The sequence below is a fragment of the Pseudomonas sp. PA-7-1E genome (assembly GCF_021605325.1).
Lineage (GTDB): Bacteria > Pseudomonadota > Gammaproteobacteria > Pseudomonadales > Pseudomonadaceae > Aquipseudomonas > Aquipseudomonas fluorescens_BV.
This window is the reverse complement of the sequence record NZ_WKFA01000005.1, coordinates 1-212,656: the sequence shown is the minus strand read 5'-3', so window position 1 is coordinate 212,656 and position 212,656 is coordinate 1. Positions and strand designations below refer to the sequence as shown.

General features: G+C 60.3%; 199 protein-coding genes, 1 other RNA gene, 2 pseudogenes and 1 riboswitch. Of the genes and pseudogenes, 116 read left to right on the top strand and 86 right to left on the bottom strand.

Annotated features, from left to right (window positions below; genetic code table 11):
- A partial coding sequence (locus tag GIW79_RS05610; protein WP_236477359.1) for a hypothetical protein occupies nt 1–530 on the top strand: 530 nt, incomplete at its 5' end.
- On the opposite strand, the gene GIW79_RS05605 is transcribed toward GIW79_RS05610, so the two are convergent.
- Nucleotides 527–991: a TIGR02444 family protein gene (locus tag GIW79_RS05605; RefSeq protein WP_054917104.1), complete on the bottom strand. Its 465-nt coding sequence runs from the start codon at nt 989–991 to the stop codon at nt 527–529. The two genes, GIW79_RS05610 and GIW79_RS05605, sit on opposite strands and share 4 nt — an antisense overlap.
- A 50-nt stretch (nt 992–1,041) precedes the next feature.
- Between GIW79_RS05605 and abc-f the strand changes: the two genes are divergently transcribed.
- From abc-f to GIW79_RS05580, 5 genes are all read left to right on the top strand, one after another.
- Nucleotides 1,042–2,952: a ribosomal protection-like ABC-F family protein gene (gene abc-f / locus GIW79_RS05600; RefSeq protein WP_014720438.1), complete on the top strand. Its 1,911-nt coding sequence runs from the start codon at nt 1,042–1,044 to the stop codon at nt 2,950–2,952.
- Entirely contained in the window at nt 2,952–3,518 is a 567-nt protein-coding gene (locus GIW79_RS05595; protein ID WP_034129034.1) for a mechanosensitive ion channel family protein, read from the top strand. The genes abc-f and GIW79_RS05595 overlap by 1 nt, the downstream gene beginning before the upstream one ends.
- A 169-nt stretch (nt 3,519–3,687) precedes the next feature.
- Nucleotides 3,688–4,320 (top strand): LysE family transporter, encoded by a 633-nt coding sequence (locus tag GIW79_RS05590; protein WP_005792425.1) that lies wholly within the window; start codon nt 3,688–3,690, stop codon nt 4,318–4,320.
- Between the two features lie 202 nt (nt 4,321–4,522).
- Complete coding sequence (locus tag GIW79_RS05585; protein WP_054896007.1) at nt 4,523–6,418, top strand: FTR1 family protein; 1,896 nt, start codon at nt 4,523–4,525, stop codon at nt 6,416–6,418.
- Nucleotide 6,419: 1 nt separating this feature from the next.
- Entirely contained in the window at nt 6,420–6,875 is a 456-nt protein-coding gene (locus GIW79_RS05580; RefSeq protein ID WP_034129032.1) for a YaiI/YqxD family protein, read from the top strand.
- A gap of 146 nt (nt 6,876–7,021) precedes the next feature.
- Here GIW79_RS05580 and elbB read toward each other — a convergent pair whose 3' ends face one another.
- Nucleotides 7,022–7,687: an isoprenoid biosynthesis glyoxalase ElbB gene (gene elbB / locus GIW79_RS05575; protein WP_089041512.1), complete on the bottom strand. Its 666-nt coding sequence runs from the start codon at nt 7,685–7,687 to the stop codon at nt 7,022–7,024.
- 115 nt (nt 7,688–7,802) lie between these two features.
- Here elbB and GIW79_RS05570 point away from each other — a divergent pair, with 115 nt between their 5' ends.
- Nucleotides 7,803–9,038 (top strand): sterol desaturase family protein, encoded by a 1,236-nt coding sequence (locus GIW79_RS05570; protein ID WP_127880366.1) that lies wholly within the window; start codon nt 7,803–7,805, stop codon nt 9,036–9,038.
- Here GIW79_RS05570 and GIW79_RS05565 read toward each other — a convergent pair.
- Nucleotides 9,019–9,654 carry a DedA family protein gene (locus GIW79_RS05565; RefSeq protein ID WP_034129029.1) on the bottom strand — a complete coding sequence of 212 codons (636 nt, stop codon included), beginning with the start codon at nt 9,652–9,654 and terminating at the stop codon, nt 9,019–9,021. The genes GIW79_RS05570 and GIW79_RS05565 overlap by 20 nt on opposite strands.
- Nucleotides 9,655–9,862: 208 nt before the next feature.
- Here GIW79_RS05565 and hemB point away from each other — a divergent pair, with 208 nt between their 5' ends.
- The gene (hemB, locus tag GIW79_RS05560; RefSeq protein WP_034129028.1) at nt 9,863–10,876 is read left to right on the top strand and encodes a porphobilinogen synthase; all 1,014 of its coding nucleotides are present in this window, start codon (nt 9,863–9,865) and stop codon (nt 10,874–10,876) included.
- A gap of 18 nt (nt 10,877–10,894) precedes the next feature.
- Nucleotides 10,895–13,123, top strand: coding sequence for a polyphosphate kinase 1 (gene ppk1 / locus GIW79_RS05555; protein WP_236452502.1), 2,229 nt, complete (start codon nt 10,895–10,897; stop codon nt 13,121–13,123).
- A 139-nt stretch (nt 13,124–13,262) separates the two neighbouring features.
- Here ppk1 and ppx read toward each other — a convergent pair whose 3' ends face one another.
- Entirely contained in the window at nt 13,263–14,765 is a 1,503-nt protein-coding gene (ppx, locus tag GIW79_RS05550) for an exopolyphosphatase (RefSeq protein ID WP_236452500.1), read from the bottom strand.
- Between the two features lie 755 nt (nt 14,766–15,520).
- On the opposite strand from ppx, the gene GIW79_RS05545 reads away from it, so the two are divergent.
- The 5 genes from GIW79_RS05545 to GIW79_RS05525 all read left to right on the top strand — a co-directional run bounded on the left by GIW79_RS05545 (nt 15,521) and on the right by GIW79_RS05525 (nt 20,826).
- Nucleotides 15,521–16,180, top strand: a complete 660-nt coding sequence (locus GIW79_RS05545; protein WP_054896005.1) for a DUF1120 domain-containing protein — start codon at nt 15,521–15,523, stop codon at nt 16,178–16,180.
- A 115-nt stretch (nt 16,181–16,295) separates the two neighbouring features.
- Entirely contained in the window at nt 16,296–16,955 is a 660-nt protein-coding gene (locus GIW79_RS05540; RefSeq protein ID WP_157717968.1) for a DUF1120 domain-containing protein, read from the top strand.
- 105 nt (nt 16,956–17,060) lie between these two features.
- Entirely contained in the window at nt 17,061–17,762 is a 702-nt protein-coding gene (locus tag GIW79_RS05535; protein WP_268934241.1) for a fimbria/pilus chaperone family protein, read from the top strand.
- A 6-nt stretch (nt 17,763–17,768) separates the two neighbouring features.
- The gene (locus GIW79_RS05530; RefSeq protein WP_268934239.1) at nt 17,769–20,273 is read left to right on the top strand and encodes a fimbria/pilus outer membrane usher protein; all 2,505 of its coding nucleotides are present in this window, start codon (nt 17,769–17,771) and stop codon (nt 20,271–20,273) included.
- Between the two features lie 10 nt (nt 20,274–20,283).
- Nucleotides 20,284–20,826: a hypothetical protein gene (locus GIW79_RS05525; RefSeq protein ID WP_236452498.1), complete on the top strand. Its 543-nt coding sequence runs from the start codon at nt 20,284–20,286 to the stop codon at nt 20,824–20,826.
- 4 nt (nt 20,827–20,830) lie between these two features.
- Here GIW79_RS05525 and GIW79_RS05520 read toward each other — a convergent pair whose 3' ends face one another.
- The 4 genes from GIW79_RS05520 to GIW79_RS05505 are packed head-to-tail and all read right to left on the bottom strand — an operon-like array spanning nt 20,831 to nt 23,670.
- Nucleotides 20,831–21,568 (bottom strand): amino acid ABC transporter ATP-binding protein, encoded by a 738-nt coding sequence (locus GIW79_RS05520; protein ID WP_054917093.1) that lies wholly within the window; start codon nt 21,566–21,568, stop codon nt 20,831–20,833.
- Entirely contained in the window at nt 21,555–22,205 is a 651-nt protein-coding gene (locus GIW79_RS05515) for an amino acid ABC transporter permease (protein WP_034129023.1), read from the bottom strand. Before GIW79_RS05515 ends, GIW79_RS05520 begins: the two co-directional genes overlap by 14 nt.
- Nucleotides 22,202–22,870, bottom strand: coding sequence for an amino acid ABC transporter permease (locus GIW79_RS05510; RefSeq protein WP_054896001.1), 669 nt, complete (start codon nt 22,868–22,870; stop codon nt 22,202–22,204). The genes GIW79_RS05515 and GIW79_RS05510 overlap by 4 nt, the downstream gene beginning before the upstream one ends.
- A gap of 14 nt (nt 22,871–22,884) precedes the next feature.
- Nucleotides 22,885–23,670: a transporter substrate-binding domain-containing protein gene (locus GIW79_RS05505; RefSeq protein WP_034129021.1), complete on the bottom strand. Its 786-nt coding sequence runs from the start codon at nt 23,668–23,670 to the stop codon at nt 22,885–22,887.
- Between the two features lie 254 nt (nt 23,671–23,924).
- On the opposite strand from GIW79_RS05505, the gene GIW79_RS05500 reads away from it, so the two are divergent.
- The 6 genes from GIW79_RS05500 (at nt 23,925) to GIW79_RS05475 (ending at nt 31,198) form a co-directional block, all read left to right on the top strand.
- Nucleotides 23,925–24,620, top strand: a complete 696-nt coding sequence (locus GIW79_RS05500; protein WP_236452496.1) for a FadR/GntR family transcriptional regulator — start codon at nt 23,925–23,927, stop codon at nt 24,618–24,620.
- 121 nt (nt 24,621–24,741) lie between these two features.
- A complete protein-coding gene (gene trxA, locus GIW79_RS05495; protein WP_034129019.1) occupies nt 24,742–25,071 on the top strand; it encodes a thioredoxin TrxA in 330 nt (109 codons plus the stop codon).
- 234 nt (nt 25,072–25,305) lie between these two features.
- Nucleotides 25,306–26,565, top strand: coding sequence for a transcription termination factor Rho (rho, locus tag GIW79_RS05490; RefSeq protein WP_003176825.1), 1,260 nt, complete (start codon nt 25,306–25,308; stop codon nt 26,563–26,565).
- A 156-nt stretch (nt 26,566–26,721) separates the two neighbouring features.
- A complete protein-coding gene (locus GIW79_RS05485) occupies nt 26,722–28,704 on the top strand; it encodes an acyltransferase family protein (protein ID WP_054895998.1) in 1,983 nt (660 codons plus the stop codon).
- Between the two features lie 59 nt (nt 28,705–28,763).
- Complete coding sequence (gene ubiD / locus GIW79_RS05480; protein WP_003195329.1) at nt 28,764–30,230, top strand: 4-hydroxy-3-polyprenylbenzoate decarboxylase; 1,467 nt, start codon at nt 28,764–28,766, stop codon at nt 30,228–30,230.
- Complete coding sequence (locus GIW79_RS05475; RefSeq protein ID WP_034129017.1) at nt 30,230–31,198, top strand: CDP-6-deoxy-delta-3,4-glucoseen reductase; 969 nt, start codon at nt 30,230–30,232, stop codon at nt 31,196–31,198. Before ubiD ends, GIW79_RS05475 begins: the two co-directional genes overlap by 1 nt.
- A gap of 60 nt (nt 31,199–31,258) precedes the next feature.
- Here the strand turns inward: GIW79_RS05475 and GIW79_RS05470 are convergent, their stop codons facing one another.
- Nucleotides 31,259–31,741 (bottom strand): hypothetical protein, encoded by a 483-nt coding sequence (locus GIW79_RS05470; protein ID WP_034129016.1) that lies wholly within the window; start codon nt 31,739–31,741, stop codon nt 31,259–31,261.
- A gap of 250 nt (nt 31,742–31,991) precedes the next feature.
- On the opposite strand from GIW79_RS05470, the gene GIW79_RS05465 reads away from it, so the two are divergent.
- Nucleotides 31,992–32,645, top strand: coding sequence for a gamma-glutamylcyclotransferase (locus GIW79_RS05465; protein ID WP_034129015.1), 654 nt, complete (start codon nt 31,992–31,994; stop codon nt 32,643–32,645).
- On the opposite strand, the gene glpT is transcribed toward GIW79_RS05465, so the two are convergent.
- Nucleotides 32,642–33,979 carry a glycerol-3-phosphate transporter gene (gene glpT / locus GIW79_RS05460; protein WP_032878817.1) on the bottom strand — a complete coding sequence of 446 codons (1,338 nt, stop codon included), beginning with the start codon at nt 33,977–33,979 and terminating at the stop codon, nt 32,642–32,644. The genes GIW79_RS05465 and glpT overlap by 4 nt on opposite strands.
- Nucleotides 33,980–34,270: 291 nt before the next feature.
- Nucleotides 34,271–35,248 (bottom strand): NADPH:quinone oxidoreductase family protein, encoded by a 978-nt coding sequence (locus GIW79_RS05455; protein WP_198790959.1) that lies wholly within the window; start codon nt 35,246–35,248, stop codon nt 34,271–34,273.
- 150 nt (nt 35,249–35,398) lie between these two features.
- Between GIW79_RS05455 and GIW79_RS05450 the strand changes: the two genes are divergently transcribed.
- The gene (locus GIW79_RS05450; protein ID WP_198790960.1) at nt 35,399–35,806 is read left to right on the top strand and encodes a flagellar basal body-associated protein FliL; all 408 of its coding nucleotides are present in this window, start codon (nt 35,399–35,401) and stop codon (nt 35,804–35,806) included.
- Nucleotides 35,807–35,920: 114 nt separating this feature from the next.
- Here GIW79_RS05450 and GIW79_RS05445 read toward each other — a convergent pair whose 3' ends face one another.
- Nucleotides 35,921–36,370: an EVE domain-containing protein gene (locus tag GIW79_RS05445; RefSeq protein WP_236452493.1), complete on the bottom strand. Its 450-nt coding sequence runs from the start codon at nt 36,368–36,370 to the stop codon at nt 35,921–35,923.
- Between the two features lie 195 nt (nt 36,371–36,565).
- Here GIW79_RS05445 and GIW79_RS05440 point away from each other — a divergent pair, with 195 nt between their 5' ends.
- Nucleotides 36,566–36,715 (top strand): hypothetical protein, encoded by a 150-nt coding sequence (locus tag GIW79_RS05440; protein ID WP_010207387.1) that lies wholly within the window; start codon nt 36,566–36,568, stop codon nt 36,713–36,715.
- Between the two features lie 9 nt (nt 36,716–36,724).
- On the opposite strand, the gene GIW79_RS05435 is transcribed toward GIW79_RS05440, so the two are convergent.
- The 4 genes from GIW79_RS05435 to GIW79_RS05420 form a co-directional block, all read right to left on the bottom strand.
- The gene (locus GIW79_RS05435) at nt 36,725–37,357 is read right to left on the bottom strand and encodes a 5-formyltetrahydrofolate cyclo-ligase (protein WP_054917082.1); all 633 of its coding nucleotides are present in this window, start codon (nt 37,355–37,357) and stop codon (nt 36,725–36,727) included.
- 57 nt (nt 37,358–37,414) lie between these two features.
- A non-coding RNA gene (ssrS, locus tag GIW79_RS05430) (6S RNA) lies at nt 37,415–37,593 on the bottom strand.
- A 30-nt stretch (nt 37,594–37,623) separates the two neighbouring features.
- Nucleotides 37,624–37,941, bottom strand: coding sequence for a cell division protein ZapA (locus tag GIW79_RS05425; RefSeq protein WP_054895993.1), 318 nt, complete (start codon nt 37,939–37,941; stop codon nt 37,624–37,626).
- A complete protein-coding gene (locus tag GIW79_RS05420; RefSeq protein WP_003177365.1) occupies nt 37,938–38,147 on the bottom strand; it encodes a TIGR02449 family protein in 210 nt (69 codons plus the stop codon). Before GIW79_RS05420 ends, GIW79_RS05425 begins: the two co-directional genes overlap by 4 nt.
- 138 nt (nt 38,148–38,285) lie before the next feature.
- Here GIW79_RS05420 and GIW79_RS05415 point away from each other — a divergent pair, with 138 nt between their 5' ends.
- From GIW79_RS05415 to gcvH, 9 genes are all read left to right on the top strand, one after another.
- On the top strand, nt 38,286–38,843 hold the full coding sequence (locus GIW79_RS05415; RefSeq protein ID WP_054917081.1) for a YecA/YgfB family protein: 558 nt from the start codon (nt 38,286–38,288) through the stop codon (nt 38,841–38,843).
- Nucleotides 38,844–38,864: 21 nt separating this feature from the next.
- A complete protein-coding gene (pepP, locus tag GIW79_RS05410) occupies nt 38,865–40,187 on the top strand; it encodes a Xaa-Pro aminopeptidase (protein ID WP_034129009.1) in 1,323 nt (440 codons plus the stop codon).
- Entirely contained in the window at nt 40,184–41,371 is a 1,188-nt protein-coding gene (gene ubiH / locus GIW79_RS05405) for a 2-octaprenyl-6-methoxyphenyl hydroxylase (RefSeq protein WP_054895992.1), read from the top strand. The genes pepP and ubiH overlap by 4 nt, the downstream gene beginning before the upstream one ends.
- Entirely contained in the window at nt 41,364–41,849 is a 486-nt protein-coding gene (locus GIW79_RS05400) for a DUF4442 domain-containing protein (protein WP_198790962.1), read from the top strand. Before ubiH ends, GIW79_RS05400 begins: the two co-directional genes overlap by 8 nt.
- A gap of 8 nt (nt 41,850–41,857) precedes the next feature.
- The gene (locus GIW79_RS05395; protein ID WP_236452503.1) at nt 41,858–43,075 is read left to right on the top strand and encodes a 2-octaprenyl-3-methyl-6-methoxy-1,4-benzoquinol hydroxylase; all 1,218 of its coding nucleotides are present in this window, start codon (nt 41,858–41,860) and stop codon (nt 43,073–43,075) included.
- 162 nt (nt 43,076–43,237) lie between these two features.
- Nucleotides 43,238–44,242, top strand: a complete 1,005-nt coding sequence (locus GIW79_RS05390) for an extracellular solute-binding protein (protein WP_236452492.1) — start codon at nt 43,238–43,240, stop codon at nt 44,240–44,242.
- Nucleotides 44,243–44,392: 150 nt separating this feature from the next.
- Nucleotides 44,393–46,009, top strand: a complete 1,617-nt coding sequence (locus GIW79_RS05385) for an ABC transporter permease (protein WP_020301817.1) — start codon at nt 44,393–44,395, stop codon at nt 46,007–46,009.
- A gap of 156 nt (nt 46,010–46,165) precedes the next feature.
- Nucleotides 46,166–47,248 carry a glycine cleavage system aminomethyltransferase GcvT gene (gcvT, locus tag GIW79_RS05380; RefSeq protein ID WP_034129004.1) on the top strand — a complete coding sequence of 361 codons (1,083 nt, stop codon included), beginning with the start codon at nt 46,166–46,168 and terminating at the stop codon, nt 47,246–47,248.
- A gap of 52 nt (nt 47,249–47,300) precedes the next feature.
- Nucleotides 47,301–47,684, top strand: coding sequence for a glycine cleavage system protein GcvH (gene gcvH / locus GIW79_RS05375; RefSeq protein WP_003195293.1), 384 nt, complete (start codon nt 47,301–47,303; stop codon nt 47,682–47,684).
- 144 nt (nt 47,685–47,828) lie between these two features.
- Here gcvH and GIW79_RS05370 read toward each other — a convergent pair whose 3' ends face one another.
- The 4 genes from GIW79_RS05370 to GIW79_RS05355 all read right to left on the bottom strand — a co-directional run bounded on the left by GIW79_RS05370 (nt 47,829) and on the right by GIW79_RS05355 (nt 51,644).
- On the bottom strand, nt 47,829–48,971 hold the full coding sequence (locus tag GIW79_RS05370; RefSeq protein ID WP_236452490.1) for a DegT/DnrJ/EryC1/StrS family aminotransferase: 1,143 nt from the start codon (nt 48,969–48,971) through the stop codon (nt 47,829–47,831).
- 164 nt (nt 48,972–49,135) lie between these two features.
- Nucleotides 49,136–49,450 carry a DUF2388 domain-containing protein gene (locus GIW79_RS05365; RefSeq protein ID WP_003176799.1) on the bottom strand — a complete coding sequence of 105 codons (315 nt, stop codon included), beginning with the start codon at nt 49,448–49,450 and terminating at the stop codon, nt 49,136–49,138.
- A 78-nt stretch (nt 49,451–49,528) separates the two neighbouring features.
- The gene (locus tag GIW79_RS05360) at nt 49,529–51,226 is read right to left on the bottom strand and encodes a GspE/PulE family protein (protein ID WP_057975327.1); all 1,698 of its coding nucleotides are present in this window, start codon (nt 51,224–51,226) and stop codon (nt 49,529–49,531) included.
- A gap of 79 nt (nt 51,227–51,305) precedes the next feature.
- Nucleotides 51,306–51,644 carry a hypothetical protein gene (locus GIW79_RS05355; RefSeq protein ID WP_236452488.1) on the bottom strand — a complete coding sequence of 113 codons (339 nt, stop codon included), beginning with the start codon at nt 51,642–51,644 and terminating at the stop codon, nt 51,306–51,308.
- Nucleotides 51,645–51,771: 127 nt separating this feature from the next.
- Here GIW79_RS05355 and GIW79_RS05350 point away from each other — a divergent pair, with 127 nt between their 5' ends.
- Nucleotides 51,772–52,242, top strand: coding sequence for an Lrp/AsnC family transcriptional regulator (locus GIW79_RS05350; RefSeq protein ID WP_003195279.1), 471 nt, complete (start codon nt 51,772–51,774; stop codon nt 52,240–52,242).
- Nucleotides 52,243–52,369: 127 nt separating this feature from the next.
- On the opposite strand, the gene GIW79_RS05340 is transcribed toward GIW79_RS05350, so the two are convergent.
- Nucleotides 52,370–53,737, bottom strand: coding sequence for a CYTH domain-containing protein (locus GIW79_RS05340; protein ID WP_020301821.1), 1,368 nt, complete (start codon nt 53,735–53,737; stop codon nt 52,370–52,372).
- A 158-nt stretch (nt 53,738–53,895) separates the two neighbouring features.
- On the opposite strand from GIW79_RS05340, the gene argE reads away from it, so the two are divergent.
- Nucleotides 53,896–55,044 carry an acetylornithine deacetylase gene (gene argE, locus GIW79_RS05335; RefSeq protein ID WP_096144046.1) on the top strand — a complete coding sequence of 383 codons (1,149 nt, stop codon included), beginning with the start codon at nt 53,896–53,898 and terminating at the stop codon, nt 55,042–55,044.
- A 133-nt stretch (nt 55,045–55,177) separates the two neighbouring features.
- Nucleotides 55,178–56,476 (top strand): amino-acid N-acetyltransferase, encoded by a 1,299-nt coding sequence (gene argA / locus GIW79_RS05330; RefSeq protein ID WP_003195273.1) that lies wholly within the window; start codon nt 55,178–55,180, stop codon nt 56,474–56,476.
- A 113-nt stretch (nt 56,477–56,589) separates the two neighbouring features.
- On the opposite strand, the gene tauA is transcribed toward argA, so the two are convergent.
- A complete protein-coding gene (tauA, locus tag GIW79_RS05325; RefSeq protein ID WP_236452487.1) occupies nt 56,590–57,576 on the bottom strand; it encodes a taurine ABC transporter substrate-binding protein in 987 nt (328 codons plus the stop codon).
- Between the two features lie 370 nt (nt 57,577–57,946).
- On the opposite strand from tauA, the gene GIW79_RS05320 reads away from it, so the two are divergent.
- The 8 genes from GIW79_RS05320 to GIW79_RS05285 all read left to right on the top strand — a co-directional run bounded on the left by GIW79_RS05320 (nt 57,947) and on the right by GIW79_RS05285 (nt 65,198).
- A complete protein-coding gene (locus GIW79_RS05320; RefSeq protein WP_034128998.1) occupies nt 57,947–59,290 on the top strand; it encodes an OprD family porin in 1,344 nt (447 codons plus the stop codon).
- 274 nt (nt 59,291–59,564) lie between these two features.
- A complete protein-coding gene (locus tag GIW79_RS05315) occupies nt 59,565–60,203 on the top strand; it encodes a peroxiredoxin (RefSeq protein ID WP_003195267.1) in 639 nt (212 codons plus the stop codon).
- Between the two features lie 327 nt (nt 60,204–60,530).
- Nucleotides 60,531–61,124 (top strand): NADPH-dependent FMN reductase, encoded by a 594-nt coding sequence (ssuE, locus tag GIW79_RS05310; RefSeq protein ID WP_014720392.1) that lies wholly within the window; start codon nt 60,531–60,533, stop codon nt 61,122–61,124.
- A 97-nt stretch (nt 61,125–61,221) separates the two neighbouring features.
- Nucleotides 61,222–62,190, top strand: a complete 969-nt coding sequence (locus GIW79_RS05305; protein ID WP_181124109.1) for a sulfonate ABC transporter substrate-binding protein — start codon at nt 61,222–61,224, stop codon at nt 62,188–62,190.
- Nucleotides 62,191–62,216: 26 nt separating this feature from the next.
- The gene (gene ssuD, locus GIW79_RS05300; protein ID WP_003195260.1) at nt 62,217–63,365 is read left to right on the top strand and encodes an FMNH2-dependent alkanesulfonate monooxygenase; all 1,149 of its coding nucleotides are present in this window, start codon (nt 62,217–62,219) and stop codon (nt 63,363–63,365) included.
- 9 nt (nt 63,366–63,374) lie between these two features.
- A complete protein-coding gene (gene ssuC, locus GIW79_RS05295; RefSeq protein WP_072445609.1) occupies nt 63,375–64,160 on the top strand; it encodes an aliphatic sulfonate ABC transporter permease SsuC in 786 nt (261 codons plus the stop codon).
- Nucleotides 64,157–64,963: an aliphatic sulfonates ABC transporter ATP-binding protein gene (gene ssuB / locus GIW79_RS05290; protein ID WP_032902254.1), complete on the top strand. Its 807-nt coding sequence runs from the start codon at nt 64,157–64,159 to the stop codon at nt 64,961–64,963. The genes ssuC and ssuB overlap by 4 nt, the downstream gene beginning before the upstream one ends.
- 19 nt (nt 64,964–64,982) lie before the next feature.
- On the top strand, nt 64,983–65,198 hold the full coding sequence (locus GIW79_RS05285; protein WP_003176783.1) for a TOBE domain-containing protein: 216 nt from the start codon (nt 64,983–64,985) through the stop codon (nt 65,196–65,198).
- A 122-nt stretch (nt 65,199–65,320) separates the two neighbouring features.
- On the opposite strand, the gene GIW79_RS05280 is transcribed toward GIW79_RS05285, so the two are convergent.
- Both GIW79_RS05280 and GIW79_RS05275 read right to left on the bottom strand, forming a co-directional pair.
- On the bottom strand, nt 65,321–65,950 hold the full coding sequence (locus GIW79_RS05280; RefSeq protein ID WP_054917063.1) for a TetR/AcrR family transcriptional regulator: 630 nt from the start codon (nt 65,948–65,950) through the stop codon (nt 65,321–65,323).
- A 229-nt stretch (nt 65,951–66,179) separates the two neighbouring features.
- A complete protein-coding gene (locus GIW79_RS05275) occupies nt 66,180–67,556 on the bottom strand; it encodes a glutamine synthetase family protein (RefSeq protein ID WP_003195252.1) in 1,377 nt (458 codons plus the stop codon).
- A gap of 597 nt (nt 67,557–68,153) precedes the next feature.
- Here GIW79_RS05275 and GIW79_RS05270 point away from each other — a divergent pair.
- The 7 genes from GIW79_RS05270 (at nt 68,154) to GIW79_RS05240 (ending at nt 76,525) form a co-directional block, all read left to right on the top strand.
- On the top strand, nt 68,154–69,512 hold the full coding sequence (locus GIW79_RS05270; protein ID WP_003195249.1) for a glutamine synthetase family protein: 1,359 nt from the start codon (nt 68,154–68,156) through the stop codon (nt 69,510–69,512).
- A gap of 57 nt (nt 69,513–69,569) precedes the next feature.
- On the top strand, nt 69,570–70,934 hold the full coding sequence (locus tag GIW79_RS05265; protein WP_054917061.1) for an aspartate aminotransferase family protein: 1,365 nt from the start codon (nt 69,570–69,572) through the stop codon (nt 70,932–70,934).
- Nucleotides 70,935–71,117: 183 nt separating this feature from the next.
- Nucleotides 71,118–72,212: a polyamine ABC transporter substrate-binding protein gene (locus GIW79_RS05260; RefSeq protein WP_034129075.1), complete on the top strand. Its 1,095-nt coding sequence runs from the start codon at nt 71,118–71,120 to the stop codon at nt 72,210–72,212.
- A 211-nt stretch (nt 72,213–72,423) separates the two neighbouring features.
- Nucleotides 72,424–73,518: a polyamine ABC transporter substrate-binding protein gene (locus GIW79_RS05255; protein WP_034128995.1), complete on the top strand. Its 1,095-nt coding sequence runs from the start codon at nt 72,424–72,426 to the stop codon at nt 73,516–73,518.
- 66 nt (nt 73,519–73,584) lie between these two features.
- On the top strand, nt 73,585–74,727 hold the full coding sequence (locus GIW79_RS05250; RefSeq protein ID WP_003195240.1) for an ABC transporter ATP-binding protein: 1,143 nt from the start codon (nt 73,585–73,587) through the stop codon (nt 74,725–74,727).
- Nucleotides 74,724–75,644 carry an ABC transporter permease subunit gene (locus tag GIW79_RS05245; RefSeq protein WP_003195238.1) on the top strand — a complete coding sequence of 307 codons (921 nt, stop codon included), beginning with the start codon at nt 74,724–74,726 and terminating at the stop codon, nt 75,642–75,644. Before GIW79_RS05250 ends, GIW79_RS05245 begins: the two co-directional genes overlap by 4 nt.
- Entirely contained in the window at nt 75,641–76,525 is an 885-nt protein-coding gene (locus GIW79_RS05240; RefSeq protein ID WP_003195236.1) for an ABC transporter permease subunit, read from the top strand. Before GIW79_RS05245 ends, GIW79_RS05240 begins: the two co-directional genes overlap by 4 nt.
- A gap of 129 nt (nt 76,526–76,654) precedes the next feature.
- Here GIW79_RS05240 and GIW79_RS05235 read toward each other — a convergent pair whose 3' ends face one another.
- Nucleotides 76,655–77,296: an HD domain-containing protein gene (locus GIW79_RS05235; RefSeq protein ID WP_236452484.1), complete on the bottom strand. Its 642-nt coding sequence runs from the start codon at nt 77,294–77,296 to the stop codon at nt 76,655–76,657.
- 248 nt (nt 77,297–77,544) lie between these two features.
- Between GIW79_RS05235 and GIW79_RS05230 the strand changes: the two genes are divergently transcribed.
- Nucleotides 77,545–78,510 carry a GlxA family transcriptional regulator gene (locus GIW79_RS05230; protein WP_073451841.1) on the top strand — a complete coding sequence of 322 codons (966 nt, stop codon included), beginning with the start codon at nt 77,545–77,547 and terminating at the stop codon, nt 78,508–78,510.
- Nucleotides 78,511–78,638: 128 nt separating this feature from the next.
- Here the strand turns inward: GIW79_RS05230 and GIW79_RS05225 are convergent, their stop codons facing one another.
- Nucleotides 78,639–80,993, bottom strand: coding sequence for a penicillin acylase family protein (locus GIW79_RS05225; protein WP_236452480.1), 2,355 nt, complete (start codon nt 80,991–80,993; stop codon nt 78,639–78,641).
- Between the two features lie 26 nt (nt 80,994–81,019).
- Nucleotides 81,020–81,595, bottom strand: a complete 576-nt coding sequence (locus GIW79_RS05220; protein ID WP_032894642.1) for a DUF6436 domain-containing protein — start codon at nt 81,593–81,595, stop codon at nt 81,020–81,022.
- A gap of 98 nt (nt 81,596–81,693) precedes the next feature.
- On the opposite strand from GIW79_RS05220, the gene GIW79_RS05215 reads away from it, so the two are divergent.
- Nucleotides 81,694–82,635: an alpha/beta hydrolase gene (locus tag GIW79_RS05215; RefSeq protein ID WP_054896031.1), complete on the top strand. Its 942-nt coding sequence runs from the start codon at nt 81,694–81,696 to the stop codon at nt 82,633–82,635.
- A 73-nt stretch (nt 82,636–82,708) separates the two neighbouring features.
- Here the strand turns inward: GIW79_RS05215 and GIW79_RS05210 are convergent, their stop codons facing one another.
- A complete protein-coding gene (locus GIW79_RS05210) occupies nt 82,709–83,461 on the bottom strand; it encodes a DUF2059 domain-containing protein (protein WP_003195224.1) in 753 nt (250 codons plus the stop codon).
- 131 nt (nt 83,462–83,592) lie between these two features.
- Here GIW79_RS05210 and GIW79_RS05205 point away from each other — a divergent pair, with 131 nt between their 5' ends.
- The gene (locus GIW79_RS05205) at nt 83,593–84,225 is read left to right on the top strand and encodes a 2OG-Fe(II) oxygenase (RefSeq protein ID WP_054895976.1); all 633 of its coding nucleotides are present in this window, start codon (nt 83,593–83,595) and stop codon (nt 84,223–84,225) included.
- Between the two features lie 2 nt (nt 84,226–84,227).
- Nucleotides 84,228–84,710 (top strand): DUF523 domain-containing protein, encoded by a 483-nt coding sequence (locus tag GIW79_RS05200; protein WP_057976424.1) that lies wholly within the window; start codon nt 84,228–84,230, stop codon nt 84,708–84,710.
- Between the two features lie 48 nt (nt 84,711–84,758).
- Here the strand turns inward: GIW79_RS05200 and GIW79_RS05195 are convergent, their stop codons facing one another.
- Nucleotides 84,759–85,232 carry a transporter substrate-binding domain-containing protein gene (locus tag GIW79_RS05195; protein WP_057976426.1) on the bottom strand — a complete coding sequence of 158 codons (474 nt, stop codon included), beginning with the start codon at nt 85,230–85,232 and terminating at the stop codon, nt 84,759–84,761.
- A 134-nt stretch (nt 85,233–85,366) separates the two neighbouring features.
- On the opposite strand from GIW79_RS05195, the gene GIW79_RS05190 reads away from it, so the two are divergent.
- Nucleotides 85,367–85,807: a DUF4399 domain-containing protein gene (locus GIW79_RS05190; RefSeq protein ID WP_034128985.1), complete on the top strand. Its 441-nt coding sequence runs from the start codon at nt 85,367–85,369 to the stop codon at nt 85,805–85,807.
- A 67-nt stretch (nt 85,808–85,874) separates the two neighbouring features.
- Here the strand turns inward: GIW79_RS05190 and serA are convergent, their stop codons facing one another.
- The gene (gene serA / locus GIW79_RS05185) at nt 85,875–87,104 is read right to left on the bottom strand and encodes a phosphoglycerate dehydrogenase (protein ID WP_003195214.1); all 1,230 of its coding nucleotides are present in this window, start codon (nt 87,102–87,104) and stop codon (nt 85,875–85,877) included.
- Nucleotides 87,105–87,309: 205 nt separating this feature from the next.
- On the opposite strand from serA, the gene GIW79_RS05180 reads away from it, so the two are divergent.
- The 4 genes from GIW79_RS05180 to GIW79_RS05165 all read left to right on the top strand — a co-directional run bounded on the left by GIW79_RS05180 (nt 87,310) and on the right by GIW79_RS05165 (nt 91,593).
- Nucleotides 87,310–88,704: an FAD-binding oxidoreductase gene (locus GIW79_RS05180; protein ID WP_005792341.1), complete on the top strand. Its 1,395-nt coding sequence runs from the start codon at nt 87,310–87,312 to the stop codon at nt 88,702–88,704.
- 22 nt (nt 88,705–88,726) lie between these two features.
- Nucleotides 88,727–89,392 carry a fumarylacetoacetate hydrolase family protein gene (locus tag GIW79_RS05175; protein WP_236452478.1) on the top strand — a complete coding sequence of 222 codons (666 nt, stop codon included), beginning with the start codon at nt 88,727–88,729 and terminating at the stop codon, nt 89,390–89,392.
- 247 nt (nt 89,393–89,639) lie between these two features.
- Nucleotides 89,640–90,563 (top strand): SdiA-regulated domain-containing protein, encoded by a 924-nt coding sequence (locus tag GIW79_RS05170; RefSeq protein ID WP_034128982.1) that lies wholly within the window; start codon nt 89,640–89,642, stop codon nt 90,561–90,563.
- A gap of 121 nt (nt 90,564–90,684) precedes the next feature.
- Complete coding sequence (locus GIW79_RS05165) at nt 90,685–91,593, top strand: SdiA-regulated domain-containing protein (protein WP_236452477.1); 909 nt, start codon at nt 90,685–90,687, stop codon at nt 91,591–91,593.
- Here GIW79_RS05165 and GIW79_RS05160 read toward each other — a convergent pair whose 3' ends face one another.
- Complete coding sequence (locus GIW79_RS05160; RefSeq protein ID WP_236452474.1) at nt 91,594–93,540, bottom strand: autotransporter domain-containing protein; 1,947 nt, start codon at nt 93,538–93,540, stop codon at nt 91,594–91,596.
- A 333-nt stretch (nt 93,541–93,873) separates the two neighbouring features.
- Nucleotides 93,874–94,545 (bottom strand): ribose-5-phosphate isomerase RpiA, encoded by a 672-nt coding sequence (gene rpiA / locus GIW79_RS05155; protein ID WP_034128979.1) that lies wholly within the window; start codon nt 94,543–94,545, stop codon nt 93,874–93,876.
- Between the two features lie 138 nt (nt 94,546–94,683).
- On the opposite strand from rpiA, the gene ilvA reads away from it, so the two are divergent.
- Complete coding sequence (ilvA, locus tag GIW79_RS05150; RefSeq protein ID WP_089041493.1) at nt 94,684–96,198, top strand: threonine ammonia-lyase, biosynthetic; 1,515 nt, start codon at nt 94,684–94,686, stop codon at nt 96,196–96,198.
- A gap of 40 nt (nt 96,199–96,238) precedes the next feature.
- Nucleotides 96,239–96,652 carry a DUF2269 family protein gene (locus GIW79_RS05145; RefSeq protein WP_236452456.1) on the top strand — a complete coding sequence of 138 codons (414 nt, stop codon included), beginning with the start codon at nt 96,239–96,241 and terminating at the stop codon, nt 96,650–96,652.
- Nucleotides 96,653–96,757: 105 nt separating this feature from the next.
- Here GIW79_RS05145 and GIW79_RS05140 read toward each other — a convergent pair whose 3' ends face one another.
- A complete protein-coding gene (locus tag GIW79_RS05140; protein ID WP_054895972.1) occupies nt 96,758–97,414 on the bottom strand; it encodes an HAD family hydrolase in 657 nt (218 codons plus the stop codon).
- 143 nt (nt 97,415–97,557) lie between these two features.
- Between GIW79_RS05140 and GIW79_RS05135 the strand changes: the two genes are divergently transcribed.
- Both GIW79_RS05135 and ptsP read left to right on the top strand, forming a co-directional pair.
- Nucleotides 97,558–98,037 carry an RNA pyrophosphohydrolase gene (locus GIW79_RS05135; RefSeq protein ID WP_003176750.1) on the top strand — a complete coding sequence of 160 codons (480 nt, stop codon included), beginning with the start codon at nt 97,558–97,560 and terminating at the stop codon, nt 98,035–98,037.
- Nucleotides 98,038–98,059: 22 nt separating this feature from the next.
- Nucleotides 98,060–100,339 (top strand): phosphoenolpyruvate--protein phosphotransferase, encoded by a 2,280-nt coding sequence (gene ptsP / locus GIW79_RS05130; protein ID WP_003195193.1) that lies wholly within the window; start codon nt 98,060–98,062, stop codon nt 100,337–100,339.
- A gap of 225 nt (nt 100,340–100,564) precedes the next feature.
- On the opposite strand, the gene GIW79_RS05125 is transcribed toward ptsP, so the two are convergent.
- Entirely contained in the window at nt 100,565–101,311 is a 747-nt protein-coding gene (locus GIW79_RS05125; RefSeq protein WP_197900325.1) for an NRDE family protein, read from the bottom strand.
- Nucleotides 101,312–101,527: 216 nt separating this feature from the next.
- Between GIW79_RS05125 and lgt the strand changes: the two genes are divergently transcribed.
- Together lgt and GIW79_RS05115 are read left to right on the top strand one after the other, a co-directional pair.
- Nucleotides 101,528–102,340 (top strand): prolipoprotein diacylglyceryl transferase, encoded by an 813-nt coding sequence (gene lgt / locus GIW79_RS05120; protein WP_003195189.1) that lies wholly within the window; start codon nt 101,528–101,530, stop codon nt 102,338–102,340.
- Between the two features lie 51 nt (nt 102,341–102,391).
- Nucleotides 102,392–103,225, top strand: coding sequence for a thymidylate synthase (locus GIW79_RS05115; protein WP_005792328.1), 834 nt, complete (start codon nt 102,392–102,394; stop codon nt 103,223–103,225).
- 132 nt (nt 103,226–103,357) lie between these two features.
- Here GIW79_RS05115 and cadR read toward each other — a convergent pair whose 3' ends face one another.
- On the bottom strand, nt 103,358–103,798 hold the full coding sequence (gene cadR / locus GIW79_RS05110; protein WP_020301838.1) for a Cd(II)/Pb(II)-responsive transcriptional regulator: 441 nt from the start codon (nt 103,796–103,798) through the stop codon (nt 103,358–103,360).
- A gap of 85 nt (nt 103,799–103,883) precedes the next feature.
- Here cadR and GIW79_RS05105 point away from each other — a divergent pair, with 85 nt between their 5' ends.
- The 6 genes from GIW79_RS05105 to GIW79_RS05080 all read left to right on the top strand — a co-directional run bounded on the left by GIW79_RS05105 (nt 103,884) and on the right by GIW79_RS05080 (nt 112,372).
- Nucleotides 103,884–106,202 (top strand): heavy metal translocating P-type ATPase, encoded by a 2,319-nt coding sequence (locus GIW79_RS05105; RefSeq protein ID WP_236452453.1) that lies wholly within the window; start codon nt 103,884–103,886, stop codon nt 106,200–106,202.
- Nucleotides 106,203–106,218: 16 nt separating this feature from the next.
- Nucleotides 106,219–107,082, top strand: a complete 864-nt coding sequence (locus GIW79_RS05100) for a LysR family transcriptional regulator (protein ID WP_054917036.1) — start codon at nt 106,219–106,221, stop codon at nt 107,080–107,082.
- A gap of 224 nt (nt 107,083–107,306) precedes the next feature.
- Nucleotides 107,307–108,371 carry a putative 2-aminoethylphosphonate ABC transporter ATP-binding protein gene (locus tag GIW79_RS05095; RefSeq protein ID WP_236452451.1) on the top strand — a complete coding sequence of 355 codons (1,065 nt, stop codon included), beginning with the start codon at nt 107,307–107,309 and terminating at the stop codon, nt 108,369–108,371.
- A 1-nt stretch (nt 108,372) separates the two neighbouring features.
- Entirely contained in the window at nt 108,373–110,085 is a 1,713-nt protein-coding gene (locus GIW79_RS05090) for a putative 2-aminoethylphosphonate ABC transporter permease subunit (RefSeq protein WP_236452450.1), read from the top strand.
- A 22-nt stretch (nt 110,086–110,107) separates the two neighbouring features.
- A complete protein-coding gene (locus tag GIW79_RS05085) occupies nt 110,108–111,121 on the top strand; it encodes a putative 2-aminoethylphosphonate ABC transporter substrate-binding protein (RefSeq protein WP_236452449.1) in 1,014 nt (337 codons plus the stop codon).
- A gap of 123 nt (nt 111,122–111,244) precedes the next feature.
- Nucleotides 111,245–112,372 carry a TIGR03364 family FAD-dependent oxidoreductase gene (locus GIW79_RS05080; protein WP_054917032.1) on the top strand — a complete coding sequence of 376 codons (1,128 nt, stop codon included), beginning with the start codon at nt 111,245–111,247 and terminating at the stop codon, nt 112,370–112,372.
- A gap of 29 nt (nt 112,373–112,401) precedes the next feature.
- Here GIW79_RS05080 and GIW79_RS05075 read toward each other — a convergent pair whose 3' ends face one another.
- The gene (locus GIW79_RS05075) at nt 112,402–113,769 is read right to left on the bottom strand and encodes a DUF3482 domain-containing protein (RefSeq protein ID WP_034128968.1); all 1,368 of its coding nucleotides are present in this window, start codon (nt 113,767–113,769) and stop codon (nt 112,402–112,404) included.
- The gene (locus GIW79_RS05070; protein WP_200649212.1) at nt 113,762–115,141 is read right to left on the bottom strand and encodes a DUF2868 domain-containing protein; all 1,380 of its coding nucleotides are present in this window, start codon (nt 115,139–115,141) and stop codon (nt 113,762–113,764) included. The genes GIW79_RS05075 and GIW79_RS05070 overlap by 8 nt, the downstream gene beginning before the upstream one ends.
- Before the next feature lie 69 nt (nt 115,142–115,210).
- Between GIW79_RS05070 and GIW79_RS05065 the strand changes: the two genes are divergently transcribed.
- Nucleotides 115,211–115,723 (top strand): dihydrofolate reductase, encoded by a 513-nt coding sequence (locus tag GIW79_RS05065; protein WP_054898689.1) that lies wholly within the window; start codon nt 115,211–115,213, stop codon nt 115,721–115,723.
- A 112-nt stretch (nt 115,724–115,835) separates the two neighbouring features.
- Here the strand turns inward: GIW79_RS05065 and GIW79_RS05060 are convergent, their stop codons facing one another.
- Nucleotides 115,836–117,227 (bottom strand): L-cystine transporter, encoded by a 1,392-nt coding sequence (locus GIW79_RS05060; protein ID WP_054917031.1) that lies wholly within the window; start codon nt 117,225–117,227, stop codon nt 115,836–115,838.
- A gap of 242 nt (nt 117,228–117,469) precedes the next feature.
- Here GIW79_RS05060 and GIW79_RS05055 point away from each other — a divergent pair, with 242 nt between their 5' ends.
- The 4 genes from GIW79_RS05055 (at nt 117,470) to GIW79_RS05040 (ending at nt 122,775) form a co-directional block, all read left to right on the top strand.
- A complete protein-coding gene (locus GIW79_RS05055; protein ID WP_089041486.1) occupies nt 117,470–118,531 on the top strand; it encodes a phosphorylcholine phosphatase in 1,062 nt (353 codons plus the stop codon).
- A gap of 195 nt (nt 118,532–118,726) precedes the next feature.
- On the top strand, nt 118,727–119,260 hold the full coding sequence (locus tag GIW79_RS05050; RefSeq protein WP_034128963.1) for an RNA polymerase sigma factor: 534 nt from the start codon (nt 118,727–118,729) through the stop codon (nt 119,258–119,260).
- Complete coding sequence (locus tag GIW79_RS05045) at nt 119,257–120,204, top strand: FecR family protein (protein WP_089041485.1); 948 nt, start codon at nt 119,257–119,259, stop codon at nt 120,202–120,204. The genes GIW79_RS05050 and GIW79_RS05045 overlap by 4 nt, the downstream gene beginning before the upstream one ends.
- A gap of 129 nt (nt 120,205–120,333) precedes the next feature.
- A complete protein-coding gene (locus tag GIW79_RS05040) occupies nt 120,334–122,775 on the top strand; it encodes a TonB-dependent siderophore receptor (protein WP_200583591.1) in 2,442 nt (813 codons plus the stop codon).
- Nucleotides 122,776–122,961: 186 nt separating this feature from the next.
- On the opposite strand, the gene ilvD is transcribed toward GIW79_RS05040, so the two are convergent.
- The 3 genes from ilvD to GIW79_RS05025 all read right to left on the bottom strand — a co-directional run bounded on the left by ilvD (nt 122,962) and on the right by GIW79_RS05025 (nt 127,545).
- Nucleotides 122,962–124,803 (bottom strand): dihydroxy-acid dehydratase, encoded by a 1,842-nt coding sequence (gene ilvD / locus GIW79_RS05035; protein ID WP_003195159.1) that lies wholly within the window; start codon nt 124,801–124,803, stop codon nt 122,962–122,964.
- Between the two features lie 229 nt (nt 124,804–125,032).
- Nucleotides 125,033–126,223, bottom strand: coding sequence for an MFS transporter (locus GIW79_RS05030; RefSeq protein WP_054917024.1), 1,191 nt, complete (start codon nt 126,221–126,223; stop codon nt 125,033–125,035).
- 125 nt (nt 126,224–126,348) lie between these two features.
- Nucleotides 126,349–127,545: a class I SAM-dependent rRNA methyltransferase gene (locus tag GIW79_RS05025; protein ID WP_005792302.1), complete on the bottom strand. Its 1,197-nt coding sequence runs from the start codon at nt 127,543–127,545 to the stop codon at nt 126,349–126,351.
- A gap of 277 nt (nt 127,546–127,822) precedes the next feature.
- Between GIW79_RS05025 and GIW79_RS05020 the strand changes: the two genes are divergently transcribed.
- Together GIW79_RS05020 and mutM are read left to right on the top strand one after the other, a co-directional pair.
- The gene (locus tag GIW79_RS05020) at nt 127,823–128,635 is read left to right on the top strand and encodes an HDOD domain-containing protein (protein WP_169918786.1); all 813 of its coding nucleotides are present in this window, start codon (nt 127,823–127,825) and stop codon (nt 128,633–128,635) included.
- Between the two features lie 21 nt (nt 128,636–128,656).
- Nucleotides 128,657–129,469: a bifunctional DNA-formamidopyrimidine glycosylase/DNA-(apurinic or apyrimidinic site) lyase gene (mutM, locus tag GIW79_RS05015; protein ID WP_003195148.1), complete on the top strand. Its 813-nt coding sequence runs from the start codon at nt 128,657–128,659 to the stop codon at nt 129,467–129,469.
- Between the two features lie 123 nt (nt 129,470–129,592).
- Here the strand turns inward: mutM and GIW79_RS05010 are convergent, their stop codons facing one another.
- The 5 genes from GIW79_RS05010 to GIW79_RS04990 form a co-directional block, all read right to left on the bottom strand.
- Nucleotides 129,593–129,844 (bottom strand): YfhL family 4Fe-4S dicluster ferredoxin, encoded by a 252-nt coding sequence (locus GIW79_RS05010; RefSeq protein WP_003195146.1) that lies wholly within the window; start codon nt 129,842–129,844, stop codon nt 129,593–129,595.
- 162 nt (nt 129,845–130,006) lie between these two features.
- Complete coding sequence (gene coaD / locus GIW79_RS05005) at nt 130,007–130,486, bottom strand: pantetheine-phosphate adenylyltransferase (RefSeq protein WP_003195136.1); 480 nt, start codon at nt 130,484–130,486, stop codon at nt 130,007–130,009.
- Nucleotides 130,487–130,589: 103 nt separating this feature from the next.
- Nucleotides 130,590–132,185, bottom strand: a complete 1,596-nt coding sequence (locus GIW79_RS05000; protein WP_054897591.1) for a GMC family oxidoreductase — start codon at nt 132,183–132,185, stop codon at nt 130,590–130,592.
- 53 nt (nt 132,186–132,238) lie between these two features.
- Nucleotides 132,239–132,784, bottom strand: a complete 546-nt coding sequence (locus GIW79_RS04995) for a hypothetical protein (RefSeq protein WP_020301931.1) — start codon at nt 132,782–132,784, stop codon at nt 132,239–132,241.
- Nucleotides 132,785–132,813: 29 nt separating this feature from the next.
- A complete protein-coding gene (locus GIW79_RS04990) occupies nt 132,814–134,241 on the bottom strand; it encodes a coniferyl aldehyde dehydrogenase (RefSeq protein ID WP_057976456.1) in 1,428 nt (475 codons plus the stop codon).
- A gap of 145 nt (nt 134,242–134,386) precedes the next feature.
- Between GIW79_RS04990 and GIW79_RS04985 the strand changes: the two genes are divergently transcribed.
- The gene (locus GIW79_RS04985; RefSeq protein WP_005792294.1) at nt 134,387–135,058 is read left to right on the top strand and encodes a TetR/AcrR family transcriptional regulator; all 672 of its coding nucleotides are present in this window, start codon (nt 134,387–134,389) and stop codon (nt 135,056–135,058) included.
- Between the two features lie 33 nt (nt 135,059–135,091).
- Nucleotides 135,092–135,946 (top strand): sulfurtransferase, encoded by an 855-nt coding sequence (locus GIW79_RS04980; RefSeq protein ID WP_054897588.1) that lies wholly within the window; start codon nt 135,092–135,094, stop codon nt 135,944–135,946.
- A gap of 116 nt (nt 135,947–136,062) precedes the next feature.
- Here the strand turns inward: GIW79_RS04980 and GIW79_RS04975 are convergent, their stop codons facing one another.
- The 4 genes from GIW79_RS04975 to GIW79_RS04960 all read right to left on the bottom strand — a co-directional run bounded on the left by GIW79_RS04975 (nt 136,063) and on the right by GIW79_RS04960 (nt 140,677).
- On the bottom strand, nt 136,063–137,061 hold the full coding sequence (locus GIW79_RS04975) for a hydrolase (protein ID WP_054897587.1): 999 nt from the start codon (nt 137,059–137,061) through the stop codon (nt 136,063–136,065).
- 160 nt (nt 137,062–137,221) lie between these two features.
- Nucleotides 137,222–137,839: a 16S rRNA (guanine(966)-N(2))-methyltransferase RsmD gene (gene rsmD, locus GIW79_RS04970; protein ID WP_034128953.1), complete on the bottom strand. Its 618-nt coding sequence runs from the start codon at nt 137,837–137,839 to the stop codon at nt 137,222–137,224.
- Nucleotides 137,839–139,329, bottom strand: a complete 1,491-nt coding sequence (locus GIW79_RS04965) for a M16 family metallopeptidase (protein ID WP_236452446.1) — start codon at nt 139,327–139,329, stop codon at nt 137,839–137,841. The genes rsmD and GIW79_RS04965 overlap by 1 nt, the downstream gene beginning before the upstream one ends.
- The gene (locus GIW79_RS04960) at nt 139,322–140,677 is read right to left on the bottom strand and encodes a M16 family metallopeptidase (RefSeq protein ID WP_003195117.1); all 1,356 of its coding nucleotides are present in this window, start codon (nt 140,675–140,677) and stop codon (nt 139,322–139,324) included. Before GIW79_RS04960 ends, GIW79_RS04965 begins: the two co-directional genes overlap by 8 nt.
- A gap of 232 nt (nt 140,678–140,909) precedes the next feature.
- Between GIW79_RS04960 and ftsY the strand changes: the two genes are divergently transcribed.
- From ftsY to rpoH, 4 genes are all read left to right on the top strand, one after another.
- Nucleotides 140,910–142,310, top strand: coding sequence for a signal recognition particle-docking protein FtsY (ftsY, locus tag GIW79_RS04955; RefSeq protein ID WP_054897585.1), 1,401 nt, complete (start codon nt 140,910–140,912; stop codon nt 142,308–142,310).
- Nucleotides 142,307–142,978, top strand: a complete 672-nt coding sequence (gene ftsE / locus GIW79_RS04950) for a cell division ATP-binding protein FtsE (RefSeq protein WP_003195112.1) — start codon at nt 142,307–142,309, stop codon at nt 142,976–142,978. Before ftsY ends, ftsE begins: the two co-directional genes overlap by 4 nt.
- Entirely contained in the window at nt 142,975–143,997 is a 1,023-nt protein-coding gene (gene ftsX, locus GIW79_RS04945; protein ID WP_054897584.1) for a permease-like cell division protein FtsX, read from the top strand. The genes ftsE and ftsX overlap by 4 nt, the downstream gene beginning before the upstream one ends.
- Before the next feature lie 130 nt (nt 143,998–144,127).
- Entirely contained in the window at nt 144,128–144,982 is an 855-nt protein-coding gene (gene rpoH / locus GIW79_RS04940) for an RNA polymerase sigma factor RpoH (RefSeq protein ID WP_003176698.1), read from the top strand.
- 188 nt (nt 144,983–145,170) lie between these two features.
- On the opposite strand, the gene mtgA is transcribed toward rpoH, so the two are convergent.
- Nucleotides 145,171–145,893, bottom strand: coding sequence for a monofunctional biosynthetic peptidoglycan transglycosylase (gene mtgA / locus GIW79_RS04935; RefSeq protein ID WP_236452445.1), 723 nt, complete (start codon nt 145,891–145,893; stop codon nt 145,171–145,173).
- Nucleotides 145,894–145,967: 74 nt separating this feature from the next.
- Between mtgA and GIW79_RS04930 the strand changes: the two genes are divergently transcribed.
- The 4 genes from GIW79_RS04930 (at nt 145,968) to trmB (ending at nt 148,206) form a co-directional block, all read left to right on the top strand.
- Nucleotides 145,968–146,342, top strand: coding sequence for a DUF423 domain-containing protein (locus tag GIW79_RS04930; RefSeq protein ID WP_054897582.1), 375 nt, complete (start codon nt 145,968–145,970; stop codon nt 146,340–146,342).
- A 79-nt stretch (nt 146,343–146,421) separates the two neighbouring features.
- On the top strand, nt 146,422–146,622 hold the full coding sequence (gene thiS / locus GIW79_RS04925) for a sulfur carrier protein ThiS (protein WP_020301926.1): 201 nt from the start codon (nt 146,422–146,424) through the stop codon (nt 146,620–146,622).
- A gap of 54 nt (nt 146,623–146,676) precedes the next feature.
- On the top strand, nt 146,677–147,471 hold the full coding sequence (locus tag GIW79_RS04920; RefSeq protein WP_054897581.1) for a thiazole synthase: 795 nt from the start codon (nt 146,677–146,679) through the stop codon (nt 147,469–147,471).
- A gap of 9 nt (nt 147,472–147,480) precedes the next feature.
- On the top strand, nt 147,481–148,206 hold the full coding sequence (trmB, locus tag GIW79_RS04915; RefSeq protein ID WP_003195101.1) for a tRNA (guanosine(46)-N7)-methyltransferase TrmB: 726 nt from the start codon (nt 147,481–147,483) through the stop codon (nt 148,204–148,206).
- Nucleotides 148,207–148,344: 138 nt separating this feature from the next.
- Here trmB and GIW79_RS04910 read toward each other — a convergent pair whose 3' ends face one another.
- The 9 genes from GIW79_RS04910 to GIW79_RS04870 all read right to left on the bottom strand — a co-directional run bounded on the left by GIW79_RS04910 (nt 148,345) and on the right by GIW79_RS04870 (nt 155,073).
- A complete protein-coding gene (locus tag GIW79_RS04910) occupies nt 148,345–148,668 on the bottom strand; it encodes a DUF3392 domain-containing protein (protein ID WP_003195099.1) in 324 nt (107 codons plus the stop codon).
- Between the two features lie 19 nt (nt 148,669–148,687).
- The gene (gene hemW / locus GIW79_RS04905) at nt 148,688–149,890 is read right to left on the bottom strand and encodes a radical SAM family heme chaperone HemW (RefSeq protein ID WP_054897580.1); all 1,203 of its coding nucleotides are present in this window, start codon (nt 149,888–149,890) and stop codon (nt 148,688–148,690) included.
- On the bottom strand, nt 149,887–150,483 hold the full coding sequence (gene rdgB, locus GIW79_RS04900; RefSeq protein WP_034128946.1) for an RdgB/HAM1 family non-canonical purine NTP pyrophosphatase: 597 nt from the start codon (nt 150,481–150,483) through the stop codon (nt 149,887–149,889). The genes hemW and rdgB overlap by 4 nt, the downstream gene beginning before the upstream one ends.
- A complete protein-coding gene (locus tag GIW79_RS04895; RefSeq protein ID WP_005792275.1) occupies nt 150,480–150,914 on the bottom strand; it encodes a DUF4426 domain-containing protein in 435 nt (144 codons plus the stop codon). Before GIW79_RS04895 ends, rdgB begins: the two co-directional genes overlap by 4 nt.
- 21 nt (nt 150,915–150,935) lie before the next feature.
- Nucleotides 150,936–151,556 (bottom strand): methionine biosynthesis protein MetW, encoded by a 621-nt coding sequence (gene metW / locus GIW79_RS04890; protein WP_003195091.1) that lies wholly within the window; start codon nt 151,554–151,556, stop codon nt 150,936–150,938.
- Entirely contained in the window at nt 151,553–152,704 is a 1,152-nt protein-coding gene (metX, locus tag GIW79_RS04885; RefSeq protein WP_034128945.1) for a homoserine O-succinyltransferase MetX, read from the bottom strand. Before metX ends, metW begins: the two co-directional genes overlap by 4 nt.
- 216 nt (nt 152,705–152,920) lie before the next feature.
- Nucleotides 152,921–153,508 (bottom strand): YggT family protein, encoded by a 588-nt coding sequence (locus tag GIW79_RS04880; RefSeq protein ID WP_003195087.1) that lies wholly within the window; start codon nt 153,506–153,508, stop codon nt 152,921–152,923.
- Nucleotides 153,509–153,533: 25 nt separating this feature from the next.
- Nucleotides 153,534–154,352, bottom strand: a complete 819-nt coding sequence (gene proC, locus GIW79_RS04875) for a pyrroline-5-carboxylate reductase (protein WP_072445590.1) — start codon at nt 154,350–154,352, stop codon at nt 153,534–153,536.
- Nucleotides 154,353–154,386: 34 nt separating this feature from the next.
- Entirely contained in the window at nt 154,387–155,073 is a 687-nt protein-coding gene (locus GIW79_RS04870; RefSeq protein ID WP_054916915.1) for a YggS family pyridoxal phosphate-dependent enzyme, read from the bottom strand.
- A 57-nt stretch (nt 155,074–155,130) separates the two neighbouring features.
- On the opposite strand from GIW79_RS04870, the gene GIW79_RS04865 reads away from it, so the two are divergent.
- Nucleotides 155,131–156,165, top strand: coding sequence for a type IV pilus twitching motility protein PilT (locus tag GIW79_RS04865; protein ID WP_060763953.1), 1,035 nt, complete (start codon nt 155,131–155,133; stop codon nt 156,163–156,165).
- A 148-nt stretch (nt 156,166–156,313) separates the two neighbouring features.
- Here the strand turns inward: GIW79_RS04865 and GIW79_RS04860 are convergent, their stop codons facing one another.
- Nucleotides 156,314–156,952, bottom strand: coding sequence for a C40 family peptidase (locus GIW79_RS04860; protein ID WP_060763954.1), 639 nt, complete (start codon nt 156,950–156,952; stop codon nt 156,314–156,316).
- A gap of 249 nt (nt 156,953–157,201) precedes the next feature.
- Here GIW79_RS04860 and GIW79_RS04855 point away from each other — a divergent pair, with 249 nt between their 5' ends.
- The gene (locus GIW79_RS04855) at nt 157,202–157,630 is read left to right on the top strand and encodes an NINE protein (RefSeq protein WP_236452444.1); all 429 of its coding nucleotides are present in this window, start codon (nt 157,202–157,204) and stop codon (nt 157,628–157,630) included.
- A gap of 43 nt (nt 157,631–157,673) precedes the next feature.
- On the opposite strand, the gene GIW79_RS04850 is transcribed toward GIW79_RS04855, so the two are convergent.
- The 7 genes from GIW79_RS04850 to gshB form a co-directional block, all read right to left on the bottom strand.
- Nucleotides 157,674–158,945, bottom strand: a complete 1,272-nt coding sequence (locus GIW79_RS04850) for a dihydroorotase (protein ID WP_072445589.1) — start codon at nt 158,943–158,945, stop codon at nt 157,674–157,676.
- On the bottom strand, nt 158,942–159,946 hold the full coding sequence (locus GIW79_RS04845; protein ID WP_034128938.1) for an aspartate carbamoyltransferase catalytic subunit: 1,005 nt from the start codon (nt 159,944–159,946) through the stop codon (nt 158,942–158,944). The genes GIW79_RS04850 and GIW79_RS04845 overlap by 4 nt, the downstream gene beginning before the upstream one ends.
- A 24-nt stretch (nt 159,947–159,970) precedes the next feature.
- Nucleotides 159,971–160,477, bottom strand: a complete 507-nt coding sequence (gene pyrR / locus GIW79_RS04840; protein WP_019817751.1) for a bifunctional pyr operon transcriptional regulator/uracil phosphoribosyltransferase PyrR — start codon at nt 160,475–160,477, stop codon at nt 159,971–159,973.
- Between the two features lie 132 nt (nt 160,478–160,609).
- Nucleotides 160,610–161,047, bottom strand: coding sequence for a Holliday junction resolvase RuvX (ruvX, locus tag GIW79_RS04835; RefSeq protein WP_003195067.1), 438 nt, complete (start codon nt 161,045–161,047; stop codon nt 160,610–160,612).
- A complete protein-coding gene (locus GIW79_RS04830; RefSeq protein ID WP_017139445.1) occupies nt 161,047–161,616 on the bottom strand; it encodes a YqgE/AlgH family protein in 570 nt (189 codons plus the stop codon). The genes ruvX and GIW79_RS04830 overlap by 1 nt, the downstream gene beginning before the upstream one ends.
- A 173-nt stretch (nt 161,617–161,789) precedes the next feature.
- Nucleotides 161,790–162,695 (bottom strand): energy transducer TonB, encoded by a 906-nt coding sequence (locus GIW79_RS04825; protein ID WP_034128937.1) that lies wholly within the window; start codon nt 162,693–162,695, stop codon nt 161,790–161,792.
- A 77-nt stretch (nt 162,696–162,772) separates the two neighbouring features.
- Complete coding sequence (gshB, locus tag GIW79_RS04820; protein WP_054897572.1) at nt 162,773–163,726, bottom strand: glutathione synthase; 954 nt, start codon at nt 163,724–163,726, stop codon at nt 162,773–162,775.
- A gap of 238 nt (nt 163,727–163,964) precedes the next feature.
- Here gshB and pilG point away from each other — a divergent pair, with 238 nt between their 5' ends.
- The 16 genes and pseudogenes from pilG (at nt 163,965) to madM (ending at nt 181,518) form a co-directional block, all read left to right on the top strand.
- Nucleotides 163,965–164,372, top strand: a complete 408-nt coding sequence (gene pilG / locus GIW79_RS04815) for a twitching motility response regulator PilG (RefSeq protein ID WP_236452443.1) — start codon at nt 163,965–163,967, stop codon at nt 164,370–164,372.
- Nucleotides 164,373–164,418: 46 nt separating this feature from the next.
- Entirely contained in the window at nt 164,419–164,784 is a 366-nt protein-coding gene (gene pilH, locus GIW79_RS04810; protein WP_014720320.1) for a twitching motility response regulator PilH, read from the top strand.
- Between the two features lie 11 nt (nt 164,785–164,795).
- Nucleotides 164,796–165,320, top strand: a complete 525-nt coding sequence (locus GIW79_RS04805; protein WP_034128935.1) for a chemotaxis protein CheW — start codon at nt 164,796–164,798, stop codon at nt 165,318–165,320.
- A complete protein-coding gene (locus GIW79_RS04800; protein WP_034128934.1) occupies nt 165,317–167,368 on the top strand; it encodes a methyl-accepting chemotaxis protein in 2,052 nt (683 codons plus the stop codon). The genes GIW79_RS04805 and GIW79_RS04800 overlap by 4 nt, the downstream gene beginning before the upstream one ends.
- A gap of 175 nt (nt 167,369–167,543) precedes the next feature.
- Nucleotides 167,544–173,363, top strand: coding sequence for an Hpt domain-containing protein (locus tag GIW79_RS04795; protein ID WP_236452437.1), 5,820 nt, complete (start codon nt 167,544–167,546; stop codon nt 173,361–173,363).
- Nucleotides 173,356–173,811 (top strand): chemotaxis protein CheW, encoded by a 456-nt coding sequence (locus tag GIW79_RS04790; protein ID WP_034128932.1) that lies wholly within the window; start codon nt 173,356–173,358, stop codon nt 173,809–173,811. Before GIW79_RS04795 ends, GIW79_RS04790 begins: the two co-directional genes overlap by 8 nt.
- Nucleotides 173,812–173,941: 130 nt before the next feature.
- A pseudogene (locus tag GIW79_RS04785) lies at nt 173,942–174,120 on the top strand (chemotaxis protein CheW); the annotation flags it as partial.
- Nucleotides 174,121–174,396: 276 nt separating this feature from the next.
- The gene (gene mdcA / locus GIW79_RS04780; RefSeq protein WP_034128931.1) at nt 174,397–176,067 is read left to right on the top strand and encodes a malonate decarboxylase subunit alpha; all 1,671 of its coding nucleotides are present in this window, start codon (nt 174,397–174,399) and stop codon (nt 176,065–176,067) included.
- Nucleotides 176,068–176,901: a triphosphoribosyl-dephospho-CoA synthase gene (locus tag GIW79_RS04775; RefSeq protein ID WP_060763959.1), complete on the top strand. Its 834-nt coding sequence runs from the start codon at nt 176,068–176,070 to the stop codon at nt 176,899–176,901.
- Nucleotides 176,901–177,200: a malonate decarboxylase subunit delta gene (locus GIW79_RS04770; protein WP_014720312.1), complete on the top strand. Its 300-nt coding sequence runs from the start codon at nt 176,901–176,903 to the stop codon at nt 177,198–177,200. Before GIW79_RS04775 ends, GIW79_RS04770 begins: the two co-directional genes overlap by 1 nt.
- Nucleotides 177,193–178,035 carry a biotin-independent malonate decarboxylase subunit beta gene (locus tag GIW79_RS04765; RefSeq protein WP_106117728.1) on the top strand — a complete coding sequence of 281 codons (843 nt, stop codon included), beginning with the start codon at nt 177,193–177,195 and terminating at the stop codon, nt 178,033–178,035. The genes GIW79_RS04770 and GIW79_RS04765 overlap by 8 nt, the downstream gene beginning before the upstream one ends.
- A complete protein-coding gene (gene mdcE / locus GIW79_RS04760; protein WP_054916897.1) occupies nt 178,032–178,802 on the top strand; it encodes a biotin-independent malonate decarboxylase subunit gamma in 771 nt (256 codons plus the stop codon). The genes GIW79_RS04765 and mdcE overlap by 4 nt, the downstream gene beginning before the upstream one ends.
- A complete protein-coding gene (locus tag GIW79_RS04755; protein ID WP_089041469.1) occupies nt 178,796–179,392 on the top strand; it encodes a malonate decarboxylase holo-ACP synthase in 597 nt (198 codons plus the stop codon). The genes mdcE and GIW79_RS04755 overlap by 7 nt, the downstream gene beginning before the upstream one ends.
- Nucleotides 179,389–180,288 carry a malonate decarboxylase subunit epsilon gene (mdcH, locus tag GIW79_RS04750; RefSeq protein ID WP_060763960.1) on the top strand — a complete coding sequence of 300 codons (900 nt, stop codon included), beginning with the start codon at nt 179,389–179,391 and terminating at the stop codon, nt 180,286–180,288. Before GIW79_RS04755 ends, mdcH begins: the two co-directional genes overlap by 4 nt.
- Before the next feature lie 67 nt (nt 180,289–180,355).
- The gene (gene madL / locus GIW79_RS04745) at nt 180,356–180,748 is read left to right on the top strand and encodes a malonate transporter subunit MadL (RefSeq protein WP_032894763.1); all 393 of its coding nucleotides are present in this window, start codon (nt 180,356–180,358) and stop codon (nt 180,746–180,748) included.
- Between the two features lie 5 nt (nt 180,749–180,753).
- Nucleotides 180,754–181,518, top strand: coding sequence for a malonate transporter subunit MadM (gene madM / locus GIW79_RS04740; protein ID WP_003195023.1), 765 nt, complete (start codon nt 180,754–180,756; stop codon nt 181,516–181,518).
- A gap of 124 nt (nt 181,519–181,642) precedes the next feature.
- On the opposite strand, the gene GIW79_RS04735 is transcribed toward madM, so the two are convergent.
- Nucleotides 181,643–182,557: a LysR family transcriptional regulator gene (locus tag GIW79_RS04735; protein ID WP_014720307.1), complete on the bottom strand. Its 915-nt coding sequence runs from the start codon at nt 182,555–182,557 to the stop codon at nt 181,643–181,645.
- A gap of 144 nt (nt 182,558–182,701) precedes the next feature.
- Here GIW79_RS04735 and trhA point away from each other — a divergent pair, with 144 nt between their 5' ends.
- Nucleotides 182,702–183,319 carry a PAQR family membrane homeostasis protein TrhA gene (gene trhA, locus GIW79_RS04730; protein ID WP_003195019.1) on the top strand — a complete coding sequence of 206 codons (618 nt, stop codon included), beginning with the start codon at nt 182,702–182,704 and terminating at the stop codon, nt 183,317–183,319.
- Nucleotides 183,320–183,350: 31 nt separating this feature from the next.
- Here trhA and GIW79_RS04725 read toward each other — a convergent pair whose 3' ends face one another.
- On the bottom strand, nt 183,351–184,253 hold the full coding sequence (locus GIW79_RS04725) for a LysR family transcriptional regulator (RefSeq protein ID WP_236452435.1): 903 nt from the start codon (nt 184,251–184,253) through the stop codon (nt 183,351–183,353).
- A 107-nt stretch (nt 184,254–184,360) separates the two neighbouring features.
- Between GIW79_RS04725 and GIW79_RS04720 the strand changes: the two genes are divergently transcribed.
- The 3 genes from GIW79_RS04720 to GIW79_RS04710 are packed head-to-tail and all read left to right on the top strand — an operon-like array spanning nt 184,361 to nt 186,891.
- A complete protein-coding gene (locus tag GIW79_RS04720) occupies nt 184,361–185,602 on the top strand; it encodes a D-amino acid dehydrogenase (protein ID WP_096142979.1) in 1,242 nt (413 codons plus the stop codon).
- Nucleotides 185,603–185,612: 10 nt separating this feature from the next.
- Nucleotides 185,613–185,963 carry a RidA family protein gene (locus tag GIW79_RS04715; protein ID WP_034128923.1) on the top strand — a complete coding sequence of 117 codons (351 nt, stop codon included), beginning with the start codon at nt 185,613–185,615 and terminating at the stop codon, nt 185,961–185,963.
- A gap of 25 nt (nt 185,964–185,988) precedes the next feature.
- Nucleotides 185,989–186,891 carry a transporter substrate-binding domain-containing protein gene (locus tag GIW79_RS04710; protein ID WP_054897561.1) on the top strand — a complete coding sequence of 301 codons (903 nt, stop codon included), beginning with the start codon at nt 185,989–185,991 and terminating at the stop codon, nt 186,889–186,891.
- A gap of 74 nt (nt 186,892–186,965) precedes the next feature.
- Here the strand turns inward: GIW79_RS04710 and GIW79_RS04705 are convergent, their stop codons facing one another.
- Complete coding sequence (locus GIW79_RS04705) at nt 186,966–187,685, bottom strand: 16S rRNA (uracil(1498)-N(3))-methyltransferase (RefSeq protein ID WP_054897560.1); 720 nt, start codon at nt 187,683–187,685, stop codon at nt 186,966–186,968.
- A gap of 137 nt (nt 187,686–187,822) precedes the next feature.
- A complete protein-coding gene (locus tag GIW79_RS04700; protein WP_034128920.1) occupies nt 187,823–189,229 on the bottom strand; it encodes an adenosylmethionine--8-amino-7-oxononanoate transaminase in 1,407 nt (468 codons plus the stop codon).
- Nucleotides 189,230–189,501: 272 nt separating this feature from the next.
- On the opposite strand from GIW79_RS04700, the gene GIW79_RS04695 reads away from it, so the two are divergent.
- Together GIW79_RS04695 and GIW79_RS04690 are read left to right on the top strand one after the other, a co-directional pair.
- Nucleotides 189,502–190,053 carry a cytochrome b gene (locus GIW79_RS04695; RefSeq protein WP_014720299.1) on the top strand — a complete coding sequence of 184 codons (552 nt, stop codon included), beginning with the start codon at nt 189,502–189,504 and terminating at the stop codon, nt 190,051–190,053.
- A 32-nt stretch (nt 190,054–190,085) separates the two neighbouring features.
- Nucleotides 190,086–190,685, top strand: a complete 600-nt coding sequence (locus GIW79_RS04690; protein WP_014720298.1) for a YceI family protein — start codon at nt 190,086–190,088, stop codon at nt 190,683–190,685.
- 142 nt (nt 190,686–190,827) lie between these two features.
- Here the strand turns inward: GIW79_RS04690 and GIW79_RS04685 are convergent, their stop codons facing one another.
- The 5 genes from GIW79_RS04685 to ahcY form a co-directional block, all read right to left on the bottom strand.
- Nucleotides 190,828–192,711 (bottom strand): DEAD/DEAH box helicase, encoded by a 1,884-nt coding sequence (locus tag GIW79_RS04685; protein WP_236452432.1) that lies wholly within the window; start codon nt 192,709–192,711, stop codon nt 190,828–190,830.
- 222 nt (nt 192,712–192,933) lie between these two features.
- Nucleotides 192,934–193,737, bottom strand: coding sequence for a substrate-binding periplasmic protein (locus GIW79_RS04680; RefSeq protein ID WP_236452425.1), 804 nt, complete (start codon nt 193,735–193,737; stop codon nt 192,934–192,936).
- Between the two features lie 63 nt (nt 193,738–193,800).
- On the bottom strand, nt 193,801–194,883 hold the full coding sequence (locus GIW79_RS04675) for a hypothetical protein (protein ID WP_034128917.1): 1,083 nt from the start codon (nt 194,881–194,883) through the stop codon (nt 193,801–193,803).
- A gap of 79 nt (nt 194,884–194,962) precedes the next feature.
- Nucleotides 194,963–195,808, bottom strand: coding sequence for a methylenetetrahydrofolate reductase [NAD(P)H] (metF, locus tag GIW79_RS04670; RefSeq protein ID WP_034129073.1), 846 nt, complete (start codon nt 195,806–195,808; stop codon nt 194,963–194,965).
- Nucleotides 195,809–195,986: 178 nt separating this feature from the next.
- The gene (ahcY, locus tag GIW79_RS04665; protein WP_034128916.1) at nt 195,987–197,396 is read right to left on the bottom strand and encodes an adenosylhomocysteinase; all 1,410 of its coding nucleotides are present in this window, start codon (nt 197,394–197,396) and stop codon (nt 195,987–195,989) included.
- A 21-nt stretch (nt 197,397–197,417) separates the two neighbouring features.
- Nucleotides 197,418–197,524: riboswitch (S-adenosyl-L-homocysteine riboswitch) on the bottom strand.
- 198 nt (nt 197,525–197,722) lie between these two features.
- On the opposite strand from ahcY, the gene GIW79_RS04660 reads away from it, so the two are divergent.
- Nucleotides 197,723–198,127, top strand: coding sequence for an acyl-CoA thioesterase (locus tag GIW79_RS04660; RefSeq protein ID WP_034128915.1), 405 nt, complete (start codon nt 197,723–197,725; stop codon nt 198,125–198,127).
- Nucleotides 198,128–198,203: 76 nt separating this feature from the next.
- Nucleotides 198,204–199,091 carry a formate/nitrite transporter family protein gene (locus GIW79_RS04655; protein WP_034128914.1) on the top strand — a complete coding sequence of 296 codons (888 nt, stop codon included), beginning with the start codon at nt 198,204–198,206 and terminating at the stop codon, nt 199,089–199,091.
- On the opposite strand, the pseudogene GIW79_RS04650 reads toward GIW79_RS04655, so the two are convergent.
- The 5 genes and pseudogenes from GIW79_RS04650 to GIW79_RS04630 form a co-directional block, all read right to left on the bottom strand.
- Nucleotides 199,085–199,840 (bottom strand): annotated as a pseudogene (locus GIW79_RS04650) (cation:proton antiporter); the annotation flags it as partial. The gene GIW79_RS04655 and the pseudogene GIW79_RS04650 overlap by 7 nt on opposite strands.
- A 444-nt stretch (nt 199,841–200,284) precedes the next feature.
- Nucleotides 200,285–200,683 (bottom strand): hypothetical protein, encoded by a 399-nt coding sequence (locus tag GIW79_RS04645; protein ID WP_095023237.1) that lies wholly within the window; start codon nt 200,681–200,683, stop codon nt 200,285–200,287.
- The gene (locus GIW79_RS04640) at nt 200,680–202,638 is read right to left on the bottom strand and encodes a tyrosine-type recombinase/integrase (protein ID WP_131670606.1); all 1,959 of its coding nucleotides are present in this window, start codon (nt 202,636–202,638) and stop codon (nt 200,680–200,682) included. Before GIW79_RS04640 ends, GIW79_RS04645 begins: the two co-directional genes overlap by 4 nt.
- The gene (locus GIW79_RS04635) at nt 202,638–204,230 is read right to left on the bottom strand and encodes a hypothetical protein (protein ID WP_227496829.1); all 1,593 of its coding nucleotides are present in this window, start codon (nt 204,228–204,230) and stop codon (nt 202,638–202,640) included. Before GIW79_RS04635 ends, GIW79_RS04640 begins: the two co-directional genes overlap by 1 nt.
- 326 nt (nt 204,231–204,556) lie before the next feature.
- Nucleotides 204,557–205,969 (bottom strand): site-specific integrase, encoded by a 1,413-nt coding sequence (locus GIW79_RS04630; RefSeq protein WP_103452362.1) that lies wholly within the window; start codon nt 205,967–205,969, stop codon nt 204,557–204,559.
- Nucleotides 205,970–206,641: 672 nt separating this feature from the next.
- On the opposite strand from GIW79_RS04630, the gene GIW79_RS04625 reads away from it, so the two are divergent.
- Nucleotides 206,642–207,193 carry a hypothetical protein gene (locus GIW79_RS04625; protein ID WP_007246725.1) on the top strand — a complete coding sequence of 184 codons (552 nt, stop codon included), beginning with the start codon at nt 206,642–206,644 and terminating at the stop codon, nt 207,191–207,193.
- A gap of 336 nt (nt 207,194–207,529) precedes the next feature.
- Here GIW79_RS04625 and GIW79_RS04620 read toward each other — a convergent pair whose 3' ends face one another.
- From GIW79_RS04620 to GIW79_RS04605, 4 genes are all read right to left on the bottom strand, one after another.
- Entirely contained in the window at nt 207,530–209,743 is a 2,214-nt protein-coding gene (locus GIW79_RS04620; RefSeq protein WP_010203400.1) for a hypothetical protein, read from the bottom strand.
- A gap of 94 nt (nt 209,744–209,837) precedes the next feature.
- Nucleotides 209,838–210,005 carry a hypothetical protein gene (locus tag GIW79_RS04615; RefSeq protein WP_010203399.1) on the bottom strand — a complete coding sequence of 56 codons (168 nt, stop codon included), beginning with the start codon at nt 210,003–210,005 and terminating at the stop codon, nt 209,838–209,840.
- Nucleotides 210,006–210,523: 518 nt separating this feature from the next.
- Nucleotides 210,524–210,739 (bottom strand): hypothetical protein, encoded by a 216-nt coding sequence (locus GIW79_RS29660; protein ID WP_007246723.1) that lies wholly within the window; start codon nt 210,737–210,739, stop codon nt 210,524–210,526.
- Between the two features lie 18 nt (nt 210,740–210,757).
- Entirely contained in the window at nt 210,758–211,165 is a 408-nt protein-coding gene (locus tag GIW79_RS04605; RefSeq protein WP_038448081.1) for a hypothetical protein, read from the bottom strand.
- 547 nt (nt 211,166–211,712) lie between these two features.
- Between GIW79_RS04605 and GIW79_RS04600 the strand changes: the two genes are divergently transcribed.
- The gene (locus GIW79_RS04600; protein WP_033898335.1) at nt 211,713–212,393 is read left to right on the top strand and encodes a competence protein CoiA; all 681 of its coding nucleotides are present in this window, start codon (nt 211,713–211,715) and stop codon (nt 212,391–212,393) included.
- Nucleotides 212,394–212,656 lie beyond the last annotated feature (263 nt).

Genomic DNA, 212,656 nt, shown 5'->3' with positions numbered 1-212,656 from the left:
CCGCGAAGCCAGCTGCTAAAACTGCTGCTGCCAAACCAGCCGCGAAGCCAGCCGCTAAAACTGCTGCTGCCAAACCAGCCGCTAAGCCAGCTGCTAAAACTGCTGCTGCCAAACCAGCCGCTAAGCCAGCTGCTAAAACTGCTGCTGCCAAACCAGCCGCTAAGCCAGCTGCTAAAACTACTGCTGCCAAACCAGCCGCTAAGCCAGCCGCTAAAACTGCTGCTGCCAAGCCAGCCGCGAAGCCAGCTGCTAAACCTGCTGCTGCCAAACCAGCTGCCAAGCCAGTCGCTAAAACGGCAGTTGCCAAACCGGCCGCTAAACCCGCTGCTGCCAAACCAGCCGCTAAGCCAACTGCTAAACCTGCTGCCGCCAAACCGGCCGCGAAGCCCGCTGCCAAGCCAGCGCCCGCAAAGCCAGCTACTCCAGCAGCACCCACTGCTACTCCGGCAGCAGCCACCGCTCCAACTGCATCGGCCAGCAGCACCCCTGCACCGGTAGCGCCAAGCACCACCCCAACCAGCGCTTCCTAAGCGTTGGTGGCCATGGCGCGCAATTGCAGCAGCGCGTCGTGGTCAAGGTTGGCGGCTTCGGTCGCCAGGCCTTCAAGCCATTCTTGCTGACCCGGCACCTCATTGATCGGCCACGCCTGCGCCAGCGCTTCCAAGCGCGCCAGCAGCGTTCTTTCGGCCTCCAGTTCCAGTGTCTTGACTTGCTCTCGTAGCAATGCCAATTGCGCATCCTGCTGGGCCAAGGCTCGCCATTGCCCGCGCATTTGTCGCAAGGGTTCGACAACCTGCACCCGCCACGGCTGGGCAATCTGCTGCAGTGCCTGAACCCGTTCGGGCTTATATGCCACACCTCGCCATTCCAGCCACGCACCACACAACAACAGGCACACGTCTGCCCCTTGCTCCTGCAAGCGCAGGCAAGCGGCCTCCACGCCCGGGCGGGCGTAGGTCGAAAGGGCAAAGCTCCACAGGTCAGCGCACATATTCACACCCAAGCCAGCGGCCAACGAAGCTGGTAGACTCCGCCGCCATTATGATCCGACTTCAAAGCCTAACATTACAGCGTGGCCCGCAACGTCTTCTCGAAGACGCCGAGCTGACCCTGCACGCCGGTCACAAAGCCGGCCTGATCGGAGCCAATGGCGCCGGCAAATCCACGTTGTTCGCCTTGTTGCTGGGTGAGCTGACCCCGGATTCGGGGGACTGCCTGCTGCCGGCCGACTGGCGCATTGCCCATATGCGCCAGGAGATCGACACCCTGGACCGTATCGCCATCGACTACGTGCTCGATGGCGACCTGCGCCTGCGCCAGGTGCAGCACGACCTGGCTGAGGCCGAAAAAGCCCAGGACGGTGCCGCACAGGCGCGCCTGCACTCGGAGCTGGACAGCGCCGACGGCTATACCGCCGACGCCCGTGCTCGCAAGATGCTCGCCGGCCTTGGGTTTACCAACGAACAGATGGACCGTCCGGTCGCCGACTTCTCCGGCGGCTGGCGCATGCGCCTGAACCTGGCCCAAGCGCTGATGTGCCCCTCGGACCTGCTACTGCTCGACGAACCGACCAACCACTTGGATCTCGATGCGATCCTGTGGCTGGAAGACTTCCTCAAGAGTTACCAGGGCACCTTGCTGCTGATTTCCCACGACCGGGATTTCCTCGACGCCGTGGTCGATAACATCGCCCATGTCGAACAGAAGAAAATCACCCTTTACCGTGGCGGCTATACCGCGTTCGAACGCGCGCGTGCCGAACGCCTGGCCCAGCAGCAACAGGCCTTTGAAAAGCAACAGGCGCAACGTGCGCACATGGAAAGCTACATCGCAAGGTTCAAGGCCCAGGCTACCAAGGCCCGCCAGGCCCAGAGCCGGATCAAGGCCCTGGAACGCATGGAAGAGCTGTCGGCGGCCCACGTCGATTCGCCGTTCGACTTTGTCTTCCGTGAGTCGGTGAAGATCTCCAGCCCGCTGTTGGACCTCTCGGACGCTCGCCTTGGCTATGGCGACAAAACCATCCTTGAGAAGGTCAAGCTGCAGCTCACGCCGGGCGCACGCATCGGTTTGCTCGGCCCGAACGGTGCAGGCAAGTCGACACTGATCAAGAACCTCTCGGGTGAGCTTGAGCCGCTGGCCGGCCGCCTGACCCGTGGCGAGAACACGGTGGTGGGTTACTTCGCCCAGCACCAACTGGACTCCCTGGATGCCAAGGCCAGCCCGCTGTTGCACCTGCAACGCCTGGCGCCGACCGAGCGCGAGCAGACCCTGCGCGACTTCCTTGGCGGTTTCGACTTCCGTGGCGCGCGCATTGACGAACCTGTGCTGAATTTCTCCGGTGGCGAAAAAGCCCGACTGGCCCTGGCCCTGATCGCGTGGGATCGCCCGAACCTGTTGCTGCTCGACGAACCGACCAACCACCTGGACCTGGAAATGCGCCTGGCGCTGACCATGGCCCTGCAGGAGTTCAGCGGTGCGGTATTGGTGGTGTCTCACGACCGTCACCTGCTCAAGAGCACTACCGACAATTTCCTGCTGGTCGCCGACGGCAAGGTCGAAGAGTTCGACGGCGACCTGGACGACTACGCGCGCTGGCTGACGGAATACCGCCTGCGCAATGCGCCGGCCAGCAACACGCCGGTCAACCCGGACAAGACTGACAAGAAAGCCCAGCGCCAGGCCGCCGCCGCGCTGCGCCAGCAGTTGGCGCCGCACAAGCGTGAGGCCGACAAGCTGGAAGCCGAACTGGGCAAGGTGCATGAGCGCCTGGCCAAGATCGAAGCCAGCCTGGGCGACAGCGCCGTGTATGAGGCGGCGCGCAAGGACGAGCTGCGTGACCTGCTGGCCGAACAGGCCAAGCTCAAGGTGCGCGAGGGGCAACTGGAGGAAACCTGGATGGAGGCCCTCGAATTGCTCGAAACCCTGCAAGCGGAGCTGGAGGCGCTGTCCTGATGGAAGCGTTGCAATTGCCAGTCCCGGTGCAATGGATCGAGCCCATCTGGATTGGCGTGCAAATCCTGCTGATCCTGCTGGCCGGCTACCTGGCCCAGCGCTTTGTCGCCAAAGGCCTGACACGCCTGGGTGAGCGCTACCCGCTTCCGCCGCAATTGCTGATGCCCCTGCGCGGCGGCTTGCGCTGGCTGATCATGGGCAGTGCACTGATCTTTGTATTGGGCCGCCTGGGTGTGTCGGCCACGGTGTTGTGGACGGCCCTGTCCGGCTTTGTCGCGGTGGCGGCCGTGGCGTTCTTCGCCATGTGGTCGGTGCTGTCCAACTTGCTGTGCGCGATCCTGATCTTTACCGTCGGGCCGTTTCGCCTGGGTGATATCGTCGAGCTGGTGGACACCGTCGACAAGCCGGGCGTGAAGGGCCGGGTCGTGGCGATCAACTTGCTCTACACCACGCTGATCGAAGTCGAGGAAGCCGGGACCAACAGCGCGATGGTGCAGGTGCCCAATAGTCTGTTCTTCCAGCGCTCGGTACGCCGTTGGCCCGGCTCTGGCACCAACATCCTGTAGGAGCAAGCTTGCTCGCGAAGACCGTCAACGATAACGCAGCGCTTGCAGTCAGCCCGCATCGCCTGTGCATTTTTCGCGAGCAAGCTCTCTCCTGCAGAAATCTGTAGCCAGCCTTTGGTCGCTGGAGTTAGCTTAAGGCACAACCGCTAACTCCCTTGCGAGGTGTGCAATGGCTCTCGATACATGGCTGGCCTTTTTCCTGGCCAGTTGGATCATCTCCCTTTCTCCTGGCGCCGGTGCCATCGCCTCGATGTCCAGCGGCCTACAGTACGGTTTTGTGCGTGGCTACTGGAACGCCATCGGCCTGCAACTTGGCCTGGCGATGCAGATTGCTGTGGTCGCCGGTGGTTTGGGGGCCATTCTGGCGGCCTCGTCTACTGCGTTCTATGCGATCAAATGGTTCGGCGTGGCCTACCTCGTGTACCTTGCCATCAAGCAATGGCGCGCTTTGCCCATGGACATGACCGATGACGCCGCCGTACGCCCGATCGGCAAACCGATGGCGATGATGTTCCGCGGCTTTCTGGTCAACGCCAGCAACCCCAAGGCGTTGGTGTTCATGCTGGCGGTGCTGCCGCAGTTCGTGAACCCGCAGGCGCCGTTGTTGATCCAGTACCTGATCCTTGGTGCGACCATGATCAGCGTCGATATGATCGTGATGGCGGGCTACACAGGGTTGGCCTCGAAAGTCTTGCGCCTGTTGCGTACGCCTAAACAACAGAAACGTGTGAACCGCACCTTTGCTGGCTTGTTTGTCGGCGCTGCCGGTTTCCTTGCCAGCCTGCATCGCGCCACGGCCTGACCAAGCGACTGGCTCAAAAATGTGGGAGCGGGCTTGCTCGCGAATACGGTATATCAGTCAAAGAAAATAGTGACTGAAGCACCGCATTCGCGAGCAAGCCCGCTCCCACATTGGTTTTAGGGTGATAAGAAATAACACCTTGAGTCGAATCCATTAAAGCTCAACAATAGTGTTACTTCGTATTTCCACTTGAGATTCATTCATGACCGCCCCTTTCCGCTTTCTCGCCTGGCTGCTGTTGCCGGCATTGCTGTCGTGCAGCCTCAATCTGTCGGCCGCGACCGCCGAGGGCGCGCCGCAAGCCCTGCATTTGCTTGACTACATTGGCGCCGACTACCCACCGACGGTAGAGGCGGGCAAGGTGGTGGATGACTCTGAATACCGCGAACAAGTCGAGTTTCTCGGGGTATTGCAGGGGCTGGTGGCGGAGTTGCCAGACAAGCCTGAGCGCGCCGAGCTGGTAAAGGGCGTTGATGAGCTGCTGGCCGCGGTCACTGCCCACCAGGACGGCGCGAGCGTTGCCCGCCAGGCTCGTCAATTGGGCGCCAAGCTGGCCGTGGCGTATGAAGTCAGCCAGGCCCCGGCCATCACGCCGGACCCGACGCGCGGCGCGCCGCTCTACGCCCAGCATTGTTCGGTGTGCCACGGCACAACGGGCGCCGGCGATGGCCCGGCAGGCGTGGGCATGACCCCACCGCCGGCTAACCTGCGCGATGCAACGCGCCTGGACCGCCTGAGCCTCTACGCGATCTATAACACCCTCGGCCTGGGCGTCGAAGGCACCGACATGCCGTCGTTCGCTGACCAATTGGACGACCGCCAGCGCTGGGACCTGGCAACCTATATCGCCGGCTTCACGGCCGACCCGGCCGCTGCCAAAGGCGAGCAGACATTCAACCTCGCCGACCTGGCCCGCCAGACCCCCACTGAAGTACTCGCCGCTGACGGCCCTGACGCTGCCACGACATTCCGCGCCCAGCGTGCGCAGCCGCCGCAGGTTCAGCGTGGCCCCGCGCAGTTGCTCGACTACACTGCCGCCACCCTGGACAAGAGCCTCGCGGCTTTCCGCAACGGCGACCATGAGCAGGCTTACGATCTATCCGTCGCAGCCTACCTGGAAGGCTTCGAGCTGGTGGAAAGCTCCCTGGATAACGTCGATGCCAATGTGCGCAAAGACACCGAGAAGGCCCTGATGGCCTATCGGCAATCGTTGCAGGACGGCTTGCCTATCGAGCAGGTGCAGCAGCGCTTGGATGCAGCCAAAGGCAAACTCACTGAATCGGCTGGTTTGCTGGGCGGCGATGGCCTGAGCTGGTCGTTGAGCTATATCTCCGGCTTGCTGATCCTGCTGCGTGAAGGCCTGGAAGCGATTCTGGTGCTGGCCGCGATCCTCGCCTTCCTGCGTAACACCGGCCAGCAATCGGCGGTGCGCAGCGTCAACGTCGGCTGGGGCCTGGCGCTGTTGGCGGGTTTGGGTACCTGGGCCTTGGCGGCCTATGTCATTGACGTCAGCGGCGCCCAGCGTGAGTTGCTTGAGGGCTGCACGGCGTTGTTTGCCAGTGTGATGGTGCTATGGCTCGGCGTGTGGATGCACGACCGGCGTCACGCGGCGGCCTGGCAGGACTACATCAAGAGCAGCCTGGTGGGCGGCGGTGGGCGTTTCGGGTTTGCCGTGCTGGCGTTCTTCTCGGTATATCGCGAACTGTTCGAAGTGATCCTGTTCTACGAAACCCTGTGGCTGCAGGCCGGCCCTGCCGGGCACAACGCGGTGCTGGCCGGTGGTGCCACGGCGCTGGTGCTGCTGGTGGGCCTGGCCTGGGTGATCCTGCGCGGTTCGGCGAAGTTGCCCCTGGCGCTGTTCTTTGGCATCAACGCCGCATTGCTGTGTGCGCTGTCGGTGGTGTTCGCCGGGCACGGTGTGAAAGCCTTGCAGGAAGCCGGCATTTTCGGCACGCGGCCAGTGGCGTTCTTTGACTTCGACTGGCTGGGCATCCACGCCGATGCGTACTCGTTGGGGGCACAGGCCGTGGCGATCCTGGCGATTGTGGTGTTGTATGGCCGTAGCCGCCTGACCGAAAAGCACCGGGCGGCGGCGTAGCATGCGCGTGTGGATCGACGCCGACGCCTGCCCTCGGGCGGCCAAGGACCAAGTGGTGAAGTTTGCCCTCAAGCGCCAGTTTGAGGTGGTGCTGGTCGCAGGGCAAAGCCAGATCAAGCCTAGCTTTGCCTGTGTGAAGCTGATCGTGGTGCCCAGCGGGCCGGATGCCGCCGATGATTACCTGGTGGAGCACGCCGTGCCCGGCGAACTGGTGATTTGCAGCGACGTGCCCTTGGCCGATCGACTGGTGAAGAAGGGCATCACGGCCCTCGACCCGCGTGGCAAGGAGTTCAGCCCTGCGAACATGAGCGAGCGGTTGGCGGTGCGCAACCTGTTCACCGACCTGCGCGAGCAAGGCCAGATGGGCGGCGGCCCGCCGCCCCACAGCGAAAAGGACAAGCAGGCGTTTGCCAATGCGCTGGACCGAATTCTTACCCGCTTGATGAAACCAGCCTGATCTGTGGCGAGGGAGCTTGCTCCCGCTGGGCTGTGCAGCAGCCCCAAAGCCGTCGTCAGTGTTTTATCTGAATCACCGCGTCAGCTTAGATGGGGCGGCTTCGCCACCCAGCGGGAGCAAGCTCCCTCGCCACAGGTGCATCCCCATCAGTCGTTTTCGTGGGTTAATTCCAATACCCGATCCACCAGCTTGTTGATGCCGGACGCCACCTCGCTGATGTTCTTGCCCAGCATATAGGCCGGTGTACTCACCAGCTTGCGCGCCTGGTCCTCGACGATATCCTCCACAGTGCATTCGACGTGGGTGGCGCCCATCTTGTCCAGGGCTGCGGCGGTGCTGGCATCGTTGCCGATGGTGCAGGTCACGCCAGGGCCGTAGATCTTGGCGGCCAGGGCCGGCGAAATGCAGATCAAACCCACCGGCTTGCCCGCTTCGGCAAAGGCTTCAGCCAGTGCCAGCACCTGGGGGTTGATGCTGCAGCCGGCGCCTTCCACGGCAAAGTTCGACAGGTTCTTGGCCGCGCCAAAACCGCCCGGCACGATCAGCGCGTCAAAGTCTGCGGCGTTGGCTTGGCCAATATCCTTCACGGTGCCTCGAGCGATGCGCGCGGATTCCACCAGCACATTGCGAGACTCGGGCATTTCTTCGCCCGTGAGGTGGTTGATCACGTGCAACTGCGCAACGTCGGGTGCAAAGCATTCCACTTGAGCGCCGCGCTGGTCCAGGCGCAGCAGGGTGATCACGCTTTCATGGATCTCTGCGCCGTCGTACACGCCACAGCCGGAAAGGATCACTGCAATCTTTTTGCTCATGGGCATTTCTCCTGATTCATGGCGTTAAATGTCTACTAATTTGTAACCTCTTGCCAATGGGAACTCACGTCGCTGCACCTAATCTTGATGTAACAAAAATAGACCGGACTAGCCCATGGACTTTGTGCCTTACGCAGTACCGTTTTTTATTGCCCTGATCGTGGTCGAGTTGCTGGCCGACCGTTGGCGTGGCGTGCGCAACTACCGAGTGGCGGATGCCATCAACAGCCTCAGCACCGGAGTGCTGTCCACCACCACAGGCTTGCTCACCAAGGGCGTGGGCCTGCTGACCTACGCGTTCGCCATCGAGCACCTGGCGCTGTTCGAATTGCCTGGCCAGAGTGCCTGGACCTGGGTGTTTGCCTTTGTGTTCTATGACTTCTGCTACTACTGGCTGCACCGCATGGGTCATGAGCGCAACATACTGTGGGCCGCGCATTCGGTGCATCACCAGAGCGAGGACTACAACCTCAGCACCGCTTTGCGCCAGACCAGCACCGGTTTCCTGCTGAGCTGGATCTTCTACTTGCCCCTGGCGGTGGTTGGTGTGCCACTGGTGGTGTTTATCAGCGTGGCGTCGCTCAACCTGCTGTATCAATTCTGGGTCCATACACGCCATGTTCCCAAGCTTGGCTGGTTCGAATGGTTTTTCGTCACACCGTCCAATCATCGGGCCCACCATGCGCAGAACGCTCTCTACATGGATCGCAACTACGGCGGGGTGTTCATTATTTGGGACCGACTGTTCGGTACCTTCCAGGAGGAAGACGATAACGAACCGGTGATTTTCGGTGTGACCACACCCTTGGCCAGCTGGAACCCGCTGTGGGCCAACCTGCAGTTTTATGCGCAACTCTGGAGTGACGCCCGGCGTACTGAGCGTTGGTGGGACAAGCTGCGTATCTGGTTCATGCGCACCGGCTGGCGCCCGGCGGACGTCAAGGCCAAGTACCCGATGGCCAAGCCGGACCTGAGTCAGTTCCGCAAATTCGAGGTGCCGCTGGATGTGCGCCAACAGGTCTACATCGCCTTGCAGTTTGCGGCCTATGTAGGGTTTGGCAGTTATCTGATGAATTTCGGTGAGGGCTTGCCCTCCACGGCGCTGGTCCTTGGCTGGGGCACGATGGCGCTGGGGTTGTTTACCCTGGGCGTGGCGCTGGAGAATCGCCCATGGGCGCTGAAGGCCGAGCTGGCGCGCCTGGCGCTGAATGTTCCCTTGGTATGGCTGGCGCCGCTGGTGGGGTTGTGGCCCGCCAGCAACCTGGGCTGGCTGGGCCTGGCGAGCTACAGCCTGCTCAGCATCATCGGCCTCTACTGTTGCAGAAGCCGGCTTACTCGGTTGGTGTCTTAGGCGTTTCGACCGAGGCTGGCTCGTTAGCCAGCCGAGCCTTGGCCTCGGCACAGGCTTGGCGGGCGATGCGGGCATTCTTGAAGCGACGGCGCAGCCACAGGCCAAAGCCCAGCACCAGCAAGGCGGCCAATACCCACAACTCGTATTTCTTGACGCTGCCGAGCATTCCTTCCAGCACTGCGCCGAAGTGATAGGCTGCCGCCCCCAGTGCCGCGGCCCAGATCGCCGCGCCAATACCGTTCAGAACCAGGTAGCGCAACGGTGGGTAGCCGGACAGGCCAATCGCCACGGGCATCACCGTGCGCAACCCGTATACGAAGCGGAAACTCAATACCCAGATATCCGGATGCTTGCGGATATGTTCCAGTGCCTTGTCGCCCATCAGTTGCCAGCGCGGCTTGCGCGCCAGCAACTTGCGGCCGTGCTTGCGCCCCATGTAGTACCAGAGCTGGTCGCCGGCGTAGCTGCCAAAAAAGGCAACGACCACCACCAGGTTGATATCCATGTAGCCACGGAACGCCAGGAAGCCTGCGAGTACAAGGATGGTCTCGCCTTCGAAGAACGTGCCGAGAAAGAGGGCAAAGTAGCCGAAGTCATGCAGAAATTGTTGAAGCATGGTCTAGGGTGCTGGCGAAATGAACGCGCAGCCTACGCCTTCACGAAGATTCATGAAAGTATCGAGATGTGTCACGAAGTGAACAATTCCTACGCAAATGACGAATGGGACTACAGGTCGTGTCGATAAGCACAACTGTCATTCATTCGTCATAATGGCCGCTTATAACTGCAACGCTCGCCCGTAAACACGGGCTCAGGAGTCTGTCGTGAGCTTTACCCCTGCCAATCGCCTGTTCCCCGCCACCCGTCTGCGTCGCAATCGTCGTGATGATTTTTCTCGTCGCCTGGTACGTGAAAATGTACTGACCACGAATGATCTGATCCTGCCGGTTTTCGTGCTCGACGGTGAAAATCGCCGGGAAGCGGTGGCGTCGATGCCGGGTGTGGAGCGTCTGACCATTGACCTGTTGCTTGAAGAGGCGGCGAAGTGGGTCGAATTGGGCATCCCGGCGCTGGCGCTGTTCCCGGTGACCCCGGCCGAACTCAAGACCCTGGACGCCGCCGAAGCCTGGAACCCCCAGGGGATTGCCCAGCGTGCCACCCGTGCCCTGCGCGAGCGTTTCCCGGAGCTGGGCGTGATCACCGACGTGGCCCTGGACCCTTTCACCACCCACGGCCAGGATGGCATTCTTGACGAAGACGGTTATGTTCAGAACGACATCACCGTCGATGCACTGGTCAAGCAGGCGTTGTCCCACGCGGCTGCGGGCGCCCAGGTGGTTGCACCGTCGGACATGATGGACGGACGCATCCAGGCGATTCGCGAAGCCCTTGAGCTGGCCGGTCACGTCAATGTGCGGATCATGGCCTACTCGGCCAAATACGCCAGCGCCTACTACGGCCCATTCCGCGATGCGGTAGGCTCGGCGCTGAACCTGGGCAAGGCCAACAAGGCCTCGTACCAGATGGACCCGGCCAATAGCCAGGAAGCCCTGCACGAAGTGGCCACCGACCTGGCCGAAGGCGCCGATATGGTGATGGTCAAGCCGGGGATGCCTTACCTGGACATTCTTTACCGGGTCAAAGAGGAATTCAAGGTGCCGACCTTTGTCTATCAGGTCAGCGGTGAATACGCCATGCACATGGCGGCGATCCAGAATGGTTGGTTGAGTGAAGGGGTGATCCTCGAATCCCTGACTGCCTTTAAACGTGCCGGCGCTGATGGCATTCTGACCTACTTCGCCGCCCGCGCCGCCCAATTGCTTAGAGAGCAACAATAGCCCTCACAGGAACACTCGATGAATACCGAAGGACTCTCAGAAGTTGCCGTAAAAGACGCTCACCCGGTGGTTGAACAAGTCGCCCAGACCCCGCCGGAGCTGGAGCCTGCACCGCCTGCGGTGGTGGCCGAAGCGCCTGCGCCGGCGCCAGTGCCAGTGCCAGTGGTCACCAACCTGGATGACAGCAGCCTGTACATCCACCGCGAGTTGTCACAACTGCAATTCAACATCCGCGTGCTCGAGCAGGCGCTGGATGAGTCCTACCCCTTGCTGGAACGGCTGAAATTCCTGCTGATTTTCTCCAGCAACCTGGACGAGTTCTTCGAGATCCGTGTTGCCGGCCTCAAGAAGCAGATCACCTTCGCCCGTGAGCAAGCCGGTGCCGACGGCCTGCAACCGCACCAGGCCCTGGCGCGTATCAGTGAGCTGGTGCACGGCCATGTGGACCGCCAGTACGCGATCCTCAACGACATCCTGCTGCCGGAGCTGGAAAAGCATCAGGTCCGCTTCATTCGTCGTCGTCACTGGACCGCCAAGATCAAGACCTGGGTGCGCCGTTACTTCCGGGACGAAATTTCGCCGATCATCACGCCTATCGGCCTCGACCCGACGCACCCGTTCCCCTTGCTGGTGAACAAGAGCCTCAACTTCATCGTCGAACTCGAAGGTATCGACGCTTTCGGCCGCGATTCGGGCCTGGCGATCATTCCAGCGCCGCGTCTGTTGCCTCGGATCATCAAGGTACCGGAAGAGGTAGGGGGCGCTGGCGACAACTATGTATTCCTGTCGTCGATGATCCACGCGCACGCCGATGACCTGTTCCAGGGCATGAAGGTCAAGGGCTGCTACCAGTTCCGCCTGACTCGTAACGCCGACCTGGCGTTGGACTCCGAAGACGTTGAAGACTTGGCCCGTGCCCTGCGCGGCGAACTGTTCTCGCGGCGCTATGGCGATGCGGTGCGCCTGGAAGTGGCGGACACCTGCCCGAAACATTTGTCGGACTACCTGCTCAAGCAGTTCAACCTGGCCGAGTCGGAGCTGTACCAGGTCAACGGCCCTGTAAACCTGACGCGCCTGTTCAGCATCACCGGCTTGGACAGTCACCCGGAGCTGCAATACAAGCCGTTCACTCCGCAGATCCCGAAACTTTTGCAAAACAGCGAGAACATCTTCAGCGTGGTGAGCAAGCAGGACATCCTGCTGCTGCACCCCTTCGAGTCGTTCACCCCGGTGGTCGACCTGCTGCGCCAGGCTGCCAAGGACCCGCACGTCCTGGCCGTGCGCCAGACCCTGTACCGCAGCGGTGCCAACTCGGAAATCGTCGATGCGTTGGTGGATGCTGCGCGTAACGGCAAGGAAGTCACCGCGGTGATCGAGTTGCGGGCGCGCTTTGACGAGGAGTCCAACCTGCAACTGGCCAGCCGCCTGCAAGCGGCCGGTGCGGTGGTGATCTACGGCGTGGTCGGCTTCAAGACCCACGCCAAGATGATGTTGATTCTGCGCCGTGAGGCCGGTGAAATTGTGCGTTACGCCCACTTGGGTACCGGCAACTACCACGCCGGCAACGCGAAGCTCTACACCGACTACAGCCTGCTGACATCCGATGACGCGCTGTGTGAAGACGTCGGCAAGTTGTTCAGCCAGTTGATCGGCATGGGCAAGACCTTGCGCATGAAGAAGCTGCTGCACGCGCCGTTCACCCTCAAGAAGGGCATGCTCGACATGATTGCCCGCGAGACCCAGTTCGCTCTCGACGGTAAACCGGCGCACATCATCGCCAAGTTCAACTCGCTGACCGATCCTAAGATCATCCGCGCGCTGTACAAGGCCAGCCAGTCCGGTGTGCGCATCGACCTGGTGGTGCGTGGCATGTGCTGCCTGCGCCCCGGCATTGTGGGCGTGTCGCATAACATCCACGTGCGCTCGATCATCGGCCGCTTCCTGGAGCACACACGCGTGTTCTACTTCCTCAACGGCGGCGAAGAGCAGATGTTCCTCTCCAGCGCCGACTGGATGGAACGCAACCTCGACAAGCGTGTGGAGACCTGCTTCCCGGTAGAAGGCAAGAAGCTGATCATGCGGGTCAAGAAGGAGCTGGAAAGCTACCTGACCGACAACACCCATAGCTGGAGCCTGCAGTCGGATGGGCGCTACGTGCGTAACACGCCGACCGGCAACCAGAACCCGCGCAGCGCGCAGGCGACGTTGCTGGAGAAGTTGGGTAGCCCGATTCTGACGGTGAACTAGCCCAGGCATACGCAATTCCATGTGGGAGCGGGCTTGCTCGCGAATGCGGTGTGTCAGTCAATGCATCTGGTGACTGATCCACTGCATCCGCGAGCAAGCCCGCTCCCACATTTGTTCTGCAGAATGCTTTTAGATTTGCTTAGCGCAGGTTCAGGCTGAACCCTACCCGCGTCAGCCATTCCGCTTCCTGGGCGAAGTCCGCCTGGGTCAGCTGGTTTTCATCCAGCCAGCCTTTGGGGAACATCACTTCCAGGCTATCGCCATCGGCGTGCAGTTTGACCTGGGGCATTTCCTGGGTGCCGCGGATGTGGTGGAACAGGATTGCAAAGCGCAGCAGCGCACACAGGCGGATCAGCTTGATGCCGTCTTTACCGAACTCGGCAAACTTGTCCTTGGGAATATTGCGACGATGGCCGCGTACCAGCAGCGCGAGCATCTGTTGGTCTTCCCGCGAGAAACCGGCCAGGTCCGAGTGTTCGATCAGGTACGCGCCGTGCTTGTGATAATGGTAGTGGGCGATGTCCAGGCCGACCTCATGCACCTTGGCTGCCCAGCCGAGTAACTCGCGCCAGACGCCGTCTTCCAGGTCCCAGTCCTCGGCCACCTGGTCGAAGGCGTGCAAGGCTTTGCGCTCGACGCGGGCGGCTTGCTCCAGGTCGACGTGGTAACGCTCCATCAGCGAGCTGAGGGTGCGCTCTCGCACGTCTTCATGATGGTGCCGGCCCAGCAGGTCGTAGAGCACACCTTCGCGCAGGGCGCCGTCACAGTGGTCCATGCGTTGCAGTTCGAGGGCGTCAAAGATGGCTTCGAGAATCGCCAGGCCCGCAGGGAAAATGGCGCGACGGTCGGGCTTGATGCCGTCGAAGTCGATTTTCTCTGCATCCCCCAGCTTGAACAGCTTGCGCTTGAGCCACGCCAGGCCTTCGGCGTTCACCTCACCGGTGCCATGGCCACCGGCCTTCAAGGCCAGGCCAATGGCACGGATGGTGCCGGACGAGCCGATGGCTTCATCCCAGGTCAGGCGGTGCAAGGCATGTTCGATGCTCATGATTTCCAGACGCGCTGCGGTGTAGGCCTGGGCATAACGCGCCGGGGTGATCTTGCCATCCTTGAAATAACGCTGGGTGAAACTCACACACCCCATCTGCAGGCTTTCACGCAGTAGGGGTTCGAAACGCTGGCCGATAATGAACTCGGTGCTGCCACCGCCAATGTCTGCCACCAGGCGTTTGCCGGGCGTGTCGGCCAGGGTGTGGGACACGCCGAGGTAGATCAGGCGTGCCTCTTCACGGCCCGAGATGACTTCCACCGGATGCCCGAGGATTTCCTCGGCGCGATGGATGAATTCGTTGCGGTTGCGCGCTTCGCGCAAGGCGTTGGTGCCAACGATACGCACCGCGCCAGGGGGCATGCCGTTGATCAGTTGCGCGAAACGCTTGAGGCAATCGAGTCCGCGCTGCATGGATTCTTCATTGAGCTTGCGCTCGTCGTCGATCCCGGCGGCCAGTTGCGCCTTCTCGCCGAGCCGCTCAAGGATGCGGATCTCGCCGTTCTGAGCCTTGGCCACGACCATATGAAAGCTGTTGGAGCCCAGGTCGATGGCGGCGATCAAGGACAGATTCTTGGCTTGGGATTGCGGCATGGTTTGGGGGTCTCGGTCGATAACCTTGCCATCGTGCCACGATCGACGGCTGGCGCCAACGCGTAGTGCCAGAGGAATTTTCCCCAATCACTCATCAGAAATTGTGAATGCCGCTTGTAGGAGGTGGTTGCGATAGCTGTGTTATTGGGTCAGGAGTCGCTGTAGTTCATAACTTGCAGTGTGCGTAATTTCTGGATGGTCAACTTAGTCCTACATGTGTATGCATATTTGTCTTGGTTTTTTGTGTTTGCTCCTACAGTAAACAATCTAAATGTGAGCCGTTTTCGCAGAGCTGTCTTACGTTGATTGAGGTATTTTTCCGGCTTAATTATTTATGTGTGGCGCCGATACTGCCGGTCGGCAATTAAGCCGTGGCGGTAATTATTTGTCGCTCAGGGCTTGTGCAAGGGGGTAGTTATGCGTGTGGGGTTCAACAAGTGAACACCTCACATCGCTGACTATAGGTGCTGTTTTTACATGTTCAGGAAATTAAGGTGCTCAGATGAAGAGCAAAGGGTCAGTGCCGGCGGGACTGCTTCTGGCTGCTGTAGATTTAAGCGTCGAAGCAGCCAATCTATGAGTGAAGGGTATTAATGGCCCCGCCCGTTGCAGTTTAACACTATGAGTTCGATGGCAAGCAGCCTGCGCTAGAGCTGTGTTATTTCCGATAGTTGTTGTGTCGGCAGTTTTAGTGATGAGCGATATCGGTTTTTTGCTAGCGAATCCATTTCTATGTCTATGCAGGATGTAAGATCATGAAAGTAAAGTTTGTTTTGGTGGCAGGTATGGTGCTTTCGGTGGCTAGTCTGAGTGCTCAGGCCTCAGAGTTGCGCGTAAAGGGGGCCATTGTTCCTGCCAGTTGCAGTTTTACAATGACTAATGCCGTTTTCGATTATGGTGATATCCGGCCGTCGAGCCTAAGCGAAACTCAGTATACGCGTTTGACGGCGAAGTCTACGCCGTTCGCTGTTAAATGCGAGGGAAGTGCACTTACTGCGGTTGGGCTCAAGGCAGTGGATAATCGTTCATCCAGCAAAGTGCCAGGTATCGTTAGCTCAATAGACCAGGGCTACACTGATAACTACAACTATGGATTGGGTTTGTCGTCCAAAGGACAAAAAATAGGGGGTTATGCCGTACATGTTCAAAACTCTATTGCTGATGGGCGAACCGTCCGTACAGTGACTTCCGCAGACAATGGCAATACATGGACGAACTATCGAAGTAACGCGTTGGGTCAAGGCGGCGATGTCATTGCCTGGTGGGGTGGTTCAGGAGCGCAAACACCACTTAAGGTTAATTCGGTATCGGGGAATATTCAGATTATCACCTTTATTAATAAAAAGTCCGCGCTCGATGTGGGCAGTAAAATTGAGTTGGACGGTCACGCAACCTTGGAGCTTCGTTACCTCTAGGCTCCTATTCGTACTTCCTTGATCAGATAATTCGCATCGGTGTGTGGGTGATAGCGCAGGCCTAATTGTCATCGGGTTTGATCTGATATTTATCGTTATGTTGAGAGTGCTAAAAATGAATAAGACGATGTTTGTAATGAGTGTCGCGTGCTTGGCGTCCCTTGGTTTTCATGCTCAAGCTGCTGACCTGAGTGTGAAAGGAACGATTGCCCCCGTCAGCTGCAGTTTCACGATAACCAATTCGGTTTTTGACTACGGAAGGATTGACCCGAATTCCCTGAGCCCGACGCGTTATACACAGTTGGCTAAAAAGACAACGCCTTATTCGATCAAGTGTGCCAGCAATGTCAAGACAACGGTGGCGATCAGGGCGTCGGACAATCGTGCAAGCTCTCGAATTCCCGGCATGATGCTCAGTCTTTTTGGCAGTAATTATAAAGATATTTATAACTTCGGATTGGGTGCTACGTCCCAAGGGCAAAAGATTGGTGGGTATCTGATCCACTTACGTAATTCTGTGGCGGACGGTGTAGCGGTGGGGATTGTTGGTTCCGAGAATAATGGCGGATATTGGCATACGAATAGCACCCAAGCCGTCGGCCATACCTCCAACCTTACGGCTTGGCGGGCAGGAAATGTCTACGCACCTATCAAGCTTAATACGGTGGCAGGCCAAATTGAAGTGTTGCCTGTTATCAATAAAACATCAGAGTTAAATATGAGTAATCAGATTAATCTGGACGGTCAGGCTACTTTAGAGCTGCGCTATCTATAACTAGGTTCGGAAAGGGGCCGAGCAGAGCCACGCTTTATTAAGCGGGCTTTGTGTCGGCCAATATTTCTTTCGCAAAGCCTGTGCGCACAAGTGGGTAGTGAAGTGATGGTTAAAAGATTTCTTAAATCATGCTTGTTAATAGGTTTTTTCTTGCCGGCGGTGCTGTTCGCCGACGGTATGCGTCCTGATACCACCGTCATTGTGCTACATGAGGCAGAAGGTGAAGTCAGCATTAACGTCACCAATACGGATAGCAGTCCGGCACTGCTGCACTCGGTTATCGAGGATGTCCCGGAAGATACCGAGCAACTGATTGTTGTCACCCCACCGGTCACACGTGTGGATGCAGGAGAGCGTCAGATGGTGCGGTTTCTTTCAATAGGCACCGAACCACTCAAGACCCAGCGCCTGAAGCGTGTGTCCTTCGAAGGAATTCCTCAGGCACAACCTGGTTCCGGTGCGACCATTGGTATCAGCCTTCGGCAGAACCTTCCGCTGATCCTGCATCCCAAAGGCTTGCCAAAGAACGATGCGCCTTGGGAGTTACTGACCTGGCATCTTCAGGCCAACGTCTTGAATGTGCGCAACGACAGCCCCTACGTAGTTCGCTTGGCGGCAGACGTCCGTCTTAATCCGCAACGAGTGACGGCCAGCCTTGCTCGTACCTACGTGCTGCCTGGCGAAGTGTTGCAGGTGGCCTTGGACAAGCCTGTACCCGGTGCGACCTCGGTCACCCTTGAACCCGCGACCGTCTACGGCTTCGCTGTCGATAGCTACGATGCGCTGCTCATCACGAATGCGCCGTGACCGTTCATGAACACAACCAATGGCAATTTCGGTGCAGCTCCCGACGACTTGAATCATGTACAAAAGCGTGAGGCGCTTTTCAGGCGAAGCGGGCTGAGCCTGTCGGTGTGCATGGCAATGATGGCGGTGGTGGTCACGGATGCTTCTGCCGCCCGTGTATCGAGCATTTCCGGGTTCGACTTGGAAACGCTGCAGGCGCGGGGTATCAGCCCTTCGGTTGCCCACTATTTTCGTCATGCGCCACGTTTCAGTGAGGGTGTGAGGGTCGTGGACCTGCACGTCAACGGTGAGCGGATAGGCTTGACGGATGCTCGGTTCGATAAAGAAGGCGAGCTATGTTTTACCCGTAGTTTGCTTGATCGTGGCAGCTTGCGGGTACCTTCCTCGGTGATCGACAAAAGTGTCCCCCCCGAGCAAGCCTGTCATGACTTCAAAGCCGAATACCCTGAGACAGTAACGACATTGCGTCCTGGCAACGAAGAGGTGTCGTTGGTGGTGCCTACGCAAGCGCTGCGAGACGTTCAGCGAGACTCCGGCAGCTATGCGCGCGGAGGCACGGCAGCGCTACTCAATTACGACGTCCAGGCAATCAACAGTCATTCCAGGGCGGATACATATCGGTATCTTTCAGCCTCCACAGAGGTGGGCTTCAATTTTGGCGATTGGATTGCCCGTAGCCGCCAGCTTTATATTTCCAACGATCGCCGCACAACGGCCGAACACCTTTTCGCCTATGCACAACGGGATTTCTTGCCTTTGGCTTCGACCTTCCAGGTCGGTCAGATATCGAGCAATAACCCGGTGTTTGGGGGAGTACAACTGACGGGCGCGCAGATTTTCCCCGATGGTATTGAAAGTGGTGGCAGTCACAATGGCGTGGTAGTCGAGGGGCGAGCCCTGAGCCAATCACGGGTGGAAGTACGGCAATCCGGCGCGTTGATCTATACCACGGTCGTTCCTGAGGGGCCTTTTACGCTGACCAATCTGCCCTTGCTCAACGGCACCAGCGACCTTCAGGTCACGGTGATAGAGACCCAGGGCGGGCAGCGCAGTTTTATCGTGCCGGCTGCTACGTTCCGCGCAGTGGTCCCCGTGAAGTCTGGATATACAGCTTCTTTGGGCAAGATCCGCGAGGTGGAGGGGAGAGGGGCCAAAGAGCCCCTGCTGGCCATGGCCAGTGGTACGTGGGCTGTGGGCAAGGACAGCGCGGTCAGCGCAGGGGTACAAGGTACCGATAGCTACAATGCGGTGGGGCTTGCCCTGGACAGCAGCTTTTCCCAGCGCTTTTCCCTGGGGGTGCGTAACAACTTGTCCCGGGATCATTCAACAAACGTACAAGGCGCGCGCAACAGTGTGTCTGTGAGCGTCGGCCTGCCTGCGAATGTACAGATGTCCTTGAGTGCCACTGCGCAGACACCGGGCTATCGTGACGTCATCGATACAGTGACGCCTCATGTAAACGATGTGGATGGTTCGCGATTCAAGAACCAGTACACCGTAGGATTCAGTTGGGCGGACCCTCAGTTGGGTGGCTTCTCAATCGGTTATAACCGGGGGGCCGATTTCAAGAGCCGGATTACCCAGAATATCTACGGCACGTGGAACAAGAGCTTCAGATATGCCAGCGTCGGTGTGACCGTGGACTCTCAGATTGGCCAGTCCAACAGTGCCGATGACCGGAACGATGACGGATTGGGTATTCGACTGCAGGTCAGTGTTCCCTTGGGCCGTGATCGGAGCCTCAGCGCATTCGCTCGACGTCAGGGAGAGCGCTCCAGTATCGGCACTGCCTATGATGAGCGTGTCGACGAGACGCTGAACTACCAGATACGCAGCGACAGAGACTTCGCAGGGCATCGTGAGCACACCCTGGGCGGCACGCTCAACGCGTCTTCTCGTTACGCGCAAGTGGGGCTGGGGCTGAATCGTGACTCGTCCAGCACCAGTTACTCCGGGCAATTGCAAGGGGCGGTGGTCGCCCATTCTGAAGGTTTCACATTGTCGCCGTATCGGGTTGAGGACACGTTTGGCGTGGTCTCGGTGGGCGAGGTTGCCGGTGCTCGTCTTACCACACCTCAAGGGCCGGTTTGGACCGACCCGTGGGGCAAGGCTGTGATCGCCAGTTTGCCGGCTTATCAATCGAGCGTGTTGGAACTGGAAGGCAAAAGCCTACCTCGCCAGATGGATATCAAGAACGGTACCAAGGTCCTGGAAGCGGGCCGTGGATCCTTCAACAGGGTCGATTTCGAAGTAATCAACGTACGCCGGGTACTGCTGCGCGCTACGGATATACACGGCAAACCATTGCCTCAGGGCGCTGCCGTGCTGGGGCCAGAAAATGCATTGCTGACCACGGTGGTTGGGGATGGGATGATTTTTCTCAGCAACGTCGACGCCCCCCAGTCCCTTAAAGTCTCTTCCAGCACAGTGTCCTGCGCGCTGCAACTCGACCTTCCGGAGCAAACCTATAATGGCAAATTCTACGAAACCGCTTCGGCGGTCTGTCGGTGAGATGGCCCGCATGAACGAGTGGCGTATCGGGTGCCTCAAAGGCTTGGGGCTGTTGTTGAGCTGCCTTTTACTGGCAGCGCCGGCAAGTGCTGCGAACTGCCGCCTGTCCCTGAGCCAGCCCATCATCGATTACGGCCTGCTTCGCCCAGGCGAACAGCTCGAAAATCGGGGTGCTTCGCTGGGAAAGCGTATGGTACGTCTGAACGTGATCTGCGTGGAGGCTGCGGTGATTGCGCTACGTTTTCAAGGCGTGCCGGCCAATGAGACTGGCTACAGGTTCGGCCGCCAGGGCTTTTTCAACCTGACGCTTCAGCATCCTCAACTCGACGGTAAACCCATCGAGTTAGCGCAATGGCACAACCCTACCGAACGGGACGCCCAGCTACGCCCAGGCCAATCTCTGGTAGTGCTGGTCGGCGGAGTCCCTGCCAGAGGCCACGCTTTTTCGGCGCAGGTGCAAGTAGACACCTGGCTATCGAGCACAGCCACTGCTGTTGGCAATAAAACCACATACGAGGGCAATGGGCGTTTCGAGCTGGTGTCCGGTGGCTGAGTCCTCAGGCAGGTGATCCATGGCTGCCGATGAAGTTTGCCAGCTCGGCAGATTGCGGATGTGCAAACAGCACTTTCGGATCGCCCACTTCATGCACCTTTCCCTGGTGCATGAACACCAACTTATCCCCAACCTCCCGGGCAAAACGCATTTCGTGGGTCACCATGATCAGGGTCATGCCGTCTTTAGCCAACTGGCGCACCACGCTGAGTACTTCATTGACCAGCTCCGGGTCCAGGGCCGATGTGATTTCATCGCACAGCAGCACTTTGGGTGACATGGCCAGTGCGCGGGCAATGGCGACTCGCTGTTGCTGGCCACCGGACAGTCGATCAGGGAAAGCGTCGAACTTCTCGCCCAGGCCTACCCGATCCAGCATCTGCTTTGCCAACTGCACCGCTTTGGCCTTTGGCACTTTCTGCACCACTTGCGGCGCCAGCATCACGTTCTCGCCCACGGTCAGGTGCGGGAACAGATTGAATTGCTGGAACACCATGCCGACCTTCTGCCGCAGGCTGCGCAGGTCGGCGCGGGCCGCGTCGAGGTACTCACCATCGACTTCGATAACGCCGTCGTTGATCGACTCCAGACCATTGAGGGTGCGCAGCAAGGTGGACTTGCCCGAGCCGCTGCGGCCGATGATTGCCACCACCTGGCCTTCGTCCACCGTCAGGTCGATGCCCTTGAGCACGTGGTGATCGCCGTAATACTTATGCAGGGCAGAAATTCTAAGCAGAGGCATGCAGTCTCCTTTCCAGGTAGCGCGCACTGAGGGACAAGGGGTAGCAAAGCAGGAAGTAACCGAGGGCCACCAGGCCATAGACCATGAAGGGTTCGAAGGTGGCGTTGGCGAGCATGCCGCCCGTCTTGGTCAGTTCGGTGAAGCCGATGATCGAGGTCACGGCGGTGCCTTTGACCACCTGCACCGAGAAGCCCACTGTCGGCGCGACAGCAATACGTAGCGCCTGGGGCAAGATCACGTAGCGCAGTTGTTCAAGCGGGTTGAGGGCCAGGCTGGCCGAGGCTTCCCATTGGCCGTGGGCAATGGAGTCGACGCAGCCGCGCCATATTTCAGCCAGGTAAGCGCTGGTAAACAGGGTCAACGCAATCGCCGCTGCCAGCCAGGGCGATATGTCCACGCCGAGCAGGGCAACGCCGAAAAACACCAGGAACAGCTGCATCAGCAGTGGCGTGCCCTGGAACAGTTCGATATAGGCGCGGGCAATGTTGCGTGGGAACGCTTTGCGGCTGATGCGCAGGGTCATCACCAGTAAGCCGATCAGGCCGCCGCCCACAAACGCCACTAGTGATAGCAGCAGCGTCCATTGCAGGCCGGTAAGCAGGTTGCGCACGATGTCCCAGAACGAAAAATCACTCATCGGCTGTTCCTCATGACAAACCGTCGGCCGATCCAGTTGAGCAACTGGCGAATCATCAGCGCCATGCACAGGTACACCAGGGTGGTCAGGGCATAGGTTTCAAAGGCCCGGAAATTACGCGACTGGATAAAGTTGGCGGCAAAGCTCAGCTCTTCAGTCGCGATCTGCGAACACACCGCCGAGCCGAGCATCACGATGATGATCTGGCTGCTCAGGGCTGGCCACACCTTGCCCAGGGCTGGTAGCAACACCACATGGCGGAACGCCTCGAAGCGCGTCATTGCCAGCGCCGCGGCCGCTTCCAGTTGCCCCCGTGGGATGGCCTGGATACCCGCACGTATGATCTCGGTGGAGTACGCCCCCAGGTTGATTACCATCGCCAGCACGGCGGCTTGCCATTCGGTGATTTTCAACCCCAGGGACGGCAGTCCGAAGAAGATGAAGAACAGTTGCACCAGGAACGGCGTGTTGCGGATCAACTCGACATACACACCAAAGAGCCATGCAAACGGCTGGATCTTCCACGCCCGTACCACGGCGCCGACAGTGCCCAGTGCCACGCCGAGGAGGGCGCCAATGGCCGTCAGCTCAAGGGTGAACAGCGCGCCACGCAGGAGCAGGTCGGTATTGGCCAGCACCGGCACAAAGTCGAATTGATAGGCCATCGTTGAGCTCCGCGTCAGAGGTCGGCAGGCAGCGGTTCTTTGAGCCACTGCATGGCGTTTTTCTCCAGGCTACCGTCAGCCTTGGCCGCGACCAGGATCTGGTTGACCTTTTCCAACAGCGCCGGCTCGTTCTTGTTCACGCCTACGTACACCGGCGAATCCTTGAGTTTCACCTTCAGTGCCGGTACGCGCTTGGGGTTGCGTTCGCTGATGGCCACCATGACCACGTTGCCACTGGCGATCAGGTCGACCTGGCCGGCCAGGTAGGCGGCGATGGTGGAGTTGTTGTCTTCAAAACGCTTGATCGTGGCTTCCTTGGGCGCTACCGCGGTCAGCTCGATGTCTTCGATGGCGCCACGGGTCACGCTGATGGTCTTGCCCTTGAGGTCGTCGAGGCTGGCGATGGCGGCATCAGGCGGCCCAAACACGGCAAGGTAGAACGGCGCGTAGGCGTTGGAGAAGTCGATGACTTTTGCGCGCTCGGGGTTCTTGCCCAGGCTGGAAATCACCAGGTCGACCTTGCCGGTGGTGAGGAACGGGATGCGGTTGGTGCTGTTCACCGGGGTCAGTTCCAGCTTGACCTTGAGTTGGTCGGCCAGCAGCTTGGCGGTGTCGATGTCCAGGCCACGGGGTTGCATGTCAGGGCCCACCGAGCCAAACGGCGGAAAGTCCTGGGGGACGGCAACCTTCAGCGTGCCACGAGCGACGATGTCATCCAGACCATTCGCCTGGGCGGGTGCCTGGCTCAGCATAAGGCTGGCAAACAGGGCAGTGAGCAGGGCGCTGTAGCGCTTGGTCATGGCAACTCTCCGAAAAAGGCGAAGGAATTTTCTGAGTTTGCCCAGTGCACAGCCCATGCCAGCACCGTTCGGATCGTCTGCAAGGCTGATGTTTATTGAGGTGCACAGGTCTTACTGGTCTGAACAGTTGCCAGGGTTTTCGCACCCTTTTCGAGCGCTGACAAAAAGCTGCGAGCCCCTTTGGGGCGTGGCTTGCAGCCGGCCATAAATAGTTTTACAACGGGTCACGCAGCTATCGGGAACCTGTGCTTTTTATGAATTCCATTGCCCAAGCCGTACCGGAGGCGGCCTTGCAGGCCATCCGCAAACTCATCAAGGAGCAAGGCTTCGGGCCGGGCGATGCGTTACCGTCCCAGCGCGACCTGGCCCTGCAATTGGGGGTGAGTCGGGCTTCGTTGCGTGAGGCGCTGTCATCGCTTAGCGCCTTGGGCGTGGTCAGTGTGCAGGCGGGCAAGGGCGTGTTCGTGCAGGACGTGCAAGAAGCGCCAGGCTTTGCCTGGCCCTTCGCGGCGCAGGCTACGCCGCCGGATATCTTCCAGCTGCGCTACGCATTGGAGGGGTTTGCGGCGGGGTTGGCAGCAATGACACTGACCATCGAGGCGCTGGACAGCCTGGAGGATAATGTCGAAGCCATGCACAGAGTGCTCAAGGCGGGTGACTTCGAAGCGGCCGCTCGCCTGGACTTCGAATTTCACCAGTGCATTCTGCTGGCCAGCGGTAACCAGGCAATGGTGAGTATCCTCAGTGCCAGTGCCGAGGTGTTTTTGGAGAGTCAGAAACTACCGTTCATCCGGCCGGAGCGGGCCATGGAAACCTGGCAGGAACATCGCAGGATCCTGCGCGCCCTGGCCCGCCGCAACAGTACGACGGCGCAGAAAACCATGCAGGAACATATACGTAATGCTGCGTTGCGCACGGGCATTGCGTTCGTGACGCCCGTTACGTCGTGAGTGGGGTCATACCCACACTCATTCAACTTCATAGCAAGACTCAATCAGACGCGGCTTCCTGAACAGGGGAAGGGCGGCTATGATGGGCAACGTTTTTTTTGCTTACAATCCGGAGACATCCATGAGCAACGATCTTATCAAGCACGTCACCGACGCGACCTTTGAGGCCGAAGTACTCAAGGCTGCCGGCCCGGTGCTGGTTGACTACTGGGCTGAATGGTGCGGCCCTTGCAAAATGATCGCTCCGGTCCTGGACGACATTGCAACCACCTACGAAGGCAAGCTGACCGTTGCCAAGCTGAACATCGACGACAACCAGGAAACTCCGGCCAAGCATGGCGTACGTGGTATTCCTACGCTGATGCTGTTCAAGAACGGCAATGTTGAAGCGACTAAAGTGGGCGCGCTGTCGAAGTCCCAGTTGCAAGCTTTCCTCGACGCGAACATCTAAGCGTCGTCAAAAAAGCCCCGCAAATAGCGGGGCTTTTTCGTAAAGCAGGGCTAGACGCTCCGAAATCCAGGTGGTACATTCGGCCCCGCAGTGGTTTCTCCACTGCCCCCTGCAAGCCGTCGCCGACGCATTCCTTTTCGATTAGTACGCGATCCTGTCGCCTTCTCTGCGGCGCGGCCTCATTAAGCCAAAAGCTTAATTTCCCCCCTCCATAAATGATTACGTCATTCCTATATGAATCTGACTGAACTCAAGCAAAAGCCGATTACCGACCTGCTCCAATTGGCCGAAGAAATGGGCATAGAAAATATGGCCCGTTCGCGCAAGCAGGACGTGATTTTCTCCCTGCTCAAGAAGCACGCGAAAAGCGGCGAGGAAATCTCCGGTGATGGCGTGCTGGAGATCCTCCAGGACGGCTTCGGCTTCCTCCGCTCTGCAGACGCGTCCTATCTCGCCGGCCCAGACGATATCTACGTCTCGCCGAGCCAGATCCGTCGCTTCAACTTGCGCACTGGTGACACCATCGTTGGCAAGATCCGTCCTCCGAAGGAAGGCGAGCGTTACTTCGCCCTGCTCAAGGTCGACACGATCAACTTCGACCGCCCAGAGAACGCGAAAAACAAGATTCTCTTCGAGAACCTGACCCCGCTGTTCCCGACCGTGCGCATGAAGATGGAAGCCGGTAACGGCTCCACCGAAGACTTGACCGGTCGTGTGATCGATCTCTGCGCTCCGATCGGCAAAGGCCAGCGTGGCCTGATCGTCGCACCGCCGAAAGCCGGCAAGACCATCATGCTGCAGAACATCGCCGCGAACATTGCACGTAACAACCCTGAAGTTCATCTGATCGTGTTGTTGATCGATGAGCGTCCGGAAGAAGTGACCGAAATGCAGCGCACCGTGCGCGGCGAAGTGGTTGCCTCGACGTTCGATGAGCCGCCAACCCGCCACGTGCAGGTTGCCGAAATGGTGATCGAAAAGGCCAAGCGCCTGGTCGAGCACAAGAAAGACGTGGTGATCCTGCTCGATTCCATCACGCGTCTGGCCCGTGCCTACAACACCGTGATCCCGAGCTCCGGCAAGGTGCTGACCGGTGGTGTCGATGCCCACGCCCTGGAGAAACCAAAGCGTTTCTTCGGCGCTGCGCGGAACATCGAAGAAGGCGGCTCGCTGACCATAATCGCCACCGCGCTGGTTGAAACCGGCTCGAAGATGGACGAAGTGATCTACGAAGAGTTCAAGGGTACCGGCAACATGGAACTGCCTTTGGACCGCCGCATCGCTGAAAAGCGTGTGTTCCCGGCGATCAACATCAACCGCTCCGGCACCCGCCGCGAAGAGTTGCTGACCGCAGACGACGAACTGCAGCGTATGTGGATCCTGCGCAAGCTGCTGCACCCGATGGACGAAGTTGCGGCCATCGAGTTTCTGATCGACAAGCTGAAAACCACCAAGACCAACGACGAGTTCTTCCTGTCGATGAAACGCAAGTAATACAGCGTTTCAGGTCCAAAAAAATGGCGTCCTTAATGGGACGCCATTTTTTTTGCGTCGAGATTCTGCGATTTTTGTGGCATAAGTATCCGTTAAGTAACAAAAATTGACGCGTGACTTCGCTCATCCCTTTCGTCGCAGACTGACCACATTCTTATGACCACCCTTGCTTACCGCAGAGACATCGATGGCCTGCGTGCCATTGCTGTCCTTGCAGTCGTGTTGTTCCACTTTGGTGTCCCTGGCATTACTGGCGGTTTTGTTGGCGTTGACGTCTTCTTCGTCATCTCAGGTTTCCTGATCACGTCAATTATCTGGCGTGAGCGTCAAGCTGGACGCTTCAGCTTCATCGACTTCTGGGCTCGTCGAGCCCGGCGTATCTTGCCGGCCCTGTTTGTGATGATCGCCGCGACACTGGCAGTGGGTTGGTTTCTGTTGGCGCCCAAGGACTATGAGGAGTTAGGGCGGTCTGCGCACTATCAGGTGACCTTTACGTCGAACCTGTTGTTCTCGCGTCAGCATGGCTACTTTGATGCCTCATCCGACATCAAGCCCTTGCTGCATACCTGGTCGCTTGCAGTAGAAGAGCAGTTCTATATTTTCTTCCCATTGCTGCTGACGTTGCTTTCCAGTCGGTTGAAGCACTGGCGCCTGGCATTGTTCGCGGTACTGTTGGTGTCGTTTGGCATGAGCGTCTGGGCGGTTCAGCATGAGCCGCAGAAAGCCTTCTTCCTGTTGCATCTGCGGGCCTGGGAACTACTGGCCGGTGCAATGCTGGCGGTGCAGCCCAAGCGTGAATGGCGCGCCTCGCCGGCCTTGGCTCAAGGGGTCAGCCTGGCTTCCCTGGCATTGATCCTCATCGCTGTGCTGGGCTACGACGCGAAAACGCCGTTCCCAGGTGCGACCGCGTTGTTGCCCGTGCTGGGGGTGGTCGGGTTGATCTGGGCCAACGGTCAGCAACAGACCTGGGTCGCTCGCCTGTTGGGCACACGGATCATGGTGGGTATCGGGCTGATCTCTTATTCCTGGTACCTCTGGCACTGGCCGGTGTTCGTGTACGCCAACTATGCCGCGGTGGATGGCTTGAGCGCGCTGGAGCTGGCGGGGCTGATGCTGCTTTCGCTGGTGCTGGGCTATCTGTCCTGGCGCTTCGTGGAAACGCCGTTCCGGGAAAAACGTTTGCTGGCTTCGCGTAAGGCGATTCTGGCGTCAGCCATGGTCGGCATTCTGGGGCTGGGCTTCACTGGCCTTGCGATACGCGAAGCTGACGGCGTGCCTTCGCGCTTGTCCGAACAGGCGTTGCGTTTTGCCCAGGCCAAGAAGTGGAGCCCTGACCTGCTGGCGTGCATGGCCGACAAAGATACGCCCGATGAACGCTTGTTCTGCCATTTCGGCCCGAAAGGCCAATCTGTTTCAGCGCTGGTATGGGGCGACAGTCACGCCACCGCGCTGATACCCGCACTCAAAGAGGGCGCTGATCGCCACGATATCAGCCTGGTCGAAGCCAGTTTTGCCGGCTGTATTCCCCTCGATGGCCTGGAGAATATTGCCCGCTGCGCGCATTTCAATCGTCGCGTCGAGAAGGCCATGTCCGAGCAGGCTTTCAGCGATGTGGTGTTGGCCGCCCGCTGGAGCCTGTATGTGTACGGGCAAATGTCCGGTGACAAGGAGCATGCGCTCAAAGACCCCGGCACCGGCCAGTATGTGCGTGCCGTCGCCGAACAACGCTTTGCCCAGGGCTTGCGCGAGCGCATCCAGGGCTTGCGCGCTGCCGGGCACAAGGTCTGGCTGGTCAAGGAAGTGCCGCTGCAGGAAATCATCGTACCTTACCGTCTCAGCCGCCTGGCCATGATGAACCGCCCCGTGGACGGTGAAGGGCTCGCCGTGGCCGAGCATGTAAAGCGCCAGGCCTTTATCACGCACTTGTTTGATGAGTTGGCGGCGGCCGACAGCGGTGTCGCGGTGCTGGACCCTGCACCTTTGCTGTGTGGCACCGACGGTGTATGCCGGGTCGAACTCAATGGCCGAGCGCTGTATACCGACGATAACCACCTTTCAGACGTCGGCGCGCGACACATCGAAGCCTTCCTGGAGCCGTTGTTCAGTTCGTTGCAATCACGCGGATTGACGGCCAATTAAGCTGCCAGCCGCCCTCAGAGCAGGTAGGATGTACGCCTATTTTACGGGTGGCATGGTTAATGAAATTCAAGGATCTTCGGGATTTCGTGCAGCAACTTGAGCAGCGCGGAGAGTTGAAACGTATCCAGATGCCGATTTCTCCGGTGCTGGAAATGACTGAGATTTGCGACCGCACCTTGCGCAACAAGGGCCCGGCGCTGTTGTTCGAAAACCCGACCGGCTTCGATATTCCGGTGCTGGGCAACCTGTTCGGCACTCCCGAGCGCGTGGCCTTTGGCATGGGCGCCGAGTCCGTCAGCGAACTGCGCGAGATCGGCAAGCTGCTGGCTTTTCTCAAGGAGCCCGAGCCGCCCAAGGGCTTGAAGGACGCCTGGTCCAAGCTGCCGATCTTCCGCAAGATCATTGCCATGGCCCCCAAGGTGGTCAAGGACGCGGTGTGCCAGGAAGTGGTCATTGAGGGCGATGATGTCGACCTGGCCATGCTCCCGGTGCAAACCTGCTGGCCCGGCGACGTCGGCCCGTTGATCACCTGGGGCCTGACCGTCACCAAAGGCCCGAACAAGGACCGCCAGAACCTCGGTATCTACCGTCAGCAAGTCATTGGCCGTAACAAAGTGATCATGCGCTGGCTGAGCCACCGTGGCGGCGCCCTCGACTTCCGTGAGTGGTGCGAAAAGCATCCCGGCAAGCCGTTCCCGGTATCCGTGGCCCTGGGTGCCGACCCGGCGACCATCCTCGGCGCGGTCACGCCCGTACCTGACAGCCTCTCCGAATACGCTTTCGCCGGTTTGTTGCGCGGTAATCGCACGGAGCTGGTGAAGTGCCGCGGTAATGACCTGCAAGTGCCGGCCACCGCCGAAATCATCCTTGAAGGCGTGATTCACCCAGGTGAAATGGCCGATGAAGGCCCCTACGGCGACCACACCGGTTACTACAACGAAGTCGACAGCTTCCCGGTGTTCACCGTCGAGCGCATCACCCATCGGGTCAAGCCGATCTACCACAGCACCTACACGGGTCGTCCGCCCGATGAGCCCGCCATCCTCGGCGTGGCGCTCAACGAAGTGTTCGTGCCGATCCTGCAAAAGCAATTCCCGGAAATCACCGACTTCTACCTGCCGCCCGAGGGCTGTTCGTATCGCATGGCCATCGTGACCATGAAGAAGTCGTATCCGGGGCATGCCAAGCGGGTAATGCTCGGCGTATGGTCGTTTTTGCGACAGTTCATGTACACCAAGTTCGTTATTGTCACCGACGACGACATCAATGCCCGGGACTGGAACGACGTGATCTGGGCCATCACCACGCGCATGGACCCCAAGCGCGATACGGTGATGATCGACAACACGCCTATCGACTACCTCGACTTCGCGTCGCCGGTATCGGGCCTTGGCTCAAAGATGGGCCTGGATGCCACGCACAAATGGCCGGGCGAAACCACGCGTGAGTGGGGCCGGGTGATCGTCAAGGATGAAGCCGTCACGGCGCGGGTCGATGCGATCTGGAAAGAATTGGGAATAGATTGATGCGTGTAACCCTGCAACCTTCCGGTGCTGTGCTGGAGCTGGCTCCTGGCGAGCGAATCCTCGAAGGCGCCCGTCGCCTGGGCTATGAGTGCCCTCAAGCCTGTCGCAATGGCGTGTGCCATGTCTGCGCGGCGTTGCTGGTGGAGGGCCGGGTACGCCAAGCCGGGGAAGTGCGCGATCATGGGGAGTTCTACACCTGTATCGCCGAGCCCCTGGAGGATTGTGTGGTGCTGTGGGATGGCGTTCTGGCGCCGGGAGAGTTGCCGTTGCGCAAATTGTCGTGCCAATTGATCGAGTGTGCGCAAGTGGGTGGCGATGTGTGGCGCGTGCGCCTGCGCGCCCCGGCTGGCAAGGCGGTGCGTTATCACGCCGGGCAATACCTGATGATCGAGCGGGACAACGGCGAGAAGTCAGCGTTTTCCCTGGCCTCGGCGCCCCATGCCGGGCGTGAGTTGGAGTTGCATGTACTGGCACGGGAAGCCAGCGCGCGCAGCCTCATCGAACAGTTGCAGCGTAACCAGATGGCGCGCGTCGAGCTGCCGTTTGGCGACACTCACCTGGCTGAACTGCCAGACGGGCCACTGGTACTGATGGCCGCCGGCACCGGCATGGCGCAGATGAACAGTCTGATCGAGCATTGCCGCGCTTCAGGTTTCAAGCACCCGGTGCATCTGTATTGGGGCGTGCGTCTGCCGGAAGATTTCTACGAAATCGAGCATTGGGATCAATGGCTGCAATTACCCAACCTGTTCCTGCACAAAGTCGTCAGCGACCTGTGTGGTTGGGAAGGGCGCTGTGGTTTGCTGCATGAGGCAGTGTGCGAAGACATTGCCGACCTCAATAGCGTGCACGTCTACGCCAGCGGTTCGCCGGCGATGATCTACGGCACGCTGGACGCACTGGTCAGCGCCGGCATGGATGCGCACCGGATGCGCGCCGACGTCTTCGCCTACGCCCCAAGGCCCTGAAGCCTTGCGCTGAATAATGTAGGAGCAGGCAAGTCAGCTCCCACAGGGGACAGTGTCGTGTCAGAAGCGCACGCCAGTTGTCACCATTGCCGCGTTGAACCCGAGCAACACCAACTCCGCCGCCACCGGCCCGTAATGCGCGCCCACCGACGGAATGATCACCGGCGCCACACCGAATCGGTTCAACGGGATCTTGTCGCGGTAGTCGCCGCGATAGCCCTGAAGCAGCCCGCCGGTCAATTTTGCATACACCGGATAGTCGGCCAGGTCATAGCGCTTGCCCGCATAGGCGTAGTACGAGCGCTGGCGGAACGAGTTGCGAAAAGTCACCCCACCATACAACAGCCCCGATGCCTCGTTGCGTTCCAGGCCGATCAAGTCCTGCTTGTTGTTGTGCTCGGGGTCGGGTGCGAAGTGCCGGGTGTAGACACTGGTCTGGGCGTACCAGAAGCCTTTGTCGTCGTTGGCGAGTGGGGTTTCGCTCGCCAGCGCGGTGGTGGCTTGGGCCAGGAACAACAGCCCAGGCAATCGAAATTTTTTCATGGGGCGACCTCGATAGTCGATGTAATGAACGGCTAAGTGGGTCGTTATGTGCGCGCTAGTTTGACGGCATGGCGCCCGCCCAGGCTGAACCGGGGCTGACAGTAGCGGGATTAACCGTCCAGATCCTGACGAGTGGCGGCGTTGATTAATGCCCAGTGGTACTTTTTCGCCGTACGGTTACAGCGCTGCGTTTTATTACGGTAAAGTCGCTCACAACTGGTAACACTCAGGAGGCGCACCGCATTTCGCCATGACCGCCATTGAAACCGATCTTCTGCAATTGGCTTACCCTCCGCGCCTCGATCTTGGGCCGCAACTCACACACGAACAGTTGATGAGCTCGATGCAAGCCACCATGGCACGGCATAAGGGTGGGCCGGTGTGGCTATTTGCTTATGGTTCGCTGATCTGGCGCCCTGAATGTTCATCCACCGAGCGCGTACGGGCACGGGTCCACGGTTATCACCGGGGCTTGTACCTGTGGTCCCATGAGCATCGGGGTACGCCGGAATTGCCGGGGTTGGTGTTCGGGCTGGACCGCGGTGGTTCCTGCAGCGGGTTCGCCTACCGTTTGCCGGACGATCAGTTGGAGGCCTCGCTGTATGCCCTGTGGCAACGTGAGATGCCTTACCCCTCTTACCGGCCGCACTGGCTCAGCTGTCGGTTACAGGATGGCAGTACCGTGCAGGCGTTGGGATTTGTGTTGGAGCGGCATTTGCCCAGCTATGCCGGCAACTTGCCCGATATCGTGCTTAATCATGTACTGCAAAGCGCTTGCGGGCGTTACGGCACGACTCGCGATTATGTCGAGCAGACCGTGAACGCCCTGCGTAGCCACGCCATGCCAGATAAAAACCTGGAGGCGCGGCTCAAGCGTTGTGCCAAGGGTTGCCCGGGCGATTAACGCGCCGAGCTGACACTGTTGGTGTGCCACAGCGTGGGGATCAGGAACGCGATCGCCAGTACGCACGCACCAATCAGCAGCACGAAACCACCGTCCCAGCCGAAATGGTCGACCGTGTAGCCCATGGCCGCACTTGCCGCTACCGAACCGCCCAGATAACCGAACAGACCGGTGAAGCCCGCTGCGGTGCCGGCGGCCTTCTTCGGAGCCAGTTCCAATGCCTGCAGGCCGATCAGCATCACCGGGCCGTAGATCAGGAAGCCGATGGAGAACAGCGCAATCATGTCGATCATCGGGTTGCCCGGCGGGTTGAGCCAGTAAACCAGGGTGGCCACTGTCACCAGGGCCATGAACACGATACCGGTCAGGCCGCGGTTGCCACGGAAGATCTTGTCCGACATCCAGCCGCACAGCAGCGTGCCCGGGATACCTGCCCACTCGTAGAAGAAGTACGCCCAGGACGACTTATCGACCGTGAAGTGCTTGGCTTCTTTCAAGTAGGTCGGCGCCCAGTCCAGTACGCCGTAGCGCAGCAGATAGACAAACACGTTGGCGAAGGCGATGTACCAGAGCATTTTGTTGCGCAGCACGTACTTGACGAAGATTTCCTTGGCGCTGAATTCGTCTTCGTGGCTGGCATCGTAGCCTTCCGGGTAATCGTTCTTGTACTTCTCGATAGGCGGCAGGCCCACCGATTGCGGTGTGTCGCGCATGGTGATGAAGGCAAACGCTGCCACCGCCAAGGCCACGGTGGCCGGTACATAGAACGCCGCATGCCAGTCGTTGAACCACGCCATGCCCAGCAGGAACAGCGGGCCGATCAAGCCACCGCCGACGTTATGCGCCACGTTCCAAACCGACACCACGCCGCCGCGTTCTTTCTGCGACCACCAGTGCACCATGGTCCGCCCACTTGGCGGCCAGCCCATGCCCTGGGCCCAGCCGTTGATGAACAGCAAAATGAACATCATGGTCACGCTGGACGTTGCCCAAGGTGCGAAACCGAAAATGAACATCACCCCCGCCGAAACCAGCAGGCCAAAGGGCAGGAAATAGCGTGGGTTGGAGCGGTCGGACACCAGGCCCATGAGGAACTTGGACAAGCCGTAGGCAATCGCAATCGCCGACATTGCCAGGCCCAGTTCACCGCGGGTGTAACCCTCGTCGATCAGGTAGGGCATGGCCAGGGAGAAGTTTTTACGCAGCAGGTAGTAACCGGCGTAACCAAAGAAAATACCCGCGAAGATCTGCCAGCGCAGCCGTCGGTAGGTACTGTCTATTTTTTCTTCAGGCAAGGGCGCCTGGTGTGCGGCAGGACGAAAGAAAGCAAACATTCAAGAGCTCCAAATTTCTTGTTTTGACTGCGGACGCGAATGTTACAGTTTCGTTACCGAAAATAGCATCGCCTCTTATCTGCAAACACAGGAAACGAGAGCAATTGCATGTTCTTTTACGAACATGTCGCCTATAGATAAGTGATGGTCGTGGTTAGGTCCTAAGACCGCGAAGTAACTACTGTGGGAGCTGGCTGGCCTGCGATGACGGTCTTTCAGCTTCATCTGTAGCAGCTGACTCACCGCTGTCGCAGGCAAGCCAGCTCCCACATGGATTGCATTTCAGGTGTGTTATCGGGTTTGGACAACTATTTTACCCACTGCCTTGCGCTGCCCCAGATCATTGATCGCCTTTGCGGCCTGTTCCAGCGGATACACCTGTGACACCAACGGCTTCAACTTGCCCTCGCCATACCACGTGAACAACTGCTGAAAATTCGCCGCGTTATCCTGCGGCTGGCGCTGGGCAAACGAGCCCCAGAACACCCCGACCACCGCTGCGCCCTTGAGCAGCGCCAGGTTCACCGGCAGTTCAGGAATACGCCCACTGGCGAACCCCACCACCAGCAGCCGCCCATTCCAGGCGATCGAACGAATGGCCTGGTCAAACAGGTCGCCACCCACCGGGTCGTAGATAACATCGGCGCCATTGCCATCGGTCAGGCGCTTGACCTCATCCTTGAGGCTGGCTTCGCTGTAGTTAATCAGCTCATCGGCGCCAGCGGCCTTGGCCACTGCGAGCTTGTCGGCGCTGCTGGCGGCGGCAACCACCCGGGCGCCCATGGCCTTACCAATCTCCACGGCGGCCAGGCCCACGCCGCCGGACGCACCAAGCACCAGCAAGGTCTCGCCGGGTTGCAGGTTGGCGCGTTGTTTCAGCGCATGCATGGAGGTGCCGTAGGTCATGCTGAAGGCGGCGGCGGTGTTGAAATCCATGCTCGGCGGGATCGGCAGCACGTTATAGCCGGGCACCGCGACCTGCTCGGCAAAGCTGCCCCAGCCGGTCAGCGCCATCACACGGTCACCGACTTTCAGATGGCTGACTTTCTCACCCACTTCACTGACCACGCCTGCCGCTTCGCCACCGGGTGAGAACGGAAAGGGCGGCTTGAACTGGTATTTGCCTTCGATGATCAGGGTGTCCGGGAAATTCACCCCGGCCGCGTGCACGTCCAACAGGATTTCGTTCTTCTTGATCGCCGGGCTGGCGATCTCTTCCAGCACCAGGGTTTCGGCGGGGCCGAAGGCTTTGCACAGCACAGCTTTCATCGGACTATTCCTTTTGGCGTCGTGGCCGATAAGTGTAGGAGGGAACGCCCGTGGGTCAACGAGCATGCCCGCGCCTGATAAGCCCCCATAAGCTTGTGCTCAGCCTTGCTAGCGTTATGCTACCCGGCAACCGAATTCGAGGAATGAACTGTGAAAGCGTGGATCCTGTTGATGCTTGCCCTGACGTTGCCGATGGCAGCCCAGGCCGAAGAAGCCAAGGAAGGCGAGGCGCCGAAAGTCAGCTACATCAGCCTGACGCCGCCGTTCGTGGGCAATTACGGCCTGGATGGCACGGCCAAGCTCAAGGTCTACAAGGCCGACATTGCTCTGCGCGTGACCGGTGATGAGGCGGCGAAGTTGGTCAAGGCCAACGACCCGTTGATTCGCAACCAACTGGTCGCGCTGTTTACCCAGCAGACCAACGAGACCATGAGCAGTGTGGAAGGGAAGGAAAAGCTGCGTCAGGAAGCGTTGAAGCAAACGCAGCAGGTGATGAACGATGAAACCGGCAAGCCAGTGGTAGAAGACCTGCTGTTCAACAACCTGATCATCCAGTAAGTCGCTGCGCGACTATCGCGGGCAAGCCCGCTTTCACAGGGGCTCGCATTCCAGTGTGGGAGCGGGCTTGCCCGCGAAGAGGCCCTGACAGGCACCGCAAGAAGCCAGTATCCATTAAAGCAACTGCAGGACCGCTGCCCACTGCTCCGGTGTGACTGCCATGACCGAAAGCCGGCTGCCGTTTTGCACCAGCGGCATTTCAGCCAGGGCAGTTTGCTGCTTTAGATAGCCAAGGCCCAGCACCTTGGGAAAGGTCTGCACGTGGGCAACATCGATCGCGCTCCACGGGTTTTTCTCCGGGGTGGCCTTGGCGTCGAAATAGTGGCTTTCTGGTTCCAGCGCAGTGGGGTCCGGATAGGCGGCCCGAGTGATTTTGCCGATGCCGGCAATCCCTGGCTCCGGGCAACTGGAGTGGTAGAAGAAAAACTCGTCGCCCACGGCCATGGCGCGCAAAAAGTTGCGGGCCTGATAGTTGCGTACCCCGTCCCAGCGCGCTTCGCCGAGCTTTTCCAGGCCGTTGATAGAGAGTTCGTCGGGCTCGGATTTCATCAGCCAGTAGGCCATTGTTGGGCTCCTGAAAAAGGCATTGGGCAAGTTGTCGGGCAATTGCGTGACAAACCGACAGTCGGTTGGCGTCAAGGTTTGCGTGTTGGTTCACGTTACCGCAGAATGCGCGCTTTTAAGCTTGACGCAGCTGCAACGGACTACTTTGGAACGTTGTTGTCATCGTGTACGAGGTGCCTGAAAGGGGGGCAATCGATGCAACGTAAGCCGGATTTACTATGGATTTTGGTTATTTTGTTTGGTCTGGGCGTCGTGACCACCGGTTATGCCCAGAGCCTGTGGTCGAACAAGACCGATGCACCGGTTGAACTGGCTCAGCAGCAGCCACAACCGTTCAAGCGTTAACTCAAGCATTCACCAAGGCGCCGCTGTTTCCAGCGGCGTTTGTGCGTCATACCACTGCGTATCAGTCACCGTCCCCGCCAACGGCACATCCCAACTCGCCTGCGCCAGGCGTTCGACTTTCTGGCATTCATGGGCCAGCCCCAGCAGCGTTGGCTTGCGCCAGCTCTGGCGGCGGGCAAGATAGGCCAGGCTGCGATCGTAGAACCCGCCGCCCATGCCCAGGCGCCCACCCACATCGTCGAACCCCACCAGCGGCAATAACACCAGGTCCAGCGCCCAGACCTGGCGCTGACGATGGGCATTGACCCGTGGTTCAAGGATGCGAAAGCGGTTTGGCAGCAACTTATCCCCAGGTCGTACACGCTGGAACACCATCTTGGTGCGCGGCCAGGCGCTGAGCACCGGCAGGTAAGTGGCTTTGCCGCGGCGCTGGGCCGCACGCAGCAGCAGGCGCGGATCGATTTCACCGTCCGTGGGCAGATATAAAGAGATATGTTTGGCCCGGCGAAACAGCGGGTGCTGTGCCAGTTGCCGGTACACACCCTGAGCGGCCTGGCGCTGCTCGCTTGGCGTGAGGGCGCGGCGGGCCTTGCGCAACATGCGTCGAAGTTGCGGACGAGATAGCGGCGCAGGTTCGGTCATGATTTTCGGCTCATAAAACAATGCCAGTCCGGGGACTGGCATTGAGTTTGGGAATTCAGGCTCCCCGACAGAGCCGCTGTCGACTTAGCCCTTGAACCCGAAAGTTCAAGGTGGAAGAAGCAGTAGGCTTTAAGGCTTTCCGTCTAGCGGACATGCACACCAGCCCAACGTGCAACTTCCAGGGTAGTGCGAATCGGCTCAGGGACATCGCCGACTGGCAAACACGCCAGGGAGTGGGGCGAGTATACCTTAAACCCGCTCGGCAATCAGCCCTTGGGTGTGTCTGAATCGGTGGAAAGCGCCAGATCCACGCGATCGAGCAGGTCACGCACCTGCTCGCGCGTCGAACCACTGGCCTGTACGTCAGGGCGCTCCTGCTTATGCAGCAGGTCGTGGGTGATATTCAGCGCGGCCATCACAGCGATGCGGTCGGCGCCGATCACTTTGCCGCTGCTGCGGATTTCGCGCATCTTGCCGTCCAGGTAGCGGGCAGCGCTCACCAGGTTGCTGCGTTCTTCCTGGGGGCAGATGATCGAATATTCTTTGTCGAGGATCTGCACGGTAACGCTATTGCTTGAACTCATGAGTCTTGCTCCAGGGCCTTCAGGCGCGAAATCATCGATTCGACCTTACGCCGGGCGATTTCGTTTTTTTCAATGAGGTGAGCGCGTTCCTCGCGCCAGGTCTTTTCCTGAGCTAATAGGAGTCCGTTTTGACTCTTAAGTTGCTCGACCCGATCAATTAGCAGTTCGAGTCTGGCCATCAGCGCTTGCAGGTCGGTGTCTTCCATTGGGTTCCACTGGATTTGTCTGATGAATGGCAACTGCAGGATAAACGATCTGACGCCCTCGATAGTCTTGGTACGTCTGCCGGTGCTAGGATACAGCGCTCCATTCTAGACATTGCGCCGTCTGGCGCCTAGCTCACCATGCCCATTCAGAATTCCCCGTACGATGCTTTTTCCAAACTGCTGAGCACCAGCGGCCACCCTTGCTCGCCTGCCGAACTGCACGGCGTGCTGTTGGGCCGCAGTTGCACCGGTGTGGGCTTTGATGCCGACAACTGGCTGGCCGATGTGGCCGAGTTGCTGGAAACCGAACCCACCGAGAACGTGCGCAATGCGTTGATCGGCCTGCAAGAGATGGTCAAGGGCGAGTTGACCGGTGACGACGTCACCGTGGTCCTGCTGCTGCCGACCGATGACGCGCCGCTTACCGAGCGCGCTGCTGCCCTGGGCCAATGGTGCCAGGGTTTCCTCCACGGTTTCGGCGTGAATGCCGGCGGCCTGGAGCTGAGCACCGACGCCAAGGAAGTGCTGCAGGACCTGGCGGCGATCTCACAGGTGCAAGATGCCCTGGAAGAGTCCGAAGATGGCGAAGGCGACTACATGGAAGTCATGGAATACCTGCGCGTCGCGCCGTTGCTGCTGTTCACCGAGACCAAGAAGTCCGCTGAGCCGGTCGCTGCCAAGCCGTCGTTGCACTAAAGAAAGGAAGCCCATCTGCCCATGATTCATATCCCCAAAGCGGAATACACCCGTCGCCGCAAGGCGCTCATGGCGCAGATGGAACCCAACAGCATCGCGATCCTGCCGGCCGCCGCCGTGGCCATCCGCAACCGCGATGTCGAGCATGTTTACCGCCAGGACAGCGATTTCCAGTATCTGAGCGGTTTCCCCGAGCCCGAAGCGGTGATCGTGCTGATGCCCGGTCGCCAACACGGCGAGTACGTGCTGTTCTGCCGCGAGCGCAATGCCGAGCGCGAATTGTGGGACGGCCTGCGTGCGGGCACCGAGGGCGCGATTCGCGACTTTGGCGCGGATGACGCCTTCCCCATTACCGATATCGACGACATCCTGCCCGGCCTGATCGAAGGTCGCGACCGTGTGTACTCGGCCATGGGCAGCAATGCCGAGTTCGACCGGCACGTGATGGAGTGGATCAACGTGATCCGTTCAAAAGCACACCTGGGCGCCCAGCCGCCGAACGAATTCGTTGCCCTGGATCATTTGCTCCACGATATGCGCCTGTATAAATCGGCGGCAGAAGTGAAGGTGATGCGCGAGGCAGCGCGAATTTCCTGTGCGGCCCATGTGCGGGCGATGCAGGCCAGCCGTGCCGGCCTGCATGAGTTCAGCCTGGAAGCCGAGCTGGATTACGAGTTTCGCAAAGGCGGCGCGAAGATGCCGGCCTATGGCTCCATCGTCGCCGCCGGGCGCAACAGCTGCATCCTGCATTACCAGCAGAATGACGCGGTGCTCAAGGACGGCGACCTGGTGCTGATCGACGCCGGGTGTGAGATCGATTGCTACGCCAGCGACATCACCCGTACCTGGCCGGTCAACGGCAAGTTTTCGCCGGAGCAGAAGGCGATCTACGAGATTGTGCTGGCCTCCCAGGAAGCCGCCTTCAAGCAGATCGCGCCGAACAAACATTGGAACCAGGCCCATGAGGCGACCGTGCAGGTCATCACCGCCGGCCTGGTGAAGCTGGGGTTGTTGCAAGGTGACGTTGACGAGTTGATCGCCAGCGAAGCCTACCGCGCCTTCTACATGCACCGTGCCGGCCACTGGCTGGGCATGGATGTGCATGATGTGGGCGAGTACAAAGTGGGCGGTGAATGGCGCGTGCTGGAAGTGGGCATGGCCTTGACCGTGGAGCCGGGCATCTATATTTCCCCGGACAACCAGAACGTGGCAAAAAAATGGCGTGGCATTGGCGTGCGCATCGAGGACGACGTGGTAGTGACCAAGCAAGGCTGTGAAATCCTGACTGGCGGCGTGCCCAAGACCGTTGCCGAGATCGAGGCGTTGATGGCGGCTGCCCGATGAGCCGGGTCAACCTGGCGATTATCGGCGGTGGCCTGGTGGGCGCCAGCCTGGCCCTGGCGTTGCAAGCGGGGGCCAAGGCGCGGGGTTGGAAGATCGTGCTGATCGAGCCCTTTGCACCGGGCGACAGTTACCAACCGAGCTACGATGCGCGCTCTTCCGCGCTGTCGTTTGGCGCGCGCCAGATTTACCAGCGGCTGGGCCTGTGGCATGCCATTTCCCGACGTGCGGAGCCGATCAAGCAGATCCATGTATCGGACCGTGGGCGCTTCTCCACCGCGCGTTTGTCCGCGATGGAGGAGGGCGTGCCAGCCCTGGGTTATGTGGTGGAAAACGCCTGGCTCGGCCAATGCCTGTGGCAAGGCTTGGACAAGGACGTGGTGAGCTGGCGCTGCCCGGCGGAAGTCACGCGCATGGAGCCTCTGCCCGATGGCTATCGCCTGACCCTCAACGATGAAACCGTGCTGGAATGCGACCTTGCGGTACTGGCCGATGGCGGCCGTTCCGGCCTGCGAGAGCAACTGGGCATTGGCGTGAAAACCCGGCCCTACAACCAGAGCGCGCTGATCGCCAACATCACCCCGAGCGAAGCGCACAATGGCGAGGCGTTCGAGCGCTTTACCGATGAAGGCCCCATGGCCTTGCTGCCGCTGCCGGACAACCGTTGCGCGCTGGTCTGGACCCGCATCGGCATGGACGCCCAGCGCTTGGCCAGCCTCGACGAGCGTAGCTTCCTGAGCGAACTGCAGGGTGTGTTCGGGTATCGCCTGGGCACCCTCAAGCAAGTGGGTGCCCGCCACCTGTACCCGTTGACCCTGGTGGAAGCCGAAGAGCAAGTGCGTTCGCACCTGGCGGTCCTCGGCAATGCCGCCCATAGCCTGCACCCGATTGCCGGGCAGGGGTTCAATCTGTCTCTGCGCGATGCCAATGCCTTGGCCGAAGCGCTGCTGGCCGGGCCTGCTGTGCCGGGTGACCTGGCGACTTTGCAAAGCTATCGCGAGCGCCAGCGCCTGGACCAGCAACTCACCGTAGGCTTCTCCGACCAGGTCACGCGCCTGTTTGGCAGTGCCCAACCGTTGGTGGCGCTGGGCCGCAATATGGGCTTGCTCGGCCTCGACCTGTTGCCACCAGCCAAACGCTGGTTCGCCCGCCAGGCCATGGGCCTGGGTACGCGTTCCGATGCGTAAATGGCTAACCCAACGCGTGGGTAAGGCGCGGTTGTTGCGCTGGTTCCTCACCCTGTACCCGCCGTACCTCGGCGCCGGGGTGCGGGTGCAGGCACTGAGTGCCGACTTCCGGCATGCCAAGGTGCGCATGGGCCTGGGTTGGTACAACCGCAATTACGTCGGTACGCAATTTGGCGGCAGCCTGTATTCGATGGTCGATCCGTTCTACATGTTGCTGTTGATGGAAAACCTGGGCCGCGACTACATCGTGTGGGACAAGGCTGCGAGTATCGACTTCATCTCGCCGGGCAAAGGCCCGGTGTATGCCGAATTCTCCATCGACGACACTTTGCTCGATGAAATTTGGCGCCAGACCGCAGGTGGCGAGAAATATCTGCCCCACCTCAAGGTCGAGATTCATGACGGCTCCGGCACCCTGGTGGCGCGGGTCGACAAAACCCTTTATGTGCGGCGCAAGCCGCCAGCGAGACAGGCTTGAATATGGACATGCGCGCAGATGTGCTGATTGTCGGGGCCGGAATGGTCGGAAGCGCCCTGGCGCTGGCGTTGCAGGGCAGTGGCCTGCAGGTGCTGCTGCTCGACGGCAGCCCGTTGAGCGTCAAGCCGTTTGAACCGGCTGCGGCGTTTGAACCGCGGGTGAGCGCGCTGTCGGCGGCCAGCCAGCGCATTCTTGAGTGCCTGGGCGTGTGGGACGGCATCGTAGAGCGGCGTGCCAGCCCCTATGGCGAAATGCAGGTATGGGACGGCAGCGGCACTGGGCAGATCCACTTCTCGGCGGCCAGTGTGCATGCGGAGGTGCTTGGGCATATCGTCGAGAACCGCGTGGTGCAGGATGCCTTGCTCGATCGCCTGCATGACTGCGACCTCGGCCTGCTGGCCAATGCGCGCCTGGAACAGATGCGCCGATCCGGCGATGACTGGTTGTTGACCCTGGCCGACGGCCGCAAGCTGCGCGCGCCGCTGGTGGTGGCCGCCGACGGTGCCAACTCCGCCGTACGCCGCCTGACCGGTACACCTACCCGCGAATGGGATTACCTGCACAACGCCATCGTCACCAGCGTGCGCAGCAGTCAGCCGCACCAGCGCACCGCGTGGCAACGTTTCACCGACACCGGCCCGTTGGCGTTCCTGCCGCTGGTGCGCGATGGGCAGGAAGACTGGTGCTCGATTGTCTGGTCGACCACGCCCGCGGAGTCCGAGCGCTTGATGGCGCTGGATGATGAACGCTTCTGTCGGGAACTGGAGCGTGCCTTCGAGGGGCGCTTGGGCACTGTGGTTAGTGCCGACCCGCGTGTGTGCGTACCGTTGCGCCAGCGCCATGCCAAACGTTATGTGGCCGAAGGCCTGGCGTTGATCGGCGACGCCGCCCACGTCATTCACCCGTTGGCGGGGCAGGGCGTCAACCTGGGGTTCCTCGATGCAGCCGTGCTGGCCGAAGTGCTGTTGGCGGCGACCGAGCGCGGCGAGCGCCTGGCCGATGTAAAAGTGCTGAGCCGTTACGAGCGGCGCCGCATGCCCCATAACCTGGCGCTGATGGCGGCGATGGAAGGCTTTGAGCGCTTGTTCCAGGCCGATCAACTGCCGCTGCGCTGGTTGCGCAACGCGGGTTTGAAAATCGTCGACCAGATGCCCGAAGCCAAGGCAGTGTTTGTGCGCCAGGCGCTGGGGTTGACTGGCGATCTTCCCGAACTCGCCAAACCCTGAACTGACAATACAACCCTCTGTGGGAGCCGGGCTTGCCCGCGATGAGGCCATCAGCTCCAGCGCATATTCTGGCTGTGCAACATCTGGTAACGCCTCCACCAAGCGTTACCAAATGTGAGTCCTTATCATTTGCCCTCCATTTGCAAATGAGAGACCGCACCCATGTTGGCACCCAAGCGCCTCCTGACTGCCCTGGCACTCACCCTGATCGGCAGCACCACCGTGCAGGCGGCCGACGAAGTCGTGGTCTACTCCTCGCGTATCGACGAACTGATCAAGCCCGTGTTCGACGCCTACACCAAAAAGACCGGCGTACAGGTCAAGTTCATCACCGACAAGGAAGCCCCGTTGATGCAGCGCATCAAGGCCGAGGGCGAGAACGCCACCGCCGACCTGCTGCTCACCGTTGACGCCGGTAACCTCTGGCAGGCCGAGCAGATGGGCATCCTGCAACCGTTCACCTCTCCTGTCATCGACAAGAACATTCCTCTGCAATATCGCTCATCGGCCCACGCCTGGACCGGTTTGAGCCTGCGTGCGCGAACGATCGCCTATTCCACCGACCGGGTAAAACCGGGCGACCTGACCACCTACGAAGCCCTGGCCGACAAGCAGTGGGAAGGCCGCCTGTGCCTGCGCACGGCGAAAAAAGTCTACAACCAGTCGCTGACCGCCACGTTGATCGAAACCCATGGCGCGGCCAAGACCGAAGAAATCATCAAGGGTTGGGTGAATAACCTCTCCACTGACGTGTTCTCCGATGACATCGCCGTGCTGGAGGCCATCAACGCCGGGCAATGCGACGTGGGTATCGTCAATACCTATTACTACGGTCGCCTGCACAAGCAGAAGCCAGAGCTGGCGGTGAAGTTGTTCTGGCCGAACCAGGGCGACCGCGGCGTACATGTGAACCTCTCTGGCATCGGCCTGACCCAGCACGCACCGCACCCGGAAGCGGCCAAGGCGCTGGTGGAGTGGATGACCACGCCTGAGGCACAGAAGATCTTCTCCGACGTCAACCAGGAGTTCCCGGCCAACCCAGCGGTACCGCCATCGGCGGAAGTGGCGACCTGGGGCAAGTTCGTGGCCGATACCTTGCCGGTGGAAGTGGCAGGCAAGCGCCAGGCCGAAGCGATTCGCCTGATGGATCGCGCTGGCTGGAACTGAAGCTGCGCCGCTTAACTGTGGGAGCTGGCTTGCCCGCGATTGCATCACTTCGGTATCACTGATACACCGAGGTGCTTGTATCGCAGGCAAGCCAGCTCCCACATTGGTTAGTGGCCGCTTCAACATCTTTATTTTTCTGAGAGCTTTTCCTTGGCCCACCCCGCCCAACGTCGCTGGTACCTACCGGTTTTCAGCGTCGCCGCCCTGGTGCTGTTGCCGCTGAGCGTGCTGCTGCTGTCCTGGCAAAGCATCGACCCGCAGATCTGGTCGCACCTCTGGGACACTCAGATGCCCCGCTTGCTGGGCAACACCTTGACCCTGGTGCTCGGTGTCGGCCTGGGCGTGACGCTGCTGGGCGTCAGCCTGGCCTGGCTGACCAGCCTGTGCGAGTTCCCCGGGCGGCGCTGGCTCGACTGGGCACTGATGTTGCCCTTTGCAATCCCTGCCTATGTGCTGGCCTTCGTGTTTGTGGGCCTGCTGGATTTCGCCGGCCCGGTGCAAACCCTGCTGCGCGAGTGGTTCGGCACCGGGCTGCGTTTGCCGCGGGTACGCTCTACCAGCGGCGTGGTCATTGTGTTGGTGCTGGTGTTCTATCCCTATGTCTACCTGCTGGCGCGCAGCGCGTTCCTGGCCCAGGGCAAAGGCTTGATGGAAGCGGCGCGGGTGCTGGGGCAATCGCCATGGCAAGCGTTCTGGCGCGTGGCATTGCCAATGGCGCGACCAGCAATTGGTGCCGGTGTGGCCTTGGCGCTGATGGAGACGCTCGCGGATTTTGGCGCGGTCTCGGTGTTCAATTTCGACACCTTTACCACCGCAATCTATAAAACCTGGTACGGCTTTTTCAGCCTGTCCAGTGCCGCGCAACTGGCCAGCCTGCTGCTGCTGGTAGTGATGCTGGTGCTGTATGGCGAGCGACGTGCGCGCGGGGCCAGCCGACCGAGCAATGAGCGCCCACGGGGCAAGGCGTTGTACCACCTGCGCGGGTTCAAAGCCGTGGCGGCCAGCGCGTGGTGCAGCTTGGTCTTCGCCTGTGCGTTCGTGATTCCGATGCTGCAACTGGTGGCGTGGTTCTGGCAGCGTGGCCGCTTCGACCTGGATGAACGTTACACCGGGCTGATCGTGCATACCCTTTACCTGGGCGGTATCGCAGCGCTGATCACGGTCAGCGTGGCGCTGATACTGGCCTTTGCCAACCGTCTGGCGCCCACTCGCGCGATTCGCTCCGGTATCAGCCTGGCCAATGTCGGCTATGCCTTGCCAGGCTCGGTGCTGGCGGTGTCGATCATGCTGGCGTTCAGTTACCTGGACCGCGAGTTGGTGGTGCCGCTCTCCGGATGGCTGGGCGGGGCGGGCAAGCCTTTGCTGCTGGGCAGCCTGTCGGCACTGGTGCTGGCGTACCTGGTGCGGTTCCTGGCGGTGGCCTACGGGCCGCTGGAAAACAGCCTGGCGCGAATCCGTCCGTCACTGCCCGAAGCGGCACGCAGCCTTGGCGTGAGCGGCCCACGACTGTTTTGCAAAGTGTATCTGCCGTTATTGCTGCCGGGCACGTTGAGCGCAGCGCTGCTGGTGTTTGTGGATGTGCTCAAGGAAATGCCCGCCACCTTGCTGATGCGCCCGTTTGGTTGGGACACCCTGGCGGTCCGCATCTTTGAAATGACCAGTGAAGGCGAATGGGCGCGGGCGTCTTTGCCGGCGCTGACCCTTGTGCTGGTTGGCTTGTTGCCGGTCATCGGGCTGATTCGTCGCTCGGCTCGGCAAATCGGTTAGGTGCCAGTCCTACGGCTTGAGGCTACAATGCGCGGCATTCGGTGCGCTCCGTCTTTCGGATCGACCTGCTGTATGTGGCTGCGGGCCTTGTAGTACAAGGTGTTCGGCGCAAGTGGCAGCTCTGCGCGCCTTCGCCAAGCCCGGAAGGAGAAACCCATGGGACAGCGTACGCCTCTGTATGACCTGCATCTCGCCCTCGGCGCGAAAATGGTCGATTTTGGCGGTTGGGATATGCCTTTGCATTACGGCTCGCAAGTTGAAGAACACCACCAGGTGCGGCGCGACTGCGGGGTCTTCGATGTATCTCATATGACCGTAATCGATGTCACCGGCCCCCAGGCCAAGGAATGGCTCCAGTACCTGCTGGCCAATGATGTCGACCGACTGCACGGCTGTGGCCGTGCGTTATACAGCGCCATGCTCAACGAGCAGGGTGGGGTAGTGGACGACATGATCGTCTACCGCACCGAAACCGGTTACCGCCTGGTGGTCAACGCCGCCACCCGCGATCAGGACATGGCCTGGATGCAGGCGCAACTGGGCACCTACTCAGTGCAGCTGCATGAGCGGTCAGAGTTGGCCATGCTCGCCATCCAAGGCCCCCACGCCCGGCAGAAAATCGCCGAACTGGTGACCCAGTCCCGTGGCACCCTGATCCACCAGCTCAAGCCGTTCGAAGGCCGGGCCGACGGTGACTGGTTTATCGCCCGCACCGGCTATACCGGCGAAGACGGCCTCGAAATCGTGCTGCCGGCCGATCAGGCACCGGGCTTTTTCAACGATCTGGTGGGCGCGGGCATTTCCCCCATCGGTCTCGGTGCGCGCGACACCTTGCGCCTTGAGGCTGGCATGAACCTCTATGGCCAGGATATTCACCAGGCCGTCTCGCCCCTGGCGGCCAACATGGCCTGGAGCATCGCCTGGGAACCGGTCGAGCGTAACTTCATTGGCCGCGCTGCGCTGGAAGCAGAAAAAGCGGCCGGCGTGCAGTTCAAACTGGTGGGGCTCGTCCTCGAAGAGCGTGGCGTGCTACGTGCTCATCAGGTGGTTCGTATCGCCAATGTTGGCGAAGGAGAGATCACCAGTGGTAGTTTCTCGCCTACGCTAAGCAAATCCATTGCGCTGGCGCGTGTGCCGACGGCGACTGCCGACCGGGCCGAAGTGGAAATCCGCGGCAAGTGGTATCCGGTTCGAGTGGTCAAGCCGACCTTCGTGCGTCATGGCAAAACCCTGATCTAACCAATTCCGGCAGGCCAAAGGCCGCTGACATTTCATCTTGAGGACACAGACTATGAGCAATATCCCTGCCGACCTGCGTTTTGCCGAAAGTCACGAATGGGCCCGTCTGGAAGCTGACGGCACCGTGACCGTCGGGATCTCCGACCATGCACAGGAAGCTTTGGGTGATGTGGTGTTTGTTGAGTTGGCGGAAGTGGGTGCCAATTTTGAAGCGCAAGGCCAGGCGGGTGTGGTTGAGTCGGTGAAAGCAGCCTCGGATATCTACTCGCCGGTTGCCGGCGAAGTGATTGCTGTCAACGAAGAGCTGAGTGGCAGCCCTGAGCTGCTGAACTCTGACCCGTACGGCGCGTGGATCTTCAAGCTCAAGCCAAGCGACAAGGCCGAGCTGGACAAGCTGCTGGATGCCGCGGGCTACAAAGCCGCCATCGGCGAATAAACGCCATAGTTACAACGACACAAATCAATGTGGGAGCTGGCTTGCCTGCGATTGGATCACCCGGGTATCACCGATACACCGAGGTGCCAGCATCGCAGGCAAGCCAGCTCCCACAGTTGATTGGGGTGTGTCTGCTGGTTGTGATCAGTCTCTTTTCAATACGGCTTTAACCGCCGCTACAGCCCGCTCCACATCCGCCTCTGTCATCGCCGTGAACATCGGCAACGACACGATCAAACGCCCAACACGCTCCGCCACCGGGAACATGCCTTCCTTGAAACCCTGTGCCCGATACAGGCTCAGCAGGTGGATCGGCGGGTAGTGATAGCCGATACCCACGCCGTGGGCCTGCATCTGTTCCATGAACGTGGCGCGGGCTGGCAGGCCATCCTGGCGCTCCGGCAATACCAGTTGGAACAGGTGCCAGTTGCTGTTTTCGAAGTCGGCCGGCGGCAGTTGCACGCCGTATTGGGCTTCGAAATCGCTGCCAAAGCATTTGAAGTAGTGCCGTGCCAGGTTCTGACGATGGGCGGTGATCTTCTCGATGTGCGCAAATTGCCCCAGGCCTATGGCGGCGGCAATGTCGGTCATGTTGAACTTGCCACCCAGCACATCCACATCCAGGCCATCGAAGCCGCTGCGGGTGACGCCTTGCAGTCGGTACTTCTCTGCCAGACGGGCCTCCTCGGCATTGTTCAACACCAGGCAGCCGCCTTCGGACGACGTGATGTTCTTGTTCGCCTGGAAGCTGAAGGACACGAAGTCGCCGGTTGCGCCGATGCGTTCTCCATCCCAGCTGGACCCCAGGGCCTGGGCAGCATCTTCGACAATACGCAGGTTGTACTTGTTGGCCAGCGCGTAGAGCATCGGCATATCCACAGGCAAGCCGGCCAAGTAGACCGGGATGATCGCCTTGGTGCGCGGAGTAATGGCCGCTTCTACCTGGGCCAGGTCGATATTGCGCGTCACCGGGTCGATGTCGGCAAAGACCGGAGTGGCACCGACTTCGAGAATCACGTTAGCCGTGGCAACCCAGGAAATTGGGGTGGTGATGACTTCATCCCCAGGCCCGATCCCGGCGATGCGCAAGGCGATCTCCATGGTGCAGGTGCCCGAGTTGAAGGTGCGCACCGGACGGCCGCCAAAATAGTCCGACAGCTGTGCTTCGAACGCCTGCACCTTTGGTCCGCTGGTGATCCAGCCGGAACGCAGAACATCGCCGACCGCCGAAATGGTGGCTTCATCAATGGTCGGTTTGGAAAACGGCAGGAAGGGCTGTTGGCTCATGACGAAGAAGGCATCCGTTTCAGGTAGGCAATGAAAGATAGACGAGTCAGTAGGGCATGGTTGCACGCTGAGACTGAATATAGCCTGTCATCCATGAACGATTCGTCATGCAGCAGGCAAAAAAATGCCGCTTGAGAAAGCGGCATTTTTTATGAGGGCAGTTGTTACTCGGTTACAGCATTCTTCGCCAGGATGGCGTTAGCCAGTTCCATGTCCGTGGCTTGGAGGCCAGGGTTATCGGCGCGGACCTTCTGCATGGCCGCTTCCAGATACGGGCCGCGAATGCCGCCGTCGCTGGCGACGAAGCTGCCCGCGTCGTCCTGGGCGGCGACCACCAGCTTGTGGTCCTTGAACGTCAGGTAAGTCGAGCCAGTGGTGGCGCCCGACGAGATGACATTACGCCAGAAGCTATCGGCCATGGCTGAGCCGACAGGTAGGGAAAGCACAGCGAGGGTTGCGACAGCATATTTGAGACGCATGATGGGTGACTCCGGTGGGTTATCTGTACGTTTTGATTGTAGTTAACCCGATCCAGTTCCATCACTGACTAAACAGTTTCAGTACTCGATCAAACCCGAAGAATTTGTTTCTGAATCCCCTGGCGTGACCCGCAATACCTCCGTCATCGTGGTCAGGCCGGCCTTCACTTTCTCGACGCCGGCCATGCGCAGGCTGCTCATGCCCTGCGCCAGTGCCTCACGGCGCAGCGCTTGTACGTCCGCGCCCGGGGTGACCAGCGCTTGGAGTGCCGGGTCCATGAGCATGATTTCATACAGCCCGGCCCTGCCTCGATAACCGCTGTCACGGCATTGCGCACAGCCGACGGCTTCGCAGCCGTCAGCGTCCTCCTGGCCCAGCGGGCGCTTGCAATGGCTGCACAGCAGCCGCACCAGGCGCTGCGCCATCACCCCTATGAGCGTAGCTTTGATCAAATAGTGAGCAACGCCCAGTTCCTGCAGGCGGCTGATGGCGCTGGGTGCATCGTTGGTGTGCAAGGTCGAGAAAACCAGGTGCCCGGTCAGCGCGGCCTGGATAGCCATCTCTGCGGTTTCCTGGTCGCGGATTTCGCCGATCATGATGATGTCCGGGTCCTGGCGCAGCAGGGCGCGGATGCCGCTTGCGAACGTGAGGTCGATGTTGTGCTGGACCTGCATCTGGTTGAAGGCCGGCTCGACCATTTCAATCGGGTCTTCCACCGTGCACAGGTTGACCTCGCGGGTCGCCAGTTGCCTGAGGGTGGTGTAGAGGGTGCTGGTCTTGCCTGAGCCGGTGGGGCCGGTGACGAGGATGATGCCGTGGCTGCGTCGCGTCATGGCGTGCCAGCGCTGCTGGTCGGCGTTGGACAAACCCAACTGGTCAAAGTCCTTGAGCAGCACTTGTGGGTCGAAAATTCGCATCACCAGTTTTTCGCCGAATGCCGTGGGCAGGGTCGAAAGCCGCAATTCCACTTCGACACCCGCAGGGTTCCGGGTCTTGACGCGGCCATCCTGGGGTTTGCGTTTTTCGGCCACGTTCATTCGCCCCAGGCTTTTCAGGCGGCTGACCACGGCCATGGTGACCTGCGGGGGAAATTGATAGACGTCATGCAGCAGCCCATCAATGCGAAAGCGCACCCGACCCTGGTCGCGGCAGGGCTCGATATGGATATCGCTGGCTCGTTGGCCAAAGGCGTACTGCAGCAGCCAGTCGACGATGTTGACGATATGCGCGTCGTTGGCATCCGGCTCCTTGTCGCTGGCGCCGAGGCTGAGCAAGTCGAGATTGCCAGGCGTCGTCATCTTTTCATCCGCACCGCTGACGGACTTGGCTAAACGGTAAAACTCGTTGATACAGCGCTGGATATCGCTGGGGTTGGCAACCACGCGCTTGATCGTGCGTCTGAGCACCTGGGACAGCCCGGCTTCCCAGGTGGTGACATGGGGTTGGGCACTGGCGATCGTCACGCTGTGAGTATCGACGGCGACTGCGAGAATGCCGTGGCGCTGGGCAAAGGCGTGGGACATCAACGGCACCACGGCTGCCACATCAATCTTCAACGGGTCGATGCGCAGGTAAGGTTGGCCTACCTGCCGGGCCAGCCATTGGGTCAAGGTCTCCACGCAAGGGCCCTGGGCTGCGATGCATTCCAAGGGATGCTGGCTGCCGGACGCTGGCGCTACCTTTTGCGCCGCCTGCGCCGTGATCAGCCCTTGCTCGACCAACTCCGGCAATAATTGCTGCAGTTCCAAGGGGTGATCGTGAGTGGCGACGGGCATGCAGGTTTTCCTGGGGCGTGGGGGTAATCCCAGGCTAGCCGGCCGCTGAAGATCCTGCTGGCGCTTGTATTGCCGGTTTTTACTGCGCCATCGCCGCCAACGCTTGAGGCCGCTCGGAATCAGCCGACCACAGCTCCAGGGTGCAGACGCTGATCAGGTTTCGAATCTTTTCACCGATCACTTGGGCGCGGTGCCAGCTCAGGCCGGTCATCACGATATCGATGCTCAGCAGGTCGGCTTCCCGGTTCATGCTGACCTGGGTGGGCGTGAGCAATTGCAGCGCGAAGTGGTTCAGCACCCGGCACAGCACGTCCGGTTCAGCCTCGGCGACGATGCGATAGTGCGCTTGGCAGTGGCTGCTATTGGCGGCCCACGCATCGACGCGGGTCGCGGGGTAGGCGGTTTCGACGGCATGCATGCTGACTCTCCAGTTTCGACTGGGAAAATTTTTACATTCGCCTGGGGAGATTTCTTATCTAAAATAAGCCTATTTGGCGATAAATAGACCAAAACAATTCAAGATAAGCCTATTCATGGGTACTTTTATGCACAGTGAGTTGGACGCCTACGACCGCCGCATCCTGGCCTTGCTGCAAGAGGATGCCTCGCTCTCCAGTGCACAGATTGCCGAACAGGTCGGCCTGTCGCAGTCGCCATGCTGGCGGCGTATTCAGCGGCTCAAGGAGGAGGGCGTGATCCGCGGCCAGGTCACCCTGCTGGACCGCAAGAAAATCGGGCTCAACACGCAGATTTTCGCCGAGGTCAAACTCAACGCCCACGGTCGCTCCAATTTCACTGAGTTCACCGAGGCGATTCGCGGGTTCCCGGAAGTGTTGGAGTGCTATGTGCTGATGGGGGCGGTGGATTTTCTGCTGCGTATCGTCACCTCGGATATCGAGGCGTACGAGCGGTTTTTCTTCGAGAAGTTGTCGATGGTGCCGGGGATTCAGGAGGTCAACTCGATTGTGGCGCTGTCGGAGATCAAGTCCACCACCAGCCTGCCAGTATTGCGCTGACAGGCATGCCATTGACTGTAGGAGCGAGCTTGCTCGCGAAGATCGTTAACGATAACGCGGGAAGCCTGGCTCCCCACATCGCTCTCGGGTTTTTCGCGAGCAAGCTCGCTCCTACAGGTAGAGTGACTTACAGGCGCAGAAGGGTCTTCCAGGCACGATTCTGATAAACCGCAATCGCCTGGTGCATACGCGCATCCAGCGACTCATCGGTAATCGGCTGGTTGGCCAGGTGCGCCAGCTTGTTCAGCTCGCCGTACAAACGGTCCAGCTCAGGAATGTCCACCACATGGCGCGCATGGTGCAGCCAGGCCTGGATGCGTTCGATACGCGGCAGTTGCTCGGCCAGGTCTTCCGGCTGTTGCTGGTAGCGCTGCAGTTGCAGGGCGACAGCGTCGTCGGCCAACAGGCGTGGCAGCCAGTTGGTAATTTGCGCAGCGCCCTGGCGGTTGCCGCGCACGTTACGTTCGGCCGTCCAGGTGCGAGCCAGCAGCCAGCGCGAGAGGTTGAGTGAGAACAGGCCCCAGCGCACGTCTTGCAGCTCTTCGATGAACTGTTCCGGCGCGGCTTTGCGAATGTCTTCATCGTCGTCACCGGCCTGGACCAGCGGGCGCCAGTCTTCCAGCAACGCATCCAGGGCGCTGCGCAGTTCGCTGGTGGATTGGCGTGGCGCGGCCTGGCCGAGGCTGCCGATCAGGGCGCGCAATTCACCGAGGTTCTCGACCCAGTCTTGCAGCAGGCGCCAGTGGCCATTGAAGCGGTATTGCTCGGCCAGGCGCTGGCTGCTGCCCAGCAGGTGCCACAGGATCGCGGCGAAGGCGTCGTCCAATGGCATTTCGGCGTGGATCTGTGGCGCCGGCAGGCTCAGGGAGTAGCTGCTGGCGTCATACAGGCGATAGCCGCGTTCGGCCTTGCTGATGTCGCACGGCATCAGGGCCAGGGTTGCGGCCAGCTCGGCGGCCAGCTCCAGCAGGGCCGCCGGTTCGCCTTCGCGCAGTTCCAGTTCCAGCTCGCAGATTTCTTCTTTCTGCTTGCCGACCACCACATGGCCCAGGTCCAGGGCGGCTTCGATCACCACCTTGGCCTTGCCACGGCCCCAGGCGATTTCGGCGCGTTCACGCACGAAGTCGGTGGTGAAGATCGGCTTGAGGGTCTTTTTGTCCAGCTCGGCCAGTTGCTCGGGCCAGCACTCGCCATCGAGTTTCTTCACGTCGAGCTTGGCTTTGGGCAGGTCCCAGTTGTATTCGTTGCGTTCCGACAAGCCGGCGACGCTTTGGCCGCGGGTCTTGAGGGTCTGGATGATGTCGTCACCGTCCTTGCGCAGGCGCAGGGCAACCTTGGCCTGGGCCAGGTCACGCTCGGGGGTGTCGAAGTACTGGTTCATCAACTCACGGCGTTCCCAGCCACTTTTGTTGCGTTTTTTCAGTAACGGGTGCTCACGCAGCGCGGCGAGTGTTTCGCGGCTGACGCGTAGCTTGATTTCGGTTTCTTTCTGCATGGCCGGAAAATCCAGGATCGGGAGCGCAGCCGGGGAAAAGTGTGGCTGCCAAGGTCGTGCAGTGTACAGGACTGAGCCCGGCAACGTGCCGCAACGGTTTATTGTGTTGCGCAGATGCCTCTATAGTGAGGTTCATCCGGGAAGTTGGGAGACCGCGCATGCCGTTACCGTCCATGAAAGAGCAGTTCGCCGCCTTGATCGCCGCGCCGTCGGTGAGCTGCACCCAGGCGTCTCTCGACCAGAGCAACCGCCCGGTGATTGACCTGCTCGCCGCTTGGCTGGGCGACCTGGGCTTTGCCATCGATATCCAACAAGTCAGCCCCGGCAAGTTCAACCTGTTGGCCAGTTTCGGCAGCGGCCCCGGTGGCTTGGTGTTGGCGGGGCATAGCGATACCGTGCCGTATGACGCGGCGCTGTGGAACACCGACCCGCTCAAGCTGACGGAAGTCGACGGCCGCTGGGTAGGGCTGGGCAGTTGTGACATGAAGGGGTTTTTCGCACTGGTTATCGACGCGGTGTTGCCGCTGCTGGACCAACCCTTCAAGCAACCGCTGTTGATCCTGGCCACCTGTGATGAGGAAAGCTCTATGTCCGGTGCCCGTGCGCTGGCCGAGGCGGGGCGCCCATTAGGTCGTGCAGCTGTGATCGGCGAGCCGACCGGGCTCAAGCCGATCCGCCTGCACAAGGGCGTGATGATGGAACGCATCGAGATCCTCGGGCGCAGTGGCCACTCGTCGGACCCCAGCCTGGGCCATAGCGCCCTGGAAGCCATGCATGACGCCATCGGCGAACTGCGCGGCCTGCGCCTGGCCTGGCAGCGCGAGTACCGCAACGCGCAATTCAGCGTGCCGCAGCCGACGATGAACTTCGGCTGCATTCACGGCGGCGACAACCCCAACCGCATCTGCGGCCAGTGCTCCCTGGAGTTCGACCTGCGACCCCTGCCGGGCATGGACCCCGAGGTGCTGCGCGCCGCGATCCGCCAGAAGCTCGAACCCCTGGCCGAGCGGCATAAGGTCAAGATCGACTACGCGCCGTTGTTCCCCGAAGTCCCCCCCTTTGAGCAGCCCGAAGACGCCGAGCTGGTGCGGGTGGCGGAACGTTTGACCGGTCATCGTGCCGAAGCAGTAGCGTTCGGCACCGAAGCGCCTTATCTTCAGCGCCTTGGTTGCGAAACCCTGGTGCTCGGGCCTGGCGACATTGCCTGCGCCCACCAGCCTGGCGAGTACCTTGAAATGTCACGCTTGACGCCTACAGTGCGTCTATTGCGGGAACTGATCGAACACTACTGCCTGAAACCTGCATAAATTAACCCCTGCCCATTCGTACATAAGGAGAGTGAGCGTGTCGCCAAGCCTGTTCCGACGATAACCATCAGCCGCTGTGCGCTTTCACGATTGATCCTTTATTTGGCTGCTTTTTATTACAGGCCCAGGTGTTATGCCCGAATACGTCAACTGGCTTCGTCACGCTTCGCCCTACATCAACGCCCACCGCGACTGCACCTTTGTGGTCATGCTGCCCGGCGATGGTGTGGACCACCCCAACTTCGGCAATATCGTCCACGACCTGGTGCTGCTTCACAGCCTGGGTGTGCGCTTGGTGCTGGTGCATGGCTCGCGCCCGCAAATCGAAACCCGCCTTGAAGCACGCGGCCTTACCCCGGCTTACCACGAAGGCTTGCGCATCACCGATGCTGCGACGCTGGAGTGTGTGATCGACGCGGTGGGTCATTTGCGCATTGCCATCGAGGCGCGCTTGTCCATGGACATGGCGTCATCGCCGATGCAGGGCTCGCGCCTGCGTGTGGCCAGCGGCAACCTGGTCACCGCACGGCCAATCGGCGTGCTTGAAGGCGTGGACTACCACCACACCGGCGAAGTGCGCCGGGTCGACCGCAAGGGCATCAACCGCCTGTTGGATGAGCGCTCTATCGTGCTGCTGTCGCCGTTGGGGTATTCGCCCACCGGCGAGATCTTCAACCTGGCCTGCGAAGACGTCGCCACCCGCGCCGCCATCGACCTGGGCGCCGACAAGTTGCTGCTGTTCGGCGCCGATCCCGGTCTGATCGATGAGAACGGCCGCCTGGTGCGTGAATTGCGCCCACAACAAGTACCCGCGCACCTGCAACGCCTGGGCAGCAACTATCAAGCCGAACTGCTCGATGCCGCTGCCGAAGCCTGCCGGGGTGGAGTAGGGCGCAGCCATATCGTCAGCTACGCCGAAGATGGCGCTTTGCTTACCGAACTGTTCACCCGCGATGGTGGCGGTACGCTGGTGGCCCAGGAACAATTCGAACTGGTGCGCGAAGCGGCGATTGAAGACGTCGGCGGCTTGCTGGACCTGATCAGCCCGCTGGAAGAGCAGGGCATTCTGGTGCGCCGTTCGCGGGAAGTGCTGGAGCGTGAGATCGAGCAGTTCAGCGTGGTCGAGCGCGAAGGCATGATCATCGCCTGCGCGGCGCTGTATCAGATCGCGGATTCGGATGCGGGGGAGTTGGCGTGCCTGGCAGTGAACCCGGAGTACCGCCACGGCGCGCGAGGCGATGTGTTGCTCGAACGCATCCAGACCCGGGCACGCGCCCAAGGCTTGAAAACCCTCTTTGTACTCACCACGCGCACGGCCCATTGGTTCCGCGAACGCGGCTTTGTACCCAGCAGCGTGGACCGCCTGCCGTCGGCGCGAGCGTCGCTGTACAACTATCAGCGCAACTCCAAGATCTTTGAAAAGGCCCTGTAAAAGAGTACGGCTCTGTGTGGGAGCTGGCTTGCCTGCGATAGTGGCGCCTCGGTTTATCTGAAGGACCGAGTTGCTGGTATCGCAGGCAAGCCAGCTCCCACCGAAGACTGTATTTATTGTGTGATGAATTTGTCGGTCACATACGCCGAATAATCCGGCAGCACCGTCTCCACCTTCCCCTGTTCCTTCAAGAACTTCGCCGTCTCCTCAATCGCCTTCGCCGTGCCGCCCTTGAGCAGCGCAGCGGTTTGCTGTGCCTGCGCAGCCGGAAACGTCGTACCGGCCAAGAGTTCCGGAATGTCATCCGCATTTGAACCTGTCAATTTGGCGATTTTCTGCACTGGCTCGGAATCCACCGTCCAGCTGTCTTTGTGGGCGGCATAGTCGGCAAAGGCATCCAGGGTAACTTTGGCGAACTTGGCCACTACCTCAGGATGTTTTTGCGCAAAATCCTTGCGCGCCACCCACACCTCAAACGTCGGCGCGCCCCATTGGCCAACCTGCGCCGCGTCTGTCAGGGTCTTGCCGCTCTTGCGGATTTCACCCAGGGCCGGGGACCACACAAAAGCCCCATCAATATCGCCGCGTTTCCACGCAGCGGCGATTTCGGCCGGTTGCAGGTTGACCACTTTGACTTGTTTGGTGTCCAGCCCCCAGTGTTTCAGCGCGCCGAGCAGGCTGTAATGGGAGGTGGAGACGAAGGGCGTGGCGATGGTTTTACCGATCAAGTCCTGGGGGTTGTCGATGCCACTGCCGTTGCGCACCACCAGGGCTTCAGAAGCGTTGATCTGTGCCGATACGATAAACGCCACAATCGGCAGGTTGCGCGAGGCCGCCGCCGCGAGCGGGCTGGAGCCGAGGTTGCCGATTTGTACATCACCCGAAGCGATGGCCGTGACTACCTCTGGCCCGCTGTTGAAGCGGCGCCAGGCGATTTTTTCGCCGATGGCTTTTTCATACAGGCCGTCGGCCTGGGGAACCTTGCTGGGATCGATGCCGGTCTGGTAGCCCACCGTCAGGTCGGTGGCGTTGACACCAAAAGAAAGTAATAGCGATACAAAAACTGTAACAAATTGACGGGAGGATGTGCGTTTGGCCATGATGGCGTCGCCTTTTTGATCGTGAGTGACGTATGCAACCGTACGGCAACACTAATCGATCTAAAAAAGCACCAGTAAATACCCTTTAGGAATTAGCTTATGGAGCGGCGCGTCTATCCTGACCGGCCAGCTTCACGGAAAGTCTTATTCCTGGATCGTATGAAAAAGAATGAAATAATTCTTTTTGGGTGTATGAAAAACTCATTACCCTGCAGGGACCAAATCAACTGCGATTAGACGAAGGTAGTAGACACACAAGGTTACGATTGACTTGGTGGTCACTATCCGGCGCTAATCGCGCATCTGTGGATCGAGGGCGTCAGACCCGAGACCAAAGAAATACAAAAATTAGAAATGAGAGGAGCGGTACATGAAGAAGTCCACCTTGGCTGTGGCTGTAACGTTGGGCGCAATCGCCCAGCAAGCAGGCGCTGCCGGTTTCATCGAAGACAGCAAGGCCACACTGGGCCTGCGTAACTTCTACATCAACACCGATAACCGCGAAGGCACGGCCAACCCGAGCCGCAACGAAGAATGGGGCCAAGGCTTCGATCTGCGTTTCATCTCCGGTTACACCCAAGGCACCGTCGGCTTCGGTCTGGACGCTATCGGCCTGCTGGGTGTTCGCCTGGATTCCGGCGGTGGCACCAACGGCGCGACTGCCAGCTCCTACGGTGGCACGATCTTCCCGAGCAAGTCCAATGGCGAAGCCGTTGATAACTACTCCAGCCTGGGCCTGACTGCCAAGGCCAAGATCTCTCAAACCGAACTGAAGTTGGGTACCTTGCAGCCCAAGCTGCCGGTCATCGTCACCAACGATGGTCGTATGCTGCCGCAAACCTTCCAAGGTGGCCAGATCACCTCCAGCGACATCAAGGACCTGACCCTGGTTGCTGGCCAGATCGAAAAGGCCAAGGGCCGTAACTCCAGCAACAACGAAAGCCTGTCCATTTCCGGCGCCAACAGCCGCGGTGTGAACTGGCGTTCGAGCAACAAGTTCTACTACGCCGGTGGCGACTACAAGATCACCAAGGATCTGACCGCCCAGTACTACTACGGCAACCTGGAAGATTTCTACAAGCAACACTTCCTGGGCCTGACCCACAACTGGGCCATCGGTCCTGGCGTGCTGAAGTCTGACCTGCGTTACTTCAACAGCTCCGACGATGGCAACAACGGCAACCAGTCCGCTTACTTCTCGACGGGCAACTACAGCGGCGTGAACTCCGGCCGTGGCAAAGTCGACAACAACCTGTACAGCGGCCTGTTCCTGTACTCGGTGGCCGGTCACACCTTCGGTGGCGGTTACCAGGTCAGCAACGGCAGCAGCGACTTCCCTTGGCTGAACCAGGGTGACGGCTCGTCGGCTTACATCACCACCGACATGCAAATCCAGAAGTTCGCCCGTGCCGGCGAGCGTACCTGGCAAGCTCGCTACTCCTACGACTTCGCCAAAGTCGGCGTGCCTGGCCTGACCGCCGGTGTGGTTTACCTGAAAGGTGATCATATCGACACCGTCGCCAGCAACCGTACCGAGTTCACCGGCCAGTCCGAGTGGGAGCGTGACATCACTGTTGCCTACGTCGTACCGGAAGGTCCGCTGAAGAACGTCGGCGTGGCGTGGAAAAACGCTATGTGGCGCAGCGACATCGCCAACGCGCGTAACCAGGACGAAAACCGCTTGATCGTCAGCTACTCGATCCCGCTGTTGTAAGACTGTAAAACCTTGCCCGGCGCAATGCCGGGCAAGGTGTCTTGCTATTCAAGTCGGGCTCAACCCCCGCAAGCCCTTCCTGAATCCCTCTTTTTTGCAGCGTCTCAAGGCCTTCTCGAACCTTGAAGGCGATGTTGGCCTCAGGCCGTTCCCAAGTCCAATGAACTGATTTTTAATATTCTTTTATCGTCTAGATAAATCGATATTTATTCTTTTTAAATCACCAAAAATCCATGCACAGTGGGCTCCATAAGCACTCATCAGGAGCCACACCATGAGCCTAAGACTGGGCGATATCGCCCCCGACTTCGAACAGGATTCCAGCGCCGGCAAGATTCGCTTCCACGAATGGCTGGGCGACAGCTGGGGTGTGCTGTTTTCCCACCCTGCGGACTTCACGCCGGTGTGCACCACCGAGCTGGGTTTTACCGCCAAGCTCAAGGATGAATTCGCCAAGCGTGGCGTCAAGGCCATCGCCCTGTCGGTAGATCCGGTGGACTCGCACCACAAGTGGATCGAAGACATCAACGAGACCCAGAACACCGTGGTCAACTTCCCGATCCTGGCCGACGCCGACCGCAAGGTCTCGGACCTCTACGACCTGATCCACCCGAATGCCAGCGATACCCTCACCGTGCGCTCCTTGTTTGTGATCGACCCGAACAAGAAGATCCGCCTGACCATCACCTACCCGGCCAGCACCGGGCGTAATTTCCATGAAATCCTGCGGGTGATCGACTCGCTGCAGCTGACCGACAACCACAAGGTGGCAACACCGGCCAACTGGCAGGATGGGGATGAGGTGGTGATCGTGCCGTCGCTCAAGGACGAGGAAGAGATCAAGAAACGCTTTCCCAAGGGCTATCGCGCGGTGAAGCCGTACCTGCGTCTTACCCCACAACCCAATCGTTAAGGCATCACGGACCATCCCTCTGTAGGAGCGAGCTTGCTCGCGAAAAACGTCAACGATAACGCGCGCTTCCTGAATGAACGCGGCGCCTGTGAGTTTTTCGCGAGCAAGCTCGCTCCTACCAAAAAGCACTGACTCACAGCAGGGGTTTTCAGGCCGTTTCCACGGCCTTTTTTTCGCCTGGGGATTGATCATTCGCTTATGTTTTTGTGGAATAAACAAATGAATAAATAAGATTTATAGATATATAAATCTGCTGATAAGGTCTATCCCATCTTGGCGCCATCGCCGTACAGCGAACCGCCGACACTTGCTCAAGGAATCTCCTGCATGCTGGTCGTAACACTTGGAGGCAGTCCCAGCCAGCGTTCCCGCTCCGGGGTCTTGCTGGATAAAACCCGTCAGTGGCTGCAACAGCAGGGCGTGGAAGTAGTGAGTTACCAGGTACGGGACTTCCCGGCTGAAGACTTGCTGCACGCACGCTTCGACAGCCCCAAGGTCATTGACCTGCTGCAACAAGTCGCCAATGCCGACGGCCTGGTGATCGCCACGCCGGTGTACAAGGCGTCGTTTTCCGGGGCGTTGAAGACCGTACTGGACCTGCTGCCGGAGCGTGCGCTGGCCCATAAGGTGGTGCTGCCGATGGCGACCGGCGGCAGCATCGCCCACATGCTGGCGGTGGACTACGCCCTGAAGCCGGTGCTGTCGGCCCTCAAGGCCCAGGAATTGCTCCACGGTATTTTTGCCGAAGACAGCCAGATCGCCTATGGCGAAGGCAGCGTGCAGGCGCAACTGGTGCCGGTACTCGAACAGCGTCTGCACGAAGCCTTGGAGCAGCTCTACAGCGCCATGGCGCGCCGGCCAAAACCGCTGGACCCTGACGTATTGAATGAACGTTTGTTGAGTGCTCGCTGGAGCATCTGAGCCTCACCCCAGAAACCTGGAAACACTCACCTTACTCAGCCGACAACGGCCAAGCAGGTGCAGCCAAAACCCTAATCGCACAGTTGGAGAGAGCGCCATGCGCACTGTCATCTTGCGTCGTGGTCTGGTCGCACTCTTTGCTGCGGCTGTGTCCTTCGGCGCCATCGTTCAAGCCCAAGCCGCCGAGACCTTGCGGATCGGTTATCAGAAGTACGGCACCCTGGTGCTGCTCAAGGCCAAGGGCACCCTGGAAAAACGCCTGGCCGACCAAGGCGTGCAGGTGCAGTGGACCGAGTTTCCCGGTGGCCCGCAATTGCTCGAGGGCCTGAACGTCGGCTCCATCGACTTCGGCGTTACTGGCGAAACTCCACCGGTGTTTGCCCAGGCGGCTGGCGCCGATCTGCTCTATGTCGCCTACGAACCACCCGCGCCTACCAGCGAAGCGATCCTGGTGCCCAAGGACTCGCCGATCAAATCGGTGGCCGAGCTCAAGGGTAAAAAGGTCGTGCTCAACAAAGGCTCCAACGTGCACTACCTGCTAGTGCGTGCCCTGGAAGATGCCGGTCTCAACTACACCGACGTAAAGACCGTGTTCCTGCCCCCCGCCGATGCCCGTGCTGCGTTCGAGCGTGGCAGCGTGGACGCCTGGGTGATCTGGGACCCGTACCAGGCCGCCGCCGAGAAGCAACTACAAGCGCGCACCCTGCGAGACGGCACCGGGATTGCCGACAACCATCAGTTTTACCTGGCCACCAAACCCTACGCCGAACAGCACCCACAAGTGATCAAGGCGTTGGTGGAAGAGGTGCGTGCGGTAGGCGAATGGTCCAAGGCCAACCCGCAGGAAGTGACTGAGCAGGTCGCCCCACTGCTCGGCCTGCCGGCAGATATCACCCTCACATCGGTGAAACGCCAGGGCTACGGCGCGCTGTTCCTGACCCCGGCAGTGGTCGCCGCCCAGCAGAAAATCGCAGACACCTTCTACCAACTCAAATTGATCCCCAAGCCCTTGAGCATCAAGGACGTGATCTGGACGCCACCCGCCGCGGTTGCCAAAGCGCCGTAATCCGACTTCATTCAGGAGACAACTCCATGAGCCTCAATATTTTCTGGTTCCTGCCCACCCACGGCGACGGTCATTACCTTGGCACCGCCGAAGGCGCCCGCGCTGTCGACCACGGTTACTTGCAACAAGTGGCCCAGGCTGCTGACCGCCTGGGTTTCGGCGGGGTGTTGATCCCTACGGGTCGCTCTTGCGAAGACTCGTGGTTGGTGGCCGCCTCGCTGATCCCCGTGACCCAGCGCTTGAAATTCCTGGTTGCCCTGCGCCCTGGGATCATCTCCCCGACCGTGGCCGCGCGTCAGGCCGCGACCCTGGATCGCCTGTCTGGTGGCCGTGCGCTGTTCAACCTGGTCACCGGTGGCGATCCAGAAGAACTGGCTGGCGACGGATTGTTCTTGAGCCATGAAGAACGCTACCAGGCGTCGGTGGAATTCACCCGCATCTGGCGCCGTGTGCTGGAAGGCGAGACCGTGGACTACGACGGCGAGCACATCAGCGTCAAAGGCGCAAAATTGCTCTACCCACCGATTCAACAACCACGCCCGCCGCTGTATTTCGGGGGTTCCTCCGAAGCCGCCCAGGACCTTGCGGCCGAACAGGTCGAGATGGTGCTGACCTGGGGCGAGCCGCCGGCAGCCGTTGCGGAAAAGATCGCGCAGGTACGCGCCAAGGCTGCAAAACTGGGACGCACGGTGCGCTTTGGCATTCGCTTGCATGTGATCGTGCGCGAAACCAACGACGAAGCCTGGAAAGCCGCCGACAAACTGATCTCCCACCTGGACGACGAGACCATCGCCCGCGCCCAGGCGTCCTTGGCGCGCTTCGATTCGGTGGGCCAGCAACGCATGGCAGCCTTGCACGGCGGTAGCCGTGACAACCTGGAAGTCAGCCCCAACCTGTGGGCCGGCGTCGGCCTGGTACGTGGCGGCGCAGGGACGGCGCTGGTGGGCGATGGCCCAACGGTTGCGGCGCGGGTCAAGGAGTACGCGGACCTGGGTATCGATACCTTTATCTTCTCCGGTTATCCACACCTGGAAGAGTCGTATCGGGTCGCCGAGCTGTTGTTCCCGCACCTGGATATCGAACGTCCCGAGCTGCCCAAAAGCGCCGGCTACGTCAGCCCGTTTGGCGAGATGGTGGCCAACGACATCCTTCCCAAAGCTGCGTCACAGAGCTGAGGCGCCGTTATGGACTTAGAAAAAATCAGCCATCGCGTGGCGCCCTGGGTGCTGCCGATCTTATTGCTGGCGGTGTGGCAGTTGTCGGTGTCGGCGGGTTGGTTGTCGACGCGCATTCTGCCAGCGCCGAGTGCGGTGATCGAAGCCGGGATGAACCTGGTGGTCAGCGGCGAAATCTGGACGCACCTGGCCATCAGCGGCTGGCGCGCCGGCCTGGGCTTTGTGATCGGTGGCAGCATCGGTCTGGCCCTGGGCTTTATCACCGGCTTGTCGAAGTGGGGCGAACGCTTGCTCGACAGCTCGGTGCAGATGATCCGCAACGTGCCGCACCTGGCGCTGATTCCGCTGGTCATCCTGTGGTTCGGCATTGATGAGACCGCGAAAATTTTCCTGGTGGCCCTGGGTACCTTGTTCCCGATCTACCTGAACACTTACCACGGCATCCGCAATGTCGACCCGGCACTGGTGGAAATGTCGCGCAGCTATGGCTTGTCCGGTTTCAGCCTGTTCTGGCAAGTGATCCTGCCGGGCGCGCTGCCGTCGATCCTGGTTGGGGTGCGCTTTGCCCTGGGCTTCATGTGGCTGACGTTGATCGTGGCGGAAACCATCTCGGCAAGTTCCGGCATCGGTTACCTGGCGATGAATGCCCGTGAATTCCTGCAAACCGACGTGGTGGTGCTGGCCATCGTCATGTACGCCATCCTCGGCAAACTGGCAGACCTGGCAGCCCGCGGGCTGGAACGTGTGTGGCTGCGCTGGCACCCGGCGTACCAAGTCAAAGGAGGCGCAGCATGACGGCTCAACAACCTCCGCGTCTGTTGAAGGGCATCCCTCTGGCAGTGCGCAAATTGCGCAAGGCCTTTGGTACCCGCGAAGTGCTCAAAGAGATTGACCTGCATATTCCCGCGGGGCAGTTCGTGGCCGTGGTCGGTCGCAGTGGTTGCGGCAAAAGTACCTTGCTGCGCCTGTTGGCGGGGCTGGACAAAGCCAGTGGCGGCGAGCTGCTGGCCGGCTCCGCGCCACTGCACGAAGCGATTGAAGATACGCGGTTGATGTTCCAGGAAGCGCGCTTGCTGCCATGGAAGAAGATCATCGATAACGTCGGCCTGGGCCTCAAGGGCGACTGGCGGCCCAAAGCGCTGGATGCGCTGGAAGCGGTTGGCCTGGCCGAGCGCGCCAATGAATGGCCGGCGGCGTTGTCCGGTGGCCAGAAACAGCGCGTGGCACTCGCACGGGCGTTGATCCATCAGCCGCGCCTGTTACTGCTCGATGAGCCGCTGGGCGCACTGGATGCCCTGACCCGCATCGAGATGCAGCAACTGATCGAAAACCTGTGGCGCAAGCACGGTTTCACGGTGTTGCTGGTGACCCACGACGTCAGCGAAGCCGTGGCGATTGCCGACCGCGTAATTCTGATTGAAAACGGCGAAATCGGCCTCGACCTGAACATCGACCTGCCACGCCCACGGGCCCGTGGCTCACACCGCCTGGCCGCGCTGGAAGCCGAAGTGCTCAACCGCGTGCTGTCGCTACCCGGTTCCCCACCGGAACCCGAACCTGTTTCACCGCTGCCGACGCAATTGCGTTGGGCTCAATAACTCACACAGGAAAAACACCATGACTATTAAAGCCATCAACGTGCGTAACCAGTTCAAAGGCACCATCAAGGAAATCGTGGTCGGCGACGTGCTGTCGGAAATTGACGTGCAGACCGCGTCCGGCATTGTCACCTCGGTGATCACCACGCGTTCGGTCAAGGAGTTGGAGCTGGTGATCGGCAGTGAAGTGATTGCCTTTGTGAAATCCACTGAGGTGTCGATTGCCAAGTTGTGATAACCCCACTGATCGTTCCCACGCTCTGCGTGGGAATGCCGCCTGGGGCGCTCCGCGTCCCGCTGTGCCAAAGGTGACGCAGAGCGTCACGGGATGTATTCCCACGCAGAGCGTGGGAACGATCAGCGCTTGGGCAGATAGGCCGGCAAATAAAGCCCCACATACGCATCAAACACCCGCATCCCTTCCTCCGCCATGCGCGGCGTAATCAGCCCATGCTGATGCACCGAGCGCGCGTACACGCGGTCGCTCAACTCCAATGCCAGGGCAAACACGTCCACATCGCCCGGTAGCGTTGGCACTTCGAAGTGGCGATTGAACACCGCCAGCATCAAGTCGCCCAATTCCAGATCATGCTGGCGATCGGCCTGGGTCACTTCGGTCAACCCATGCTGGGCCAGGATCAACTGGCGCGCCGCGGCATCGTTGCTGTAGATGCTGAGCATGCGTTGTTCAACGATGTAGGACAGGTCGCGCCAATGCTTGAGAGATTCATGCTCGATGGGCGCCTGGATGGCAGCGCGAAAGGCTGCGTGAACGTCAGCGGTCAACGCCTCAAGCAACGCCGGCACACTGGCGAAAAAGTGGTACACCGATGACGGTGGAATCTGTGCTCGTTCGGCCACGCTGTAGATCGACAAGCTGGCCACACCTTCGGCGGCCAGCAAGGTGCGGGCGGCGTCGAGGATCGCATCGATCCGGGCCTGGCTGCGGGCGCGGGGTTTGCGAACAGTGGCGGGGCGGGTGGTCATGGATGTCTCCTACAAGGCAGCAGGCATTGTATGAGCAGGAATCTGTGTTGTCTGCCAAGCCGCCTTCGCGAGCAAGCCCGCTCCCACATTTAACTGCATTCCAAAGTTGAAACCCGACCCCTGTGGGAGCGGGCTTGCTCGCGAAGAGGCCAACTCGGTCTACCGGTAGAAACCCATAAAAAAACGCCACTGACCAAAATCAGCGGCGTTCTTTTATTGCAGCAACCGCTTACACGGTATGCAGGTACCAGTTGTACTCAAGGTCGGAGATGGAGTGTTCAAACTCCTCCAACTCACTTTCCTTACAGGCGACGAAGATATCGATGTATTTAGGATCGATGTACTTGGCCATCACCTCGCTGTCGTCCAACTCGCGCAGGGCATCGCGCAGGTTGTTCGGCAGGCTCTGCTCGTTCTGCTCGTAGCTGTTGCCTTCCACTGGAGCGTTCGGCTCGATCTTGTTGGTCAGGCCGTGGTGTACGCCCGCCAATACCGAGGCCATCAGCAGGTAAGGGTTGGCATCGGCGCCAGCCACACGGTGTTCGATACGCACGGCATCGGACGAGCCGGTGGGTACGCGAATCGCCACGGTGCGGTTATCCAGGCCCCAGCACGGCGAGTTCGGCACGTAGAACTGTGCGCCGAAACGACGGTAGGAGTTGACGTTGGGGCACAGGAACGCCATTTGGGCGGGTAGGGTCTCCAGCACACCGCCGATCGCGTGACGCAATGCGGCGTTCTGCTCGGGATCCTCGCTGGCAAAGATGTTCTTGCCGTCCTTGTCCAGAATGGAAATGTGTACGTGCAGCCCGTTGCCTGCCTGGCCTGGGTAAGGCTTGGCCATGAAGGTGGTGTCCATCTCATGGTCGTAGGCGATGTTCTTGATCAGGCGCTTGAGCAGTACCGCGTAGTCGCAGGCCTTGATCGGGTCGGCGACGTGGTGCAGGTTCACTTCGAACTGCGCCGGGGCACTTTCCTTGACGATGGCATCGGCCGGAATGCCTTGCTCCTTGGCACCTTCCAGAATGTCCTGGAGGCAGTCGACGTATTCGTCGAGGTCGTCGATCAGGTAGACCTGTGTCGAGTGCGGGCGTTTGCCGGAGATCGGCGAGCGGGGCGGTTGTGGGCGGCCGTTCACGTTCTCCTGGTCGATCAGGTAGAATTCAAGCTCGAAAGCGGCGCAGATGGTCAGACCGAGGTCGTCAAACTTGGTGACAACTTGGCGGAGCACTTCGCGCGGATCGGCGAAGAAAGGTTCACCTTCAAGTTCGTGCATGGTCATCAGCAGTTGCGCGGTGGGGCGCTTTTGCCAGGGTTCATTGCACAGGGTGTCGGGGATTGGATAACAGATTCGGTCAGCATCACCGATGTCCAGGCCCAGGCCGGTGCTTTCCACCGTAGAGCCGTTGATATCCAGGGCAAATAAAGAGGCAGGCAGGTTAATGCCCTTCTCGTAAACCTTGTGGAGGCTGGTGCGTTCGATGCGCTTACCGCGCACCACACCATTCATATCCGCAATTAGAAGGTCTACGTACAGAACCTCAGGATGATCCTTAAGGAACGCGTTCGCTTCGTTAAGCTGAACGGCACGCGGGGGTACCGACATGATGCAACACCTTTGTTGTTAAAAATATCAATCATTGATCTTTTCTGGTTTCAGTCAACCCGAACGGCCTGCCGAAGTCAAGCGAGGCATTTTTTGCCCTAGAAAAGCGCCATGAAGCCTTTTTTGCGGGGTTTTGGGGCGGTTTTTTGGGTTTTAGGGGCTTGGGACCTGCAGGCTTGAGCGGGCCGTGTAGGATTTTTTACGGGGGTGTTGTGTAAAAAAATGAACAAGGCTAAGCTCGATTCAAACCCATAACAGCAATAATACCGGGGTGCTTCATGTTTCACCTGCCGCCAATCGGCGTCTGCGCCTGCTCCAGCCAGGCTTTGTCCGCAGCTCGTTCGCCCCGTGTGAATGCCCAGGCACCGGCCAATATTCTTGACGGCCCGGCCGATCTCCTTTTTGCCATCTCCGACGCCACTGAGCGACCCTCATCCGCCGTGCCGATCATAATTGCGCACAACTTTGGCCTGAGGAATGCAACCCATGGGCAAATGGCAGGTAAGCTCCTACCCTGAATGAAAAAACGACGCGGATGCTGCGTCAACCAACGCCTGGCCTTTAATGGATGCCAGGAAACCCAGCCCAGAGGCATTTATGAGTAACAACCTCGACCAGCTCACCGATTGGTTGAAAGACCACAAGATCACAGAAGTCGAATGCATGATTGGCGACCTCACCGGTATTACCCGGGGCAAGATCTCGCCGACCAACAAGTTCATTGCCGAAAAAGGCATGCGCCTGCCCGAGAGTGTTCTGTTGCAGACCGTGACCGGCGACTATGTCGAAGACGACATCTATTACGAATTGCTCGACCCGGCCGACATCGACATGATCTGCCGCCCCGACCAGAACGCGGTATTCCTGGTGCCCTGGGCCATCGAGCCGACCGCCCAGGTGATCCACGACACCTACGACAAGCAAGGCAACCCGATCGAGCTGTCGCCGCGCAACGTGCTCAAGAAAGTCCTCAAACTCTACTCCGACCGCGGCTGGCAGCCCATCGTGGCGCCGGAGATGGAGTTCTACCTGACCAAGCGCTGCGAAGACCCGGACTTCCCGCTGCAACCGCCGATTGGCCGCTCCGGCCGCCCGGAAACCGGTCGCCAGTCCTTCTCTATAGAAGCAGCCAACGAATTCGACCCGCTGTTCGAAGACGTCTACGACTGGTGCGAACTGCAGGAACTGGACCTCGACACCCTGATCCACGAGGACGGCACCGCGCAGATGGAAATCAACTTCCGTCACGGCGATGCCCTGTCTCTGGCCGACCAGATCCTGGTGTTCAAGCGCACCATGCGTGAAGCCGCGCTCAAGCACGACGTGGCCGCCACCTTCATGGCCAAGCCCATGACCGGCGAGCCCGGCAGCGCGATGCACCTGCACCAGAGCATCATCGACATTGCCACCGGCAAGAACGTCTTCTCCAATGAAGACGGGACCATGAGCCAACTGTTCCTCAACCATATTGGCGGCCTGCAGAAATTCATCCCTGAATTGCTGCCTTTATTCGCCCCCAACGTGAACTCGTTCCGCCGCTTCCTGCCCGACACCTCGGCGCCGGTGAACGTGGAATGGGGCGAAGAAAACCGCACCGTCGGCCTGCGCGTACCGGATGCCGGCCCGCAGAATCGCCGCGTGGAAAACCGCCTGCCTGGCGCCGACGCCAACCCGTACCTGGCGATTGCCGCCAGCCTGTTGTGCGGCTACATCGGCATGGTCGAAGGCCATAACCCGAGCGCGCCGGTGGTGGGCCGCGGTTACGAGCGACGCAACCTGCGCCTGCCGTTGACCATCGAAGACGCCCTGGAACGCATGGAAAACAGCAAGACCATCGAGAAATATCTGGGGCAAAAATTCATCACAGGCTACGTCGCGGTCAAGCGGGCCGAGCATGAAAACTTCAAGCGCGTGATCAGTTCGTGGGAGCGGGAATTCCTGCTCTTCGCCGTCTGATGCGCCGGGCGCGCCCTTCAAACGGCGCGCCTTCACTGAAAAGTCTAGGAGATTGGTATGTCCAGCAACAACCCGCAAACCCGTGAATGGCAAGCCTTGAGCAATGATCACCACCTGGCGCCGTTCAGCGACTTCAAGCAATTGAAAGAGAAAGGCCCAAGGATCATCACCAAAGCCCACGGCGTTTACCTGTGGGACAGCGAAGGCAACAAGATCCTCGACGGTATGGCCGGCCTGTGGTGCGTGGCGATCGGTTACGGTCGCGATGAACTGGCCGATGCCGCCGCCAAGCAGATGAAAGAACTGCCGTACTACAACCTGTTCTTCCAGACCGCACACCCGCCGGTATTGGAGTTGGCCAAGGTCATTTCCGATGTCGCGCCGGCTGGCATGAACCACGTGTTCTTCACCGGCTCTGGCTCCGAAGGCAACGACACCATGTTGCGCATGGTCCGCCACTACTGGGCGATCAAGGGCCAGCCCAACAAGAAAACCATCATTGCCCGCAAGAATGGCTACCACGGCTCTACCGTGGCCGGCGCCAGCCTGGGCGGCATGACCTATATGCACGAGCAGGGCGACTTGCCGATCCCGGGCATTACCCACATCGCGCAGCCGTACTGGTTTGGCGAAGGCGGTGACATGAGCCCCGAGGAATTCGGTGTGTGGGCCGCCAACCAGTTGGAAGAGAAAATCCTGGAGCTGGGCGTGGACAACGTCGGCGCCTTTATTGCCGAGCCGATCCAGGGTGCCGGTGGCGTGATCGTGCCGCCTGCCACGTACTGGCCGCGCATCAAGGAAATCCTCGCCAAGTACGACATCCTGTTTGTCGCCGACGAAGTAATCTGCGGCTTCGGCCGTACCGGTGAGTGGTTCGGTAGCGATTTCTACGACCTCAAGCCGCACATGATGACCATCGCCAAGGGCCTGACCTCGGGCTACGTGCCCATGGGCGGCCTGATCGTGCGTGACGAAGTGGTGGCGGTGCTCAACGAAGGGGGCGATTTCAACCACGGCTTTACCTACTCCGGCCACCCGGTGGCCGCGGCCGTGGCGCTGGAAAACATCCGCATCCTGCGCGATGAAAACATCGTTAACCGTGTGCACGACGAAACGGCACCGTATTTGCAAAAGCGTCTGAGGGAACTGGGCGATCATCCGCTGGTGGGTGAAGTCCGCGGCGTCGGTATGCTCGGTGCGATCGAGCTGGTGCAGGACAAGGCGACGCGCAAGCGTCATGAAGGCAAAGGCGCGGGCATGATCTGCCGAACCTTCTGCTTTGAAAATGGCCTGATCATGCGCGCCGTGGGCGACACCATGATCATTTCGCCGCCACTGGTCATCAGCAAGGCTGAAATCGACGAGCTGGTAACCAAGGCCCGCCATTGCCTGGACCTGACTTTGGCTGCCTTGCAGGGCTAAGTGCTAGGCTCAGTGCGCGGTGCACTGGGCAGTTAAAAATGCAGGGGCTTTGGTTGAAAGCCGGCCCCTGAACTTGCCAGACTGTCGCCCTGTTTTGTTGCCCTTCGGTTGGGCCGTAAAACATACAACGCTTGTGGCCCAAAAAAGAAAAAATTGGAGCATCACCAAATGAAGGCATTAGGTTTGAAGAACGCTGGCAAGACCCTCCTCGCCTTGTCCCTGATGGGTGCAATGGCGGGCGCGGCCCAGGCAGACAATAAAGTGCTGCACGTTTACAACTGGTCCGACTACATTGCACCGGACACCATCGCCAACTTTGAAAAAGAGTCGGGCATCAAAGTGGTGTACGACGTTTTTGACAGCAACGAAACCCTGGAAGCCAAGTTGCTGGCAGGCAAGTCCGGCTACGACATCGTCGTGCCGTCGAACAGCTTCCTCGCCAAGCAGATCAAGGCCGGTGTCTACCAAGAGCTGGACAAGTCCAAGCTGTCCAACTACGACAACCTGAACAAATCCCTGCTCAAGGCCGTATCGGTCAGCGACCCGGACAACAAGCACGCCTTCCCGTACATGTGGGGCTCGATGGGCATCGGCTACAACCCGGAGAAGGTCAAGGCCGCACTGGGCGTGGACAAGATCGACTCGTGGGACGTACTGATGAAGCCGGAAAACATCGCCAAGCTGAAAAGCTGCGGCGTGAGCTTCCTCGATTCGCCAACCGAAATGCTGCCGGTAGCGCTGCATTACCTGGGCCTGCCGACCGACACGACGAAGAAGGCTGATCTGAAACAGGCCGAAGACCTGTTCATGAAAATCCGTCCTTCGATCGGCTACTTCCACTCCTCCAAGTACATCTCCGACCTGGCCAACGGCAACATCTGCGTGGCTGTGGGCTACTCGGGTGACATCGAACAGGCCAAAACCCGCGCGGCTGAAGCCGGTGGCAAGGTCAAGATCGCCTATGACATTCCCAAGGAAGGTGCTGGCAGCTTCTTCGACATGGTCGCCATTCCCAAGGATGCTGAAAACGTCGAGGCTGCCTACGCATTCATGAACTACCTGCTCAAGCCAGACGTCATGGCCGCGATCACCAACAGTGTGCGTTTCCCGAACGGTAACGAGAAAGCCACTGCCCTGGTCGATAAAGACATCACCAGCGACCCGGGTATTTATCCGTCGGCCGAAGTGCAATCCAAGCTCTACGCCATTGCCGACATGCCAGCGGCAACTCAGCGTGAAATGACCCGTAGCTGGACCAAGATCAAATCGGGCAAGTAAGCCTCAAAACCTGTGGGAGGGGGCTTGCCCCCGATGACGGAGTGTCAGTCGGCGATTCTCTCGGATGGTGCATCGCCATCGGGGGCAAGCCCCCTCCCACAAATTAGATCAAAGAAAGTTTTGCCGGATCGGTTTATCGACGGTAAGTTGCGCGCCGGTTTTGTTGCCGGGCAACAACTTCAAGGCCCCAACTATTCAAGAGGACCTCCACTTGCCAATTTCTTTATTTCGCAAAGCCATGCTGGTGGGTGCAGGTATCACGCTGGCTGCCAGCGTACAGGCCGCACCGACGGTGCATATTTATAACTGGTCGGACTACATCGGCCCCGACACCCTGGCCAACTTCGAAAAGGCCAGCGGTATCAAGCCTGTGTATGACGTGTTTGACTCCAACGAAACCCTGGAAGGCAAGTTGCTCGCCGGGCGTACCGGCTACGACGTCGTGGTTCCGTCCAACCATTTCCTGGGCAAGCAGATCAAGGCTGGAGCGTTCCAGAAGCTCGACAAGTCACTGCTGACAAACTACGCCAACCTCGACCCGGTGCTGCTCAAGCGCCTGGAAAAGAACGACCCGGGCAACCAGTACGCGGTGCCGTACCTGTGGGGCACCAACGGCATTGGCTACAACGTCGACAAGGTCAAGGAAGTGCTGGGTGTCGACAAGATCGACTCTTGGGCGGTGTTGTTCGAACCGGAAAACATGAAGAAGTTGGCCACTTGCGGCGTGTCGTTCATGGACTCGGCCGATGAAATGCTACCGGCGGTACTCAACTATATGGGCCTGGACCCCAACAGCACCAACCCGGCCGACTATAAGAAAGCCGAGGAAAAACTGCTGAAAGTGCGGCCCTACGTGACCTACTTCCATTCCTCCAAATACATCTCGGACCTGGCCAACGGCAACATCTGCGTGGCGGCCGGTTTCTCCGGCGATGTGTTCCAGGCCAAGGCCCGTGCGGCGGAGGCGGGCAAAGGCGTGAACATCGCCTACACGATTCCCAAAGAAGGCGGCAACCTGTGGTTCGACGTGCTGGCGATTCCCAAGGATGCCAGCAACGTCAAGGAAGCCCACGCCTTCATCAACTATTTGCTGCAGCCTGAGGTGATCGCTCAGGTCAGCGATCAAGTCGGTTACGCCAACCCTAACCCAGGGGCGGACAAACTGATGGAGCAATCGATACGCACCGACGAAGCGGTTTACCCACCGCAGGCGGTTCTCGAGCGGACATTCGTCAACTTTGAGCTACCCCCGAAAGTGCAGCGTTTAATGACCCGTAGCTGGACCAAGGTCAAGACGGGCAAGTAAGGCTAAAACTATCCAAGGCTGGCCCGCATTGGGCCGGCTGCACAGTTTTTTTTGGGAGTTTCGTAAATGGCAGTTGCCTCCGGCGCCTATAAGAAAGCCCTCGAGGGCGACCAGACACCGAAAAAGGTGCTGGTCAAAATCGACCGGGTCACGAAGAAGTTCGACGAGACGATTGCCGTGGACGATGTGTCCCTGGAAATCAAGAAAGGCGAGATCTTCGCCTTGCTCGGCGGTTCGGGTTCGGGCAAATCCACCTTGCTGCGCATGCTTGCAGGTTTCGAGCGCCCAACCGAAGGTCGCATCTACCTCGACGGTGTGGACATCACCGACATGCCGCCCTACGAGCGGCCGATCAACATGATGTTCCAGTCCTACGCCTTGTTCCCGCACATGACCGTGGCGCAGAACATCGCCTTCGGCTTGCAACAGGACAAGATCCCCAAGGCTGAAGTCGACGCACGCGTGGCCGAGATGCTCAAGCTGGTGCAGATGAGCCAGTACGCCAAGCGCAAGCCGCACCAATTGTCCGGCGGCCAGCGCCAGCGTGTGGCCTTGGCCCGCTCCTTGGCCAAGCGCCCGAAGCTGCTGCTGCTCGATGAGCCGATGGGCGCCCTGGACAAGAAGCTGCGCTCGCAGATGCAACTGGAGTTGGTGGAAATCATCGAGCGCGTCGGCGTGACCTGCGTGATGGTGACCCACGACCAGGAAGAGGCCATGACCATGGCCGAACGCATCGCGATCATGCACCTGGGCTGGATCGCCCAGATCGGCAGCCCCATCGATATCTACGAAACGCCCACCAGCCGCCTGGTGTGCGAGTTCATTGGCAACGTCAACATTTTCGACACCCAGGTGGTGGACGACGCTGAAGGCCACGCGGTGCTCAAGTGCCCGGACCTGGACCGCGACATCTACGTGGGCTACGGCATCGCCACCTCGGTGGAAGACAAGTCGGTGACCTACGCGATTCGCCCGGAAAAGCTGCTGGTGACCACTGAAATGCCAACCTGCGAGCACAACTGGTCCAGCGGCAAGGTGCACGACATCGCCTACCTGGGCGGCCACTCGGTGTTCTACGTGGAGCTGCCGAGCGGCAAGCTGGTGCAGTCTTTCGTCGCCAACGCCGAACGCCGTGGCCAGCGCCCAACCTGGGGTGACCAGGTGTACGTGTGGTGGGAAGACGACAGCGGCGTGGTACTTCGCTCATGAACATGAAGAAATTCAAGCGGCGCTTGGATCGCATCGTGCCCAATGGCAAGCAGGTGGTCATCGGGATTCCTTTCCTCTGGCTGTTCCTGTTTTTCGCACTGCCGTTTTTCATCGTGCTGAAAATCAGCTTTGCCGAAGCCGATGTGGCGATCCCGCCCTATACCGAGATCTATACCTACGTTGAGCAAAAGCTGGAGGTGGTGCTGAACCTGGCCAACTACAGCTTGCTGGCGGGCGACGAGTTGTACATCGCCGCCTACCTGGGCTCGCTGAAGATGGCGTTTTTCAGCACGCTGCTGTGCCTGCTGATCGGCTACCCGATGGCCTACGCCATTGCCACCGCGCGCAAAGAGATGCAGACCGTGCTGGTGCTGCTGATCATGATGCCCACCTGGACCGCGATCCTGATCCGGGTGTATGCGTGGATGGGCATCCTCAGCAACAACGGCCTGCTCAATGGCTTCCTGATGTCCATGGGCTTGATCAACGAGCCGCTGCAGATCCTCAACACCAACATCGCGGTGTACATCGGCGTGGTCTATTCGTACCTGCCGTTCATGATCCTGCCCCTGTACGCCAACCTGGTGAAGCACGACCAGAGCCTGCTGGAAGCCGCCTCCGACCTGGGGTCGAGCACCTTCAACAGCTTCTGGAAAATCACCGTGCCGCTGTCCAAGAACGGCATCATCGCCGGTTGCATGCTGGTGTTTATCCCGGTTGTGGGCGAGTTCGTGATTCCTGAACTGCTCGGCGGCCCGGAAACCCTGATGATCGGTAAGGTGTTGTGGCAAGAGTTCTTCAACAACCGTGACTGGCCGGTGGCGTCTGCCCTGGCGGTGGTGATGCTGGCGATCCTGATCGTGCCGATCATTCTGTTCAACCGCAGCCAAGCCAAAGAGCTGGAGGGCAAGATATGAAGCGCTTTCGTTTCTCCAGCTTCATGCTGGTCGCAGGCTTGTTGTTCATCTACCTGCCAATGTTGATCCTGGTGATCTACTCGTTCAACGAATCCAAGCTGGTAACAGTGTGGGGCGGTTGGTCGATCAAGTGGTACGTGGGCCTGTTGGACAACACCCAGTTGATGGGCTCGGTGGCCCGCTCCTTGGAAATTGCCTGTTACACGGCGGTGGCGGCTGTAGCATTGGGTACCCTGGCGGCCTTCGTGCTGACGCGCATCAGCCAGTTCAAGGGCCGCACGCTGTTCGGTGGCCTGGTGACGGCACCGTTGGTGATGCCCGAAGTGATCACCGGTCTGTCGTTGTTGCTGCTGTTCGTGGCCATGGCACAGATGATCGGCTGGCCTCAGGAACGTGGCATCGTCACCATCTGGATCGCCCACACCACCTTCTGTGCGGCCTATGTGGCGGTGGTGGTGTCGGCGCGCTTGCGTGAGCTGGACCTGTCGATCGAAGAAGCGGCGATGGACTTGGGCGCACGGCCATGGAAGGTGTTCTTCCTGATCACCATCCCAATGATCGCGCCATCGCTGGCAGCGGGCGGCATGATGTCGTTCGCGCTATCGCTGGACGACCTGGTACTGGCCAGCTTCGTGTCGGGCCCTGGTTCCACCACCTTGCCGATGGAAGTGTTCTCGGCGGTGCGTCTGGGGGTTAAACCCGAGATCAACGCCGTGGCGAGCCTGATTCTGTTGGCGGTGTCGCTGGTGACCTTCCTGGTGTGGTTCTTCAGCCGTCGGGCCGAAGAGCATCGCAAGAAGGCTATTCAGCAAGCGATTGAAGAAGCCGCAGCGGATGGCTGGCAGCAGCCGGACAAGCGCCGGGCGCCAGCGCCGGTCTAACTGCTGGAACAGGGTAAAAGTGTGGGAGCTGGCTTGCCTGCGATGGCGGTGTATCAGTCACTTATAAGGTGCTGACTCACCGTCATCGCAGGCAAGCCAGCTCCCACATTTGATTGCATTTCAGGTTGATTACATCGCCCACGGCGACGTGCGGATCACCTGCACAAAATTCATCGGCTTGAACCCCGGCTCCTGGTCCACCAGCACGTCGGTCTTAACGTTGCCAAACGTGGTCTGCGGGCGATGGCGCAAGCCGTCGGCGAACGCGCAGATAATGCACTCCTTGAACCCTTCACCCCGTGGATGCGCGTGCACCACCGCTTCGCGCTGCGCGCTGCTGAACGCGGCGTAGTCCATGCCCAGCACGTCCATCTCCACACCGGCGGTCACCAGCGCTACGGTGGGGCGCAGGTGTTTCGGCACGCCCGGCGTGGTGTGCAGGGCGATGGACAACCACACTTGTTCGATATCGTCATCGCTCAACCCATAGGGCTTGAGAAATGCGGCGGCGGCGTTGGCGCCGTCCACTTCGAAGCGCTCGTCGTCACTGCGGTGGCCCTCCACCAGGCCCAGGTCATGGAACATCGCGCCGACGTAGAGCAACTCCGGGTCGTAGGCCAATTGCTTGCGCTCACCGCTCAAGGCGCCGAACAGGAAGACCCGGCGCGAATGGTGGTAGAGCAGGTCCGATTCGACGTCGCGGATGTATTCGCTGGTGGCCCTGGCCAAGGTGCTGTCAGGGATCTGGATACCGGCTATGGTGGTGCTCATGGTGGATCTCCTCTGGAAAGATTCCAGTCTGGTCCCATGACCCTGAAGCGGCTATCGCCACAGGGAGGCGATCCCGGCCAATGTGCCGCCACATCGTGCCAAGCATGTAGGCGATCCCCTGTGGGAGCTGGCTTGCCTGCGATAGCATCACCTCGGTGTACCTGAGGTACCGAGTCGTCTGCATCGCAGGCAAGCCAGCTCCCACAAGGGGGGCGCGTTTATCCAGTTGGAAAAAGGTGTTTGTGACCATGGGCAAAACCGTCGCCATCCTGATCTTCCCCGGTGTCCAGTCGCTGGACGTGACCGGGCCGATGGATGTGTTCTGCGAGGCCAACCGCTTCCTGGCGCCCGAGGATCACTATCGGCTGGAAGTACTCGGCTTTGGCCACGGCGCCATGGCGGCCTCCAACGGTTTGTCACTGCAGGCGCACAAGCACTACAGCGAAGCCCGGCAACCCTATGACCTGTTGCTGGTCGCCGGCGGCCCGCAGTTACCCTTCGAGGATTTCGGCTTCGAGTTTGACGCTTGGCTGCGCGCGGCCGCCGCGAAGGCGCAGCGCTTCGGCTCGATCTGCAATGGCGCCTTCATGCTGGCCCGCGCAGGTCTGCTGGACGGCAAGACCGTCACTACCCATTGGAACGATGCCGCCAGCCTGGCGCGCCTGTGTCCCTCGGCCCAGGTCGAAGCCGACCGTCTCTATGTGCAGGACGGCAAGCTCTACACCTCCGCCGGGGTCACGGCAGGTATCGACCTGTCGTTGTACTTGCTGGCCCAGGATCACGGCCCGGAAGTGGCCCTGAGCGTGGCCAAGCGCCTGGTGGTGTTCACCCAGCGCTCGGGCGGGCAATCGCAGTTCAGCCCGTTCCTCACGCCCCATGCCGAAACCACCTCGGCGGTGGCGCTGGTGCAGCTGTACGTGCTGGCCAACCTGACGGGAGACTTGACCATTGCCGACCTGGCCAAGGCGGCCAATATGAGTGCGCGCAATTTCTCCCGGGTGTTTGCCCGTGAAGCGCGGATTACGCCGGCGGAATTTGTCGAGAGGGCGCGCGTGGATGCGGCGCGCGTGATGCTTGAAAGCAGCCACGCACCGCTTAAGACCGTGGCCTTTCAATGCGGCTTTCGCGATGCCCAGCACATGCGCAGTGTGTTCAACCGCCGGCTGGGCGTCACGCCGCAACAGTTCAGGCTTAACTTTGCGGCGCCGGTTTGAGCGTGGGAACGATGCGTGATCGTTCCCACGCTCTGCGTGGTAACGCCTCTTGGGACGCTCTGCGTCCCGCTTCTAAGGGCGGACGCGGAGCGTCCATGGCTGCATTCCCACGCGGAGCGTGGGAACGATCATCGGGCGGGTAGCAGTTTCAAGGTGCCGCGGGTATTGGCCGTCACTTCCTCCTCACTGAAGTGCGCCTGCTCATACCTGCCCTCGATATAGCTCTGCGCCTGGTCGCCATAGTGCGTATCAAAGGGCACACCGCTTTGCCCGACCGGGTTGATGGTGAGGGCGTGGGCCGGGTCGGCGAAGTCGATCAGGCGCCGTGTCGACGGGCCGTAGGTCACAGGCCACGGCGCCGGACCAATCGGGGCGGTCTGGTTGTTCGGCACTTCGTGGCTGCCCGGTGCCGGGAAGGGGCCGACGTTGAAGATTTTATCCAGCGGTTTTTGCAGGCCCAGCGGGTGGCCGTGGGTCAGGGTGTGCGCCTTGCCCCACTGCCACTGTGCCGGGTCATCGCCGAACGTAGCCTTGAGGTGGGCCAGGCTATTGTCCCAGGCGAGCTTGACGGTGTCGGCCCGATTGCCGTTCCACCAGGGTGAGTCTGCCGACGCGGCCAGGCGTGGCAAGGCGGCGTCGATCACGCGGGTGCCGAGCAGGGTCTTGAACAAGGCATCGCCGAGTTTGGGGTGAAAGGTTGCGTCGCTGAGGTTGAAGAGCAACTGGTTGAACAGCGTGGCATTGGTGGAGTCCAGTGGGTAGTCACCCTTCCAGTTGGCAAGCTGTTCCACCAGTTTGAGTTGCGCCGGGTCCTTGACCACCTCGCGCAGCACCGGCAACAGCGGCGCCAGCAGGCGTGGGCCGTAGGCGGTGGTGGTGCCCAGTTGCAGGGCCTGGCTGTTGGTCACATCCCACTTCACGCTTGTGTCGCTCAACTGCGTGTTCAACTGCTGGCCGCGGTCAGCCAGGTTGTAATAACCGGGGATCGGCATGCCGGTGGGCGATGCCGGCTGGGCATTGGCGGACACCACATAGCCGCGCGGCGGGTTTTCTTCCTGGGGGTTGGCACTGAAGGGGTAGAAACCCAGCTTGTCGGCCTGGGCAGTGCTGCCGTCGAGGATGAACGCCGGGTTGGCGCCGGCCGGGCGGATCGGCAACTGCGCCGCTGCCCACCAACCGATATCGCCCTTGGCATTGGCCCACACGATGTTCAGGCCTGGCGCCGAAACCTTGGCGGCTGCGGCACGTGCCTTGGGCAGGGTGTCGGCACGGTTGAGCTGATAGAAACCATCGAGGATCGGGTTTTCACTGTCCAGGAACGCCCACCACATGGCAATCGGTGTGCTGCCGGCGTTATCACCGAGCACGTCGTTGATGATCGGGCCGTGGGGCGAACGGCGCAGGGTGAGGGTTACCGGCGCCTGGCCCTTGACCTGGATCTGCTGCTCGCTGCTGCTCATGTCCACCCATTGGTCGTGGTACCAGACCTGGTTGGGGTTGTCCGGATTGACCTTTTCGGCGATCAGGTCGAGGTCGTCGTTCTGGAACATGGTCAGGCTCCAGCCGAAGTCCAGGTTGTGCCCCAGGAACGCCACCGGTACCAGCGCGTTGTGGTAGCCGTACAACTCGAAGCCTGGCGCCGACAGCTGCGCCTCGTACCAGACCGAAGGCACCGAGAAACGGATATGTGGGTCACCCGCCAGCAACGGTTTGCCGCTTTGAGTATGGCTGCCGCTGACGGCCCAGGCATTGCTGCCTTCGAACTGCGGCAGGCCGTTGTCGGCCAGGGCCTGTTCGCTCAGGGCGGCGATGGCGCCAAGCGTCTGCCAATCGCTGGCCGCCAAGTTGAGGGCCCCCTTGGGTTGCCAGTCGAGATCGAAGACGTTCAAGTAGGCGCTGCCCAGCCGGTCGCGCACGTAGGTCAGTACCGGCTCGGTACGAAAGGCTGCGGCAAAGCTGTAGGCCATGTACCCGGCGACGCTGATGCTGTCTTCGGCGGTAAACGGGCGCTTGGCGATGCCCAGCACATCGAATTCCATGGGGCTGGCGTGGCTGTCCTGATACTGGTTGATCCCGTCCAGGTAGGCTTGCAGGGCCTTGGACGAGGCTGAGCCAGGGTCCATGTGTTCCACATAGCTCAAGGCACGCTCGCGAATGCGCAGGCTGCGAAACAGTTTGTCGGTCTCCAGCAGCTTGGGCCCCAGCACCTCGGCCAGTTCGCCACGGGCCAGGCGCCGCATGATCTCCATCTGGAACAGGCGGTCCTGGGCATGCACATAGCCCAGGGCGCGGTACAGGTCGGCTTCGTTTTCGGCGCGGATATGCGGTACGCCACGGTCGTCGTAGCGCACCGTGACCGAGCCTTGCAGGTGCGCCAGCGTCACCGTGCCCTGGCGCGTGGGTTGTTTGCTGTAGACGTACCAACCGACGCCCAGGGCGACCAGCACAATCAGCACCGCAAAAACCTGCAAGACGCGCTTCATGAACATTCCTTACCAAAGTGGACGGACTACAGATCCTTAGGCCACGAACAATAGCAGCCTACCGCGAGGGTGTGAGTGGCATTCACTTCGCGTCCGGCTCCGAGGGCCTTGAGAATTGGCTCGATAAAACTGTTGCTGGCGTTGCACGTCAGGCCTTCGCTGTAGGGGCCGAAATACGCCAGCTTGCCGGTGCGGTCCCAAATGCCCACGGCCGGGCTGGCGGGGATCTGGTCCGCGCCGGGCAGGGCATCGAGGACTTTCAGATGGCGCAGGTTCTCGGGCAACTGGCCGTGGCTGCCGGGTTTTTGCAGGGCATAGAACTCCACCCCTTGGGGCGCGTACTGCTCGATCAACTCGCCCAGGTGTTGCTGGTTACCGACATTGCACGGGCACGCCGGGTCCCAGAAGTGCACCAGGCGAATCGGGCCAGGGCCGCTGAGAGCGGCGGGCAGTTGCAGCGCATCGCCGGAAAATACCGCGGTGTGTTCGCTGAAGGCGCGCAGGTAGCGGCCCTGGAACCAGTCATAGGCCGCCCACAGCACCCCGGCGCAGATAACCAGGATCAGGCTGGCGAACAGGGCGTTACGGTAGGGCGGTCGCATTGGATGTATCCTCGCAGGTCGCGTAGCTTGCCATGCTTGTCCTGACAGATGAATATCGCAGCTCGATATTCATCTTCACCGCAAGTCTGGAAGCCTTTATGCCCGTCACCTTTGACCCTGATCATCTGCGCGAAAGCTTGCGCCCCCTGGTGGATGCGCAGCCGCTGTCAGCCGAGGCGAGGGTTTACCAGCGTTTCTACGGGCTCGACCTAGCCGCACGTCAGGTGCCGGCGGTGAGCCGCCTGGGGCGCTTGCAGGTGGATGGGTTCGAGGTGGTGGCCCAGGTCTGGTGGCCGCCAGCGCCAGTGGCGACGATGTTCCTGTTCCACGGTTTCTACGATCACATGGGGCTGTATCGCCATGTGGTGGATTGGGCGTTGGACCAGGGCTTCGTGGTGATCGCCTGCGACCTGCCTGGCCATGGCTTGTCCAGCGGCGCACGCGCCAGCATCGATGACTTTGCGGTGTACCAGAGCGTGGTGCAGGCCTTGTTCGTCGAGGCCAAGGCGCTGCAATTGCCGCAACCCTGGCACCTGTTCGGGCAAAGCACCGGCGGCGCCATCGTGGTGGACCATCTGCTCAACCACGGCGCCCAAAGCCCGGCCCAGGGCAAGACCTTCCTGTTGTCGCCGTTGGTGCGGCCGCGTGCCTGGGGTTGGTCGCAGGTCAGCTATTACCTGCTGCGCCCGTTCGTCAAAGGCATCGCCCGGCGTTTCAGCGATAACTCCAACGACCCTGCGTTCAAGCCGTTCCTGGAAGCCGACCCGCTACAGCCTCGCCAACTGCCTACCGCCTGGGTGGGTTCGCTGGCGCGCTGGATCAAACGCATCGAAGCCGCACCACGCAGCCCCCGGCGCCCGGTGATCGTGCAGGGTGAGGAAGATATGACGGTGGACTGGCAGCACAATTTGCAGGTGTTGCGGGGTAAGTTCGACCGGCCTGAGGTGTTGATGCTCAAGCAGGGGCGGCATCACTTGGCCAATGAAATTCCGCAGATTCGCGAAGCATATTTTAACTTCCTCACGGATCACCTGAAATAACGCAGTCCAAATGTGGGAGCTGGCTTGCCTGCGATAGCGGTGTCACTGGCAGGCAAGCCAGCTCCGACAGGGTTTACTGTGTCAGGCTTGAGGTGCTTTGACCAACGGCAAGCCCTGCGCGAATGGCTGCAAGGGCGGCCTGGTAATACGCCTTGCCCTCCGGCGACTCGGCAAAGGTGGCGAACTCTTCCAGCTCCGGGTCGGACAAATCCCGATAGACATACAGCAAGGTATTGTTCAAATCCTTGTCGATCTGCTGCATCAACCGCTCACGCTGGCCATTCAACATTCCTTGCGCCTGACCGCCGCCGAGCAGGCCTGGGATCATCTGGCTCAAGCTGTCGGCCGCCACGCCCGCAATCGCCAGGCTGACCTCGGCGCCGGCCTCGCGGGCGGGCAGGGCCTGGGCCAAGTGGCCGATGATCAGGCTGCGGGTGGCATCGGCTTCAAGTTTAGGCAGACCCTGGGCGTTTTTTGCCAGTTGGTCGCGGCGCGTGGCCAGCAACTCGGCGGCGACGATCTTGCGGCCCAGGGGCGATTGGAAAAACGCCAGGGCAGGTTTCGGGTCGGGCAAGTGCTTGCGCAATTGCGCCTCGGCACGCTGGTCCATGGCCTGGGCGGCAAAGCGTTTATTGCTGTTGTCCACCAGCGCCTGGTACACCACCGGCGGCAGGCTATTGCGGTAGCGCTGCTGGGCGGCACTGAGGGCGTCATTGAAGTGCGCACGTTGTTCAGCCCAGCCGGCGACCTTGTACAACTGGTCATGGCCGTCTGCCCAGGCGGGCAAAACGCAGAACATCAACACAGAAAAAAACAAACGACGCATAAGGACTCCTGTCAGTCGGCCACTATTGTCCGTGTCGGGCGTAGGATTTGTCGAGAAGTCCTATCAGTCACCTGACTAAAGTGTATTCAGACGCTCAACGGCGCTGTCGGATTTTCAGGCGTATGGATACTATGCGCGCCATGCAAATACCCCTCGAACACCCGCTGCTGCAACGCATCGTCGACGACTTGGCCGAAAAAGGCTGGTCGCAGCAAAATGGCTTCCTGCCCCAGGCTCTGACCCTGGAGCTGGCGGCTGAGTGCCGTAAACGTGCGGCGCAAGGTGAACTGGCACCCGCAGCAGTAGGTCGTGGGCCGGCCCAGGAGATTCGCGAGGGCATTCGCGGTGACCATATCCAGTGGTTGGAGGAGGGGGACGCGCCTATCTGCGATACCTACATGGGCGTGATGGACGGCCTGCGCCTGGCGATGAATCGCAGCCTGTTCCTGGGCCTGGAAGATTTCGAAAGCCACTTCGCGATGTATCCGCCGGGCGCGTTTTACCTCAAACATGTAGACCGTTTTCGCGACGATGACCGGCGCATGGTCTCGGCGGTGATCTACTTGAACGACGCCTGGCTGCCCGAGCATGGCGGCCAACTGCGCATGTACCTCAAGGGCGGTGTCGAATACGACGTGGTGCCCACCGGGGGCTGCCTGGTGGTATTCCTGTCGGGCGAGGTGCCTCACGAAGTCCTGCCCGCTACGCGCGAACGCCTGTCCTTGACGGGCTGGTTTCGCCGGCGGGGCAACGAGCCGTTTTAAACATGGAAAAGATTCTGGTCAGCCGCTGCCTGCTCGGGCACAAGGTGCGCTATGACGGCGGGGCCAGCGGCCCGTTCGATCAACTGGCGGCGTGGCAAGCTGAAGGTCGCGTGGTTGCCATCTGCCCGGAAGTGGCGGGCGGCTTGCCCACACCGCGGCCCTCGGCCGAAATCCCAGGCGGGCAGGGCATCGACGTGTGGGAAGGCCGCGCCCAGGTGCTGACGGCCGAGGGCGAAGACTTCACCAGCGCCTTTCTCGACGGTGCCCGCCAAGCCTTGGCGCTGGTGCAACGGCATCACATCCGCATCGCCATTCTCAAGGCCAACAGCCCATCCTGCGGCAATCTGTTGACCTATGACGGCACCTTCAGCGGGGTGAAGGTCAGTGGCGAAGGCGTCACGGCGGCGCTGCTCAAGCGCCATGGTGTGCAGGTGTTCAGTGAGTTGCAGTTGCCTGAGGCGGCGGCGGCCCTCACGCAGCTTTAAGAAGCTTAAACAGATCAAATGTGGGAGCTGGCTTGCCAGCTCCCACATTTATTGCACCTTGAGCCATTTCTGCGACAGCGCCTTCAACCGGCCATCGTCCTTAACCCGCTTCAACGCCCCGTTCAAACTGGTCTTGAACGCCGGGTTGCCCTTCTGGAACGGGATCGCCAATGCCGGCTTCTGGTGATAAGGCTCACTGAAATCGAAACGATCCTCAAGCTCGGCAGTCATAGCCATATGGTTAATGGCCACGTCGTACTTGCCGGTTTCCACGCCGGAAAGCAGGTCAGCGTTATCGGTGGTGATAAACGAGGAGCGCACCTCCATTTCCTTGGCCAGCAGTTCACCCAGCTCCACTTCAAAGCCGGCGAGTTTGTCGCCCTCTTTGAAATTGTACGGCGGAGTATTGGCTTCCAGGGCGATGCGCAGTTCACCGCGATCGTTTACGTCGTCAATCAGTTCGGCATGAGCCAAGGGGCTCAGAAGAGCAAGCAACAGCAACAGGCCAGGCGAAAAGCGCATGGTCACTCCTAAAGAATTCGTACAGGCGAGGCGCCGTTCAGCAACGTTTTGTTATGGTGTCGGGTGCCTTGGACCGCAATTTATCGCGAAGTTGTCATAACCCTACAGATTTCACAGAAAAACTGGAGAAGCGAATGAAAGCCCTTTTGTCCCGTGCAACGATTGCCAGCCTTTTGCTGGGTACCTCGATGTTGGCCAGTGCCGCAGACCTTCCTCGTACGCCTGCGCCTGAAGGTGCCGAAGTGTTCATCGTCTCGCCGAAAGATGGCGCCACCGTTGATAAAACCTTCACCGTCAAATTCGGCGTCAAGAAGCTGGACCTGGAACCGATCGACAAGCAAGTGCCTAACGCCGGGCACCACCATCTGTTGGTAGACCAGAAGGTGGAGTCGCTCAACGCCAATGAGGCGATCCCGGCCACGCCTACCTCGATTCACTTCGGCAAGGCGCAGACCGAAACCGAGCTGACCCTGACGCCAGGCAAGCACACCCTGCAACTGGTGGCCGGCGACAACGTGCATCGCCAGTTCGAACCCACAGTCGCCTCGAAAGTGATCACCGTTAACGTCAAATAAGCGTTATTCGGGCAAAAAAATGGGAGACCCCTGCGGGTCTCCCATTTTTTATCCAGCGCTTGAAGCCTTAGAACAACACGCGGCTACGAATAGTGCCGTTGATGTGCTGCAGCTTCTCTTGCGCCAGGTCCGAGTACTCGGCGTCGACGTCGATTACCACGTAGCCGACCTTCTCGTTGGTCTGCAGGAACTGACCGGAGATGTTGATGCCGTTTTCCGCAAAGACCTTGTTGATCTCCATCATCACGCCAGGGATGTTCTGGTGGATGTGCAGCAGACGGTGCTTGCCCGGGTGAGCCGGCAGGGCCACTTCCGGGAAGTTGACCGACGATACCGAGGTACCGTTGTCGCTGTACTTGACCAGTTTTTCCGAGACTTCCAGGCCGATGTTGGCTTGGGCTTCAGCGGTGGAGCCGCCGATGTGCGGGGTCAGGATCACGTTGTCCAGGCCACGCAGCGGGCTTTCGAAGATGTCATCGTTGGAGCGCGGCTCCACCGGGAACACGTCGATGGCAGCGCCGATCAGGTGCTTGTCCTTGATCGCGTCGGCCAGGGCATCCAGCTCGACCACGGTGCCGCGAGCGGCGTTGATCAGGATCCCGCCTTTCTTGATCGCGCGGATTTCCTTCTCACCGATCATCCACTGGGTCTCGGCCGTTTCCGGAACGTGCAGGGTGACGATGTCGGACATGCCCAGCAGCTCGGTCAGGCTGGCCACTTGGGTGGCGTTGCCCAATGGCAGCTTGGTCAGGGTGTCGTAGAAGAACACCTGCATACCCAGGCCTTCAGCCAACACCGACAGTTGCGTGCCGATCGAGCCGTAGCCGACGATGCCCAGCTTCTTGCCGCGGATTTCGAAGGAGTTGGCCGCGCTCTTGATCCAGCCGCCACGGTGGCAGGAAGCGTTCTTCTCAGGGATACCGCGCAGCAGCAGGATGGCCTCGGCCAGCACCAGCTCCGCTACGGAACGGGTGTTGGAGTACGGTGCATTGAACACCGCGATGCCGCGCTCGCGCGCTGCATTGAGGTCGACCTGGTTGGTGCCGATGCAGAAACAGCCGACAGCCACGAGTTTCTTGGCGTGGTCGAAGATCTCTTCGGTCAGCTGAGTGCGGGAGCGAATGCCGATAAAGTGCGCGTCGGCGATCTTTTCCTTGAGCTGGGCTTCCGGCAGAGAACTGGTGATGTACTCAATGCTGGTGTACCCGGCGGCTTTCAGAACGTCGACAGCCGATGGGTGGACGCCTTCCAGAAGAAGGAACTTGATCTTGCTCTTATCGAGAGAAGTCTTGCTCATCTGCGTAAACCTGTATCCCGGAGAAAATTGGCAGGGAGTCGAGCAGCGCAAGCTGACCCGGACGGCAGGAAAGCCGTCACCGCAGAAACGCCCTTTGGGTCTGTCCTGCGGGGGCGGTATGCTAGCATACGCACCCCGCTAAACACCTATTCCTGCGACGTGAAGCGTTCTCAGGATGACCATGAATTGTTCGAGAGTTCTGTCGATGACCCATCCTGCCCTGATTGATGAGCTAAAGACCCTGGTTGAGCCCGGCAAAGTGCTGACCGACGCCGACTCCCTGGAGGCTTACGGCAAGGATTGGACCAAGCACTTCGCTCCCGCACCTAGCGCCATCGTGTTCCCCAAGACCACCGAGCAGGTACAGGCCATCGTGCGTTGGGCCAATGAGCACAAGGTGGCGCTGGTGCCATCGGGCGGGCGCACCGGTCTGTCGGCCGCTGCCGTTGCCGCCAATGGCGAAGTGGTGGTGTCGTTCGACTATATGAACCAGATCCTCGACGTGAACCTCACCGACCGCACCGCCGTGTGCCAGCCGGGTGTGGTCACCAAGCAACTGCAGAACGTCGCAGAAGAAAACGGCCTGTATTATCCGGTGGACTTCGCCTCGTCCGGTTCCAGTCAGATTGGCGGCAATATCGGCACCAATGCCGGCGGGATCAAAGTGATTCGCTACGGTATGACCCGCAACTGGGTGGCCGGCATGAAGGTCGTCACCGGCAAGGGCGATGTGCTGGAGCTGAACCGCGACCTGATCAAGAACGCCACCGGCTACGACATGCGCCAGCTGTTTATCGGCGCTGAGGGCACCCTGGGCTTTGTGGTCGAAGCCACCATGCGCCTGGACCGTGCGCCAAAGAACCTCACGGCGATGGTGCTCGGCACGACTGATTTCGACTCGATCATGCCGGTGCTGCACGCCTTCCAGAGCAAGCTGGACCTGACCGCCTTCGAATTTTTTTCCGACAAGGCCCTGGCCAAAGTCCTTGGCCGTGGCGACGTGCCGGCGCCGTTCGAAACCGAGTGCCCGTTCTACGCATTGCTGGAATTTGAAGCCACCACCGAAGAAGTCGCCAACCACGCCCTGGAAACCTTCGAACATTGCGTGGAGCAGGGCTGGGTGCTGGATGGCGTGATGAGCCAGAGCGAAACCCAACTGCACAACCTGTGGAAACTGCGCGAGTACATCTCCGAAACCATTTCCCACTGGACGCCGTACAAGAACGACATCTCGGTGACCGTGTCGAAAGTGCCAGCGTTCCTGAGCGAAATTGACGCGATCGTCGGTGAACACTACCCGGACTTCGAAATCGTCTGGTTCGGCCATATCGGTGACGGCAACCTGCACCTGAACATCCTCAAGCCGGAAAACCTGAGCAAAGACGAGTTCTTTGCCAAGTGCGCCACCGTGAACAAGTGGGTATTCGAGACCGTCGCCAAGTACAACGGCTCGATCTCCGCCGAGCACGGCGTGGGCATGACCAAGCGCGATTACCTGACCTACAGCCGTTCACCGGTTGAAATCGAATACATGAAGGCCGTCAAAGCCGTGTTCGACCCTAACGGGATCATGAACCCTGGCAAGATCTTCGCTGTTTAATCGCACCTGAAGGAGTCGTTCCATGAGCTACCAGCACAAGTATGTCGACGGCACCAACATCCACTTCCCGGTGGGTAAAGTGGTGTGCATCGGGCGTAACTACGCCGAACACGCCAAGGAACTGGACAACCCGGTGCCCACCGAGCCGCTGCTGTTCATCAAGCCGGGCAGCTGCGTGGTGCCGTTGGAAGGCGGCTTTGCCATTCCGACCGAACGCGGTTCGGTGCACTACGAAGCGGAAATCGCCGTGTTGATCGGCAAGCCTTTGTCCGCCAAGCCGAGCCGGGAAGAAGTGCTGGACGCCATCTCGGGCTTCGCCCCGGCCCTGGACCTGACCCTGCGCGACAAACAGGCCGAGCTCAAAGCCAAGGGCCTGCCGTGGGAAATCGCCAAGTCTTTCGATGGCGCGGCGGTGATTGCCCCCTTCGTGGTCAGCAGTACCTTTGCAGACGTGACCGATATCGGCATTCGCCTGAGCATCAACGGTGAAGTGCGCCAGGACGGCAACAGCGCGCAGATGCTCAAACCGATTGTGCCGATGATTCAGTACATGGCGGGTTGCTTCTCCCTGCAGGCGGGCGACGTGATCCTGACCGGCACCCCGGCGGGCGTTGGCCCGTTGAATGTGGGGGATGAAGTGGTGTTGGAGCTGGCGGGTGTCAATCGCTTCGAAAGCGTTGTGCGCTAAATCACTGCCAAACTGCAATTAAACTGTGGGAGCGGGCTTGCCCGCGATGGCAGTGTGACAGTCACTGAATAGTTGACTGAACACCCTCAATCGCGGGCAAGCCCGCTCCCACAGTTGTTTGTGTACATCTGCAGGATCCGGCGTTTTGCATTTTTTTCACACGCCATCCGGATAATTCCCTGCTCTTGCGCGCGGTTCCTTGAATCCTGTGCTATCCCCTAAAGCTCACTTTCCGGAAAAGCGCTCAATGGTCGTGCCTCTGCCCACTTCGAAAACCTCGCTCCGCTCCCGCTTGTCCATGCGCTGGTATTCCTGGGTGTTCTTGGCCGGTGCCATTTTGTACGGCGTGGCCTGGGCCATGCACTGGGACGATCGCGGTCTGCTGTGGGTGCTGGAGCGTTTCGAGAGTTCGGCTGAGCGCCGGGAGAGTGTGTGGCTGCCCGACTATCACGCGGTGATCGACGCCAAGTTGCTGCCCGGTATGGAGAAGGATGAGGCTTCGGACCTGTCCTACAACCCTCAGACCAAAACCCTGTTTTCGGTGATGGGCAAGAACCCCTTCCTGGTCGAGTTGAGCCTGCAAGGCGATGTGTTGCGCAAAATGCCGCTCAACGGTTGGAACAATCCGGAAGGCGTGGCGGTGATGGAAAACGGCTTGATGGCGGTGGTCGATGAACGCGATCACAGCCTGACCGTGGTCAAGGTCGACGCCGGCACTACGGCGCTGAACAAGGCCGATTTCCCCAGCCATGACCTGGGCCCGTCCAAAGATCAGAACAAAGCCTTTGAAGCCGTCACATGGGACAAGCGCAACCAGCAGCTGGTGCTGGGCGAAGAGCGTCCGCCGGCCTTGTTTACCTGGAAAAGCGATGGCAATACGCTGACCGGCGACAAGCAAAAACTGGCCAGCACCGAACTGGATGTGCGCAACCTGTCGGCCCTGTCCATCGACCCACGTACCGGGCATTTGCTGGTGCTGTCGGCCGATTCCCACCTGCTGCTGGAACTGGATGAAACGGGCGAGCAAGTCAGCTTCATGACCTTGCTTGGCGGCTTCAATGGCCTGAAAGACACGATCCCACGTGCCGAAGGCGTGACCATGGACGAGAGCGGCAATCTGTACATGGTCAGTGAGCCAAACCTGTTCTATCGCTTTGAAAAGCAGAAATAACTGACGAATTACGTCAGAGTTTTCTTTATAAACGGCATTCGCCAGGCAGTCCGGTGCGTTTAAGTTTAAATTCAGGTGACCTTGATATCTATTCGCCAGTTTTTTCTCTGAGCCCGCCCCGATGCGTCGACTTGCCCGCCCCAAACCTGTTGTTTTTATCCTGCTGTTGCTCGCCTTGGTCGCTGCCGGGCTGGTGGCACAGCAGTTCCGCCTGTTCGAACGCGCCTGGTTCAACTGGCAGGTGTGGTACGAGCCTGCGGATGAGCGCGCCATTGGCCTGGCGGACTACCGTGTCACCCTCGAAGGCCAGGTGATCGAAGGGCTCGACGACGATGTCTCGGCCCTGACCTACGACCCCGTGCGCAAAAGCCTGTTTACCGTCACCAATAAAAACGCCGAACTGGTCGAGTTGTCGCTGGAGGGCAAGATCCTGCGGCGCATTCCGCTGGTGGGCTTTGGCGATGCCGAAGCGGTGGAATTTATCAGCGACAACATCTACGTCATCAGCGATGAGCGCCAGCAGCGCTTGATCAAAGTGCATGTGGACGATGACACCACGTTCCTCGACGCCGCCGATGCGGAGCAAATGACCCTGGGCGTGCACGTTGGCGGCAACAAAGGCTTTGAAGGGTTGGCCTACGACTCGGTGGGCAAGCGCTTGTTCGTGGCCAAGGAACGCGACCCCATGCTGATCTACGAGGTGCACGGGTTTCCCCATTTCAAGCCGGAAAAAACCTATTCGGTACATGTGATCAACAACCCCAAGCGCGATGCCGGGCTGTTTGTGCGCGACCTGTCGAGCCTGCAATACGACGAGCGCAGTGGCCATCTGTTGGCGCTGTCGGATGAGTCGTTCCTGGTCTTGGAGCTGGATATTGATGGCCGCCCTCTAAGCAGTCTGTCGTTGCTTAAAGGGCGCCATGGCCTGAGCAAGCGCGTGCCCCAGGCCGAAGGGATCGCCATGGATGACGACGGCACGCTGTACATGGTCAGCGAGCCCAACCTGTTTTACGTGTTCAAGAAACCCTGATCAGAACATCCATTGCACGCCCAGCGAATAACCGGTCTGGCTGCCTTCAGCATGCCCTAGGCGGCCATTGACCTCGGCAAACACGCCCAACTGTGGGGTGATCGCCAGTTGGCTGCCGAGTTGTGCGCGAGCGAAGCTTTTATCCACTGAGCCCAGCCTGGCGGTGCGGGCCTGGCCATCGGCGCGTGCGGTGAGTTGCAGGTCGTCCAGGCGGCCGTCGGCCAATTCCTTGACCCAGGCGATGTCGCCGTAGGGCATCAGGTTCAGGCCATAGGGCAGGGCAACAGCGCCGCGCACGCGCCAGCCGAGGCTGGCTTCCAGCGAGTCGAAAGACTGCTCTTCGTACTCCAGGGCCGTGCGCAGGTTCTGCTTTTCGTGGAACTTGTCGATGCGGTAATGGCTGTAGTCCAGGCCGGCGAACGGCCCGCTCTTGATCGCGCCAAAATCAAAGTCATAGCCACCCAGCACCCGTGCGCCCAACGCCAAGGCATCGGTGTCGCCCGTCAGTTGCTGATTGAGCAGGATCGGCCCGCCATTGGCCTGGATGACCAGGTTGCGCTTGGAGTCGAAGCGCGTGTGGCCCACGCTCAGGTCACCGGCCAGCCAGCTTGGCCCGCCATCGTTGAGCAGCGCATAGACGGCTGCCTGCCAGGTGTCGCTGTCGAGCTTGCCGCGATGCTCCAATTTGTCGCGCCCATTGAGGTAGCTGAGGCTGGCGCCGATATTCAAGCTTGAAGTCAGTTGGTAGTCGCCGAGGGCATGCAGGCCCACGCGCCGGGCTTCGGGGTTGGGGGCACTGTCGAAGCCGCTGTCCGGGTTGTATTCGCCATCCACCCCGATCTCGCCATCGAAGCTTGCGACCTCGCGGCTGGCCGCTTGCAGGGTCAGCCAGCGGCGATCATGCAGGCGCACCAGGGCCTGATGCTGGCGCTGCAGGTTGTCTTGCATATTGCGCGCAACGGCACCGCCAGAAGCGGTCGAGGCCATCAGGTCGGCGTTGGTCAGTTCCAGCACCAGGCGGCTGAGCAGGCGTGAATAGTCACGCAGGCGCTGGTCGATGCGCGCCTGGCCGAACGCATCGGTCAGCACGGCTTTGTTGTCTTCGTTCGGGTCGTGCCAGGTCGAGCCGCCGGGGATTTTCGGGTTGTCGGTCTGGGTGTAGCCGTCCAGGTCGCCCAGTTCCCAGTTGGTGGCCTCTATATAAAGGATCGGGATATTCAGCGGTTCGAACGCTTCACCATCGCTGCAGCAGCCCGTGCCCTTCGGGTACTGCGGGTCGAGGCCGGGGTTGCTGAACAAGGGAATGTTCAACTCCTTGGCGATCTGGAAGGCGTGCTCGCGCAAGGAGGCCAAGGCCGGGTTGGCGGTGCTGTTCTGGCCGGCGTGGGCATACATCATGTCGCCGGTGATCAGGCTGTCGAGGTTGATCATCGCGAGCATGTTGGCGCGCTGGCTGGCGCTGAGTGAGTCGACAAAGGCACGGGAGCCGCGCAGGCCTTCTTCTTCGGCGCCGAAGCCAACGATTTGCAGGCCATTTTCCAGTGACAGGCCGCCGAGGTTCTTCGCCACCTCGGTCAACACGCTGGCGCCGGAACCGTTGTCATCCAGGCCTTGCAGGGTCGGGCGGCCGAAGTAAGTGTCGAAGTGCGCGCCAATCACCACGTACTGGGCCTTGGTACCAGCGGCAGAGGCCACTACGTTTTGCGAAGCCCGGCTGCCGTTGTTCCAGGTGAAGTCCTGGCGGCTGAAGTTATAGGCCGTGCCCATCTGGCTCTGCATCCAGTCGGCTGCCCCGGCAAAATTTGCCGTGCCTCGATATCGGCCAGGGTAGTCGTTGATCAGTTTTTCCAGGGTGGTGTTGGCGTGCTGGCCGTAATCGTAGGCCTGGGTATGCGTGGACAGCAGGGCACCGGCAACGCTGATGGCGAGGGCTAGAGGCTTTATCACAAGGTCTTCCTTGAGGTGATGGGAATGTGCAAGCCCAGACCCTTTGCACAATGCGCGCCTCATTCCATGGGCGGCTGCGAATTGGCGCATTGTTAAACGCGTGGGTCGCGTGGCTGTAATTTGTAACGGATTGGATACCAGGCGTGGCAGGGGATGCCGTGACAGAGCGCACGGTTTTGGCGAGGAGTGCTGCGAAAAGTAGCGTTTTTGTTACATCGCTCTAGAGTCGAGCGCTAACACATGTGGGAGCTGGCTTGCCTGCGATGGCATCGCCTCGGTATCCATTGATACACCGAGTCGTCTGCATCGCGGGCAAGCCCGGCTCCCACAGGGTCAGGCCTTGAGGGTTTTCACGCCTTCCGGGGTGCCCAGCAGCAATACATCCGCCGGGCGCGCTGCGAACAGGCCGTTGGTGACCACGCCCACAATGGCGTTGATCTGCGTCTCAAGCTCCACCGGGTTGGTGATCTGCATATTGAACACGTCGAGGATGATGTTGCCGTTGTCGGTCAACACACCTTCGCGGTACACCGGGTCGCCGCCCAGTTTCACCAGCTCGCGGGCCACGTGGCTGCGGGCCATGGGGATGACTTCCACCGGCAGTGGGAACGTGCCCAGCACGGGAACCAGCTTGCTTGCGTCGGCGATGCAAATGAAGGTCTTGGCCACGGCCGCGACAATCTTCTCGCGGGTCAGGGCCGCGCCGCCGCCTTTGATCAGGTTCAGGTGCTCGTCGCTTTCATCGGCGCCGTCGACGTAGAACTCCAGGTCGCTCACGGTGTTGAGCTCGTACACTGGAATGCCATGGCCCTTGAGGCGGGCGGCGGTGGCTTCGGAACTGGCCACGGCGCCGTCGAACGCGCCCTTGTGCCGGGCCAGTGCGTCGATAAAGCAGTTGGCGGTGGAACCGGTGCCGACACCGACGATGCTCTTGTCGTCGAGCTTAGGAAGGATTAAATCGACAGCGGCCTGGGCCACTGCCTGTTTGAGTTGATCCTGGGTCATGCGGGCTCCGGAACGGGCGGGGAATTAACGAGGGCGGCGAGTATAACCCAACAAAACCTCGGGATTCGTGTGGTCGCCCGGCCAAACGCTGGGTTAGACTCCTTGGCCCTGCCCAACCCGTGAAGTAGATGCCTGCCGATGCTTGAACACTACGTCAAAAAAATCCTCACCTCGCGCGTTTACGACATCGCCGTGGAAACCCCCTTGCAGACTGCCCGCCAGCTCTCCGAGCGGCTGGGTAACAAGATTTGGCTCAAGCGCGAAGACTTGCAGCCGGTGTTCTCGTTCAAGATTCGCGGCGCCTACAACAAGCTGACCCAGCTCAGTGCCGAAGAACGTGCGCGCGGCGTCGTCACCGCGTCGGCCGGCAACCATGCCCAGGGCCTGGCCCTGGCGGCCAAGGTGCTGGGGGTGAAAGCCACCATCGTGATGCCCAAGACCACCCCGGAGATCAAGGTCGAAGGCGTGCGCTCCCGTGGCGGCAAAGTGGTGTTGCACGGTGATTCCTTCCCGGAAGCCCTGGCCTACTCGCTCAAATTGGTCGACGAAAAAGGCTACGTCTACATCCACCCCTACGATGATCCGCACACCATTGCCGGGCAGGGCACCGTGGCGATGGAAATCCTGCGCCAGCACCCAGGGTCGCTGGACGCGATTTTCGTACCGGTGGGCGGCGGCGGTCTGATCGCCGGGATTGCGGCGTACGTGAAATACCTGCGCCCGGAGATCAAGATCATCGGCGTGGAGCCGGACGATTCCAACTGCCTGCAAGCCGCCATGGCGGCGGGCGAGCGCGTGGTATTGCCGACCGTCGGCCTCTTTGCAGACGGCGTGGCAGTGGCGCAGATCGGCCAGCACACCTTCGACATCTGCAAAGACTATGTGGATGAAGTGATCACCGTCAGCACCGATGAAATCTGTGCGGCGATCAAGGACATCTACGACGACACCCGCTCCATCACCGAGCCGGCGGGTGCGCTGGGCGTGGCCGGGATCAAAAAGTACGTCGAGACCCGCGGTGTCAGCGGCCAGACCTTTGTCGCCATCGACTCGGGCGCCAACGTCAACTTCGACCGTTTGCGCCATGTGGCCGAGCGCGCCGAACTCGGTGAAGGCCGTGAGGCCATTATCGCGGTGACCATCCCCGAGCGGCCGGGCAGCTTCAAGGCCTTCTGCGAGGCGGTGGGCAAGCGCCAGATCACCGAATTCAATTACCGCTACCACTCCGGCAGCGAAGCGCACATTTTCGTCGGCGTGCAGACCCACCCGGAGAACGACCCGCGCAGCGCGTTGGTGGCCAGTTTGACCAGCCAGGGTTTCCCGGTGCTGGACCTTACCGAGAACGAACTGGCCAAGTTGCACATTCGCCATATGGTCGGCGGGCATGCGGCCAAAGTCAGCGACGAGCTGGTGTTTCGTTTCGAGTTTCCGGAGCGGCCGGGGGCGTTGTTCAACTTTCTCCACAAGCTCGGCGGGCGCTGGAACATCTCGATGTTCCACTACCGCAACCACGGCGCGGCTGACGGCCGAGTGGTGGCGGGCTTGCAAGTACCGGCGGACGAGCGCCACCTGGTGCCTGCCGCGCTGGCGCAAATCGGTTACCCGTACTGGGATGAAAGCGAAAACCCGGCTTACCAGCTGTTCCTCGGTTGAGCGACTACGCTGACTGAGCGGCCTATAAGGAATAGAGACCATGGAAACGCTGACTACCCTCAAGGTGATCCACATCACCGCCACCGTATTGCTGCTGCTCAGCGGCCTCGGCCTGGCCGTATTGGCGTGGCGTAAACGCAGCGCCGGCCCGGCCGCGACCGTGCAGCGCCCCTGTGCATTTATATGGCTGCTGATGGGGATTTGCCTGGTGAGCATGCCCTTCACCGGCTGGTGGCTGGTGCACCTGCTCGGCTGGCCATTGGGGCAAACCTGGATCTTGGGCTCCAGCATCCTCTACACCGTGGCGGCGCTGGCCTGGTTCTGGCTGGTGGCGCGGCTCAATCGGCTGCGCAAGGGCGAGGGCGGGAGCCTGAATTTCACCCTGGTGCTGGCGGTGGTCAGCCTGGTGGGGTTTGTGGCGATTGCAGGGCTCATGGGCGCCAAGCCTGTTTGAAACCGCGTCGCCTTCATCGCAGGCAAGCCAGCTCCCACACTTGACCGGATTCCAACATGAGAACAGGGTCAAAATGTGGGAGCTGGCTTGCCTGCGATAGCGTTGTCAGCTGCGCAGCGTAATCACCGGCCAACCCCGTTTCTGGGCCTCAGCACGAAGATTCGGATCCGGATCCACTGCCACCGGGTGCGTCACCTGCTCCAGCAACGGCAAATCATTCATCGAATCGCTGTAGAAGTAGCTGTCTTCCAGGCTATGCCCGGTTTCTTCCAACCAGCGGTTCAAACGCGTCACCTTGCCCTCGCGAAAGCACGGCACATCGGTGCTGCGCCCGGTATAACGGCCATCCACCATTTCGCACTCGGTGGCGATCAGAGTCTCGACGCCCAGGCGGGCGGCAATTGGCGCGGTGACGAAGCGGTTGGTGGCGGTGATGATCACCAGCTTGTCACCGGCGGCGCGGTGCTTGGCCAGCAGTTCAACGGCCTTGGGAAGCATGATGGGCTCGATGCAGTCGCGCATGTAGTCGTTGTGCCACGCGTCCAGCTGGGCCATCTCGGTGCGGCCGAGGATTTCCAGGCAGAAGTTCAAGTAGGCGGCGTTATCCAGCCGGCCGGCCAGGTAGTCCTGGTAGAACTCGTCGTTGCGGGCCTTGTAGGCTACCGCGTCGAGAATCCCGCGTTCACACAGGTAATCGCCCCAGGCGTGATCGCTGTCACCGCCCAGAAGGGTATTGTCCAAGTCGAATAAAGCCAGGCGCATTGCAGTTACTCGCTGAAAAGTCTGTAAAAAGGCGTCCAGAATACGGTCTTTTCACAAGAGTGCACATAAGGTAAGAAGCCTCGTTGCCGCTGGAACAACCTTTGTGGAACAATGCGGCGACATGCGTTTGCGAGGTTGTTGCCGTGATCGACCCCGATGGTTTCCGTCCTAATGTCGGCATTATTCTGACGAATGATGCCGGACAGGTGCTATGGGCTCGCCGAATCAACCAAGATGCCTGGCAGTTTCCTCAAGGTGGAATCAACCCCGACGAAACCCCTGAAGACGCCTTGTACCGTGAGTTGAACGAAGAAGTCGGCCTTGAGCGCGAAGATGTGCAAATTCTGGCCTGTACCCGTGGCTGGTTGCGCTATCGTTTGCCGCAACGCCTGGTGCGTACCCACAGCCAACCGCTGTGCATCGGCCAGAAGCAGAAATGGTTTCTTTTGCGCCTGATCTCCAACGAGCAGCGGGTGCGGATGGATTTGACCGGTAAACCGGAGTTCGATGGCTGGCGCTGGGTCAGCTATTGGTATCCGTTGGGCCAGGTGGTGACATTCAAGCGCGAGGTTTATCGTCGCGCTCTCAAAGAGCTTGCCCCGCGCCTTTTAGCGCGCGACTGACGACGGAGTTCGACCCCGAGCCATGCTCAATACGCTGCGCAAGATCGTCCAGGAAGTTAACTCCGCCAAGGATCTCAAGGCGGCGTTGGGGATTATTGTGTTGCGCGTCAAGGAAGCCATGGGCAGCCAGGTCTGCTCGGTTTACCTGCTGGACCCCGAGACCAACCGTTTTGTGCTGATGGCCACGGAGGGCTTGAACAAGCGCTCCATCGGCAAGGTCAGCATGGCGCCCAATGAAGGTCTGGTGGGCCTGGTGGGGACGCGTGAAGAACCCCTGAACCTCGAGAACGCGGCCGATCACCCGCGTTATCGCTACTTTGCCGAAACCGGTGAAGAGCGCTACGCCTCGTTCCTTGGCGCACCGATCATTCACCACCGCCGTGTTGTCGGCGTGTTGGTCATCCAGCAAAAAGAGCGTCGCCAGTTCGACGAAGGCGAAGAAGCCTTCCTGGTGACCATGAGCGCGCAACTGGCCGGGGTTATCGCCCACGCCGAAGCGACCGGCTCGATTCGCGGCCTGGGGCGCCAGGGCAAGGGTATCCAGGAAGCCAAGTTCGTCGGCGTACCGGGTTCGCCAGGCGCCGCGGTGGGTACCGCGGTGGTCATGCTGCCGCCAGCCGACCTCGATGTGGTGCCGGACAAGAGCGTCAGTGACATCGACGCCGAGATCAAACTGTTCAAGACCGCCCTCGAAGGCGTGCGCGCCGACATGCGCAACCTGTCGACCAAGCTGGCCACCCAGTTGCGTCCCGAAGAGCGTGCGCTGTTCGACGTGTACCAGATGATGCTCGACGACGCGTCCCTGGGTAACGAAGTCAAGACCGTGATCAAGACCGGCCAGTGGGCCCAGGGCGCGTTGCGCCAGGTGGTCACCGATCACGTCAACCGTTTCGAAATGATGGACGACGCCTACCTGCGCGAGCGGGCATCGGATGTGCGCGACCTGGGGCGCCGTCTGTTGGCGTACCTGCAGGAAGACCGCAGCACCAACATGGTCTTCCCCGATAACACCATCCTGGTCAGTGAAGAATTGACCGCCACCCAGCTTGGCGAAGTGCCTGAAGGCAAGCTGGTAGGCCTGGTCTCGGTATTGGGCTCAGGTAACTCCCACGTGGCGATCCTGGCCCGGGCCATGGGCATCCCGACGGTGATGGGCCTGGTGGACCTGCCGTACTCCAAGGTCGATGGCATCGACATGATCGTCGACGGGCATCGCGGCGAGGTATTCACCAACCCCAGCGACGTGCTGCGCAAGCAATACGCCGAGGTGGTGGAAGAAGAGAAGCAACTGGCCCAGGGCCTGGATTCGCTGCGCGAGCTGCCGTGTGTCACCCCCGACGGCCACCGCGTACCGCTGCTGGTCAACACCGGCCTGCTGGCGGATGTAGCTCGTGCGCAACAACGCGGCGCCGAAGGGGTGGGTCTGTACCGCACCGAAGTGCCGTTCATGATCAACCAGCGTTTCCCGAGCGAGAAGGAGCAGCTGGCGATTTATCGCGAGCAATTGCAAGCCTTCCACCCGTTACCGGTGACGATGCGCAGCCTGGATATTGGCGGCGACAAGTCACTGTCCTATTTCCCGATCAAGGAAGACAACCCCTTCCTTGGCTGGCGCGGTATTCGCGTTACCCTCGACCATCCCGAAATCTTCCTCGTCCAGACCCGTGCCATGCTCAAGGCCAGCGAGGGCTTGAACAACCTGCGTATCCTGCTGCCGATGATCTCCGGCACCCATGAACTGGAAGAGGCCCTGCACCTGATCCACCGCGCCTGGGGCGAAGTGCGCGACGAAGGCGCCGATGTGCCGATGCCGCCGATTGGCGTGATGATCGAAATCCCTGCGGCGGTGTACCAGGCCAAGGAACTGGCGCGGCAGGTGGACTTCCTGTCGGTAGGCTCCAACGACCTGACCCAGTACCTGCTGGCCGTGGACCGTAACAACCCACGGGTGGCCGACCTCTACGACTACCTGCACCCGGCGGTGCTGCAAGCGCTGCAACACGTAGTGCGCGACGCCCATGCCGAAGGCAAGCCGGTGAGTATCTGCGGCGAAATGGCCGGTGACCCGGCGGCGGCGGTGCTGTTAATGGCTATGGGCTTTGACAGCCTGTCGATGAACGCCACCAACTTGCCGAAAGTGAAGTGGATGCTGCGCCAGGTGGAATTGAGCAGGGCCAAGGATTTGCTCGCCGAGTTGATGACCATCGACAACCCGCAAGTTATCCACAGCTCGCTGCAATTGGCGCTGAAAAACCTGGGGTTGACCCGAATGATCAACCCGGCCTCGGCCAAAACCCTGTAGGAGCGAGCTTCTAGCAGATCGTTCCCGCGCTCTGCGTGGGAATGCAGCCCTGGACGCTCCGCGTCGGCTTTTAGAGCGTGACGCAGAGCGTCACAAGAGGCGTTCCCACGCAGAGCGTGGGAACGATCAATGCGCCAGGTGGAATTGAGCAGGGCCAAGGATTTGCTCGCCGAGTTGATGACCATCGACAACCCGCAAGTTATCCACAGCTCGCTGCAATTGGCGCTAAAACATCAGGTCCACCTCACCCAGCCGCCCCCCGTGCGGGCCAAAGCTGCGCTCCAGCATCCGCCGCGTCCCATTGGCATTCACGATCAGCGCCGTGCTCGCCCGTGTCCCATAACTGGGGCTGGCGATAAACACGCTCGACAGCAGGCTTTCGGTCGCCAGGCCTACGCCGGTGTCCGGCAACTCAGCAAACGGGGCAGTCTGCGGGTCGCTGAGAATTCCCAGCAGTGCCTCAGGCTCGGGGTTTTCCAGCACGGCGCTGAACGCTGCTTTGGCCTTCACCAGCTTCGGCCATGGCGTATCCAGCCCGGCATTGGATAACCCGTACACCCCAGCCTTCAATCGCGTCGGCTCGGTATCATTGGCGTTGTAGTGCCACAGCTCATCCCGCGTGCCCACCAGCAGGTTGAACCCGGCATATTCAATCGAGCGGCCATTTACATCGGCCAAATAATCGTCGATCGGCAGCGAACCGCTGAGAAACCGCGCAACCAGTTCGCCGCGAGACTTGCGTGCCGGTGGCTGGTGCGGGTCGCGGATGTTGGTCAAGGCGGCAAAGCGCCCATCCGCGTTCATCCCTAGCCAGGTGCCCCCGGCCTCCTGATCGCGACCGGCATAGACCTGGGGCGCATCTGCCCACTGGGCCAGCGGCAGGCTGGGGCGGGCGTAGAACTCATCGCGGTTGGCCGCAACGATCAGCGGTTGGGCATGGCCCGGTCGCCAGGCGAAAACAATCAGGCACATCGGGTGACCCCTTTTGTGTTTTTGCCACTCTACCCACAGACGCGCCGGTGTTCCATCGTCTCGAAGTTGGGCCGCGCACCTCTGATCCGTTAACATGCCGGGCTGTTTGGTGTGTATGTGAACTTCTTAATTTGATCTCGCAGCTGTAACGCAGGCTTAATCGCACATCGGCATGGTCCGGTGCGTCATGACTAAATGTTTTAACGAGGAGTCGCAATGCTGCCTTACCCGCAGATCGACCCGGTGGCCCTGGCCATCGGTCCGCTGAAAATCCATTGGTACGGGTTGATGTACCTGATCGGCATCGGCGGTGCCTGGCTGCTGGCTTCCCGGCGCCTGAACCGTTTCGACCCGACCTGGACCAAGGAGAAGCTCTCCGACATGGTGTTCTGGATGTCGATGGGGGTGATCGTCGGCGGGCGCCTGGGGTATGTGCTGTTCTACGACCTGTCTGCGTATCTCGCCAACCCGACCCTGATCTTCGAAGTGTGGAAGGGCGGCATGGCGTTCCACGGCGGGTTTATCGGCGTGATGATCGCCGCCTGGTGGTTTGGCCGGCGCAATGGCAAGTCGTTCTTCCAGCTGATGGACTTCGTCGCACCCTTCGTGCCGATCGGCCTGGGCGCCGGGCGCATTGGTAACTTTATCAACGCCGAGCTGTGGGGCAAGCCGACCGACGTACCGTGGGCCATGGTGTTCCCGCCGTTCAGCGACCCGGCACAACTGCCGCGCCACCCGTCGCAGCTTTACCAGTTCGCGTTGGAAGGTGTGGCGCTGTTCCTTATTCTCTATATCTTCTCGCGCAAGCCACGCCCAACCATGGCCGTGTCAGGCATGTTCGCGCTGTTCTACGGGATTTTCCGCTTTATCGTCGAATTCGTACGGGTGCCGGATGCGCAGTTGGGCTACCTGGCGTGGGGCTGGCTGACCATGGGTCAGGTGCTTAGCCTGCCGATGATCCTGGCGGGCCTGGGCATGTTGTGGTGGGCTTACAACCGCCCGCAGCCGCTGAAGAACGCCGCGCTTTAAATTCGAATGCCAAGACCAGGAGGTCTTGGCTTCAACGATACGGGTAAAAACATGAAGCAATATCTCGAACTGCTGCACGACGTCGTGACCAATGGCCTGACCAAGGGCGACCGCACCGGCACCGGCACCAAGGCCGTGTTCGCTCGTCAATATCGGCATAACCTGGCCGACGGCTTCCCGCTGCTGACTACCAAGAAGCTGCATTTCAAAAGCATCGCCAACGAATTGATCTGGATGTTGAGCGGCAACACCAACATCAAATGGCTCAACGAAAATGGTGTGAAAATCTGGGATGAATGGGCCACCGAAGACGGTGACCTGGGCCCCGTGTACGGCGAACAGTGGACCGCCTGGCCGACCAAGGACGGCGGCACGATCAACCAGATCGACTACATGGTGCACACACTCAAGACCAACCCCAACAGCCGCCGCATCCTGTTCCACGGCTGGAACGTCGAATACCTGCCGGACGAGACCCAAAGCCCGCAGGAGAACGCGCGCAACGGCAAGCAGGCGCTGCCGCCGTGCCACTTGCTGTATCAGGCGTTCGTGCACGACGGCCATCTGTCGATGCAGCTGTATATCCGCAGCTCTGACGTGTTCCTGGGCCTGCCGTATAACACCGCCGCGCTGGCGTTGCTGACCCATATGCTGGCCCAGCAATGCGACCTGATCCCTCACGAGATCATCGTCACCACCGGCGACACCCACGCCTACAGCAACCACATGGAACAGATCCAGACCCAGCTGGCGCGTACGCCGAAAAAACTGCCGGAGCTGGTGATCAAGCGTAAGCCTGCGTCGATCTACGACTACAAGTTCGAAGATTTTGAGATTGTGGGCTACGACGCCGACCCAAGCATCAAGGCGGACGTGGCTATCTAACGGCCCATCGCGGTAAAAAACTGTGGGAGCTGGCATGCCTGCGATAGCGGAGTGTCAGGCGACATCAATGTCGCGGGCCCACCACTATCGCAGGCAAGCCAGCTCCCACATGGGTTGCGTGTTCGCTTGAGTTTAGTGGCCGTGGCTTCTGCCCACATGCGAAGGCTCGGCCTCGCTGGCCGCAATCGCTCCGCTGACTTCCAACTGCTGCAGGATGCCGCACTGGTTCCCGCCGCCGCAGCGTTGACGCAAGTCCAGCAGTTGCTCCTGCAACGCCAGCAACCCGTCGATCCGCGCTTTCACATGGTGGATATGTTCGTCGATCAACGCATTCACGCTTTCGCACTGGTCCTGGGGGCTGTCACGTAGCCCCAACAGGCTGCGGATCTCTTCGAGGGTCATGTCCAGGCTGCGGCAGTTGCGGATAAAGGTCAGCCGCTCGGTGTGCGCCTGGGTGTACACGCGGTAGTTGCCATCGGTGCGTGCCGGGGGCGGCAGCAGGTTTTCCTTTTCGTAATAACGGATGGTTTCCACCGGGCAATCGGTGAGTTTGGCCAGTTCGCCGATCTTCATCGCAGCAATCTCCAAATGGGTGCTTGACCCTATAGTGGCTACAGGGTCTTTACTTGGCAACAGGCACCTTTACGGACGCGACCTGATGAGCCACTCCATTCACACCCCGCACAAGCACGACCACCCGCACGATCATGATCACGACCATGCTCATGACCACGGCCACCCGCATGAGCATGGCCACGATCACAAACATGATCATGCCCCGGCGAAACTCACGCCTGTGGATAGCCACGGTCACTCCGGCTCCTGCTGCTCCGGCGCTGCCGGGCCTGCCATCGTGACCCTGAGCGAGGCGCCCACCGCCGGCTCGCGCCTGAGCACCTTCCGCATCGAAGCCATGGACTGCCCCACCGAGCAGACGCTGATCCAGAACAAGCTGGGTAAGCTCGCTGGCGTGCAGCAACTGGAATTCAACCTGATCAACCGCATCCTCGGCGTCACCCATGACCTGCCGAACACGGCGCCGATCATCGCGGCGATCAAGTCCATCGGTATGCAGGCCGACCCTATAGAGGAAGGCAGCCCCGCCGCCGCGCCGCCCGCCAAGAAGCACTGGTGGCCACTGGCACTCTCGGGCGTGGGCGCTCTGGGTGCCGAAGTGCTGCACTTCACGGGCGTGGCACCGACCTGGGTGATCGCGCTGGTTGCGCTGGTGTCGATCCTCAGCGGCGGTTTGACCACCTACAAAAAGGGCTGGATCGCCCTGAAAAACCTTAACTTGAACATCAACGCGCTGATGAGCATCGCCGTGACCGGCGCCATCCTGATTGGTCAGTGGCCGGAAGCGGCGATGGTGATGTTCCTGTTTACCGTGGCCGAGTTGATCGAGGCCAAGTCCCTGGACCGGGCGCGCAATGCCATCAGCGGCTTGATGCAGATGACCCCGGAGCAGGCGACCGTGCGCCAGGCCGACGGTTCATGGCTGGAACAGGAAGTCAAAAGTATAGAACTGGGTGCAATCGTGCGGGTAAAACCTGGCGAGCGTATTGGTCTGGACGGTGAAGTCACCGCCGGTCAGTCCACTATCGACCAGGCGCCGATCACCGGGGAAAGCCTGCCGATTGAAAAGACTGTGGGCGATAAAGTCTTCGCCGGCACCATCAACCAGGCCGGTTCCCTGGAATACAAGGTCACTGCAGCGGCCAACAACTCGACCCTGGCGCGAATCATCCACGCGGTGGAACAGGCCCAGGGTGCGCGTGCTCCGACCCAGCGCTTTGTCGACAGTTTCTCCAGGGTCTACACCCCGGCAGTGTTCCTGTTTGCCCTGGGTGTGGCGGTGATCCCGCCGCTGTTCATGGCGGGCGTGTGGTTCGACTGGATCTACCGCGCCCTTGTGCTGCTGGTGGTGGCCTGCCCTTGTGCCCTGGTGATCTCGACCCCGGTGACTATCGTCAGCGGTCTGGCCGCCGCAGCGCGCAAAGGCATCCTGATCAAGGGCGGCGTTTACCTGGAGGGCGGCTACAAGCTCGACTACCTGGCCCTCGACAAGACCGGCACCATCACCCACGGCAAACCGGTGCAAACCGATTACCTGCCGCTGTTCCCGAATCTCGAAGACAGCGCGCCGGCCTTGGCTGCCAGCTTGGCATCGCGTTCCGATCACCCGGTCTCCCTGGCGATTGCCAACGCGGCTGTGGATAAAAACCTGTCGACTCACGCTGTGGATAACTTCGAGGCCCTGGCCGGGCGCGGTGTGCGCGGCGACATCAACGGCCAGACCTATCACCTGGGCAACCACCGCCTGGTGGAAGACCTGGGCTTGTGCTCAGAGGCGTTGGAAGAAAAACTCTTCGCCCTGGAAAAACAAGGCAAGTCCGTCGTGCTGCTGCTGGACAAGTCCGGCCCCCTGGCGCTGTTTGCCGTGGCCGACACGGTCAAGGACAGTAGCCGCGAAGCCATTCAGCAACTGCACGACCTGGGCATCAAGACCCTGATGCTCACCGGTGACAACACCCACACCGCCCAGGCCATTGCAGCCCAGGTCGGTATCGACCAGGCCCAGGGCGACCTGTTGCCCACCGACAAGCTGCAAGCCATCGAAACCCTCTACGGCCAGGGCCATAGGGTGGGCATGGTCGGTGATGGCATCAACGACGCCCCGGCCCTGGCCCGTGCCGAGATCGGCTTCGCCATGGCCGCGGCGGGCACCGACACCGCCATCGAAACCGCCGACGTGGCGTTGATGGATGATGATTTGCGCAAGATTCCGGCTTTCATTCGGCTGTCGCGGCAAACGTCGAGTATCCTCAAGCAGAACATCGCCCTGGCGCTGGTGATCAAGGCGATCTTCCTGGCCGTCACGTTTATGGGCATGGCGACCATGTGGATGGCGGTCTTCGCCGACATGGGCGTGAGCCTGCTGGTGGTGTTCAATGGCCTGCGCCTGGTGCGCAAATAGTGGATGAGAGGGTGGTGTGCTGAGTGCTGAGTTAAAGGCGTTTTTCATGGTCGCCCGGCTGGGCAGCATTACCCAGGCGGCGAAGAAACTCGGCTTGAGCCAGCCCACGGTGACCACCCAGATTCGCAACCTCGAAGGCCACTACGGCGTCGAGTTGTTCTACCGTGGCGGCCGCCGCCTCACCGTCAGCGACGAGGGCGCGCGGCTGTTGCCGATGGTCAAGGCGCTGTTGCAGCAGGAAGCGGATATCGAGTTTTTCCTGCGCAACAACGGCCAGGTCCAGGGTGCGCTGAGAATTGCCGCAACGGCGCCGTATTACATCCTCGATCTGGTCAAAGCCTTTCGCGAGCGCCTGCCCCAGGTGGACGTGTCGGTGGAAATCGGCAACTCCCAGCAGGTGCTTGAGGCGCTGGACGATTACCGCGTCGATGTCGCGGCCTCATCGCAATTGCTGGAAGACGCCCGGCTGATCCGCCGCGTGCTGGGCACCGACCCGCTGGTGCTGGCGGTGCACCGCAATCACCCGTTGGCCAAGCTCGATCACGTAACGTTGAGCGCGCTAGTCGGGCATACCTTGCTGATGCGTGAAGCGGGCTCCACTACCCGCAGGCTGACGGAAGAGATGTTGAAGAATGCGGGCGTCGGATATGGCCCGTTGTTGGAGATTGGCAGCCGTGAGTCGATTCGCGAGGCGGTGCTGCGCAACATCGGCATTAGCATCATCGCCCGCCAGGAAGTGCCCCATGACCCGCAGTTGCGCGTGCTGACCATCGAGAATGCACCGCAGATTCCGGAGTATCTGTATTGCCTCAAGGAGCGCAAAGGGGCGCGCCTGCCGGCGGCGTTCCTTGGCCTGGCACAGGAAATGTCACCCCTCTGATCGTTCCCACGCTCCGCGTGGGAACGCCGCCCAGGACGCTCCGCGTCCGTGACGCGGAGCGTCACTAGAGACATTCCCACGCAGAGCGTGGGAACGGTCATGATAGCGGTCGTGAGTCCTACACAAATCCACCAATACCACTATCACCTCTTTTTGCCTTTCTGCCACACCCGCTACGCATTGCCCTCCTAGCATGGCCTTCATCCGTTCGATGAGGTGCCACCATGCACACAGCCCTGACCCAACCCGGCGCACCGATGAAAGTGCGCGCAATCCAGAAACGCTTTGGCGCCTTCACCGCGCTGGACAACGTCTCCCTGGACGTCGCCGCCGGCGAGCTGGTGTGTCTGCTGGGCCCTTCCGGCTGCGGCAAGACCACACTGCTGCGCTGCATCGCCGGCCTGGAGCGCCAGGACAGCGGTGAGCTTTACCTGGGCGAGCGGGACGTGTCCTTGCTGCCACCCCAGGCGCGGGACTACGGCATCCTGTTCCAGTCCTATGCGTTGTTTCCCAACCTCAGCGTTGAAGCGAACATCGGCTACGGCCTCACCGGCAGCGGCCGCGATGAAGTGCGCAAGCGGGTCGCGCAGATGCTCGAACTGGTCGGCCTGATGGGCAGCGAAAAGAAGTACCCCGGCCAACTCTCCGGCGGCCAGCAACAGCGCGTCGCCCTGGCCCGCGCACTGGCGCCGGCGCCGTCGTTATTGCTGTTGGATGAGCCGATGTCGGCCCTCGATGCCCGGGTACGCGAGCACCTGTGCACCGAACTGCGCCAACTGCAGCGGCGCCTGGGCATCACCACCTTGATGGTGACGCACAACCAGGACGAAGCCATGTTGATGGCCGACCGCATTGCCGTGATGAACAACGGCAAGGTCGAGCAGTACGCCACGCCCCAGGAAATCTACGACCGCCCGGCCACGCCGTTCGTGGCGGAGTTTGTCGGCCAGGGCAACTGGTTGCCGTTCAGCCGTAACAGCGCCAGCCATGCTCAGGTGGGTGGGTTGAACATGCGCCTGGCTGAGGACGCGGGTGTCGCCCAGTCCGGCCGCTTGTTCTGCCGCCCGGAAGCCATTTGCGTCAACCCACCGGTGCATGAAGAAAACCTGTTCCCGGCCAAGGTTCGCGAGATCACCTTTCTCGGCAACCGCTGCCGCATGAGCTTTGAACTGGAACAATTACCGGGCCATCCGTTGCTGGCTGAACTGGCGCCGGAAGCGATGCCGCGCCTGGGCGCCCAGGACATCTGGGTGGCGTTGCCGCCGCGCAGCCTGCAGGTGTTTGCCTGAGATGGGGGCTGTGATGACATTGCCGGTACCGCGCCAGGTGTCCCGCGCCGAGTGGGGCGACCGCCTCTTCGTGGTCGGCGGCAAGTGGCTCTGGCTGGGCCTGTTAGTGGTGGCGGTGCTGTTGCCGCTGTTGGCGATCTTCTGGCGCGGCTTCAGCAGCGAAGCCGGGCAGGGCGGTGGCCTGGTAGCCGCTCGCGAACTGCTGAGCAGCGCCAACTTTCACTGGTTGCTGGGCAATAGCCTGAAAGTTTCCCTCAGCGTGGCGGCCATCGTCGTGCCGCTGGCCTACTTGTTTGCCTATGCCCTGCAACGCACGCTGATCCCCGGCAAGTCCATCTGGCGCAGCCTGTCATTGCTGCCATTGATGGCGCCGTCGATGCTGCCAGGTATTGCCCTGGTTTATCTGTTCGGCAACCAGGGCCTGCTGCGCGGCTTGTTCTCGGAAAATATCTACGGCTTCTGGGGCATTGTGCTCGGTGAGGTGATCTACACCTTTCCCCATGCCTTGATGATTTTGCTGTCGGCGTTGTCCTTGGCGGATGCACGCTTGTTTGACGCTGCTTCGAGCATGGGCGCCAGCCCGGCACGGGCGTTTCGCAGCATTACCTGGCCAGCCACGCGCCAGGCGGTGTTCGCCGCTTTCTGCCTGGTGTTCACCCTGACCATCACCGACTTCGGAGTACCGGTGGTGGTGGGCGGCGATTATCAGGTGCTGGCGCTGGAAGCCTACAAGGCGGTGGTGGGCCAGCAACAGTTCGGTCGCGGCGCGTTGATCGGCATGGTGTTGCTGCTGCCGGCGCTGTTCAGCTTTGGCGTGGATGCGTGGTTGCGCCGTCGGCATGGCGACGCGATGAGCGGCCGCGCCCAGGTGTTCCAGCCAGCGCCATCGCGGCCGCGCGACGGGTGCTACCTGGCCGTCGTGCTGCTGATTTGCGCGGCGTTGCTGCTGGTGTTCGGCATGGCGGTGTACTCCTCGCTGGTGAAATTCTGGCCGTACAACCTGTCGCTGTCGCTCAACCACTACCAATTCGAAGACACCGCCGGCGGCGGCTGGCTGGCCTATCGCAACAGCCTGACCATGGCGCTGTGTACGGCGTTGATCGGCAGCGTGCTGATTTTCACCGGCGCCTACCTGATGGAAAAAACCAAGGGCCAGAAAAACCTCAACCTGGCGCTGCGCATGCTCAGCTTCGTGCCAATGGCCGTGCCGGGCCTGGTCCTGGGGCTGGGCTACGTGTTCTTCTTCAACCTCAACGGCAACCCGTTGCATGTGTTGTACGGCAGCATGGCGTTGCTGGTGGTGTGCACCATTGCGCACTACCTGACCACCGCGCAGATGACTGCAACCACCGCCTTGCGCCAGTTGGACGCCGAGTTCGAAGCCGCCGCGTTGTCCCTCAAGGCACCGTTGTACCGCCATTATCTGCGCGTCACGGTGCCGATCTGTCTGCCGGCGCTGCTGGACATCCTGCGCTACCTGTTTGTCTCGGCGATGACCACCGTCTCCGCCGCGATCTTCCTCTACAGCCCCGACACCATCCTCGCCGCCGTCGCCGTGCTGAACATGGACGACGCCGGCAATGTGGGGGGCGCGGCGGCCATGTCGACCCTGATCCTGTTCACCTCGGCCAGCGTCTCGCTGCTGCTGGCGTGGGCTTCACGTGGCGCGCTGCGCCGCTCCCAAGCCTGGCGCCAGCGCGCACCTGGCCAATAAACATCCCTGAAGGAGGTGCTCCATGTTCAAGCCCCTGGCGCTGGTCGCTGCAGTCCTCACGGCATTCAGTCTGAATGCCTTCGCCAAGACCGAGTTGACCGTGTACACGGCCCTTGAAGCCGAGCAATTGAAGACCTACAAAAAAGCTTTCGAACAGGCCAACCCCGACGTCGAGATCAAGTGGGTGCGCGACTCCACCGGCATCATCACCGCCAAACTGCTGGCCGAGAAAGACCGCCCCCAGGCTGACGTGGTGTGGGGCCTGGCCGCCTCCAGCCTGGCGATCCTCGATCAGCAAGGCATGCTCGACAACTACGCGCCCAAGGACCTGGACAAGATCGGCAAGCATTACCGCGACGCCGCCAACCCTCCGGCCTGGGTGGGCATGGACGTGTGGGCCGCCACCCTCTGCTTCAACACCGTCGAAGCCGAGAAGCAGGGCCTCACCAAACCGGTGAGCTGGCAGGACCTGACCAAGCCCGAATACAAGGGCAAGATCGTGATGCCTAACCCGGCGTCTTCAGGCACGGGCTTCCTGGATGTCAGCGCCTGGCTCCAGACGTTCGGCGAGAAGCAAGGCTGGCTGTACATGGACGACCTGCACCAGAACATCGGCCAGTACGTTCACTCCGGCTCCAAGCCGTGCAAGCTGGCGGCGTCCGGTGAGTTCCCGATTGGCATTTCCTTCGAATACCCGGCGGTTCAGCTCAAACGCCAGGGCGCGCCGCTGGAGATCATCCTGCCCAAAGAGGGCCTTGGCTGGGAGATCGAAGCCACCGCTGTGATCAAAGGCACTGCCCATGTCGACGCGGCGAAAAAACTCGCCGACTTCTCTGCCAGCACCGTGGCGATGGACCTGTACAAGGAAAACTTCGCCGTGCTCGCGCAACCGGGTATCGCCAAGCCGCAGACCGAATTGCCGGCGGACTATGAGCAACGGTTGATCAAGAACGACTTTGTCTGGGCTTCCAGGAACCGTGACAGCATCTTGGCCGAATGGCGTAAGCGTTATGACGGCAAGTCGGAAAAACAGTAACCGATCGTTCCCACGCTCGGCGTGGTAACGCCGCTCTGGACGCTCCGCGTCCGCTTTTAAAGGTCGTGACGCGGAGCGTCACCGGATGAATTCCCACGCGGAGCGCGGGAACCAGAGGACAGTATGAGTAGTGATCTGTTAGTCGTCGGCGCCGGCATCCTCGGCCTCTCCCACGCCTATGCCGCCGCCAGGCGCGGCCTCAAGGTCAAGGTGTTCGAGCGCAGCGCCACGCCATTGGGCGCCTCAGTGCGCAACTTCGGCCAGGCACTGGTCACCGGTCAACCACCAGGGCCAATGCTGGACCTAGCGCGGGAAAGCCGCGAAATCTGGGGCCAGTGGGCGCAAGCGGCGGGCCTGGCGCTCAAGCGCAATGGCTCCTACCTGTTCGCCCGCACCGAAGCCGAAGAACATCTGCTCGAAGCCTTCTGCGCCGGGCGCGCGCGGGAGCACGGCTACAACGTCGAGCTGCTGCAGGGCGCTGCCATGAACGACCTGTACGCCGGCCAGTTCCGCCATCACCGCGCCGCCCTGCATGGCAAGGATGACCAGCAGCTGTACTCCCGCGAGGCGATCCCGGCGCTGATCCATTACCTGAGCCAGCACTTGCACGTGGAGTTTCACTTCTCCACGCTGGTACGCGACGTAGAGCCGGGCCAACTGCACAGCACGGCCGGCAGCTTTCGCGGGGAGCAGATCGTTGTCTGTTCAGGCCACGACTATCAGACCCTGCTGGCCGAATCCATCGCCCCGCTCAACCCGCACACCTGCCGCCTGCAAATGCTGCGTGCGCGGCCGGTGCTTAATCTGAACCTGCAACACGCGCTGCTCACCGGCTTGAGTTGCGTGCATTACGGCGCTTTCGCCGACCTGCCGGAAGCCGCTGTGGTCCAGGCGCAGATTCTGCGCGAAACGCCACATCTGCAGGAACACGGCATTCATCTGCTGATCAGCCCCACGCCCCATGGCGAGCTGATCATCGGCGACTCCCACCATTACGACAGCGACCCGTCGCCCTTCAATGCCGAGCAGATCGATGACTGGATGATCGAGCTGGCGCAGCAGACCCTGGGGTGCAACATCCAGGTGGTCGAGCGCTGGCAAGGCGTTTACGGCGCTCGCGGCCCCGGGCCGTTTTCGTTTGTGCAGGCGGCACCTGGCGTCAGCGCTGCCTTGATGCACACCGGCGTAGGGATGAGCGTGGGGCCGGCCATGGCCGAGCGCAATATCCGCAGGTTATGGGGAGAAGCGTGATGAACCCGGAACAGGCAGGCATTGGCGGTTCAGGTCTGGTCCAGGCGTTGGGCCAGGGCTTCAACCTGCTCTTGGCGCTCGGCCTGGCTTAGTTTCGCGTGGGGGTTGAGGGATGACCATTGCGGATAGGCGCGGGCTTTGTTCAAGGCGTCGGGCAGTTTGCCCTCGCGCCAGGTTTTGTCCTGGGGCGTATCGACCTTGATGCTGTGCATTGCCGCATGGCCGCGCAGGTTCAGGGCCTTGAGCAACTGGCGCTGGCGCAGGGCTAGCAGGCGCAGCACGCTGTCGTCGACGGTCAGCTCGCGCTGGCCCTTGATCTTGCCGAGCAGGCGACTGCCGTAGCTGCGTGCGGTTTGCAGGGCGCCACCGGCGATAGCGCCTGCCAGGGCCGCGGCGCCAAGGGTCAGGCCGCCGACCAGTAGATCCACGCCAGCACCGGCAGCGGCTCCGGCAGCTATCCCGCCGCCGACCCGCACGCCAAGTTGCTTGAGGGTTTCGGGGTTGAACAAGTCATCGCCCCAGCGACCGTCGAGCAGCGGCAGGTCGCTGGCCGCCGCGTCCTGTGGGCGAAAGCCGAACAGTTTGAGCAGGGCTTCAACGCACTTTTGTTCGCGTTGGCGCACGGCCTTGCGTAAGTCGCTGACGGCTTGGGGCTCATTCTCGGTTGTCACACTGCGACGGCAGGCCGCGCAGTCGATCAACAGTTCGGCGATCAAGCGGGCGGCGCTTTGCTGGCGAGCCTGGCGCTGGGCTTCTTGATCGAGGATCAGGCGTTCCAACTGCGGCCGTGAGTTTTCCAGCAGCAGGGCCAGGCTTTCATACAGCCGGCGTTCGCCGTCTTCGGGCGGTGCCACGCTGTCAAAACGCACCAGCGCATGCAGGCCGAGGCGGGCCAGGGCTTCGCGCCAGTCCGGTTCACGGTGGTCGCTGCTGCTGACAAAGTTGAGCACCGGCAACAACGGCTTGCCGCAACTGGCCAGCACTTGCAGTTCGTCGCGGTACTTGGCCAGCACCGGCTCGCGAGCGTCGATCACGTACAGGCCGGCATCGGAGGCCAGCAACTGGCGCAGCACCTTGGCTTCCTGTTCGAAACGCTGGCGCGCCTCGCTGCCTTCCAGGAAACGCGCCAGCCGCGCAGGGCCATCCAGGCGTTCGCCGGGGCGGTCGAGGCGTTCCAGGTAATCGAGCAGGGCGATGGCGTCTTCCAGGCCGGGAGTGTCGTACAGCTCCAGCAAAGCTTCGCCATCTACCGATAGGCGTGCACCTTCCACGTGCCGCGTGGTGCTGGGGCGATGGGACACTTCGCCAAAGCCGACATCGCGGGTGAGGGTGCGCAACAATGAGGTTTTGCCCACGTTGGTATGGCCGACCACGGCGAGTTTCAGCGGTTTAGTCATGACCTGTCTCCAGCCAAGTGAGCGGCGCGCAATCGGCAAACGACACTTCAAGCTGTTGCAACGCGGCATGCCAGTCGCCCAGGCGCTCGGCGTCCAGCGCCTGGCCCGGTGGTGCCTGCAGCAGCCATACGCGAGTGTCGGTGGCGCTGCGTGCCAGCTCGGCGATCAGTGCCAGGCTGCCACGGTCGGGCGAGCGGCGCGGGTCACAGGCGATGGCCAGGCGCGCGGGTGGGAAACGGCTGAGTTGCTCCAGCAGTTTGTTGCGTGATTCGCGGCTGTCGAGGATGCCGGCGTTCTTGACGTTGGCAGGCAGTTTGGGGGGCCAAGGGTGTTGGTCGTCGAGTTCGATGGCGACCAGCAAGGCGCCATCACTCTCCAGCTCACTTGCGCCGCCGCTGATCGAGTGCAGGTGATCGGGCGCCACATCGTTGACCCCCAGGCGCTCGCTGCTGGGCATCAGGCGTTCGCGCAGTTGGGCGTAGCCGGGCAGGTTGAGGTCCAGGTGCAACGCTGCGCGCCCGCGTTTCCATCGCCACAGGCACAGCAAGGCAAGGATCAACCGCGGCAGCAGACCGTAGACCAGCAACACGCCCACCAGCCAGGCCGCCCAGGCCTGGCGGGCGCTTTCGATATTCAGCGCGGAGTCGCCGCTGGCGCGGATCATCTCCACGGTGGGCACATTGAAACCGAGCAGAGCCGGGAGTGTGCCGAGGGCCTGGGTCACGGCGACAAAGGTATCGGCGCCGAGAATGGTGGTTTCCCACACAAACCCATAGCGGCGGGTGGCGAGCAGAGTCAGTAGGATCACCAGGGCGCTGAGCAAGGCCAGCAACCACAAGCTGTTGACCAGCACACCCACCGCCCAGCGATTGAGTTTTTGCCGTTGCAGCAACAGCAACAACGCCGGGGCCAGTTGCGCGGCCTTGGCGTCACGGGCCAGTTTCTCGCTGAGCCACAACCACAGCCGGCCAAGGCTGGCGCTGTGTTCGCCGGCAAACAACAGGCCCAGGGCCCAACTGATCAGCAAGATCAGGTTCAGGCCGAGCAGGCTGCCCAAGGCCCAGAACACATTCACCGGGGCCAGGCCATTACCCAGCGCGGCGAACGCCAAACCGGCGCCGCTGATGACGGCGACCGCCGCCAGTAACAACAGCGCCAGGCGTGCGCCTTGCAGCCAGCGGCTGAGCGCGGCGGCCAAACCATCGCGCTCGGCCAGGTGCAGCGCACGCTGCTGGATGCGCGTGGCCAGGTCGCCCCCGGCGGTGCGGGCCAAGCGGTTGGCTTCCAGGTCTTCCAGGGGGCCGGCGTGTTCTTCGCGCAGGCGCACGGTTTCTGTCAGCCAAAGTCTGTGCAGCGGGTTCAGTGCAGTCACGCGCCGTCCTGTCGTGTTGATGAGGTTGGAGCATAACCGCTGGCTCGCCGCTCTGGTATTCTCGTCGCCATGAAAAAAACTCTCCCTTTAAGCCTGATCGCAGCCCTCGGTGAAAACCGTGTGATCGGCGTCGACAACAGCATGCCCTGGCATTTGCCGGGGGATTTCAAATATTTCAAAGCCACCACCCTTGGCAAGCCGATCATCATGGGGCGCAAGACCTGGGACTCCCTGGGCCGACCGCTGCCGGGGCGCTTGAACCTGGTGGTCAGCCGTCAGACCGATCTTGTGCTGGAAGGTGCGGAAGTTTTTCCTTCACTGGGTGCAGCGGTCGAGCGCGCTGAGGAATGGGCCAAGGCGCAAGGCGTGGACGAGCTGATGCTGATTGGCGGCGCGCAGTTGTATGCGCAGGGGCTGGAACAGGCCGATCGCTTGTACCTGACCCGCGTGGCGCTGAGCCCGGGAGGGGATGCGTGGTTTCCGCAGTTTGATGGGAACCAGTGGAAGCTGGTGTCGAATGTCGAAAATCCGGCTGAAGGTGATAAGCCGGCCTACAACTTCGAGGTGTGGGAGCGCAACTAGTGTAGGAGCGAGCTTGCTCGCGAAGATCGTCAACGATGACGCGTGCATTCTGAATGAACGCGGCGCCCTCAGGTTCTTCGCGAGCAAGCTCGCTCCTACAGGTTATAAGCCTTTATGCCTGCGCCAGTTCGGCATGCTCATCGGCATCCAGCAACGCTTTATCCGTCTGCCCCATGATCTGGCTGGTAATCGCCCCCGCCGTCATCGAACCATTGACGTTCAACGCCGTACGGCCCATGTCGATCAGCGGCTCCACGGAAATCAACAGCGCCACCAGTGACACCGGCAAGCCCATGGCCGGCAGCACGATCAGCGCGGCAAAGGTCGCACCGCCGCCCACGCCGGCAACGCCCGCCGAACTCAAGGTCACTATCGCCACCAGGGTCGCGATCCACAGCGGGTCCAACGGGTTGATGCCCACAGTCGGCGCGACCATCACCGCCAACATCGCAGGGTAAAGACCGGCACAACCGTTCTGGCCGATGGTCGCGCCAAACGAGGCGGCGAAGCCGGCGATGGATTGCGGGATGCCCAGGCGACGGGTCTGCGCTTCAATGCTCAGCGGGATGCTTGCAGCGCTGGAGCGGCTGGTGAAGGCGAAAGTCAGCACCGGCCACACCTTGCGGAAGAAGCGCAGCGGGTTGATCCCGGCCAAGGACAGCAGCAGGCCGTGCACCACGAACATCAGGCCCAGGGCCAGGTACGACACCACCACGAAACTGCCCAGCTTGATGATGTCTTGCAGGTTGGAACCGGCGACCACTTTGGTCATCAGCGCCAGCACACCGTAGGGGGTCAGCTTCATCACCAGGCGCACCAGGCGCATCACCCAGGCTTGCAGGGTGTCGATGGCGTTAAGGACTTTCTGGCCTTTTTCCACGTCGTCCTTGAGCAGTTGCAGCGCGGCAACCCCAAGGAACGCGGCGAAAATCACCACGCTGATGATCGACGTCGGCTTGGCCCGGGCCAGGTCGGCGAACGGGTTGGCCGGTACGAACGACAGCAGCAACTGCGGGATATTCAGGTCGGCAACCTTGCCCGCGTAATCACTCTGGATCACTTGCAGGCGCGCCATTTCCTGGGTGCCGGCCACCAGGCCTTCGGCAGTGAGGCCGAACAGGTTGGTCAGGCCGATGCCGATCAGGGCCGCGATGGCCGTGGTGAACAGCAGCGTGCCGATGGTCAGGAAGCTGATCTTGCCCAGGGACGAGGCGTTGTGCAGGCGTGCCACGGCACTGAGGATCGAGGCGAATACCAGCGGGATCACGATCATTTGCAGCAGCTGCACATAGCCGTTGCCGACCAGGTCAAACCAGCCGATCGAAGCTTTGAGCACCGGGTTGCCGTCGCCGTAGATCGTATGCAACGCCGCACCGAACAGCACGCCAAGCACCAGGGCGAACAGCACCTTCTTGGCGAGGCTCCAGTTTGTACGGCGGGTTTGTGCCAGGCCCAGCAACAGGGCCACGAACACCAATAAATTGAGAATCAGGGGCAGATTCATTGAAGCTCCGTTGAGAAGGCAGCCAATCGCGTGAGCCTGCGATTGCGAACCGGGAAGCCTAACAGCTTGAAATATATTGATTTAATACCAATATGGAATGGCGACTGTCGTTTTTGGAATAAGCGTTTGACGCTCAGGCGTATGGCCTTGGCGCAATCGCGACGTCAGCGGTCGCGCTCGGGCGATAACTGTCATACGGATTTGTTAGCGTCGATGTCTTTCACTTGAGGGAGACAACGCCTATGAAGCTCGCGCCGAAACTACTGTTATCCGCCGCCTTTTGCCTCGGGCTCGCCAGCCAGGCGTTTGCCTCCACCGAGTTGAAGCACTGGCCGGCACCTGCCGCCAAACAACTCAACGAAATGATCGCCGCCAACGCCAACAAGGGTAACTACGCGGTGTTCGATATGGACAACACCAGTTACCGCTACGACCTTGAAGAGTCCTTGCTGCCGTTCATGGAAAACAAGGGCCTGATCACCCGCGAAACCATGGACCCTTCGCTCAAGCTTATCCCCTTCAAAGACACCGCCGACCATAAGGAAAGTCTGTTCAGCTACTACTATCGCCTGTGCGAAGTCGACGACATGGTCTGCTACCCCTGGGTTGCGCAGATTTTTTCCGGCTTCACCCTCAAGGAACTCAAAGTGCAGGTCGACGAGCTTATGGCCTCCGGCAAGCCCGTGCCGGTCAGCTATTTCGAAGGCGACGTGGTGAAAAAATCCGAGGTACAGCCGCCAAAAGTCTTCACCGGCCAGGCCGAGCTGTACAACAAACTGATGGAAAACGGCATCGAGGTCTATGTGATGACCGCCGCGTCCGAGGAGCTGGTGCGCATGGTCGCGGCTGATCCGAAGTACGGCTACAACGTCAAACCCGAGAACGTTATCGGCGTGACCACGATGCTTAAGGACCGCAAGACCGGCGAGCTGACCACCGCACGCAAACAGATCACTGCCGGCAAGTATGACGAGAATAGCAACCTCGGCCTGGAACTGACCCCCTACCTGTGGACCCCGGCGACCTGGATGGCCGGCAAGCACGCGGCGATCCTCACCTACATCGACGAATGGAAAAAACCAGTGATTGTCGGCGGTGACACACCGACCAGCGACGGCTACATGCTGTTCCACGATGTGGACGTGGCCAAGGGCGGCGTCCACCTGTGGATCAACCGCAAAGACAAGTACATGACCCAGCTCAACGGCATGATCGCCAAGCACGCGGCGGCGCAAGCCAAGGAAGGGCTGCCGGTGACGGCGGACAAGAACTGGGTGATCGTCAAGCCGGAAGAGATCCAGTAAGACCGAGTCACCTGCATCGCAGACAAGCCAGCTTCCACCGTCGACCGCATTCTCATGTTGGGGCGCGGTCAACTGTGGGAGCGGGCTTAAGAACACCGCAGACTCAAAGGCAAAATAGATATCAATTGCGAACTAATCTCATTCTTTGCTAGCGTGCGCACTCCCTGAACCGTCCGTTCTTCTCAAGGTAGTGCTGTGTCCTCCTGGAATACGCAGATCGCGCGCCTGTTCGCGGAGCAGAAGAAAGCCCTCGAAGCCTTCGTCACGCGCCGCACCGGCAGCGCCCAGGTGGCTGCCGACCTGACCCAGGAATCCTTCCTGCGCCTGGCGCGCCTGGAGTCCGGCGAGAAGATCGATAACCTACCCGCGTTCCTCTTCACCATTGCCAGCAACCTGGTGCGCGACCACCAGCGCCAGGCTATCCGCCGCGAGCGTCTGGATGCCGGCGCACCGAGCGAAGAACTGCCCTGCAGCAACCCCGGTGCCGACGAACAGCTAGCCGCCTATCAGCAGGAGCAACTGATGCAGGATGCGATCCTGGGCCTGCCCGAGGCGACTCGGCAGATCTTCCTGCTCTATCATGTCGACGAGCTTTCCTACCGCGAGATTGGCGAACGCCTGTCGATCAGCCCGCGCAGTGTGGAATACCAATTGCGTCGCGCCTTGATTGAATGCCGTGGGTACATCAAGACGCGCCTAGCCTGCGATGCACAAGGACGTCGGTCATGACTGCCCTGCCTACTGCTGATGTGTTGTTCGAAGAGGCGTCCGGCTGGTATTTCCGCCTGCACGCCGAGGACTTGACCCCGGCTGAAATGGACGCCTTTGCTGCGTGGCTCGGTCAGGGCCAGGCGCAGGATGATGCCTGGCAGGAAGTGCAGGCGATGCTCGGTGGCCTGCGTGAGCCGGCGCGCGTCATTCGCCGTGCCGAGCAGGCCACCTGGCGTACACCGCTGCGGCGCTGGGCGTATGCGGCTGCCGTGTTGCTGGCCGTGGGCCTGACCGTGCAGAACACTCCCTGGCTTGACCGCTTGCGCGCCGACTACGCCACCGGCACTGGCGAGTCGCGCACCATCGAACTGGCCGATGGTTCCCACCTTCAACTCAACACCGACAGTGCGGTGCAAATCCGCATGAGTGCGGGTGAGCGGCAGATTCGTTTGCTGCGTGGCGAAGGTTTCTTCGATGTGACCAAGGACCCCGCACGGCCCTTCGTGGTGCAGTCGGGCGACGGCTGGGTGCGAGTGGTCGGCACCCAGTTCAGTGTGGCGCGGCGTGATGACCAGACGCGTGTGCAGGTGGCGCAGGGCAAGGTTGAAGTCAGTGCAGGGAGCGGCACGCCGGTCTATCTGGAACCGGGGCGGGCCGTGGAGTATCAGAGCCGGCACCTTGCACACGTCCACGGTTTCGACCCGGCCAGCGGCTTTGCCTGGCGTCAGCGGCAACTGGTGTTCCGTCAGCAACCTTTGTCGGTGGTGGTCTCTGAACTGAATCGTTACTGGCCCGGCAAGACGCTGGTGCTCGGTGATGCGTTGCGCAGTCGGGTAGTGTCCGGCGTGTTCGAAATCGACAAACCCGATGCCGTGCTCAAGGCGTTGGAATACACCCTCAACCTGCGTGCCGAGCACTACACCCCGTATTTGCTGGTGTTGCGTGAAGGCAATGCGTCCTGACGGCAATTTCTCAAAATATTTTCAGGGTTTCCCCGCAAGCCATCGTCCTTGATCACTGAGGCGTAAATAGTAAGCACTCTCAAGTAGTGCGGCGCCGATCACAGACTTTTGTACCGGGGAGCACCATTCATGGCACACCGATTCGCCACACGGCCCTTGCTGGCCTTGGCCATTTCCTTGGCCAGCTGTATCGCGCCGTCGTACCTGCAGGCCGCTGAGGCCAACCAGGCCCAGACCTACCGCTTCGATATTCCCGGGCAGGGCCTGGACGCTGCGCTGGCGGCGTTCTCGGCGGTGACGCGGGTTCAGGTGCTAGTGAATGGGGAGTTGACCCAGGGGGTGATATCGCCGGGTGTGAAGGGCAACCTGGGGCAGCGTGAAGCCTTGGGGCAGCTGCTCGGCGGCACGGGACTGAGCGCGGCGTTTATCAATGCCGATACCGTCACCCTGGAAAAACGTGTGGTGCCAGGTTCTGCCCTGGAAGTGGGCGCCACCACCATCACGGCCGAACGCCTGGGCATCACCACCGAAGGCACGGGCTCGTACACCACGGGGGCTGTGACCCTGGGCAAGGGCGAGCAAAAACTCAAGGACATCCCGCAGTCGGTCAGCGTCATGACCCGCAAGCAGATGGATGATCAGAACACCACCAAGCTCTCTGAAGTGGTCAAGCGCACGCCCGGCCTGACAGCGACCAAGTCTCCCGGCTCCGGTATGTTCATCTTCTCCCGTGGCTTCGAGGTTGGCACCCTGCAATACGACGGTGTGGGGATTCCACGTAACACTTACACCTTGGGCAGCTATCTCACCGAAAACATGGCCATTTACGACCGCGTCGAGACGCTGCGCGGCCCGGCCGCCTTGCTGCAAGGTGCCAACAGCCCCGGCGGCACCATGAACCTGGTGCGCAAGCGCGGGCAGCAAGCGCCGACGGCGACCATTACCGCCAAGGCTGGCTCATGGGACCACTACGGCACTCAGGTCGATGTCGGTGGCCCGCTGAACGCCGAAGGCACCTTGCGCGGACGCTTCGTGGCGGATTACGACACCACCGACTCCTTCGTCGACTATGCGGGCGGCTGGAACCAGACGGTTTATGGCGCCGTCGACTACGATTTCACTCCCGACACCACCGTCGGCCTGGGCATCAGTAACCAGAAGGGCCATTCGCGCCCCAACTTCATGTCGTTGCCCCGTTATGCCGACGGCAGTGATATCGGTCTGCCGCGTTCGACATTTGTCGGCGCCAGTTGGAACCGCAGCGTCAACAATCAGACTCAGGTGTTTGCCGACATCGAGCACCGCTTCAACGATAACTGGAAAGTGAAAGCCGCACTGGTAGCCATGGATGAGCACAACGACGCAACCTACCAGGCGACGTGGGACACGGTACCCGTCGGCGGTGGCGCTGTGCCCTATGTAGATTGGATCACCGACTTCAATACCAAGAGCCGCGGCGCGGATGTGTATGTAAACGGCAAGTTTGAGGGGCTGGGCTTCCAGCAGGAAGTGGTGCTGGGCGCCAACTATTCCAAGCTCACCACCGACGACCAGTGGGCACGGGCTTCAAACCCCGGCGCGGATATCTTCAACATCGACCACAACCGCCCACAGCGCGACAAATACCAATTGTTCCAGGAGGGTGCCGCCTCGAAGAGCTGGTATGACATTCGCCAGAAAGGCATCTATGGCACCTGGCGTGTGAAAGTCCTGGACCCGCTGACGTTGATCGTCGGTGCGCGTACCAGTTGGTATGACTATTCCTACATTGGCCAGAGTGGTTTCAAAGGCACATATGGTGCCCCGCAAGACAATACCACCCAGTCCAATGGCAAGGTTACGCCCTACGCCGGCCTGGTCTATGCGCTCAACGAGCAGTGGTCGGCCTACGCCAGCTATGCCGATGCCTTTGAGCCGCAAACCAACCTGACCACCTCCGGCTCCCTGCTCAAGCCTATCGAGGGCAAAAACTACGAGTTGGGCATCAAGGGAGAGCTGGCTGACGGGCGCCTCAATACCTCGTTTGCGATCTTCCGTTACGATCAGGAAAACCGTAGCGTGCAGGACCTGCAAGGGCCAATGAACTGCAATGGTTGGTACTGCTCGGTCGCCTCTGGCAAGGTCCGCAGCCAAGGCTTTGAAGCCACACTCAGTGGTGAGGTGCTGCCAGGCCTGCAGCTCGCCTCCAGCTACACCTACAACACCACTGAATTCCTCAAGGACGACACCTACGAAGGCAAGATTTTCAGCACTTGGACCCCCAAGCACTTGCTCAAGGTCTGGGGTGATTACCAGTTGCCGGGCGATTGGCAACATTGGAGCGTGGGTGCCGGTGTGACCGCGCAAAGCAGCACCGAAGCCTATGACCGTACGTTCAGCGTGCCGGGCAATGCATTGTGGGATTCGCGGGTGGCCTACAAGATCAACCAGGAATTCACCGTGGCGGCAAACCTGAACAACATGTTCGACAAGAAGTATTACATCCCGGCCTACAACGCGAACTGGGGCAGCAACTACTACGGGGACCCACGCAATGTGATGTTCACCATGACCTATACCCCACAGTTCTAAGAGATTACCTATATCCAATGCGGGGGCTGGCTCGCCCGCAATGGCGGTGTGCCAAACAAGAACTCACCGGCAGGCCTATAGCTATCGCAGGCAAGCCAGCTCCCACAGTTGATCCTCGGTGTTGTGGAGGTTTTGGCCAGGCATAAAAATGCCCCGCACCTGGCGGGGCTTTTTTATGCGCGGGGCTTACAGGCCGTCGAGCATGGCTTTGTTGCGTACGGCACCCTTGTCGGCACTGGTGGCCAACAACGCGTAGGCCTTCAATGCGGTGGTGACTTTACGCGGGCGCTTCTCCACTGGCTTCCAGCCTTTCTTGTCCTGCTCAACGCGGCGTGCTGCCAGTTCTTCATCGCTGATCAACAGGTTGATCGAGCGGTTCGGGATGTCGATCAGCACCTTGTCGCCATCCTGCACCAGGCCAATCGCGCCACCGGCAGCGGCTTCCGGCGAAGCGTGGCCGATGGACAGGCCCGACGTGCCGCCGGAGAAACGGCCGTCGGTCAGCAGGGCGCAGGCTTTGCCCAGGCCTTTGGATTTCAGGTAGGACGTGGGGTAAAGCATCTCCTGCATACCCGGGCCGCCTTTAGGACCTTCGTAGCGGATGATCACGATATCGCCTTCCTTGACTTCGTCCGCAAGGATGCCGCGTACCGAGCTGTCCTGGCTTTCGTAGATCTTGGCGCGGCCTTCGAAGACGTGGATGGACTCATCCACGCCTGCCGTTTTGACCACACAGCCGTCGAGGGCGATGTTGCCGTACAGCACGGCCAGGCCGCCTTCTTGCGAGTAGGCGTGCTCGACACTGCGGATGCAGCCGTTTTCACGGTCGTCGTCCAGGGTGTCCCAGCGGGTCGACTGGCTGAACGCGGTCTGGGTGGGGATACCGGCAGGGCCGGCCTTGAAGAAGGTGTGCACGGCTTCGTCGTCGGTCTGGGTGATGTCCCACTTGGCGATGCCTTCGGCGATGGACTTGCTGTGCACGGTTGGCAGGTCGGTGTGCAGCAGGCCGCCACGGGCCAGGGAGCCGAGGATCGAGAAGATCCCGCCGGCGCGGTGCACGTCTTCCATGTGGTACTTCTGGATGTTCGGCGCGACTTTGCACAGTTGCGGCACGTGACGGGACAGGCGGTCGATGTCGCGCAGGTCGAAATCGATCTCGGCTTCCTGGGCCGCGGCCAGCAGGTGCAGGATGGTGTTGGTGGAACCGCCCATGGCGATGTCCAGGGTCATGGCGTTTTCGAACGCCTTGAAGTTGGCGATATTGCGCGGCAACACCGACTCATCGTTCTCGCCGTAGTAACGCTTGCACAGCTCGACGATGGTGCGGCCGGCCTGCAGGAACAACTGCTCGCGGTCGCTGTGAGTGGCCAGTGTGGAACCGTTGCCCGGCAAGGCGAGACCCAAGGCTTCCACCAGGCAGTTCATCGAGTTGGCGGTGAACATGCCGGAGCACGAACCGCAGGTCGGGCAGGCGCTGCGCTCGTATTCCGCGACCTTCTCGTCAGAAGCGCTGGAATCGGCGGCGATCACCATGGCGTCGACCAGGTCGAGGCCGTGGGAGGCAAGTTTGGTCTTGCCGGCTTCCATCGGCCCGCCGGAGACGAAGATCACCGGGATGTTCAGGCGCAAGGCAGCCATCAACATGCCGGGGGTGATCTTGTCGCAGTTGGAAATGCACACGATGGCGTCGGCGCAGTGGGCGTTGACCATGTACTCCACGGAGTCGGCGATGATCTCGCGGCTCGGCAGGGAATACAGCATGCCGTCATGACCCATGGCGATGCCGTCATCCACGGCAATGGTGTTGAATTCCTTTGCCACGCCACCGGCGCGTTCGATCTCGCGGGCGACCAGTTGGCCCAGGTCCTTGAGGTGGACATGGCCAGGCACGAACTGGGTGAACGAGTTGGCAATCGCGATGATCGGCTTTTTGAAGTCGTCATCTTTCATCCCCGTGGCACGCCACAGCGCGCGCGCACCGGCCATGTTGCGGCCGTGGGTGGATGTTTTCGAGCGGTAATCAGGCATTGGAGCACTCCGGGCGGCTAATCAAGTACTAAAGGGGAGTGAGCTTCTAATTGACGACTGGAACACTCAGAAAATGGCCGTGTGTCCGGAAGTTGCCACTCGCGTCGCGGGATCGCCGCGTGCTTGGGCCTCGAGCTCATAAACCCGCCGGGGGATGACTGGCGATGAATAGGGCCGATTCTACACCGCTGGCGGCTGGAGGGAATGGGCGCAACCTTGAAGTTAGCCGCTACAGGACGTGCGGGTGGCGCCTTGCCCATGAGTTCAACGCAAGGGCGGCGAGGCTCAGGATCAGAAAACACAAGCCAAGCGCAGTACTCAACTGGTGGGTAAAGGTGCTGATAAACGCACTGATACAGCCGCCAGCAATGAACAGCACTGCCGCAACGGCGGAAGCCGCGGCTCCCGCATTGTCTGGAAACAGGCTCATGGCCTTGGAGTTGGAAATGGGCCGGGTGATGGTGGTGCCCGCCGTGCAGAGCAGCATGGGCACCAACACTGTCGGGGTTGATAAGCCGAACAGGTAGGCCAACAGCAGCATGACCACGCCAGAGATAGCGATCAGAACCAGCCCGACTGCCATCTGGGTAGCCGCCGCCAGCCGTTTGTGCAGGACGCCTGCACAGAGGCCACCCACTACGTAGGCGGCGCCGTAGAGAAGCAAGGTCAATGAGTACTCATGGGGTGACAGCTTTAACTGGTCCATGAAAATGAGCGGTGACACAACGATGAATGAGAAATGACAGGCGAAGGTGATCGCGGAGATCGTGGCGTAGCTGGCGAAATGTCTGTTGGCGAAAACCTTGGCGTAGGCCCTGAAAATACCCCGCTCGCCTGGCGCGGTTGGAGGGAAGCCGCCATGCAGTAATCGGTGAGCCATAATCCACGTTGCGGCACAGAGGGCGATAAACGCGTAGAAGCTGGCTTTCCATCCCCAGTGCAATTGCAGCCATGCGCCCAGCACTGGGGAAATCGACATGAAAATGCCTCCGGCCGTGGCCATTGCTATGCGCAACCGCTCCTGTTCCCTGCCGAAAAAAAGGTCCTGCACCAGCGCTTGGGACAGTATGAAACCACCGCAGCCTATGGCCTGAATGACTCGGAAGAACAGGAATTGGGGCGTGTTTCTGGCGGCCAGACACCCGACTGCACCCAGGATGGCTACTACCATACTGGCCAGGAGTAGCTTCTTGCGACCGATTCTGTCGGACAGCGGGCCGATCAGCAGCATTGAGCAGGAAAATCCAATGGCGAACAGGCTGACGGATCGAGCGATATGGGTGGTCGAGGTATGGAAGTGTTCAGCCAGGGCGGGAAAGGAGGGCAGTACGACGTCAAGGGGGAAGACGCCCAGCAAAGTCATGGTCATCAGCCAGAAAACCAAGAGCGGTTTTTCAGCCTGTGTAATTGCCTTCGACATGCGCGAGCCTCGGTTCCATGAGAGGGGCGAGGATCGAGTCTGCGCTACGGAAAGTCAAAGCCTGGGGCAGTACGACATTTCCTGAAAACCTGTAGGAACCCGCAAGTCCCTACAGGGGAACAGCATCAGCTATTGGGTAGCAACCGGCAGGTAATGCTCTTGATGTAGCGCGTCTCGACAATCGCCGGGTGCACCGGGTGGTCCGGGCCTTGGCCGCCACGTTCGAGCATCTGGATGTTGCGGTCCAGATGGCGGGCGCTGGTGAGCAGGATGTTTTGCAGGTCGTCTTCCGGCAGATGCATGGAGCACGAGGCGCTGACGAGGATGCCGTCTTTGCTGAGCAGGCGCATGGCTTGCTCGTTCAGGCGGCGGTAGGCACCTTCGCCGTTTTTCATGTCTTTTTTGCGTTTGATGAAGGCCGGTGGGTCGGCGACGATCACGTCGAAGCGTTCTTCGCTGGCTTTCAGTTCCTTCAAGGCTTCGAACACGTCGCCTTCGATGCAGGTCATCTTCTCGGCAAAGCCGTTCAGCGCGGCGTTGCGCTCTACGCCGTCGAGGGCGAAGGCCGAAGCGTCGACGCAGAACACTTCACTGGCACCAAAGGCGGCGGCTTGCACGCCCCAGCCGCCGATGTAGCTGTACAGGTCCAGTACACGCTTGCCCTTGGCATACGGGGCCAGGCGGGCGCGGTTCATGCGGTGGTCGTAGAACCAGCCGGTCTTTTGGCCCTGGATCACCGGGGCTTCGAACTTGACGCCGTTCTCTTCCAGCGCCACCCACTCCGGCACCAGGCCGAACACGGTTTCGACGTAGCGGTTGAGGCCTTCGGCGTCACGTGCGGCGGAGTCGTTCTTGAACAGGATGCCGCTGGGCTTGAGCACTTGGGTCAGCGCGGCGATCACGTCTTCTTTATGGGCTTCCATGGTCGCCGAGGCGATCTGTACCACCAGGATGTCGCCGAAACGGTCGACCACCAGGCCCGGCAGCAGGTCGGAATCACCGTAGACCAGGCGGTAGAACGGCTTGTCGAACAGGCGGTCACGCAGGGACAGCGCGACGTTGAGGCGGTGCACCAGCAGCGACTTGTCCAGCGGCAACTTGATGTCGCGCGACAGCAGGCGGGCGCAGATCAGGTTGTTCGGGCTCATGGCCACGATGCCCAGGGTCTTGCCGCCGGCCGCTTCCAGGATAGCCTGGTCACCTGCCTGGAAGCCGTGGAGTGGGGTGGCGGCCACGTCGATTTCGTTGCTGTAGACCCACAGGTGGCCGTTGCGCAAACGACGATCGGCGTTGGCTTTGAGACGCAGGCTTGGCAGGGACATGACGTCGCTCCGGAAAAAAGAGCGGGAGTATACCCTTTGCGCACTCTTTCATGTGGGAGCTGGCTTGCCTGCGATGCGGGCGGCGCGGTGTATCAGACGTACGGTGGTGAGGCTATCGCAGGCAAGCCAGCTCCCACATTCGATCGGGTTTCAGTTGGGTTTTTGGGTGTCGGCCACATCGGCATAAGGGGTAGAATTCGCGCCTAGCCCAGAGTGTGTACTTATGTCCCAAGAGCTTTCCCCCGAGCAGATCCAACAGGCCCTGCAAGGCATCAGCGTGCCGCCCCAACCGCAAATCATGGTGGATTTGCAGATGGAGCAGTACATGCCCGACCCGGACCTGGAAGTGATTGCAAGGTTGATCTCCCAGGACCCGGGCTTGTCCGGCGCGCTGCTCAAGATCGTCAATTCGCCGTATTACGGCCTGAGCAACAAAATTGCATCGATCCAGCGCGCGGTAAACCTGTTGGGCAGCCGCTCGATCATCAATTTGATCAACGCGCAGTCAATCAAGGGCGAGATGTGCGACGACACCATCGTCACCCTCAACCGCTTCTGGGACACTGCCCAGGATGTGGCCATGACCTGCCTCACACTGGCCAAGCGCACCGGCTCGCAAACCGTCGACGAAGCCTATGCCCTGGGCCTGTTCCACGATTGCGGCGTGCCGTTGATGCTCAAGCGCTTCCCCAACTACATGTCCGTGCTGGAACAGGCTTACGCCAACGCCGGCCCGGATTGCCGCGTGGTCGATACCGAGAACAATGCGTTCCACACCAACCATGCGGTAGTCGGCTACTACACCGCCAAGTCCTGGCGCCTGCCGGAGCATGTCACCGACGCCATCGCCAATCACCATAACGCCCTGGTGATTTTCAGCGATGAGACGACGCGCAACCCGCAGCTCAAGAACCTGCTGGCCATTTTGAAGATGGCCGAGCATATCTGTTCGTCTTACCGCGTACTGGGTAACCAGGCGGTGGACCATGAGTGGAATGCCATCGGCCACCTGGTGCTGGATTACGTGGGCCTGTCGGACTACGACTTCGAGAGCCTGAAGTTGTCGATCCGCGAACTGGGCGCGCACTGACCCGTCATTCAAGAGGTACACATGCCCGAGTTACCAGAAGTCGAAACCACCCGACGCGGCATTGCCCCGCACCTGGAAGGCCAGCGCGTCAGCCGCGTGGTAGTGCGTGAGCGGCGCCTGCGCTGGCCAATTCCGGAAGACCTGGATGTGCGCCTGTCAGGGCAGCGCATCGTGCTGGTGGAGCGCCGGGCCAAATACCTGTTGATCAATGCCGAGGTGGGCACCTTGATCAGCCACCTGGGCATGTCGGGCAACTTGCGCCTGGTGGAGGTAGGTATGCCGGCGGCCAAGCATGAACATGTGGATATCGAGCTGGAATCGGGTATGGCCCTGCGCTACACCGACCCGCGGCGCTTCGGTGCGATGCTCTGGAGCCTCGACCCGCACAACCATGAGTTGCTGATGCGGCTGGGGCCGGAGCCGTTGACCGACCTGTTTGATGGCGAGCGTTTGTTCCAGCTGTCTCGCGGCAAGTCGATGGCGGTGAAGCCGTTCATCATGGACAACGCGGTGGTGGTAGGCGTGGGTAATATCTATGCGACAGAGGCGCTGTTTGCAGCGGGGATTGACCCGCGCCGCGCCGCCGGGGGAATTTCACGCGGGCGTTATTTGAAGCTGGCGATTGAGATCAAGCGGGTGCTGGCCGCTGCCATCGAGCGGGGCGGTACCACGTTGCGGGACTTTATCGGCGGCGATGGGCAGCCGGGGTATTTCCAGCAGGAACTGTTCGTGTATGGCCGGGGCGGCGAGGCGTGCAAGGTCTGCGGCACTGAGCTGCGCAATGTGGTGCTGGGGCAGCGGGCGAGTGTGTTTTGCCCTAGGTGTCAGAGCTGATGGTTGGGTGAGGGCTGAGATTGCTATCGCAGGCAAGCCAGCTCCCACATTTGAATGTATTCACATATCCAAGTGTGGGAGCTGACTTGCCTGCGATGAGGCCTTTACGGGCAATGAAGAGGCTTAGGCCTTACCGGTAATCTTGCGGTACTTCTCCATCAACTGCTCTTCAGTCTCAGGGTGTGCCTCGTCCAGAGGAATGCAATCGACCGGGCATACCTGCTGGCACTGCGGTTCGTCGTAGTGGCCGACGCACTGGGTGCACAGGTTGGGGTCGATCACGTAGATCTCTTCGCCTTGGGAAATGGCGGCGTTCGGGCACTCGGGTTCGCAGACGTCGCAATTGATGCAATCGTCGGTGATGATCAGGGACATGGAAACTCCTGCCAGGGCACTCTGCCAAGGCATCTGAAAACTAATGCGCGCAATTGTGCCGCATTGACGCCCGCAGTGCGAGCCTGTCTCTGTGGTGAGGGATGAAAGGATTGGGACTGCTGCGCAGTCCAGCGGGAGCAAGCTCCCTCGCCACAATGAGCCTTACTTCTTGAAGCGCAATGTCAGTGCGTCTGCTACAGCTGGATGCACGAACTTGGTGATATCTCCGCCCAAAGCAGCGATTTCACGAACCAACGTCGAGGAAATGAACGAATAACGCTCCGACGGCGTGAGGAACAGGCTTTCCACGTCCGGCGCCAATTGGCGGTTCATGTTGGCCAGCTGGAATTCGTATTCGAAGTCCGACACCGCACGCAGGCCACGCAGGAACACATTGGCGTTCTGCTCCTTGGCGAAATGCGCCAGCAGTGTCGAAAAGCCCACTACTTCCACATTCGGCAGGTGCTTGGTGACCTCTTGCGCCAGCTCCACACGTTGTTCCAGGGGAAACAGCGGGTTTTTCTTGGGGCTGGCCGCGACCGCGATGATCACATGGTCGAACAGGCGAGAGGCGCGTTCGACCAGATCGCCATGGCCTTTGGTAATCGGGTCGAAGGTACCTGGGTACAACACTCGGTTCATCGCGTCGTCCTGGCGGAGTCCGTTGGGGAACCGGATGGTATCGCAGCATTACCGGTGGGCCAAGTCGACTTATGTAGATAGATACCGTGAATACCCTGTCTTTTCATGCCGTTTTCAGACGTTCGGCCAATGCGCTCGCCAGTTGCGCGGTCAATCCGTACACCGACAATTGCGGGTTGGCGCCAATGCTGGTGGGGAACAGCGAGCCATCGTGGATCGACAGGTTACGCAACTGATGATGGCGACCCAGGCTGTCGGCGACGGCATTTTTCGGATCTTCACCCATGGCACAACCGCCCATCACGTGGGCGCTGCCCAGGGTGGTGCGATGCAGTTCCAGGTTCAGACCGTCGATCACGCTGCGCGCTTCGGCCAAGTTGTTCACAAAACGCGCGTCGTGATGCAGGGGCTTGACCGATTTGGCCCCCGCCGCGAACTGAATCTCGGCCATGCTGTGGAAGGCCCGGCGCAGGCCGTCCCAGGCGTAGGGCGAGACCTGATAGTCGAGCACTGGCGTGCCGTCACCGCGTAACTCCACCGTGCCGCCTGGGCTGTCGGGGTGAAAGCCGTCGCGCAGCAGGGCGAGCATGGCGTGGGTGTGGGGTAATTGGTTCATGTCCAGGGCGTTCTGGTTGCCGTAGCCACCAAACAGGGTGCTCGCCAGGCCTGGATGCAGGGGCGGTGCTTCCAGTTTGTAGGACATTTTGCCGGTAGTGCCGTCCTGCCATTGGAAGTGGTCGGAGTAGATGGATTGCGGCGCACCGTAGAAGGGGTTGATCACTTCGTCGAACAGCCCGGCGGAGAAATTGACCAGGTGCAGGAAGGTGCGCTTGCCCAGCCGCGAGTGTGGGTCGGGCGCGTCGGAGCGCATCAGCAGGGCCGGGCTGTTGATGCCGCCGCCCGCCAGCACATAGTGCTTGGCTTTCACCCTGATCTTGCGCCCTGTGGGCGCTACGCAGCGGTCGTCCATGGCCACGCATTCGAGGCTGCTGATGGTGTCGCCGCTGTAGATGAGCCGTTCGGCGCGGGCCAGGTAAAGCAGTTCGCCGCCCTTTTCCAGGGTGGACGGGATGGTCGTCACCAGCATTGACTGCTTGGCGTTGACCGGGCAGCCCATGCCGCAATACCCCAGGTTGAAGCAGCCGCGCACATTGCGCGGGATCACATGCCAGCTGTAGCCGAGCTTTTCACAGCCTTTGCGGATCACATCGTTGTTGGCATTCGGCGGCAGCGCCCAGGGCGCGATGCCCAGGCGCTGCTCCATTTTTTCGAACCAGGGCGCCATTTCGGCGCTGCTGTGGCCTTTGACCGCATATTCGCTGGCCCAATGCGCGAGGGTAGCGTCAGGGGTGCGAAAGCTGGAGGTCCAGTTGATCAAGGTGGTACCGCCCACCGCCCGGCCCTGCAGGATGGTGATAGCGCCGTCCTTGCTCATGCGGCCGATGCCTTCCTGGTAAAGGCTGGCGTAGGCTTCGTCTTCCAGCAGCTTGAAATCACTACTGGTCTTGAGCGGGCCTTCTTCGATCAGCAACACTTTGTAGCCGGCGGCGCTGAGGATTTCGGCGGTGGTACCGCCCCCGGCGCCGCTGCCGATGATGGCGACATCCGCTTCCAGGGTCAGGTCGTGATCCAGGGCGGCGCCATTGTGGGTTTTCCAGCCACGGGCCAGGCCGTCGCGGAACAGATCGGGTACGGGCATAGGTGTGCTCTCTTATTCTTGTCGGAAGATGCAATCTTGGGGGATTGCCCAGGCTAGATCTTGGGCGGGCCGGGGTAGCCGCAATGGGCCCAGGACTCGGGCCGGAAGTACCAGGCCATGATCACCAGTTTGAGCAGCGAGCCCTGGCCCATGCGCAAAAGGTTCAGGTAACTGTTTTCCCAGCGGTGCAGGAAATTGCGGATCTGTTCGCTGCTGGCGTTTTCCCAACTGCCCCAGATACCGGTCAGCGGGCCGCGGGTAATGCCCATGCCCAGTACGTCGAATAATTGCTGGGTGAGCTTGAACATCTCGGGCGACAAGTGCTGCAGGCTGTAATCGAGCTTTTTCAGGGTGCCCTCAATACCTGCAAGCACTTGTTCGGCACTAGCCGCGCCTTCTAGCAGCACCGGGATCACCGCCCGCAAGAACGGCAAGTCGCTGGTGCGCAACATCGCAAAGCCGCTGGCCGGCGTACTGCTGGAGCAACCACTGAGGCTGGCGCCCAACCCGGCGGTGGCGAGGAAGGCGCTGGCACACAGGCCGATTTTCAAGACGCCGCGCCGTGACAGCGCGGGTGAATCAGTCAGGCTGGGGTTCATTGTTTTTATAGTCCCGAAGGTGGCGGTTATCAGCGGATAAACAGCTTCTGGATCAGCTTCTGGATCGACTTGCCATAGGGCGGGTAGATCAACTTCGCTGCGTTCAGGCGCTGTTTGACCAGCACACCCTTGGCCTTGCTGAACGTCAGGAAACCTTCGTGACCGTGGTAATGGCCCATGCCTGACGGGCCGATGCCACCGAACGGCATATCGTCCTGGGCGACGTGCAGCAAGGTGTCGTTCAGGCACACACCGCCGGAATGGGTTTCGTGGAGCACCCGCGCTTGTTCGCCTTTGTTGTAGCCGAAGTAATACAAGGCCAGTGGGCGAGGGCGCTGGTTGATGTAGGCAAAGGCTTGGTCAAGGCCGCGATACGGCACGATGGGCAGGAGCGGGCCGAAGATTTCGTCCTGCATCACGGTCATGTCGTCGCTGACATTCAACAGCAGGCTGTGGGCCATTCGCCGCGCCTGGCCTTGCTCGTACAGCGGGATCAAGGTGGCGCCTTTGTCGGTGGCGTCCTTGGCGTAGGCATTGAGCCGGGCCAGTTGGCGTTCGTTGATGATGGCGGTGTAGTCTGGGTTGTCGGCCAGCGTCGGATAAAACCCGCGCACGGCTTTGGAATACGCCTCGACAAAGCCCTCCACGCGATCTTCCGGTACCAGCACATAATCCGGCGCCACGCAGGTTTGTCCGGCGTTCAAGGCTTTGCCGAAAGCGATGCGTTCGGCAGCATCCTTGAGCGGCACGTCGGCCGAGACAATGGCTGGCGATTTGCCGCCCAGCTCCAGGGTCACCGGCGTGAGGTTTTCGGCCGCCGCACGCATCACGTGCTTGCCTATGCTGGTAGCGCCGGTGAACAGCAGGTGATCGAAGCGCAACTTGGAAAACGCCATGCCCACGTCAGCTTCGCCCAGCACGACGCACACCAAGTCCTCGGGGAAGATCCTGGCCAGCAACGCCTTGAGCAGCTCGCCGGTGGCCGGCGTGGACTCGCTGAGCTTGAGCATCACCCGGTTACCGGCAGCCAATGCCCCAACCAGCGGGCCGATGGCCAGGTACAGCGGGTAGTTCCACGGCACGATGACGCCGACGACGCCCAGTGGCTGGTAAATGACTTTGGCTGAGGCGGGCTGGAAGGCAATGCCTACAGCGCGGCGGGAAGGTTTCATCCAGCCCTTGAGGTGTTTGCTCGCGTAGTGAATGCCATGCAGGCTAGGCATCAATTCGGCAAACAGGGTTTCGTCGGCGCTGCGATGGCTGAAATCCTGGCTGATCGCATTGATCAGCGCCTGGCGTTCGTCGCTCAGCAGATCCCGCAGAGCCTTGAGCCATTGCTGGCGCTGCCCGGCCGGCGGCATCGGGTTGGCGGCATAGGCGCGGCGTTGGGCGTCGAACAGGTCCTGGAGTTGATCCAGCGCCTGGGAATCTTGCAGGTAGGCAACGTTGGCAGACATGGCGCGGCACCGATTGTTATTGGTCTGCCTGGATTTTTAGAGTCATTGCTCTAAATTGTCAAATAACATTGCAGTAACATCCAGATTTATCCTGGCCGGGTTAGGCCGTAAGATGCCCCATCCCGTGTATAGAAGCTGATCCCCTATGGCACCACGAGTAAAGACCAGCGAGCGCATTGTGCAAACCAGCCTGGAGCTTTTTAACCAGCAGGGCGAGCGCAGTGTCAGTACCAACCACATTGCCGCCCACATGGAAATTTCCCCGGGCAACCTGTACTACCACTTCCCTAACAAGCAGGCGATCATCGCCGTGCTGTTCCGCGAATATGAAGCGTTGGTAGACAGTTTCCTGCGCCCGCCCCAGGGACGCACGATGGTGGTGGAGGATAAACGCTTTTACCTGCAAGCCGTATTGGCCGGCATGTGGCGTTATCGCTTCCTGCATCGCGACCTCGAACACCTGCTGGAGAGCGACCCGGAACTGGCGACCGGCTACCGGCGTTTTTCCCAGCGTTGCCTGATCCAGGGCGGCGCGATCTACCAGGGCTTTGTCGATGCCGGCATTCTCAATATGGACCCGGTGCAAACAGAAGCCCTGACCCTGAATGCGTGGATCATCCTCACCTCGTGGGTGCGCTTTTTGTGTACCACCAATGAAAAATCCACCCACCTGAGCGCCGAGGCGATCAAGCGTGGGGTTTATCAGGTGCTGGTGCTGGAGGCGGGGTTTGTCACGCCACAGGCCAAAGAGGCGGTGGACGCCTTGTTCAAAGAGTTTTACGTGCCGTTGAATCAGGCACTGGAAGAAGTGAAGTAAGACCTTTCCCCTTTGTATTCACAGGAGTCAGTCATGCCGCTTGCCCAACTGATCAGCCCCCAGCAATTGGCCGAGCGCCAACAGTCGAGCGGGTGGGTGATCCTGGATTGCCGCTTTGCCCTGGAAGACCCGGACTACGGCTTGTGCAGTTACGCCGAAGGGCATATCGAGGGCGCGCAATACGCCGACCTGGAGCGCCACCTGAGCGGCCCGGTGACCAAGGGCGTGACCGGTCGTCATCCTTTGCCGGCGGCGGACACGTTCGCCAGGCAACTGCGGGCCTGGGGTATCAGTGCCGACACCGATGTGGTGCTGTATGACGACGGCCCCGGTGCCTACGCCGCCCGTGCCTGGTGGCTGCTGGCCTGGCTGGGCAAGCGTGATGGTGTGTTTATTCTGGATGGTGGCCTCAAGGCCTGGCATGCCGCCGGTTTCCCCCTGAGCCTGGACGCGCCCGTGGTTGAGCCAGGTACCTTCGCCGGTACGCCGGATCATCGTCTGTTGCTGGATGCCGAACACCTGCAAAAACGCCTGGGCCAACCCGGCCTGACCTTGATCGACGCCCGCGCCCAGCCGCGCTTTCGTGGCGAAGTAGAACCCATCGACCCGATTGCCGGGCATATCCCTGGCGCGCAATGCGCGGCGTTCAGTGAAAACCTGGGCAGTGATGGTCGTTTCTTACCGGCTGATCAGCTCAAGCAACGCTTTGCCGCGCAGCTGCAAGGGCGCCCGCCGCAGGAGTTGGTGGCGTATTGCGGGTCTGGGGTGACGGCGTGCCATAACCTGTTTGCGTTGAGCCTGGCGGGGTACCCGTTGGGTAAGTTGTATGCGGGGTCGTGGAGTGAGTGGATTACTGATCCAGCTCGGGAAATAGCCACGGGCGAGTAAACGACCGGTGTAAACGTTTCATTGAAATGTGGGAGCTGGCTTGCCTGCGATAGCAGAGTGTCAGCCACCTCAACATTGGCTGGCCCACCGCTATCGCAGGCAAGCCAGCTCCCACACTATTGACCGTATTGGGTCTGGAGCCACTGCGGGATCCGGCGTTCCAGGTAGTAACCAGGGCGCTTCAACGAACCCTCCACAAACCCCACATGCCCGCCCTTGGCCAGCAACTCGAACTCGGTGCAGGCCGACAGCTCACTGGCGTCAGGCAAGCTGTGCGCAAACACAAACGGATCATCAGCCGCCTGGATAATCAGCGTCGGCGTGCGGATACCGCCCAGGTAATAGCGGCTGGAAGCGCGGCGATAGTAATCCTCGGCACTCAAGAAACCGTGCAGCGGCGCGGTTACCCGCCCGTCGAAGTCCCAGAACGTGCGCATCTTTTCCAGGGAGCCAAGGGCCTCCAGGGTTTTGAGCCCATCCTCACGACCGTCCTGCAGGAATTGGCGTTGCTTGACGCGGATATACGCCAGCATCTCGCGCATGAAGTGCTTTTGATACACCCGCGAGAACCCCAGCCCAATGCGATCCGCGCATTGATCCAGGCGAAACGGCACCGACACCGCCGCCGCGCCCTGCAGCCCTGAGGCCTCGCCGGTTTCCCCCAAATGCTTGAGCAACACGTTGCCGCCCAGGGAGTAACCCACCGCGTACAAGGGCGCCAAAGGCCGCTTGGCGCGCAGATGAGCAATCGCGGCTGCCAGGTCTTCGCTGGCGCCGGAGTGATAGCTGCGAGCCAGCAGGTTGGGCTCGCCAGAGCAGCCGCGCCAGTTCAACGCAGCACTGGCCCAGCCTTGGGTGGCGAGGACTTTTTGCAGGCCGGCCACATAGGGTGAATTGGACGAACCGGTCAGCCCATGCAACACCAGCACCAAAGGCGCTTGCACGTCATGAGGCCCGTGCCAGTCGAGATCGAGGAAGTCGCCATCCTCCAGCCACAGGCGCTCACGCTGACGCTCGATGTGGGTGGTCGGCCGCCACAGCGGCCCCCACAGTGTCTGCAAGTGAGGGTTGCCGAGGCCGAAGGCGGGTTTGAACAGGTCGCAAGAAGGGGTCATGACGCTCTCGGTGGCAAGTGAACTCACTGTGGCGAGCGAGCTTGCTCGCGCTGGGCCGCGTAGCGGCCCCATCAAGAACACTGCGTTTATTCAGTCGGAACACCTTGGCAGGTTTCAGGGCCGCTTCGCAGCCCAGCGGGAGCAATCTCTAGCCACACGATCAGGCGGCGTTTTCGACCAAACGATGCCACAACGCGTAATACACCCGCCCGGACTTCTGCTCCCGGTGCAGGCGCCAGCCACTTGGCAGGCCGAGCGTGGAGGGCGCGGTCTCGCTCTCAGTGTAGATCCAGGCATCCGGTGCCAGCCACTGGCGTTCTTCCAGCAGTGTGCAGACGGTCGGCAGCAGGTTCTGGTTGAACGGTGGATCGAGGAACACTACGTCGTATTCAGTGGCCGCCTGGGTTTCCAGGTAGCGCAGCGCGTCGGCCGTCTGCACCTGGCCGGTGGTGCAGCGCAGCGTGCCCAGGTGCTCCTTGAGGCTGGACACCGCCACATTGCTGGCGTCCAGCGCCTGGCCCTGGGCCGCGCCACGGGACAGCGCCTCCAGGAACAGCGCGCCGCTGCCGGCGAACGGGTCCAGCACTTTGGCCCCGCCTATGTACGGCGCGAGCCAGTTGAACAAGGTTTCACGCACGCGATCGGGCGTCGGGCGCAGGCCCACGACGTCGGGGAAGCTCAGCTTGCGGCTGCCCCATTCACCGCCAATGATGCGCAGTTGGCCCACACCGTTATGCACGTTGTGGACAGGTTTTTTCGGGCGAGATGAACTGGCCATTAATGCTCCGGAACCCCGAGCGGCTGCTCGGCAGGTTTATCAGTGGGGGGCGGTAGTGGCTTTTGCGCAATCGTCGGGCCGGCGGTCACGATGACCATCTTGTCGGCGCTCAAGTGTTTGTTCATTGCAGCCTTGACCTGATCGACGGTCAGGGCCTGTGATTGTTTCATGAAATCTTCCAGATAGCTCAGCGGCAGGTTGTAGAAACCCATGGCGCCCAACTGCCCGACGATATCGGCGTTGCTGGCGGTGGACAGCGGGAAGCTGCCGGCCAGTTCGCGCTTGGCGTCGTCCAGTTCTTTTTGTGTTGGGCCGTTCTTGAGGTAATCAGCCAGTACATCCTCAACCAGGCGCAGGGTGCCGCCGCTCATTTCGGCGCGGGTCTGCAGGTTGATCATGAACGGGCCGCGCACCTGCATCGGTGAGAAACCGGAGTACACGCCGTAGGTCAGGCCGCGTTTTTCACGCACCTCGCTCATCAAACGGGTACCGAAGCCGCCGCCGCCAAGGATCTGGTTGCCCAGGGACAAGGCTGCGTAGTCCGGGTCGGCTCGGTCGATGCCCAATTGCGCAAACAGCAGGTGGGTTTGCTTGGACGGAAACTCGATACGGCTCAGGCCGGCTTTTGGCTCGGTCGGTTGAGCGATCTTGGCCATGGCCGGGCCTTTGGGCAGCGATGCCGACACTTTGGCCGTCATGGCCTCGGCTTCTGCACGGGTCAGGTCGCCCACCACTGCAATCACCGCGTTACCCGCCGCATAGGCCTTGGCGTGGAACGCCTGCAACTGCGCCAGCGTAATCTTCGGCACGCTCTCGGGGGTGCCTTCGCTCGGGTGGGCGTAAGGGTGGTCGCCGTACAGGCGCTTGAACAGCTCGATGCTCGCCAGCTTGCCGGGGTTCTGCTTCTGGTACTCGAAGCCGGCCAGGATCTGGTTCTTGATGCGTGCCAGGGAGTCTGCCGGGAAAGTCGGCTGGCCGATCACCTGGTTGAACAGTGACAGGGCGGCGTCGCGCTTGGCGCTGTCGCTCAGGCTGCGCAGGGTCAACAGCGCCATGTCGCGGTACGCGCCGTTGCCAAAGTCGGCCCCCAGGCCTTCGAAACCACTGGCGATCTGGCTGACATCCTTGCCCGGCACACCTTCGTTGAGCATGGCGTTGGTCATCAGCGCCAGGCCTGGCACGTCGCCATCCTGGCTGCTGCCGGCGGCAAACAGCAGGCGCATGTCGAACATCGGCAATTCGTGGGCTTCGACGAACAGCACCTTGGCGCCTTCGGCGGTGGTCCAGGTTTGTACGTCGAGCTTGCGGTTGGTCGGTGCCTTGCCATCCAGTTCCGCCAGGGACTGCAGGGTGCTGGCCGTTTGAGCCTTGTCCAGGGCCTGGCTGGCGACCGACTCGCTCGGGCGCAAAAAGTAAACGGCGCTGGCCGCCATCAGGGTGACGGCGATCAGGCCGGGCAGGATCAGGCGGCTGTTTTTGCGATCACTCATGAGCGGTCTCCTCTGGCAAAACATGGGCGACGCTCAGACGTTCGCGGGTGAAGTAGGTGCGCGCGGCTTTCTGGATATCTTCCGGCGTCACGCTTTGCAGGTCGGCCAATTCGGTGTCCATGAGCTTCCAGGACAGGCCGACCGTTTCCAGGGAGCCGATGGCCGTGGCCTGGCTGGTGATGGAATCACGCTGGTACACCAGGCCGGCAATGACCTGGGCACGGATGCGCTCCAGTTCTTCAGCGGTCGGCGGCTTGGCCTTCAACTCATCGAGCAGGCGCCACAGGCCGGCTTCGGCTTGGGCGACGGTTTTCTTCTTCTGCTGGTTCGGCGTGGCCGAGAGGGTAAACAGGCTGTCGCCACGGGTGTAGGCGTCGTAGTTGGTGGAAGCCGCGGACACAAGTTCCTCACCGCGCTCCAGTTGCTCGGAGATCCGTGCACTGTAGCCGCCGTCCAGCAGCGCCGAGATCAGGCGCAGGGCCTGCACCGAGCGTTTGTCTTCGGCGGTGGCCAGGCCAGGCACGTTGAAGCCCAGGAACACGCTTGGCAATTGGGTCTGCACGTGCAGGGTCAGCAGGCGCTCGCCGGGCTCGGCCAGTTCCATCGGGATTTTTGCCGGCGGCACGTCACGCTTGGGGATCGGGCCGAAGTAACGTTGGGCGAGGTTTTTCACCTCGTCCGGGGTCACGTCGCCGACCACCACCAGGGTGGCGTTGTTCGGCACGTACCAGGATTGGTACCAGTGGCGCAGTTCCTCGACCTTCATGCGGTCCAGGTCGGCCATCCAACCGATGGTCGGCGTGTGGTAGCCGCTGGCGGGGAAGGCCATGGCCTTGAAGCGCTCGAACGCTTTGGACATGGGGTTATCGTCGGTGCGCAGGCGGCGTTCTTCCTTGATTACTTCGATTTCACGGCTGAATTCGTCGGCCGGCAGGCGCAGGCTGGCCATGCGGTCGGCTTCCAGCTCAAAGGCCACACCCAGGCGATCACGGGCCAATACCTGGTAATACGCGGTGTAGTCGTCGCTGGTGAAGGCGTTTTCTTCGGCGCCCAGGTCGCGCAGGATCAGCGAGGCTTCGCCGGGGCCAACCTTGGCGCTGCCCTTGAACATCATGTGTTCCAGGGCGTGGGACAAACCGGTCTGGCCCGGGGTTTCGTAGCTTGAGCCAACCTTGTACCAGACCTGGGAAACCACCACCGGCGCGCGATGATCTTCGCGCACGACCACCTTGAGGCCGTTATCGAGGGTGAATTCATGGGTGGGTTGTGGATCGGCAGCCAAAGCTGAGAGAGGCAGACAAACTGTGCTGAACAGCAGGCCTGCGGCGCGGCGGGCTAGAGCATTCATTCGTTTTTAAACCTGTTGGGCTGCCCGCTTGGTCTTAGCGTCGGCGGGCGAGGAGGTGCTAGGATACTGATCCGACCTAGGGACGGCCACTGTGGCTGTCTTGTTGAGGCCCTATTTAGGCCTTACAAAATGTTGCGCATGAACGAGCTGGCTAAAAAACAGTCTGTTACGCATCGAATTTTATTTACCGAAGCGCCCCTTGGCGCGTCGCTACCTTGAGATAGCCGTCTCCATGTTTGGTTCCAACGACGACAAGAAGACCCCAGCTGCGGCTGGCGAGAAGAAAGGCCTGTTCGGATGGCTGCGCAAAAAGCCGCAGGAAACCGTCGTCGAACAGCCACAGGTTCACGCTGAACCCACCCCTGAACCCGTAATAGAAGCCGAACCGGTTGCCGAGACGCCAGTTCCGGTGGTGTTGCCGATGGCTGAGCCGGTGTTGCAGCCGGTCGTCGAGGCCGAGCCGGAACTTGAGCCTGCGCCTGAGCACAAGCCTTGGTTGGAACTGCCGGTGGCCGAAGAGCCTGTGGCGTTGGTGGAGGATGTTCAGGCCGAGCACGTCGTGCCGCCGATTCCTGCAGTGGTTGAGCCGGCGCCGGTAGAGGTTGTGGCTGAAGTTCCGCCCGTCGTTGAAGTGCCGGCACCGGTTGTTGCCGCACCTGCCGTCGTCGAGCCAGAGCCTGTCGTCGCCACCACCGAAACCAGCAAAACCGGGTTTTTTGCCCGTCTCAAGCAGGGCCTGAGCAAGACCAGCGCCAGTATTGGCGAAGGCATGGCCAGCCTGTTCCTGGGCAAGAAAGTCATTGATGACGAGCTGCTGGAAGACATCGAGACCCGCCTGCTCACCGCCGACGTGGGCGTCGAAGCCACCGCCGTGATCATCCAGAGCCTGACGCAGAAGGTCGCGCGCAAGCAGTTGACCGACGCCGACGCCCTGTACAAATCCCTGCAGGCTGAGCTGGCCGCCATGCTCAAGCCGGTTGAAGCGCCGCTGGTGATCACGCCGAAAAAGCCGTTCGTCATCCTCGTTGTAGGTGTAAACGGCGCTGGCAAGACCACCACCATCGGCAAACTGGCCAAGAAGCTGCAGGGGGAGGGCAAGAAAGTCATGCTCGCCGCCGGTGACACCTTCCGTGCCGCAGCCGTCGAGCAGTTGCAGGTGTGGGGCGAGCGCAACAAGATCCCGGTGATTGCCCAGCACACCGGTGCCGACTCTGCGTCGGTGATTTTCGATGCTGTGCAAGCCGCCAAGGCGCGCAACATCGATGTGCTGATCGCCGATACAGCCGGCCGCCTGCACACCAAAGACAATTTGATGGAAGAACTGAAGAAAGTGCGCCGCGTGATCGGCAAGCTTGACGCCGATGCACCCCACGAAGTCTTGCTGGTGCTCGACGCTGGTACCGGCCAGAACGCCATCAGCCAGGCCAAGCAATTCAACCAGACGGTGCAACTGACCGGCCTGGCATTGACTAAGCTCGACGGCACGGCCAAGGGCGGTGTGATTTTCGCCCTGGCCAAACAGTTCGGGTTACCGATTCGCTATATCGGCGTCGGTGAAGGCATCGACGACCTGCGCACCTTTGAAGCCGAACCCTTTGTACAGGCACTGTTTGCCGAGCGGGAGCGTTCATGATTCGATTCGAACAGGTCGGTAAACGCTATGCCAACGGGCATGTGGGCTTGCATGAGCTGAGCTTTCGAGTGCGTCGCGGCGAATTCTTGTTTGTCACCGGCCATTCGGGCGCGGGCAAAAGTACGCTGTTGCGCCTGTTGCTGGCCATGGAACGCCCGACCACCGGCAAGTTGCTGCTGGCGGGCCAGGACCTGGCTACCATCAGCAATGCGCAAATTCCATTCTTGCGCCGCCAGATCGGCGTAGTGTTCCAGAACCATCAGTTGCTGTTCGACCGTACGGTGTTCAACAACGTGGCCCTGCCGTTGCAGATACTGGGGCTGTCCAAGGCCGAGATCGTCAAGCGCGTGGACTCGGCCCTGGAGCGTGTAGCCTTGTCGGACAAGACCGACCTCTTCCCCGGCGACCTGTCCACCGGCCAGCAACAGCGTGTCGGTATCGCCCGCGCCATCGTCCATCGCCCGGCTTTGCTGCTGGCGGACGAACCCACCGGTAACCTCGACCCGCGCCTGGCGGCCGAGATCATGGGGGTGTTCGAAGATATCAACCGCCTGGGCACCAGCGTATTGATTGCCAGCCACGACCTGGCCCTGATTGCCCGTATGCGTCATCGCATGCTGACCCTGCAGCGCGGCCGCCTGATCGGCGATGGGGAGGCGGGCGTATGAGTGCTACACGCAGCCCTAAAGTATCCGAACGCGTGGCGCCGAAACCGGCCGACCCGCAACCGAAAAAGAAAAAACACGACGACGACGACGGCCCGGACTTCGGTACCCTGGTGCACGCCTGGATTGAAAGCCATCGCGCTAGCCTGCTGGACAGCCTGCGGCGCCTGGGCAAACAGCCGATCGGTAGTTTTTTCACTTGCCTGGTGATGGCGGTGGCCTTGAGCCTGCCGATGGGCTTGTCGCTGTTGCTTAATAATGTGGAGCGCCTGGGCGGTTCCTGGCAGCGGGCGGCGCAGATTTCGCTGTACCTGAACCTGGACACCAGCAGCAAGGAAGGCGAAGCGCTGCGTGACGACATCAAGAACATCCCGGGGGTAGCCGAGGCCGAGTACATCAGCCGCGACCAAGCCCTCGAAGAGTTCCAGCAGCAATCGGGCCTGGGCGAGGCGCTCAAGGAGCTGCCGCAGAACCCGCTGCCGGGCGTGGTGTTGGTAACGCCGAACGAGGTCGACAAGCCGGCGCTGGAGGCCCTGCGACAAAAACTCGCAGAGATGCCGAAGGTGCAACAGGCCCAACTTGATCTAGTCTGGGTAGAGCGCCTGGCCGCAATCCTCAAGCTGGGTGACCGCTTTGTGTTCGGCCTGACGGTGTTATTAGTGTCTGCATTACTTTTGGTGATAGGTAATACCATTCGTCTTCATATTGAAAACCGTCGCACCGAGATAGAAGTGATTAAACTGGTGGGCGGCACAGACAGCTATGTGCGTCGGCCTTTCCTGTACATGGGCGCGCTGTATGGCTTGGGTGCGGGGATCTTGTCCTGGGGCGTACTGGCGTTTGGCCTGGATTGGTTGAACGACGCGGTTGTTGGCCTGGCCGGGCTCTACGGCAGTGATTTCGCGCTGGCCGGTGTGCCGGTAGCCGATGGTCTGAGTCTCTTGCTTGGCGCGGTGTTGTTGGGGTATATCGGTGCGTGGATTGCGGTGGCACGGCATTTACGTGAGCTGGCGCCGAAGTAGTTAATGCCAGATTAATGTGGTTTCGTTTGTATTGACCGTATCAGCGGTTTAGGGAACTTGTCCTACGGTTCCCAGGTCAATTTTCGCAGTGCTGAACTGCACGAGTTATGTGAGTCGGAGGTTTTTTCGTATGACCACTTCTTTGCAACCTGCTTATGCCTTGGTCCCGGGTGCGAACCTGGAGGCTTATGTGCACACGGTCAACAGCATTCCATTGCTGACGCCCGAGCAGGAGCGTGAACTGGCCGAGAGTCTCTACTATGAGCAGGATTTGGGGGCGGCTCGGCAGATGGTGCTCGCCCACCTGCGTTTTGTCGTACATATCGCCCGTAGCTATAGCGGCTACGGTCTGGCCCAGGCCGACCTGATTCAGGAAGGCAACGTAGGCCTGATGAAGGCTGTAAAGCGCTTCAACCCTGAAATGGGCGTGCGCCTGGTGTCGTTTGCCGTGCACTGGATCAAGGCGGAAATCCACGAGTTCATCCTGCGCAACTGGCGCATCGTGAAAGTGGCCACCACCAAGGCCCAGCGCAAGCTGTTCTTCAACCTGCGCAGCCAGAAAAAACGCCTGGCGTGGCTGAACAACGAAGAAGTCCACCGCGTGGCCGAAAGCCTCGGTGTGGAGCCGCGTGAAGTGCGCGAGATGGAAAGCCGCCTGACCGGCCATGACATGGCCTTCGACCCAGCCGCCGAAGCGGATGACGACAGCGCCTTCCAATCGCCGGCCAACTACCTGGAAGACCACCGGTACGACCCGGCGCGTCAACTGGAAGACGCCGACTGGAGCGACAACTCCAACCACAACCTGCACGAAGCGCTGGAAGTGCTGGACGACCGCAGTCGTGACATCCTCTACCAGCGTTGGCTGGCAGAAGAAAAGGCCACGCTGCACGACCTGGCGCAGAAGTACAACGTGTCGGCCGAGCGGATTCGTCAGCTTGAGAAAAGCGCGATGAACAAGCTGAAGTTGTCGATCGCCGCTTAAAATGCAGCGAACAAAAAATGCCCCGGTCGAAAGACCGGGGCATTTTTGTTTGTGTTCGAAAAGTCTCAAGCCCAACTCGGTTTAATGTGGGAGCTGGCTTGCCTGCGATGAGGCCGTGTCAGCTGAAGCATGGGTTACTGACCCACCGCTATCGCAGGCAAGCCAGCTCCCACAGGTCCCATATTGTGTCAGTCGGACCAGGGTGCCTTTCGAGAGTTGTTCAGCTCCATCAGGTAACCATCCCCGCCCAATTGGCTCATCTGCTGGCGAATCCACGCCGCCCGCCGTGCCACATAAGCCGTCGGATGGCTGGCACTCCACACTCTAGGATTGGGCAATACCGCCGCCAGGTAGCTGGCCTGCTGCCGCGAAAGGCCCTTGGCGCTCACGCCAAAATGGTGCCGCGCCGCTGCCTCTGCGCCAAACACACCTTCATCCCATTCCACGCTGTTGAGGTACACCTCAAGAATCCGCTGCTTGGGCCACAACACCTCGATCAAACCGGTAAACCACGCCTCCAGGCCTTTGCGCAAATAGCTGCGGCCGGCCCACAGGAACAGGTTTTTCGACACCTGCTGGCTCAGGGTGCTGGCACCGCGAATCGAGCCGCCGCGTTCGTTGTGCAGAATCGCCGCCTGGATCGCGCCGAAATCAAAACCCCAATGTTGTGGGAAGCGCTGGTCTTCACCGGCCATCACCGCCACTTTCAGGTCATCGGATATTTCATCCCATGGCACCCAGCTGCGTTGCAGGTCGATAGGCTCACCGTCGACCCAGGACTCGACCTTGCGCTCCACCATCAGCGCAGTGAACGGTGGCGGCACCACACGAAACAGCAGCACCAGCAACACACTGCCGATGGCAAACCATTTCACGACGTTGAGAGAGCGTTTGAAGAGGACACGCAGCATAGAGATGGCTTGGCCGAACCCGTTGAGCGGGCCATTATACAGACCCTGCCCGATGAGTCTGACTGGAGTTCCCCATGCTGCGTAGCTTTCTGATGCTGGCTGCCTTTTTCGGCTTTACCGGTGTCGCCCTGGGCGCGTTCGCCGCCCACGGCCTGAAAAACCGCCTGAGCACCGACTACCTGGCGATCTTTCATACTGGTGTGACCTACCAGTTGGTGCATGCCCTGGCACTGTTCGGCGTGGCCTTGCTGGCGGCGCATATTCCGGGCCGGCTGGTCACTTGGGCGGGTATTTCGTTTACCGTCGGTATCCTGCTGTTCTCGGGCAGCCTGTATGTGCTGACGATGACCGGCATCAGTAAACTGGGGATCATCACGCCGTTTGGCGGGCTGGCGTTCCTGCTCGGCTGGTTCTTCCTGGGCCTGGCGGCGTGGCGTTTGCAGCTTTGACCGCTTGACGCTTGGAGCTGACCTTCAGGTTCCAATCGCGCTAGAATGCGGGCCCCTAAAAACGATGGCGGCCCGTGGCATGCGCATTCAGTTGAACGGCGAACCCTTTGAACTGCCCGACGGCGAAACCGTTGCGGCCCTGCTGACCCGTCTGGACCTGACCGGGCGTCGCGTCGCAGTGGAGCTCAACCTGGATATCGTCCCGCGTAGCCAGCACGCCGAGACTGCGCTCACCGAAGGTGACCAGATCGAAGTGGTCCACGCCATCGGCGGCGGCTAGCCCGCCACGGCCGTAACGCATTCTGCAGAACCTCATCCAACCAGAGGATTTCCCATGAGCATCGTTCGTAGCGACAAGCCTTTCGTCCTGGCCGGTCGTACCTACCAGTCCCGTCTGCTGGTCGGCACCGGCAAGTACCGCGACATGGAAGAAACCCGCCTGGCCATCGAAGCCTCGGGTGCCGAGATCGTCACCTTCGCCGTACGCCGCACCAACCTCGGCCAGATCGAGGGCGAGCCGAACCTGCTCGAAGTGCTGTCGCCGGAGCGCTACACCTTTCTGCCGAACACCGCCGGTTGCTACGACGCCATCGAAGCCGTGCGCACCTGCCGCCTGGCCCGTGAGCTGCTCGACGGCCACAACCTGGTGAAGCTGGAAGTGCTGGCCGACCAGAAAACCCTGTTCCCCAATGTGATCGAAACCCTCAAGGCCGCCGAAACCCTGGTCAAGGAAGGTTTCGACGTGATGGTCTACACCAGCGATGACCCGATCATCGCGCGCCAACTGGCAGAAATCGGCTGCATCGCGGTGATGCCGCTGGCCGGTCTGATCGGTTCCGGCCTGGGGATCTGCAATCCGTATAACCTGCAGATCATCCTCGAAGAAGCCAGGATTCCAGTACTGGTGGATGCGGGCGTGGGCACAGCCTCCGACGCGACCATCGCCATGGAGCTGGGCTGCGACGCCGTATTGATGAACTCGGCCATTGCCCATGCCCAGCAACCAATCATGATGGCCCAAGCCATGAACCACGCCATCGTCGCGGGCCGCCTGGCCTACCTCGCCGGGCGCATGCCGAAAAAACTCTATGCCAGCGCCTCTTCGCCGCTGGATGGTCTGATCAAGTAAGAGCTATTGATGACTGAATCAAACGAAACGCCGAACACCGTGGAAGAAGGCGACGAGTCCAAGCACCGCCGCATCAAGAGTTTTGTGATGCGCGCCGGCCGCATGACCGAAGGCCAACAAAAGGGCCTGGAACAGGGCACGCCGCTGTTCGTCTTGCCCCTGGCCGACGCGCCGGTGGACTATGACCAAGTGTTCGGCCGTTCAGCCCCACGCTCCCTGGAAATCGGTTTCGGCATGGGTCATTCCCTGCTGGAAATGGCCGCAGCCGCGCCGGAGCAGGATTTCATCGGTGTGGAAGTGCACCGCCCAGGCGTCGGCGCATTGCTCAACGGTGTGTTGACCCAAGGCCTGAAAAACCTGCGGGTCTACGACTGCGATGCGATTGAAGTGCTCAACCGCTGCATCGCCGACAACAGCCTCGACCGCCTGATGCTGTTCTTCCCCGACCCATGGCACAAGGCCCGTCACCACAAGCGCCGCATCGTCCAGGCGTCCTTCGCGGAACTGGTGCGCAGCAAGCTGAAAGTGGGCGGCATCCTGCACATGGCCACCGACTGGGAACCGTACGCGGAATACATGCTGGAAGTGATGAACGTCGCCCCCGGCTACCGCAACCTGGCCGAAGACGGCAAATGTGTGCCACGCCCGGCCGAGCGGCCGATCACCAAGTTCGAACGCCGTGGCGAGCGATTGGGGCATGGGGTGTGGGATTTGAAATTCGAGAAGCTGGCTTAAACAGTCATCAGCTTGAAACGCAATCAAATGTGGGAACTGGCTTGCCTGCGATAGCATCACCTCGGTATCACTGATACACCGAGGTGTCTGTATCGCAGGCAAGCCAGCTCCCACATTTGTTTTGTAGTGCCTGCTGAGTCAGCGGCGGTCTGCTACCACGCCAATCAACACCAGCACCACGATCAACACCGGCGCCAGGCTGTAGTTATTGAACTGGCTCAACCCTCGCACAATCCACGGCGTGGCGTAGATCAACGCCGCACCGCTGCCGATCAGGCACAGCAGGGCCATCAAGGGTACGCGCAAGGCGCCGGCGATGCTGCCCAGGCGCGCTTCGACCCAGCCCTTGATGTCGGCGCCGAACAGCACCAGCAAACAGCCCACAAGGGCCAACGAGATTTCCGACAGGTTGCTACGGCTCCAGCGGGATACGGTGGCGAGCAGGTCGAGTACCAGATCCATTCGATTTCCTTAAGAGCTATCAGCTCAAAAACTTCTGCAACAGGTCATTGAGAAAGAGTTGCCCGCGGTCGGTGGCCGCCAGGCGTGACGGTTCGACCTGCATTAATCCACTTTGTTCTGCGTCGCGGCGGCCTTCATCGAGGCTCGCCAGATCGAGGCCGGTGCGCTCGGCGTAGAGCTTGGCATCAACCCCTTCGGTGAGGCGCAGCGCGTTCATCAGAAACTCGAACGGCAGTTCATCGTTGGTCAGTTCTTTCGCGCCGGCCTGGAAGCTTTTGGCCGGGTTGAGGTAGTCCTTTGGTGCACGGGTTTTCCAGGTGCGGATAATGCGCCCGTCCGGGTGGCTGAGCTTGCCGTGGGCCCCGGCGCCGATGCCGATAAAGTCGCCAAAACTCCAGTAATTGAGGTTATGCCGCGCCGGCCGCCCCGGTTGGGCGTAGGCCGAGACTTCATATTGTGCGTAACCGTGTTCGGCGAGCAGTGCCTGGCCGGCTTCCTGGATATCCCACAGCGTGTCGTCTTCCGGAAGCGCGGGCGGCTGGTTCCAGAACACGGTGTTGGGTTCCAGGGTCAGTTGGTACCAGGACAGGTGCGTCGGCTTGAGTGCAATGGCCTGGCGCAGGTCGCCCAAGGCGTCCTCCAGGGACTGGTTGGGCAGGCCGTGCATCAAGTCCAGGTTGAAGTTGTCGAACCCGGCCTGGCGCGCCATACCGGCTGCGCGCACGGCTTCATCGCCATTGTGGATGCGGCCCAGGGCTTCAAGCTTCTCTTGCTGGAAGCTCTGGATGCCGATGGACAGGCGATTGATCCCCAGTTTGCGGTACGCCACGAACTTCTCTTGTTCGAACGTCCCTGGGTTGGCTTCCAGGGTGATCTCGATATCGTCAGCAAACGGGATACGCGCTTGAACGCCCTTGAGCAGGCGGCCCAGTGCAGCCGCGCTAAACAGGCTGGGCGTGCCGCCGCCAAAGAAGATCGAACTCAGCTTGCGGCCATATACGGCGTGCAGGTCTTGGTCCAGGTCGGCCAGCAGGGCATCCACATACTCTTCTTCCGGCAGCACTTTGCTCGCGGTGTGGGAGTTGAAGTCGCAATACGGGCATTTGCGCACACACCACGGGATATGGATGTACAGCGCCAGGGGCGGCAGATGGGGCAGGGCCGCCCGTGGTGTTTGCGCGCCACCGTGGATCAGCGGCTGCGCAGAGGTGTTCTGGGTCATTTCAAACCCAGGCGCTGGCGCAGCAACGCCATGGCGCGGGCGCGGTGGCTGATCTGATTTTTGTCGGCCGGGCTCAGTTCAGCGCTGGAGACATTGCGCTCCGGCACCCAGAACAGCGGGTCATAGCCAAAGCCATGTTCACCGCTGGCCGCGTGCAGGATGCGCCCGTGCCACAAGCCTTCGCACAGAATCGGCAGCGGGTCGTCGGCATGCCGTACCAGGGCCAACACGCAGACGAACTGCGCACCACGCTCGGCCTCCGGCACGTCTTTGAGGGCGTCGAGCAGCTTGGCGTTGTTGGCTGCATCGCCCTGGCCGTCGGCGTAACGGGCCGAGTAAATACCAGGGGCGCCGCCGAGGAAATCCACGGCCAGGCCCGAATCATCCGCCAGGGCCGGCAGGCCGGAGATGCGTGCCGCGTTGCGCGCCTTGAGGATGGCGTTTTCAACGAACGACAGGCCGGTTTCTTCCGGTTCGACCTGGCTGAACTCGCCAATCGAACGCAGTTGCACGGACTCACCGAGCATGGCCTGCAGTTCTTTGAGTTTGCCGGCGTTATGGCTGGCCAGTACGAGTTGAGTAAGGTTCATCATTCGGCCGGGAACAGTTCTTGGTTGAATTGGAAACCATGGGCCTTGCCACCGGTTTCAACGTTAATGGTAAACGTCTTGTATTCACGCTGGGTCACCGAGTAGGGCGCCAGATAGCTGATGCCGCCTTTCTCTTCGATTTGCTTGAAGGTCAGGATCTCGCTCTTGCCGCCCAGGTCCTTGATGGTGCCCGTCACTTGGGCCGCGACCGGGGCCACGCCCTTGATCACGGTCACATTGATCAGGCCCTTCTCTTTGCTGCGCACCACGCCAACATTCTGTGCGGTCTCCGGTGGCAAGAAGCTGGAGGTGAAGGTGTTGTAATGAACGGTGATATCGCCAAAGTCTTTTTTGCGATTAGCGTCGATAGTGTCGGCGGCCATGGCGCTGGCGCCCAGGCATGCGGTCAATAGAAAAATAGCCAAACGACTCATGAACGTCCCTCTTGAAGATGATTAGACGGCAACTTTGTGGTCGGTCAGGCCAGGACTGCTGACCCGGTAGATACCAATTTCGCCCAACAGGTTGGGCCATAGCTTACTCGCCCAGCCGTGGCGGTGCTGTTGATCGACGGCAAGGCGGTTGATCACCTTGGCTTCACGTTCGCCACACAGGGCTTCGAAGTCTTCGAAGGTGCAAAAGTGGATGTTCGGCGTGTTGTACCAAGTGTACGGCAGGAAGTCGGAGACCGGCATGCGCCCCTTGGTGGCCAGGTACCAGCGGCAGCGCCAGTGGCCAAAGTTGGGGAAGGTGATGATGCATTGGCGGCCCACGCGCAGCATTTCGTCAAGGATGCGGTCCGGGTAGTGCACCGCTTGGAGGGCTTGGGTCATCACCACGATATCGAAGCTGTTGCTGGCAAAGTTGCCCAAGCCCTTGTCCAGGTCCTGCTCGATCACGTTGATGCCCTTGGCCACGCATTGGGCGATGTTGTCCGGGTCGTTTTCCAGGCCGTAGCCGGTGACTTGCTTGTGGTCGCGCAGCCAGCTCAGCAGTTCGCCGTCGCCGCAGCCCAGGTCGAGCACGCGGCTGCCGGCGGGGATCCAGTCTTGGATGATTTCCAGGTCGGCTCTCATGGCGTTCTCACAAGCGAAATACGGTTCATGTAGTTACTGAACGCCTGCAGGTAGCGTGGGATCGGAATCAGGAAGGCGTCGTGGCCTTGCGGTGCATCGATCTCCAGGTAGCAGACGTCTTTCTTGGCGGCCATCAGGGCATCCACCAGCTCACGGGAGCGCGCTGGCGAAAAGCGCCAGTCGGTGGTGAACGACATCACGCAGAACTTGGCCGTGGCGTGCTCGAAGGTTTTCGCCAGGTCGTCATCGTGATTGGCGGCCGGGTCGAAGTAGTCCAGGGCCTTGGTCATCAACAGGTAGGTATTGGCGTCGAAACGCCCCGAGAACTCCTCGCCCTGGTAACGCAGGTAGCTTTCCACCTGGAATTCGACGCTGTGGAAGTCGTAGTTGAGCTTCTCGCTCTTGAGGCCCCGGCCGAATTTCTCGCCCATGGAGTCGTCGGACAGGTAGGTAATGTGGCCGACCATCCGCGCCAGCATCAAGCCGCGCTTGGGGATCACGCCTGCTTCCTGGAACGAACCGCCGTGGAACTCGGGATCGGTGAGGATTGCCTGGCGCGCCACTTCGTTGAAGGCGATGTTCTGCGCTGACAACTTGGGCGCCGAGGCGATAGCCAGGCAATGGCGCACACGGTCCGGGTAAGTGATGGTCCATTGCAGGGCCTGCATGCCGCCCAGGCTGCCGCCAATCACGGCGGCCCACTGGCTGATGCCCAACAGGTCGGCGAGGCGTGCCTGGCTGTGCACCCAGTCCTCTACCGTCAGCACCGGGAAGTCGGCGCCGAACGGCTTGCCGGTTTCCGGGTTGAGGCTGCTGGGGCCGGTGGAGCCGTTGCAGCCGCCGAGGTTGTTCAGGCTGACCACAAAGAACTTGTTGGTGTCGATGGGCTTGCCGGGGCCGATGCAACTGTCCCACCAGCCGGGCTTGCGGTCGTCAACGCTATGGAAGCCGGCGGCGTGATGATGGCCGGATAAGGCATGGCAGATCAGCACGGCGTTGCTCGCCGTGGCGTTCAGTTGGCCATAGGTTTCGTAGATCAGGTCGTAGGCCGGCAACGAACGGCCGCAGGCCAGGGCCAGCGGTTCGCTGAAGTGCGCCACTTGTGGCACGACCAGTCCAACAGAATCGGGGGGGAAGGCAGCTGGCATCGACCCTGCTCTCGTTTAAATGAGGCGTAAGTCTAAAGAGCGGGGACCCTAGCGGCAAGCAATGGTCGGGGGTTAGCGTGATCGTTCCCACGCTCCGCGTTTGATCGTTCCCATGCTCCGCGTGGGAATGCCTCTTGGGACGCTCTGCGTCCCGTCCTTGTGACGCGGAGCATCACGGGCTGCATTCCCACGCAGAGCGTGGGAACGATCTATTGGTCAGATCAGGCCAAACAACTCTTTTGGCATGTAGGCAAAGTACGCCAGGCGTGGAATCACCCAGCTCTGCAGCAGCTGAATCACGATAAACGCAAAGATCGGCGAGATATCCAGGCCACCCAGGTTCGGGATCAGGCGACGGAAGGGTGCCAGCACCGGTTCGGTGATCTGAGCCACCAATTCGGCGCCCGGGCTACGGCTGCCTGGCGCGACCCACGAAAGAATCACGCTGATGATCATCGACCAGAAAATGATCTTCAGGAACAGCGAGAAAATACCGATCAGGCCCCATGGCAACAGCAGCACGGTGAAGGCCTGGTAGCCATTGAGCATCAGGATCACCACGAACAGCAAAATCTGCAGCAACAGCGCCAGCACCAGCGACGACATGTCCAGGCCGAACAGGCTCGGGATCACCCGGCGCAGCGGCTTGAGCAGCGGTTGGGTGGCCTTCACCACGAATTGGCACAGCGGGTTGTAGAAGTTCGCACGCACCAGTTGCAGGATAAAGCGCATCAGCACGATCAGCAGGTACAGGCTGCCCAGGGTCTGGATGATGAAAATGGCAGCGTCATTGATTCCGAGCATGTTTGATTACCTTGGTAAGGGACGACTATTTGCCCAGTTGCTCAGCCATCTCGGCTGAACGATGTGCGGCGGCACCCAGTGCTGTTTCCACCAGGGCTTCAAAACCCCCGGCCTGGAACGACTCGATAGCCGCTTGTGTGGTACCACCTGGCGAGGTGACGCGACGGCGCAGTTCGGCGGCATCCACCTCGCTGCCGACCGCCATTTTCGCGGCGCCCAGGGCGGTTTGTTCCGCCAGTTGCTCGGCCACGTCGTGGGGCAGGCCCAGCTTGACGCCGGCGGCCGTCATGGCCTCGATCAACAGGAAGAAATAGGCCGGGCCGCTGCCGGAGACGGCGGTGACCGCGTCCAGTTGCTGTTCCTGCTCGAGCCACACGACGATGCCCACCGCAGACAGCAGTTCCTGGGCCTGGTCACGTTGCTGCGCGGTGACTTCGCCAGTGGCATACAAACCGCTGACGCCCTGGCGCAGCAGCGCCGGGGTGTTGGGCATGCAGCGCACGATGGGCTGGGCGCCGAGCCAGTTGGTCATGCTGGCGCAGGTGATGCCAGCGGCAATCGACACCACCAGTTGGTGAGGTTGCAGGCTCGGGCGCAGGCTCTCGCACACGGCCTTCATGGCCTGGGGCTTGACCGCCAGCACGATCACATCGACGCCGTGGATGGCCTCGGCGTTATCGGCGAAGGTCTGGATACCGTGTTCGGCGCTGACGCGCTCGCGGGTCTCGGCGCCCGGGTCGCTGGCGTGGATCTGCGCGGCGTCCAGGCCCTTGGCCCGCAGGCCACCGATCAGGCTGGCCGCCATGTTACCGGCGCCGATAAAGGCAATACGCGTGTTGCTCATGACAGGTCCTTATTTTCGAGGGATGTCAGCCATTTCACGGCTGGCCGTAGTCGCGGGCGCCAAACAGGGCGGTACCGATCCGCACCCAGGTGGCGCCTTGGGCAATGGCCGACTCAAGGTCATGGCTCATGCCCATGGAAAGTGTGTCCAGCGGCAGGTTCAAGCTGGCTTGCAGGTCGCGCACTGTGGCAAACGCCGCATCCTGCTCCGCCCGGTCTTCAGTCGGCTCGGGAATTGCCATCAAACCCCGCAGCTTCAAGCGCGGCAGGGCGCTGATCGCCGTGGCCAGGGCCGGCAGGTCGGCGGGTGTGCAGCCGGACTTGCTGGCTTCGCCACTGACATTGACCTGAATGCAGATATTGAGCGGCGGCAGGTCGGTCGGGCGTTGTTCGGACAGGCGTTGTGCGATTTTCAGGCGGTCCACGGAATGCACCCAAGCGAAGTTCTCGGCGATGGCGCGAGTCTTGTTCGATTGAATGGGGCCGATGAAGTGCCAACTCAAGGGCAGGTCGGTCAAATCCGCCTGTTTGCCCAAGGCTTCCTGCAGGTAGTTTTCCCCAAAGTCGTGCAGCCCGGCGGCATAGGCGTCGCGTACCGCCTGCGCGGGTTTGGTCTTGCTCACGGCCAGCAGGTGGATGCTGCTTGCGTCACGTTGCACGGCGGCGGCTGCGGCGCGGATGCGCTGGATAACCAGGCCGATGTTGTCTGCTATCGTCGACATTCAAGATGCGCCCGTGGATATGGAGTCCGCGGCATTCTACTGGAAATGGAAAGCCCTATGGATATCACGCAATTGCTGACGGCCAGCGTAAGCCGAGGCGCCTCAGACCTGCATCTGTCAGCCGGCCTGGCACCGATGCTGCGCATTGATGGCGAGGTTTGGCCGCTGGATGGGCCAGCGCTGAACGCTACCCAAGTGGTCGACTTATTGAGCCCTTTGCTGAATAAACATCAACAAAAGGATTTCGAAACATCTCTTGAAACGGATTTTGCCTTCGAATTGCCAGGCGTCGCCCGGTTCCGGGCGAACGTGTTCCGCCAGGATCGCGGCGTGGGTGCGGTGTTCCGGGCTATTGCGACTGAGGTCCAAAGCCTGGAGGACCTGGGACTGGGCGAGGTGTTCCAGCGTATCGCCCGCCTTCCTCGCGGCCTGGTGCTGGTGACCGGGCCCACCGGCTCGGGCAAGTCTACGACCCTGGCGGCGATGATCGACGACCTCAACCGGCATCGACGCCAGCATATCCTTACGCTGGAAGACCCCATCGAGTTTATCCACCGGCCGAAACTGGCGCTGGTCAACCAGCGCCAGGTGCATCGCGACACCCACAGTTTCTCGGTGGCCCTGCGTTCAGCCCTGCGAGAAGACCCGGATGTGATCCTGGTGGGTGAATTGCGCGATCTGGAAACCATCCGCCTTGCGCTGACGGCGGCAGAGACCGGGCACCTGGTGTTCGGCACCCTGCACACCTCGTCGGCGGCAAAGACAGTGGACCGGCTGGTAGATGTCTTCCCTGCCGGGGAGAAGGCCATGGTCCGCTCGATGCTGTCGGAGTCGTTGCAAGCGGTGGTGTCTCAGGTGCTGGTGAAGAAGGTGGGCGGTGGGCGCGTGGCCGCTCATGAAATCATGCTGGGCACCCCGGCGATTCGTAACTTGATTCGCGAAGACAAGGTGGCGCAGATGGTTTCGGCTATTCAGACCGGTGGTGCGTTGGGGATGAAGACCCTGGATATGAGTTTGAAGGCGTTGGTGGGCGTAGGAGTGATTAGCCGGGAAGAAGCGCGGGAGAAGGCGAGGGTGCCGGCAGATATCTAAAGCGCACAGATACACAATGTGGGAGCTGGCTTGCCTGCGATAGCGGACTGTCAGGCACTCTCTCTGCCAACTGACACACCGTCATCGCAGGCAAGCCAGCTCCCACATTTGATTGCATTTCAAAGGGGGAGCTTCAGTGGTGCCTGGCTTAGCGCTGCACGATCCGCAGGTTGCTGTTCTGCTCTTTAGGCAGTACCCGCTTGGCAATCACGTAGTTCTTGTCCCAGAACGGCTTTTTCAGCGTGTCGATGCTCACCGACTTGCCACGGCGCGGTGCGTGAATAAAGCGGTCATTGCCCAGGTAGATGGCAACGTGGTTCACCTGGCGGCTCTTCAACTTGAAGAACAACAGATCGCCCGGCTTCAGGTCTTTGCGATCAACCTTCAACCCATGGCCGGCGGCCATGGCGTTGGAGGTGCGTGGCAGGTCCACCGCTTTTACATCGTTAAATGCATATTTCACCAGGCCGCTGCAGTCGAACCCTTTACTTGGGCTGCTGCCGCCCCAACGATAAGGTGTACCGAGCACGTTGACGGCACGACTCAAGACGTTGCTGCTTTGCTTGGTGTTCACGGCCAGTTGGGTGGAAAGCGCTTTGCCGTGGGCCTTGCTCAGTTGAGTCGGGCGGCTGACGGTCGGCTTTGCCGATTTGGCAGTGCTGGGCGTGCTATGGACTTTAGGGGTGAAACCGTTAACGTTCGGAAGTCGTTGCTCACGATTGGTGGCGTGGGCGGCCAATGGCATTAATAGGCAAATGGTTAGCCATGTCTTGAAAAATGGTCGCATTAGGCGTGGCTCTTATGGGTTTGCGCGCAACTTTATAACAGCTTTTTGTGCTGTTCTCAGCCCGTTTGTCGACTGAACCTTGGGGTCAAATTCAGGAAAAACGCGACGATTCGCCGCAATTGTCCTACACAAGTCAGGCGCTACAAGGCTTTGAGGGCAGGACGATACCATTTGCCGTACGTCGGGCGCCCGTAAAAAAGTCACAAAGAAAATGAAAAAATTTATCTATCGAAGCAAAAGAGGTCCTTCATGAACACCTATCAACAGGTTGCTCAGCAGCAAGACACCCACAGCAAGGCGATTGGTTACCTGCTGTGGATTTTCGGTTTTACCGGGGCTCATCGCTTTTATTACGGCAAGCCTGTGACGGGCACGATCTGGTTTTTCACCTTCGGCTTGTTCGGCATTGGCTGGTTGATCGACTTGTTCCTGATCCCGGCCATGGACCGTGAAGCCGACCTGCGATTTACCGCAGGGCCGATTGAATACAGCGTGGCGTGGATTCTGTTGGCGTTCCTGGGGGTGTTTGGTGTGCACCGTATGTATCAGGGCAAATGGATCACCGGCCTGATCTACCTGCTGACCGGCGGTTTGTTCCTGATCGGGGTGCTGTATGACTTCTGGACGCTGAACACGCAGGTCTCGATCCGCAATGCCGAGCGCAACAGCGGGCGCTGAGCACTGATCGTTCCCACGCAGAGCGTGGGAACGAGCTTGCGCGTCAAGCCTGGTAGCTGATCCGCCCATCCATCAAGGTATACCGCACCGTCGCCGGCAGGCTGTGGCCGATGAACGGGCAGTTTTCGCCCTTGGACAACCAACGCTCACCAGCCACCGTCGAGCTTGCCAGGTCGAACAGCACCAGGTCCGCCGGTGAACCCACCGCCAACTGGCCCGCCGGCAAGCGCAGGGCCTCGGCCGGGCCGGCGCTCAGGCGTGCCAGCAGTGTCGGCAGGTCCAGCAAGCCGTCTTCCACCAGCGTCATCGCCAGTGGCAACAACAACTCCACGCTGCTGATGCCTGGCTCGGTCGCGCCAAACGGTGCCAGCTTGGCGTCTCGCTCGTGAGGTTGGTGATGGCTGGAAATCGCCGACACCACACCCGACTTCACCGCCGCACGCAAACCGTCACGGTCAGCCTTGGTGCGCAGCGGGGGATGTACGTGGTACAGGCTGGAGAAGTCGATCAGCGCCTCATCCGTCAGGATCAGTTGGTACAGGGCGACATCCGCGGTGACCCGCAAGCCACGGGCCTGGGCCTGGGCGATCAGAGCCACGCCCCGGGCGCTGGTCAACTGGCTGAAATGCGCACGCACGCCGCTTTGTTCCACCAGCAACAGGTCACGAGCGAGAGCCACGGTTTCTGCTGTTTCCGGAATGCCCGGCAGGCCGAGGAAGCTGGCCACTGCGCCTTCGTGGGCCAGGCCGCCTTCGGCCAGGTCGCGGTCCTGGGAATGGAAGATCACCGTCAAGTCGAAGGTGGCCGCGTATTCCAGGGCGCGGCACAAGGTGCGCGTGCTGCGAAAGCTTTCCAGGCCGTTGCCGAAGGCCACGCAACCGGCGTCACGCAGAGCGATCAATTCGGCGAGTTGTTCGCCATCCAGGCCCTTGCTCAAGGCACCAATGGGAAACACTTTGCAGTTGCCGGCTTCGCGGGCGCGGTCGAGGATCAGCTCGGTCACGGCCGACGTGTCCAGCACCGGCTTGGTGTTGGGCGGGCAACACAGGCTGGTCACGCCACCGGCTGCCGCGGCCTGGGTTTCGCTGGCGATATTGCCTTTGCGGCTGTAGCCCGGTTCACGCAGGGCGACATTCAGGTCCACCAGCCCAGGCGCGGCCACCAGGCCCTTGGCATCGATGCTCTGGCCGGCGTTGAAGCCTGCGGGGGCGGCGCCCATGGCGACGATCTTGCCGGCGTCCAGGTGTAGATCGGTAACTTGGTCCAGGCCACTGGCCGGGTCGATGACCCGGGCGCCGAGAATGCTGAGCTTCACTGGGCCTGCTCCTGCTCGAATTGACGTTGCGCGGTTTGCCCGCTCATGGCCATGGACAGCACGGCCATGCGCACGGCGATGCCGTAGGTCACTTGGTTGAGAATCACCGACTGCGGGCCATCGGCCACCGCCGACTCAATTTCCACGCCGCGGTTGATCGGCCCCGGGTGCATCACGATTGCATCCGGCTTGGCCATGGCCAGGCGTGCGGTGGTCAGGCCGAACAGGCGGTAGAACTCACCTTCGCTGGGCAACAAGCCCCCGGCCATGCGCTCGCGTTGCAGGCGCAGCATGATCACTACGTCCACATCCTTGAGGCCCTCGGCCATGTCGGTGTAGACCTTCACGCCATACTGTTCGATGCCGATTGGCAACAGGGTCTTGGGCGCGATCACGCGGATATCCGGGCAACCCAGGGCCTTGAGAGCCAGCATGTTCGAACGTGCAACCCGCGAATGCAGGATGTCGCCGACGATGGCTACCGAGAGGTTTTCAAAGCTGCCCTTGTGCCGACGAATGGTGAGCATGTCGAGCATGCCCTGGGTCGGGTGCGCGTGACGGCCGTCGCCGCCATTGATGATCGCCACGTTCGGGCACACATGCTCGGCGATGAAATGCGCAGCGCCGGAGTCGCCGTGGCGTACCACGAACATGTCGGCTGCCATGGCTTCCAGGTTGCGCAGGGTATCGAGCAGGGTTTCGCCCTTGCTCGCCGACGAGGTGGACACGTTCAACGTGATCACATCGGCCGACAGCCGCTGGGCCGCCAGTTCAAAGGTGGTGCGGGTGCGGGTGGAGTTCTCGAAGAACACGTTGCAGATGGTTTTACCGCGCAACAGCGGGACTTTCTTCACTGCCCGGCCACCGACTTCCAGGAACGAATCGGCGGTGTCGAGGATTTCGGTGAGCAGTTCGCGGGGCAAACCGTCGAGGGACAAGAAGTGTTGCAACTGGCCCTGAGCATTGAGCTGCAGCGGGCGCTTGGCATCTAGAGGCGTCATCGCGGGGACTCTTTACAAGGCGGTTTAAAGGGCAAGGTCTTGCAGTTCGAGTTCGAGCGGCGTGGGACCGGACAATTTTACCCGCTGCTGGGGGGCAAGCGACAGGGTCGCGCCTACGACGTCCGGGCTGATCGGCAGTTCGCCGGCATCCAGGTCCAGCAGGCACACCAGGGTCACGCTGGCCGGGCGGCCATAGTCGAACAGTTCGTTCATGGCGGCGCGGATGGTGCGGCCGCTCATCAGCACGTCGTCGATCAGTACCAGGTGCTGGCCTTCGATCTCGAAGGGCAGGGCCGAAGGGCGCACTTGTGGATGCAGGCCGTTCTGGCTGAAATCGTCGCGGTAGAAGGACACGTCCAAGGTGCCCAGGGGCGAATCGCTGCCCAGTGCTTCCAGCAATGCCTGGGCCACCCACACGCCACCGGTGCGTATGCCGATAAAGCGCGGTTCGCTGATGGCACGGTGTTCCAGGTGCGCCTTGAGGCGTATCGCCATCTGGCTGATCAGTTCGGCAGGGTTCGGCAAGCTCATGGTGGCTCCTTATCAAGTGTGTAGGAGCGAGCTTGCTCGCGAAAAACTCATGGGCACCGCGTTCATCCAGTCTTCTCGCGGTATCGTTAACGTTCTTCGCGGGCAAGCCCGCTCCCACAGGATCGCGGCGGGTCAGGATTCAAATAAAGCGGTGTTTTCATCCAGCCAGCCCTGCAACAGCAAGGCCGCGGCGATGGCGTCTACCGGGTTGTCGCGGTAACTGCCCTTTTGCCCGCCACGGTCGCGGCGCTCCCCCTTGGCTTCGAAGGTGGTGAGGCGTTCGTCGTGGGTATAGAAGGGCAGGTTGTAGCGGCCATTGAGGCGGCGCGCGAACTTCTCGGCGCGCAGGCACATGTCACTGGGGGTGCCATCCATGTTCAGGGGCAGGCCGACCACCACCGCGTCAGGCTTCCACTCTTTAATCAGGGCTTCGACCTGGTTCCAGTCCGGCACGCCGTTCTGGGCCTTGAGGGTGCACAGCTCGCGGGCCTGGCCGGTGATGACCTGGCCAACCGCTACGCCGATCTGTTTGGTGCCGTAGTCAAAACCGAGGATCAGACGCAAGGCCATCAGGCGTGCCCCGCCTGGCTGGTCAGCAGGCTGAGGTTGACCCGCAGCTTGGCTGCTGCCGCTTCCAGGCGCAGTTCGCTGGCGGTGTTGAACAGGATGTCAGCGTCGAACGGGCAGGTCAGCCAGGCATTGCTGGCCAGTTCGGCCTCCAGTTGCCCGGCTTCCCAACCGGCGTAGCCCAGGGTGATCACACTTTGCTCAGGGCCGACGCCGTCGGCGATGGCGAACAGCACGTCCTGGGATGTGGACAATGACACACCCTCAAGGTCTACCGTGGCCTGGAACTTGGGCCCGGTGGGGTGCAGCACAAAACCGCGATCTGTCTGAACCGGCCCGCCGATGTAGATCGGTACGCCCTGGCAACGCGCCGGCGGGTCGATTTCCGGGCGCAGTTGCTCAAGGATATCGGCCAGGTTCAGCTCCTGCGGGCGGTTGACCACCAACCCCATGGCACCATTGGCCGTGTGCTCGACGATGTAGGTCAAGGTCTGCGCAAAGTTCGGGTCGGCCATATGGGGCATGGCGATCAGGAATTGGTGCTTGAGGTAGGTCGGGCTGACGTTTTTCATGTCCGCTAGTGTGGCGTTGGAGGGGCGAACTGACAAGTGCGGGCGCGAGCCTGGTCGCTGATCGTTCCCATGCTTTGCGTCGGAATGCATCCCGGGGCGCTCCGCGTCCCAAGAGCAGACGCAGAGCGTCCATGGCGGCATTCCCACGCGGAGCGTGGGAACGATCTGTGTGATCAGTTGCTGGACAACCGGTCGCCCTTGGCGAACCGCCAGGTGCGGATGATTTCCAGGCGGTCCACGTCGCTCAAGTCGCCGCTGAACGGCGCAAAGGGCGCGGCCAGGCGCACGATGCGTTGCGCAGCCTGGTCCAGCAGCGGCTGGCCGGAGGACTCCAGCACCTGCACCTCATACAGCGAGCCGTCACGGTTGATCGACACCAGCAAGCGCAAATTGCCATAAATCTGCTGGCGCCGCGCCTCGTCCGGGTAATTGAGGTTGCCGATGCGTTCGACTTTCTTGCGCCACTCGTCCTTATACCAGGCACCTTTATCGCGCATGGTTGAGGCGGCGTTCAGGCGGTAGATGCGCGGGCGCTTGGCATAAAGCTGTTGCTCATGGGCCAGTTCGGCTTCCAGGCTGGAAATTTCGTCGGATAACGTCGAGCTGTCGAACGTCGGCGCAGGTTTCACTGGCTCGGGCTTGGGTTCGGTCTTGGCCTTTTCGCGCTGGGTCGGGGCTTTTTGCGGTTTGGGCGCGACAGTGGTCACCGCGGCCTTGGGCGTGGCCTGCCTGACCTCAGGCTTGGGCGCTGGCGGCGGAGTGACCTTCTTGACCTGGTTGTCATGGAAGGGCGCTACCTCGGTGGTCTTGGGCACGGCTTTCTTGTCGAGGGTGCCGCTGCCCTGTTGGTTGTCCTGGGCGAGAAAGTCAGCCTTTTCGGGCTTCTTTTCGCTCTTGAACGTGGCGAGAGTGATTTCCAGGGTCTTGGTGATCTGCTTGGGTTCGACCAGGGTGAACCCCACACCCAGGAGCAGGGCGAGATGAATCAAGGCAGCGAGAAACAGGGTAAAACCGAGACGATCGGCCGGGCGCACGCCGCTGGGGGAGAATTCGGGGGGCAGATCGGACGGGAGTGTCATGACAAGAAAACCAACATCGCGCGTTTCACAGGTGGCGCATGATAACGCAATGTTGGTAGGTGTCCGGCTGTTCTATGTCACTTGGCTTGTAGCTTGCGTTCAATGGCGACCATCAGCATTTCGCCGATGTTCGTGCCAAATGCGTTGTCGATCTCGCGAATACAGGTCGGGCTGGTGACGTTGATTTCAGTGAGGTTCTCGCCAATTACGTCTAGTCCGACAAATAGCAGACCTTTTTCCCGCAGGGTTGGACCGACTTGAGCGGCAATCCAGCGGTCTTTTTCTGATAATGGCCGCGCTTCACCGCGACCACCGGCGGCCAGGTTGCCACGGGTCTCGCCGGCTGCCGGGATGCGCGCCAGGCAATAATCCACCGGCTCGCCGTCAATCATCAGGATACGCTTGTCGCCATCCTTGATCGCCGGCAGGTAGGCCTGGCCCATGATCTGCTGGGTGCCCAGGGCGGTCAGGGTTTCGAGGATCACCGACAGGTTCGGGTCGCCGGCGCGGTGACGGAAGATCGAGGTGCCGCCCATGCCGTCCAGCGGCTTGAGGATCACGTCGCCATGCTTGGCGGCGAATTCACGCAGTACATCGGCGCGGCGGCTGACCACGGTCGGTGGCGTGCACTGCGGGAACAGGGTGGCGAACAGTTTTTCATTACAGTCGCGCAGGCTTTGCGGCTTGTTGACGATCAACACGCCCGCGCGTTCGGCCTGCTCCAGCAGGTAGGTGGAGTACACAAATTCCATGTCGAACGGCGGATCCTTGCGCATCAGGATCACGTCGAGGTCGCTCAGCGGGCTGTCGATTTCGTCAGAAAGCTCGAACCACTTCTCGGGGTTGGCAAACACCTGCAGCGGGCGCATGCGTGCGCGGGCCTCGCCGTCACCCTGGTAAAGGTCGCGCTGCTCCATATAGAACAAGGTCCAGCCGCGGGCCTGGGCGGCCAGGAGCATGGCCAGCGAACTGTCCTTTTTATAGGAAATGCTGGCGATAGGGTCCATGACAATGCCGACGCGAACGCTCATGGGGATTTCCTCTAGCAAATTAGGGCGCATAAAAGTGGCGTCAGAGTGGCGCTGCGGCTGTTGTGGGTCAAGGAAAAACCACTGGGCGGGTGCCTCGATAGATTGCGCCAGGAGACTGTGCTAAAAAGGCTGGCACGGCGCAGCAGCCCTTGAATTCCAAGGCTTGCGGCGTTCATCCTGTGCAACATCAGGCAGTACACACCGAAAACCGATTCGCTGTGGCGATGGTAGAGCAGATATGGAACAGCATTCCAACGCCTTGAAGGTGATGGTAATCGACGATTCGAAAACGATCCGCCGCACCGCCGAGACGCTGTTGAAGAACATGGGGTGCGAGGTCATCACGGCGATCGACGGTTTCGACGCCCTGGCCCGTATTGTCGATCATCACCCGCACATTATCTTTGTCGACATCATGATGCCGCGCCTGGACGGCTACCAGACCTGCGCCCTGGTGAAGAACAACCCGGCGTTCGAGTCGATCCCGGTGATCATGTTGTCTTCCAAGGACGGCCTGTTCGACAAGGCCAAGGGGCGCATCGTGGGTGTCGATCAATTTTTGACCAAGCCTTTCAGCAAGGAAGAACTGCTGGGGGCGATCAAGGCCTATGTGCCTGGGTTCGCCGCAGTAGAACAAGCACACTGACGCCGCCTCACGAGGGCCGGCGCCGACCAATGTAGCGGGGAAAACCATGGCACGTGTTCTGATCGTCGACGATTCGCCGACCGAAATGTACAAACTCACCGGCATGCTGGAAAAGCATGGCCACCAGGTGCTCAAGGCCGAAAACGGCGCGGACGGCGTGGCCCTGGCCCGTCAGGAAAAGCCCGACGCGGTGCTGATGGATATCGTGATGCCCGGCCTCAACGGCTTCCAGGCCACGCGCCAGTTGTCCAAGGAGCCGGAAACCAACGGTATCCCGATCATCATCATCACCACCAAGGATCAGGAAACCGACAAGATCTGGGGCGCACGCCAGGGCGCCAAGGACTACCTGACCAAGCCTGTGGATGAAGAAACCCTGATTGCCACCCTGAACAAGGTGCTGGCCGGCTAAGGCTTGCGATCATGACCGAGTCGCAAACCGCCTTCGAGCTGCTGCTGGACATCGACCGCCGCTGCCGCTTGCTGGCCGCGGACCTGCCGTCCCAGGAAACGCGCCTGCAACGCTGGAGCGGCATCGCTTTCCGCATAGGGCCAAACGCCTACGTGGCGCCCATGGGCGAAGTCGCCGAGGTGTTGCATGAGCCACGTTGCACCTTGATGCCGGGGGTCAAGCCCTGGGTCAAGGGCGTGGCCAACCTGCGCGGGCGCTTGCTTCCGGTGATGGACCTGGGCGGTTTCCTGGGCCTTGAGTTGTCCAGGGCGCGCAAGCAACGGCGGGTGCTGGTGGTGGAGTTCAACGACCTGTTTGTCGGGCTGCTGGTAGATGAGGTGGTAGGCATGCAGCATTTCCCATTGGATGCCTGGGTGGCGAGCGCTGCCTCGAGCGCGCCGTTTATTCAGGGCCAGTTCGACGGCGACCCGCCGTGGCAAGTCTTCAGCCCCTTCGCCCTGGCCCAGGCCCCTGGCTTCATGGATGTTGCCGCATGAGCACCGCTACCACGCCCAAACCCCAGGCCGCTTCGCGCAGCCGTTCGCAGATCATCGTGCTGTTTATCGCCTTGATCGTGTTCATCATGCTGCTGTTCGCCAACTTCGCGTACCTCAACACCCAGTCCACCTACGATAAGCAGTACATCGGCCACGCCGGTGAGCTGCGCGTGCTGTCCCAGCGCATTGCCAAGAACGCCACCGAGGCCGCTGCCGGGAAAGCGGCGGCGTTCAAGCTGCTGGGCGATGCGCGCAACGATTTTGCCCAGCGCTGGGGCTACCTGAAAAAAGGTGACCCGCAAACCGGCTTGCCGGCGGCGCCCAGTGCGGTGCGTGCCGAAATGCGGGCGGTGCAGACCGACTGGGAGGCGCTGCTGAAAAACACCGACGCCATTCTGGCCAGCGAGCAGACCGTGTTGTCGTTGCACCAGGTGGCGGCGACCCTGGCCGAAACCGTGCCGCAACTGCAGATCGAGTCGGAAAAAGTCGTGGATATCCTGCTGCAACGCGGCGCCCCGGCCAGCCAGGTAGCCTTGGCCCAACGCCAGTCGCTGCTGGCCGAACGCATCCTGGGGGCGGTCAACACGGTGCTGGCGGGGGATGAAACCGCCGGGCAGGCCGCCGATGCCTTCGGTCGCGATGCCAACCGTTTTGGCGTGGTGCTCAATGGCATGCTCAACGGCAACCCGGGGCTGCGTATCACCCAGGTTGAAGACCCGGACGCCCGGGCGCGGCTGGCGGACATCGCCGAGCTGTTCGAATTTGTCTCCGGCTCCGTGGATGAAATTCTCGAGACTTCGCCGCAGTTGTTCCAGGTGCGCGCCTCGGCGAGCAATATTTTCAACCTGTCGCAAACCCTGCTCGATGAAGCCTCGCACCTGGCCACGGGTTTTGAAAACCTCGCCAGCGGGCGCAGCTTCGACACTATCGGCGGTTACGTGCTGGGCTTGCTGGCGCTGGCCTCGATCATCCTGATCGGCCTGGTCATGGTGCGTGAGACCAACCGCCAACTGCATGAAACCGCGCAGAAGAACGAGCGCAACCAGAACGCGATCATGCGCCTGCTGGATGAAATCGAAGACCTGGCTGACGGCGACCTCACCGTCACCGCCTCGGTCACCGAAGACTTCACCGGCACCATCGCAGACTCCATCAACTATTCCGTGGACCAACTGCGCGACCTGGTCGCCACCATCAACCTCACTGCCGGGCAGGTCGCCGGTGCGGTGCAGGACACCCAGGCCACCGCCATGCACCTGGCCCAGGCGTCGGAGCATCAGGCCCAGCAGATTGCCGAAGCGTCCACGGCGATCAATCAGATGGCGCAGTCCATCGACCAGGTGTCGGCCAACGCGGCCGAATCCTCGGCGGTAGCTGAACGCTCGGTAGAGATCGCCAACAAAGGCAACGAGGTGGTGCACAACACCATCCACGGCATGGACAACATTCGCGAGCAGATCCAGGACACCGCCAAGCGCATCAAGCGTTTGGGCGAATCGTCCCAGGAAATTGGCGACATCATCAGCCTGATCGACGACATCGCCGACCAGACCAACATCCTCGCTCTCAACGCCGCGATCCAGGCCAGCATGGCCGGCGACGCCGGGCGCGGTTTTGCGGTGGTGGCCGATGAAGTGCAACGGTTGGCCGAACGCTCCTCGGCGGCCACCCGGCAGATCGAAACCCTGGTGCGCACCATTCAGGCCGACACCAACGAAGCGGTGATTTCCATGGAGCAGACCACCACCGAAGTGGTGCGCGGCGCACGCCTGGCCCAGGATGCCGGGGTGGCGCTGGAAGAGATCGAAGGCGTGTCGAAAACCCTGGCAGCGCTGATCCAGAGTATTTCCAACGCGGCACAGCAACAGACCTCATCGGCGGGGCAGATTTCCCTGACCATGAACGTGATCCAGCAGATCACCACCCAGACGTCGTCGGGTTCCACCGCCACCGCAGAAAGCATTGGTAACCTGGCGAAGATGGCCAGCCAGTTGCGCAGGTCGGTATCGGGTTTTACCTTGCCGCCGCCCAAGCAGGTCGATGATTGAAATACGACCTGAAGAACACCACAGTCCAACTATGGCAGCCGGCTTGCCTGCGATAGCGGTCTGTCAGATACAGAAATAGTGCTGACCCACCGCTATCGCAGGCAAGCCAGCTCCCACATTGGATCTCCATTGTTTGTGAGATACCAGCAACTCATGAATTCTAAGCGGAGCAGTTATGGTTGATCGGCACGACTATGTGGCCCTCGAATGGGTCAAGGGCGATATTGCCGAAACCCTGAAGCAGGCCCGGTCGGCCCTGGACGCGTACGTTGAAACCCATGACGACGACGCTCTAAACGAATGCCTGGCCGGTATTCACCAGGTACATGGCGCGCTGCAAATAGTCGAGTTCTACGGCGCGGCGCTGCTGGCCGAAGAGATCGAGGAACTGGCCCTTGCGCTACAGGCCGGGCACGTTGGCCAACGCGATGAAGGTATCCGCCTGCTGCAACAAGCCCTCGGCCAACTGCCGCTGTACCTCGACCGCGTGCACAGTGCCCGCCGCGACTTGCCGCTGGTGGTGCTACCGCTGCTCAACGACCTGCGCAGCGCCCGTGGTGAAAGCCTGCTATCGGAAACCAGCCTGTTCAGCCCGCAACTGCTATCGATCGAACCGTTGCCTGAGCAAGCCCTGGCCCAACGGGCCACGCCGGATCTGCATGAGCAGTTGCGCCAATGGCGCCACCTGCTGCAACAAGCCCTCGCCGGGTTGCTGCGTGAAGACCACGGCCCCAGCAACCTGGAAGACATGGCGCGGGTGTTCGCACGCCTTGAAGCGCTATGCCAGGGTGCGCCGCTGCTGCCTTTGTGGCAGGTCACCTCGGCATTGGTCGAAGGCATGCTCACCGGTGTGGTCGCCAACAGCCCGGCGCTGCGCAGCCTGCTCAAGGCCAGCGACAAGCAACTCAAGCGTTTGCTGGTTCAAGGCATCAATGGCATCAACCAGCCGGCACCGGACGAGTTGCTCAAGAGCCTGTTGTTCTACGTCGCCAAAGTCACCCGGCCGACGCCGCGCATGCAGAGCCTGAAGGAGCGCTACGGCTTGGACGAAGCGTTGCCCGACAGCGCCGTGGTCGATGCTGAACGTGCACGGCTGGCCGGGCCGGATCGCAATGCCATGGGCTCGGTACTCGGGGCGTTGTGTGAGGAACTGGTGCGGGTCAAGGAACGCCTGGATCTGTTCGTGCGCAGTGATCGCCAGCACACCCAGGACCTCGAGCCGTTGCTGGCGCCCTTGCGGCAGATAGCCGATACCCTCGCGGTGTTGGGTTTCGGCCAGCCGCGCAAAGTGATCATCGACCAACTCGCTGTGGTGTTGAGCCTAGTCCAGGGGCAGCGCGAACCCAATGACGCGGTGTTGATGGATGTGGCCGGCGCGTTGCTGTATGTCGAAGCGACGTTGGCCGGGATGATCGGCACCGTCGAACCGCAAAGCCGTGAAGACAGCCGCTTGCCCACCACCGACCTGACCCAGATCCATCAGTTGGTGATTCGTGAGTCGTGCCAGTGCTTGCGCCAAGCCAAGGAGCTGGTGATCGACTGCATTGAGGCTGATTGGGATCGTCAGCGCCTGGAGTCCTTGCCCGAGCTACTGAGCCAGGTGCGTGGTGCCCTGGCGATGATTCCCTTGCCGCGTGCGGCGAGCCTGATGCGCGGTTGCACCGATTACGTCGACGAGCAATTGATGATCAACGAGGCCGCCCCTTCGGCGACACAACTGGCGCATTTCGCCGAGGTGGTCAGCAGCCTGGAGTACTACCTCGAGCGCATGCTTCAAGACCCTGACGCGGCAGGGGAAAAAGTGCTGGAGTTGGCCACCCAGGGCTTGAATGCATTGGGCTACCTGCCGGTGGAAAAACCCTGGCGGCAGGCGCTGGCTGCGCCCGAGGGGGCGCTGTCCACCGAGGCTGCGCCAAACCAATCCCAGTTCGATGCCTTGGCCAGCCCTGCATCACGTCTCAACCCTCCAGCCTTGCAGCGTCCCGGTAGCCTGTTGCCGCCGCCGGCCGGTGAAGAACCGATTGACGATGAACTGCGCGAAGTCTTCCTTGAAGAAACCGATGAAGTCCTCGACGTGTTGCATCGCTACCTGCCCGACAGCGCGGACAAAGCCGCCCAGGGCGAAATGCGCCGGGCTTTCCATACCCTCAAGGGCAGCGGCCGCATGGTGCGCGCCCTGGTGCTGGCCGAGCTGGCCTGGGCCGTGGAGAACCTGCTCAATCGCGTGCTGGAACGCAGTGTAGTCCTTGGCCCTGAGGTGCGGCAGGTGTTGGATGAGGCCGTGGCCCTGCTGCCGGAGCTGATCGCCGATTTCGCTAGCGACGATCAACGCCAGCGCGATGAAGTCGACGCCTTGGCCGCCCATGCCCATGCCCTGGCCAGTGGCGCTGCAACATCGACCACCGAGCCCCATGACCCAATGCTTCTGGAGATCTTTCGCAACGAAGCCCAGGGCCATCTGGACAGCCTCGACCACTTCCTGCAACAGGCCGCCGAGCAGGTGCCGCTGCAGGTCAGTGATGAACTGCAACGCGCCTTGCACACCCTCAAGGGCAGCGCCTACATGGCCGGCGTGTTGCCCATTGCCGAACTGGCGCGCCCGCTGGATCACCTCACCCGTGAGTACAAGGCCCACCGCGTGCCGCTGGACAAGGACGAAGTGGCGTTGTTGCTTGAGGCACAAGGACTGTTCCAGCGCGGGGTGCGTGATCTGGACAACAATCCCCTGGCGCCGATCCACGGCGCGGCCAGCGTGATCAGCCGCACCCAACACCTGCTGGAGCATCAACTGGCCGCCTTGCTCGACGCCCCCACGGCCGGCCTGCGCGTCAAGCGTGACCCGCACTTGATCACCAACTTCCTGGCCCAGGGCATGGACATCCTGCTCGACGCCGAAAGCCTGCTGCGTCGCTGGCAGCAACACCCCGGCGACCGTCAGGAACTCACGGCGTTGCTGGACGAACTGACCACCCTGGGCGAGGGTGCGCACCTTGCCGACCTGCATCCTATCGACGCGTTGTGCGAAGCCTTGCTCGACCTGTATGGCGCGGTAGAGGAAAGCAGCCTGGCGGTCAGCGCCCGGTTCTTCCAAGAGGCTGAACAGGCCCACGACGCGCTGATCAACATGCTCGACCAGTTGGCCGCCGGCCAGGAAATCAGCCCCGCGCCTGCACGGCTGCAGGCGTTACGCGCGTTGCTGGACGAAGCCTTGGACCCGTCCGCCACAGGCCTGATCAAAAGCGACGGCAGCCGCGCCCTGAGTATCTCCGAATTGGGCGCGGCCACCGCGCAGCTGGATCACGCCACCGCGATGGACGACGAGATTGTTGAGATCTTCCTTGAGGAGGCCGTAGACATCCTCGACAGCGCCGGCCAGTCGCTCAAGCGATGGTTACTGGAGCCCGACAGCGCTGCGCCCTTGTCCTCGTTGCAGCGGGATCTGCACACCCTCAAGGGCGGTGCGCGCATGGCCGAAATCGACCCGGTGGGCGACTTGGCCCACGAGCTGGAATGCGTTTATGAGGGGCTGGTGGACCGCCGCTATAGCTACTCTGTCGAGCTGTCCCAGGCACTGATGGCCAGCCACGAACGCTTGGCTCAACAATTGGAAGAGCTGCAACAACAGCAACCCCTGAGTGACGGCGCCGAACTGGTCGAAAGGCTGCGGGAATTGCGCCAGGCCAGCAGCCCGGCAGCGCCGGCTGCGGTGGCGCCAGCCTCGGGTGCCGACCCGGAATTGCTGGATATATTCCTCGAAGAAGCCGCCGATATCCTCGACAGCTCAGGCAGCGCGCTTTTGCGCTGGCAGGACGAGCCGGGCAATCGCCAGGAAGTGGAAACCCTGCTGCGTGACCTGCACACCCTCAAGGGTGGTGCACGCATGGTCGAGATCGGGCCGATCGGCGATCTGGCCCATGAGCTGGAATTTCTCTACGAAGGGCTTTCCGCCGGTTTGCTCGCGCCGACCCCTGAGTTGTTCGCACTGCTGCAAGGTTGCCATGATCGCCTGGCGCAAATGATCGACGCCGTGGCCGAGGGATTGCCGGTGGGTTCGGTGGATAAACTCATCGAGCGCATCAAGAGCCTGGTGCACCCCAGTGATGAGCCGGTCACACCGGTGGCGCTGCCGGCGGGCAAGGCCGAAGCGGTCGCCGACCCGGCCGCCGACATGGTGAAAATCTCTGCCGACTTGCTCGATGACCTGGTCAACCTGGCCGGCGAAACTTCGATCTTCCGTGGGCGTATCGAGCAGCAAGTCAAGGATGCGCGCATTGCCTTGAGTGAGATGGAAACCACCATCGAGCGCATGCGCGACCAATTGCGCCGGCTCGACAGCGAAACCCAGGGCCGCCTCTTGAGCCGCCAGCAAGCCGAGGCCGAACGCCTGGGCTACGAAGAGTTCGACCCGCTGGAAATGGACCGCCACTCGCAGCTGCAACAGCTGGCCCGTGCGCTGTCCGAATCTGCCTCCGACCTGCTCGATCTAAAAGAGACCCTTGAGCGTCGCAACCAGGATGCCTACAACCTGCTGCAGCAACAGGCACGCATCAACACCGAATTGCAGGAAGGCCTGATGCGCACGCGCATGGTGCCTTTCGAGCGCATGTTGCCACGCCTCAAGCGCATCGTGCGGCAAGTGGCGGGCGAGTTGGGCAAGGACGTGGAGTTTATCGTCGGCAATGCCGAAGGCGAGATGGACCGCAATGTGCTGGAGCGCATGGCGGCACCCTTGGAGCATATGCTGCGCAACGCCGTCGACCACGGCCTGGAGTCGCGCGAAGTGCGGCTGGCGGCGGGCAAACCGGAGAAGGGCCGCATCACCCTGGACCTGACCCACGAAGGCGGCGACATCGTCTTCGACATGCGTGACGACGGCGCGGGTGTACCCCTCGAAGCGGTGCGACGCAAGGCGATCAAGCGCGGCCTGCTCGCCCCCCATCAAGAGATCAGCGACCGTGACGTGTTGCAGTTCATCCTGCAACCGGGCTTTTCCACTGCCGAAAAAATCACCCAGATTTCCGGGCGCGGCGTGGGCATGGACGTGGTGCATGAGGAAGTGCGCCAGCTCGGCGGCTCGATGGTGATCGACTCGACGCCGGGCATGGGCGTGCATTTTCGCATTCGCCTCCCGTTTACCGTGTCGGTCAATCGTGCGCTGATGGTGCAATGCGCGGACGACCAATACGCGATCCCGCTCAACACCATCGAAGGCTTGGTGCGCGTGCTGCCCCACGAATTGGCGGGGCACTACCAGCAAGACCCGCCGCACTATGAATACGCCGGCCAGCGCTACGAGTTGTTCTACCTCGGTGACCTGCTGCACACCGCCAGCCGCCCTAAACTGCTGGGCCAGTACCAGCCGGTGCCGGTGCTGCTGGTGCACTGCAATGAACGCCGCGTGGCGGTGCACGTGGATGCCATGGCCGGTACCCGCGAGATCGTGGTCAAGGGCCTGGGGCCGCAGTTCTCCGGGGTGCAGGGCGTGACCGGCGCGACCATCCTGGGCGACGGCCATGTGGTGCTGATCATCGACCTGCTGGCGCACATCCGCGCTCGGCAACCGGCCTTGCCGGCCCAGGCAGTGGATGCGCCGCTGATCCTCAACGACCCACTGAAAAAACGCCCGCTGCTGGTGCTGGTGGTGGACGACTCGGTCACCGTACGCAAAGTCACCAGCCGCCTGCTGGAGCGCAACGGCATGAACGTGCTCACCGCCAAGGACGGTATCGACGCCCTCGCCATCCTGGAAGAACACACTCCGGACCTGATGCTGCTCGACATCGAAATGCCGCGCATGGACGGCTTCGAAGTGGCCATTCAGATACGCAATGACCCGCGCCTGATGCGCTTGCCGATCATCATGATCACCTCACGCACCGGCCAGAAACACCGCGACCGCGCCATGGCCATTGGCGTCAACGACTACCTCGGCAAGCCGTACCAAGAGTCGGTGCTGCTGGAGAGCATCGCCTACTGGAGCAAGTCCCATGCTTGAGCACCGCACCAGCCAACTCACCGGCCTGCTGCTGCCCCTGGCCGACCGCCACTTGGTGCTGCCCAACGTTGCCGTGGCCGAACTGATCGATTTCCAGCGTGGCGAACCGGCCAGCGATGCGCCGCCGTGGTACCTGCGGCAGGTCACTTGGCGCGATCGACAGATTCCGCTGATCAGCTTTGAAGCGGCCTGCGGCGAAGCCAGCGTGACGGGCGAACGCTCGAGGATCGTGGTGTTGAATGCGTTGGGTGGCAGGCCCACGTTGAAGTTCATTGCCCTGGTGATCCAGGGTATTCCCCGCTCGTACAAGCTCGACAGCGAATTGAGCTACGTGGACGTGCCCCTGTGCCCGCTGGAACTGGCGGCAGTGCAAGTGGGCGAGCAGGTGGCGAAGGTGCCGGACTTGATGGGGCTTGAAGCGCTGCTGGTAGAGTCCGGCCTGGCCTGACTGATCGTTCACACGCTCCGCGTAGGAATGCCGCCGGGGACGCTCCGCGTCCCGCCAGTCAGCATAAGGGTGACGCAGAGCGTCACAGGATGCATGCCCACGCGGAGCGTGGGAACGATCAGTTATGCGCCGCCAGGTCACGTGGCGCGATCGGCAGATTCCGCTGACCAGCTTTGAAGCGGCCTGCGGCGAAGCCAGCGTGACGGGCGAACGCTCGAGGAGGCGGCGGTGCAAGTGGGGGAGCAGGTGGCGAAGGTGCCGGACTTGATGGGGCTTGAAGCGCTGCTGGTAGAGTCCGGCCTGGCCTGACTGATCATTCACACGCTCCGCGTGGGAATGCCGCCGGGGACGCTCCGCGTCTCGCCAGTCAGCATAAGGGTGACGCAGAGCGTCACAGGATGCATGCCCACGCGGAGCGTGGGAACGATCAGTTATGCACTGACCCACCATCAACGCAGGCAAGCCAGCTCCCACAGTTTGATCTTCGTTACTCCAGGCGTAACGGTTCGTCCTCCAGCTTGATTGATGCCTTAACGCTTCACTCCTAAGGTAAGCCCCACGACAGCAACCCCCCGTGGAGCGACCATGACAACAACCATCACCCCCGACTCGCGCTGGACGCGGCGGCGCGACGAGAAGCAGCGGCGGCTCGGGCTGGTCAAAAAATACGCAGACGGGGCGGTGTTGCCCAGTGACAAGATCGTCGAGGCCCTTGAAGCCTTGATCCTCCCCGGCGACCGCGTAGTGCTGGAGGGCAACAACCAGAAGCAGGCCGACTTCCTCTCGCGCTCCCTGGCCCAGGCCGACCCCGCCAAGCTCCACGATTTGCACATGATCATGCCCAGCGTGGGCCGTTCCGAGCATCTGGACCTGTTTGAAAAGGGCATTGCCCGCAAGCTGGATTTCTCTTTCGCTGGCACCCAATCCCTGCGCATCAGCCAGTTGCTGGAAGACGGCATGCTGGAGATCGGCGCGATTCATACCTACATCGAGCTCTATGCGCGGCTGGTGGTGGACCTGATCCCCAACGTGGTGCTCTCGGCCGGTTTCATGGCCGACCGTGCCGGTAACATTTACACCGGCGCCAGCACCGAAGACACCCCGGCGCTGATCGAACCCGCTGCCTTCAGCGATGGCATCGTCATCGTGCAGGTCAACCAGTTGGTGGACGACGTTACCGACTTGCCTCGCGTCGACATCCCCGCCAGTTGGGTGGATTTCGTGGTGGTGGCCGACAAGCCGTTCTACATCGAGCCGCTGTTCACCCGCGACCCACGCCATATCAAGCCGGTGCATGTGTTGATGGCGATGATGGCGATCCGGGGCATCTACGAAAAACACAATGTGCAGTCGCTCAACCATGGCATCGGCTTCAACACTGCTGCCATCGAATTGATCCTGCCCACCTACGGCGAATCCCTGGGCCTCAAAGGCAAGATCTGCCGCAACTGGACCCTCAACCCGCACCCCACATTGATCCCGGCGATTGAAAGCGGTTGGGTAGAAAGCGTGCATTGCTTCGGCACCGAACTGGGCATGGAAAACTATATTGCCGCACGCCCGGATGTGTTCTTCACCGGCCGCGATGGCTCGATGCGCTCCAACCGCATGTTCTGCCAACTCGCCGGCCAATACGCCGTGGACCTGTTTATCGGCGCCACCCTGCAAGTGGATGGCGACGGGCATTCCAGCACCGTGACCCGTGGCCGCCTCGCCGGTTTCGGTGGCGCGCCGAACATGGGCCACGACCCACGCGGCCGCCGTCATGGCACACCGGCCTGGCTGGATATGCGCCACGACGATGCCCCCGAAGCCTTGCTTGAACGCGGCAAAAAACTCGTAGTGCAGATGGTCGAGACCTTCCAGGAAGGCGGTAAACCCACTTTCGTCGACACCCTGGACGCGGTGGAAGTGGCCCGCAAAAGCGGCATGCCCCTGGCGCCCATCATGATCTACGGCGACGACGTCACCCACTTGCTCACCGAAGAAGGCATCGCCTACCTGTACAAGGCGCGCTCCCTGGAAGAACGTCAGGCAATGATCGCCGCCGTCGCCGGGGTGACCGCCATCGGTATGCGCCACAACCCCAAGGACACTGCGCGCATGCGCCGCGAAGGCTTGATTGCCTTGCCCGAAGACTTGGGTATTCGCCGCACCGACGCCACCCGCGAGTTGTTGGCCGCCAAGAGCGTGGCCGACCTGGTGGACTGGTCTGGTGGCCTCTACAACCCGCCCGCCAAATTCAGGAGCTGGTAAATGCGCGCGCTCAAACAGCATGAACTGAGCCTGGCCGATCGCCTGGCGGATATGGCCGTGGATGCGCTGATCGACGAAGCGGATTTGTCGCCTAAACCTGCCCTGGTAGACCGGCGCGGTAACGGCGCCCACAGCGATTTGCACCTGGGGCTGATGCACGCCTCGGCGCTGTCGCTGTGGCCGATGTTCAAGGAAATGGCCGAGGCCGCGCTCGACATCGGCGAAGTCGGCCTGACCCTGCGCGAAGCGCTCGGGCGTATTGGCCGGGAAGGCGAGCAGGCCATGCTCGCCACCACCCAGGGCGTGAACACCCATCGCGGTGCGATCTGGGCGCTGGGGTTGCTCACCGCTGCGGCGGCCCTGGAGCCCCGCACCATAACCCTGACCGCCGCCAAGTTGGCTCTGCTCAACGACCGCTTCGCCCCGCAGCCCATGAGCCATGGCGCCCAGGTTGCACAGCGCTACGGTGCACGCGGTGCCCGTGAAGAAGCCCAGCTCGGCTTCCCTTCGGTGACTCAACGCGGCCTGCCGCAACTGCACAAGAGCCGCCGCGAAAACGCCGGTGAGCAGAACGCCCGGCTGGATGCTTTGCTGGCGATCATGACGGACCTGGCAGACACCTGCGTGCTCTACCGCGCCGGTACCGAAGGCCTGGCCACCATGCAACAGGGCGCCCAGGCCGTGCTCGACGCCGGTGGCAGCGCAACCCTGGCCGGACGCCGCCAACTGCATGAACTGGACCTGCAACTGCTGGCCTTGAATGCCTCCCCCGGCGGCGCCGCCGACCTGTTGGCCGCCTGCCTGTTTATCGACCGCCTCGACGGAGCGTTGTGATGGAAACCTTATCCTTTGAATTCCCCGCCGGGCAGCCCCCCAAAGGCCGTGCGCTGGTGGGTTGCGTCGGCTCGGGCGACCTGGAAGTGCTGCTGGAGCCGGGCACTCCCGGCACCTTGACCATCCAGGTGCAAACCTCGGTCAATGGCGCGCAGCAACGCTGGCAGCACCTGTTCGAACGCATCTTCCAGGAGCAGACGCCACCGGCCCTGAACATTGATATCCACGACTTCGGAGCCACGCCCGGGGTAGTGCGCTTGCGCCTGGAGCAAGGTTTCGAGGAGATCGGCCATGACTGACTTACTCGCTAAACACAGCTTTGTCGAACTTGGCGCCCGACAGCGCGCCAAGGCGCTGTTGGATGCCGGCACCTTCCGCGAGTTGATCGACCCGTTCCAGCGGGTCATGTCACCGTGGCTCAGCCGCCAAGGCGTGGTGCCCCAGGCCGATGATGGTGTGGTGATCGCCAAGGGCAGCATCGGCGCCAAGCCTGTGGTGATTGCCGCGATCGAAGGTAATTTCCAGGGCGGCAGCCTGGGTGAAGTTGGCGGTGCGAAAATCGCGGGCGCCTTGGAGCTGGCCGCCGAAGACAACCGCAACGGCATCCCCACCTGCGCGTTGCTACTGCTGGAAACGGGCGGCGTGCGCTTGCAGGAAGCCAACCTGGGCCTGGCTGCCATTGCCGACATTCACGCGGCGATTGTCGACCTGCGCCAGTACCAGCCGGTGATCGGCGTGGTGGCCGGCAGTGTCGGTTGCTTTGGGGGCATGTCCATCGCGGCTGGCTTGTGCAGTTACCTGGTGGTCACTCGCGAAGCACGCCTGGGCTTGAATGGCCCCCAAGTGATCGAGCAGGAGGCTGGCCTGGAGGAATACGACTCCCGCGACCGCCCGTTTATCTGGAGCCTTACCGGTGGCGAGCAGCGCTTCAACAGTGGCTTGGCCGACCGTTATGTGGCCGACGATGTGGCGCAGATCCAGCAGACTGTCAGCGCACTGTTGCAGCAGGGCGTGCCCGCACAACCGCGCAGCCGGCGCGCTGATTTTTACCTGGCGCGCCTGGCCGAACTGGACGCGAGCGCGCAAATCGAGCCGGCGACGGTTCGTGCGCTGTATCAGGGAGAACGCTCATGAGAGGCTTGCAGTGGTTCAACGCATTGAGCGCCAACGCAACGCCGGTCGAAGGTTTGCCGGGCTCATTGAAAGTGGCGGATGGTGTGTTGGGTGAACAGGCGGTGCGCTATATCGCCGTGGTCCCCGACCCGCACAACCGCTTCCCCCGCGCCCGCAATGGCGAAGTCGGCCTACTGGAAGGCTGGGGCTTGGCCAAGGCGGTGGACGAAGCCATCGCCCGGGGTGACAAGCGCCCCATCATCGCTATCGTCGACGTACCCAGCCAAGCCTATGGTCGTCGCGAAGAAGCCCTTGGCATTCATCAGGCCTTGGCCGCCGCCGCTGACAGCTACGCTCGCGCTCGGCTCGCCGGCCACCCGGTGATCGCCCTGTTGGTGGGCAAGGCCATGTCGGGGGCGTTCCTCGCCCACGGCTACCAGGCCAATCGCCTGATCGCCCTGCGCGACCCTGGCGTGATGGTGCATGCCATGGGCAAGGCCTCGGCGGCACGGGTGACCTTGCGTAGCGTCGAAGAATTGGAAACCCTGGCCGCCAGCGTGCCGCCGATGGCCTATGACATCGACAGCTATGCCAGCCTGGGATTGCTGTGGGAGACGTTGTCAGTCACCCGGATTGAACAACCCACGACGGATGACGTGGCGCGAGTCAGCGATTGCCTGGTGCAGGCAGTCAAGGATATCGGCAGTACCGACTTGAGCTCACGCCTTGGCGCCACCAACCGAGCCGCCTCCAGCCGAGTGCGCCAGCTGTTGCGGGAGCAATGGTGAACGCCCACGACTTACTCTGGGGCATGACCCTGGCGCATCTGCCTGCCGATGCCCCGGCCTGGGTGCGGGACGCGATCCGTGCCGGGCATCCGGTAGTGGTGCGGCGTGCCATCGCCGAGCCGGGCCATGTGGCGGTCGGTGTGCGTGGGCGTTTGCGTGAGCAGCGTTTTGCCGCCCAGATGCCCGTGGCGGCGGTGCAACGGCGGGTGGCGCCGCAAGCTTTGCGAGCGGCGGTCTCACCACGGGATTTACCGGCGCTGCGGGCCCTCGATCAACTGCGGCCGGTGCTGGCGCCGCAAGATTGGGGCGTCAGCGGCAGTGCCGGGTTTGAATTGGCCAGTGGCATTGAAGCGCTGCATGCCAACAGTGACCTGGATTTGATCCTGTGCACGCCCAAGCCCCTGGATCGTAGCGAGGCGCGAGCGCTGTTGGCGATCCTGGACACCGCGCCCTGCGCCGTCGACCTGCAACTGCAAACCCCTTTCGGTGCCGTCGCGTTGCGCGAATGGGCCGGCCCCTCACGCCGTGTACTGCTCAAGACCGTCAGCGGTGCGCACCTTGTGCTCGACCCTTGGCAGGCCGTGGCATGAGTAGCCTTCTGGTGTTTCCGGGGCAGGGCGCCCAACGCAGCGGCATGCTCCAGGCGTTGCCGGCCGCCATTGTGCAAGAGGCCAGTGATGCCCTGGGTGAAGACGTTCGTCGGCTCGACTCGGCGCAGGCTCTGGAATCGACGCGGGCTGTGCAACTGTGCCTGGTGATCGCCGGCGTGGCCCATGCCCGGCGATTAGAGTGCACGCCGGATTATGTAGCGGGCCTGTCCATCGGCGCCTACCCAGCCGCGGTGATGGCCGGGGCCCTGGACTTCGCTGATGCGATAAAACTGGTCAGCCTGCGTGGTGAACTGATGCAGCAGGCTTATCCACAGGGCTATGGCATGACGGCGCTGATCGGCCCTGATCTTTCCAGCGTCGAGGCCTTGCTGGCGGATATCCACAGCCCGCATACGCCGGTGTATCTGGCCAATATCAATGCCGACAACCAGACCGTCATCGCCGGCAGCAACGAGGCGATGAAGCGAGTTGCCGAACGCATCAAAGGCAACGGTTTCGCCAAGCGCCTGGCCGTCAGCGTGCCGTCTCACTGCCCGTTGCTGGAGCAACCCGCCCAGGCACTGTTCCAAGCCTTCGTCCCACTCAAGGCGCCGCGCATTACTTACCTGAGCAGCACCCGCGCGCGACCTATCCACAACCCCGAACAACTGCGTGACGACCTGGCCTTCAATATGTGCCGCGTCGTCGATTGGCGCGGCACGGTGCAAAGCGCTTACGAGCGTGGTGTGCGCCTGCAAATCGAACTGCCTCCGGGCGCGGTGCTCACCGGTCTGTCACGCCGTGTGTTTGAACAGGGCACGGTGATCGCCTGCGAAGGCGCCCGCCTGGACACCTTGCAGGCCCTGCTGCAAGAGGAGGAACGCCGCCACCGATAACGCAGTACCCAAGGCTTTCGAAGCACAAAAACAACAATTTCGAACGAGCACTTTGAGGACAACAACCATGATTATCTACGGTGTGGCTTTTTTGGCGTTCTGCACGCTGGCAGGGCTGTTTGTGGGTGAACTGCTGGGCAAGCTGTTGGGTATTCCGGCCAACGTCGGCGGGGTGGGTATTGCCATGCTGCTGTTAATTGGCCTGGGCAGCTACCTGAGCAAACGCGGCCTGTTTACCGGCAAGTCTGAGCAAGGCGTGAGTTTCTGGGCGGCGGTGTATATCCCGATTGTGGTGGCGATGGCTGCCCAGCAAAACGTGTATGGCGCCATCAGCGGTGGGCCTATGGCGATTCTGGCCGGGACCCTCGCCGTAGTGCTCGGCTTTGCTTTGGTACCCGTGCTGGTGCGTATCGGTAACCGCGAGCCGGTTGCTCCTGTTCCCACCAAAGAAGCCGGGTGATCGCCATGTACGAATCGATGATGAAAGTGATCACCGGCTACGGCTTGATCAGTGGTTTCGCCGTGATCGGCCTGACCATGTGGGTGTCTTATTGGATCTCCGATACCTTCACCAAGGGCCGCCTGCATGGTTCGGCCATTGCCATTCTGCTGGGGTTGGCGCTGTCGTATGTGGGCGGTGCGTTTACCGGTGGTTCCAAGGGCGTGGTGGATATTCCACTGTTGTCAGGCATCGGCCTGCTCGGTGGTGCGATGTTGCGGGACTTTGCCATTGTCGCCACGGCGTTTGGCGTGAGTGTCGATGAGCTCAAACGCGCCGGCTACGTGGGTGTACTGGCGCTGTTTGTCGGCGTGGGCTCGTCGTTCGTTGCCGGGGTAGGGGTGGCGATGGCGTTCGGGTACACCGATGCGGTGAGCCTCACCACCATTGGCGCCGGGGCCGTGACCTATATCGTCGGCCCGGTGACCGGCGCGGCGATTGGGGCCAGCTCCGAGGTGATGGCGCTGTCCATTGCCGCGGGGTTGATCAAGGCCATTCTGGTGATGGTGATGACGCCGTTCGTGGCGCCGCTGATCGGGCTGAACAACCCACGCAGCGCGGTGATCTTCGGTGGCTTGATGGGCACCTCCAGCGGTGTGGCGGGCGGCCTGGCGGCGACTGATCCGAAGCTGGTGCCTTATGGGTGTTTGACGGCGGCGTTCTATACGGCCTTGGGGTGTTTGCTGGGGCCGTCGTTGTTGTTTTTGCTGATGCGTGGGTTGGTGGGCTGATAGGGGATGATCGTTCCCACGCTCCGCGTGGGAACGCCTCTTGTGACGCTCTGCGTCACGGTCAAAAAGCGGACGCGGAGCGTCCTGAGCTGCGCTCCCACGCAGAGCGTGGGAGCGATCGTCCTCAGCTTTGGCGATTGGCATACATCCGACACTCCGCCAACAACGCCAGCAGGTTTGGGTCACGCTCCTTGGCTTTCAGGAACACCACACCGATCTGCTGTTGCAGGCGGTACCTGGGCTGCAACGGTATCAGCTTCACGCGGTTCTCATACACCGCTGCGATACGTCCTGGCAGCAGCGCATAACCCACCCCTGAACTGACCATGCTCAGCAAGGTGAAGATATCGTTCACCTGCATCGCCACCTTCGGCTCGAACCCGGCCTGATGGAACACCCGGTTGCCGTCCTGATGCGTGGCGAAGCCCTGGGTGAGGGTGATGAAGGTGGCATCGCGCACGTCGGCCAGGTCGATTTCCTGATCGCGGTCCAGGGGCGAATCGGCCGGGGTGGCGAGGAAGATGTCATCGCTGAACAGCGCGATCTGCTCGCAGTCGGGGTCGTGGGCGTGTTCGTCGAGGGAGATGAGAATCGCGTCCACTTCCATGTTCTTGAGCTTATAGAGCAGGTCGAAGTTGGAGCCCAGGATCAGGTCGATATTCAGTTCGCTGCGCCGGATTTTCAGGCCCATGATCAACTGTGGCACGGTCTTGACCGTCAGCGAATACAGCGAGCCGAGCTTGAAACGTTCGGCCGAGAACCCAGCGGCTTCGCGGGTCAGGCGCACGCTGTCGACCACATCAGCCACCAGTTTCTGCGCACGCTCTTCGAGCACGTAGGCGCTTTCCAGCGGAGTGAGGTTGCGACCCTCGTGTTTGAACAGCGGGCAGCGCAGGGCACTTTCCAGGGAGTGAATGGCGCGGTGCACGCTGACATTGCTGGTTTGCAGCTCGGCGGCCGCGCGGGCCAGGTTGCCGGTGCGCATGAACGCCAGGAAGATCTCCAGCTTCTTGAGGGTGAATTCTTCGTCGATCAGCATGGCCTTGGGCTCTTGTTCGATTGCGCTCGATTGTGCCTGCAAACGCGGCCCTCGTCGCTGGAACGTCACACGCCGCTTGCACTCTGATACGCAAGGCTGGAGGCTTGCCGACAGTCGTCAACGGTGAGGGGAGGTCAACGATAGATGTACCACGGGGAACGATTCAACGCCTGGAGCCATTTGCTCGGTGCAGTCGCGGCCTGTATTGGCGCCGTGTGGATGTTGGTAGTGGCGAGCCTGGACGGCAGCCCCTGGAAGATCGTCAGCGTGGCGATTTATGGCTTTACCCTGATGGTGCTTTACAGCGCGTCGACGGTGTACCACAGCGTGCGAGGCCGGCGAAAAGCGATCATGCAGAAGGTCGATCACTTTTCCATTTACCTGTTGATAGCCGGCAGTTATACGCCATTCTGCCTGGTGACCCTGCGCGGGCCGTGGGGCTGGACGTTGTTCGGGATTGTGTGGGGGCTGGCGGTGATCGGCATCCTGCAGGAGATCAAGCCGCGTTCGGAGGCGCGAATTTTGTCCATCGTGATCTACGCCGTGATGGGCTGGATCGTACTGGTAGCGGTCAAGCCGCTGATGGCGGCGTTGGGTACGGCAGGGTTTATCTGGTTGGCGTCCGGTGGGGTGCTGTACACCGTAGGCATTATCTTTTTTGCCCTGGAGGATCGCTTGCGCCATTCCCACGGCATCTGGCATTTGTTTGTGATTGGCGGCAGCCTGCTGCATTTCGTGGCGATCATGCATTACGTGCTCTGATTGTGGGAGGGGGCAAGCCCGGCTCCCACACTTAAAGGCGTTCCAGTAACACCTGGGCGCGGCTACCGAAAATCTCTAGCAACTTGGCCAGCATATGCGGTGGAGGTTCGTTGGCACGGGTCAGCGCGTAGAGAGTGATTGGCAGCGGCGGGGTGAGCGTTCGGATATGGGTGGTGGCCGTTGAAGCACCCAATGCTGTGAACGGATCGATCACGGTCAGGCCCGCGCCGGATTCGACCATCACGCGGGCCAGTGAATAGGTCTGCACCGAGATCGTCACGCGTGGTGGCGGGTCTACGCTTTCCAGATAACTCTCCAGCTTGGCGGCCAGCGGGTCAGCGCTGGAGAGGCCGATCAAGGGCGCGCCGGCCAGTTCGGCCAACGGCAGGGGCTGATGCCGTTCGGCATCGGGCCAATAGCCTTTGGACGCCAATGCCACCAACACCCCGTTGGCCAATACTTGAGTGGTAAGCCCCGGATGCCCGGAAAAGTTGAGCGTCAGCGCCAGGTCGATCTCGCGCATCAACAGCTTTTGCACCAGCTCGTGGCTATGGTCACTGGACAGTTCACAGGCAATGTCCGGGTAATCGCGCTTCCATTCCAGGACCGCCGGCGGTAGCAGCGCCAGCGCCAGCGCCGGGATTGCGCCGATGCGAATGCTTTGTCCCGGTTCGCGGCGCAAACTTTTCGCCAGGCGCCGCACGCCTTGCAGGCTTGCGCTGACTTTCTCGACTTCGCGTTCCAGCGCCAGGGCTTCCGGGGTGGGTTGCAATTTACCCCGTACCCGCAGGAATAACGCAAAGCCCAACTGCAGCTCGGCGTGCTGCAGCACTTTGGTCACCGCCGGTTGCGAGACGTGCAGCAACTGCGCGGCGGCACTGATGGAGCCGGTCTGACGGATGGCCTGGAAGATTTCGATATGACGCAAGCGCATGGGGAGTCCCATAACCTTTGTTTATAGGTGAGCCATCTTTATTCATTGTCGGTGACCTGTCACCTGGCTCTACGCTGAGCGCTCTTAATCAACGGTTGGGGGCTGGGATGGCCAGGCAGGTTTGCATCATCGGCGGTGGGGTTATCGGCTTGGCCAGCGCTTATGCGTTGGTGCGGGCTGGCCATGAGGTCACGCTGATCGATGCCCGTGGCACCTTGGGCAGCGAAACCAGTTTTGCCAACGGTGGACAACTGTCCTATCGCTATGTTGCGCCACTGGCTGACGCGGGCGTGCCCTTGCAGGCAATCGGGTGGTTGTTGCGTGGCGACTCGCCCTTGAAGTTGCGACCTCGCCTCGACCCACAGCAATGGCGTTGGATGGCGGCCTTTATCGGCGCTTGCCGGGGTTCGGTCAACAGGCGTAACGGTGCCCATCTTCTGCGCCTGGCTACCCTGAGCCAGAGCACGTTACAGCAGTGGCGCGAGGATGATCGCCTGGGCGGCTTCGACTGGCGGCGCAACGGCAAGCTGGTGATGTTTCGCAGCGCCAGCACCTTTGAACATGCCCGCGCCAAGGTCACAAATTTCCTGCAGCAACAGGTGTTGTCGTCTGTTGAGTGCGCTCGCCTGGAGCCCGCACTGGCGGCCGGTGGCTTTGTCGGCGGCATCTACACGCCGAACGAGGAAGTGGGGGATTGCCACGCTTTTTGCCGGCAATTGGCGGCCCGGCTTGAGGCGTCGGGGCGTTGCAGGTTCTTGCTCGGGCGCAAGGTCACCGGGCTGCGCCATGCTGGCGGTGCGGTGCAGGCCATCGAACTGGGTGATGAGGTGATGCCAGTCGAGCAACTGGTCCTGGCGGCCGGTTATCGCAGCGCTGAGTTGGCACTGCCGGGGCTGTCACTGCCCTTATACCCGCTCAAGGGCTACAGCTTGAGCGCGCCGATTGGCCCGCAACACAAGGCGCCGAATGTGAGCATCACCGACTACGACCGCAAGATCGTCTACGCGCGCCTCGGCGAGCAACTACGGGTCGCGGCCATGGTGGATATTGTGGGATTCGATGCCGGCCTTGAGCCTTCGCGCTTGGCGTTGATAAAGCGCCAGGCAGTAGAGACATTTCCCCATGCAGCTGACTACGCACACGCGCTCGAATGGGCTGGCATGCGCCCGGCCACGCCAACGGGCGTGCCGCTGATTGGCGCCAGTCGCTATCGCAACCTGTGGCTGAACCTGGGCCACGGCGCGCTTGGCTTTACCCTGGCCTGCGGCAGCGGCCAATTGCTGGCCGAATTGATCGACCAGCGCACCCCTTCCATTGATATGCAGGGCCTGACGCCCCGCGCCGCTTGAGGATGCAGCCGTGACCATTACCCGAATCAACAGCAACGAACGACTCAGCGGTGCCGTGACGTTCAAGGAACTGGTGTTCCTGTCGGGCCAGGTGCCCGGCGACGGCCTGGATGTGGCCACCCAGACCCGGGAAGTGCTGGCCAGGATTGATACGCTGTTGGCCGAGGCGGGCAGCGATAAGGACCACTTGCTCAACGCGACGATCTACCTGAAGGACATCGCTGCCGGTTTTACGCCGATGAATGAAGTCTGGTCCGCATGGCTCTCGCCAGGCATGGCGCCCACGCGCACTACCTTGCAAGCAGAGCTGGCGCGGCCGAGTGTGCTGGTGGAAATCAGCGTGATTGCAGTCCGTAAATAACCTCAAAGACCCACGGAGAATAACAATGAAAACAATCCTGTTGACCGGCTGCGCGCTGGGGCTTTTGTTGAGCGCACAGGCCCATGCAACCGAAGCGCCACTGGAGGGCACTTTGAGCAAGATCGCCAGCGCCAAGTCCATCACCCTTGGCTACCGCGATGCGTCGGTGCCGTTTTCCTATGTGGGGGATAACAGTGGTAAACCGATGGGCTACTCGGTGGACCTGGCAAACAGGATTGTCGAGCGTATTCAGCAGAAAACCGCAGTGGGCGACCTCAAGGTGAAGTACAACCTGGTGACGTCCCAAACCCGCATCCCGCTGGTGCAGAACGGCACTGTCGACCTGGAGTGCGGCTCCACCGGCGTGACGGCTGAGCGCCAGAAGCAGGTGGCATTCTCCTACGGGTTTATCTATGTAAAGGGCCAGTTGCTCACGGCCAAGGACAGTGGGATCAAAGGCTTTGCCGACCTTGCGGGCAAGAATGTGGTGACCACTGCCGGCACCACCAATGAGCGCTTTCTCAAAAGTTATAACGCTGAACACAAAGCCAATATGTTCGTGATCAGCGCCAAGGACCATGGCGAAGCGTTCAAGATGCTCGAGACTGGCCGGGCCGTAGCGTTCTATATGGACGACGCGTTGCTCTACGGCGAGCGCGCCAAGGCCAAGGACCCGCATCACTGGGTGGTCGTCGGCGAGGAGCAGTCGCGGGAGATCTACAGCTGCATGGTGCGCAAGGATGACCCGCAGTTTCTCGCGGTGGTCAACGAAACCCTGGGCGAGCTGTACCGCTCGGGAGAGATCAACGGGATTTACCAGCGCTGGTTCGAGCAGCCGATTCCGCCCAAGGGCTTGAACCTGGAGTTCCCGATGACCAGCGAGTTGAAAGCGATCATCGCCAAGCCGGTGAGTGACCCAGTGGAGTAAGCCTGGGGTAACCCGATAAAACTGTGGGAGCAGGCAAGCCAGCTCCTACAGTTGATTGGGTTTACAGGGTGAGGTTAGAAGTCGCCCCAGAGTTGTTGGGCGACGGAGAGTGCGACGACGGGCGCGGTCTCGGTACGCAACACCCGCGGGCCGAGGCGAGCGGCGTGGTAGCCGGCGCCCTGGGCGGTCTCGACTTCATTGTCGGTGAGCCCACCCTCGGGGCCGATCAAGAACGCCAGGCTCGATGGCTTGGCGTGGCTGATCATCGGTTCTGCCACCGGGTGCAGCACCAGCTTCAAATCCGCCTCGGTTTGCTTGAGCCAGTCTGCCAGCAAGAGCGGGGGGTGAATCACCGGCACCGTCGAACGCCCACATTGCTCACACGCACTGATTGCCACCTGGCGCCAGTGCAGCAAGCGCTTGTCGGCGCGTTCGTCTTTGAGGCGCACTTCGCAGCGCTCGCTGAAGATCGGTGTGATGGCATTGACGCCCAGTTCAGTGGCCTTCTGGATCGCCCAATCCATGCGCTCGCCCCGGGACAGGCCCTGGCCGAGGTGAATATGCAGGGGCGATTCGGCCTGGCCGGCAAAGCTATCCGTGAGTTGCACGGTGACGCGTTTTTTACCGACTTCCAGCAAGGTGCCACGAAACTCCTGGCCGGAGCCGTCGAACAATTGCACGGCATCGCCTTCACTCATGCGCAGCACACGGCTGATGTAATGCGCCTGGGCTTCGGGCAGTTCGTGGTCACCGAGACTCAGCGGGGTGTCGGTGAAAAAGCGGGACAGTCTCATGTCTGTTCTCTGAAGAGGTTGTTTATGTAGGAGCGAGGGGGACGCCTAGTTCTTGCTCGCGAAAAATGTACATCCGACGCAGCGGTGCGCCTGGAATGCCTTCGCGAGCAAGCTCGCTCCTACAAGGATTTCGGCAATCAACCCGGATCACGGAAGCCCGGGTGAAAATCTTTGGGCACCGCCACACTGACCTTGCTGTTGGTGGCGATATCTATCCCCTCGCTGGCCACCTCGGCCAGAAAGTCGATCTGCTCCGGGGTAATCACATACGGCGGCAGGAAATACACCACGCTGCCCAGTGGCCGCAACAGCGCACCGCGCTCCAGCGCGTGCTCGAAGACCTTCAGGCCACGGCGCTCCTGCCACGGGTAGGCGGCCTTGGTGGCTTTGTCCTGCACCATCTCGATAGCCAGCACCATGCCGGTCTGGCGCACTTCGGACACGTGAGGATGGTCGACCAAGTGCGCGGTGGCGGTCGCCATGCGCTGGGCCAGGGCCTTGTTGTTTTCGATGACGTTGTCTTCTTCAAAGATATCCAGCGTCGCCAACGCCGCCGCACAGGCCAGCGGGTTGCCTGTGTAGCTGTGGGAGTGCAGGAAGGCACGCAGGGTCGGGTAGTCGTCGTAGAAGGCGCTGTAGACCTCTTCGGTGGTGACCACGGCGGCCAGTGGCAGGTAACCGCCGGTGAGCGCCTTGGACAGGCACAGGAAGTCCGGGCGGATGCCGGCCTGTTCACAGGCGAACATGCTGCCGGTGCGGCCAAAGCCCACGGCGATCTCGTCGTGGATCAAGTGCACGCCATAGCGGTCGCAGGCTTCGCGCAGCAGCTTGAGGTACACGGGGTGGTACATGCGCATGCCACCGGCACCCTGGATCAGCGGCTCGACGATCACGGCAGCGACGGTGTCGTGATGCTCGGCCAGGGTCTGCTCCATCGCCAGGAACATGTTGCGCGAGTGTTCTTCCCAGCTCATGCCTTCGGGGCGCAGGTAGCAGTCCGGGCTCGGCACCTTGATAGTGTCGAGCAGCAACGCCTTGTAGGTCTCGGTAAACAGCGGCACGTCGCCCACCGACATCGCGGCGATGGTTTCGCCGTGGTAGCTGTTGGTGAGGGTGACGAAGCGCTTTTTGTTCGGCTGGCCGCGGTTGAGCCAGTAGTGGAAGCTCATCTTCAGCGCCACTTCGATGCAGGACGAACCGTTATCGGCGTAGAAGCAGCGGGTCAGCCCTTCGGGCGTCATCGCGACCAGGCGTTCGGACAGCTCGATCACCGGTTGATGGCTGAAACCGGCGAGGATCACGTGCTCCAGCTGATCGACCTGATCCTTGATACGCTGGTTGATCCGTGGGTTGGCGTGGCCGAATACGTTGACCCACCAGGAACTGACGGCATCGAGGTAGCGCTTGCCTTCGAAGTCTTCCAGCCATACGCCTTCACCGCGCTTGATGGGCACCAGGGGCAATTGCTGGTGGTCTTTCATCTGGGTGCAGGGATGCCACAGCACCGCGAGGTCGCGTTGCATCCACTGGTTATTCAAGCCCATCGGTGATCTCCTCGAAGCGGTCCTGCGGCGGGCGCAGGCGAAACAATCGCGCAAGCCTATGCAATGGTGGCTTGGGTCACAAGCCATTGTGGGGAAATTCGCGGTAAATGCAGGACGGTCTGTCACGTTTCCCAGGGATAGTCTTAATCCCTTGTTAATTTATGATGCCTAGCCTCGTTATCGTATTTTTCGATATTTCAAAGCAAAATTTTCCGCTTTAATTCGATAGGTAAAGCGCTAGTCTTGGGCACAGTTCTTACGGGATTAAGTACATGCAGCTACGTAATTCGCCGGCCCGCTATGGTTGGGTCAGCATGGTTCTGCACTGGGGCGTAGCCCTGGTGGTGTTCGGTTTATTTGCCCTGGGCTTGTGGATGGTCGGACTCGATTACTACAGCGCCTGGCGCAAAGATGCGCCCGACTTGCACAAGAGCATTGGCATCACGCTGTTCGCCATCATGCTGGTGCGGATCGTCTGGCGCCTGGTCAGCCCGCCGCCGCCACCACTGGCCAGCTATAGCCGCATGACGCGGATCGGCGCCGCGTTTGGGCACGCGTTCCTTTATGTCGGGCTGTTTGCCGTGATGATTGCCGGTTACCTGATTTCCACCGCAGACGGTGTCGGTATCCCGGTGTTTGGCCTGTTTGAAATTCCTGCCGTGGTTTCCGGTCTACCGGACCAGGCAGATACCGCCGGTTGGGTGCATCTGTACCTGGCCTGGGTGCTGGTGGTTTTCGCCGGCTTGCACGGTGTGGCGGCACTGAAACACCATTTTATCGATCGTGATGCGACCCTTGCGCGAATGCTGGGACGCAAAGCCTGATGTTCAACCTCGACTCACAAGGAATAGAAAGCATGTTGAAAAAAACACTCGCTGCGCTGGCAATCGGTTCTGCCCTGCTGTCCGCAGGTTCGGCGATGGCCGCTGACTACGTGATCGACAAGGAAGGCCAGCACGCCTTCGTCGATTTCAAAATCAGCCACCTGGGTTACAGCTACATCACCGGTACCTTCAAGGACCTGGATGGCAAGTTCAGCTTTGACGCCGCCAAGCCCGAAGACGCCAAGATTGAAGTCAACGTGCGTACTGCCAGCGTGTTCTCCAACCACGCCGAGCGCGACAAGCACGTCAACAGCAAGGACTTCCTGGAGTCGGGCAAATTCCCTGATGCCAAGTTCGTTTCCACCAGCGTCAAGCCAACTGGCAAAAATGCTGATGGCAAGCTGACTGCTGATGTGACCGGGGACCTGACCTTCCACGGCGTGACCAAGCCGATCCTGGTCAAAGCCACGTTCCTGGGCGAAGGCAAGGATCCATGGGGCGGCTACCGTGCCGGCTTCGAAGGCACCACCAACATCAGCCGCAAGGAATTCAACAAAGACGGCATGGACGTAGGTCCACAGTCTGACAACGTGCAGTTGTACATCACGTTTGAAGGTGTGAAAGCGAAGTAATGCTTCGTATGTAGGAGCGAGCTTGCTCGCGAGGGCCGCAAGGACACCGCGTTAAACCAGGATGCCCGCGTTATCGTTGACGACCTTCGCGAGCTAGCTCCTACAGGCAAAAAAAACCCGTATCTCACGATACGGGTTTTTTTTATGCTTCGCGGTTGCGAGTCAGCAGCGCTGGTTTCTCACCACGAGGGCGGCCTGGCAGTTGATCCAACTGCTCAGGTGTCGGGAAGCGATCCGCTTTCGACTCCTTGTGGATGATCTTCGGCGCCGGGCCACCCCGTGGGTTTTGTACTGCAGGCTCGGACGAGCGAGGCTGATCGTCACGGGCAGGGCGGCGGTTGTTGCTGCGTGAATCTTCGCGACGGGCCTGGCCGTCACGCGGTGCGCCATTGCGCGGGCCGCTGCGCTTGGCAGGCGGGGTACCGGTGGTGCCGCCGCTGCTGTTGCGCGGGGCGTTCTGGCGACCGCCCTGTGGCTGGCCGCTACGTGGAGCGCCTGCGCCCTGGGCAGGAGCCCCTGGACGACGGCCACGGCCCTGGGCCGGTTTGGCCTGGGGCACGTAGTCGACGCGGTTACCGAAGTTATCGATATCGTCGTCAAGGAACTCGTCCGGGGCGCGGTCGGCCGCGGCGCGTGGTGGCTGGCTCGGCTGGCGCTGTTCGCGGGCCGGGGTGCCTTCACGGGGCTTCTGCTCACGGGCCGGGCGTTCGCCACGGCTGCTGCTCGCGGTTTTTTCCTTGCCCTTGTCCTTGCCTTTGTCGCGACGACCACCGCCACCACCGCCGCCGTTCGGGCCATCGCCCTTCGGACCACGTGGGTTGCGCGGGTTGCGCACATCCGGACGCTCGCGCGCTTCTGGCTTCTCGGCCTCCACGGCGCTGGCATCGAAGCCCATCAGGTCGCCATCGGCGATTTTCTGCTTGGTCATGCGCTCGATGCTTTTCAGCAGTTTTTCTTCGTCCGGCGCGACCAGCGAAATGGCCTCGCCCGAACGACCGGCACGGCCCGTACGGCCGATACGGTGTACATAGTCTTCATCGACGTTTGGCAGCTCGAAGTTGACCACGTGTGGTAACTGGTCGATATCCAGGCCGCGTGCGGCGATATCGGTGGCCACCAGGATACGCACGCTGCCGGCCTTGAAGTCGGCCAGGGCTTTGGTGCGCGCGTTCTGGCTCTTGTTGCCGTGGATGGCGACGGCGGTGAGGCCGTGCTTGTCCAGGTACTCGGCCAGGCGGTTGGCGCCGTGCTTGGTACGGGTGAACACCAGCACCTGTTCCCACGCGCCGTGGGTGATCAGGTGCGCCAGCAGCGAGCGCTTGTGGCTGGCGGCCAGGCGGAACACGCGTTGCTCGATACGCTCGACCGTGGTGTTCGGCGGCGTGACTTCGATGCGCTCGGGGTTGTGCAGCAGCTTGCCGGCCAGGGCGGTGATGTCGTTGGAGAACGTTGCCGAGAACAGCAGGTTCTGACGTTTGGCCGGCAGGCGGGCGAGGACCTTTTTCACGTCATGGACAAAGCCCATGTCGAGCATGCGGTCGGCTTCGTCCAGCACGAGGATTTCCACGTGGGACAAATCGACGCTGCCTTGGCCGCACAGGTCGAGCAAGCGACCCGGGCAGGCCACCAGTACATCGACGCCACGGGACATGGCCTGAACCTGAGGGTTCATGCCGACGCCGCCGAAGATGCAGGCGCTGACGAACTTCAAGTCGCGGGCATACAGCTTGAAGCTGTCGTGCACCTGAGCGGCGAGTTCGCGGGTTGGGGTCAGGACCAGTACACGCGGTTGGCGCGGGCCGTGACGTTGGGATTTGTCCGGGTGACCGTTGGGAAACAACCGCTCCAGGATCGGGAGGGCGAAACCGCCGGTTTTACCAGTACCTGTCTGAGCCGCGACCATCAGGTCGCGACCTTGCAACACGGCGGGAATGGCCCGCTGTTGCACCGGAGTAGGCTCGGTATAGCCCGCTGCCTCGATGGCGCGGACTAAAGCCTCGGAGAGACCGAGGGAAGCAAAGGACATGAGTAATCCTGTTTTAGTTAGGGCTTGGCCCAAAGGGATAATCTTGCCGGGCGTGAATGGCGCTTAGGGGAGCGCAACCCCGTCCGGTCCTGCTGCGTCTGGCGGGCACTCCACCGGCTCGCGCGGGCTGCAAAGCTGCGCAGTAGCTGGGTTGGGTGCCGTTTTCAAGACCCGAGCGGCCGGGCGTAAGCCTGGCGGAAAGGCCGCAGTATAACAGAGCAATCACTGCGCGCTGCTTTCCTGCTGCTCAACGGCGTGTTCGGGGGCTGGCATGGGGGCCGTTTGCTCGTGCATCCGGCCATATTTGGCGCTCAATGTGGCATAGGCGGGCTCTTGCTTGAAGCGCTTGAGCTCGGCGGCAAAGCGTTGCACCAGCAGGTCCATGCCTGCGCCACGGCGTACCGCAAGAAATTGCTGCTGGCGGCTGACCACCACCGATGCCTGGCTGACTTTACCTTCCAGGCCCAGGGCCTTGAGCACGTGGTGCCCCACGCGCCGGTCAGTCACCACCATATCGACGCGCCCCAGCATGAGTTTGCCAAAGTTGGCTTCATGGCTGGGGGCGGGTTCGCGCTGGAAGGTGTTGGACTTACTGAACGCGTCGCCATAAAGGTAGCCAGGGGAAACGCCAACGGTCAGGCCGCGCAGGTCGTCGAGCGTGGCGGCGGGGTGAGGGCGTTCGTTGGCATAGAACAAGACAAATTCGACTTCCGACAACGGCTCGCTGGGATAGAGCAGCAACGCGTCGCGCTCCTGGCTGTGAAAGATATCCAGCGCGCCGTCGGCGTGGCCCTGCTCGAGCATCGCCAGGCAGCGCTTCCAAGGGAGGAACTGCCATTGCACATCCACCCCCAGGCGCTGGAACACGATCAGGGTGGTTTCATAATCCAGGCCGGCCATGGTGCCGTTGTCTTCGTAGACATAGGGCGCCCAGGGTTCGGTGACAATGCGCAGTTTCTCGCCATGAGCGGCCAGGCTCAGGCAAGAAAACAGCACAGCGGTCAACAGCTTGAAGAGGACGGGCATACCCTGAGGTTACGACGCTCCCCGAAGAAAGAGAAGCTCTGGCACGCGCATTGGCGGGCGGTCCTACTTCGCAGGAGCGTTCAGCAGGTGTTCGTGGATCGCGGCCCGGCGCTCACCCAGAATCAAACGCACCACGGGGTTGGCGAACCAGTGTTCCAACTGGTGGGCATCAATCGGGCGCTTCTGGCGTTCTTCCTGGTTTTGTCGGGCCTTGTCCCACCAAACCGGGCCGCACGCCTGGTCGAACTCGTTTTCGTGTTCGTAGCAGCCGTAGAGAATCTCGCGGATGAACTGTTGCTGATGCTTGGGCAGCAGCAGGGTGATCAGCTTGTACATCAAACGCTGCAAACGCGGCGGGCGCGGCAGGTGCGAGGAGACTTGGCGCGTATCGGCCAGGGCTTGCACACTGGTGGGCGCGCTGGCGTGCTTGGCGATCCACGCCTTGACCTTGGCCCGGAACAGCTGTTTGCGGCTCCAGTAGTGGTGGATCAGGTCCGGGCACTCGCGCACCTTGAGGGTACGGTAGGCGGCGATGGACAGGCAGAACTCTTCCAGGGTGTAGGCGCCCTGGGCGTGGGGGAACAGTTCATCCATCAACTCGATGGAGTGGTCGAGGATGTGCGCATCCTGTTGGGTCAGGCCCATGACGCCGGAGTTGAGGGTCATCATGTCATCGTCGGCCACGCCCATGTCCAGCAGGCGCTGGCGCAGGGCGGTGTAGAGGATGCTTTCGTGATTGTCGCCGTACTTGGTGTAGAAAGCGTTGCACAGCAGGGTGCCGGGCTGTACGCGTTCGAACAGGGCCATGGGCGAATGATGGAAGAAGGTGTCGGTGTCGATGAGCAATGCTACCGGGGATTCTTGCAGCACCTGGCGCAGCACCACGTGTTTGGTGCGAAAGTGATAGCCGTGGGGCTCGCTCCAGCGTTTGCGGGTGGCCTCGTCCAGCGGGCGGACGCGCACCGGCAGCAAGCGATAGGGTTCGGGGTTGTCGCTGAATACCTGAATGTCGATGTTCGCGTCCGGCGTGTCCTGCAGGAATGCCAGTGCGCTGGCGATGCTGAATACGGCTTCCTGATGGTAGGTGTCGGCGCCGAAGACCAGGTAGACCAGTTGCGGGCGGGACGTCGAGGGCACTGTATTCATGGACTGCGGGGTTCCGTGGGTAACGTAAAACGACAAAGGCCCTCGTCAGAACGAGGGCCTTGGTACAACCGGTCAAGCGTTAACGTGGCAGCTTGAGGTTGTTCCAGATGGCAAGGCTGGGTTCAGCCTGGTTCAGGGTATAGAAATGCAACCCTGGTGCACCACCTTGCAACAATTGCTCACACATCTCGGTGATGACCTGCTCGCCGAACGCCTGGATGCTTTTGACGTCATCGCCATAGGCTTCCAGTTGCTTGCGCACCCAGCGCGGGATCTCGGCACCGCAGGCGTCGGAGAAGCGCGCCAGCTTGCTGTAATTGGTGATCGGCATGATGCCCGGCACGATCGGGATGTTCACGCCCATCGCCCGTACACGCTCGACGAAGTAGAAGTAGCTGTCGGCGTTGAAGAAATACTGGGTGATCGCACTGTCGGCGCCGGCATTGGCCTTGCGCACGAAGTTCTGCAAATCGTCTTCGAAATTGCGCGCCTGGGGGTGCATCTCCGGGTAAGCGGCTACTTCGACATGGAAGTGATCGCCACTTTCTTCGCGGATGAAGCTCACCAGATCGTTGGCGTAGCGCAGCTCACCGCTGGCCATGCCCATACCCGATGGCAGGTCGCCACGCAGGGCAACGATGCGCTTGATGCCGGCGGCTTTGTATTGGGTCAGCAGGCTACGCAGGTCGGCCTTGCTGTCGCCCACGCAGGACAAATGCGGAGCGGCGGGAACTTTGACTTCACTTTCAAGCTGCAACACGGTGTTGATCGTGCGATCACGGGTCGAACCGCCAGCGCCGTAGGTGCAGGAGAAGAAGTCAGGGCTGAAGCTGGCCAACTGCTTGGCAGTTGCCATCAGTTTTTCATGCCCAGCATCGGTCTTGGTCGGGAAGAACTCGAAGCTGTAGCGACGGTCTTGGGACATGGTCATACCCTTGGAAACTCGAAAGCCTGGAAGGCATACACAATCGATGCGGGTGCCTGGCTTTCTGTGGGAGCTGGCTTGCCTGCGATAGCATCCGCTCGGTGTTACTGGAACACCGAGGCGTCTGCATCGCGGGCAAGCCCGGCTCCCACAGAAGAGCCGGCGCCAGCAAGGCCGATCAGTAGCGGTAAGCGTGCGGCTTGAACGGGCCTTCAACCGTCACGCCGATGTAGTCGGCCTGGGTCTTGGTCAGTTGAGTCACCACGCCGCCGAAGCCGCGGACCATTTCCAGGGCCACTTCTTCGTCGAGTTTCTTCGGCAGTACTTCCACAGTCAGGCGCTCGGCTTTCTGGGCTGGCGACAGGTCGGCGTACTTCTGTTCGAACAGGAAGATCTGCGCCAGCACCTGGTTGGCGAACGAGCCATCCATGATGCGGCTTGGGTGACCAGTGGCGTTGCCCAGGTTCACCAGGCGGCCTTCGGCCAGCAGGATCAGGTAGTCATCGTTCTGTGGGTCGAAATCACCAGCGCCGGTACGGTGAACCTTGTGTACCTGCGGCTTCACTTCTTCCCATGCCCAGTTCTTGCGCATGAAAGCGGTGTCGATCTCATTGTCGAAGTGACCGATGTTGCAGACAACGGCGCGCTTCTTCAGGGCCTTGAGCATGTTCGCATCGCACACATTCACGTTACCGGTGGTGGTGACGATCAGGTCGATCTTGCCCAGCAGGGCTTTGTCGATGCTGGCTTCGGTGCCGTCGTTCTGGCCGTTGATGAACGGCGAAACCACTTCGAAACCGTCCATGCAGGCTTGCATGGCGCAGATCGGGTCGACTTCGGAGACCTTGACGATCATGCCTTCCTGACGCAGGGACTGGGACGAGCCCTTGCCCACGTCACCGTAGCCGATCACCAGGGCTTGCTTGCCCGACAGCAGGTGGTCGGTGCCGCGCTTGATCGCATCGTTCAGGCTGTGACGGCAGCCGTACTTGTTGTCGTTCTTGCTCTTGGTCACCGAGTCGTTGACGTTGATGGCCGGGATTTTCAGCTCGCCCTTGGCCAGCATGTCCAGCAGGCGGTGTACGCCGGTGGTGGTCTCTTCGGTCACGCCGTGGACGCGGTCGAGGATCTGCGGGTATTTCTTGTGCAGCAACTCGGTGAGGTCGCCGCCGTCGTCAAGGATCATGTTGGCATCCCAAGGCGCGCCATCTTTGAGGATGGTTTGCTCCAGGCACCACTCGTACTCTTCTTCGGTCTCGCCTTTCCAGGCGAATACCGGGATACCGGCAGCAGCGATAGCGGCAGCGGCCTGGTCTTGAGTCGAGAAGATATTGCAGGACGACCAACGCACTTCGGCACCCAGAGCAACCAGGGTTTCGATCAGCACGGCAGTCTGGATGGTCATGTGGATGCAGCCGAGAATCTTGGCGCCCTTGAGCGGCTGCTCAGCGGCGTACTTGCGGCGCAGGCCCATCAGGGCTGGCATTTCGGATTCGGCGATAAAGGTTTCGCGACGGCCCCAGGCAGCAAGGGACATGTCGGCGACTTTGTAGTCGTTGAAATCTGCAGGCGTCATTACAGCGCTCATAGAGAGCCTCCATTCGTAGTGTGCGAATGGGCGCCGTTGTGCGTTTAGTATCAGGCCAGGGCAACCAGGCCGGACAACGCCCCATCCGAGCCTGACAGGTTGAACCTGCTGCAGCGCCCCTCGGACAGGTGGCGGGAGAACGGTATCAATCGAAGATGACCGTTTTGAAGCGGAGGCGATTATAGCCGTGTAAGCGGCACTTCCCAAGCCTTTCTGTCGGCGGCATGAAGATCGTTCATGGGCTTGATAGCTAATGGTTCATAGAGCTTGGGTCCTTGCTCTGCCATGATGTTGCCTATCATTTGGCAAGACGCTTTGGAGTGACCATGAACTTCCACACCCGCAAATGGGTAAAACCCGAAGACCTCAACCCCAACGGCACACTGTTCGGCGGCAGTCTGTTGCGCTGGATCGACGAAGAAGCGGCCATCTACGCCATTGTCCAACTCGGCAACCAGCGCGTGGTCACCAAGTACATCTCGGAAATCAACTTTGTCAGCGCCTCGCGCCAGGGCGACATCATCGAGCTGGGGATCACGGCCACCGAGTTTGGTCGTACCTCTATTACCCTGACCTGTGAAGTGCGTAACAAGATCACGCGCAAAAGCATCCTGACGGTAGAAAAAATGGTCTTCGTCAACCTCGGCGAAGACGGTTTGCCCGCGCCTCACGGCCGTACAGAGATCAAGTACGTCAAGGATCAGTTCCAGGAAGACGGCCTCAGCGAGTAATCCCGCGCAGGACCAGTGAACGCTCTTCATCAACCATAGGTCGTACCTGAACATCGCCCCCCGTTCAGGTATCACCATGGCTACGCAAGAAGACGGCAAGACCCCCAACCTGTCCCAGGAAGAGCAGCAGGACGTCGACAAGAACCAGCCGCCCCGCGCAGCGGTATTGCACGAAATCATTCGTACCCAGGGCGACCAGGAGCTGGAGCGCAGTGTCGCCGCGTTGTGGTGGTCGGCCTTGGCAGCCGGGCTGACCATGGGCTTGTCACTGATGGCCATGGGGCTGCTCAATTCACGCCTGCCTGAGGGCGAAGCCTTCAAGGTAATTGCCAGCTTCGGCTACTGCGCGGGCTTCCTCGCGGTGATCCTGGCACGCCAGCAACTGTTTACCGAAAACACCCTGACCGCCGTGCTACCGGTGATGAGCAAGCCAACCCTGGCGAATGCCGGGCGTCTGTTGCGGCTGTGGTCAGTGGTGCTGGTGGGCAACCTGTGTGGCACCTTGCTGGTGGCATACGTGATGCTGCACCTGCCGATCTTCGATACCAAGACCGACCTGGCCTTCCTCGAGATCGGGCGCAAGGTCATGGAGAACGACCCCGCGCAGATGTTCGCCAAGGGCATCGTCTCCGGTTGGATGATCGCCACCATGGTCTGGATGATCCCGTCGATGGAGAGTGCCAAGCTGTGGATCATCATTCTGATCACCTACTTCATGGCTCTGGGTGACTTCACCCATATCGTCGTCGGTTCAGCCGAAGTGTCCTACCTGGTATTTGCCGGCGAGTTGCCATGGAAGGATTTCTGGCTGGTCTTCGCCGGGCCGACCCTGGCCGGCAACATCATCGGCGGCAGTTTCATCTTCGCGTTGATCAGCCATGCGCAGGTTCGCAGCGAAAGCAGCCTGCCAGGTAAAAAGGCTGCGGACCCGAGGCATCCGCAGCAGATCAACAAGGATCAGTGATGCTCAGGCGTGGCCTGGGGTTCGTCCCGGGTCACGTGCTTGACCAGCTTGCCGATGCTCAACCCCTGCAACAGGATCGAAGACAGCACCACGATGTAGGTGATGCTCAGCAACAAGTCACGCTCCGGGCCCAGAGGCAGGGCCAAGGCCAGTGCTACCGAAACCCCGCCGCGCAAGCCACCCCAGGTAAGGATACGGATAGTGCCGCGCGGTACCGTGCGCCAACGGCGCAGCAACAGGATCGCCGGGGCCACGGTCAGCAGGCGCGAGAGCAGGATCGCCACTGCCAGCAGGCTGGCCGCGAACACGTGCAGCCAGTTGAATGGCAATAGCAGCAGCTCCATGCCGATCAGCGCAAACAGCAAGGCATTGAGCATGTCATCGAGCAGTTCCCAGAAACCATCCAGGTAGCGACGCGTCATGTCGTTCATCGCCAGTTTGCGCCCCAGGTTGCCGATGATCAGCCCCGCGACCACCATCGCAATCGGTGCGGACACATGCAGCTCCGAGGCCATGGCCGAGCCGCCGATCACCAGGGCGAGGGTCAGCATGACTTCGATCTGGTGCTGTTCGATGCTCTTGATCATCAGGTACACGAGATAGCCGATCAGCCCGCCAAACAGCACGCCGCCAATGGCTTCGTGGGCAAACAGCATGGCCGTGGCGCTCACGGTGGGCGTCTCACCCAACTGCGCGATACCCAGCAGCACGGTAAACACCACCACGGCGGTGCCGTCATTGAACAGCGATACGGTCTATATAGACACCTAAAACCTATGCCGTACATGTGACCATGTGGACAGACACCTTTCCATGGAGCGTGCCGGCTACCTTGAACGCGCATCAGAGCAGACTTCAGAAAGCTTCAGGCAAGCATGGACATAGGGAGAGAGCCTATACACATGACTAGAAGGATGAGGGGCAATGGAATTTGGCTGGGCGATTGCTCTAGCAGCTCGGCGCTCCAGGACTCGGGGCACTATTCCAGAGTAGGAATGAGCCTGTGAGTCAAAATAGAACTTGCATGATGTAGGCGACCGGACGTAATGAATTGCCCGATGCGAAGTTGATATTAAACCTTCTTAGAACTGGACGATTGCGAGACAAGGTGCATTGCCAGCTTCCTGACGGGAGAACGAATGTTGGCAATGAGGCATCCCAACATTCGTACTCTGGAAACTTTGCCAAGAGACTCAGCCAATGGAACTGACCAGCCTTGGCTTACGCAGCCTTACAATCTCCCTTTCAAGCTCGTCGATGTATCGGACAAGCATCAACTCGCGACTACGAACTCCGTCGCACTCATTTTTGAGGTCGGCAATTTCCCGGTTCTTAGCTTTGAGTTTGTCTTTTTCCTGCTGAGCGGAAGCTTTCTTTGGTGGGGGCTTCTGCGCAGCCGCTGCGTCCCTGACGGCTTGCCTCAGCGCCGCGAACTGAGGGCGATCAGCTCTGATCGACCCCCTAGTTCTCCCAGCCTCAAGCGCGACCAAGTCATAGGTGATAGGCATGTTTCTGCTGACGATCAGCGGTTTGCCAGCAAGGATTCTATTTAAGGCATCCCAAAAGATGATTAGATCGCAGAGTTCGGTCATGCTTGGATCCCCAGGCGAGTAGCGAAGGATGACAACTCATACTGCGTCTGAAGCTCTGCAGTGTGCTCCATGCTTCCTTGGTTGCAGGCCTCTACGGTCACATTCTGAAGGGCAATAAGCTTGAGGAGTTTTGGCTTGATAACGACTGCAGAAGCGCAGCCATCACAGCCTAGGAGATCAACGGTAATACGTTTAGTACAAATGCTATTCGACGTACACCCGCCCAGTGGTGTGGCGCGATACGATAGCTGACCTTTGTTCACTCGCTTGAGGGTTTCATCGAAACGCTCTGCATAGTTCAACTTGAGCAACGCTTTCTTGCCATGGATTTGAGCCCAGACGCCATGAGCGCCATAGAGAGCCTCTTCTGACATAATCACCTCATTAGTATATTGCCAGGATGCAACGTGACGTTCAGACTCTTGGAAAAGAGCTACCATGCTATCTTTCTTGCCGCTAAAAGCTTTAAGGATGTCGGGCGCGTAGATAGATCCACGACTATAGTATTTGGTCATGACTATACTTATGTGCTTGAGCATGGACTTCAGGGCTGGAAGGGTAACGATTCCGCTTCTGATTGCGTAAATTGCAGTAGAGCGCCGAAGCTGGTGAATGCTTAGAGGCCATGCGTTTCCGATATTGACTTCACTGGTTGCATTCCAGATGCGCAATGGATCAACGTTCTTAAGCTCCACCATATCGGCGGAGTTGATTGTCGGAGTGGTAAGCCTCCGTTGGAAACGAGATGGTTCATAGTTCCCGGCGACCGGTTCATCTGAGTTAATGGTCGCCGCATCCAGTACAGTGTTGCTGAAAGGGAAATACGCGGTAGAGATAAAAACATACTGATCGTCTGGGAACATTCCGTTACAAGCTAAAATCGTTTTACAGACGTGAGACGCTGCCGCAAATGGCAACTCAACGTCAGATGATGAATACCAGTCCACATGTTTTCTTCTTTTATGCAGTTTGGTCGTGAAACCATGCAGACTTCTAGAAATCACCACCCCATTTTTTATGTCTTGCCGAAGTGCGCTAAGCCGCAAGGAATAAAGTTCAGACCGCCTCATGCCTGTGAAGGAGTAAATCAACATTGCTGAACAATAGTTTATGACGCCAAAATGTCCCAACAGCTCCTTTTTGTCCGTGATATTGTTGGCATCTGCGTAGTTAGCGAGATCGCAGTGAGCTAGAGCTTTTACGAAACTTTCTTTATGGTCTTCTGATGGAGCTGTGCCGTGGTCGTTATTCCATGAGATCAGCACTGCCAGCTGTTGTAATTGTCCGCGATGCTCCATGTAATTGGCGATCTTCTTTTTGTACTCGACAAGCAACTCAACGTAGATGGCAGTAGGTATTACCAGTGTTTGGTCGTTTTTAGTGTTTTTAGAGAGGGGCGGTGCCTGGAATTTAGCCACTGCAGGCTTAAATCCCAGGTATCTAAACGGCAGCATTGAAATCTTTGGCAGCAAGTCTTCAAGTGCTGCCGCATTGCTCTTAGCTTGTTCAAGGCACAGCTTATGGATGCCTTTTACGTGCTCGATTGAAGACAAGGCTTGGAATACCGATATGTTGTTTTGGTAGCAATACTTTCGTGCTTTTTGCAGAACCAGGTTGTACCTGTTCATGGAGTCGACACCTAGCGGTGTTCCAGGTGATTTATAAGCGTGCCTGTCCAAGGCAAGCAGAATGCTCTTGGACTGTTTCAGATTGGTTCCCCAATTTGTCTCGGTGTGCTCTCCCTCGTAACCCAAATAAACAACCTTTCTTTGCGATATCCCTCGCTCGCGCCCCTGAATCGGCCAAGTGTTCTCCCAAAATTCGACTGGGGTACCGTCAGCCTGGGTCGCGACCACGAAATAATCCGATGGATATACATAATCTTCAGCAGATGCCGACCAAGGTGTTTGCTCGGAATCCAAATATTCAGTTAGAAAAAATTTTGCAAACTGCATTACAGAACCCCAATTTCAGAAAATATTCGTAGCTTGTTTTGCCAGTAGGGAGTCAGGTTTTCAAATTCGAAAACATCAATTCGAATCTGAGTAATCTCTGCCGCGAGGGAGGGGTTGCCCTCCATTTTCTTGATAATCCAGTAGATCTTATTCAAGGTGAGATCAAAAACCTGGCCATGTTCTGTTGGGCTGATCTGTATCAGCCGAAGCTGTTCTATGATGTAGGCCATGCTTAATAGTTTGTGGGCATCTTGGGCATTAAAATGAATTAAGTTGCTATCACAAAATAAGCAGCCAAGGAAGTTGCGGCAGTTTGGCTGAATTGAAACTTCATCCAGCTGCTTTGCTGGTATGAGTTGACCATCACATGACCCAGCTTGAGTCGTTCGAGCTGCCTGCTGCTGCTCTACGCTGGCCAGAATCAAGCCCAAATTGGTGAAGAAGGCTCCAGCTTGAGCAATGTTGTCTGCAACGTTACCTGCCTGGTAACTGGCAAGGGCGGTGCCCAGAGTGTGGTTTGCATCCGCAGCGGCGGCTTCGATGCCATGATGCGTGGTTTTATAATGATGGTGGTAGGCGCGGAGCTCCCGAAACCCAAAGATCGTAAGATTTGGATCCACCAGACGCCTAAGCTGTTTTCCTACAGTTGATGAGTAGCCATTGTCTAGAGGGAGTGGGCCGTTCTTGCGACCAAACGTACCAAAAAGATACTTGAAATCGTGACCATCAACGAGAGTTTCCCTGATTCGCAGATATGCGCGAAAGTGCACAAGAAATCTCGCCTCGAACGACAAGTCTAACTCGGTATGGCTACGCCATTTGATCGTTCGAAAACTTTGTATAACCGTATCAACAGACGATGTTGCATCCCAAGGTATTGCGCCCACTGGAGACTCGTTTCCCTCAGTGTACAAAATGAACATGAACAAGAAACAGTCGTGAGCGACTTTGCATAACTGCAATTGCTCCGTTTTGGTCAGTATTCTATCGAGGGAAATGAGTTTTTCATTATTTGCTGCATCTTGGATCCAACCTCTGTCTTTTAGAAGGTCAAATACGATTTGGAATCCATCTGAAGCGTCGTTCCCTGTTGCTTGCACGTGATTCAGCACATCACGCCTAATTGAGCTCAAAATCCTACCCGGTGTTTTATTGGTCTGGTAATGTAAGATCGCCGACTCAGACATCACAGGGTAATAGCAGGAAGTAAACCAATAAGTATGCCCAAAACCTTTCAGGGCGACAGGTACACTTTGTGTTCCCTCCATGAATGCGCTAATAGAGTCAAACAGGCCGCGCGCACCTGCTAAGGTCGGAAGAAATGCGTCTTCGGACGGAACTTCAGTATTGATTTTCTCATTATTACTGTATCCAGGATGTTGTATACCAATACCTACGTTATGAGTATGTTCTGGATAGAACTTCTCAGCTGATTGCATTGCGACCGTGAGTTTGCGTTGTGGGGTGTTTCGACGCTCAGGATCTGCTGTCGAACAAAGGTGGCGAGAGTATTCCACAAGTGCAAGGTGATAGTCTTCAATACTATCAAGCGCTGCTGGATGGCCATTTGTATCGCACCAGTCCAAAAACATAGCCGTTCGACTCCAATCCTCATGCACAGATGCAGGTCGTAGTATGCGAAAGTATTGCTCTACTATGCTTATAGCCCAGTTTAGAACAGCCTGTATTCTGCTGTAGGAGACTGTTTGGAGATCCACGAACGCTGGGTTGTAGGGCCTTGCCTTGACTCTTACGTGATATAGATACGCGCCGACATTTAGCCGGTGCACAGTCGCGCCACATCGAAGTGACAACTGCAATGAGGCGACAGGAATTTCATCCAATAGTCGCATGCATTCGTCGTAACTACTTTCGTCCAGATTTATTTGGCGCGAAACGAAAGCCACTTGTTCTGCCATTAATTCGCTTCCCAGGTGGTTCGGAGCTTTGCCTCCAAATAGGATTCGAACTTTCTTTGAGCTACTGCTTTTATTTGTTTCTTGCGTACGCTATTAATATAGTTTTCAGTCTCCTCTATGCTTGAATGGGCAAGCCTTTCGGAAACAATATTCAGGAGTTCAAGCCACGTGATACTACCAGAGTTGAGGCGATCAAGATTGTCAATCACTACGTTTTCACTGAACGATGCGCGCAAGTTGTGGAAGCGAACTTTAAATGTATTACCCGATTGCGCTAGCGCAGGGTTTAATTGCTGAAAGATAAAAGCTTGTACGGACTTCCCTACGCGTTGACTTCGATATTCACTTGCGAAAGTATCGTCTCCCTTGGCGTAATACGGTGCTCCGGTTTTTGTCAAAAAAATATAGGTGCTCTTCGCATTAGAGTAAAAGGATTTATCCTTGCGTGCTGCGTACCTCTCAGAAACGAGATATGTTTTGAGAGCTAACACAAGCCATCCAGGGATCAGTATCGGAAATCTTTTCTGAAATTTACTATCTGCGAATCCCTGTTCGCCGACCACTACTGGATGGTAGTCACTTCCGTCGTAGTCATCCAAAGCACTAGCTTGTAGCGTGAATACTGTTTGAAGCCTAGCTCCCGTAAGGATTGCGAGAAGAAAACCTAGGGTCATCTCCGTATTGTCGATTTGGAGCAGTGTCTCAATGAGTGCTTTTTGCTCTGTTTCGTCATACGCCCTGAGAGCTTTAGCGCCTAGGTTTTTTATAACTTTTAGCGTCAGATCGGTGCGTGTGATTTTCTTGTCATAAGACATACCTGCTTTGTTCTTGATGCGTATGTATCCTGTTGATTCCCTCCACATAGCCTGCTCGGGAACGAATCCTCTGTGCAGTAACCAGCGATAGAATGCAATGATTTTTCGAATCATTGCATTGGCTTTTTGTCCTTCTTTAGGGAACTCTTTGACGACATCACGATAATAGTCCGAGTAAGCGTATGTGGGTCTTCTGGCCTTTCTTAGGGGGAAGTTTAAAAAGTTAAGGCCGAGATCCAACATGATGCGAAAGAAGTCTTTTAAAGCTATTGCATGCTTTTCTACAGTCGCCTGGCTGGCTGTAGCGCCGGTAGCCACAAGATCGAGCAGGTAAAGATTGCCAAGTGCCCATGGAGAACCGTCCGGTTGCAGCAAACATGGAAAGTGGCTGAAAATTTGTTTCTCAACACTCTCCATAGGCATTAGGGGGAACAAGTTATCTGGAGATTTGCTGGCTGAGTAGTAAGTTATATTTTTTTTAGGCTCACGCTCTTCCAGTTCTACTGCTTGAAGTAGTTTTAGTTTTGCAATTTTTTTAATCGAAAGTTCCCCTGTCGGAGGACGGTTTTCGATTCTGATCAGGCCTGCATTGCTCATGATTTTCTTATGTCCATACACAAGGGGCGCAGTCGAGTGAGTGCTCGCTGCGAGTAGCTTAGGTTTCAAGTGATTTGAAAAGGCTAGCGTCGTGTAATTGGCTTTGCAATAGGTTTTTTTAAGAGAATATATACTTGTATGACAATATCCGTTAAATATTTATATGATCTGATTACCGTCTCCTAGCAGAGGTTGGCAGGACTTTGCAGGAGAGATTATCTGCTTGTATTCAGGCGGGCCCAATGTTCTTGAGGGGGGGTGATGAAATCTATAGTTGTTAACTTAAAAAGTCAGGGCTAGTAGATATATTGTCAATTTGTGGATAAATGTTTATATCCCATATCTATGAGAATTTTTTCCGTTTTGATTGTCTTTCTGGGAGGGGTGCACGGTTTCAGCCTAAGACGGCTTGGTGGCAGAGGCCGCTGTGCATCGTAGACGCGAGCTTATTTTTCCTATGATGAAGCAGATAGGATTGCTAATTCAGGTTCACTGCAGCTTTCCGGCGGCGTGCATCATTGATGGCGGGTTCTGCCTGTGTTTCACATCGCACTGAGGCCTACGGGCACCGCACACGGATGCTCTTTATGAAGCCCGTTAATCCTTCATTCGTATCAGGTGTTAGTCTACTTGCTAACAACAGCTCATCCCATTGTTACCTCCGGATTATCGATGATCACTTTCCAGCGACTCGCCGCCTGGCTATTCCTTGACCGCCGCCCCGAGCGTGAGAAAGTGCGTGAACGCGAGTTCATCCAGGCGGCCAACTCCTTGAAGACCCTCAAGGTGACACCAGAGGGCGGAATGTCCATCGATCCCGAAGAACTCCGAGATCAGATAATCGCGGCACGCGAGCAGTTGCAGCACCTTGTCCACCAGCCAGGAAAGCCAAGCAGGCCATTCCAACCTGTGGCAGAGAACGAGGTGGGGCAGAAGGCTTACCCCGCTGCTGAGGCCCCTGTAGAGCTGCAGGACTGTATTGAGGTGGTGGCTTGGCGTCGGCTCCATAGTGGCGCTGCTGTGCGCTACGTGTGCCTCCAGTCTACAAGTACGGGGCGATTCGCTGTCGCTACAGCCAGTCTGTTCACAGAGGCCATGGAGAGTCTCCCGACTTGGGTCGACGGCAATACCAACAGGCAAATCGCGAATGCCCTACAGCTCGATGATCTCCAGTGGTACGCGGCTGTGAGCGAGGCTATGGATGCATGGAATGCGGAGCTCTGATGACCCTGAGTTTTCGGTCACGGCGTGCCCCTGCGGGTAGCGGCTGTCGTGAACCGAGCCTTGGCAAAGCCTGCGTCTCGGCCCTTCGGGCTTTCATCCCGCACGCCTGCGCGCTCCGCTTGCGGTATGCAGAGATCAGTTCCTCCCTGGACAGTGCCTGTAGCTCGCACATTCTGATCCATTGAAAAGTCAAACGTGAGTCTGGCACTGGCTTTCTGAAGGGATAAACGCCCAGATTGGATGCAGGCTGAGAAAAGGGCATTCACCAGTGCGGTGAACAGCTTGATAGGAGTGAACCCGACCGAGGGCGATGCCCTGAAGCCGGGTTTATTCGGATTAAGCGAGCACAGCAGCGGGTTCCGCCGTATCGTCACCGCCTCCCTGTGCCGCTAGATCAGGCGAAACCAGACCTTGGGAGGAAGGGGCATAAGGGTAAAAAGCTTCAAACTTGTCATACGGGAAGAGTGACTGAATTTTGTACACGGCGTTTGTAAGAAACTGAGTCTTCTCTATATCGGCGTAATCACCGCTGTACCTTCCAGAGAAGAAGTTGACCTCCCAATAGCCAGCCTTTGGCCGTATTTCTCCCGCAATCCGAGCGGCCTGCATCCCAGTCATACTTGGGTGACCGAGCTCATCAGGTTTTGGAATGTCCTCAGCGACGAATAACACGCCGTCCTTACCTATGGCCCAGATAAGCTTACTCTCAGAGGATGGGTCGTTAGCCACTGAATCGGCCACTTTCTTGTAGGCCTCGTGAACATCAACCAAACGGATTTGTTGCGGATCCCAGAATTTTTTCGCGGTCTTGTTGGTGCCTTTTCCGTTCCGCGAGACCTCGTTCTCTTTAATGTGGTTGGGCGCACGCAATGTCCCATACATGCTATTGAGATGACTTTCGTAGTCATCTCGGCGCTGCTTCACAGCCCTGGTGAACGCCGGGAAGAAGTGCTGATCATCTAGACCGGCGATCTGGCTCTCCTGCCCCTTGAAGCCGGCCAGCATCGCATCTGCATAAATTGGGTCATGAATGTAAATGCCAGATACAGCGTTGCCCAAGGGAATGTCAGTCGCATCCAAGAACACCTGGAAAGCACACTCGGAATCCCAGTAGACATCAATTTGCCACTGTAAGCGTGCGAGGCTGCCAGTCAAGAAACTGAGTTTTTCCTTACGCCAGCGAATCATTCTCTCTTCATCGAGGGTGTAAGTACCCAACACGTCATTGACCTTGCGGTGGGTGTAATGTTTACGGACATCGTCTCGCGCTTGAGCAATCGATGCCAGTTTGATCTCGTACCTGACCGAAGGAACCGGGATCTCAAGCAGAGGACACATTTCATCTTCCAGGTATCCCAATACCTGATCACGAATACGCTCTGCTGTGCCATGAGCGAACTTGAAGTCGATGCGCGTCTTTCTATCTGCCGGGATGATCGAGATATCTGGAACAATAATCTCATGGGGAGCCACCCAGTTAGTGGCATCCGGTTCTCGAATGGACATCGCCAGCCCCCAACGACCTTTTACGGCCTCAGGAGTGGATTCCCCGAAAAATTCGTCAAGCATGACCATTTCTGCTCGTGCGTACGGCCCGAGTCGGTCGTCATGAACGTATACCCATTTCGAATCACCCCGGAAGTCATAACCAAGGGCGGTAATTGCGTGCCCAGCTTTGACGTACTCACCAGCTTCGTTGGGTTCCACGCCGTATACTTTTCCCGTCAAAATGACGGGCAGGTTGCTATTAATGTGAGCAACGAGGGACTCTCGGAAAGATTCAGGAGTTGATTCCTCAAGGCTATTGTTGTGATATCGCAGCCCCTCAATATCAAGCGTTCGCTGGATCTGCTTATTGGTAAGCTCTTTATTTGGGAATCCATTACTGGAACCGTCCACAAAATTCAGGGCGGCGGTGGTGATCTCACTGCAGGATTTAATGTCCTTAACACTACGACCAGGCGAACTGTGCAACGCTGTCCAAATGGCGGTGGTAGCACACGCGGCAACCACCTTGTCCTGTTCTTGGAATGCAATTGAGTCGATTGTCAGCTTGATGCCAAAGAGATTCACATCATAAGGCTTGTCAATTTTCTTCTTGCCCACACCTCGGTCACCACTGACACGAAGGCAGGTTTTCCCCACGAATGTCCTGGTGAGAGGTTTGATAACCATGAAACCGAGGTAGTGCGACTGGAGTTGCTCTAGAGTTTTTACAGCATTGTCATCCTCAGCATCATCTAACATTTCTCCCACGTCACCCGCCAGTAGAGCGTCGAGCCGCTTGTGAGTCAGATCGCAACTGAAGAAGTGAAGCCGAGCGCACTTGTAGCCATCGTTGCCGAAACGCCCCAGGTAAAAACGCGAGTAGTCCTCGAGGAAGTCTCGGTCGATGTATTCGTGCTCAAGCAGGATGCTTCCTACCGTCTTCTTACCCTTCGGAATCTCGGGCATGAAGGACTTCAAGTAGTTATAGATGTACTTGATCTGAGGTTTTTTGAAGATGTCAGCGTGATCATAGCCGTATGGCTCATGAATCAACGCTGCCATCGTCGCCTCTTCGAAGCTGGTGATGAGGTATGGAGTCATTGTGATCGCGCAAAAAAAAGCAGCCCATTAGGCTGCTTTCGGATGAAGGGATTTATTAGAGGCTGCAGGTCTTGGCAAGCAGCGTCGCAGTGACTTCTTGTTTAGCGAATTCACGTGCCAGACGGTGGTTAGTCGCGGCCATGCGATCACGAGCCGCCTTTAGGCTGGCTTCATGAGAACCGTTACGGTTACGGGCCTCTTCGATCATACGCTCAAGAGTCATAGCTCCATCCTCTAAGAATTTTGTTCCACGGTGCATCAACGAATTCCAATGCGCGACCACTGCTTTCAATGGAAAAAAACGTAATACTGCCTCGCTAGCAAAAGCGGTGCGGATTATCGAGCTCGTTCACCAAGCTTCACAAGCAGTACCTGCCGTCAGCCGACAAGCGGCTTTACGACTATAGTTCAGACTTGGCGAAAGCCCCCAAGGTTCAATAAACAAGCAGCCTCAGAACTCGGCAAACGGCAGCCCCGTCACAGCTCCGCTTCTCAGGAACGCCATTAAGGCTCTTCTCCTGCTAGTCGTTACCATAGCGACTAAAACCTCCATCAGGGAGGTGGCCAAGCTGGGCGAAAAATCGTTGATAACCGAGTATGGCATATGGCAATCACCCACTTAAAGTGTATTTTGCCGTTATTTTCGCCCCTTTATAGGGCGCCGGAGCGACGTTTTTTGAGTCTTCCATGCTCCCAGTCAGCGTTTGCTCGTCTGAATGGAAAGGATAGCCGACTAAAGGCTCAGTTATGCGTCGGCCCCCATGGGCCCCACGATGGAGGATTCTTAACGATGTCGATTGAGGTGCTGAGCTCGTCCTGCATGTGTTCAAAAACTCTGTCGAGACTTGGATGAGCTTTCGACTCTCGCAGGGCATTCACTAACGCCAATAGCTCACGCCCTTGAGCCACCGGCATTTGGATGTCGCAATACACGGTGTCATCGCTGTCTCGTTCCACGTCTATTCTCCGTCTGCATCAATCCAGCTTGGGCTTACTTCTGGCAGTTCTGTGTGCCTCGAGGTGCTGCATCTCTGATTCCCAACAAGCCAGGAATTTATACCAGTCCGCAGCGTAAGGCCCATCTAACAATCTGGTCGACCCGATACTCGCCTGATTGAAGCGCTCCCTCCAGGGCTGGGGGATAGTCTGCTCCAAAATGATGTCGATTCCGGAGTTGTGATGCTGCAGCGTGACACAATCCCGAAGCTGGTTGAGATCAAGTGCCTTGTCAGCATTGGGGGAGTATTTCCGTTCTTGAAGGTCAAGGTCATCAAGGATGGATAAGGCATCGAACGCCTTCGAATCGCCTGGAGATATGTGCGCAAGTATCCACAAAGCCTTTCGTCTCTTGGCCTCCAGTTCGCGCAGTTCATCGTCGGGCATTTGAGTTACCTCTTGTTGGCGTTGATGGCGTGCCGCCTGCGGCGTCAGGCTGCCGTAAATCGAGCCCCGCCAAGGCGTGTCTCGACCCTGCGGGCTCGCATCCCTCACGCCTGCGCGCTCCGCTTGCTTGGTGTTTGCGCCTCTGTGAAACATAGATCGTAACGCACCCTCCCTCGTGACTCGCAGCGGAGCATCGCTATTCAGAGCGTTCTGTTATCGTTCTAAAAGTAATTTAGTCGCTCTTAGCCATCAGCCTTCTGGGGAGCCGAGAATGGACACGACTCGACGCGTACCAGGCAGAGCCTACCAAACGGTTCGCGATCCCGAGCGTCTGCTCATTGAAGAGCGCGCCGAAGCTCTATCTGCTGCAGGCTACCCGCTGCCAGATGATGATCCGGCTATGTACGCTGAGCAATTGTTGAAAGAGGCCAGAGCGACACGACGACTACCGTGTTCAGATATTTGTCTTTCGTCCTGTGGGTCACAAGGTACTGACAACTAGGAAGTTAAGAGCTACCGCCCCTCATTTTTATCATCAAGGAAGAAAATGAAATACTCATTGCTTGAAGGCGCTCGTGTAGAGGCCACTCCAAAAGCACGTGGTGTTTGCAGTTTTTGTGGTTCCCAGACTGTCGCTAAATGCGGGAACCATGTCGTCTGGCATTGGGCTCATAAACGTTTGGACAATTGCGATCCGTGGTGGGAAACGGAAACGGCATGGCATCGCGATTGGAAGAATATGTTCCCAACCGAGTGGCAGGAAGTTGTGTTGCAAGCGTCCTCAGGGGAGAGACATATAGCAGATGTCCGAACGCCTTCAGGGATGGTTATTGAGTTTCAGAGATCGACGATACATCCTGAAGAGGTAATCGCGAGGCAAAACTACTATCAAAATATGATCTGGGTGATCGATGGCACGCGGACTGAGTTCGACAGGTACAACTTCAGAATGGGTTTGTCGAAAGTGTCGGAGAATGGACTGGCTTCATTTAGCTGGCATTCCCGCAGCAAGCTTTTTGCTCGCTGGTGGGTTTCCAAACCCGTGTTCATCGACTTCGGCCCCGATTTCGGTATATGGCGCGTCTTAAGATTCGATCCGACTCAAAAACGTGGAGTGGTGGCTTACACTCACAAGGAAAAGCTGGTCGAATGGATCACCAACGGCACCACCGATTTTAGCTTCAATGGAGGCCCGGCCTCTGATAAATCCGGTACGGCGGGTCAATAAAAACCGACCAAGTGTCTAGCGGGCATCTCTGTCCTTCGGGCTTCTTGCTGTTCTAGCTTGCAAATCAAACACCTTGAGACTACTTAGGGACGGGACGCTCATAAGGTGCTCTCAGGGTATGCCTATACCCGCAAGATGCGTATTTCGCTCATCGTGACCGGTCATTTCGCTAACAACGTGACCGGTTTCTCCACCCGATTGCGCGGGGTCTAAATTCTAACCGCATCGGTCACGATGCCGCTTCTTCTTCCGTCTTTTTACGT

What these genes read in the sequence shown, in the direction of transcription:
- GIW79_RS05320 (WP_034128998.1), top strand. Translation starts at nt 57,947, where the DNA reads ATGAAGAAGTCCACCTTGGCTGTGGCTGTAACGTTGGGCGCAATCGCC.
- GIW79_RS05240 (WP_003195236.1), top strand. Translation starts at nt 75,641, where the DNA reads ATGAAGCGCTTTCGTTTCTCCAGCTTCATGCTGGTCGCAGGCTTGTTG.
- GIW79_RS04615 (WP_010203399.1), bottom strand. Translation starts at nt 210,005, where the DNA reads ATGACTCTTGAGCGTATGATCGAAGAGGCCCGTAACCGTAACGGTTCT.
- GIW79_RS05080 (WP_054917032.1), top strand. Translation starts at nt 111,245, where the DNA reads ATGAGTAGTGATCTGTTAGTCGTCGGCGCCGGCATCCTCGGCCTCTCC.
- thiS (WP_020301926.1), top strand. Translation starts at nt 146,422, where the DNA reads ATGCGCATTCAGTTGAACGGCGAACCCTTTGAACTGCCCGACGGCGAA.
- GIW79_RS04930 (WP_054897582.1), top strand. Translation starts at nt 145,968, where the DNA reads ATGCTGCGTAGCTTTCTGATGCTGGCTGCCTTTTTCGGCTTTACCGGT.
- GIW79_RS04800 (WP_034128934.1), top strand. Translation starts at nt 165,317, where the DNA reads ATGAGCACCGCTACCACGCCCAAACCCCAGGCCGCTTCGCGCAGCCGT.
- GIW79_RS05525 (WP_236452498.1), top strand. Translation starts at nt 20,284, where the DNA reads ATGAACGAGTGGCGTATCGGGTGCCTCAAAGGCTTGGGGCTGTTGTTG.
- GIW79_RS05215 (WP_054896031.1), top strand. Translation starts at nt 81,694, where the DNA reads ATGCCCGTCACCTTTGACCCTGATCATCTGCGCGAAAGCTTGCGCCCC.
- GIW79_RS05250 (WP_003195240.1), top strand. Translation starts at nt 73,585, where the DNA reads ATGGCAGTTGCCTCCGGCGCCTATAAGAAAGCCCTCGAGGGCGACCAG.
- GIW79_RS05095 (WP_236452451.1), top strand. Translation starts at nt 107,307, where the DNA reads ATGCACACAGCCCTGACCCAACCCGGCGCACCGATGAAAGTGCGCGCA.
- GIW79_RS04960 (WP_003195117.1), bottom strand. Translation starts at nt 140,677, where the DNA reads ATGAATGCTCTAGCCCGCCGCGCCGCAGGCCTGCTGTTCAGCACAGTT.
- GIW79_RS05230 (WP_073451841.1), top strand. Translation starts at nt 77,545, where the DNA reads ATGGGCAAAACCGTCGCCATCCTGATCTTCCCCGGTGTCCAGTCGCTG.
- GIW79_RS05285 (WP_003176783.1), top strand. Translation starts at nt 64,983, where the DNA reads ATGACTATTAAAGCCATCAACGTGCGTAACCAGTTCAAAGGCACCATC.
- GIW79_RS05165 (WP_236452477.1), top strand. Translation starts at nt 90,685, where the DNA reads ATGCGTCGACTTGCCCGCCCCAAACCTGTTGTTTTTATCCTGCTGTTG.
- rsmD (WP_034128953.1), bottom strand. Translation starts at nt 137,839, where the DNA reads ATGGCCAGTTCATCTCGCCCGAAAAAACCTGTCCACAACGTGCATAAC.
- mtgA (WP_236452445.1), bottom strand. Translation starts at nt 145,893, where the DNA reads ATGCTGCGTGTCCTCTTCAAACGCTCTCTCAACGTCGTGAAATGGTTT.
- GIW79_RS04640 (WP_131670606.1), bottom strand. Translation starts at nt 202,638, where the DNA reads ATGCAGTTTGCAAAATTTTTTCTAACTGAATATTTGGATTCCGAGCAA.
- GIW79_RS04680 (WP_236452425.1), bottom strand. Translation starts at nt 193,737, where the DNA reads ATGCCCGTCCTCTTCAAGCTGTTGACCGCTGTGCTGTTTTCTTGCCTG.
- rdgB (WP_034128946.1), bottom strand. Translation starts at nt 150,483, where the DNA reads ATGATGAACCTTACTCAACTCGTACTGGCCAGCCATAACGCCGGCAAA.
- GIW79_RS04895 (WP_005792275.1), bottom strand. Translation starts at nt 150,914, where the DNA reads ATGAGTCGTTTGGCTATTTTTCTATTGACCGCATGCCTGGGCGCCAGC.
- madL (WP_032894763.1), top strand. Translation starts at nt 180,356, where the DNA reads ATGATTATCTACGGTGTGGCTTTTTTGGCGTTCTGCACGCTGGCAGGG.
- GIW79_RS05605 (WP_054917104.1), bottom strand. Translation starts at nt 991, where the DNA reads ATGTGCGCTGACCTGTGGAGCTTTGCCCTTTCGACCTACGCCCGCCCG.
- ssuB (WP_032902254.1), top strand. Translation starts at nt 64,157, where the DNA reads ATGACGGCTCAACAACCTCCGCGTCTGTTGAAGGGCATCCCTCTGGCA.
- ftsX (WP_054897584.1), top strand. Translation starts at nt 142,975, where the DNA reads ATGAGTGCTACACGCAGCCCTAAAGTATCCGAACGCGTGGCGCCGAAA.
- GIW79_RS05000 (WP_054897591.1), bottom strand. Translation starts at nt 132,185, where the DNA reads ATGCCCGTACCCGATCTGTTCCGCGACGGCCTGGCCCGTGGCTGGAAA.
- GIW79_RS05170 (WP_034128982.1), top strand. Translation starts at nt 89,640, where the DNA reads ATGGTCGTGCCTCTGCCCACTTCGAAAACCTCGCTCCGCTCCCGCTTG.
- GIW79_RS04845 (WP_034128938.1), bottom strand. Translation starts at nt 159,946, where the DNA reads ATGACGCCTCTAGATGCCAAGCGCCCGCTGCAGCTCAATGCTCAGGGC.
- GIW79_RS05400 (WP_198790962.1), top strand. Translation starts at nt 41,364, where the DNA reads ATGCGTAAATGGCTAACCCAACGCGTGGGTAAGGCGCGGTTGTTGCGC.
- GIW79_RS05065 (WP_054898689.1), top strand. Translation starts at nt 115,211, where the DNA reads ATGAAAAAAACTCTCCCTTTAAGCCTGATCGCAGCCCTCGGTGAAAAC.
- GIW79_RS05145 (WP_236452456.1), top strand. Translation starts at nt 96,239, where the DNA reads ATGGAAACGCTGACTACCCTCAAGGTGATCCACATCACCGCCACCGTA.
- ftsY (WP_054897585.1), top strand. Translation starts at nt 140,910, where the DNA reads ATGTTTGGTTCCAACGACGACAAGAAGACCCCAGCTGCGGCTGGCGAG.
- GIW79_RS05500 (WP_236452496.1), top strand. Translation starts at nt 23,925, where the DNA reads ATGAATTCCATTGCCCAAGCCGTACCGGAGGCGGCCTTGCAGGCCATC.
- GIW79_RS05205 (WP_054895976.1), top strand. Translation starts at nt 83,593, where the DNA reads ATGCGCGCCATGCAAATACCCCTCGAACACCCGCTGCTGCAACGCATC.
- argA (WP_003195273.1), top strand. Translation starts at nt 55,178, where the DNA reads ATGCCCGAATACGTCAACTGGCTTCGTCACGCTTCGCCCTACATCAAC.
- glpT (WP_032878817.1), bottom strand. Translation starts at nt 33,979, where the DNA reads ATGTTTGCTTTCTTTCGTCCTGCCGCACACCAGGCGCCCTTGCCTGAA.
- GIW79_RS04990 (WP_057976456.1), bottom strand. Translation starts at nt 134,241, where the DNA reads ATGTCTGCCAACGTTGCCTACCTGCAAGATTCCCAGGCGCTGGATCAA.
- rpoH (WP_003176698.1), top strand. Translation starts at nt 144,128, where the DNA reads ATGACCACTTCTTTGCAACCTGCTTATGCCTTGGTCCCGGGTGCGAAC.
- gcvH (WP_003195293.1), top strand. Translation starts at nt 47,301, where the DNA reads ATGAGCAATATCCCTGCCGACCTGCGTTTTGCCGAAAGTCACGAATGG.
- coaD (WP_003195136.1), bottom strand. Translation starts at nt 130,486, where the DNA reads ATGAACCGAGTGTTGTACCCAGGTACCTTCGACCCGATTACCAAAGGC.
- GIW79_RS05590 (WP_005792425.1), top strand. Translation starts at nt 3,688, where the DNA reads ATGGCTCTCGATACATGGCTGGCCTTTTTCCTGGCCAGTTGGATCATC.
- GIW79_RS04655 (WP_034128914.1), top strand. Translation starts at nt 198,204, where the DNA reads ATGGCTACGCAAGAAGACGGCAAGACCCCCAACCTGTCCCAGGAAGAG.
- GIW79_RS05520 (WP_054917093.1), bottom strand. Translation starts at nt 21,568, where the DNA reads ATGCCTCTGCTTAGAATTTCTGCCCTGCATAAGTATTACGGCGATCAC.
- GIW79_RS05055 (WP_089041486.1), top strand. Translation starts at nt 117,470, where the DNA reads ATGAAGCTCGCGCCGAAACTACTGTTATCCGCCGCCTTTTGCCTCGGG.
- GIW79_RS04705 (WP_054897560.1), bottom strand. Translation starts at nt 187,685, where the DNA reads ATGAGACTGTCCCGCTTTTTCACCGACACCCCGCTGAGTCTCGGTGAC.
- GIW79_RS05545 (WP_054896005.1), top strand. Translation starts at nt 15,521, where the DNA reads ATGAAAGTAAAGTTTGTTTTGGTGGCAGGTATGGTGCTTTCGGTGGCT.
- ilvA (WP_089041493.1), top strand. Translation starts at nt 94,684, where the DNA reads ATGCTTGAACACTACGTCAAAAAAATCCTCACCTCGCGCGTTTACGAC.
- trhA (WP_003195019.1), top strand. Translation starts at nt 182,702, where the DNA reads ATGTACCACGGGGAACGATTCAACGCCTGGAGCCATTTGCTCGGTGCA.
- GIW79_RS05510 (WP_054896001.1), bottom strand. Translation starts at nt 22,870, where the DNA reads ATGGCCTATCAATTCGACTTTGTGCCGGTGCTGGCCAATACCGACCTG.
- GIW79_RS05485 (WP_054895998.1), top strand. Translation starts at nt 26,722, where the DNA reads ATGACCACCCTTGCTTACCGCAGAGACATCGATGGCCTGCGTGCCATT.
- GIW79_RS05420 (WP_003177365.1), bottom strand. Translation starts at nt 38,147, where the DNA reads ATGGAAGACACCGACCTGCAAGCGCTGATGGCCAGACTCGAACTGCTA.
- GIW79_RS04695 (WP_014720299.1), top strand. Translation starts at nt 189,502, where the DNA reads ATGCAGCTACGTAATTCGCCGGCCCGCTATGGTTGGGTCAGCATGGTT.
- lgt (WP_003195189.1), top strand. Translation starts at nt 101,528, where the DNA reads ATGCTGCCTTACCCGCAGATCGACCCGGTGGCCCTGGCCATCGGTCCG.
- GIW79_RS05220 (WP_032894642.1), bottom strand. Translation starts at nt 81,595, where the DNA reads ATGCGACCGCCCTACCGTAACGCCCTGTTCGCCAGCCTGATCCTGGTT.
- ppk1 (WP_236452502.1), top strand. Translation starts at nt 10,895, where the DNA reads ATGAATACCGAAGGACTCTCAGAAGTTGCCGTAAAAGACGCTCACCCG.
- GIW79_RS04985 (WP_005792294.1), top strand. Translation starts at nt 134,387, where the DNA reads ATGGCACCACGAGTAAAGACCAGCGAGCGCATTGTGCAAACCAGCCTG.
- pilG (WP_236452443.1), top strand. Translation starts at nt 163,965, where the DNA reads ATGGAACAGCATTCCAACGCCTTGAAGGTGATGGTAATCGACGATTCG.
- ssuE (WP_014720392.1), top strand. Translation starts at nt 60,531, where the DNA reads ATGCTGGTCGTAACACTTGGAGGCAGTCCCAGCCAGCGTTCCCGCTCC.
- GIW79_RS05340 (WP_020301821.1), bottom strand. Translation starts at nt 53,737, where the DNA reads ATGCAGAAAGAAACCGAAATCAAGCTACGCGTCAGCCGCGAAACACTC.
- GIW79_RS04625 (WP_007246725.1), top strand. Translation starts at nt 206,642, where the DNA reads ATGATCACTTTCCAGCGACTCGCCGCCTGGCTATTCCTTGACCGCCGC.
- GIW79_RS05360 (WP_057975327.1), bottom strand. Translation starts at nt 51,226, where the DNA reads ATGCCCGTCGCCACTCACGATCACCCCTTGGAACTGCAGCAATTATTG.
- GIW79_RS05075 (WP_034128968.1), bottom strand. Translation starts at nt 113,769, where the DNA reads ATGACTAAACCGCTGAAACTCGCCGTGGTCGGCCATACCAACGTGGGC.
- GIW79_RS05225 (WP_236452480.1), bottom strand. Translation starts at nt 80,993, where the DNA reads ATGAAGCGCGTCTTGCAGGTTTTTGCGGTGCTGATTGTGCTGGTCGCC.
- GIW79_RS05010 (WP_003195146.1), bottom strand. Translation starts at nt 129,844, where the DNA reads ATGTCCCTGATCATCACCGACGATTGCATCAATTGCGACGTCTGCGAA.
- GIW79_RS04855 (WP_236452444.1), top strand. Translation starts at nt 157,202, where the DNA reads ATGAACACCTATCAACAGGTTGCTCAGCAGCAAGACACCCACAGCAAG.
- GIW79_RS04600 (WP_033898335.1), top strand. Translation starts at nt 211,713, where the DNA reads ATGAAATACTCATTGCTTGAAGGCGCTCGTGTAGAGGCCACTCCAAAA.
- GIW79_RS05245 (WP_003195238.1), top strand. Translation starts at nt 74,724, where the DNA reads ATGAACATGAAGAAATTCAAGCGGCGCTTGGATCGCATCGTGCCCAAT.
- GIW79_RS05505 (WP_034129021.1), bottom strand. Translation starts at nt 23,670, where the DNA reads ATGACCAAGCGCTACAGCGCCCTGCTCACTGCCCTGTTTGCCAGCCTT.
- pilH (WP_014720320.1), top strand. Translation starts at nt 164,419, where the DNA reads ATGGCACGTGTTCTGATCGTCGACGATTCGCCGACCGAAATGTACAAA.
- GIW79_RS04710 (WP_054897561.1), top strand. Translation starts at nt 185,989, where the DNA reads ATGAAAACAATCCTGTTGACCGGCTGCGCGCTGGGGCTTTTGTTGAGC.
- ssuD (WP_003195260.1), top strand. Translation starts at nt 62,217, where the DNA reads ATGAGCCTCAATATTTTCTGGTTCCTGCCCACCCACGGCGACGGTCAT.
- GIW79_RS05280 (WP_054917063.1), bottom strand. Translation starts at nt 65,950, where the DNA reads ATGACCACCCGCCCCGCCACTGTTCGCAAACCCCGCGCCCGCAGCCAG.
- GIW79_RS04700 (WP_034128920.1), bottom strand. Translation starts at nt 189,229, where the DNA reads ATGGGCTTGAATAACCAGTGGATGCAACGCGACCTCGCGGTGCTGTGG.
- GIW79_RS05270 (WP_003195249.1), top strand. Translation starts at nt 68,154, where the DNA reads ATGAGTAACAACCTCGACCAGCTCACCGATTGGTTGAAAGACCACAAG.
- GIW79_RS05530 (WP_268934239.1), top strand. Translation starts at nt 17,769, where the DNA reads ATGAACACAACCAATGGCAATTTCGGTGCAGCTCCCGACGACTTGAAT.
- trmB (WP_003195101.1), top strand. Translation starts at nt 147,481, where the DNA reads ATGACTGAATCAAACGAAACGCCGAACACCGTGGAAGAAGGCGACGAG.
- GIW79_RS04675 (WP_034128917.1), bottom strand. Translation starts at nt 194,883, where the DNA reads ATGAATACAGTGCCCTCGACGTCCCGCCCGCAACTGGTCTACCTGGTC.
- GIW79_RS05415 (WP_054917081.1), top strand. Translation starts at nt 38,286, where the DNA reads ATGCCCATTCAGAATTCCCCGTACGATGCTTTTTCCAAACTGCTGAGC.
- GIW79_RS05235 (WP_236452484.1), bottom strand. Translation starts at nt 77,296, where the DNA reads ATGAGCACCACCATAGCCGGTATCCAGATCCCTGACAGCACCTTGGCC.
- GIW79_RS05030 (WP_054917024.1), bottom strand. Translation starts at nt 126,223, where the DNA reads ATGTCGAAGGCAATTACACAGGCTGAAAAACCGCTCTTGGTTTTCTGG.
- GIW79_RS05315 (WP_003195267.1), top strand. Translation starts at nt 59,565, where the DNA reads ATGAGCCTAAGACTGGGCGATATCGCCCCCGACTTCGAACAGGATTCC.
- GIW79_RS05190 (WP_034128985.1), top strand. Translation starts at nt 85,367, where the DNA reads ATGAAAGCCCTTTTGTCCCGTGCAACGATTGCCAGCCTTTTGCTGGGT.
- GIW79_RS05045 (WP_089041485.1), top strand. Translation starts at nt 119,257, where the DNA reads ATGACTGCCCTGCCTACTGCTGATGTGTTGTTCGAAGAGGCGTCCGGC.
- GIW79_RS05395 (WP_236452503.1), top strand. Translation starts at nt 41,858, where the DNA reads ATGCGCGCAGATGTGCTGATTGTCGGGGCCGGAATGGTCGGAAGCGCC.
- ahcY (WP_034128916.1), bottom strand. Translation starts at nt 197,396, where the DNA reads ATGAGCGCTGTAATGACGCCTGCAGATTTCAACGACTACAAAGTCGCC.
- GIW79_RS05350 (WP_003195279.1), top strand. Translation starts at nt 51,772, where the DNA reads ATGCACAGTGAGTTGGACGCCTACGACCGCCGCATCCTGGCCTTGCTG.
- cadR (WP_020301838.1), bottom strand. Translation starts at nt 103,798, where the DNA reads ATGAAGATCGGCGAACTGGCCAAACTCACCGATTGCCCGGTGGAAACC.
- GIW79_RS04865 (WP_060763953.1), top strand. Translation starts at nt 155,131, where the DNA reads ATGGATATCACGCAATTGCTGACGGCCAGCGTAAGCCGAGGCGCCTCA.
- ppx (WP_236452500.1), bottom strand. Translation starts at nt 14,765, where the DNA reads ATGCCGCAATCCCAAGCCAAGAATCTGTCCTTGATCGCCGCCATCGAC.
- GIW79_RS05570 (WP_127880366.1), top strand. Translation starts at nt 7,803, where the DNA reads ATGGACTTTGTGCCTTACGCAGTACCGTTTTTTATTGCCCTGATCGTG.
- GIW79_RS04980 (WP_054897588.1), top strand. Translation starts at nt 135,092, where the DNA reads ATGCCGCTTGCCCAACTGATCAGCCCCCAGCAATTGGCCGAGCGCCAA.
- GIW79_RS04635 (WP_227496829.1), bottom strand. Translation starts at nt 204,230, where the DNA reads ATGTTTTTGGACTGGTGCGATACAAATGGCCATCCAGCAGCGCTTGAT.
- ruvX (WP_003195067.1), bottom strand. Translation starts at nt 161,047, where the DNA reads ATGGCCTTGCGTCTGATCCTCGGTTTTGACTACGGCACCAAACAGATC.
- GIW79_RS05140 (WP_054895972.1), bottom strand. Translation starts at nt 97,414, where the DNA reads ATGCGCCTGGCTTTATTCGACTTGGACAATACCCTTCTGGGCGGTGAC.
- GIW79_RS05580 (WP_034129032.1), top strand. Translation starts at nt 6,420, where the DNA reads ATGCGCGTGTGGATCGACGCCGACGCCTGCCCTCGGGCGGCCAAGGAC.
- GIW79_RS05115 (WP_005792328.1), top strand. Translation starts at nt 102,392, where the DNA reads ATGAAGCAATATCTCGAACTGCTGCACGACGTCGTGACCAATGGCCTG.
- GIW79_RS04860 (WP_060763954.1), bottom strand. Translation starts at nt 156,952, where the DNA reads ATGCGACCATTTTTCAAGACATGGCTAACCATTTGCCTATTAATGCCA.
- GIW79_RS04755 (WP_089041469.1), top strand. Translation starts at nt 178,796, where the DNA reads ATGGTGAACGCCCACGACTTACTCTGGGGCATGACCCTGGCGCATCTG.
- GIW79_RS05440 (WP_010207387.1), top strand. Translation starts at nt 36,566, where the DNA reads ATGCAACGTAAGCCGGATTTACTATGGATTTTGGTTATTTTGTTTGGT.
- GIW79_RS05515 (WP_034129023.1), bottom strand. Translation starts at nt 22,205, where the DNA reads ATGAGTGATTTTTCGTTCTGGGACATCGTGCGCAACCTGCTTACCGGC.
- GIW79_RS04725 (WP_236452435.1), bottom strand. Translation starts at nt 184,253, where the DNA reads ATGCGCTTGCGTCATATCGAAATCTTCCAGGCCATCCGTCAGACCGGC.
- GIW79_RS05535 (WP_268934241.1), top strand. Translation starts at nt 17,061, where the DNA reads ATGGTTAAAAGATTTCTTAAATCATGCTTGTTAATAGGTTTTTTCTTG.
- GIW79_RS05365 (WP_003176799.1), bottom strand. Translation starts at nt 49,450, where the DNA reads ATGCGTCTCAAATATGCTGTCGCAACCCTCGCTGTGCTTTCCCTACCT.
- GIW79_RS05105 (WP_236452453.1), top strand. Translation starts at nt 103,884, where the DNA reads ATGAGCCACTCCATTCACACCCCGCACAAGCACGACCACCCGCACGAT.
- GIW79_RS04920 (WP_054897581.1), top strand. Translation starts at nt 146,677, where the DNA reads ATGAGCATCGTTCGTAGCGACAAGCCTTTCGTCCTGGCCGGTCGTACC.
- GIW79_RS04795 (WP_236452437.1), top strand. Translation starts at nt 167,544, where the DNA reads ATGGTTGATCGGCACGACTATGTGGCCCTCGAATGGGTCAAGGGCGAT.
- GIW79_RS05195 (WP_057976426.1), bottom strand. Translation starts at nt 85,232, where the DNA reads ATGCGCTTTTCGCCTGGCCTGTTGCTGTTGCTTGCTCTTCTGAGCCCC.
- pepP (WP_034129009.1), top strand. Translation starts at nt 38,865, where the DNA reads ATGATTCATATCCCCAAAGCGGAATACACCCGTCGCCGCAAGGCGCTC.
- GIW79_RS05465 (WP_034129015.1), top strand. Translation starts at nt 31,992, where the DNA reads ATGACCGCCATTGAAACCGATCTTCTGCAATTGGCTTACCCTCCGCGC.
- GIW79_RS04765 (WP_106117728.1), top strand. Translation starts at nt 177,193, where the DNA reads ATGACTGACTTACTCGCTAAACACAGCTTTGTCGAACTTGGCGCCCGA.
- metW (WP_003195091.1), bottom strand. Translation starts at nt 151,556, where the DNA reads ATGAGAGCCGACCTGGAAATCATCCAAGACTGGATCCCCGCCGGCAGC.
- GIW79_RS05200 (WP_057976424.1), top strand. Translation starts at nt 84,228, where the DNA reads ATGGAAAAGATTCTGGTCAGCCGCTGCCTGCTCGGGCACAAGGTGCGC.
- GIW79_RS04770 (WP_014720312.1), top strand. Translation starts at nt 176,901, where the DNA reads ATGGAAACCTTATCCTTTGAATTCCCCGCCGGGCAGCCCCCCAAAGGC.
- GIW79_RS04645 (WP_095023237.1), bottom strand. Translation starts at nt 200,683, where the DNA reads ATGACCGAACTCTGCGATCTAATCATCTTTTGGGATGCCTTAAATAGA.
- gcvT (WP_034129004.1), top strand. Translation starts at nt 46,166, where the DNA reads ATGGGACAGCGTACGCCTCTGTATGACCTGCATCTCGCCCTCGGCGCG.
- GIW79_RS05455 (WP_198790959.1), bottom strand. Translation starts at nt 35,248, where the DNA reads ATGAAAGCTGTGCTGTGCAAAGCCTTCGGCCCCGCCGAAACCCTGGTG.
- GIW79_RS05175 (WP_236452478.1), top strand. Translation starts at nt 88,727, where the DNA reads ATGAGCTACCAGCACAAGTATGTCGACGGCACCAACATCCACTTCCCG.
- GIW79_RS04605 (WP_038448081.1), bottom strand. Translation starts at nt 211,165, where the DNA reads ATGCCCGACGATGAACTGCGCGAACTGGAGGCCAAGAGACGAAAGGCT.
- GIW79_RS05090 (WP_236452450.1), top strand. Translation starts at nt 108,373, where the DNA reads ATGGGGGCTGTGATGACATTGCCGGTACCGCGCCAGGTGTCCCGCGCC.
- ftsE (WP_003195112.1), top strand. Translation starts at nt 142,307, where the DNA reads ATGATTCGATTCGAACAGGTCGGTAAACGCTATGCCAACGGGCATGTG.
- GIW79_RS05305 (WP_181124109.1), top strand. Translation starts at nt 61,222, where the DNA reads ATGCGCACTGTCATCTTGCGTCGTGGTCTGGTCGCACTCTTTGCTGCG.
- GIW79_RS05275 (WP_003195252.1), bottom strand. Translation starts at nt 67,556, where the DNA reads ATGTCGGTACCCCCGCGTGCCGTTCAGCTTAACGAAGCGAACGCGTTC.
- GIW79_RS05085 (WP_236452449.1), top strand. Translation starts at nt 110,108, where the DNA reads ATGTTCAAGCCCCTGGCGCTGGTCGCTGCAGTCCTCACGGCATTCAGT.
- rpiA (WP_034128979.1), bottom strand. Translation starts at nt 94,545, where the DNA reads ATGACCCAGGATCAACTCAAACAGGCAGTGGCCCAGGCCGCTGTCGAT.
- mdcH (WP_060763960.1), top strand. Translation starts at nt 179,389, where the DNA reads ATGAGTAGCCTTCTGGTGTTTCCGGGGCAGGGCGCCCAACGCAGCGGC.
- pyrR (WP_019817751.1), bottom strand. Translation starts at nt 160,477, where the DNA reads ATGAGCTTGCCGAACCCTGCCGAACTGATCAGCCAGATGGCGATACGC.
- GIW79_RS05475 (WP_034129017.1), top strand. Translation starts at nt 30,230, where the DNA reads ATGCGTGTAACCCTGCAACCTTCCGGTGCTGTGCTGGAGCTGGCTCCT.
- GIW79_RS05025 (WP_005792302.1), bottom strand. Translation starts at nt 127,545, where the DNA reads ATGTCCCTGCCAAGCCTGCGTCTCAAAGCCAACGCCGATCGTCGTTTG.
- GIW79_RS04995 (WP_020301931.1), bottom strand. Translation starts at nt 132,784, where the DNA reads ATGAACCCCAGCCTGACTGATTCACCCGCGCTGTCACGGCGCGGCGTC.
- GIW79_RS04720 (WP_096142979.1), top strand. Translation starts at nt 184,361, where the DNA reads ATGGCCAGGCAGGTTTGCATCATCGGCGGTGGGGTTATCGGCTTGGCC.
- GIW79_RS05125 (WP_197900325.1), bottom strand. Translation starts at nt 101,311, where the DNA reads ATGTGCCTGATTGTTTTCGCCTGGCGACCGGGCCATGCCCAACCGCTG.
- GIW79_RS05265 (WP_054917061.1), top strand. Translation starts at nt 69,570, where the DNA reads ATGTCCAGCAACAACCCGCAAACCCGTGAATGGCAAGCCTTGAGCAAT.
- GIW79_RS05445 (WP_236452493.1), bottom strand. Translation starts at nt 36,370, where the DNA reads ATGGCCTACTGGCTGATGAAATCCGAGCCCGACGAACTCTCTATCAAC.
- hemW (WP_054897580.1), bottom strand. Translation starts at nt 149,890, where the DNA reads ATGACCCAGAACACCTCTGCGCAGCCGCTGATCCACGGTGGCGCGCAA.
- GIW79_RS05425 (WP_054895993.1), bottom strand. Translation starts at nt 37,941, where the DNA reads ATGAGTTCAAGCAATAGCGTTACCGTGCAGATCCTCGACAAAGAATAT.
- ilvD (WP_003195159.1), bottom strand. Translation starts at nt 124,803, where the DNA reads ATGCCTGATTACCGCTCGAAAACATCCACCCACGGCCGCAACATGGCC.
- GIW79_RS04880 (WP_003195087.1), bottom strand. Translation starts at nt 153,508, where the DNA reads ATGCTCGGAATCAATGACGCTGCCATTTTCATCATCCAGACCCTGGGC.
- abc-f (WP_014720438.1), top strand. Translation starts at nt 1,042, where the DNA reads ATGATCCGACTTCAAAGCCTAACATTACAGCGTGGCCCGCAACGTCTT.
- mdcE (WP_054916897.1), top strand. Translation starts at nt 178,032, where the DNA reads ATGAGAGGCTTGCAGTGGTTCAACGCATTGAGCGCCAACGCAACGCCG.
- GIW79_RS05040 (WP_200583591.1), top strand. Translation starts at nt 120,334, where the DNA reads ATGGCACACCGATTCGCCACACGGCCCTTGCTGGCCTTGGCCATTTCC.
- GIW79_RS04975 (WP_054897587.1), bottom strand. Translation starts at nt 137,061, where the DNA reads ATGACCCCTTCTTGCGACCTGTTCAAACCCGCCTTCGGCCTCGGCAAC.
- GIW79_RS04620 (WP_010203400.1), bottom strand. Translation starts at nt 209,743, where the DNA reads ATGGCAGCGTTGATTCATGAGCCATACGGCTATGATCACGCTGACATC.
- GIW79_RS05180 (WP_005792341.1), top strand. Translation starts at nt 87,310, where the DNA reads ATGACCCATCCTGCCCTGATTGATGAGCTAAAGACCCTGGTTGAGCCC.
- ubiD (WP_003195329.1), top strand. Translation starts at nt 28,764, where the DNA reads ATGAAATTCAAGGATCTTCGGGATTTCGTGCAGCAACTTGAGCAGCGC.
- metF (WP_034129073.1), bottom strand. Translation starts at nt 195,808, where the DNA reads ATGTCCCAAGACCGTCGCTACAGCTTCGAGTTCTTCCCGACCAAGACC.
- mutM (WP_003195148.1), top strand. Translation starts at nt 128,657, where the DNA reads ATGCCCGAGTTACCAGAAGTCGAAACCACCCGACGCGGCATTGCCCCG.
- GIW79_RS04685 (WP_236452432.1), bottom strand. Translation starts at nt 192,711, where the DNA reads ATGTCCTTTGCTTCCCTCGGTCTCTCCGAGGCTTTAGTCCGCGCCATC.
- GIW79_RS04660 (WP_034128915.1), top strand. Translation starts at nt 197,723, where the DNA reads ATGAACTTCCACACCCGCAAATGGGTAAAACCCGAAGACCTCAACCCC.
- metX (WP_034128945.1), bottom strand. Translation starts at nt 152,704, where the DNA reads ATGCCAGCTGCCTTCCCCCCCGATTCTGTTGGACTGGTCGTGCCACAA.
- GIW79_RS04690 (WP_014720298.1), top strand. Translation starts at nt 190,086, where the DNA reads ATGTTGAAAAAAACACTCGCTGCGCTGGCAATCGGTTCTGCCCTGCTG.
- serA (WP_003195214.1), bottom strand. Translation starts at nt 87,104, where the DNA reads ATGAGCAAGACTTCTCTCGATAAGAGCAAGATCAAGTTCCTTCTTCTG.
- GIW79_RS04630 (WP_103452362.1), bottom strand. Translation starts at nt 205,969, where the DNA reads ATGAGCAATGCAGGCCTGATCAGAATCGAAAACCGTCCTCCGACAGGG.
- GIW79_RS05370 (WP_236452490.1), bottom strand. Translation starts at nt 48,971, where the DNA reads ATGAGCCAACAGCCCTTCCTGCCGTTTTCCAAACCGACCATTGATGAA.
- GIW79_RS05540 (WP_157717968.1), top strand. Translation starts at nt 16,296, where the DNA reads ATGAATAAGACGATGTTTGTAATGAGTGTCGCGTGCTTGGCGTCCCTT.
- madM (WP_003195023.1), top strand. Translation starts at nt 180,754, where the DNA reads ATGTACGAATCGATGATGAAAGTGATCACCGGCTACGGCTTGATCAGT.
- ubiH (WP_054895992.1), top strand. Translation starts at nt 40,184, where the DNA reads ATGAGCCGGGTCAACCTGGCGATTATCGGCGGTGGCCTGGTGGGCGCC.
- elbB (WP_089041512.1), bottom strand. Translation starts at nt 7,687, where the DNA reads ATGAGCAAAAAGATTGCAGTGATCCTTTCCGGCTGTGGCGTGTACGAC.
- mdcA (WP_034128931.1), top strand. Translation starts at nt 174,397, where the DNA reads ATGACAACAACCATCACCCCCGACTCGCGCTGGACGCGGCGGCGCGAC.
- GIW79_RS04870 (WP_054916915.1), bottom strand. Translation starts at nt 155,073, where the DNA reads ATGTCGACGATAGCAGACAACATCGGCCTGGTTATCCAGCGCATCCGC.
- GIW79_RS05585 (WP_054896007.1), top strand. Translation starts at nt 4,523, where the DNA reads ATGACCGCCCCTTTCCGCTTTCTCGCCTGGCTGCTGTTGCCGGCATTG.
- GIW79_RS04825 (WP_034128937.1), bottom strand. Translation starts at nt 162,695, where the DNA reads ATGACACTCCCGTCCGATCTGCCCCCCGAATTCTCCCCCAGCGGCGTG.
- gshB (WP_054897572.1), bottom strand. Translation starts at nt 163,726, where the DNA reads ATGAGCGTTCGCGTCGGCATTGTCATGGACCCTATCGCCAGCATTTCC.
- argE (WP_096144046.1), top strand. Translation starts at nt 53,896, where the DNA reads ATGCCGTTACCGTCCATGAAAGAGCAGTTCGCCGCCTTGATCGCCGCG.
- GIW79_RS05210 (WP_003195224.1), bottom strand. Translation starts at nt 83,461, where the DNA reads ATGCGTCGTTTGTTTTTTTCTGTGTTGATGTTCTGCGTTTTGCCCGCC.
- GIW79_RS04805 (WP_034128935.1), top strand. Translation starts at nt 164,796, where the DNA reads ATGACCGAGTCGCAAACCGCCTTCGAGCTGCTGCTGGACATCGACCGC.
- ptsP (WP_003195193.1), top strand. Translation starts at nt 98,060, where the DNA reads ATGCTCAATACGCTGCGCAAGATCGTCCAGGAAGTTAACTCCGCCAAG.
- ssuC (WP_072445609.1), top strand. Translation starts at nt 63,375, where the DNA reads ATGGACTTAGAAAAAATCAGCCATCGCGTGGCGCCCTGGGTGCTGCCG.
- GIW79_RS04965 (WP_236452446.1), bottom strand. Translation starts at nt 139,329, where the DNA reads ATGAGTGATCGCAAAAACAGCCGCCTGATCCTGCCCGGCCTGATCGCC.
- GIW79_RS05355 (WP_236452488.1), bottom strand. Translation starts at nt 51,644, where the DNA reads ATGCATGCCGTCGAAACCGCCTACCCCGCGACCCGCGTCGATGCGTGG.
- trxA (WP_034129019.1), top strand. Translation starts at nt 24,742, where the DNA reads ATGAGCAACGATCTTATCAAGCACGTCACCGACGCGACCTTTGAGGCC.
- GIW79_RS05595 (WP_034129034.1), top strand. Translation starts at nt 2,952, where the DNA reads ATGGAAGCGTTGCAATTGCCAGTCCCGGTGCAATGGATCGAGCCCATC.
- GIW79_RS05435 (WP_054917082.1), bottom strand. Translation starts at nt 37,357, where the DNA reads ATGACCGAACCTGCGCCGCTATCTCGTCCGCAACTTCGACGCATGTTG.
- GIW79_RS05565 (WP_034129029.1), bottom strand. Translation starts at nt 9,654, where the DNA reads ATGCTTCAACAATTTCTGCATGACTTCGGCTACTTTGCCCTCTTTCTC.
- GIW79_RS04735 (WP_014720307.1), bottom strand. Translation starts at nt 182,557, where the DNA reads ATGCTGATCGACGAAGAATTCACCCTCAAGAAGCTGGAGATCTTCCTG.
- rho (WP_003176825.1), top strand. Translation starts at nt 25,306, where the DNA reads ATGAATCTGACTGAACTCAAGCAAAAGCCGATTACCGACCTGCTCCAA.
- GIW79_RS04775 (WP_060763959.1), top strand. Translation starts at nt 176,068, where the DNA reads ATGCGCGCGCTCAAACAGCATGAACTGAGCCTGGCCGATCGCCTGGCG.
- GIW79_RS05390 (WP_236452492.1), top strand. Translation starts at nt 43,238, where the DNA reads ATGTTGGCACCCAAGCGCCTCCTGACTGCCCTGGCACTCACCCTGATC.
- GIW79_RS04830 (WP_017139445.1), bottom strand. Translation starts at nt 161,616, where the DNA reads ATGAAAAACGTCAGCCCGACCTACCTCAAGCACCAATTCCTGATCGCC.
- GIW79_RS05470 (WP_034129016.1), bottom strand. Translation starts at nt 31,741, where the DNA reads ATGAAAAAATTTCGATTGCCTGGGCTGTTGTTCCTGGCCCAAGCCACC.
- tauA (WP_236452487.1), bottom strand. Translation starts at nt 57,576, where the DNA reads ATGGCCAAACGCACATCCTCCCGTCAATTTGTTACAGTTTTTGTATCG.
- GIW79_RS04910 (WP_003195099.1), bottom strand. Translation starts at nt 148,668, where the DNA reads ATGGATCTGGTACTCGACCTGCTCGCCACCGTATCCCGCTGGAGCCGT.
- GIW79_RS05060 (WP_054917031.1), bottom strand. Translation starts at nt 117,227, where the DNA reads ATGAATCTGCCCCTGATTCTCAATTTATTGGTGTTCGTGGCCCTGTTG.
- GIW79_RS04790 (WP_034128932.1), top strand. Translation starts at nt 173,356, where the DNA reads ATGCTTGAGCACCGCACCAGCCAACTCACCGGCCTGCTGCTGCCCCTG.
- proC (WP_072445590.1), bottom strand. Translation starts at nt 154,352, where the DNA reads ATGAGCAACACGCGTATTGCCTTTATCGGCGCCGGTAACATGGCGGCC.